This is a genomic window from Actinomycetota bacterium (assembly GCA_014360655.1).
Taxonomy (GTDB): domain Bacteria; phylum Actinomycetota; class Geothermincolia; order Geothermincolales; family RBG-13-55-18; genus JACIXC01.
Genome location: JACIXC010000001.1, coordinates 1 through 230,686, shown reverse-complemented (window position 1 = coordinate 230,686; position 230,686 = coordinate 1). Strand labels below are relative to the sequence as shown.

Below are 230,686 nucleotides of genomic sequence, written 5' to 3'. Positions count from 1 at the left end.
CTTTTACCCCGAGGGGCAGGATAAGAAGTACATGCTTGAATACTACTCGTCCCGTTTCCCGGTGGTGGAGGTGAACAGCACATGGCACGCCCTGCCCTCGCCACGCGCCATACTCTCCATGGCCCGTAGGACTCCCATAGACTTCAGGTTCATCGTTAAGGTTTACCAGGGCCTCACCCATAAATACCGGGACAACCGGGAGGAGTTCGGGCGTTTTCTCGAGGTGATCCGCCCCCTGGAGGATCACGGGAAGCTCGCCTGCCTGCTGGCCCAGTTCCCTTGGGGTTTTAAGAACACGCCCGCCAACCGCGACTACCTGCGCCTCTTCCGGGAGCTCCTGCCCTCTCGGGACCTGGTGGTGGAGTTCCGCAACGAGGGGTGGATAACGGAGGAGACCGTGGAGCTGCTGCGCGACCTGCGCATGGGCTTCTGCTGCGTGGACGAGCCCCGCCTCAGGGGGCTGGTGAAACCGCACGTCATCCTCACCTCTCACATCGGGTACGTGCGCTTTCATGGCAGAAATTACCAGGCATGGTGGGACCGCAACCGCCAGTCCTGGGAGCGCTACGACTACCTCTACAGCGAGGACGAGCTGCGGGAATGGGTGCCCGGCCTGCTGGCCCTGGACGGCGGGGCGGAAAGGACCTACGCCATCTTCAACAACCATTACCGGGGCAAGGCCCCCCGCAACGCCGTCATGCTCGCCTCCCTGCTCCCCCCCGAGAGGGTGGTCCCCCTGCGGGTGGAGGAGAAGGAGATGCGGCTCTGGGAGTAGCGGGAGGGGGAGCAGAAACCCGCGGATGGTACCCTGCCGGGTGCCCGGGGTCGTCTTCCCGCGGGCCCCTCAGGGCGCCATGTCCGTACCCAGGTCGTCGCGGAGCTTGTCGAGTATCTTGCGCAGCAGGCGCGATACGTGCATCTGGGAGATGTTCAACTCCCTGGCGATCTCCATCTGGGTAAGGCCGCGGAAGAAACGCATGTAAATGACCTTCTGCTCGCGGTCCGAGAGGCGGGTGAGAAGCTTGGCCAGCGCGTCGCGGTCCTCCGCCAGCGAGAAGTCGTTGTCCTCCCCCCCCAGGTAGTCAAGAAGGCAGAAGCCGCGGTCATCGCCTTCGTTCAGGTAGATGCTGTCCAGGCTGAGATAGTTGGCGGCGTAAGAGCTCTCCAGTATCTCAACCACCTCCTCCAGGCTCACATCGAGGTGCTCGGCCACCTCCTGCAGGGTGGGAGAGCGGTGCAGTTCCTGGGTGAGCTGGTCGATGGCCTGGTTGAGCTCGAGGTCGCGCATCTGCAGGCGGCGGGGGATGCGGATCGCCCAGCCCTTGTCGCGGAAGTAGCGCTTGAGCTCGCCCACGATGGTGGGGGTGGCATAGGTGCTGAACTCCACGCCGCGGTCCAGGTCGTAGCGGTCGATGGCCTTGATGAGACCCACGAAGCCCACCTGGAGAAGGTCCTCGAGGGGTTCCCCGCGGTTGGCGAATTTCCTGGCCAGGTACTCCACCAGGTGGATGTTGAGGGAGATGAGTTCGTCCCGGACCCTTGGATCCCCGGTCTCTCTCAGGAGCTTGAAAAGCTCCCGGATCCTCTCCCTTCGCTCTTGCCGTCGCTCTTCTTCCCTCACGGAACGACTCCTCATGGAAGGATGCGCCTCGGTGAAGCCTTCCTAGCCGGGTAATTTCTTCCGCAGGGAAATGCGGCAGGCAGCCTCCTCCCTCTGCAGGTCCACCTGGTCGACGACGGATTCCATGATCATGCGGCTGAACGACTCGGGTATAGCGGAACGCGTTTCGCCGTTCGCGGCCAGCTCCGATTTAAGGACGATTTCAAGGTACTCCTTCCCGGGATCTATTTCAACTTCCAGCGAGGATTCGCGGGGGGCATGGGCGATGGCGTAGTTGCTCGCCTCGTCCACCGCGAGGCGCAGGTCCTCGAGCCGGGAGAGGTCGAAGCGCATGCGGCTGGCGATGAGGTATACGGTCAGGCGGATGAGCTGCCGCGAAAAGGGTTCGGCGGGAAGGCGCAGGCGGACGACCTCGCCGTTCCTTTCCATCTTCCTCACCTCCCTGTGTTCCGCGTTCCGTTCAGTGCTCTACGGTCCGGCCCCGTGCCCCGCGACCCCTTCCGAGGGCCACTCCTTGTTGCGGCCTCGTGTATGCCGGGCTCCACGGTCCCGACCCGTGTCCGGGGCGCCGCCTGGTTTCCGCCGCGCGCCCGTGTGCGCCTGCCGTGACCTCCCTGTCTTTCCTCCACGGGCCCGTTCGCGCCTGCCGTGACCTCACGGGCTTTCCGCCGCGGGCCCGTGTGCGCCTGCCGTGACCTCACGGGCTTTCCTCCACGGGCCCGTTCGCGCCTGCCGTGACCTCACGGGCTTTCCGCCGCCAGGCCGCGGCCGTTCCCGGGCCACGCTATAGTTTTTCCCAACCGGGGGCGTCTCAAACTTGATAAGCCGGCGGCGTTTCGTGTTAAATGTTAGGTGAGCGAGGCGGAAGAGGATACCTCGGGAAAGGAGTAAGATTGAAGGAAACGGGGGATATCTTTTTTCGCACGAAGGTCAGGGAGGTAGCGGGAATACCGGTCATCGAGCTGGAAGGCGAGGTGGACCTCTCCACTTCGCCCGCGTTCAAGGAAGAGGTATACAAGGTCATAGAGTCGGGCAAGCGCGACGTGGTCATCGACCTGGACGGCCTGGATTTCATGGATTCCACCGGCCTGGGAGTGCTGGTGGCGGTGCTCAAGAAGACAAGCGTGGAGGGAGGCAGCGTGCGCCTGGTGTGCAGCAAGCGCAGCATCCTCAAGGTCTTCAGCATCACCGGCCTGGACAAAGTCTTCGCCATTTACGATAATCTGCAGCGGTGCCTGGACGGTTGAGCCGGGTGCCGCGGGCGTCGCGGGTCGCCCTGAACGCGGGGACGGCCGGGAAAAACTGTGACCCACGGAATGTAGGCGGTGGAAACGAAGCGACAGGCAGGCCCATGCATGATGCAGGCCGGGATCCGCGTCGGGATTTAGGTGTCCGGCGCGCTTGCAGAAATTAGCAGTAGATAGATTGCGGAAGACGCGCAGTAGATATAAAGATAGCTATATACTATATAGGGAGCAAGGGAATTCGAGATGTGGCGGGGGAGTACCCGAGTGGCCAAAGGGGACGGACTGTAAATCCGTTGGCGCAGCCTTCGATGGTTCGAATCCATCCTCCCCCACCAGGAACAAAAGAGCAGGCCGGAGAGTGTTCTCTCCGGCCTGAAACATATTTTGTACAAATATATCTCTGATATCTCTGTGTCCACGCTTGTCGACTGCCTGGATTCACTGCGGTGCTACGATCATGTTTTCTTGGATGAAGTTATTTCTGGGATGAGGTCATCGATGCATGAAGCAAGCAAGAGGTTCTAAGGGTAAAGGCTGATTGATCAGTCTTGATTAATGCCTTTGATCAAATCCTCTAGCAATGGCTTGGTTCCTGGCAGATTCACCATAACGATCCTCCATATTATGGAGAGGTCGATGTCGAAATACTCGTGGTAGATGATATTCCTGAGGCCGGTCCCTCATGTACAAGCTACCTCTCTCATTATCTTTTCCTTGAATTGCGGCCTCAGCGCCTTTTCGCCCCAAGACATCCTCAAGATATTTAAGAATGTCCACGAACTCCCAGCCTTCAGGTTCACCAAACTCGACGAGGATATCTATGTCGCCAAGTTCTCCTTCCCCCCTTACGTAGGAGCCGAAGACACTTATTTCCTTAACCTTGAACCTCTCGGCAAGAATCTCCTTCTGGCTGGAAAGAATTGCCTTTACCTCTTCCAAGTCCATCGCCGGCCCTCCTTCTACCTCGTAACCTATCCAGATCATAAATCGTTTAGGAGACGGGATTCGTCGCGGATGCCAGGACAAGGCAACCGTTTCGGTCAATAAATGGTCGATACGGCTGAGCGCAACCGGGCGGGGTTAAGAGGGTGTGGGTCTTGACCGGGGTCATTAAGGATGACGCCCCGCGAATTATACACTTGAACCGATTGGAGATTCGGATATAATATTAAAAATCTCGCCAGGAGAGCGAGGCCCGCAGGGGACACAGGACGGGACGCAAGGCGCAACAGCTAGCCGGGTCTCTTGTACGTAGGAGATCAACGCATGCTGGAAATAAGGTTTCACGGAAGGGGCGGTCAGGGAGCGGTCACCTCGGCCGAGCTGCTCGCCGTGGCGGCCATAAACAAGGGCATGTACGCCCAGGCCTTCCCGAGCTTCGGGCCCGAGCGCAGGGGCGCCCCGGTGGTGGCTTTCTGCAGGTTGGACGACAAGAGGATCCTCGCCCGCGCCAAGGTGTACGAGCCGGACGTGGTGGTCATCCTCGACTCGGGGCTCCTGACCCTGATCGACCCCGTGGAAGGGCTGAAGCCGGACGGCATACTCATCATCAACACCAAGAAGTCCTACGAAGAGATAATGAATGAGTGCCGTTTCTCCTGCCGGGTCGGCACCGTCAACGCCGACCAGATAGCGCGGGAAGAGCTGGGGCGGGTGATCGTGAACACCACCATGCTGGGTGCGGTCATGAGGGCGACCGGCCTGCTGGAGGTCGAGGATATGCGAGGGCCCATGCTGGAGCGCTTCGGGCCCAAGCTGGGAGAGAAGAACATGAAGGCCCTGGAAAGAGCCTATAACGAGCTGGTGTTAAAGGAGTAAGCGGACGTGGCCAGACCTATGGAAGAGATCAGGTGGCAGGACCTGGAAATAGGGGCGGCGGTCAGCGAGCCCGGGTGCTCCAGGGAATACAAGACTGGGAGCTGGCGCTCGCTCCGGCCGGTGGTCGACAAGGAGCAGTGCATCCGCTGCGGCGTGTGCTGGCTGTACTGCCCCGACGCGGCCATCGACAGGTCCGAGGAAGGGCATTTCGAGGCCGACCTGGAGTACTGCAAGGGGTGCGGCATCTGCGCCAGGGAATGCCCCGTAGGCTGCATCACCATGGTGATCGAGGAAGGATGACATGGCCAAGGAGCGCAGGGGAATAGAGGTGTCGCTGGCCATAGCGGAGGCGGTGGCGCAGGCGGACTGCGACGTCGTGGCCGCCTACCCCATCACGCCGCAGACCCATATCGTGGAGCACCTCTCCGAGCTGGTGGCCGACGGTCACCTGGACGCCGAATTCGTGCCGGTGGAGAGCGAGCACTCGGCCATGAGCGTGTGCTGCGGCGCCGCCGCCGTGGGCGCCCGCACCTTCACCTCCACCGCCTCGCAGGGGCTGGCCCTGATGGCGGAGATATTCTTCATCGCCTCGGCCATGCGCTTCCCCGTGGTCATGGCCCTGGCCAACCGTTCCCTCTCCGCGCCGCTGTCCATCTGGAACGACCACGCCGACACCATGATGGTGCGCGACGGCGGCTGGATACACATTTTCGTGGAGAACGGTCAGGAGGCCTACGACCACGTGTTCTGGGCCTTCCGCGTGGCAGAGGACCCCGCGGTGCGCCTGCCCGTGGCCATAAACATCGACGGCTTCATCATGACCCACATGATCGAGCCCGTCGACTTCGAGGACGACGAGCTGATCAAGCGTTACATCCCCGAGTTCAAGATGGAGAAAGCCCTGCACCCGGACAACCCGGTTTCCATGGGGTGTTTCGGCATGCCCGAGATATACACGGAGACGCAGATGGCCCGCGAGCAGGCCCTGGTAGGTTCCTACGCCACCTGCGTAAAGGCGTGGGAGGAGTGGGCCGAGCTCACCGGGCGGCGGTACCACCCCGTCGAGACCTACAGGGCCGAAGACGCCGAGTACTGCATCGTGACCATGGGTTCCCTCGGCGAGACGGCCATGGCCGCCGTGGACGAGCTGAGGGAGCAGGGGGAGAAGGTCGGGGTGATCAAGATCCGGCTGTGGCGCCCCTTCCCGTTCGACGAGCTCTACAGGGCGGCGGACGGCAAGGAAGCCCTTATCGTGCTGGACCGCGCCATAAGTTTCGGGGGTCCCGGCGGCCCGGTGGCCCTGGAGCTGAGGAGCGCCCTGTGCCGCAGGCCGCAGTCGCCGGCGGTGGTGGACTACGTGGCGGGGCTGGCGAGCAGGGACGTGACCGTGGAGGATTTCAAGGCCATCATCCTGGGGGGGAAGGCCAAGGCAGCCGCGGGAGACACGGCCGGTTTCACGCTCTACGGCGTGCGCGAGTGAGGAGTAAGGCATGGACAAGTTCTCGGTCTATTCGGCGAGGCTGGTAGAAAAGGGCGAGTTCTTCGCCCAAGGCCACCGCGCCTGCCAGGGCTGCGCCGAGGCGCTGGCCGTCCGCCTGGTCATGAAGGCCCTGGGGCGCAACACCATCGTGGCCATGGCCACGGGCTGCATGGAGATCGTCTCCTCGCCGCTGCCCACCACGGCCTGGGAGGTGCCCTGGATCCACGTGGCCTTCGAGAACGCCTCGGCCGTGATCACCGGCTGCGAGTCGGGCATGAAGGCCATGATGCGCAAGGGGAAGCTGCCTCCCAAGAAGATAAACTTCGTGGCCATGGGCGGAGACGGCGCCACCGCCGATATCGGCATGGGCCAGCTCTCCGGAGCCCTGGAGAGGGGGCACGACTTCATCTACGTGTGCTACGACAACGAGGCCTACATGAACACGGGCATCCAGCGCTCCAGCGCCACTCCCTGGGGCGCCAGCACCACCACCAGCCCGGCCGGCAAGCTGTCCAAGGGACAGCGTACCCAGAAGAAGGACTTGCCCAAGATCGCCATCGCCCACAACATCCCCTACGTGGCCACGGCCTGCCCCAGCTTTCCCTTCGACCTCATGGAGAAGGTGAAGAAGGCCGCCGCCATCGAGGGCCCGGCATACCTGCATATCCTTTCTGTGTGCCCCACGGGGTGGCGCATCCCCTCGGAGGAGGCCATCAGGTACGGGCGCCTGGCCGTGAACTCATGCGTGTTCCCGCTCTACGAATGCGAGTACGGGAGATACCGCCTCACCTACAGGCCGGACCCCATCCTGCCCGTGCGGGAATACATCGAGGGGCAGGGCCGCTTCCGGCACCTGACTCCCGAGGACATCGAGGCCATCCAGGAACGCACCACGGCGGAGTACGAGAAGCTGGTGAGACTCAGCGAAGAGGGTTGATCGTATGACGGACATGACTCAGGACACGACCCAGGATATGGCCCAGGACGTAGCCCGGTTCGACCGCATCATAGACCGTTACGAGAAAACGGAGGAATCGCTCCTGGCCATCCTGCAGGATTTCCAGCGCGAGTTCCAGTACGTCCCCGAGGAGGGCATACGCCGCCTGAGCGAGGTCATGGGGGTGCCCGAGAGCAAGCTCTACGCCATGGGCACCTTCTACAAGGCCCTTTCGCTCACCCCGCGCGGCAGGCACACCATCAAGGTCTGCACGGGGACGGCCTGCCATCTCAAGGGCGCGCCCCAGATCCTGGAAGCGCTGGAGCGGGAGCTGAAGGTGAAGCGCAACGGCACCACGGAGGACGGGGAGTTCACGCTGGAATGCGTCAACTGCGTGGGGGCCTGCGCCATGGCGCCGGTGACCCTGGTGGACGAGGTGTACCACGGGCAGACCCGCCCCTCCAAGATCATGGATATCGTGAAGAAACAGGTCGGGGGCTAGGGATATGGGAGCCATCAACTCCATAGAACGACTGGAGGCATACCGCCGGGAGCTCGCGGCGGCGGCCAAGCCCGACCTGCCCACGGTGTTGGTGTGCTTCGGCACCGGCTGCCAGGCCAACGGCTCCAGGCTGGTGGCGGAGGCCTTCATGGACGTCATAAAGGAGCAGGGGCTCCAGGTGGACGTGAACATCGGCATCAAGACCACGGGCTGCCACGGCTACTGCGAGAACGGGCCGCTGGTGGCGCTCAGGCCCCAGGATATCCTCTACCTCAAGGTGAAACCGGAGGACGTTCCGGAGATAGTGGAGGAATCCATCAAGGGCAGCCGCGTCGTGGAGCGGCTGGTCTACCGGGACAAGGTCACCGACGAGGTCGTCCCGCGCTACAGCGAGATCCCCTTCTACAAGCACCAGCACCGCATCGCGCTCAGGCACATCGGCACCATCGACCCGACCGATATCGACGACTACATCCTGGCGGGCGGCTATGCCGGGCTGGCCAAGGCGCTGGGGATGAAGCCCGACGACATCATCTCCGAGGTGGAACGCTCGGGCCTGCGCGGGCGCGGCGGCGCCGGCTTCCCCGCCGGGACCAAGTGGCGCTCCTGCGCGGCGGTGGAGAGCGACGTCCGCTACGTGCTTTGCAACGGCGACGAGGGCGACCCGGGCGCCTTCATGGACCGCTCCATCATGGAGGGCGACCCGCACGCGGTCATCGAGGGCATGATCATCGGGGCCTTCGCCGTGGGCTCGCGCCAGGGCTACATCTACGTGCGCGACGAGTACCCCTTGGCGGTGCGGAACCTCACCGCCGCCATCGAGGCGGCGCGCGAGAAGGGCCTGCTGGGCGAGAACATCCTGGGCAGCGGCTTTTCTTTCGACATCAAGATCAGCCGCGGCGGCGGCGCATTCGTGTGCGGCGAATCCTCGGCCCTCATGCGCTCGGTGGCGGGCGAGGTGGGCGAGCCGCGCGCCAAGTACATCCGCTCGGTGGAGAGGGGCCTCTACGACAAGCCCACAGTCCTCAACAACGTCGAGACCTGGGCCAACGTGCCGGAGATCATCCTCAAGGGCGCGGAATGGTACGCGAGCATGGGCACGGAGGGCTCCAAGGGCACCAAGGTCTTCTCCCTGGTGGGAAAGGTCAACAACACCGGCCTGGTGGAGGTGCCCATGGGCGTCACCATACGCGAGCTGGTGGAGAACATCGGCGGAGGCGTCCGGGGGGGCAAGAGGTTCAAGGCGGTGCAGACAGGCGGCCCCTCCGGCGGCTGCATCCCCGAACGCCTGGCGGACCTGCCCATCGATTTCGACAGCCTCACCGAGGCCGGCTCCATGATGGGGTCAGGCGGCATCATCGTCATGGACGAGGACACCTGCATGGTGGACGTGGCCAAGTACTTCACCGGGTTCCTGGTGGAGGAGTCCTGCGGGAAGTGCACCCCCTGCCGGGACGGCCTGCCGCGCATCCTCGACCTGCTCACCGACATCACCGAGGGCCGCGGCAGGGAGGAGCACCTGGCCATGCTGGAAGAGCTGTGCGACCTGCTGACCTGGGGAGCGCTGTGCGGCCTAGGGACCTCGGCCGCCAACCCGGTGCTCTCCACCATCAAGTACTTCCGCGACGAATACGAGGCGCACATCAAAGACAGGAAGTGCCCGGCCGGGGTGTGCAAGGCGCTCATCACCTATTCCATAGACCCGGAGGCCTGCACCGGGTGCCGCCTCTGCGCCAAGAACTGCCCGCAGGGATGCATCACGGGCAAGCGCAAGGAGCCCCACGTGATCGACACGTCCAAGTGCATAAAGTGCGGCGTCTGCAAGGACGTCTGCACCTTCGACGCGGTGAGGATCTCGTAACATGAAAGATAGGGAAAAGATGGAAAGGGTAAGCGTCGTCATCGACGGGAGGACCTTCGAGGCCGTGAAGGACCAGTGCGTGCTGGAAGTGGCCCGCGAGAACGGCATCTACATCCCCTCCCTGTGCTACAACAGCGAGGTGACGACGAGCGGCGGCTCCTGCCGCGTCTGCCTGGTGGAAGCCCACCAGGGCGGCAGGATGAGGCTGGTGACCTCCTGCAACTACCCGGTGCGCAAGGGCCTGGAGGTGAAGACGGACACCCCCCTGGTGCGCAGGATCCGCAGGGGCGTGCTGGAGCTGCTCCTGGCGCGCGTGCCGGATTCCGAGGTGATAAGGGACATGGCAGCCGCCGAGGGTATTACCGAGGTGCGCTTCCGCAAGGACGAGGGCGAGAACAACCGCTACAAGTGCATAGCCTGCGCGTTGTGCACCAACATCTGCGCCGAGGTGGTGGGCGTGCACGCCATAGCCATGACCGAGCGCGGTGCGGACAAGAAGCCCGCCACCCCCTACCACAAGCCGTCGGACGTCTGCATCGGCTGCGGCGCCTGCGCCTACGCCTGCCCCACCGGGGCCATCTCCCTGAAGGAGAAGGACGGCGTGCGCCGCATATGGGGAAAGGATTTCAACATGGTCAGGTGCAGCGTCTGCGGCACCCCGTATATACCAGAGGCCCAGGTGGACTGGATAGTGAGGAAAACGGGCAAGGACAGGTCCTTCTTCGACAAGTGCCCCGATCACCGCTAAGGGGGCGGCGCCTCGCAATCCCCGGACACAGGGGCCAGGCAGCGGGGTTTCAGGACTCGCTTTGTGCCCGGGGATAAGAACTGGATTCACCCATCGATTTTGGGAATGTATAGAACGCACAATCATGCCTCCGCCAGCCGATCGTAATAAGGATATTCTCCGATTTTCGTGTAAAATGGAGTGGTAGGTGCAATAGGGAAAGTGTGAACATGGAGGGCGCTATGGCCATCCCGGATTATCAGAGCTTATTTCTGCCGCTGCTGAAGATTGTGGGGAGTGGCAGAGAGATTTCGCTATCCGATGCAGTGGAAAAGCTAGCCGAACAATTTAGGTTAACTGAGGAGGAGAGGAAGACCCTACTACCTAGCGGCAGGCAGCGCCTATTCGACAACAGGGTCGGATGGGCCAGGACCCACCTAAAAAGGATTGCTTGGGCCTCGATACCATTTATATCCAGGCAAAGAGGTGGGAAGGAACGGTAGGGAGCCCCGAGATCCAGAAGTTCATCGGCGCCCTGGAAGGGCGGAAGTCCAAGAAAGGTATCTTCATCACCACCTCGAATTTCTCCGAAGAAGCCAAGAAGTTCGCCTCAAGCGTAAGCAGCAAAGTCGTGCTTATCGATGGCGAAACCCTGGCACAATACATGATCGATTTCAACATAGGCGTGACCCGGGTCGCTACATATGAGATCAAGAAGATGGACGCGGATTATTTCGCCGAAGGTTGATTCGCTGCTTAATGCTTTGACGGCACTCGTCTTCTTTCTGCCCATAGATTCGTCAGCTATGGATTTCCTGCTCATGTACCATTTGTAAACCTGCCAGTGCCCGCAACATATCGGCAGTGCTTGCTATAATGTTTAAAAACACGAGGACTACCAACCAGAAGGTTTTTGGTGGTTCTGCTTTTCCGGCTATGGCTATGAATAGAGGGGTGCGTGCATGAGCATTTTCGACCTGCGCGACGCCGTCATCGACGAATATCACCGCTACATCAGCAGCTTCCTGCTCATCCAGGACGAGCGCATCAGGGATTTCATCTCCGAGGAGCTCATCGAGAAAGGGGCCCTGTGGCCGCCCGCGCTCCTGCAGCTCAACCCCGCCTACAGGAAAGCGGAAACCATAGAGCGGCTTGTGGCGGAGGGGAAGCTCCACCCCGACTGCGCGGACATCTTCCGCGACAGGGGTGACAACTCCATCACCCTCTTCCAGCACCAGCAAGAGGCCATCGAGATGGCTCCCTCCGGAAGGGGATTCGTGGTCACCAGCGGGACCGGGTCCGGCAAGAGCCTCACCTACTTCGTCCCCATCGTGGACGCGGTCCTGAAGGGCGGCCCCGATGCCCACAAGGTCTGGGCCATCATCGTCTACCCCATGAACGCTTTGGTCAACTCCCAATATGTCGCCCTGCAGGAGTGGGCCGACGCCTACAGGGAAAGAACCGGCCGTGAATTCCCCGTCCGCTTCAACAAGTACACCGGCCAGGAGATGGCCACCCGCATGGATATTCAGAAGGACCCCCCGCACATCCTGCTCACCAACTACGTGATGCTGGAGCTGATGATGTTGCGACCAGAGGAGCGCATGTTCGTGGACAGCGCCACCACGGCCATAAAGTTCCTGGTGATAGACGAGCTCCACACCTACCGGGGCCGCCAGGGGGCAGACGTGGCCTACCTCATCCGCCGCCTGAAGGAGAGGAGCAAGAAGCGGGACCTCATCTGCATGGGGACCAGCGCCACCATGATCGCGGGAGGATCCACTTCCCCCGAGGAAAGGCGACAGGCGGTAGCCACTTTCGCGGGCCAGATCTTCGGCTCGACCTTCGGGACCGAACAGGTCATCGAGGAGACCCTGGAGGGCATCACGCTGCGCGAAGGAGAGATAGACCCCCGCGAGCTGCGCGAGGCCGTCGAGGCTCCGCTTCCCCGGACAGCCGAGGAGTTCCTGAAAAACCCCCTGGCTAGATGGATAGAGGACGTTTTCGGCTTGGAGGAGGAAGGGGGAAAGCTACGCCGTAGCGTCCCCATAAGCCTGGATGAGGGAGCTCAGAAGCTCTCCGAACAGACGGGACGGGACACGGAAACCTGCAAGGACGCGCTGAGTCGTGCCTTCCTCACCGGAGCGGCGATGAAGTCCGAGAAGGGCGAACCACTACTATCCTTTAAGCTCCACCAGTTCATCGCCCAGGGTAACCGCGTCTTCGCCTCCCTCGAGCCCCGCTCCGAGCGCTCCTTCGATCTCGAGGGCTACCCCTTCGTCAGCAGGGAGGGGGGCGTCATCCCCCTCTTCCCCTTGAAGTTCTGCCGCCTCTGCGGGGTGGAATACTACGAGGTGCTGCACAATCCCGGGGAAAAGAAATTCAACCCCTTAAGCGACGAGCTAAGCCTGCTGGAGGACGAGGGTTTAGAGGGCAAGGGCTACCTCCTGCTCGCTCCCGAGGACCGCGAGGTTGACTGGGGCCCCGAGAACCTGCCCTCGGAATGGCTCACCGAGAAAGGCAGGGTGAAAAACGCCTATAAGGACTGTGTTCCCTGGCCGGCCTGGGTTTACCCAGACGGCAGTTATTCCGAGAGTCCCGCCGAGGGCGCCGTAAAGGCATGGTTCCAACCCCAGCCCTTCCGCCTCTGCCTCAACTGCGGCGTCTTCTACGGTAAGGAGAGCGAGTTCCGCAAGCTCACCGGGCTCTCCAGCGAGGGCCGCTCTACCGCCACCACTGTGCTCGCCCTCTCCGCCCTGGAGAACGCTCCCCTGGGCGATATAGAGGCTTCCGCCCGCAAGCTCCTCTCCTTTACCGACAACCGCCAGGACGCGAGCCTGCAGGCCGGGCACTTCAACGACTTCGTGCAGGTCTCCCTCCTGCGCGCCGCCATATACGCGGCGGTGGAAAAGGCGGAGGAGCTGCGCTATGACGAGATCGCGCGCAAGGTGGTGGAGAGCCTGGGCCTCGATTTCAAGGATTTCTCCGCCAACAAGGAGCTGCTTCCCGAAAGCCCCCTCGGCGTGGAGGTGCTGAGGGCCTTCACCGACCTCATCGAGTACCGCATCTATGAGGATCTGCGCCGCGGCTGGCGGGTGGTCCAGCCCAACCTGGAGCAGTGTGGGCTGCTCGCCGTGGACTACCTCGGACTGGCCGAGCTCTGTGCGGACGAGGAGGCCTGGCGTGAGCTCAAGCCCTTCGCCGACGCCTCCCCCGAAAAAAGGCTGGATGTGCTCAAGGCCTTCCTCGATCAGTTCCGCCGCCAGCTCGCCATCCACGCGTCCTGCCTGCAGGAGACCAACCAGGCACTTCTGAAAAAGCGCGTAGCGGAGCGCGTCGATGCACGCTGGGGCTTCGAGGAGCAGGAGAGGCTGCGCCCGGCCTCCCGCTTCCTCCTCCCCGGCCAGGAGAACAAGCTGAAAAACAGCTTCAGCCTGTCCGAACGCAGCCTCCTGCACCGCTACCTCAAGCGCGTGCTGCCCTCCTTCGAGGCGGAATACGCGGAGAACATGGAAAAGCTGGTGGATATCCTCTGCGCCCGTGGCCTGCTGCGGCGCGATTCCGAAAAGGGCGTTTCCTTCGTGCAGCTGGAGTCGGCGGCCCTGGTGTGGAAGAAGGGGGACGGCACGCCGGTCAGCGAGCCCATCTACCAGAGGCGCTCCGAGGACCCCATCTACCTGAGGGCCGAGAAGGAGGCCAACCGGTACTTCAGGGAGTTCTACATGCGCTCCTCGGCGCTCCTGCGCGAGGCGGAGGGGCGCGAGCACACCGCCCAGATCGACTACGAGCGCCGCGAGGAAAGAGAAAGGCGCTTCCGTGACGGCGAGCTCAAGTGCCTCTTCTGCTCTCCCACCATGGAGCTGGGCATAGACATCGCCGACCTGCAGCTGGTGCACATGCGCAACGTCCCGCCCACCCCTGCCAATTACGCGCAGCGCAGCGGCCGCGCCGGCCGCAAGGGAGACCCAGCCCTGGTGCTCGTCTATTGCCTCGCGGGCAGCGGGCATGACCAGTATTTCTTCCGCCACCGGCGGGAGATGGTCTCCGGCGCCGTACAGCCACCGCGCATCGACCTCACCAGCGAGGAGCTGGCGACCGCGCACCTGCACTCCGTCTGGCTGGCCAAGACCGGTCTCTCGCTGGGAAAGCCCTCGACCGACGGCTCGCCCCTGAGGTCCATCGCCAACATTCTCGACCTGCGCCAGGAGGGCTATCCGCTCAACGAGGACGTGAGGAACAAGATCGAGCTGTCGGACAAGGACTTCAGGGAATGCGTGGAGGAGGCAAGACGCATACTGGACTCCTGCGCGCCGGATATCGAAAAGGCCGCCTGGTATTCAGAGGAATGGATCGAGAGGACGTTGCGGCGAGCTCCCGAGGAGTTCGACGCCGCCTTCAACCGTTTCCGGGAGCTCTACCAGGCCGCGGACAGGCAGTACGTCGAGGCGAGCGAGTTGCTGCGCTTCCGCAGCGGCAGCAGGGATGATGTGGCCAGGGCCGAGAGAAGCCGCACCGAGGCGGAGCGCCAGATCTCTCTCCTCCGCAACGAGACCGCTTCCTTCCAGGAATCGGACTTCTACCCCTATCGCTACCTTGCCAGCGAGGGTTTCCTCCCCGGATACAACTTCCCGCGTCTGCCCCTGAGCGCCTTCCTGCCCCGGCAAAAGAAGGGCGATTATGTTAACAGGCCGCGCTTCCTGGCCATCTCGGAGTTCGCCCCCGAGAACCTCATCTACCATGAGGGGGCGAAATACCAGGTGTGCGGGCTCAGGACGGTCTTGAGCGATCTGGACAGGAGGCGCCTCAGGGTCAAGCTGTGCAACGTCTGCGGCTATCTGCACGACGATGAGAGCGTGGAGATATGCCACCACTGCGAGAGCAAGCTCGCGGGCGACGACTACACCTACGCGTCCCTGCTCGAGGCCACCAACGTCTACACGCGGCGGCGCGAGCGTATCACCAGCGAGGAGGAAGAGAGGCGGCGTCTCGGCTACCACATCACCACCCACTTCGCGTTCGCCCCGGTATGGGGGACGAGCGCGGGGCGCATCCCCGCCACCGTGAACGACGCGGGCGGGAACGCCGTCCTCAAGCTCGTCTATGCGCCCTCCGCCACCGTCTACCGCGTCAACCACCGCTGGAGGGCGAGCAAGGAGGACGGCTATCTCTTGGACTTCGATACCGGGGAGTTCGTGCCCCGCAACAGGGAAGGCTCGGAAAGAACCCCCACGGTAAACGTCGACCAGGTACGACTTTTCGTGCGCGACACCATGAACGTCATGCTCCTCTACCCAGGCCGGGAGGAAATGGACTGGCCCGAGGAGGTGCTGGCCACGCTGGAACACGCCTTACGCAGGGGCATCGAGCAGACCTACCAGATAGAGGCTTCGGAGCTCGCCTCCGAGCGCATCGGCAGCGGTGACCACCGCGGCATCCTCTTCTACGAGGCCAGCGAGGGCGGCTACGGCATCCTGCGCCGCCTGGCGGAGGAGAGAGACGCCTTTGCCCGGGTGGCCGCGGGGGCCCTGGCCGTGTGCCACTACCACCCGGAGACCCTGGAGGACCGGAATCCCGATTGCGTGCGCGCCTGCTACGACTGCCTCCTCTCCTACTCCAACCAGCGCGACTACCCCATGCTAAACCGCGCCCTGGTTAGGGATCTGCTGGGGGAGCTGCGGCGCTGCGAGACCCATCCCCTGGTCAAGGGAAGGGACTACGAGACCCATTACCAGTGGCTGCGTGCTCTGACCGACTCCCGCTCCGAGCTGGAGAGGAAGTTCCTCGACCACATCTACAACACGCGGCGTAGACTGCCCGACGACGCCCAGCGCCCCATGGCCGACCACCCGGGCACTATACCCGACTTCTATTATGAGAAATACGTCTGCGTTTATTGTGATGGCTCGGTGCACGACGAGCCCGCACAGAGGGAGAAAGATGAAAGGATACGACGCGAGCTCGAGGACCTCGGCTATCGCGTCATAGCCATCCGCTACGACAGGGACCTGGAGGAGCAGGTCGCCGCATATCCTGACGTATTCGGGGAGGCAAAGACATGAGCAACGGCGCATTCGGCGTAGGCTCCATCGTGCGCTGCCGGGAGCGTGACTGGGTGGTCATGCCCTCCTACCAGGAGGACGTGGTCATGCTGCGCCCCCTGGCGGGAGGGGAGGAAGAGGTCTGCGGCGTGTCCTTGCATCTGGGAAAATATGGCATAGACGTCATCACCTCGGCCGATTTCCCCCTCCCCGAGCCGGAGGAGGCCGGTGACGCCACCTCGGTCGGGCTCCTATTCGACGCAGCCCGCCTCATCCTGCGCGACGGCGCCGGGCCCTTCCGTTCCCTGGGGCGCGTCTCGGTGAGACCGCGCCCCTACCAGTTCGTGCCCATGCTCATGGCCCTGCGCCTGAATCCCGTGCGGTTGCTCATCGCCGACGACGTGGGGGTGGGCAAGACCATCGAGGCGGCAGTCATAGCCCGCGAGTTGCTCGACCGGGGGGAGATAAGGCGCGTCTGCGTGCTCTGCCCGCCCTACCTCTGTGAGCAGTGGCGAAATGAGCTCTCCGAGAAGTTCCACCTCGACGCCGTGGTCATCAACTCGGGCACGGTGAGCTCACTTGAGCGCCGTCTTCCCCCCGGCGACCACAGCATCTTCGGCTACTTCCCCCACACCGTGGTGAGCATCGATTACGCCAAGGGAGAGCGACACCGCCAGAATTTCCTCGCCAACTGTGCCGAGCTGGTCATCGTGGACGAGGCCCACGGGGCCGCGCGCCCCTCGAGCCGCACCGCCGCCCAGCAGCAGCGACACGCGCTCCTGTGCGACCTGGCATCGGACAGGGACCGCCACCTCATCCTCCTCACCGCCACCCCCCACAGCGGGGTGGAGGAGGGCTTCCTCTCCCTGCTGGCCCTGCTCGACGGCGATTTCGAGCGACTCGACCTGCGCAACCTTACCGAAAAGGAGCGCGACCGGCTGGCACGCCATTTCGTGCAACGCCGCCGCGCCGACGTGGTGGACTGGTTGGGGGAGAAAACCCCCTTCCCCGAGCGCGAGGCCTCGGAGGCCCATTATGATCTCTCGCCCACCTACCGCAGGCTCTTCGACGGCGTGTACGAGTTCAGCCGCGAGCTGGTGGCCTCCGGCGAGACCCTCACCGGCTGGAAGAGGCGCATCCGCTACTGGACCGCCCTGGCCCTGCTGCGCTGTGTCATGTCCAGCCCCGCCGCGGCTTCCGCCGCCATCGCCAAGCGACTCAAGGGGTTGGGCGGTGAAGAGGAGAGCGCAATCGACAATGAGGGCGCCATCGACGACGACATCATTCCCTCCATTTACGAAACCGACGAACGGGAACCCACCGACCTCCAGCCTTCCCAGATCATCGAGGAGGGAGCTGAGGAACTCCCCGATGCGGAAGCCAGGAAACTGCGCGCCTTCGCCCGGCAGGCCGAGTCCCTGAAGGGCGATGACGACCGTAAGGCGGAGAAGTGCGCGTCCCTGGTGGAAGGGCTGCTGGAGGAGGGCTTCTCCCCCATCGTCTGGTGCCGCTACATAGCGACCTCGGACTACGTGGCGTCGGAACTCGGGCGCCGCCTCTCCCGCCGCTTCCCCGACCTGCGCGTGGTCTCCGTCACCGGGGCCCTTTCCGACGAGGAGCGCAAGCTCAAGGTGGAAGAACTTGCCAATTACCCCTGCCGGGTCCTCGTGGCCACCGACTGCCTGAGCGAGGGCATCAACCTGCAGGAGCATTTCAATGCCGTCATCCACTACGACCTCCCCTGGAACCCCAACCGCCTGGAGCAGCGGGAGGGGAGGGTGGACCGCTTCGGCCAGACCGCCACCGTGGTCAAGGCCATCCTCCTATACGGCAGGGACAACCCGGTGGACGGGGCGGTGCTTGACGTGCTCCTGCGCAAGGCCCGTAGCATCCACAAGACCCTGGGGATATCAGTGCCCGTGCCGGTGAGCAGCGAGACGGTGATGGAGGCGGTGCTCCAGTCCCTCTTCTTCCGGGGCCGGGACGCCTCCCAGATGCAGCTCTTCGACGCACCCGACGCGCTGGAGATAGGGCGCATCTGGGACCGCGCGGCGGAGCGCGAGAAGGAGAGCCGCACCCGCTTCGCCCAGCGGGCCATCAAGCCGGACGAGGTGGAGCGCGAGCTGGAGGAGACCGACTCCGTCCTGGGCGACCCGGATGCGGTGCGGGACTTCGTGCTCGAGGCCTGCCGGCGCCTGGGCGTGAACTGCAAGCGCAAGAGGGACGGGACCTATGAGCTTGCCTCCCTCGACCTTTTCCCCGCGCCGGTGTGCGAGGCCCTGGCACGGAAGGGTGGGCGCCGCCTCTCCTTCGAGTCCCCCGCCCCCGAGGGCTCCATCTATATCGGACGCAACCATCCTTTCGTGACCGCCCTGGCGCGAGGCCTCCTCGAAGAGGCCCTGGCCGGGAAGGAGGGCTCCATCGCCGCCCGCTGCGGTGCCATGCGCACGAGCCGGGTGGAGAGGCGCACCACCCTTCTCCTGCTGCGCTGCCGCTACACCCTGACCGTCCCCGATGCCCCGGACCTGCTGGCGGAGGAGGTGCTGCCCCTAGCCTTCACCGGAACGCCGCAGGATGGGGTGACCTGGCTATCCCGGGAGGCGGCCCTCGACCTCTTGCGGAACGCCGCGCCCGAGGAGAACATCTCCCCCGAGGAGAGGTCGGAGGCGCTGGAAAGGTCCCTGGCGTGGTACGCGAGCCTCAGGGGCGAGATAAAGGGGATACTCGAGGAGCGGGCCCGCGCCCTGCAGGCCTCCCACAAGCGGGTGCGGCAGGCGGCGCGCGTCGTCCGCCGGGGCGTGGCGGTCACCCGTCACCTCCCCCCCGACCTGCTGGGCTTGCTCGTGCTCCTCCCGGTGCCCAAGGGGGTGAGGCGATGAGCCGTTTTCCCAGCCTGCGGGTGGAGGGAGGGCTCATATCCTTCGACCTCATCGAGCGCCTCGCCGACGGCGAGGCGCCGGGGCAGAAGCCGGCGGACTTCGGCCTTCCCGCCAAGGCTCATTTCCTGGACGCGGTGGCGGACGCCTGGGCCGCCGCCCGCCGCTACTGGGAGGCCTTCCGAGCTCGCCTGGAACAACTGCCGGAAGAGGATCCCGGCACTAGCGTGACAAGAGACGGGTGGGTCATCCCCCTTATGAACCTCCTCGGCTACGAGCTCGCCTACCGTCCCAGGGCACAGGTGGTGGACGGGCTCACCTTCGCCGTTAGCCATGGTGCGGGCCCCGGTGAAGACGCTCCCCCCGTGCACGTGGTGGGGTGGCGTCAGGAGCTGGGCAAGCTCCCGCCTTCCGGCCGCCCCCGCCTCGCCCCCCACGTGCTCCTGCAGGAGTACTTGAACCGCACCGAGCACCTCTGGGGCGTGGTCACCAACGGGCGTATCCTGCGTGTCCTGCGCGACTGCCAGCTCCTCTCCCGCCAGGCCTACGTCGAGTTCGACCTGGAGGCCATGCTCGAGGGGGAAAGGCTTGCCGACTTCGCCCTCTTGTGGCGCCTGGTCCACCGCACCCGGTTCCCCTCGGGCATGGAAGATGCTTCCACCTGCTTTCTGGAGCAATACTACGCCACCAGCGTGGAGCAGGGGGGCAGGGTGCGCGAGCGGTTGCGCGACGGCGTGGAGGCGGCGCTCGCCGCCTTCGGCGACGGCCTGCTCTCCCACACCGACAACCACGGCTTGCGCGAAGGCGTGAAAAGCGGGGAGATAAAGCCGGAGGCCTTCTACAAGGACCTGCTGCGGCTGGTCTACCGCCTGCTCTTCCTCATGGTGGCGGAGGAGAGAGGACTCATCTCGCCTTCTCCCGTCTACCTTGAGCATTACAGCATGGAGCGCCTGCGCCGCCTGGCGGATATACGCTTGCCGGACGAGGACCATAAGGACCTCTGGATATCACTGCAGGCCACCTTCGAGCTCTTCCGCCGCGAGGAGTTGGGGGCGCTTCTCTCTGTCCCGCCGCTCAACGGCGAGCTCTTCACGGCAACCGAGATAGACCGCTGCCACCTCTACAACCGGGACCTCCTCGCCGCCCTGCGCGAGCTCTCCACCTATGCCGAGGACCCCCGTTCCCCGCGCCGGCGTGTGAACTACTCCGCCCTGGACGTGGAGGAGCTGGGGAGCGTCTACGAGAGCCTGCTCGATTACCACCCCGTCTTCGTGGAGCAGGAGGGGAGGCCCGTGTTCCGCCTGGTTTACGGGACGGAGCGCAAGACCACCGGTTCCTACTACACCCCGCCCCAGCTCGTGAACGAGCTCATAAAGAGCGCGCTGGAGCCGGTCCTCGCTGAGCGTCTCGGGAAGGCCAGGGGGAGAGAGCAGAAGGAGCGGGCCATCCTGGGCATCAAGGTATGCGACCCCGCCTGCGGCAGCGGCCACTTCCTGCTGGCCGCCGCCCGCCGCCTGGGCAAGGAGCTCGCCCGCGTGCGCACCGGCGACGACGAGCCCGCCCCTGAGGAAGTGCGTTCCGCCGTGCGCGACGTCATCGGCCACTGCATCTACGGGGTGGATAAGAACCCCCTGGCCGTGGACCTCTGCAAGGTGGCCCTGTGGATAGAGGGCCATGCCGGGGGGAAGCCCCTCACTTTCCTCGACCACCGCATCCGCTGTGGCGATTCCCTGGTGGGAGTGTTCGACCTCAAGGTACTGGAAGAAGGCATACCGGACGATGCATTCAACCCTGTATCTGGAGACGACAAGACCCTCGCAAAATCGATAAAAAAGGACAACAAGGCGGAAAGGACCGAGAGAGCAGGCTGGCTCTCCATGGAGTTCGAGGCCGTGAGCGACTTCCCGGAGCTGTCGGAAGCCTACCGCAGGCTATCGGAGATCCCCGACGACACCCCGGAGCAGGTGAAAAGGAAACAGGAGGCCTACGAGAGGCTACGGGGCGAGGGAGGTCGCTGGTGGCGCGACAACACCGCCTGCCACCTCTGGACGGCCGCCTTCTTCGCGAACTTGAATAAGGATAGCTACCGGGAGAAAGCCGTCCCCACCACGGAAATCCTGCGCACCTATCTCGAGACCGGGAGTGTCGACGGGCGCTACGTAGGACACGCCTGGGAGATGGCGCAACGCTTCCGCTTCTTCCACTGGCCTCTGGAGTTCCCCGATGTCTTCGAGGCGGGCGGTTTCGACGTGGTGCTGTGCAATCCGCCGTGGGAGCGCATTAAACTGCAGGAGCAGGAGTTCTTCGCCACCCGGGATCCAGAGATAGCCGGCGCCCCCAACAAAGCAGCCCGCGGCCGGCTCATCAAGCGGCTTCCCGAAAGCGACCCTGCTCTATGGGGGGAGTACCAGCGAGCCCTTCATTATGCCGAGGCCCAGAGCAAGTTCCTGCGCGGCTCGGGGCGCTTCCCCCTTTCCGCCCGGGGGGACATCAACACCTACTCCGTGTTCTCCGAGCTCTTCAGCGCGTTGATAAGCGCCCACGGCAGGGCGGGCGTGGTGGTGCCCACGGGCATTGTAACGGATGAAATCAATAAACAGCTGTTTATTAATCTGATAGACAAGAAAAGATTGGCTACACTCTTTGATTTTAGAAACCATAAAGGTCTTTTCCCGTCTGTTGCCCCTGATACCAAGTTATGTTTGCTTACCATGGTAGGCGAAAAAGTAGGTCATAGTGGACAAGCTACATTTGCCTTTCTTCTTACTCATACCGAGCAGCTTAAGGACGACAGGTTAGTGTTTGAGCTCTCAGCTGAGGACTTTACCCTGTTGAATCCGAATACCCATATGTGCCCCGTCTTCCGCACCCGACAGGACGCCGAGCTCACCAGGTACATCTATGAGAGGGTGCCGGTGCTGGTGAACGAAGAAACGGGCGAGAATCCTTGGGGTGTGAAGTTCATGACCATGTTCCATATGTCCAACGACTCCCACCTCTTCCGCACCCGCCGCGAGCTCGAGGAAGCTGGCTTAAAGCTATTTGGCAACACATTTAACAGGGATAATGATACTTGGTTGCCGCTCATTGAAGCTAAGATGGTTTGGTTTTATGATCACCGCTTCGGCTCCTATGAGGGGCTCGATATTCGAAAAAAGACATTACCAGGCGTGAGCTGGGCAAAGCACAGTGACCCAGAATATATTACGTATCCTTGGTATTACGTTCCTATCAAGGAAATAGACAGGAGGCTAGGCAACGAAAAAAGGAAGTGGCTAATAGGGTTTAGGAATGTTACGGATTCCATGAATGAAAGAACTGCTATGTTTTGCATTATACCAAGGGCAGGTGTTGGCCACTCAATGCCGCTACTCGAAATTAGTATTGAGCCTATGTGGAAGGCGCTTCTTTTCATTGCAAATGTCTGCTCTATTTCATTTGATTATGTAACTCGGCAAAAGATCGGTGGAATTAACATGACCTACAATCTCATACGTCAATTTCCAGTAATTGGGCCAACACAGAGCATGGACGGAATGGAGAGCAAGGTTGTTTGCAACGGCATAGAGCTCATTTATACATCCTGGGATATTAAGGCATTCGCTGATGATCTTTGGAGAGAAACGGATGAAAAACTTCGCCAGGCCATCAAAGCTCAGTGGGATGAGAACAAGAAAGCAACAGGCGGCCATTCTTGGGATCCTCCTGAGTGGGCCGAGATAGCTGAGGACGGCATCCCCCTCCCGCCCTTCAAGTGGGACGAGGAACGCCGCGCCCACCTCCGCGCCGAGCTCGATGCCATCTATGCCAGGCTCTACGGCCTCAACCGCAAACAGCTCCGATATATCCTCGACCCCGCCGACCTTACTGAAAAGGAGTTGGAAAACATCCTCGACGACTACGAGGAGGTTGATGACCCTCTGGACGAGGAAGCCTACCGCCATCGCTGCGAATCTTCCACCTTCCCCGGCGAAACCTTCCGCGTCCTCAAGGAAAAGGAGATCAAGCAATACGGCCACTACCGCACCCGCCACCTCATCCTAACAGCCTGGGAGAGGTTGTATAGAGAGCAAGACAATTATTAATATATGAGTGGATTTGCGAGGGTTATTACTATGAATGACCTAGTTATTGCTTGCATTGGCACAGTATTGGGGGATTTATGTGACATCTACTATGAGTATGATGTTCCAACAGAGGATCTTCCAGTGATGGGTGACATCAGAGCGATATTCACAGACGACGGCGAATATCGCTTGGAGCATACTGATATAGGAACGGGAGCGAACGTAGAAGCATTACTATTCTACATCTCTCTGCCCTTTACTCTCGTTGGCGGAATTTCCGGGATAGCTTATCTTGCAGAGAAATTTAATGAATTAAAAAAGAGGTGGAAAGAACGAACAGCTGGTACATTATTATTTCCATCCAATGTGGCTTTTACGATGTCCGCTCCCAGTATTTTTACGGAAAACCAACTCGAAAGGATAAGGTTACTGAAGAGCTATGAAATAAAGCTTGGACCTGAATGGGCAAAGCTAGGTAATTGCCCATTCTTGTATTGTTACGTCATTGGTATTGTTACAGAGGAGGATGAAGATGACGAATTCCATATCTTATTGTTGAGGGATGATGGGGAAGTGCTCATTCATCAAGAAACAAATATAAATCTTTTTCTTAAGATGTTTGGCGATGAAAGGGCTCTTCAAAGACTCTTCGAGCAAACAGCAACGTAAGATATGGTGCTAAGTATGGGAAATATGATATGGTGCTGTTCCTTTGATCTTCGGTTCCAATCAGGAGATTCACCAGCGTCGATATCCTTTCGATCACCAGAAAAACGAAGAACCAGCACCTCTTATACCTCCTATACGAGGAAGTGGGGAACCCCCTGGACGAGGAAGCCTACCGCCGCTGCTGCGAGGCCTCTACCTTCCCGGGCGAGACCTTCCGCGTCCTCGAGGAAAAGGAAATCAGGCAACACGGCTTCTACCGCACCCGCCACCCCATCATTCAAGCCTGGCGGGCCTATTTTAAAGATAAGGTGGGTTTCCTGACATGATTGCCAATCAGTCACCCCACACCAATGATGCCAATCACTTTAAGCCGGCTCGAAGAAAACATGAAGAAGATGTGTGTAAGGCAGTAACCAAAGTGCTGGGGTGCATACGAAATAAGGAATACATACTGGAAGGTAGGCCAGACATGATTGAGCGTAATAAAAAAGCCGTTGATTGCATATTCAGATGCGGTAAAGAGCGAATAGCGTTAGAGCATACGATACTTGAGAATTATTCTTGTCAGATCAAAAATGATAAACAGTTTGAGAAGCTTACGTCACCCCTACTGGAGCAGTTGAAACCGGAAATGCCTCCAGGACGCTTTACGATAATATTTCATCCTGATGATATTGAGAAAAAAAGAAAGCCAGAACTTGAACCCTACAGGGAATCCCTTCGTGTGTGGATTATACAAAAAGCGAAGGAATTGAGCGAGGAAAATACCTCAAGGACCCGAGGTGGCACAATATGTGACTATCCCGACAGAATTCCTTTCAAGGTAACGATACGATATAGACCATATGAAATACAAAAAGTACTATTCGCAAGATTTATGCCGGAAAGTATTGATGCAAAGAGTAGAAAAAGGTTGAAAGTTGCATTAGAGGAAAAATGCCCCAAATTAGCATCTGAAAAGGAAAAGGGTGCCATATCTGTTTTAGTTCTCGAAATGAACGACTTTGTACTTGGCGATAGGGACGAAGTTGCCAAAATGCTAGGCAAAGAGGTGTCTCAAACGAAAGCGAATACCACAAAGTATCCTGTTCCTGACTATATATTTCTTGTGGAAACCTTTGATAATGATGAATGGCAAGTATCTCTGTTAATTGAAGACGGTGAACTTGCAGACATAAGAGATCGCTACTTTCTTATTGATCCAACAACTGGCAATATAACAGGGCAGTGGTTCTAAGCCCATATAGTAAAATATGAAATAATATAATCAGCACTTTCGAGGTCAGGTCTCGATAATCGCGCATTATGTACAAGGAGGTGGATGATCTCTGGACTAGGAAGCATACCGCCGCGGCTGCGAGGCCTCCACCTTCCCCGGCGAAACCTTCCGCGTCCTCAAGGAAAAGGAAACCAAGCAATATGGCCACTACCGCACCTGCCACCCCATCCTTAAGGCCTGGGAGGAAATGATTTCAGGGGGCAACCATGAAAAGCCATAGTAAACCCGAGAAGTATTATTTACTAGACTCGAGCATAGTAGTTGCATACTATCTTCCGGAATCATCGCGTAGCAAGAAGGCAGCTGAAAGAGTGAGAGATATAATAGATTATGTGAGAAAAGGGGGAGCTTCTGACTGGATGCTCATTGTCCCTAACATTGTCGTCGCAGAAGTTTTTAATACTTTTTCAAAGTACTGCTACGGTAAATGGAACGAACATGTGAAGAAAAATTTGCCGGGTGGCATGGACCAGAGAAGATATAAAAGAATAAGAAATAAATTCAGAGATCATATACATAATGGCAAGCTGTATCATCAGATAGAATTAAATAGATATCACGTCTTATACGCTGACCTCATATCACCCCTGGACCATTACTATCAGATTTATCGAGGAAGAAGCCGTATCGTACCCTTGCAAACGATGGACGTTCTCATCCTTGCAATGGGCATAGAACTCAGCCATATGCTTGGTCATGAAAGGTTTTGTGTGATTACTGCTGACCATCGTATGAACGACTTATGCAGTTTGTTAAATAACAGAAAGAGAGTTGCCGCCCTAAGGAAGGCCGACTTGGCATCAATAGCAGGTGAGTTGAACCTTGAAATATCATCTGAGCTTTTTCCGAGGGTACTTAACTTGAGCAAAGCGACCCGGGCGGAATTGGTAGAAGAATTTGGAGAGTGGCCTCTAAACATACCGAGACGATCGAGAACAGGTGTTTAGCGGTTATAAGGCATTGCGCCGAGCGGGGTGCACCGAGGAGGTTGATGCAAATGCCGAAAACTGGGAAACGACGTGATCCTGGCCTTTGAGGTCCTGCTCGAGGAGATCGAGGGGACGGTTAACTCGCTGAACAGGATGGGGGCGGAGGCCTTCGAGAAGGGCGATTACGGCCTGGCCAAAGACTTAGTGGACAAGGGTTCACAAATGTCTTCATTCCGGGAAAAGGTGTCGAGCCTCCAGAAGGAGTGGAAACATCTTTTCGGGCCCTCTTCAAAGCCGAAGAGAGTTGTGAAGGAGAGGTTAAAAAGAGGAATGAGAACGCCCGAGGATTTCTTCCGTGAGCCCATCCTTATAGTGCTCCTTGAGTTAGGAGGGTCGGCACCCATGTCCAAGGTATTGGATAGGGTATATAAAAAAGTTAAAACAAGTCTGAACAAGTACGACCTACAGCCCTTGCCGTCCGAACCCCAGAGCAAGCGCTGGCGGAACACGGCCCAGTGGTGCCGCAACACCATGGTGAGGGATGGCTTGCTCCGCTCGGATTCACCACGCGGAACCTGGGAACTCACTGAGGAAGGCGAGAAGCAGGCGATGGCGCTGATGAAGCGAAGATGATAATTACAATAAAGATGATATTTACAATAGGTAAATACGGAGGTTGATACTCGGGAGGCGCACATGGCAGACGTGATCTTCAAAAAGGTCGATTACTCGCTGCGCAAACTCGTGGAGGACATCGAGATAGGCGAGATAGGGTTACCGGATATCCAACGGCCTTTCGTGTGGCCGGCCAGCAAGGTGCGCGACCTCTTCGACTCCATGTACAGAGGTTTCCCTATCGGCTACTTCCTTTTCTGGGAAAACGGTTATAACGGCGAGCACAGAACCATTGGTTTAAACGGCAAACAGAAGGTGCCAAGGCTGCTCATAGTGGACGGCCAACAGAGGCTTACCTCCCTGTATGCGGTGATCAAGGGAGCCAAAGTCATCGGCAAGGACTTTCGGTCCTACGGGCTACGCATCGCCTTTAACCCGCTGGAGGAAAAATTCGAGGTTACCAACCCGGCCATTGAAAAGGATGTAAATTGGATATCCGATATAAGCGAATTATGGAAGCCGACAACCAGCACCTACAGCTTCATCTCCTCCTTTCTCGAAAGAGTGAAAGAGCGCCGTAGCGTGCAAGGGGATGAGGAAGCAATGATCGCCGAACGCATAGGCCGTCTCGAAAAACTGTTGGATTATCCGCTGACCGCCCTGGAGGTCTCGTCCTCGGTCGACGAGGACCAGGTGGCGGAGATTTTCGTCAGGATAAACAGCAAGGGCACCCCCCTGAACCAGGCGGATTTCATCCTGACCCTGATGTCCGTTTTCTGGGACGATGGAAGGGCCGAATTAGAGGAGTTCTGCCGTCTGGCCAAGAAACCCCCGCAGGACAGCCGCCCCACGCCTTTTAACCATTATCTCCGCCCCAACCCGGATCAGCTCCTGCGGGTGAGCGTGGCCCTGGGGTTCAGGCGCGCGCGCCTGGAATACGTCTATTCCCTGCTGCGCGGGAAGGACCTGCAGACCAAGCAGTTTTCGGTCGAACAGCGCGAGAGGCAGTTCGAGCTTCTCCGCAGAGCCCAGGAATATGCGCTTGGCCTTCACAACTGGCATGATTTTTTCAAAGTCATAAGGAGCGCGGGCTATCCCAGCGACAGGATAATATCTTCACAGAACACCCTTCTTTACACCTACGCTCTATGGCTCATCGGGAAGCGTGACTTCAGGGTCGACAACTACGAGCTGCGGAAGTTGATGGCCCGCTGGTTTTTCATGGCCGCGCTCACCGGGCGCTATACCGATTCTCCCGAAGCCCGCATGGAGCAGGACATGGCCATACTCAGGGAGATGAACACGCCGGAAGAGTTCATAGAGGCCTTGAACAGGCAGATAGACGTGGTCTTGACCAATGACTTCTGGGAAGTCACGTTGCCAAACCAGCTGGAGACGGCGGCGGCTCTGAACACGGGACAGTTCGCGTTCTACGCAGCCTTGTGCATTCTAAATGCGAAAGTACTCTATTCGAACATGAAGGTCGAGGAGCTGCTCGACCCCACGGTGATGTCCAGCAAGGCGGCGTTGGAGCGACATCATCTTTTCCCACGAGGATACCTGAAGGCCATTGGGATCGACGACAGAAGGCTGGTCAACCAGGTGGCCAACTTTGACCTCGTTGAGTGGAGCGACAATATTGACATATCGAATAAACCACCGAAGGATTATGTGCAGGTTATGGAAAATCGCTTCCAGCCGGGCGAATTGGCACAGATGTACGAATTGCATGCCCTCCCGGAGAGATGGTACGAGATGGAATACAGGGAGTTTCTGGAGGAGAGAAGGAAGCGCATGGCCCGGGTGATCAGAAAGGGATACATGAGACTGGTGTCGCCCGATGTCAATGATCCTTAGTGGTGATCGGTGAAAGGGGAAAAGGGAGAGGGGGATCGAGGAAAGGGAGAATAAGGGCAGCAAAGGGTACCGCATTCCGTACGGCGGCCGCGTGCGCGCGGGACGGCGGAGCGCGGAGAAGTGGTCTTATCGTTTAAGGAAGGAAAGCGTGCTAGCCGCGGGAGGGAAGTGCGCGGGTTCCGGGAGGGAGGTCCGCGAGTCGCGGGAGGGAAGTGCGCGAGTAAGGAGGGGTGACCGTGGAAAAGAACGTCAAGGGCAAGGTGTTCCTGGTGACGGGCGGCGCGATGGGCATGGGCAAGCTGGTCGCGGAGCGTTTCGCACGCGACGGGGCCAGGGTGGTCATCTGGGACGTGAACGGGGAGGCGCTTGAGAAGACGGAGGCCGAGTTCAAGGGCAAGGGTTACGACGTCACCACCTACCTAGTCGACGTCTCGGACCGCGAGGCGGTATACGCGGCGGCCGAGAAGGTCAAGGCCGAGGTGGGCCCGGTCGACGTGCTCATGAACAACGCCGGCATAGTGAGGGCGGGCCACTTTCTCGACACCGACGACGACGACAACTTCAACACGATCAACGTCAACTTCATGGCCCAGATGTGGACGTGCAAGGCGTTCCTTCCCGACATGGCGGCGCGGAACGACGGCCACGTGGTAGCCCTCGCCTCGGCCGCCGCCATAACCCCGACCCCCGGCGCGTCCGCCTACGCGGCGAGCAAGGCCGCGGTGCGCCACTGGATGGACACCCTCAGGTGGGAGTTCAAGGAAAGGGGGAAAAGCGGCGTCAAGTTCACCACCATCTGTCCCTCCATAGTGGGAACCGGCATGTTCGAAGGCTGCAAGGCACCCGTCTTTTCCCCCATCATGGAGCCCGAGAGGATGGCTGACAAGATCTACCAGGGGTACCTCAAGAACAAGACCACGGTCATGGAGCCGTTCGTGGTCAAGCTCACCCCGCTCATGGCGGCGACCATCCCGGAGCCCGTCCGCTACGTCATGGGGAAGATACTGAGGCTGAACTCGATGTTCGAAACCTGGGTCGGCCACTAGCGCATGCACCGGCGCTCGGCGTCCTCCGCGCCGGCGTTCTCCGTTATCCGGGCGTGCGAGGGAAGATCCGCCCGCCGTGGTCAGGGACGGGCCAAGTCGAAGCGGTCCGCGTTCATCACCTTGTTCCAGGCCGCGATGAAGTCGTGCACGAACTTCTCCCGCGCGTCGTCGCAGGCGTAGACCTCCGCTATGGCCCGGAGCTGGGAGTTGTGGCCGAAGACGAGGTCCACGCGGGTGGCGGTCCAGCGCAGCTCGCCCGTGGAGCGGTCGCGGCCCTCGAAGACGTCCTCGTCCTCCGCGGTGGGCTTCCAGACCGTGCCCATGTCCAGGAGGTTCACGAAGAAGTCGTTGCTGAGCGTCCCGGGGCGGTCGGTGAAGACGCCGTGCCGGGACCGCTTGTAATTGGCGTCAAGGACGCGCATGCCGCCGACGAGCACGGTCATCTCGGGCGCGGTCAGGGTGAGCAGCTGCGCGCGGTCCACCAGCAGCTCCTCCGGCCTCACGGCGTACTTCTTCTTCTGGTAGTTGCGGAACCCGTCCGCGCACGGCTCGAGCACGGCGAAGGAGGCCACGTCGGTCTGCTCCTGGGAGGCGTCGGTGCGCCCCGGCGAGAAGGGGACGGTGACCTCGAAACCGGCGTTTTTCGCGGCCCGCTCTATGGCGGCGCAGCCCCCCAGGACGATGATGTCGGCGAGGGAGACCCTTTTCCCGCCGGCCTGCGATGCGTTGAAGTCCCGCTGGATCCCCTCCAGGGTGCGTAGGACGTTCGCCAGCCGCTCCGGCTCGTTGACCTCCCAGTCCTTCTGCGGCGCGAGGCGGATGCGCGCCCCGTTGGCGCCTCCGCGCTTGTCGGAGCCGCGGAAGGTGGAGGCGGAGGCCCAGGCGGCCCATACCAGGTCCGGGACGGTCAGCCCCGAGGCGAGGATCCTCGCCTTGAGGTCCGCGATTTCGGCCTCGTCGACGAGCTCGTGGTCCACCGCGGGCACCGGGTCCTGCCAGATGAGTTCCTCCTCCGGGACCTCCGGGCCGAGGTAGCGCGAGCGCGGCCCCATGTCGCGGTGGGTGAGCTTGAACCACGCCCTGGCGAAGGCGTCCGCGAACTCCTCCGGGTTTTTATGGTAACGCCGCGCGATGGGCTCGTAGATGGGGTCGTAGCGCAGGGAGAGGTCGGCGGTGGTCATGATGGGCGGGTGCTTCTTCGAGGGGTCGTGCGCGTCCGGCACCATGTCCTCCTCGGCGACGTCCTTGGCCCTCCACTGCCACGCTCCCGCGGGGCTCTTCACCAGCTCCCACTCGTACTTGAAGAGCACGTCGAAGTAGCCCGTGTCCCACCTTGTGGGGTTGGGGGTCCAGGCGCCCTCGATGCCGCTGGTTATGGTGTCCGGACCCTTGCCGCAACCGAAGGTGCTCTTCCACCCCAGGCCCTGCTCCTCGATGGGGGCGGCCTCTGGCTCGGGGCCCACGTGGGAGGCGGGGCCGGCGCCGTGGCACTTGCCGAAGGTGTGCCCGCCGGCGACGAGGGCGACGGTCTCCTCGTCGTTCATGCCCATGCGCGCGAAGGTCTCGCGCACGTCGCGGCCCGAGGCCACCGGGTCGGGTTTTCCGCCCGGCCCCTCCGGGTTCACGTAGATGAGGCCCATCTGCACGGCGGCGAGGGGGTTCTCGAGCTCCTCGCCCTCGCCGTGGCGCTCGTCGCCCAGCCAGGTCTCCTCGCTGCCCCAGTAGATATCCTCCTCCGGCTCCCACACGTCCTCGCGCCCGCCGCCGAAACCGAAGGTCTTGAAGCCCATGGACTCGAGCGCGCAGTTGCCGGCGAGGATCATGAGGTCGGCCCAGGATATCTTCCGCCCGTACTTCTTCTTGATGGGCCAGAGCAGCCGGCGGGCCTTGTCCAGATTGGCGTTGTCCGGCCAGCTGTTGACGGGCGCCAGGCGCTGGTTTCCCGTGCTCGCGCCCCCGCGGCCGTCGCCGATGCGGTAGGTGCCCGCGCTGTGCCAGGCCATGCGGATGAAGAGCCCGCCGTAGTGGCCCCAGTCGGCCGGCCACCAGTCCTGCGAGTCGGTCATCAGCGCGTAGAGGTCCCTCTTCAGGGCATGGAAGTCGAGCTTTGCGAACTCCTCCCGGTAATTGAAATCTTTGCCCATGGGGTTGCTCTTGTCGGAGTGCTGGTGCAGTATCCTTAAGTTCAACTGGTCCGGCCACCAGTCGCGGACGGTCATGCCCCTGCCGCTCGCCTGCGGGTTGCCTCTGCCCGTCACCGGGCACCTGCCTTCTCCGTTCATGGAAAAACCTCCTCGTTCTTCCGTGCCACCCAAAGATGTGGCGGAATGGTTATCGCGCCTCGTGAAGATAGTGCTTCGGAGTCCTTGCCTTATAGATGGTAACGGGATGGCCGACCGCTTTCCGTGATGATTGTCAATTTCCCATGATGATCATCGACAGTAGTATACCCGTGCCCTTGACGTGTAAAACACGGCCGGCGTGATCATCGTTCCGGTGGGTAAATTACCAAATATTACCAGGCATCGATGACGCGTCTCGCCTTGCGCTCCGAGACCCATGTGGGGGCCGCCCGCTGCGGCACCGACCGCAGGCCCTTCACGATCCAGTCGCGGGTCTCCGCCGGGTCGATCACGTCATCGATCTCGAGAATGGAAGCCGTATTGATGGCCTTTCCTGCCTCGTAGACCCCCTCCACGATATGCCGGAACGTCCTCTCCCGCTCCTCCGGGTCCTCTATCGCCGCCAGTTCCCTGCGCAGGGCGAGGCGCACCGCCCCCTCCAGGTTCATGGCCCCGAACTCCCCCGTCGGCCAGGACACCGTGAAGAAGGGGACATGGAAGTGACCGCCGACCACGCTCTGCACGCCCAGCCCGTATCCCTTGCGCAGGACGACCGCGAAGACCGGAACGCGCAAGGAGGCGCCGGTCAAGAAGAGGCGCGAGTAGTGGCGCACCGCTGCGGTCTTCTCCGCTTCGGGACCGATCATGAACCCGGGCGTGTCGCAGAGCGAGACGATAGGGAGGTCGAAGGCGTCGCAGAGCTGCATGAAACGGGCCGCCTTGTCCGCGGCGTCGGAATCGATCGCCCCGCCCAGGTGGTGGGGGTTGTTGGCGAGGAGCCCCACGGGGCGGCCCTCGATGCGCACGAGAGCGGTGATCATCCCTACCCCGAATTCACGGCGCAGCTCGAGCACGGATCCCGTGTCGGCCAGGGTGGCGATGACGGTGCGCACGTCGTAGGCGCGCTTGCGGTTCTCGGGCACCAGGAGGCGCATCTTGCGCTGGTCCTCGCAGGACCAGGATGCGAGCGGGCCCTGGAAATATGAGAGGTATTTCTTGGCCGCGGCTACCGCCTCGGCCTCGTCCTTGACGCGGATATCGACCACCCCGTTGGGGGACTGCACGTCTATGGGCCCGATGTCCTCCGGTGCCCAGGTGCCCAGGCCGCCGCCCTCGATCATGGGCGGTCCCCCCATGCCTATGTTCGCGTTCTCGGTGGCGATGATGACGTCGCTGCAACCCAGAAGGCAGGCGTTTCCCGCGAAGCAGCGGCCCGACACGATGCCCACCCGCGGCACGAGCCCGCTCAGGACCGCGTAGTTGTAGAAACTCGGCGTGTCCAGTGCGGAGACGGTGCGGAAGTCGCTGTCGCCCGCGCGGCCGCCCCCTCCCTCCGCGAAGAGCACGATGGGGAGGCGCCACCGCTTAGCCAGCGCGAGCATGCGGTCGAGCTTGCGGTGGCTCATGATGCCCTGCGAGCCGCCGAACACCGTGTAGTCGTAAGCGAGCACCATGGTGCGTGCCCTCTCCGCGTCGAAGATGCTCCCGTTCACGGTTCCTATGCCGGCGATGAGCCCATCGGCCGGGCTGGCCTTTATCAGTTCCTCCAGGGGCATGCTGCTCCGCCGCCCTGCCAGCACCAGCGCCCCGTACTCGATGAAGCTGCCCGGATCGCAGAGGTCGGCCACGTTCTCGCGGGCCGTGCGCTGACCGCTGGCGCGCCGTTTGGCCACCGCTTCCGGACGGGAGGAGTCGAGCGTTATCTCGTGGCGCGCCTTCACCTCGGCCAGGTCCGCCCGGATGGTGTCGAGGTCGGCGCTTTCCTCTTCCTGCTCGACCTCCCCTCCGACGTCCCCAGGTTCTATGAACGCCACCGCCTGGCCGGAGAGGACGGAATCACCCGGCCCCACGGCGAGCGACCTTACGGTGCCGCCGACATGGGCGCGCACCTCGTGCTCTATCTTCATCGCCTCGAGGTAAAGAAGGACCTGGCCTGAGCGGACATCCTCGCCCGGGACCACGGCGATGCCCGCGACCATTCCGCTGAGGGGAGCCGCCACGGCGACCGTATCGGGCGGCGCTTGAGAGGCGGCCGCGTTACCGGCGCTTGCATCCCCTGCCGTCGGGGCGCTTTCCGCTTTAACCCCTTCCGGTGGGAAGAAGAGCCTGCGGTGAGCTGTCTCCGGCTCCGCCGTGAGGACGGCGAGGTTCTCCTCTATGAAGCCCGTGTGCACGTCGTTGTCCGTTACGGCCGGCATCCTCAGGAGGTTGCAGAGGAACCCGATGTTCGTGTCTATCCCCGCCAGCCGGAACTCGCACAGCGCGCGGTACGCCTTGCACACCACATCGCCGTAGGCGGGCGAGGGTGAGGAGACGATGAGCTTGGCCAGCAGCGAGTCGTAGACCATGTTAGGGCGGTAACCGGTATACCCGCAGGTGTCCACGCGGATGCCCGGTCCCGAGGGAGGCTCGAAGACCGTGAGAACGCCCGTGGAGGGGAGGACTTCCCCGCGCTCGTTCAGGGACTCCATGTTGATGCGCAGCTCCATGGCGTACCCGCGGGGCTCGGGGATGCCGCGCGCGGGCACTCCCAGGTCCCGCAGGGTCGCCCCGCAGGAGAGGGCGAGCTGCATGCGCACGAGGTCCAGGCCGGTCACCGCCTCGGTGACGGTGTGCTCGACCTGCAGGCGGGGGTTCACCTCCATGAAGGCGAAGCGCGGGCCGCCGCCTTTCCTGGAAGCATTTACCAGAAACTCAACGGTGGCCAGGCCCCTGAGGCCGACGGCGCCCGCTATCCTCAGGGCCGCCTCGATGAGCTCCCGGCGCAGCTCAGCGGGCAGGCCGGGGCTTGGCGCTACCTCCACCACCTTCTGGTGGCGCCGCTGCAGGGAGCATTCGCGGTCCCAGAGGTGGGACACGCCGCCCTCGCAGTCGGCCATAACCTGCACCTCGACGTGGCGGGCCGGAGCGAGGAGCTGCTCCACGTAGACGTCTCCCCTGCCGAAAGAGGTGAGCGCCTCCGAGCGGCAGCGTTCGTACTCCCGTTCGATGTCCTCGCAGCGGTGCACCGCCCGCATGCCGCGGCCGCCCCCGCCCGCCACCGCTTTGATCATTATCCCGGCACCCTCCCCGAACTCCCGGAAGAAGGCTTTGACCTCGTCCAGGGTCGCGGCGGCATGGATACCCGGTAGCACGGGGATGCCCAGCTCCGCGGCGAGCGCCAGGGTCCTGGCCTTGTCGCCGCAGAGGTCCAGCGTCTCGGCGTCCGCCCCGACGAAACATAACCCCTCCTCGCCGCAGCGGCGAGCGAAGTCCGCGCTCTCGCTCAGGAAACCGTAGCCGGGATGCAGGGCGTCGCATCCTTCCGTCTTCGCCACCTCTATTATCTGCTCCATGTCAAGATAGGCCTCCCTGCCCCCGTGCAGCGGGACGGCGTGATCCACCTTGCGCGTATGCAGTGATGTCCCATCGTCTCGGGCGTAGATACCGACGCTGGTTATGCCCAGGTCGGCGGCAGCGGCGGCAACGCGTACCGCCACCTCTCCGCGGTTGGCGATCAGAAGCTTCCGGATACGCATGGGCGGTTCGTCCTCCTCGGCCTCGTGAAGACAGAAGACATATCGATGATACGGACATGGGGAGCGAAAACTCAATCCCCAGACCATGCCCGTGACCCGGGAACAAGGCGGGCCCCGGACATCCGGTTCCTGCAGGCACGGAACAAGTCCTGAACCACGTTGCCCTGACCCCCGTGCAGGCCTCCGTGCCCTGACCCCCGTTCCTGCTGGCACAAGACGTGCTCTGCCCCCGTGTCGGTGTGGTAAATTGGTGTGGGTGAATTCTTGGGGAATGATGCATGATGCCCCATTTCACAATGGACGGGAACGGGGATTATGCGAGGAAGGCGAAAGGAGCGTGGCCATGAAAGTGACGGGCTGCAGACTGCTCGCGGAGTGCCTGAAGGAGGCGGGCGTGACCTTCGTGGTGGGAAAGGAGGAGGGCGCCCTCGGTCCCGTGTTCACGGACATGAAGAAGGCCGGGGGCGTCACGGCCATAACGCCCCTGGGAGACATCGCCGGGCCTTTCATGGCCTACGGGTACACGTACTACCGCTATGTCCCGTCCGTGGTCCTGGCATCCACCCCGGCGGAAGCCTCCAACGCGGTGACGGGGCTGGGAACCGCATGGGCGGACAAGGTGCCCCTGGTCATGGTGACGGTGCGCCCCGCGAGGGTCTCCGCCGTGCCCATGCCGGGTTACACGCAGAGGGAGTTCTTCTCCGCCTTCACCAAGTGGGGGGCGACGGTCAACCGCTGGGAGGAGATACCAGCCGTGCTGGGGCAGGCTTTCCGCGAGGCCATGAGGGGATGCCACGGCTCGGTCCACCTGGACATCACCGAGGAGGTCCTAAAGGACGCGCGCGAGCTCTCGAAAACGGACCTGGAAAGCATGGTGAAGGAGGGCCTGGGCTCCCTGGAGGTCCCGGTCATGCAGGGCGACCCGGAGCAGGTGCGCAGGGGGTTGCGCATGCTCGTGGAGGCCGAGAGGCCGCTCATCCTGTCGGGAGGAGGCGTGGTGCACGCCCAGGCCTGGGAGGAGATGGACCGCCTGGTGCGCGCCCTCGAGGTGCCGGCCACCACCTCCGCGGCGGGCGAGGGCACCGTCTTCGCGGACAATCCCTTCTATATAGGGGGCCCCACCTACGTGGGCGGGGAGTCCTTTCACCGCGCCATCAGGCGGGCCGACTGCGTCCTGGTGGTGGGCGCGGCCCTGGGGGGGCTGGAGGGGTTCGGGCAGCCTCCCTTCTGGAACCGCGACATCCGTTTCATACAGGTGGACATCGACCCAGTGAACATCTGCCTGAACATACCCGTCGAGATACCCATACTCGGTGATGCCGGGGCGGTGCTGCGTCAGATGCTCGCCCTGGTGGAGGAGGGCGAGGTGAAGCCGAACCCGGCGCACCGCGCCTGGCTGGAGCACTTGCACGAGGTGAACAGGCGCTGGCGTTCGCGCGTGGAGGGCGAGGCCAACGCCTCCTGGCCCGTCATCCACCAGGGCTACCTGGCGAAGACGGTACGGGAGGAGGCGCCGCCCGACGTCTTCTTCGTGATCGACGGCGGGAACACCACCCTCTGGGCGGGCACCTTCTGCATGGCCCACCGGCCGAAGAGCGCGCTGTTCCCGGCGGGCATGGGAACCCTGGGCTGCGGCATACCGGTGGCCATGGGCATCAAGGCGGCGGACCCGGCGAGGCCGCTGGTGCTCATGCAGGGGGACGGCTCCTTCCTCTACAACGTGCAGGAACTGGAGAACGCGCGGCGCCTGGGGATGGCGTTCGTGGTGGTCGTCTTCAACGACGGCTGCTGGAACATGATCAAGGGCGCCCAGGACCTCTTCTTCGGGGCCCGCCGCACGGGGTCCGAGCTGGGAGACATAGATTACGCCGCCGTGGCGAGAGGGCTGGGATGTTACGGCCGCAGGGTCTCGCGCGCAGGCGAGATCAAGCCCGCCTTCAAGGAAGCCATGGAGGCGGGGATGCCGGCGGTCCTGGACGTGCTGGTGGACCCGGACACCTTCCCCGAGAGCCTTATAAGCTTCGCCCTGGGAGAGTTCGAGGGGGTGCCCATAAACCCCCTGCGCGCCGTCGGCATCCCCAAGATGAAGATCGACCGCCGCCTGCTCAACCGGGCCAAGTACGCGGTGAACATCCTTCTCGACCGGGACCTGAAATAGGGGGTGAAGGCCATGTACATGCTCAACGGAGGAGACCTGGTGGCCAAGACCCTGGCCCAGGAGGGAGTGGAATATCTCATCGGCGTCGTGGGCGGGCAGGTCCTCCCCCTCTTCGACGCGTTGAACCGGGAGCGGGACCTGAGGCTGGTGGTCCCCCGCAACGAGGCGGCGGGCGCCATGATGGCCGACGGCTACGCGCGCGCCTCCGGTAAGCCGGCGGTGGTCATATCCACGGTGGGGGCCGGCGCCATCTACGCGGCGGCGGGCATCGCCGGCGCCTGGGCCGACCACGTGCCCATCTTCTCCATATCCCCGCAGGTCCAGACCTGGAAGATGTACCCGGCACAGGAGTCGCTGCAGGGGTGCTACCAGGCGGAGATGCTGGCGGGGGTGACGCGCTGGCACTGCATAGCCTACAACTGGAAGCGCATACCCCGCCTGGTGCAGAGGGCCCTGCGGGAGGCGCTGTCGGGGGAGAAGGGGCCCGTGCACATGGACGTCCCCGTGGACGTCTTCTACGAGTTCCACCTGGTGACGGAGGGAAAGCTGCGCAAGCTGCTGCCCCCGCCCGGCACCAGCCGCTTCGAGGGAGGCATATTCCCGGGCGAGGAAGACCTGCGCGAGGCCGCGGGCGTCCTGGACGGGGCGGCCAGGCCGCTCATCGTGGCCGGGCTGGGCATACTGCGGGAGGCGGCCTGGAGGGAACTCGCGGAGCTGGCGGAAAGACTTTCCAGCCCGGTGGCGCTGACGCCCGCCGCCCTCTCGGCGGTGTCGGGGGACGACCCCTCTTTCGTTGGCGTGTTGGGGCACCCTGCCCTCTCCGAGCTGGAGAAGGCGCTGGCGCAGGCCGACACGGTGCTCTTTCTCGGCGCCACCCTGGCGGAGCAGGAGGAAGCCCTCGCGGCGGCTCCCCTCTCCCGCGCGCAGGTGGTGCAGACCTCGCCCGAGCCGGAGCTCCTGGGATGTCTCGGCACGCGGGTGTCAGCCGCCCTGGCGGGGGACGCGTCCTCCATCGCGCGCGCCCTTGCGGACAGGACATCGCCCGCTCCCGCGGAGAGGGTAGCTTGGAGCAGGGAGTGCCGCAACGCGTTCTTGCGTAACCTGGATGCGGTGAGGGGAGACGCCAGGGGGAGCGGCTCGGGCGCGGCCATCAGCGCCCTGGGAGAGGCGGCGCAGCCGGGCGACGTGGTGGTCCTGGACGGGCGGGAGTCGGGGTACTGGGGGTCCCTGCTCTGCCCGGCGCTTTCCCACAACACCCGTTTCCAGGCCTGGGGTCTGCGGGGCTTCGGCTACGGGCTTCCCATGGCCATGGGAGTCAAGCTGGCGCGCCCGCGGGAACGGGTGCTGGCCCTATGCGACACGGAGGCGCTGCTCCATCACATGCAGGAGCTGGACACCGCGCGGCGGGAGGACATCAGGGTCACGGTGTGCGTGGTGGGCGAGGGTTACGACTGGCGGGAGGTGGCGGAGGGGTTCGGCCTCTACGGCGCCGAGGCACGCACGCCCGCCGAGTTGATGACGGCACTGGAGGGTGCGGACGCAAGCGGCCGGGCCGCCGTCATCGACCTGACCGGCTTCGAGGCCTGAGGCGCGGGGGGCAAGGCACGGGGCTCGGCCCCGCGTCATGCGGCGCGGATGGTCATGCTGGACCGGGAATCAGGCTGCTCGGAGCTCGGCCTTACGTGATGCCCAGGCGGGGGGTCAAGGCTCGCACGGTGCGTGGCGCTCGGCGGCCCTCCGCAACTCGCTTGCGGGTGACAACGCGTGATGAGGGACATGACCTGGCGGGATACGGGGTATCGAGATCAAAAGAGGGGGATGCGCATGGTTTCCGGTGGCGAGAAGCAGGCGTTCAGATTGCGGCCGCATCATGTCTTCTGCAGCAGGTTTCTTCCCCTGCACCTCCTGGCCCGCGGTGAGGGGTTCGCCCGCGTCGTGGACGAGCTCAAGAAGCTGACCGAGGCGGAAAGCGATGCGGTGATCGTGGTGACGGAGGGGCCGGACCAGGTCTGCCTGTACTGCCCCGAATACAGGAATGAACGTTGCGAGAACCCGGTGGGCGACGAGGAAAAGGTCAGGAGGTGGGATGCGAGGATCCTGGAGGGCCTGGGCGTCCCCTACGGGGAAAGGATGACGGTGGAGGAGGTGATCGCCCTGGTCCGGGAAAAGGCCCCTCTCGACTTCTGCCGGTCCCGTTGCCCGTGGAGGGAGGTCTGCGGGGTATTCGGCGAAGGCCCCCGGCAGTAACAGGCCTCGAACAACAGGCCCTTGCCTGGCGGCGCAGGTCCGTCGCCGTGTCCGGTGCCCTATTCCCCGCATGACCCGCACGGCGGTTCCACGGCGATCCCGCTCGCCGTTTCGCCGTCTTTCCGTCCCCATGCCGTCGGCGACCGTTTCCGGGCACGGGTATCTTCCGCATTCCGCCCAGGCCGTATGGCAACCGATGGCGGCGCTGTCCTCCTCGAAGTCGCGGGGACAGGAGCGGCTCGCCAGCCCGCTTCTCGACGATGCTCCAGGTGTTTTCTTCCCATGATCGACGGGTGGCGCATTTCGCCGCTTGCGCGGCTTCGTTTCCCCGCTCTTCTCACTCCCCGACGGGAACACGTCGCCATGGCGCGGGCTTCCGGTGCTTGCGATTGCCGCGGGAAACACAAGGCTCGCGGATCCTTCATACGGTTCCTTCGCGCAACAGTAGCGTAGCGGCTTGCCGGGCAGTGAGCCCTGGAAGCAGAGCCGGTCATGCCCCCGTATGAGGCTGCGTGCCTGGACGCGGCGGTCAAGGCTCGCTCGGTGCCGGGAAGGTTAGATGCGGTGGCGCGGCGAAAAACGGAATAACCGACGGTCAAGATGGGGAGAATAACAGTGGCTGCGCAACGGCGAAAGCCCGTGCGCCGGCATCGATCGCGAAGGGGATAGATTCTCGAGGAAGGGGGTTGAGAAATGAGGAGATCGAGAGCATTGGTCATCGTGCTCATCCTGGCCTTGCTCTCCACCGTGCTGCTCGTGGGGTGCGGCAAGAAGGCGGAGGAGAAGGCGGCCGAGGAATACGGCCCGATGGAGGTCATACAGCTGGACAGCGGCCGCATACGCGGCACGGTGGGGGGCGATGGGATATCCACCTACCGGGGCGTGCCCTACGCCGCGCCCCCGGTTGGCGAACTGCGCTGGAAGGAGCCCCAGCCGGTGGAGCCCTGGGACGACATAAGGCCCTGCTTGGAGGACGGGCCCGCGTGCACCCAGGTTCCCTGGCCCTACGAGTTCGCCAAGGAGTTCTACAATCTACCGAACCAGAGCGAGGACTGCCTCTACCTCAACGTCTGGACGCCTGCCAAGAGCGCGGACGAGAGGCTCCCCGTCATGGTATGGATCCACGGAGGCGCCTTCGTGCTGGGGGCCGGGTCCCAGACCCTTTACGACGGCCATAACCTGGCCGCAAAGGGCGTGGTGGTGGTGACCATAAACTACCGCCTCGGCCCCCTTGGGTACATGGCCCACCCCCTGCTCTCGCAGGAATCGCCCAACGGGGTGTCGGGCAACTACGGCCTGCTCGACCAGATCGCCGCCCTGAAGTGGGTGCAGAATAACATAGCGGCTTTCGGGGGAGACCCGGGGAACGTCACCATCTTCGGTCAGTCCGCGGGCGGGGAGAGCGTCTGCTACCTCCTCGCCAGCCCCCTGGCGGAGGGGCTCTTCCACCGCGCCATAGTGGAGAGCGGCGGCTTCTTCCCCATGGCCTTCCTCACCACCAAGTGCGGCGACACGCTGCAGGACGCGGAGAAGGCCGGTCAGATGATCTCGGCCGAGCTCGGCTGCGACAAGGCGGGTGACGAGCTGGCGGCGCTGCGGGAGAAGAGCGCCCAGGAGCTCCTGGACGCCTTCCAGAAAGTGGCGGCCAAACTGCCCGGTGCTCTGGACACGGGGCCCATAGCGGACGGTTACGTGCTTCCCGACAAACCCTACAAGATCTTCGCGGAGGGCAAGCAGCACAAGGTACCCCTGCTCATCGGCACCGTGGCCGATGAGGGTTCCATGTTCGTAGGGCAGCAACAGCTGACGCCGGCCCAGTACAACGACATGCTGAAGAGTATCTTCGGTCCCCTTGCCGGGGAGGTCGCAGCCCTTTACCCGGCAAGCGGCGCCAGCGCCACGCCCGCTTACGTCAAGCTCTTCACCGGACTGGGCTTCGCGGGTCCTTCCCGGCACGCCGCTGAGTGCATGGCGCGGGACGGCATGCCCGTCTACGTGTACAAGTTCACCTACGTCTCCACCACCGACCCCACGCGTGCGGCCATGGGGGCTTACCACGGCTCGGAGGTCACCTACGTCTTCGGCAGCTCGCTCTTGAGCCTGGCGGGCGCCGAGGTGCAGGCGCTCTCGAAGTCCATCATGAACTACTGGGCCAGGTTCGCCGCAACGGGAGACCCCAATGGTGGAAGCGAGCCGCCGTGGCCGGCTTTCAAGGCAGGCAATGACGTCTACCAGGAGCTGAACACGACCATCAGCACCCAAGGCGGTTACTACCCGAAGGACTACGCGCTGGTCAAGAAGATAGCCGGGCTGTAGAAGGACCTTGGAAGCCTGGCAAATAATGGGAAATTATCAAGAGGCTGGAGGCGGCGGGTAGAAGCCGCGAGAAACGGGGAAAGACCGGGAGAGAACCGGGGCACGTTTCCGATGCACGGCTCTCGGTCCGGGACGGGGAAAGGGGGATGTGAAGAGATGGCGTGGTTACCCGCAAGGTGGCCGAGTAACGAGGACGCGGCCCCTTCGGGAAGGTGACCGAGGGATGAAGGTATAAGCCCGCAAGCGAAAAAGCCCCCGGCAGGAGCCGGGGGCTCTTCATTGGCGCCAAGAGACAGGAGCATGTCATTTATTCGCCGACTGACCGAAGATCGAAGATGTGACCCCGTTTACTTCACGGTGAATGACGCCTCCGGTGACCAGCCGCAGGCGACCTCCGGCCCCGCAGCGTCGAGCCTGCGCAGCCTGGAGCGCACGGCGTAGCTGCCGCGCGGCAGCGGGTCCAGGGTGACGCGCGTTTCGCTTATCCCCTCGCGGACGGTCCTCCACTCGCCGGCTCCACGCTTTATCTGGACGTCGAACCCGCACCCCGCTGGCGGGGGTTCGGTTCCCAGCTCGATGCTCACCCCTTTCTTCCGGGGAATGGATGAGGGCACCCTCACAGGTATCTCCATTCTCCCTTCGAAGCCCCACACCATGTCCCTGTATGCGAAGGTGCCCGCCCAAGGGACCTTCACCCACCAGGTCTTGGGGTTGTGGGAGCGGAAGCCGCGCACCAGTTGAGAGTCCCACAGCCCCAGGCCGCTCGACTCGGTGACAGAGTGATAGTCGTCTCCCGCGTTGGTCCAGCAGAAGCGGTCTCCCATCTCTCCCCTTGCCACCGCGGGCGTGAAGCTCCCGTCCTCAACGGTGAGCTGGTGGGCGGGAGCGGGGTCCGCGGGAATGACCGGGAGGTCCAGCCACGAAGAACGAGTGCCGCCGGTATGGAGCTTCACCGTCCCGGGATCGGGCGAGAAGGCCTGGTAGGCCGGGACCTTCAGGGTCCACCTGGGCAGGCAGGGCAGCAGCTGCCCCGCGAAGGCCACCTCGCCGGCGCGGTTGTACGGCCCGCAGTGGACTGTCAAGCCGATGCGGTGGCCGGCCTTGAAGAGCATGGCCGTGGGCCAGAGCTCTATGTCCAGCTCCGCCGGGACCCCCGGGGTGAGCCAGTCGTTGTGTGTGAAGAGGTAGAAGGGCTGGTGGGGCTTGGAGCGCTCGGGGTCCAGGGCGCGCAGGCTGGCCCGCAGCCAGCCGCGCGTCACCGGCTCGTCGGGGTTGCCGGCGATGTAGTAGGGGAAGCGCGTTTCGTTCCCCTCCTCGTCGAAGTCGCGCAGCTCCACGGTGAGGTCCACGTCCTTCGTGGAGGAGGACACCCAGATGTGCACGCTCAGGGGACCGGCTACCTGCAGGTCCTGCGCCAGCGGCTCGCTCAGGAAGGTGATGCGGTCGCTGCTGCCCGTTGCATCGCTCTCCCAAGTTGCCTCGGCCGAGCTCTCCTTGCCGGAATCCACGGCGCCCAGCGTCCTGCCCTCCACGTCCAGGTAGTACTTCGTCCACCGCGTCTGCTCGAGCGGCCAGGCGTCGCCGTAGAGGTGGGTGAAGGTATCCGGGCCCGTGCGCAGCTGCACGTCCACCGCCGGCTCGTCCTCCACGCCGTTCTCCACCCCCTTGAGGTAGTGGTCGAAGAAGCGCAGCACGGTGCGGTTGGCCCAGGGCTGGTAGGCCGAGCCCCAGTGGGTCCCCGTGTAGAGGAGGAGTTTCTTCCGCGCGCTGCGCGCCGCCGAGAACGCGTACACGTTGCCCCGCAGGTGCAGGTCGGGGTCGTTGAGGTTCCCCACGGAGAGCATGGGGACGTCGATCTCCGAGAGCGCCTCCAGCACGGTGGGGGTGCTCCCCGGTGGCCGCGAGCGGGCGTGCACGCCGCGCTCCCAGAGGTCGTCCACCAGTGGATGGGCGAAGAACATGCCGAGATAGTTCGTGGCTTTCCAGAAATTGTTAGCGAGCAGTTGCAGCCCCAGCGCGAAGGTGAGCCCGAACATGCAGCGGATGCCGCCGCGGTAGCCGATGTCGCGGTAGGGGTCCGCGAGTCCCTCCCAGGGGACGATGGCCTTGAGGTGGGGGGGACGCAGGGCGCAGACGAAGTACTGCGAGAACGCGTAGTAGGAGATGCCGTAGAGGCCCACGTTGCCGTTGCTCCACGGCTGCTGTGCGGCCCACTCGATGGCGTCGTAGAAGTCCACGTATTCCTGGTAGTCCAGGGCGGAGGTCTGCCCTTGCGAGCCCTTGCCCGATCCCAGCATCCCCCCGTACCCGCGCGTGCTCACCGTGACGAAGGCGTATCCCCTGGGGATCCAGTAGTGCGGGTTGGCCTGCTCGAACTGGAGGTATTTCCATTCCGCGCCGCCCAGGTCGTCGACGCCGGGCATGAGGCCGGGGAAATAGTACATGTTGCGGGGATAGGGCGCCTCGGACATGATCACCGGGAAACGGCCGGGGGCGTCGGGGCGGTAGACGTCGCCCACGAGCTTCACCCCGTCGCGCATGGGTATCTCCACCCTGAGCTCCACCTTCACCTTGTAATCCGGGTTCGGCTGGCTGAGCCCGTAGTCGTAGCGCCCGTCGTCGACGTAGGGCCGGTCCGCCGCCGGGGCCGTGGCGGCGGCGCCGCCAGGTAGGAGCAAGGTCGCCAGCATGAAAAAGACGGTAAGAACGCTCATGGAAAACGAGCGCGCGGCAAAGGCTTTACCGCGACGGTTGCCTGAAACCCTTCCTCGGTAAACTCCCATGGCTCTCATGGCGCAACTCCTTTCAATCCCCCCGTATGCCGGCCGTTCCCCTCGGGCCGCGTGCCCGCTTTCCGTATCACCCCGCAACACGGGATGCATGAGGCGGAGCCCGTCGACAGGAATACCCCCTTCTCCTTTCGAACGCGGTCGCTTCTCGGGGGAAGCAGATCGAGGATGCGAGGGGGTGACCGGCATGGCATATTTTCTCCGGAACGTAGGAGAGAAAGCCGTTCTTAAAACCCCTCGTGCCCATGCTTCCCCTGAAAGCCTGACCGGTGACCTAGAGCATCCGCGTCACGGAAATCGCTGGATTGCTTACTTGGCGTGATTATCGTATTATGATACCGAGTTTTAAAATATAATACGACGCGGCAGGAGTCAAGAGGCGGCGAGGGGACGAAAGGCGGCAGCGGGCCATGGCTGAGAAAGGACCCAACTCCATAGAGAAGGCGCTGGAGATACTGCTGGCCTTCACCCCCTACAACCAGGAGATGGGGACGGGGGAGATCGGCGACAAGCTGGGCCTGCACAAGGCCACGGCATCGCGCATCCTCAACACCCTGGAGCAGAAGGGATTCCTGCAGCGCAACCCGGAGACGAGGAAATTCAGCCTGGGCCCGGCCGCCGCGGACGTGGGACGCGCCTACAGCAACGGGTTGAGCGCCAACCTGGTGCACCTGGCCAAGCCCTACCTCGATGCCCTGCGCAACCGCCTCGGGGAAACCGTGGTGCTCGAGATCCTCACCGGCGCGGGGACGGTGATGGCCTACGTGGCGGAGGGCCCGCAGCGGGTGCGCATCGCGGGGACGGTGGGCGACAGGCTTCCGGTGCACGCGGCGGCGGGCTCCAAGGCCGTGCTGGCCTTCTCCCCGCCGGAGTTGGTGGACAAGTTCCTGGCGGGGGATATGCCTCGGCTCACGCCCAACACCATCACCGACCCCGCGCTCTTCAGAAAGGAGCTGGCGCAGGTCAGGCGCAGGGGTTATGCCCTCGATCGCGAGGAGATAGACGTGGGCATCAACGCCGTGGGCGCCCCAGTCTTCGACCATTGCGGCGAGGCCATCGCGGCCGTGGTGGTCGCCGGACCGGCGCAGCGGATCACGGGGAAGGGCGATTCGCAGGTGGTGGTCCGCGTGAAGAAGACCGCGGAAGAGATCTCGCGCAGGTTGGGACATCGAGGAGGAGGCAAGCGATGAGCAAGGTAAAGCTGTACGACCTCAGCCATCCCTTCGGGCACAACGCCCCTCTATGGCCCTATTTCCCCGACGTGAGGATAGAGCGCTTCCACTACCACGCCAAGTCGGGGGTGCTCTCGCAGCAGATCACCACCTTCATGCACTGCACCACCCACGCGGACTCCCCGGCGCACGTCATAGAGGGGGCCCCCTACACGGACGAGATACCCCTCGACAGTTACTACGGGACCGGGGTGGTGGTGGACATCCCCAAGGGCAAGTGGGAGGTCATCACGCCCGATGACCTGGAGAACGCCAGGCCGCGCATCGAGAAGGGGGACATCGTCATCATCCATTCCGGCTGGCACCATCACTACGGGGATAACCGCCGCTACTTCGCCTACTCGCCCGGACTCTACCGCGAGGCGGGGGAGTGGCTCGTGGAAAAAGGCGTCAAGGCGGTGGGCGTGGACCAGCAGGCCCTGGACCATCCCCTGGCCACCGCCATCGGCCCCCACGGCACCGGCCCGCTCCTCCCCGACGTGTGCGAGGAATACAGGAGGGAGACGGGCCGCGACGTCGTCGAGGACTTTCCGGAATGGGAGCCCTGCCACCGCCTGCTCCTGGGCAACGGCATCATGGGATGGGAGAACGTGGGCGGGGACATCGACGCGGTGCTCGGGAAAAGGGTCACCATCGCGGGATTCCCCATCCGCTGGGAGAAGGGCGACGGCTCCATCGTCAGGCTGGTGGCCATCGTCGAGGAATGACGGCTTGCCACCCGTCACGGGAGGATACGCAAGAAGGAGCGGAGGCATGAAGAAGGTGGAACTCAAGGACGCGCGGCCCTACCAGGCGCCGAAGCATTTCGACATGACCGCCCTCAGGCTGCACGGCAGGGAGGAGACGGGAGCCCGGACCTTCTGGGTGGGTCTCTCCCATTTTCTTCCAGGAGGGGGAGCGGAATTCGACGCCTCGCCGGCCGAGAAGGTCTACTTCGTCCTGGAGGGAGAGGTGACGGTGAGGGGAGAGTCGGGAGAGGAGGTTACCCTCGGCCCCTGGGATTCCCTCTACATCGGGGCGAGCGAGGGCAGGGAGATCGTGAACAGGGGGAAGCGGCCGGCCAGCATGCTGGTGATCATCAACTACACGGATTAAGGCGGCATGACGGGAGAGGGAAGGAATGCTTGACATGAACGCCGGCGAGATGAGGCGGCTCTTCGACCTGTCCGGCAAGGCGGCCATCGTCACCGGGGGCTCCGGGGGCTTGGGAAAGGCGGCAGCGGCGGGGTTGGCGGCCTTCGGGGCCTCCGTGGTCATCACCGCCCGCAGGGTCGATGCCCTGGAGGCGGCGGCGGCGGAGATAGAGGGAGCGGGAGGAAGAGTGCTCCCCGTGAGCTGCGACGTGACGGACGAAGGAAGCGTCCGGGCCATGGTGGAAAGGACGCTGGAGGAACTGGGAAGGGTGGACATCCTCCTGACCGCGGCCGGCATCGCCAGGCGCGCCCCCGCGGAGGAGATGGACATCGCGGACTGGCAACAGGTCATGGACACCAACGTGAAGGGGACTTTCCTGTGCTGCCGGGAGGCGGGACGCGAGATGATCAAGCGGGGGGCGGGAAAGATCATCACCGTGTCCTCGGTGCGGGGACAACTGGGGCACCCCCTGGGCTACGCGGCTTACGGGACCAGCAAGGGGGCCGTGCACCTGCTCACCCGCCAGTTGGCGGTGGAGTGGGCCAGGTACCGCATAAACGTGAACTCCATCGCCCCCTGCATCTTCTGGACGCCCCTCACCGAGCCGGTCCTCTCCGACCCCGAGTCCGCCAGGATATTCCTGGACAGGATCCCCTGGGGCCGGGCGGCGGTGCCGGACGATTTCATCGGGACGGTGGTCTTCCTCGCCTCGGCCGCCTCGGATTTCGTCACCGGGCAGATCCTCTACGTGGACGGAGGAAATATCGCCAGTTGAGGCGCTGACGACATGGGAAGGGGTGATCATGGGCGAAGGCCGCAAAGGGAAGGTCGCGGTCATCGGAGCCGGCCTCATGGGGCACGGCATAGCACAGGCGTTCGCCGCGCATGATTTCCGGGTCTACCTGGCGGACACGGGACATGACCGGCTGGACGAGGCGCTGTCCCGCGTGCGCGGCAACCTGGAGCTTATGGTCAGCGAAGGCGCGTGGAAGGCGGAAGACATCACGCCTCTTCTGGAAAGGATTTCCACCACGATCCACCTGGAGGAAGCGGTGTCCGAAGTGGAGCTGGTGATAGAGGCGATTCCCGAGGAAGCGGACCGGAAGCGGGACCTCTTCCGTGAAGTGGACGCTCTCTGCCCGCCGGATGTGATCCTGGCCACCAACACCTCGGTGATCAGCATAAGCGAGATAGCCCGGGATGCGGCGGAAAGGCAGCGCATCGTGGGGACGCATTTCTGGAACCCGCCCTTCCTGGTACCGCTGGTCGAGGTGATCCCCGGGAACGACTCGGCCCCCTGGGCGGTGGACCGCGCGTGCGAGCTCCTGGTCGCGGCGGGCAAGCGCCCGGTGCGGGTGAAAAAGGACGTGCCCGGCTTCGTGGGCAACCGGCTGCAGCACGCGCTGTGGCGCGAGGCCGTCTCCCTCGTGGAACGCGGCATCGCGGACGCGGAGACGGTGGACGAGGTGGTGAAACTGGGGTTCGGCATGAGGCTCCCCGTGCTCGGCCCCCTGGAGAACGCGGACATGGTGGGCCTGGACCTCACCTTGCAGATTCACGAGTATGTCCTGCGGCATTTGGAGAGTTCGCCGCAACCCTCGCCCCTCCTTAAAGGAAAAGTAGAGCAAGGCGAGCTGGGTTTCTCGAGCGGCAGGGGCTTCCGGTCATGGACACCGCAGCAGATGGAGGAATGCAGGGTTCGCCTGCAGCGTCACCTGTTGGAGTGGTGCGGGGTGAAGGGGGAAGGGCATGGGGACGGTTGACGAGAGAGGACCCGCCCCCGCCGCCACTCCCGCCGGTGAGCCGCGGGGCATTCTGGTGATCGAGAGCGGGGAGGACCTGCACGTGCTGGCGCGCTTCATGCGGGCCATGCTCCTCAACCTCCTCAAGGAGCCGCGCAAGCGCAAGGCCGCCGGGAAGATGGACCTGGCGGTGGCCATGGAGCCCGCCGGCCGCGGGGAATACGCGTTCACCGTGACCTTCAAGGGAGGACGCGTGGTCCTGCAGTGCGGCGTCGCCCCCCGTGCGGACATCACGATCCGCTGCGAGCCGGCGGTGCTCATGAAGCTGGCGCGCGTGCCCGCGGGGCCCGCGGCGCTGAAGTTCCTCTTCACTCCCGAGGGCCGGGACCTCGCGGCCAGGTTCTTGCGCGGCGAGCTGAGGATGAAGGGTGCGGCCAGGCATCCCCTGAAGATGATGAGGTTCGCGGATCTCCTGGCCCCGGCAAGCGGTTGAGGCGCGCTATCCGACAGGGCCTTATGGGGCGGCGTCAGGAAAGGACGGAGATGAATGCCATAGACATCGATCTCGAGAGGTGCGACGGATGCAGGGCTTGCGTGAAGGCCTGCTTCGTGAACGTGCTGCGTTGGGACGAAGCGGGGAAAAAGCCCGTTGTCGCGCACGCGGAGGATTGCGTTCACTGCAACCTGTGCGAGATAAGGTGCCCGCGGGAATGCATCACCGTGACCCCCGACTTCGCGTACATGCGATGGTCGGCCCTGTAGGGGCGGGAGGCGGTGTAAGGCGCCCAGCGCTATTAACCTGTTGGAAGATAATGGAAAGGTAACGGCATGACAGGGCTGGATTCGCTGGGGGAGATCCTATCCGCCGACGTGCTCGTCTGGGGAGGCGGGATAGCGGGTCTCGCGGCCGCCATAACCGTGAAGGAAAAGGCCCCACGCCTCGACGTCCTGGTGGTGGAGAAGGCCACCGCGGGGTGGGCGGGAAAGGCGGACAGGGGCGGCGGGATACTCGCCTTTCTCACCCCCGCCGACAGGCCCGAGGACTTCGTGCGCTTCCACGTGCACCACATCGGCTGTTTCCTCGAGGACCAGGAGCTTCTGGGCGAGTACGCCCGTACCTGCAACGGCGTGCTGGACTGCCTGGATGCCTGGGGGGTAAGGGTGGCCAAGGAGAGGGACGGCAGTTGGAAGTACGTCAAGCTCCCCGGCCTGGACGTCCCCTGGGGGCTGGCCGGCGTGGACCTGGACATGTGCCGGCGCCTGCGGCGGAGGGCCGGGGTGCTGGGGGTCCGTTTCCTGGACAAGGTGACCCTGGTGGATCTCCTCAAGGACGGAGACCGCGTCGCCGGCGCCATGGGGTTCGGCATCGAGGACGGCACCTGCTACCTGGTGCGGGCCGGGGCGACCATCCTGGCCAGCGGCAGCCAGAACTACCGGGTCCTGCCCATGTGGAGCTGCGGTCGCGGGGACGGCATAGCGGCGGCCTACCGCGCGGGGGCGCGCATGAGAAACGCCGAATTCGGCAGCTTCGTGAACATGGTGCACGCGGCGAGCCGCGAGGTCATCTTCGGGGCAGAGGACCACATGTACAACGCCGGGGGGGAGGACGTCTCCGCGAAGTACCGTCCCGGCGTGCACCCGGACATCTGTGCGATGGCCGCCGTCGGCTGGTACAGGGAACACCTGGAAGGGAGGGGGCCGGTGAGGGTCAGGAGCGAGGAGAACCTCCTGCAGATTGGGTCGGAGATACTTTTCGCCACCGACCTGGTATGGGACCGCCCGGCCGCCGTCGCCTTCTGGTCGCGCCTCTGGGAGAAAACGGCTGCCGCCGAGGCCGGGGACATCCCGGGCATGCCCGAGGTGATTCCCGGCTTCGTCGGTGAGCAGTCCCCGGTCGGCGTCGACCACCAGATGGCCACTTCCCTGCCCGGCCTCTTCGCGGTGGGGGACGTCAGTTACAGCGGTTCAGCCTGGACGGGCGCCGTGCCCTCGCCCCCCGGCCGCATCCGCGGCACCGGGCTCATGAACGCGGTGTGGAGCGCCCGCAGGGGAGCCTTGGCCGCCGTGGAATATGCCGCGCAGGCGGGGGAAGCGCCGCGCATAGACGGCGCGCAGGCCGCCGCGCTCAGGAAGGAGATCTTCGCGCCGGCGCGGCGGGATGGCGCGGGGGTCTCGGCCCTCGATCTCGTGCGCGAGGTACAGGGGGCGATGACGCCCGTCAGGTACAGCAACTGGAAGAGCGAGGCCCGCATGTGGGAGGCCCTGGGCATGGTCCTGAAGGTGAAGGACAGGCTGTCCGGGCTGAAGGCCGAAGACCCCCACGACCTGGCCCGCTGCAACGAGGCCAGGAGCATGGCGCTCTGCGCGGAGATGTTCTACCGGGCTTCCCTGGAGAGGAAGGAATCGCGGGGTTGGTTCGTGAGGGAGGATTACCCGGATACCGACAACGTCAACTGGCTGAAGTGGATAATAATCCACGACCGGGAGGGGGAGATGGTCCTCTCCACGGAGGATATCCCCATCGAGAGGTATCCCATCAAGCCGCCATCGAGCCGTGAGGGGCAGGGATGGGAACCGACCCGCGTTCGCGCGCGCTGTTCGCGGGCAAAGAGGGAAGGAACGTAAAGGATATGGTAAATTATGGTATGATTGCCCTGGGGGGTCGACGCGCGTGGTGGGGGAGGCCTGCCCATCGCGTTCTGTGCTGAAGGTAACGGGAAAGAGGCGGACGGTCGCGAGGCGGAGGGCGACGCGCATGATGCATGATGGGTTCTTACATGTGCGCGGCCTTCCCGTCACGGAGAGCGAACGGGGGTGATCCCGCATGTTCGTGCACGAGGTCATAGCGTGGTGCAACGGCCTGATCACCGGCTGGGTGGCCAGGATTTCCAGGGGCGAGACAAAGGACGTGGTCATCGACCACGAGCTCCGCGGCGTCACGCCGGAGATGATCGACCGTTGGTGGCTGCTCATGGGGGATACGGAGACCTACAAGCTCTGGCACCCGCGCGATCACATGGAGGCCAGGATGGAGGTCAGGGAAGAGGGGGGCAGGGCCACCTTCACCCACTGCGTTCTCGAGAAAATAGGGGGCATACCCAGCAGGATGCGCATACGCCTGGAGGACCCGGACGCCGTCTCCATCCCCAGGGAGTACGGGCATGTCGTCACGAGCGCCGTCCTCGATCGCAAGGGAGTCCCCTATGCCTGGGTGCAGCACCAGTACGAGGAGATGGAGGGAGGTACGCGCATGCGCTCCACCTTCCGCATCCCCGCCAGGGCGCCCGGATTTTTCGTGAAGGGGCTCCGCAAGCACAACCGCGAGGAGATGGGCCAGTTCCCCGTGTTCCTGCCCGGGCTCCTGGAAAGGATCGACAGCCAGGCACAGGCAGGTACGGAGAACCCCACGGCATGGTCGGGAAAGGATTGACGTCCCGGGAACGGATGAGCGGAAGGCGGTGAGGCAAGCATGGAACACGGCGACGACAGCCGCGTCTACTGGGCCCTGCTGGCGGCATCCTGCGCCCACGTGGCGGAGGAATACGCCTGGCCTGGCGGATTTCTCGCGGCGGCCAGGGAGATGGCCCCCGGGGTCTTCGGCAACGCCTCGATCACCATCGTGGTGGGAGTCAACGCCTCGATGATACTCGGGTGCCTCTACGGGGCCCTGATGCGCAAGCGGAACCCGACATTCGGTCTCAGCATGGCCAGCATGCTGCTCGTCAACTCCGCTTTCCACGCGGCGGCATCGCTCAGGACGAGGAAATACGTGCCCGGCCTGGTGACCGGCCTCGTCCTCTACGTTCCCCTTTCCCTGCGGGCTTTCTCGGCGTACAGGGCCTCGCCGCGATACAGGAGGTCTTCCGCCTGGCGCGCCGCCGTGCAGGGAGCGGCGCTGCATGCCGTGCCCTTCGTGGCCTTCGCGGCGAGGGGAGCCCTGGCGAGGAAGGCCGGGAATGCCGAGCAGGAGGGTTGCAGATGAGCCTGGGGAGCCTGTTCGTGAGGATGGGGAAGATCTTCCCCGACCCGGTGACCATGGAGGACATCCGGAAGATGGAGCGCAGGCGGCTGGCGGCCGAGGAGGAAAGAAAGCCATATTCCAAATATTTCCACAAGGAACTGGCGGAGATCCCCGCCGACGACTTGGAGAGGGTCAACGCGGGACCGGTGGACCCCTCCAGGGCCACCTCCATCCATGACCGGAACGACCTCATGAGGCCGGGGTACCTCCCGGTGGAGACCGGCTACACCGTCATGCCCGACGGCAGTGGCTTCGCCGCCACGCTTGTGAGGATGCCGGGCGTCACCCCCGAGATGCTCGACTGGTGGTTCAACTGGCACCCGCTGGAAGGCCTGCGTTACGCCCTTTGGTGCCCCGTCGCCCATACCGACATAGGGGTGGATGACCCCGCCCGGCACCTTGACGCCTCGGGGGTGCCGCTCCGGGAGAGGAATCACGGAAGCACCCACTACCCGGTGGAGGGGTTCAACGTGCGCAGCGCGCAGAAGCTCGCCATAACCTTCTTCTCGCCGCGCGATTTCGGGCTGGACATGGACATGTTCGAGGCGTCCGGCATGTCCAGGGCTTACTGCGCCAACGTAACGCTGAGCCTGCTCAAAACCCCCTTCAACGTCTTTTTCCACGCGGTGCGAGAGGTCGAGGGAGGGGTCGAATACCGCAGCCGCTACTGGATCGGTTACACCATGAAGGGAGGCGTCCCGGTGAGGGTGAAGCGGCCCCTCCTCTTCAGGATGGCGGACCTGGCGCGCAACAACTGCCTGCACAGCCTCATAGAGTACAACAACCTGGCCTCCTTCCTGCCGCAGCTTTACGGGGAGATGGGCGGGAGGATCGACCTCCCGCGGTGACGGGGGCGGAAGGGGACGACCCCGGGGCCACGGTTTGCCCCGCGTCCGTGGAGGCAGGATCGGCTCCCTTGAGCGACGGGGGCGACGTTCTTCGCCATGCGGTCGCCCCGACCGGCGGCCGTGTATGAACGCGAGGGCGGCGCGGTCAGCCGCCGTCGGGCACGCGCAGGCCATTCATGAGAAGGTCGGTTATGAAGGAGACGACCCGGGAGACGTCGTGCTTTCCTTCGAAGGACAGGTAGATGGCCAGGAACTCGACCATGCCCATGATGGCACGGGCCAGCAGCTCGGGGTCCACCTCGCGGATGAAGCCGCCCGCGACGGCCGCGCGGATGCCGCGCACGATGGGGTCCGCCAGCTGCTTGTGCAGGGCGATGAACTTGTCCCGGGCCGCGGGCTCCTCCTCGGCCATCATCCCCCGCAGCTGGTTGATGATCCCGGAGAAGTACCCGTAGTTTTCCAGGTAGAAGCGGGCGATCTCCCCGGCACGGCGCGGGATGTCGCCGCCCGTCAGCACCGCCTCCTCCACCGGTTGCACGGCGTTGCGGATGAGCTCGTCGATGACCTCCATGAAGACTTCCCGCTTGTCCCGGTAGTATATATAGAAGGTGCCGGTGGAGATACCTGCCGCCGCGGCGATATCCTGGATCCTGGCGCGCGGGAAACCCCTCTCGAGAAAGACCCTGAAGGCCGCTTCCTTGATCTGCTGCCTGCGCTTTTCTCCCGTGCCCTTTCCCGGCGACGGCTCCTCGCGTGCGGCGTGGCTCCCCGTCACCGTGTCGCGGCCGGCATCCCTCGCCTGCAGGACCTGCTTCAGGTAGGCGAGGGGAAGGCGGGACCCGCCCTTGATCTCGCGGATGGCCCGCAGGCGCTCGAGGTGGGCGGGTCCGTAGTAGGCCATGGTCCTGCCGGTCCTGACGGGTTCGGGCAGCAGGCCCTGGCGGACGTACCGGTGTATGGTGTGGCGGGGAGTGCCCGACAACCTCTCCAGGTCCGCGATCTTCAGCAATCCGGGCTCGACGGTCATGGTTTCCCTCCCGCGCATGACGTTGCTCGCTGAACTATAACACAAAAACTAATAAATCACAAACAATAATAATAGTGAAAGGCGGCGCAGTCGCGCAAGACGCATCAAGTTGCCCGTAGAAGAAAAGGGCACGTGACAACGCTTTTAGCGGATCTTTATTATCCGCCGAGTGAAGATGAACGCCGTTCATGCGACGGCGTGGCCTTTCTTGACAGGGCCGGTCGCCGGCGGTAAGAATAGCGATGTAATGAATGAATCTTCACTCAATATAATGAGTATGTAGAAAGAAGGCGTAAAGACCAGTAGCGAGAAAAGGGGGCAGGGGTGATGGCGGAGCATGGTCTCATGCAGGCGGTGAAGAAAGGGGCTTTGTTCGCGGCGGCAGGCACGGCGGGTTGGGCAACCTACAGCTATCGCAAGATGCATAAGCCCGTCCCCACGGAGGAGGAGGCCAGGGCGTATGCCCGCTCGCTCATGGAGAGGGTGGGCCTGGGCGAACTCTTCGGCACCTGGAGGGAGGAGTGGCTGCAGGCGGGAGAGAGGAAGCTGGCCCTCTACCATTTCGAGAGCAAGCCCGGTGACCCGGTCGTGGTCTTCATTCCCGGAACCAGCGTGTACGCGCTGCTCTACGTGGAGCTGCTCTACAAGTTGAGCCGGGAGGGCTTCAACGTGGTGGGGTTCGACCCGCGGGGTCACGGCATGAGCGAGGGGCTGCGCGGGGTCTATACCCTGGGCGAGCTGGCGGATGACGCGCGCGCGGTGATAGACCATGCCGCCTCCGTCTACGGGGACCGCGTGGCGGTCTCGGGTTCCAGCCAGGGGGGCATGGTGGCCTTCTACTGCGCGGCGGCGGAGCCGCGCCTTAAGGCGGCCGTCTGCCACAACGTGATCGCGCCCGATGAGCCGGACAACGAGCGCATGACGCGCTGGCCGGGTCTCTACGGGCCCCTGCTGAAGTTCTCGCGGCTGCCCTTGGTGCGCGCGATAACCGCTTCCCCCCTGGGACGCTTCATGGTCCCCGTCTCCGCGTACCTGGACCTCGCAGCGGAACCCTGCCGGCTGTACCCGGACCTGAAGGGGTTTTTCAGGGAGGACCCCCTGGCGGTCAACGCCGTCAGCCTCTCGGCGCTGGCTTCCCTCGGCTCCACCCCCCTGGCGGTCAGGGTGGAGGAGATCCGCACCCCCATCATGGTCATCCATTCCGGGCAGGACAACATCTTCCCCGAGGATTACGTGCGGCGGGTGTACGACAGGCTGACCTGCGAGAAGGAGTTCCTCTACCTGCCGGCACGGCCGCACCTGGTGACCATCGATTACGTGGATGAGATCGTCCCCCCCGTGGCGGAGTGGCTGAGGAAGGTCATGGGCTGAAGGGCACTTCATGGGCTGAAGGGCACGGGGGCGCCTTGTCGTAACCGCGGGAAATACGGGAAGGGCGCGGGGAGCCGCGCACGTGGAGAAGGAGGCGGTCATGAGCGTGGCCATGCAGGAACGTGGACCATCGGTGGAGGGCCTTGCGGGCTGGACGGTCGAGGACCTCAAGGCCCTGAAGCAGGAGCGGCTGATGGAGCTCTTCCTCACGCTGCCCTGTCCGACCATGCGGGAGATGGAGGGCGAGTTCAAGGGAGAGCTCCTCGATACCGGCAGGTTCTGGTTCATCAAGAAACCCCTCGCCCACTTCGGCCTCCGCTCATCCCTGAACAAGGGAAAGTGGCTGGGCAAGGGGTTCACGACCGTCGCGGAGAACGAGGGCCACGGTTACAACTCCTATGAACGGTTCGGCAGGGTACACCATGTTTTTCCTATGAAGACCAGGATAGCGGCTTCAGTCTTCGACGGAAAGGACTGCTTCGAGCTCGACTACACGGCCTATCATTCCGGCGCCGGGTTCATAAACATGATCGACGAGGTCCGCAAGGTGAACGACGAACTCTACCTTGGCATAGGTACCTGGGGTTACTTCAAGAGGCAGCGCAGGATCCCCTTCTTCTTCGCCCTCTCGGGACCGAGGGCACCCTATGCCGGTATCGACAGGCCGCACCGGGAGAGGCGCCGCAGGTTCACCAGGTAGGGTAGGCGCGGAGAAGAAGGACGGCGGTCTCCTGCCCCCGGGGTCGCCTCACCGCGTGCTCGAGGAGCCGGACCAGGTCGGGAGTCATATTCCGGGACCCGGCGTCGCCTCACCGCGTACTCGGGGAGCCGACGTCAACGGTTACGGGGACGGACCTTGCATGATCGTTTCCCCGCGTCGAGGGGGAGTCGCACGCGCCACAAGGGCCGCCCGGTCGCGGGGCGCGGCACGGCCCGCGTCCGGGAAGGCCGGGGAAGGCCGGATATGACGGAAGGAGGTCGGCATGACGCTCAAGGACCTGTTCACCACCTTCTGCCTGGTCTCGGGTCAGACGGAAAGGGCCGCGAACCGGCTGGGGGTGAGTTACTTCCTCCCCCAGCTCTTCCGGCTGCGTTATGCCAACATGGGGAAGCTCGATCCCGGCGTCTTCGCGCGGGAACTCGGCGACCTCAAGTCCTTCCGGGAGTCCGCGTGGTGCGGGTACTGGAACGGCATCGCCGCGGGGTACGAGGAAGAGGCGGAAAGGCTCCTGGCCTCGCAGGACGCGGAAGAACACGCAAAGGGGAAGGAAACCCTCGTCAAGGCGATAACCTACTACACGGTGAGCGCCTTTCCGGGCACCACGCCCATGAGGATGGAGGCCTACCACAAGGCCCGCGGGCTCTGCGACCGTCTTGTTCCCCTCCTGGACGACCTCATGCGTCCCGTGACCCTGGAGGCGGCGGGGGAGCGGGTGGCGGGCTACGAGCGCTTTCCCGCGGACGAGGGAAAGTATCCCATGGTAATAATTACCAATGGATTGGAGGGGACGGTGCAGGAGATCTCCCTCCCCCTGCTGGCCTACCGGGACGCGCGCATGGGTGTTTTCCTCATGGAGATGCCGGGGACCTATTCCTACCGGCGCCCCATGTCCCCCGCCTCGCAGGACGTCTACCGCGCGGTCATCGAACATTACGCATCCCATCCCAGGGTGGACGCGTCGCGCATGGCCATGGTGGGGGTGAGCTTCGGCGGCTACTGGTCCGCGCGCATGGCGGCGGCGAGCGAGAGGCTCCGTTGCGCCGTGGCCTGCGGCGCGCCCCTGCACCATGCCTTCGGTCCCGGCAATTCCCTGGGCATACCGGAGATCATCGTCTCCGCGCTCGTGAAGGTCACCGGCGCGAGCGGCATCAGGGACATGGCCGCGCGACTGGAAGAACTTTCCTTTGAGGGAAACGACCTCTACCGGAAGATCGAGATCCCCCTCCTGGTCATCAACGGGGACCGCGACACCCTGCTGGGAACGAAGGATTCCATCGTGCTCGCCGCCAGGGCGCCGCGGGCCTTCCTGAAGCTGTACGAGAACGACGACCACTGCGCCATGGGGCATTACCGGGAATGGCTGGACCTCACCTTCGAGTGGCTGCAGACGTACCTGGGCGCCCAGGCAGCTCCGCGGGCGCCGCATAGCGACCCGGGATGTTCCGGGAACGGGAAGACATGGGGATGAAGGTACACTACATGAACTGCGGGACCATGCACCCCCGCGTGGCCTACTGGCTGGCACCGCACCTCGACCGGGTCCCCTGCCTCTGCCTGCTCGTCGAGGCCGGCGACCGCCTGGTGCTGGTGGATGCCGGCTTCGGTGTCGAGGACATGAGGAACCCGCGAAGGTTGGGCAGGGACAACCTGCTACTCAACCTGCGTCCGGACGAGTCCCAGACGGCCCTGCGCCGCTTGCAGCACATGGGCTTCGATCCCCGGGATGTGAGCGACATCGTCTGTACCCACCTGGACAGGGACCATGCAGGCGGGCTGGCGGATTTTCCCCATGCCCGGGTGCACGTCAGCGCGACGGAGCGCGACGTTGCGCTGCACCCCGTGAGCAGGAGCGAGAGGGAGCGCTACCGCCGCTGCCATTTCGCGCACGGACCTCGCTGGGTGACCTACGAGGCCGCGGCGGGCGGCAGGTGGTTCGGCATGGACGGGGTGGCGGAACTTTCCGGCGTGCCGGGGGGCATCTTGCTGGTCCCCCTGCCGGGGCATACCAGGGGCCACTGCGGCGTGGCGGTGGAGACGGGCGAGGGCTGGCTGCTGCACTGCGGAGACGCTTACTACGTCCAGGAGGAACTGCGGGTCGCGGGACCGGCTCCCGTCGGCATCCGGGGCTTCCGGCTGGTGGCCCACGTCGACCACGCGGCGGCCATGCACCAGGTGAAGAAGCTCAAGGGGCTCTTGGGGGACCACGGCGGTTCCGTGCGGCTCCTCTCCGCGCACGACCAGTTCTCCTACCGGCATATCTTCGGCAGCCCGCTCTGACGGGCGCGCGTCCCCGCGCCCTGGCCCGGCGGGATAAGAAACGAGGCGCGGGGCACGCCGAGGCGTCACTCCGTGCGCCCGGGCGGGATCGCGGGAGGGGGCGCCCGACGTCGCCGTTCGGCCCCGCGCGGTTGCCTTTCCATATCCTTCCACCAGAATCCGGAGTGAGCACGACGGGCACGCCGTGACGCGCCCGGGCGCGTCACGCGCGAGGGGAGAAGCGGAGGTACACCCGGCAGGCAGGGACGCCAAGCCCTTTCGGTGTCCTCCTCGAGGGTTGCGAAGGCAAGGGCAAGGGATTCCTTGACGGTGTGGTGTAAATATGGTACGGATATTTGCCGAATGTTTGCCCGGGGGCGGAAGAAGATGAAACTTATCATAACGGAGAAGAACACGACGGCACGGCGCATCTCCACCATCCTCTCGGATGGCAGGGCGAAGCCGCTTTCCAAGTCACGCAACCCCATCTACGTGTTCCGCTCCAACGGCGACGAGGTGCACTGCCTGGGCCTCAAGGGCCACATCCTCAAGGTGGACTTTCCCACCCGCTACCAGCAATGGCAGGAAGTGGAACCGCGGGAACTCATTCACGCCGACATAGTGAAGGTGCCCACCAACAAGTCCCTCATCAAGACGGTGCAGAGCGAGGCGCGCAAGGCGGACGAGGTGATCATCGCGACCGACTTCGACCGGGAGGGTGAGCTGATAGGGGTCGATGCCATCAACCTCATCCGCGAGGTGCGTCCGGACATCAGGGTGCGCAGGGCGCGCTTCTCCGCCCTCACCCCCCAGGAGATCAAGCGGGTCTTCGCTCAGTTGGAGGAGCCCTATTACAACCTGGCCTCGGCGGGTGAGGCGCGCCAGGACATCGACCTCATCTGGGGGGCGAGCCTCACCCGCTTCATCAGCCTGGCCTCCACGCGGCTTGGAAAGAAGTTCCTTTCCGTGGGAAGGGTGCAGAGCCCCACCCTGGCCCTCATCGTGGACCGCGAGAGGGAGCGCCGGGAATTCGTGCCCGAACCTTTCTGGACCTTGAAGATAGAATGCAGCAAGGACGGGGAGAGCTTCCACGCGTTGCACGCGCGGGAGCGCTTTCCAAGCGAGGAGGAGGCGCTGGAGGCGTACGCGCGGCTGACGGACAGGGCCCTGGTGCAGGAGGTCAAGTCGACGGAGAGGAGTGTGAGGCCTCCCGTGCCCTTCAACACCACCGGGCTGCTCGCCGCCGCCGCCTCCCTGGGCTTCTCGGCCGCCAAGGCCATGAGTATCGCCGAGAACCTCTACATAAACGGTTACATCAGCTACCCGCGCGTGGACAACACCGTCTATCCCCCCTCGCTCGATTTAAGGGGCATTCTGCGCGAGCTGGCCAAGAGCGCGGAGCTGGGGGAGCTGAGCCGGGAGCTGCTGAAGAAGGACAAGCTCTCACCCACCCGGGGAAAGAAGGAATCCACGGACCACCCGCCCGTGCATCCAACCGCCGCGGCCTCCCGCGGCGACCTCACGCAGCAGGAATGGAAGATATATGAGCTGGTGGCGCGGCGCTTCATGGCCACGCTGGCCGGCGAGGCGGTTGTGCTGTCGGTGCGCGCGGACCTCGTCTGCGGAGGGGAGCCCTTCATCGCGCGCGGCACGCGCACGACGGAGGAGGGCTGGTACCGCTACTATCCCTACGGCCGCAAGAAGGAAACCGACCTCCCGCATCTCGCCGCGGGTGAGGAAGTGGAGGTCACGGAAAGGCAGGAGCCCAAGCGCGGCGAAACCCAGCCGCCGCCTCGCTACAGCCAGGGCAAGCTCATCGAGAAGATGGAGGAGCTGGGCCTGGGCACCAAGTCCACGCGGCACGCCATCATCGAAAGCCTTTACGAGCGCGGCTATATCTACGGGGACCCCATCGCTCCCACGGAGACCGGTATAGCGGTGACCGAGGCCCTGCGCAAGTTCGCCGACCACATCTCGTCGCCCGAGATGACGGCGCTCCTGGAGCGCGACATGGACGCCATCGTGGAGGGCAAGGAGACACGCGTGGAGGTGGTGGACAAGTCGCGCGAGATGCTCTCCCGGGTGATGAAGCAGCTCGAGGCGAGCAGGGCGGAGGTGGCGGCGGAGATACGCAACGGCATCAAGGAGGACCGCGTCCTGGGGACCTGCCCGGCCTGCGGGGCCGACCTGAGGGTGGTGCGTGCGAAGAAGAGCAAGAAGAGGTTCGTGGGTTGCAGCGATTATCCCCAGTGCAACGTCACCTATCCCCTGCCGCAGAGCGGCAACGTGGTGCCTACCGGCGAGGTCTGTCCGCAGTGCTCCTCCCCGCGGGTGAAGGTGGTGAACAAGGGTCGCAGACCCTGGGTCCTCTGCCTGGACACTTCCTGCCCCAGCAAGAAGGAGGGGGCTCCTCCCGGGAAGGCGGACGGGGATACGGAGGTGGAGACGGACCCTGCGACCGCCGCGGATGCGGGCACGGAAGCCCCCGTGGGAGAGAGCGCGGAAACGGGCGGCGGGACCTCGGGGGAGATCCCCGGCGGCCCTTCCGGGGAGAGGGGGTAGCCGGGGCGCCGGGTCTGCGGGGTCACGCCGCGCGCGCAAGGCAGGCGGCGCATGCCTTCCCCGCCGTCCGTCCTTTTTAGCGTAAGGAGGGGCCGTGTGCGGCGTGTACAGCTGCGTTCTCCCGCGCGACCGCGCGGAGCGTCCCCTTGACGCCGTGGACGGGTACATCCCCACCACACTTTCTCCCGCGCGACCGCGCGGAGCGTTCCTGTAGCGGTTCCGGGAGTTTGCGCGCTCCCGCCGTATATAGGAAAATAGCTTCGTCGTGCTAGGAGGGGGAGAAAGGAGGCTAAATGCGCAAGGTTACCGTCGTGGGCGCGGGCATGGTGGGATCCACCACGGCCATGCGCGTAGCGGAGCAGGGCCTGGCGGACGTGGCCCTCATCGACATCTACGGCGATCTGGCGCGGGGCAAGGCCCTCGACATAGCGCAGTCCCTGGCCCTCACCACGTCTCCCTCCCGGGTGGAGGGAGGAGACGATTACCGGCTGGCCGAGGGCAGCCGCGTGGCTGTGATCACCGCCGGTTTCCCCAGGCAGCCGGGTATGTCACGCGCCGATCTCACGGAGAAGAACGCGGCCGTGGTGAGGGAGGTGGTGTCCTCCCTGGCCGAGGCCGCGCCCGACTGCGTGCTCATCATGGTGACCAACCCCCTGGACGAGATGTCCTACCTCGCGTGGCGCACTACGGGCTGGGACCGCCACCGCGTCATGGGCATGGCCGGCCTGCTGGACGGCTCGCGCCTGGCCTATTTCGCGGCGCGGGAGCTGGGGCTCCCTCCCGGGCAGGTCCAGCCGACGGTGCTGGGAAGCCACGGCGAGGAGATGCTTCCCCTGCCTCGTTTCACCTCCGCGGCGGGCGTGCCCCTGAGCGAACTCCTGCCTCCCGGCAAGCTGCGGGAGTTGCAGGAGCGGACCCGGGACGGCGGGGCGGAGATCGTCTCCCTCCTCAAGCAGGGAAGCGCCTACCACGCGCCCTCCGCCTGTGCGGCGCGCATGGTACGGGCCGTGCTGGAGGACGAGGGCCTGCAGGTGACGGCCAGCGTGCTCCTGGAAGGCGAGTACGGGCTGCGGGACGTCTTCCTGGGCGTGCCGGTGACGCTGGGGGAAGGGGGATGGAAGAAGGTGGTGGAGCTTCCGCTCGACGGCGGGGAAAGGAAGGAACTGGAAGAATGCGCGCGCCGCATCAAGGCCAGGATGGAGGAGCTCGATGCGCGGCTCGCGGGTTCTTGATGCGGCGGAGCTGAGCGGGGCGGTGGAGGAGCTCGCCGTCCAGGCCAGCCTGGACCTGCCCCCGGACGTGGAGCATGCCCTGCGGGAAGCCGCGGAGAGGGAGAGCTCGGCGCTGGCGCGCTACGCCCTGCGCATGATCGTGGACAACGCCCGCGTGGCGCGCGAGGAGGGACTGCCCATATGCCAGGATACCGGCATGTTCCACCTCTTCGTGGAGCTGGGAGAGGAAACCGCCCTCCCCGCCTCCTTCCAGGAGGCCGTTAACGAGGGCCTGCGCAGGGCGACCGCCCGCGTCCCCCTGCGGTCGTCGCTGGTGGACGACCCCCTCTTCTCGCGCCGCAACCGCGGGGACAACACCCCGGTGGCGGTGCACGTGCACGCGGGGGGGCCCGAGGGTAAAGCGCGCCTCACCCTGCTGGCCAAGGGAGGGGGCAGCGAGAACGCGGGCCGCCTTTTCCTCCTCCTGCCGGGAGAGGGTAAGGACGGGTTGAAGCGGGCGGTGCGCGAGGCGGTGCGCGCCAAGGCCGCCCAGGCATGCCCGCCGGTGGTCGTCGGCGTGGGAGTGGGCGCGGAGGCCGCGGGCGCCCTGGAGCTGGCCCTGCGCGGGCTCCTGCGCCCCGTTGGGGAACGCCACGGACGCGGCGTTCTCGCCGAGATCGAGGAGGAGCTGCTGACGGAGGTGAACGCCACCGGCATCGGCGCGGCGGGACTGGGAGGCGAGGTCACCGCCCTCGATGTGCACCTGGAAGAGGCCCCCACCCACATCGCCTGCCTCCCGGTGGGGGTGGTCATCTGCTGCCACGCCCTGCGCCGCCGCTCCCTTGAGGTATGATGGGAAGATGGAAAGAAAGGCAGACAAGAGATGCGCTGACGAGAGGCTCAAGGGTTTCAGGCGCACAGAGCAGGACCTGCAGATAAGACCCGCCGCTTACCGCGACCTCCTGCGCAACCGTGATTTCCTGCTCCTGTGGACGGGGCAGATGGTCTCCGCCGTGGGGGACTGGATCATCGTCGCCGTGCTCTTCGCCTACGTGGACCAGATCTCGGGCGGTCGCAGCTACGCCATCAGCCTGATGATGCTCTCCAAGTTCCTCCCCGCTATCCTGCTGGGTTTCCTGGCCGGGATCATCATCGACCGCCTGGACCGCAAGAGGACCCTGATGCTCTGCGACATCAGCCGTGCGGCGCTGGTTGTACTGTTGCCCTTCGCCGGGAACCTGCTCCTCATCTGCATACTTGTCTTCGTGATGGAGACCTTCACCATCATCTACGGCCCGGCCAAGGACGCCAGCATCCCAGACCTGGTGGAGAGCGAGCAGCTCACCAACGCCAATTCCCTCAACATGCTCACCCTCTACGCCTCCATGGCCTTCGGGACGGCCATCGCCGGGAGCATCATCGGTTTCATCTCCTGGCTGGGCAGGATCAACCCCGGATTCATGGGAAAGGTCGATCCCAACAAGGCGGCCTTCTTCATCGACTCCCTGACCTTCATCGTCTCCGCCTATCTCATCTATCACATAGGGTTCCGCAAGATCTCCCGCGAGGAACGGGTGAAGATGACCACCTCGCAGGTGAGGCAGGACTTCAGGGAGGGGTTCCGTTACCTCTGGGGACAGCCCCTCACCCGCACCGTGCTCCTGCTCACCCTCACCTGCTTCCTGGGCGGGGGGACCATCTACGTGCTCACCGTGGGCTTCGTGCGCTACGTGCTCGGGGGCAGCGGCTCCGCCTTCATGTACATCCTCACCACCCTCCTCTTCGGCATGATGGGCGGTTCCATCCTGGCGGGAGCCCTGGGGAGCCGCGTGCGCAAGGAGAGGTTGCTCGGGCTGGCCATCACCGGCTTCGGCGTGGGGGTGGTGTCCTTCTCGCTGCTTTCCGTGCGGTGGCTCTCCTTCATCATCGTCTTCGCGGGCGGGACCTGCATGGGCTATGCCATCGTGGGCATGGTCACCCTCCTGCACGAGGTGCTGGAAGAGGAATACCGCGGGCGCGCCTTCGCCACCATACAGGTCATCATGCGCGCCTCCATCTTCGCTTCCATCATGCTGGCGGGCCCGCTCGCCGACCTCATCACGGGGCTGGGGCGCCGTATCGGCCTGAAGCCGCTGAACGTATGGATCGTGCGCATCGGCGGCACCTTCGCCGGGGACATCGACGGCAGGTACGCGGATTTCCGCTATTTCCTCAACGGGCCCCAGGTCATACTCCTGCTGGGAGGCGTGGTGATCCTGGTCGCGGGATTGCAGGGGCACCGTTCCTTCAGGCATTGTTTCGGCTGGAAGCGCATGTCCAACCCCTTTGCGAGGGTTCCCGCATCGCAGCGCGCCGACCGGATCGCAGGTGAGGCACAGGCCGAGGCGGCCGCACCCATGGCGGCGTACGGGAAGGTGGCGCAGGAAGACGGGGGAGGGGGAGGCGACGGAGAAAGAGGCGAAACCTGAGCTTCCGGGCAACGGGGATATGATCCGAAAAGAGGTCCTGCAAGAGGACAAGGGTCGTAAGAGAATAAGGGGACAAGGGGACGAGGAGAATAAGGGTATGGGTTGACAAGGGGACAAGGGAGAAGGTGACGGCAGAGAGGACAAGAAGGTAGATATACTGGAAAGGCTGCGGGAGATGAAGGAGGAGATACGCGTCACCACGCCGCTTGCCCTCGAGCGGCGCGAGGAACTGGCGGCGGGGGACCTGCTGCTCATCACGGGCAGGTTGCTGACCGCGCGTGACCAGGCACACCGCAGGCTGGTGGAGGCACTGGAGAGGGGCGAGGAACTTCCCGTGCGGGTGGAGGGTGAGATCATCTACTACGCGGGTCCCAGCCCGGCGCCCCGCGGAAAGCCCTCGGGTTCCGTGGGGCCCACCACCGCGTCCCGCATGGACCCCTATACGCCCCGGCTGGCTGCCGCGGGTATGGCCGCCTGTATCGGCAAGGGGCCCCGTTCCCGCGAGGTGCGCGAGGCCCTGCGCGGGCACGGCGTCCTCTACCTGGCGGGAGTGGGAGGCGCCGCCGCCCTCCTGGGCTCGCGCGTACGTTCCCTGCGCGTGCTGGCATACGAGGACCTCGGCCCCGAGGCCATATACGAGCTCGAGGTGGAGGATTTCCCGGTGGTGGTCGCCTACGATCTCGCGGGAGGGAACATATTCTCTCACCTGGAGGAGGCCTGAGGGACCGGGGACGGGAGAGGTCAGGAAGGGCAGGAGGGGCAGGAGGGGCAGGAAGGGCAGGAAAGCGCACGGCTAACCGCGCTTCCGGCTGAGGGTCGCTTGCGCCCACGACTTGGGACCACGGGTGATCCCTCATGGGTGTGCAAGGGGTCCGCGTGGCGAACGCGCATCGGATGCGCTCGATAATGAAGCTCGATAATGAATATTATCTGTATATCTGTGGACGCGAGTGAGCATTGGTAATAAACTTTGCGCATGAGAGCGCAAGGGTGCCGCGGACAGGCGATGTATACCGCGGGTTTATGAAAGTGCGAGGGAGGCATCGCGGACGCCCGGATAGCGCATATGTCCCGCAAACGGAAAGCGGCACCGGTAAATTGGAGCGTGCGGGAGAGGAAGGTAAGCGGAGGAGTGAAGGCGGGAGAGGGAAGCACGGACCATGACTGAAGGACTGGGAACTCGTAAGGCGAAGAAGAGAGGGGTTTTCATCACTTTCGAGGGGGTCGAGGGCTCGGGTAAGACGACGCAGATGAACATGCTGCACGCCCATCTCATACGCATGAACGTCGAGGTGGTGGCCACCCACGAGCCGGGAGGGACCAGGCTGGGCGAGGAGATACGGCGCATCCTCCTGGACCCCTCCTTCGGGGAGATGCACCCCCTGGCGGAGACGGTCCTCTACGCCGCGGACCGGGCGCAGCACGTTTACGAGGTCATAAAGCCGGCGCTCGATGCGGGAAAGGTGGTGCTCTGCGACCGCTACATCGATTCCTCGCTGGCCTACCAGGGGGTGGCCCGCCGCGTGGGCATGGAGGGCGTGCAGAACCTCAACGAGTGGGTGACCGACGACCTTTACCCCGACCTGACCTTCCTGCTGGAGATACCCTACCGGGTGGGCCTGAAACGCCTGGAGAAGCGGAAACCCGGGCTCGACCGCATGGAGGCGCAGCCCGAATCCTTCCACGAGCAGGTACAGGAGGCCTACCGCACCCTGGCGAAGTTCTTCCAGCACCGCATAGTGCTTCTCAACGGGGCGGACAAGCCGGAGAGCATCCACCACCGGGTGATGCAGGAGGTAATGAAGCTCCTGGGGTGAGTCCGCGGCGCGAATCCTGCGCATGCTTGCGGCGGGGCAAGGGGATCCGGGACCGTTCCCGCACGCGGGAGCATACCGGCGCGGGCCTCTTTTCACGCGCATGGTCCCGCGCACCCGCGGGAGAAACGTGGAGGACGCTTCTTGGAGGGGATCACCTGTTCCGGATGGGGAGAGATATACGGCCAGGAGAAGGCCGTGTCTCTCCTGCGCGACGGCCTGAGGCGCGGGGACCTGCCGCATGCGCTCCTCTTCACCGGTCCGCGTGGCGTGGGCAAGTTCAGCGCCGCCCTCCTCTTCGCTGCCGCGGTCCTCTGTCCCCGGGGCGAGCCGGACGGTTGCCCATCGTGCCGCAAGGTAGCCGCCGGCGTCCACCCCGACCTCCACGTGCTGGAGCCGGAGGGCCTCTCCGTGAAGGTGGAGCAGGTGAGGGGGCTGGATGCCGAACTGAGCGCTAAGGCGCTGGAATCCTCCTGCAAGGTGGCCATCATCGACGAGGCCGACGCCATGACCCGGGAGGCGGCCAACGCCTTCCTCAAGACCCTCGAGGAACCCGCCCCCGGGACCTATGTCGTGCTGGTGTGCGAGAGCAAGGAGAACCTCCTTCCCACCGTGCTCTCCCGCTGCCGCGAGGTGCGTTTCACTTCCCTGGGGAGGCGGGATCTGGAGCGGTTCCTGGTGGAGCGCGAAGGCCTGCCGGAGGAGGAGGCGCAGGGTATGGCCAGGCGCTCTGGGGGCATTTTCGGCCGTGCCCTTCTGTGGGCGCGCCGGCCCGAGCTTGCAGCGCACTGGAGGCGGGGAGTGGAGCTGGCGGCGTCGCTGCGCCGTCTCTCGCTGCTGGAGGCCCTGGATGCCGTGGAAGACTGCCGCGCAACCTGGCAGAAGATGGAAATAGGAGGAGGGGAGGAGGAGCTGGAGAAGTACCTGCGCGCCCTCGACAGGAAGGCGGGGGAGCAGCTGCGTAAACGCTGGGAAGGGAAGAGAGCCCAGGAAACGAGGAGGGCACGGCGCCGCGCGGCCCACGACCTGCTTGATGGCATGGCCTCGTTCTACAGGGATATAATGCTCTTGAACCTGGTCGAGGAGGAGGGAGAGGAGATCGAGGACACGGCCCTCTTCAACCCCGAGCGGAGAAAGGAGCTGGAGAGAGAGGCCCTGCACGTGGGAGCGGAGAGGGCGAGGATGTGCCTGGAGATACTCCACGAGGCGGGAAAAGCCCTGGAGGCCAACGTGGACGAGAAGCTCCTCCTGCACGGCCTCATCCTGCGGCTGCGGGGGGCGACGTGAGGAGGATACGCAGGATACGCGGAGAAAGGTGAGACGGCGCGGCAGGCGCCGGGAGGAACGAGATGGCAGTGGTGGTAGGTGTAACCTTTAAAAAGGGAGGAAAAGTCCACTTTTACGACCCGGACCGGCTGTCGCTGCGGGTGGGGGACGAAGTCATGGTCCCAACCCCGCGGGGAGCGGAGTTCGGGGTGGTCGCAGTGCCGCCGCGGGAGATCCCCGATCCCGCGACGCCAGACGGCCTGAAGAAGGTCATACGCCGCGCGACGGACCGGGACCGGCAGCAGAAAGAGCGCAACGAGATCCGCAAGGACCGCGCCCTGCGCAAGTGCGAGGAACTCATAGCCAAGCACAAGCTGCCCATGAAGCTGGTGGACATAGATTACGCCTTCGACGGCAGCTCCATCACCTTCTATTTCACCTCAGAGGGAAGGGTGGATTTCCGTGCCCTGGTGCGCGACCTGGCATCGACCCTCAAAACGCGCATAGAATTGCGCCAGATAGGGGTGCGCGACGAGGCCAAGATGGTTGGCGGCCTGGGCCCCTGCGGCCGCACCCTCTGCTGTGCCACTTTCCTCAACCAGTTCCATCCCATCTCCATACGCATGGCCAAGGAACAGCACCTGCCCCTGAACCCGGCGAAGATATCGGGCATATGCGGGCGCCTCATGTGCTGCCTCCATTACGAGCACGAGGCATACCGCCGCTTCCAGCACTGGGTTCCCGGACCGGGCGAGGAGGTGGAGACGGAGCGGGGCAGGGCAAGGGTCATCGCCCTCGATATGCTTCGGGAAACGGTCACCCTGGAGCTGGAGGACGGCGAGAAGCTCACCGTCGCGGCGTCGTATTTCGGGCCTGAGCCGCAGGACATCGAGCCGGAGGCGGAGGAGACCGAGGACGAGATCGTGGAGGAAACGGACGAGGATCTGCCGGACGCTTAGCGCGGCGGAGGCCGCACGAGAGGGCACGGCGGACGAATGCGGGCAGGGCCGACGGTAGAGGAAGCGGGAGGCGAAAAAAGGGGCGCACGCGGCGCCCGCCGCGCTTTCTCATCGACAAGATTTCCCTCCGTATGCTATATATTTGTGTCATGCAGGTTCCGAAGTATCCCCCGCAGCGCAGGAGCGGGGGAGTAGTGGACGACGGGAAGGAAAATTATGGTAGAAATCAGGTTCCACAGCCTGGGAGGGCAGGGAGCGGTAACCCTTGTCAACCTCCTGGCCCAGGCAGGTGACCTGGCCGGCTGGCAGGTGCAGGCCTTCCCCTTCTTCGGTGCCGAGAGAAGGGGAGCTCCGGTGAAGGCCTATGTGCGCATGGACGACAAACCCATAGCCCTGCGCAGCCAGATATACCAACCCAACTACCTGGTGATATTGAGCACCTCGCTGATCGAGGCGGCCGTCACCGAGGGGACCAGGGAAGACACCGTGCTCCTGGTGAACATGCGGGAGGATGAGGCCGAACTGGTGAGGGGCCTTCCCTACGAAGTCTACGCGGTGGACGCTACCTCCATAGCCCTGGACCTGGACATGGTGGTGGAAGGGATGCCGGTCCTGAACATCGTCTTCCTTGGCGCCGTCTCCAACGTGACGGAACTGGTCAGCCTGGAGACGGTGACCGAGGTCATAAGGCAGAACGTGCCGCCCTCACGCCTGGATGCGAGCCTGCAGGCGGCCAGGCTGGGGTTCACTTCCGTTAACCTCGTCAGGAGGGCGAAACCCCATGCCGGAAAGGGTAGGAGCGCGGCTTCCGGGTGAACCGCGCGTGCCTGCGCGGCAAAGGGAAGGCCGGGAGAAGAGGAGGCGGCCGACAGGAAGAAGGGGCACAGGATCGGAAAGGCGGGAAGGGAGGCCCAGGGAGGAACCGCAAGGGAAAGAGACGACACGCAAGGACGACATGCGAGGACGACACGCAAAAAGAAGGCGCGAAGGGTGACGGAAGGGCCCGACACATAATAGAGATGCACGAGAGGTAGGCGCGAGGCAGCGATGCCCAGAAAAAGGAAGAAGACGGGACCGCAGGAGGTGGGTTTTCTCACCACCCTCTCCGTGCCCATGGAGGGGAGCGTGGGCAAGACGGGCACCTGGAGGACCTTCCGCCCCTTGCTGGACGCGGAGAGGTGCAACAAGTGCCTGCTCTGCTGGATATACTGTCCCGAGGCCTGCATCAGCAAGGATATCGTCATCAACTACGACTACTGCAAGGGGTGCGGCATCTGCGCCGAGGAGTGTCCCACCAGGGCCATGACCATGGTGAAGGAGGAGGGATAGAGGAGAAGATGAGGCTGGTCGAGACCGGGAACCACGTAGCCGCCTGGGGCGCCCGCCTGGCGCGGGCGGAGGTGGTGTCCGCGTATCCCATAACCCCGCAGACCCAGGTCATCGAGGAGATCTCCCGTTTCATCGACGAGGGTGAGATGGACTGCTCCTACATCCCGGTGGAGAGCGAGCACAGCGCCATGGCGGCCATGATCGGGGCGGTGGCCATGGGGGTGCGCTCCTTTTCCGCCACCTCTTCCCACGGCCTGGCGTACATGCACGAGCTCCTCCACTGGGCCTCCAACATCCGCCTGCCCATGGTCATGGTCAACGTCAACCGCGCGCTGGGCCCGGGGTGGAACATCTGGTGCGACCACCAGGATTCCCTGGCGGCGCGGGACACGGGTTGGATACAGCTGTACTGCTCCACGCACCAGGAGATCCTGGACACCATCATCCAGGCCTACCGCGTCAGCGAGGACCCGAAGGTCATCCTGCCGGTTATGGTCTGCTACGACGCCTTCATCATGTCCCACACCTACATGCAGGTGGAGATACGGGACCAGGAGGCGGTGGACCGCTTCCTGCCGCCCTTCCGCTCACTGTGGAAGCTGGACCTGGATTACCCCTTCACGCACGGCTCGGTGATCTATCCGGACGACTACGAGGAGGTAAGGTTTTCCATACACCAGGCCATGGAGAACGCGCGCCGCGTGATCGTGGAGGCGGCCGAGGAGTTCCGGGAGGTCGTGGGGGGCTACCACGGCGGGCTGGTGGAGACCTACCGCATGGAGGACGCCGAGTGCGCCCTGGTGGCCATGGGGGCGGTGGCCTCGGAATGCCGGGTTACGGTGGACTTCCTGCGGGAGCGCGGCCACCGCTGCGGGCTGGTGCGCGTGCGCTGCTACCGCCCCTTCCCGGTGGATGAGCTGAGGGGACTTCTCGAGCGGTTGCAGGCGGTGATGGTGGTGGACAGGGGTTTCTCCTTCGGCATGGAGGGCGCCCTCTACTCCGAGGTGAAGGCGGCAGTCTACGGGCACGGCGACCGCCCCGTCTACGACCTGGTGACGGGCCTGGGAGGGCGCGACGTCCCCTACGACGTCATCGCGGAGAACATGGAGGCCGCCCTGCGCGGGGAACTGCCGGCGGAGAGCCGCTGGCCGACGGTGCGCCTCAACGAGCACCACGAGCTGGTCAAGAGAAGCCTGGAAGAGTACTGGAAAAGGGAGGGAGTGCGGTGAGGCTGCGCGACTTTCCGGAGGAGGAGCTCTTCCTGCAGGGCAGCGCGGCCTGCCAGGGTTGCCCGGGGAGCGCCGCCCTGCGGGTGGCCTTCAAGGCACTGGGGAAGAACACCATCCTGGCGGTCATCGCCTCCTGCACCTCGGTGCTGCAGAGCCCCTATCCCGCCTCCGCGCTGGGTCTCCCCACCCTGAACATGGCCTTCGCCACCGGGGGCGCGGTGGCCTCGGGTATGACCGCGGCCGCCGACCGCCTGGTGAAGAATGGCAGGTTCTCCGAGAAGCCCACCATACTGGTGTGGGCTGGCGACGGCGGGACCTACGACATCGGCATACAGGCACTCTCCGGCGCGGCGGAGCGCAACGCGGATTTCATCTACGTGTGCTACAACAACGAGGCCTACTCCAACACGGGGACGCAGCGCAGCGGCGCCACCCCCTACGCGGCGTGGACCACCAACACCACCAGGGGGAAGGGGGAATGGCGCAAGGACGTGGCCCAGATCATGGTGGCCCACGGCATCCCCTACGTGGCCACCGCCTCCCTGGCCTATCCCACGGACATGTTCCGCAAGTTCGCCAAGGCCAGGGAGATCAGGGGGACGCGCTACATCGAGATCCAGGCCCCCTGCCCGCCCGGCTGGAAGTTCCCCTCCAGCCACACCATCAAGGTCGCCCGCCTGGCGGTGCAGACGGGGATGTGGATGCTATACGAGCACGAGGGAGGACGCACCACCTACACGGCGGGCACCCAGCGCATCATACAGGGGCAGGCCAAGCTGGCGCCCGTGGAGGAATACCTGCGGGCGCAGGGGAGGTTCCGCCACCTCTTCGAGCCCGAAAGGGACGAGAAACGCATCGCGGAGATCCAGAACCGCATAGCCAACATCTTCGAGACGCTCCAGTTCACCCACAAGATGAAGGAGCACATCATGGACATCGAGATGGCCCCTCCCCGCTGAGGGACCGTTTCGCACCCCCTCGTCATCTTCTTGAGCGTCTTGGGTCGGAAAAAGAAGACGGGCACGCCCGCGCCCGCCATGATCAGCAGCATCCCGCCGCATATCCTGAGCGCCGCCACATGAACTACCTCGTAATACTGGAGCCGGCGTGCGGACTCGAACCGCAGACCTGCTCATTACGAGTGAGCTGCTCTACCTGCTGAGCTACGCCGGCTTCTCCCAGATTATAATACACGGGCATGCGTTGGGCACCTGCATGCGAAGAAAAAAGGAGGCCGTCTGTGCGGCGCCGGCTGGGACGACACGGCGCCCGCCGGAGACCCATGTGGGGCCCAGGCGCAGCATTTTTCCCGTGACCCGCAACGGGGAATGCGCCGTGCATGTTGACTCGTACGGGCGCTTGCGTCACGTCGGACCCGTCCGTTCCCCGGGACCGCCACCCGGATCACCCCCTCTTTTTATCCGCTCGTCCCCCGCATGGCACCGCTCCCCGGATGAACGGGCTTATTCACCGGATACTTGTTCAATGCCCCGCGAAGGTGAACGACAATGAAGGTGAGAAAGATTTCTGGAGAAGAAATCTCGAAGATTTAAAAGGAGGTAGAAAGATGGGAAAGAGGATGAAGATGCTGGGGATGCTGGGGGCGTTGGCCATGCTCACGCTCCTGCTCGTGGGCGCCCCCGCGCGGGCCGACAACCCGCAGGACGTGGCCGTGTCGGCCAGCGTCGCCGAAGCCCTGCGGCTGACGGTGACGGGGGCACCGGTGGACTTCGGGGGCAGCCTGCTGCCCGACGGCGGCCCCGGCCTCGACGGCGTGTACACCGATTCCATAGGGGCCAGCGTCTCCGCCAACAGGCCGTGGAGGCTCGAGGTAGACAAGGACCGGGACCTCACCAGCGGGTCCGACGTCATCCCCTCGAGCCGCCTGACCTTCACCTCCACCTCGAGCGACGGTAGGGTGACCGCCACCCGCGGGACCGCCACCGAGTTCGGGACGGACGTCATGGTGGCGGAGGGCAACCGCGGCGGCAACATCGGCCTCACGGTGAACTACCGGGTGGACATCGAGTGGGAGGACCCGGTGGGCAACTACACGGCCACGCACACCTACACGGTGGTGGCGCAGTAGCGGACAGCATCCCGCCGGATTTGGCGAAGAAAAGGAGCGGCCCGGATATCTTCCGGGCCCTCCTCGTTCTTTTTATTCTTGCATTATACTCATGCATTACCCCGCACATCGCCCCGCTTCCCGTGACCCTCCTCCCGCGCTGCATGGAATGGGCGCGCGACTCGAGAGGGCTTGCATGCGTGTTTCCCCCTGAGATCGCCGCATTGTCCGCTCTCCCCTCGACGATATACCCGGGTTGCGGGGGAGGAATAAGTCGGATTGCACGCAAAAAGGTTGTATAGGATGGCCGACGGAGAGCCGATTTAGGATAAGGTGTCCTTTGGATATGAAAGGCCCTGGGCGTTGAAAGGCCGGGCGGGTTGGATTGCCGGCAGCCGGGCGAGAGCGGTCCGTGCGAGGATTATGAAGGATGGAAGGTCATATGAAGGATAGAGGGGAGGAAGCGGGATGATGAGAAGGTCCGGCATGACCCTGCTCGTGTTTGCGGCGGTTTTCGCCTTCCTTCTGCTGGGGCCCGCCCCCTCCGCCCGGGCACAGGACTTCGATCTCACCGTCTCGCCCGTCAAGAAGGAACTGACCCTGGCGCCCGGGGAGGGAATTGATTTCACCGTCACCCTCATCAACCACGCGGAGCACGACCAGGAGCTCCTCGTATACGCCATGGACTTCTTCATCAACCCGGACAACAGTTACGATTTCCGTGAACCCGGCTACTATACCTACTCCTGCTCGCATTGGATCACCATCCCGCGCGGACGCTTCACCGTCCCGGCCCGTTCCCAGCACGAGGAGCCCTTCCACCTGCAGGTGCCCGCGGACGCGGAGCCGGGCGGGCATTTCTCGGTGCTGTTCTTCCAGGACGCGACCGAGCCCCCTCCCGGGCAGGGAGTGAAGCCCAGCTACCGCATCGGTTCCCTGATCCTGGTCACCGTGGAGGGAGAGATCGTCCGGGACGCGGAGGTGAAGACCCTCTCCGTGGAGAGCGATCTCTTTTCCCTGTGGGGGCCGCCCGCCGGAGGGGAGGCCGGATGGCCGGCGCGGGATATCCGGTACCACCTGGAGGTGGAGAACACGGGGAACGTGCACCTCACCGTGCAGGCATCCCTGAGTTACCGCGCGAAGTTCGGCTTCGGCTCCGGCACCGTCGACTTGGGGGAGATCACCCTCCTGCCGGGCACGGTGCGCTATTTCGACGGCAGCCTGCCCAGCCCCCCCTTCCTGGGGGTTTACGAGGCGGAGGCGGTGATCAGGTACGGCCCCCAGATGAACGTCTTCGACACCGAGAAGCGTGCAAAGGGCGGCTTCTGGGTGGTCCCGCTGCCCTGGGCGCTGCTGTTCATCCTCCTCGGCGTGGGGGTCTGGTGCCTAGTGCGCCGGCGGCGCCGGCGTAACGAAGCCTGAAGGCGGCTCTCCCGCCACCGATGTCTTTATCCTGGGTCCCCGGGAGTCACGAGGCGCATGTCAACGCGATGGCGTTGCTCCCGTGCCCTACTGCCGGCGACGTTATCGATGGCCGCGATCATTATGCAACGTAATCTTGATGAACCCCCTTTATGTCTGCGGCATCTCATCACGGTCATCACATTCATCAAGCAGCGACATATACATTTAATAATGCGCCTTAATAGCGCGCCGTTGATCGTGAGAACCCCGTTGCCGAGAGGGGGAGAACTCGGCCTCAGCCGTTACATCCGGGTCACAACATCATATTGCCCAAGGCCGTATGCCCGGAGCTCCTGTGCCCGTGCTTCCGGTGGAGAACAGGCGTCGTGAAGGGGAGTGGTGAAGGTCAGCGGGGGAGGATGGTCAGGAGATCCGCCTGGTGGATGGCGATCGCGGAGACATTGCCCCTTACCTGGCCGTCCGCGTCCACCCGCACGCAGGGAGCTATGGAGACCTCGACGGATACCGCACCCGATTCCCGCGCCGCGGCAAGGGGGGCGAAAACGGCGAAAAGAAGAGAAAGGCAAAGAAGTGCTGCAATAAAGCCCGTTACCAGCACCGTTCCCCTAAACGATCCCCTGTTGCGCATCTCCCGCAAACCTCCCCGCCGCCTTTTTCCCTCACTTAGAAAAACGGAAGGGAAAGGGCTTGCAAGCATAGGCAAAAGGTATGATTATCGATTGCCCGGGGTATTATACCTTTCTCCCGTTGCCTTTAAATGTTGTCCTGGGAGTCGCGGGGGTTCCGGTTGGTGTCTTACCTTGCGGGTGAGCGCTCTGCTAAACTTGACCCCGAAGGCCGCGGCAGGGGGCGGTGCCGGTCCCGCAGGTATGGTGAGAGCCCGCGGACGGAGGCATGCGCGGGCTTGTACGGCCGGGCGGGAGGCAGGCCCGATCACCCCGTCATACGAGGGGAGCAAGAGGGGAGGTGGCGGCGTGCGGCCGGTTCTTTTCCATATAGGGTCATATCCCGTGTATTCCTACGGGGTGATGCTCTTCACCGCCTTCCTCGCGGGCGTGCTGGTGGCGGCCCGGGAGTTGCGGAGGCGGGGCCTGGACGGGTCCGTCATGTACACGGTGGGGGCCGTGGCGGCCATCAGCGGTGTCTTCGGCGCCCGCCTCTTCTACGTGCTCGGGCACCTGGACCAGTTCTCGGGGAACTGGGGGGCGGTTTTCGACCTCAACATGCGGGGGCTGGTATTTTACGGAGGGCTGCTGCTCGCCGTGCCCGCCTGCGTGCTGACGGTGCGCCGCCTGGGGGTCTCCACGGGGGCGGTGGCGGACGCGGTGGGCCTCACCCTCCCGCTTTCCCTGGCCATAGCACGCGTCGGTTGCTTCCTCAACGGGTGCTGCGGGGGAAAGCCCTCCGGCCTGCCCTGGGCGGTGACCTTCCCGGGATCGGACACGGCGGTGCATCCCACCCAGCTTTACGAGCTGGTCATGGACCTCGCCGTTTTCTGCTTTCTACTGTGGGCCCGCAGGAGGCTGCGGCGGGGGTGGGACCTCTTCCTGCTTTCCGTGGCCTGCTACGGGGCGGTGCGCTTCGCGGTGGAGTTCTTCCGTTACCACGCCGACGCATCGGCTGGCATCTTTTTCCAGGTAGTGAGCGCGCTGCTCTTCTGCGCGGGCATCTCGGTAGTATTATTCCGAGAGAGAAGGAAGGTCGAGAAGGCGGCGGAATCCAACGGCAAGGGTGAGGGAGGGAACATCTGCGGAGGCTGAGGCGGCGTAACGGCCGGGAGGCTGGCCGAAGGCGGAGCCGGTGCCCGTTTATCTTTACGTATTAAGGGGATATATCCGGTTATCGTGGGGAGAAGCCGGCGCAGGGAGGATGTCCTGACATGAGCGGTGATGAGCGGGAGAAAAACACCGTCTTTCGCGAGGTGCAGCGCTTTCACCAGTGGTGGATATACCTGGTGGTGCTGGCGGTTACGCTCTTCGCCTGGTACGCGCCGCTGCGACAACTGTTCGCAGACAGGCCCCCGGGAGAAAAGGAGGCGCCCGACTGGTTCATGTACCTCGTCTGGCTGCTCATGGGCATGGGGTTCCCCGCCCTCTTCCTCTCCGCCCGCCTGGTGGTGGAGGTGAGGGATGACGGCATCCACTACCGCTATCACCCCTTCCACCTGCGCTTCCACCGCATCGGCGTGGAGGAGATAGAGGAAGCGGAGGCGCGCACCTACCGCCCCGTCCTCGAGTACGGCGGCTGGGGGATAAGGTACGGCCGGAAGGGCAAGGCCTACAACGTGTCCGGTAACCGCGGCGTGCAACTGAGACTGCGTGACGGCAGGAGGGTCCTATTCGGGTCGCAGCGGGCCGAGGAGTTCGCGTCCGCCCTGCAGGAGGTCATGGCCTCGCCCCGGAGGCCGCGGGAAGGCGGGGCTCCGAGCGGTGGCCAGGGGGCGCCAATGCGGTAGGAGGCGGACGATCCTCAGAGGCCGTAGGAGCGGGCGATGATCTCGCGCATGATCTGGTCGGTGCCGCCGCCTATGGGGCCCAGGCGCATGTCGCGGTAGGCCCGCGCCAGGGGATATTCCTCGGTATAGCCGTAACCGCCGTATATCTGCAGGGCCCGGTCCGCAACGCGGCAGGCCATGTCGCAGGTATAGAGCTTGGCCATGGCCACCTCCTTCACCGGTTCCTTGCCCTCCACGTAGAGCTTGAGCACGTGGTAGGTGAAGGCCCTCCCCAGCTCGATCTCGGTGGCCATGTCCGCCAGCATGTGGGATATGGCCTGGAACTTCCCGATGGGCTTGCCGAAGGCGTGCCGCTCCTTGGCATACTGCAGGGAGATGTCGAAGAGTAGCTGGGCCCCGGCCACGGAGCCCAGGGCCATGATGAGCCGCTCCCAGACAAAGTTTGCCATTATCTGGAAGAAACCGCGGTTCTCCTCGCCCAGCAGGGCGTCGGCGGGGACGCGCACGTCGATGAAGGAGAGCTCACCGGTGTCGGAGGCCTTCCACCCCAGCTTCTTGATCTTCTTGGAGGTCTCGAAGCCGGGCGTGCCGCGGTCCACGATGAACTGGGAGATGCCCGCGTAGCCCTTGTCGCGGTCCGTCTTGACCGCCAGCACCACCCAGTCGCAGCGCACCCCGTTGGTGATGAAGGTCTTGGAGCCGTTGATGATCCAGTCCGAGCCGTCGCGCACGGCATAGGTCCTGATGCCCGCCACGTCGGAGCCCGCCTCCGGCTCGGTGATGCCCAGCGCCCCGATGGTTTCGCCCCTGATGCCCGGCACCAGGTATTTCTCCTTCTGCTCCGGGGTGCCGAAGCGGTTGATCTGGGGCATGGCGATGCCGATATGCGCCCCCAGCCCCGCCGCAACTCCCGCGGAGCCGCAGCGGGTGATCTCCTCGTGGAAGACGGCCTCGGCCAGGCGGTCGTCGTCCCCCCCGTATTCCTCGGGGTAGGACATACCCAGGAACCCCAGCTCCCCCATGCGGGTGTAGACCCAGCGCGGGAACTCCTCCGCTTCTTCCCATTCGTCGGCGTGCGGGGCCAGCTCGTTTTCCACGAACTGGCGCAGGCTGTGCCGGAAATCCTCGTGCACCGGTTGAAAGATGTCGTAGCTCATCCTGCCCTCCCGTGTCGGTCAGTGGTCGCGAGCGCCCGCTTAGGCGGCTGCGACGCAAGAAGAGATGTGACGCATGGAGATTATACCATCATGGGTAGCGGTCTTCCCACGCGGGACGGACTTCGCGTCGGCGCCCCGCAGGGGGAGGAAAACGTGCCGCCCGCGTGGAAGGTAAAAGGGGATTGCACTGTTTCCGCGAGTGGCCGGCACGTTGCGCGTGCCGCCGGGGGCGGCGATCGGGCTGAGGCGGTGGGCCGCCGCTTGCCTTGCCGAGGCGTGGGGAGGCTGAGCGGATGGCGTGCGGGAGGCGCGGCGGCTTCCCGAGCCCCGCTGTTTGCAGCGATGGCGCTGCGGCGGTTAGAATAGGGGTACTGCAGGAAGGAGGGGTATGGCTGCACGCGTGCTGGTAGTTGACGACGATCCCATGGTGACCCGGCTCGTGCGTATCAACCTCGAGCTGGAACACTTCGAGGTGGAGGAGGCCTGGGACGGGAAGACGGCCATGAGGATGATGAGGGAGAACCCGCCCGACCTGCTGGTGCTGGACATCATGATGCCCCAGATGGACGGCTGGGAGATCCTGAAGATGATACGCGAGGACGAGCGACTGAAGGAGCTGCCCGTTGTGGTGCTCACCGCCAAGGTGCAGGACGAGGATATCGCCCGGGGATGGAGGATGGGTGCCGACGGTTATATCGTGAAGCCGTTCAACCCCGTGATCCTGGGCGAAGAGCTGCGCAAGGTGCTGGAAGCCGGCCCGGAGGGGCGGCGGGCTCGGCGCGAGGAAGCCATCGATAGGTACAAGGACATCTACATCGAGGACATGCCCTGAGGGTTGAGGACACGCCCCGAGGGCGAGGCCGCGGGCCGCCGCGATCACCTTCACTCACATTTATATCACTTTCCTGTCACCTTCTCTTAACCGCGCTCCTTCGCTTTCTCGCCCGCGAGACCGTGATCATGGATGGGAGAACCGGACGAGGACCGATCTTCTCCGACGCTGCGCAACGCGCGGGGCGTGGTATAAGATGGAAGGGGGCGTGGCACGGTATATACGACCCCGGAAGGCCCGGGAGCGTGTCGCGGGCGGAGCGCGCCGCACCGGTGGGACGAAGGCGGGTGCCGCGGCTGGGATGTGCGGATGTCGGGACCCGTTCGGGCAGCGTGACGGGAGGAGAGGATGGCAAGGATAGTGGTGCTTTCACCCCTGCCCGGGGAGGCGGTGCAGGGGATGTTCTCGGAAGCCGGCGGGCGCGGGGACATCGTGGTCGAGGTCTATGACGGGGACCCGGGTCCGGGCCTGGTGGAGGCGGTAAGGGGGGCGGATGTCATCATAGGGGACTTCACCTTCCGCCTGCCCATCGACGCCGCGGTGGCCGAGGCTGCACGCGGGTGCAGGCTCATACAGCAGCCGAGCATCGGGTATCAGCACATAGACATCGAGGCCACCCGCAGGGTGGGCATACCGGTCGCCAACGTGGGGGCGGCAAACGCCGTGGGGGTGGCGGAGCACGCCATCATGTTCATGCTCTGCCTGCTGAAGAGGGCCCTCTACTTCCACGCCAGGACGGCGCGCGGCGAGTGGGGGCAGTCGGACATCTTCACCCTGGGGATGTACGAGCTGCAAGGAAAGACCCTGGGGATAATAGGTATGGGAAATATTGGCAGAGAAGTGGCGCGGCGCGCGCGTTCCTTCGGGTGCAGCATCCTTTACCACGACACCAGGGCGCTGCCGGCGGAGGAGGAGCGGGAGCTGGGGGTGGAGTACGCGGGACTAGAAGACCTCCTGCGGGCGTCGGACATCGTCACCCTCCATGTGCCCCTCACCGGGGAGACCCACCATCTCATCGACCGGGATAGGCTGGCGTTGATGAAGCCGGGGGCCTACCTTCTCAACCTGGCGCGTGGCGAGGTGGTGGACGAGGAGGCCCTGGCGGAGGCCCTGGACGAGGGGCGGCTGGCGGGAGCCGGCCTCGACGTTTTCGGCGAGGAGCCGGTGAACCCCGCCAACCCGTTGCTGCGGTCGGACAAGGTGATACTCTCACCGCACGTCGCGGGGGGGACCAACGAGAGCCGCGTGCGCATGTTGCAGGTGACCCTGGACAACGTCACGCGGGTTCTTTCCGGAGAGAAGCCGCGTTTCGTGGTCAACGGCGTCACGTGATCGTCGGCGGAAAGGCCGCAAGCGGGACGGTGACTGCCGGTGGGCCGCAGGGAACGCGTTGAGCCCTGACCCCCGCGGCAGGTCGCTTGCCGGGCCGGCGACAAGGGGGACTGGCGGCACCGGGGCAGGCGGCACCGGGGCAGGCGACAGGGACAGGCGGCGGCTGCATCACGCGGGAACTCGCGCGGGAACGAGGGGCATGCGAAAAAGACGGACGGTGAAGGAGGGACGGAGGGTAACATGAACTGCGCGCAGTTAATCATCGAGGGCCTGAAGGCCATGGGGGTGACCCGGGTCTACGGCATCATCGGCACCTCCAACTTCGCTTTCGTCAACGCGCTCTACGACCACCAGGATGAGATAAGGTACATATCCTGCCGGCACGAGCAGGTGGCGGCGAGCATGGCCGACGCGGAGGGGCGCCTCACCGGCATTCCCGGGGTGGCGCTCACCCACTCGGGACCGGGCACCCTCAACGCCCTCATCTCGGTGGGCAGCGCTTACAAGGACTGCAGCCCCATGATCTTGCTCAGCGGCGCGGTGAAGAGGAAGCTCAGGGGCGCGGACGGCATGCTGGAGGCGGACCACACGAGCATCTTCGCTCCCCTGTGCAAGGGGACCTTCCGGCTGGAGGAAGCGGACATGGCAGCATCGGTGCTCGCCAGGGCCTACAACCTGGCCGTCTCCGGGGCGCGCGGGCCGGTGCTCATCGAGGTTCCCGAGGACGTGTGGGAGGAAGAGGTCGCGCTGGATGTTCCCAGGTTCCGCTTCGCAGCGGACTACCGTCCCCCGCTGCACGTTGAGGACGTCTGGAAGGCCCTGGAGATCATCAAGGAAGCCTCCAGGCCCCTGGTACTCGCCGGCGGCGGCGTGGCGTATTCCGGCTCCGCGGACCTCTTGCGGCGCCTGGCGGAGACCATGCGGGTTCCCGTGGCCACCACCGGCAACGGCCGGGGGACCATACCCGAGGACCACGAGCTCTGCCTGGGAAGGGCGGGTTTCGGGGGCGGCAACATCATGGCGGACGCGGCCCTGGGCGAGGCGGACGCGGTCCTGGCGCTGGGGTGCACAATCTCCGACATGACCTCCTACGAGTACACCCTCCCCATCCCCGGCGAGGTGGTCATGGTGAACATAGACATGGAAGCCATGCTCTCCAGCCGCCTGCGTCCCCGGGTGCCCATCGAGGCGGACGTGAGGGACTTCCTCGTCGAGGCCCTGGACGCTCTCAAGGAGTACCGTCCGCCGGAGAGGAGGGAGTGGTGGGAGTTCCTGGCCGGCAAGCGGGAGCAATGGGAGGCCATGGTCCGGGAGGGCAGGACGTCCGGGCGGGAACCCCTCTCCGGGGCACGCGTCATCCACGAGCTCGCGCAGCTCCTGCCGCGGGAGAGGATCGTCACCGTGGGGTCAGGCACGCACCTCCTCTACCCCATGGCCTACCTGCCCTGCCTGGAGCCCCTCACCTACCTCTCGGCCGTCAACTTCGGGGCCATGGGGTTCGGCTTCCCGGCAGCCATGGCCGCCAAGCTGGTGCATCCCGAGCGGGAGGTGGTGGCCATCCTGGGTGACGGGGATTTCATGATGACCCTCCAGGACCTGGAGACCGCCTGCCGGGAGGGCATCAAGGTGCTGGTGCTGGTGATCAACGACCACATGTACCGCGTGCTCAACATCCGGCAGCGGGTGCAGTGCCAGGGCAGGATCATCGGCACCTGCCACGGCAACCCGGATTTCGCCTCCCTTGCCCGCTCCTTCGGCGCGGCGGGCTGGCGCCTGGAGAAGGTCGCCGACATCAAGCCGGTGCTCGCGGAGGCCCTTGCCGTGCAGGGGCCGGCGGTGGTGGACGTGATCATCGACCCCGAGGACCTGCCGCCCTTCAACATGGAGGCCTCCCTGCGCATGAGCCTGGGGTGAGGGGCATGGAAGAATACACCATAGAGGTCTCAACAACCTCCCGTTCCCAGCTGGTGGACATCACCTCCAGGGTGCGGGAGGTGGTGAGGAAGACGGGGATGAAGGACGGGGCGTGCCTCGTCTACGTCCCCCACACCACGGCCGGGGTGACCATAAACGAGGCCGCCGACCCGGCGGTGGCGGCGGACATCCTGGGACACCTGGAGAAGCTGGTGCCGCGCGGCGGAGGCTACCGGCACCGTGAGGGCAATGCCGACGCCCACATCAAGGCGAGCCTCATGGGGTTCTCCGCCGCCGTGCCGGTGGCGGGAGGCGACCTGGAGCTGGGGACCTGGCAGGGAATATTCCTCTGCGAGTTCGACGGTCCGCGGCGCAGGAAGGTGAAAGTGCGGGTGATACGCGATGGATGAGCGAGAGGCGGGAGGACTGGTAACGTTTACCAGTGATTTCGGGACCGCTGAGGAGTGGGTGGGCGTGGTGAAGGGCGTCATCCTCTCCATAAACCCCGGGGCGCGCATCCTGGACATATCCCACGACATCCCCCCCTTCGACATCGGCAAGGGCGCTTTCGTGCTGGCGGCGGCCCTGCCCCACATCCCCGTGGGCGTACACCTCGCCGTGGTGGACCCCGGGGTGGGCACGCGGCGCCTGGCTGTGGCGCTGGCATGCGCGCGGGGCGACTTCCTGGTGGGACCGGACAACGGCCTTCTCATGCCCGCGGCGCAGCGCCTGGGAGGCGTTACCGGGGCATACTTCCTGGAGGACAGCGACTTCTTCCGCCATCCCGTCCACCCCACCTTCCACGCCCGGGACATCTTCGCCCCCGTGGTGGCGCACCTCTCGCTGGGGGTACATCCTTCCGAGATAGGGGTGAGCATGGACGCGGGCGACCTGGTGCCCGCCCCCTGGGACAGGGCAAAGGAAGGCGAGGCCGCCGTCTACGCCACGGTCATCGATATCGACCGCTTCGGTTCCCTGCGCCTAAACGCCTACCCGGAGCAGGTGCGCGCGCTCGGCTGGCGGCTGGGGGACGTGGTGCGGCTGGGTATCGGCGACGAGGAGATCACCGCCTCGCTGGTCTCCACCTTCGGTGACGTGGAGGCGGGCGGGATCCTCCTCTTCGAGGATTCCTCCGGCGTGATGGCGGTGGGGGTCAGCGGGGGGAGCCTGGCCGCGCGCACCGGCTCCCGTCCCGGTGACGCGGTGATCATCTACGGCCCCCACGAGTGACGTCTGCAGAGGGATCACGGGCACAGGGGCCGGGGCTCACTATATGCATGGGTGGGGTGCGTATGGGGAGGCCGGGCCGGGGGCTCGTGCTCGCTTCACGCCGCCCTTTACTTCTTCCGGCCCGGGGCCTCAGGGTAACGGTCTCGCTCGGCGCCGCGCGCCTTTCCCGAAGATCCGAGACCTTGGGTAAGGCGTCCTCGCTGCGACCGACCCTGTAGTTCCCCGGGCTTGGTTGGCGTGTATACATCCTTCTTCCGGCGGCCGGGCCGCCGGGTAACGGCCTCGCTCGCAGGCTCGCTGCGACCGACCCGGTCGTTCCCGGCCTCAGTCGGGTGGAATGCGATATGCGTATTGTAAAATATGCTCCGTACGCGTTTCCTGCCGTGAGAGAAGAGGGGAGGGGAAATGGGCCGGGAGTGCAAGCATCACGAGGAGAACCTGAAGATGTGCAACTGCACGTACGAACCCTGTTCCCGCAAGGGATACTGCTGCGAGTGCCTCCACTACCACCGGCGTAACGGGGAGCTACCCGCCTGCTTCTTCCCGCCGGAGGTGGAGAGGACCTACGACCGCTCCGTGACCAGGTTCCTAAAGGTAAAGGGTGGGTGAGATGGCCGACCCGGCCGACCCCTGGGTTATAGTCTTGCGGATAAGAGCGGGAGGACCTGCGCGAACCGTGAGCGCGGGACGCGAGCGCGGGATCGTGACAACGGGGAAAGATCCGCGAAAAGCGTTGCGGTGCAAAATAGTTGAAACGCCGAAATGAATGGGGATTAAAGGAAGCAAGCGTCGCGCGGAACGGAAGGAGGAAAAGATGGACGAGGTCTTCATAATCAGCGGTTGCCGCACGCCCGTGGGCAGGTTCGGTGGGAGCCTCAGGGACGTCATGCCCGCCGAGCTCGTCTCCATCGTCATCGGCGAGGCCGTCAGGCGCGCCGGGATCGCGCCGGATGCCGTGGACGAGATCATCTTCGGCCAGGTGGCGGACCGCTTCGACGAGCTGTGCATGCCGGTGCGACTGGGGTCCCTCAAGGCCGGCATCCCGTATACCGTCCCCTGCAACATGGTGGGCCGCGCCTGCGGTTCGGGGATGCAGGCGGTGGTGGACGCCACGCGGGCCATAAAGATGGGCGACTCCGGCGTGGTCATCGCCGGCGGCGTGGAGTGCATGAGCTCCATCCCCTACTACAACGACGACCTGCGCTGGGGCAGGCGCATGCGCAACAGCGTGATGAAGGACGGCCTCACGGACATCCTCACCGACCCCTACAACGGGCTGATCATGGGCCTCACAGCGGAGAACGTGGCGGAAAGATACAACGTATCCCGCGAGGACCAGGACGAGTACGCGCTCATGAGCCAGCGACGCGCCGCGGCGGCCATCGCGGAGGGGAAGTTCAGGGAGGAGATCGTTCCCGTGGAGGTGAAGACCCGCAAGGGCACGGCGGTCTTCGACACCGACGAGCATCCCCTGCCCGACACCACCCCGGAGAAGCTGGCCTCCCTCAAGCCGGCCTTCAAGGAAGGGGGGACGGTGACCGCGGGCAACGCCTCGGGAATAAACGACGGCGCCGCCGCCCTGGTGCTCGCTTCCGCGAGCCGGGCGCAGGAACTGGGGCTTCGGCCCATGGCCAGGGTTATCTCCTATTCCTACGTGGGCGTGGATCCCGACATCATGGGCATAGGGCCCGTTTACGCCGTGCCGGAAGCCCTGAAGAAAGCGGGCCTGCAGCTCGCGGACATCGATGTCATCGAGCTCAACGAGGCCTTCGCCGCGCAGGCGGTGGCCTGCATCCGGGAGCTGGGGCTGGACACGGAAAAGACCAACATCTACGGGAGCGGCATCGCCCTGGGCCACCCGGTGGGATGCACGGGGGCACGCATCCTGGTCACCCTCATGACCGCGCTGAAGGACAGGAACGGACGTTACGGCCTGGCCTCCCTCTGCTGCGGCGGCGGCCAGGGCATCGCCATGGTCATCGAGAGGATGTGACGTCGCAGCCTGAGCGGAAGGATGCGGCTCGGGAAAACCGTCTCGGTCGGGAAGGGCCGCCCCGGGGAAGGCTGCACCGGGGAAGCCGGTCCCCGTTTTAGGGAGCGTGCAACCCGGGTGGGCACGATCCAATGGGCACGATCCAACGGAAGGATGCCGTGTCGTGTCGGCGGGCGCTTTCCGGGTGGAAAAGTCGGGAGGCCACCCCGTCATCCTGGCAAAGCACGCTGATCCGGCAAAAGGAAAGGGATGATCTCCCCAACGTTCGATCTGGGCTATACGGTACCTCGTATAAGGTGGGTTGCCTACGCCCGGGGGGGATGATAGTATACTTCCGTTCGCACCTTGAGACAATCGCATAGCTGCCGTTCGGGTCCCTCGGGGCTAAGAGGGAAGCCGGTGAGAATCCGGCACGGTGGCGCCGCTGTGACTGGGGAGCGAGGCCCCGCAAGACCACTGACGAAAGTCGGGAAGGAGGGGCGGAGCGAAGATCCAGGAGTCAGAAGACCTGCCCGGACGGTGCCAGAGAGCTCTCCGCTCCAGGGAGAAACCTGGCGAGCAGGGAACCTGCCCCGCTCTTCCGGTCGGAGAGCGGGGTTTTCGTTTCGCAGAAGACCCGCCGGGGAGGCGGGGAGCGGGGATGCGCGGCGAAGGTCGCACGAGGAAGGAGCACGCCGGAAAGGCGAAGGGAGGATTCCTACATGGCGGGGAGGATGATACTGGTTCTCGGCGGGGCGCGCAGCGGCAAGAGCGGCTTCGCGCAGCGCCTCGCCGCGGAGATGGGCGGCGACGTCTCTTTCCTGGCCACCGCCGAGGCGGGGGACGGGGAGATGGAGGAGCGCATACTCCGCCACCGCAGGGACCGTCCCCGCGACTGGGAGACCCTGGAGCTGGCGGACGGGGTGCGCCTCGAGCCGCGGCCGCGCGAGGGCCGCGTGGTGCTCCTGGACTGCTTCACCGTGTACCTCTCCAACCTCATGGCGGCGCACGGGCTGGACTGGCCGGTGGAGGAGGAGGACGCCATGCCCGGGGAAGAGGTGGAGCGCAGGTCGCGGGAGATTGAGGAGGAAGCCCTCTCCCTGGTGGACGGGCTGCGGGAGGGCGCGCGGGCGCTCATCGTGGTCTCCAACGAGGTGGGCATGGGCGTGGTCCCCCCCTACCGGCTGGGGCGCATCTTCCGTGACACGGCCGGTAGGCTCAACCAGCGCCTGGCGGAGCGGGCGGACGAGGTCTACCTGGTGACGGCGGGCCTGCCGCTGCGGCTGAAATAGGGGCGCCGCAAGGCGGTGGCAGGGATACGGGCGTAGTGACGAAGGAGCGGGGATGGGGGACAGGGTTGGAGGCGTGGAAGGCAGGTGCGGCATCGGGAAACGACAGAGGCGGAAAAGCGAAAGAGCGAGAAAGCGGAAAGGCCGAATAGCGGCAAAGGAATATTCTGGAAATAAGCGGTCAGCGTACCCGTAGGAGGTAGATAATGGGAACCAGCGAGGCCGCCCCGGCCGCGGTGCCGGAGCTAGACCGGGAGGCGATGCGGGAGGCGCGCGAGCGCCAGGATCAGCTCACCAAGCCGCGAGGGTCCCTGGGGGTCCTGGAGGAGATCTCGGTGCGTTTGGCCGGGATCTACGGGGACCCCCGCCCTCTTCCCGGCCGCAAGGCGGTGATCGTCATGGCCGCCGACCACGGGGTCACCGAGGAGGGGGTGAGCCTCTACCCCGCGGAGGTCACCGCGCAGATGGTGCTGAACTTCCTCGCCGGCGGGGCGGCCATCAACGTGCTGGCCCGCCACGCGGGGGCCGAGGTGCGCGTGGTGGACATCGGGGTCAAGGTGCCGGTGCGGGGTGAGGGGCTCATCTCGCGCAAGGTGAGAGCCGGCACCGCCAACATGGCCCGCGGACCGGCCATGACGCGGGAGGAGGCCCTGCAGGCATTGCGGGTGGGCATGGAGGTGGCGCGGGCAGAGATAGAGCAAGGCGCGAGGGTGCTGGCGACTGGAGACATGGGCATCGGCAACACCACCGCCGCGAGCGCGGTAACCGCCTGCCTCTGCGGTCGCGATCCCGCGGAGGTCACCGGCCGCGGCACGGGGATCGACGACGCTGGGCTGGAGCGCAAGGTGGCGGTGGTGCGCATGGCTCTGGAGATCAACCGTCCCGACCCCCGCGACCCCCTGGACGTGCTCCACAAGGTAGGAGGCCTGGAGATCGCAGGCATAGCCGGGGTTATGCTCGCCGCGGCCGCCGACCGCGTCCCCGTGCTGGTGGACGGCTTCATCTCCGGTGCGGGGGCCCTGGTCGCCGCGGGACTGCAGCCCGGGGCGAGGGATTACATGATCGCCTCCCACCTGTCGGTGGAGAGAGGCCATGCGGTGCAGCTGGAGAGGCTGGGCCTGCACCCCGTCATCCGCGCCAACATGAGGCTGGGGGAGGGGACGGGGGCCGCCCTGGCCTTCTTCATCGTGGACGCCGCGATGAGGATACTGGACGAGATGGCCACCTTCGCGGAGGCGGGCGTCTCCGGGCCGGAGTGAGGAGGTTGCGGGGATAAGGGTCCGGACGGGAGGCACGGAAAGGCGTGAAAGGAAGGGACGGAAGCGGCACACCCCGGGTCTCCGGGGCGGGACGGGCTTCCCGCCCGGCGCCGGGCACGGGGAAAAGAAGGAGAGAACAGGCACGGCAGAGCGCTTCATGGTAATTTATGGTAATCAGCGTATTACGACGACCTGCGCGTACGGCGCGCGGAGACGGGGGCGGGACCATGCGGGTCGATAAGGGTGAACCGGGTAACGACCGTGCAGGGAGGATGCGCGCCGCACGGCCGCTGCTTGCCGCCGCGACGGCCCTCCGCTTCCTGACTGCGCTTCCGCTGCCGGGGGCGTCGCACGGAGGCGAGGGGGAACTGGCCGCAGCGGTCGCCTGGTTTCCGCTGGCGGGCGCGGTCCTGGGGGGAGCGCTGGTGGCCACGGATTGGGCCTGCGGGCGCGCCTTTCCCCGCGTGTCCCACTTCCTCTCCGCCGCTCTGGTCCTCGCCGTCTATGCCCTCTTCACGGGCGGGCTGCACCACGACGGTCTCATGGATGCCGCGGACGCCTTCTGGGGACGGAGGTCACGGGAGGAGAGGCTGCGCATCATGAAGGACTCGCGGGTGGGGGCACTGGGGGTGACGGCCCTGGTGCTGGTGCTCCTGGTCGAGCTGGCGGCCCTCTACGCCCTGCCGTCGCGGCTGGACGGCGCGGGCGGGAGGTTCCGCTGGGCGGTCCTGCTCTCCTTCCCGGTGGCGGGGAGATGGGTCATGTCCTACCTCTGCGTGCGTTTCCCCTACGCCAGGGAGGAGGGGACGGGAGCCGCCATGGTGAAGAAGTCACGGGCGGCGCACCTGGCATGGGCCGGCGCGCTGGCCCTGGCGGTTTTGGCCGCCGCCTTCGCCCTGCTGGCAAGGATTCCCATGATGGTACCGGTGATCGCGCTTTTTTCGCTGGCCTTGGCCGAACTCCTGGGGGGTTATTTCCACCGCTCCCTGGGTGGGGTCACCGGGGACGTGATCGGGGCCACGGGCTTCCTCTGCGAGGCCTGCGTGCTCCTGCTCTGCGCCAGTCGCGTCCCCCTGCTGCTAAAGGGAGGGTGATATGCGCCCGGCCAGGCCGCTGAAGATCGCCGCCGCCTACCTGCTGGACGCCCTGTGGGGCGATCCGCGGGGTTATCCGCACCCGGTGCGCGCCATGGGAGCCTGCATCGGTTTTCTTGACCGCGCGATGATACCCGCGGACCGCGCGGGGGAGAGGGCGCGGCGGGCGGGCTGCGCCCTGACGGGCATGGTGGTGGCGGGGTCGTGGCTCTGCGCCCGTGCCCTGCTCTCCCTGCCGGGCGGGACGTGGCTGGAGACCCTCGTGCTCTACACCTGCCTGGCCAGGAAGGATCTGGAAGGAAGCGCCCTGCGCGTGGCGGAGGCGCTGGAGGCGGGGGACCTCCCCCGCGCCCGCCGTCTCCTGGGGGACCTGGTGGGCCGCGACACGGAGGTCCTGGACGGGCATGGCGTCTGCCGGGCGGCGGTGGAGTCGGTGGCGGAGAACTACGTGGACGGCGTGCTTGCGCCCCTCCTCTGGATGGCCCTGGGCGGCGCGCCGGCGGCCACGGCCTTCAAGGCGGCGTCCACCCTGGATTCCATGCTCGGCCACCGCGACGAGAGGCATCTCGTGCCCGGATGGTGCAGCGCGCGCCTGGACGACCTTTTCGTCTTCCCCGCTGCCCGGATGTCCATCCCGCTTGTCTCCGCGGCCGCCTTCCTCTGCGGCCTGGACGGCCGCGAGGCGTGGAGGACGGGATGGAGGTACCGCCTGTGCCACGAGAGCCCGAACAGCGCCCACCCCGAGGCCGCCTTCGCGGGGGCGCTCGGGGTCGGCCTGGGGGGGCGGGACACCTACCGGGGGAAGGTCCGCGTGCTGCCCGAGATAGGGGAGGGGACGCGCGGGCTTACGCCGCGCCACGTGCGGGAGGCGGTGAGGCTGCTCAACGCAGCCTCGCACCTGGGTCTTCTCCTGGCCCTTCTCCTCGCGACGGTTTCGGAACGGGGAGGGAGAGGGTGATGCATCACTGTCGGGGAAAGGAAGAGTACACGCACAGCGCTTTTCCGGGGCAGCGAACGGGGGAGGAAAAGTCACCGCATCGCCACCGGAGGGAGGAGGCGCCTCGCAGGGCGCCATCCCGTGGGCCATCCCGAGACGGGGGACGAGGAGGGAGCGGAAGATGAAATATCCCGCGCACGGGGGGGACCTGCGCTGGGCGGCGGACCGTTACGGCCTGCGCCCCGAGGAATTCCTGGATTTCAGCGCCAACGTGAACCCGCTGGGTACCCCTCGCGGCGCGCTGGAGGCGGCGCGGCGGGCCCTGCGCGGGCTGCCCGCCTACCCCGAGCCGCAGGCGGAGTCTCTCAGGGCGGAGCTCGCGGGCTTCCTGGGGAAGGACCCTTCCCTCCTCACGCTGGGAAACGGCTCCACGGAGCTCATCCACAACCTGGCGCGGGCGCTTGCGCCGCGCCGGGTGCTGGTGGTGGCGCCGGCTTTCACGGAGTACGCGCGGGCGGCGGAGCTGGCGGGGGCGAGGGTGGCGCATCACCTCCTTTCCCCCGCGGACGGTTTCCGTCTGCGCGCGGAGGAGCTGGCGCGCGAGGCGGCGCGGGCGGATGCGGTCTTTTTCTGCAACCCCGCCAGCCCCACGGGCGCCCTTTACCGGAGGGACGAGCTCCTTCCCCTGCTCGAGGCATGCCGACGCATGGGTGTCTTCCTGGCGGTTGACGAGAGCTTCATGGGTTTCTGCGCGCAGGAGGAGGCGGCGGAGTGCAGCCTTCTCGAGATGGCCGGCGGGGAGGGGCTGGCGGTGTTTTCCACCTTCACCAAGCTCTACGCCCTCGCCGGCCTGCGGGGACCGGGATGGCTGGCGGGACCGCGTGGGCTGGTCGCGGGCCTGGAGGAGAGCGGCATCCCCTGGAGGGTGAACGCGGTGGCCGCGGCGGCGGCGCGCGCCTGCCTCGCTGATGCGGGGTACTTGCGCCGCACGCGCGAGGCGGTGCGGAGGTGGAGAGACGAGCTCTCGGTGAAGCTGGAAAAGACCGGTATTTTCCAGGTGTTTCCATCCCATGCCAACTACCTGCTGCTGCGCGCGAGGGCGGGTGCGGCGGCGGCAGGCGAGCTGGTGGAAAGGCTGGGAAGGAGGGGGATACTGGTACGCCCCTGCGGCGATTTCGCGGGACTCGACGGGAGCTTCCTCCGCGTGGCGGTGCGCCGCCCGGGCGATAACCGCAGGTTGCTGGATGCCCTGCGGGAGACGTCCCCCTGACCGTTCGCCCCGGGACAGGCGCGGAAGCGCGGCCTTGCCCCGGAAAGGCCGGCAAAGGCGGGAGCAGGCGGAAAAGGAAGTAAAAAAACGAGGAACGGGGAGACAAAAAGGAAGGAACCAAGGGAAAAGGAGAGAAGGAGGGATAGCACTTGAGACGCAGAAGTGTCGGAACGGGAACGGCGGCCGTCCTGGTCGCCCTGCTGCTGTCCCTGGCCCTGGCGGCCGGGTGCGGCGGAACGGGAGAGAAAGCCGGGGAAGCGCGCCCCACGGTCTTCGTCGACGACCTGGGCCGGGAGGTGGAGATCGCCGCGGTGCCGCAGAGCATCGTCTCCATCGCCCCCTCCTGCACCGAGATCCTCTTCGCCCTGGGGCTGGGGGACAGGGTGGCGGGGGTCACGGAATACTGCGACTACCCCGAGGAGGCCAAGGCGAAGCCCAAGATCGGCACCTTCACCACCCCCAACCTGGAGGCCATCCTGGCGCTCGACCCCGACCTGGTGCTGGCCACCGGGGGGGTGCAGGCGGAGGTGCTGGGGCGCATGGAGGAACTGGGCCTCACCGTGTTCGCCGTCAACCCCGGGACATTCGCGCAGACGGTGGATGACATCCGCCTCATCGGGCAGATAACAGGCGCGAGCGGGGAGGCGGAGCGCATAGCGGAGGACATGGAGCGCCGCGCGGAGGCCGTCGCCGCCCGCGTGCGCGAGAAGGAGGCGGCGGGCGAGAAGCGGCCGCGCGTCTTCTACGAGATATACTATGAGAACAACGTGTGGACGGCGGGGAGGAGCAGCATCATCTCCGACCTCGTGTCCCTGGCGGGCGGCGAGAACCTGGGGGACGTGGAGGACAGCGACTACTACGAGTTCAGCGTGGAGCGGCTCATGGCGGAGAACCCCCAGGTCTACCTGGTGGGAAGCGGCTCCATGTTCGAGCCGGGCGACATCACCAAACGCCCCGGGTGGGACCGCATGGACGCGGTGCGCGAGAAGAGGGTCCACGTCATCGACGAGGACCTCGTCTACCGCACCGGCCCACGGCTCATCGAGGGCCTGGAGGCGATCCACCGCGCCATTTATCCCTGACCTTTCCCGGTGATCGGCGTTATCATGGTTCCGGCGGCGGAGGGCTCCGCCGCCGGACCGCATGGCCGGTGGAGGAAAGGCAGGCCCTCGGCGCGCGCTCGGGAAGGAGGCGATGCTGCGTTGGCGCCATGCGCCGATCTGCGGGCCTCGCGGGAACGGGCGCGGGCGGCAGGGTGGAGAGGGCGCGGGCGGCAGGAACGTGTCGGGTCGCCGGGAAAGCCCTTCAAGGTATGGCGATTTTGGAGTGAACAGGAAAATAATGGAAGGAACCCTCACGGTCTCCCAACGGCTGGCGGCGCTGCAGCGGCGGCGCGCCGCGGTGCTCGTCGCCCTGGGGCTGGTCCTTCTCCTGGTGGTGGTGGTCGCCGTGGCCCTCGGGGCGGTGAGCGTACCCCTGCTCACCACGGCCAGGATCATCCTCAAGCGCCTGCCGCTACTGGGCCGCCTGGTGGGCGTAACCTGGACGCCCACGGAGGAGACCATCATCATCTCCGTGCGCCTACCCCGCGTCGTGCTCGCCCTCCTGGTGGGCATGGGGCTGGCGGTGGCCGGGGCCATCTTCCAGGGGCTCTTCCGTAACCCCATGGCCGACCCGAGCATCATCGGCTCCTCCCAGGGGGCGGCGCTGGGCGCCACCATCGCCTTCTTCTTCGGGATAAAGGCGGGATGGGGAGGGCTGAGCGCCGTACCCCTCTTCGCCTTCGCCGGGTCGCTGGGAGCGGTGATCGTGGTGTACCTCATCGCCCGTTCCGGGGGCAGGGTCTCCATCTCCTCCCTGCTCCTGGTGGGTATCGCGCTCTCCTCCTTCCTGGCCTCCATCGTCTCCCTGCTCATGGTGGTGAGCGAGGACCGCATGCACAACATCTTCTTCTGGCTCATGGGGGGGCTGGGGACAGGCAACTGGGACATGGTCGTCGCCGTCCTGCCCTTCGTGCTGGTGGGGTCGGCTGTGAGCATCCTCTACGGCAAGGACCTCAACCTGTTACTGCTGGGTGAGGAGCGCGCCGCCCAGTTGGGGCTGGAGGTGGAGCGGTTCAAGTGGCTGATGATAGGCGTGGCCTCGCTGGTGGTGGGGGCGGCGGTCTCCGTCTCCGGGATCATCGGCTTCGTGGGACTCATGACCCCGCACATCGTGCGCCTTCTCACCGGGCCCGACCACCGGTACCTGGTGCCCGGGTCCCTCCTGGGGGGAGGGCTGTTCCTGGTGCTCGCGGACACCCTGGCGCGCACGGTCATCGCCCCCAACGAGCTCCCGGTGGGCATCGTGACCGCGTTTTTCGGGGCCCCGTTCTTCATCTACCTGCTCAAGCGGAGGAGGCGCGCGGTCTTATGATGGAATGAAGGAGTTAAGGATGCTGCGCGTGCGCGGGGCGGGGAAAAGACCGCGTGCGCGGGGCGGGGAAAAGGCGTCTCAAGGCGGGAACCATCAGGGGCCGCCCGGCTGAGACGGTGAATGGGGACGAGGCGGGAAAAGGAAGACGTTGGAAGGAGTCGGGAAGAGGATGCATCGCGAAGGTGACGGGAAGAAGCAAGAAGGGGGCCCGGGAGGAGGATCATCCGGCGGGTTTCGCGGGAGACGCTTTGGCCGCCGGAGCGCGGGGACCGCGGAGGGCCGAGCGGGCCTGGCGCGGGCAAGGAGATAGCGAGGAGGTCCTCTTTTGCGCGCATGGAAGACCCTGGAAGCGCGGGAGGTGCACGCCGCCTACGGCGGAGAGGACGTGGTGGACGGCCTCGACCTGACGGTGCGGTCCGGGGATTTCATCGGCATCCTGGGGCCCAACGGCTCGGGGAAGACCAGCTTCCTCAGGGCGCTTTCCCGCGCCCTGCGGCCGAGGGAGGGGATGGTGCTCCTGGGGGGAGAGGACATCTATTCCCTGCCGGCGAAGAGCGTGGCCAGGGACCTGGCCATGGTCCCCCAGGAAGCGAACGTCTCCTTCGCCTTCACCGCCCTGGAGGTGGTGCTCATGGGGCGGAATCCCCACCTGGGGCGCCTGCAGGGCGTCGGGCCCCGCGACCTTGAGGCGGCCAGGCTGGCCATGGAGAGGGCCAACGTCTGGCACCTCGCGGACCGCCCCGTGACCGAGCTCTCGGGAGGGGAACGCCAGCGTGTGGTCATCGCCCAGGCCCTGGCCCAGGAGACCGGCTTGTTGCTCCTGGACGAGCCCACCCAGCACCTGGACATCAACCACCAGCTCTCCCTACTCGCTTTGCTCGCCGCCATGTGCGAGGAGGGCCTGGCCGTGATCATGGTCATGCACGACGTCAACCTGGCCTCGCAGTACTGCCGGGAATTGATCATCCTGCGCCGCGGCAGGGAGTTCGCGCGCGGAACGCCGGCCGAGGTGCTCACCCCCGCCAACCTCAGGGAGGTCTTCGGGGTGGAGGCCATCGTCACCCGGCACGCGGTCACCGAGAAGCCCCACGTCATCTTCCTGCCCGTCTCCGAGGGCGCCCGCTTCACCGGCCCGCGCGTGCACCTGGTCTGCGGGGGTGCGAGCGGCGCCTCCCTCATGCGGGAGCTGCTGGAGGCGGGATGCTACGTCTCCGCCGGGGTCCTCAACCTGGGGGACGGGGACGAGGAGGTGGGGAGGGCCCTGGGCTTGCGCCTGGTCACCGAGGCGCCCTTCTCCCGCATTTCCCAGGAGGCGCATGCGGCGAACCTGGAGGCGATGCGGGAGGCGGACGCGGTGGTGGTCACCGACCTGCACGTGGGGCCCGGCAACCTGGTCAACCTGGAGGCCGCCCTGCAGGCGCTGCTCTGGGGGAAGAAGGTCTTCCTCTACTCCCCCACGCCCATCGCGGAGCGGGACCACACGGGAGGCGCGGCCTCGCGGGCGTACCGGCGCCTGGTGGAGGAAGGCGCTGTGGAGTTGCGGGACAGGGGCGCGCTCGCCGAGGCGCTCATGCGCGTGGAAAGTGACCCCATCGGGGGAGCCGGCGCGGGAAGGGGAGCGAGCGATGGCGAAAAGGACGGCGGGGAAGGGGAATAGCCGGGTGCGACCGTTCGGACGTCGTATGAGCGGAAGCCAGGACGACGAAGGGCGTTTACCCGAAGGGCGTTTTTCGAGGCGGGGAAGCCGGCGGCGCCGCTTTCGCCGCGAAGGATGACGGCAGCTGCCGACGGCGCCGGATAATGGCGGGTAGTACATGGTAAGAGCCGGTAATGGCCAAGGGGAAAGGTTGGACGGGAAACGTCTTGCGGCGCGTTGCCTGATGGTCCAGGGGACCTCCTCCCACGTGGGAAAGAGCGTGCTGGTGGCGGCACTGTGCCGCATCTTCGCCCGGGACGGGTGGCGGGTGGCGCCCTTCAAGTCCCAGAACATGTCCCTCAATTCGTACGTCACGGATGAGGGAGGGGAGATGGGGAGGGCCCAGGTGCTGCAGGCGCAGGCGGCCGGCGTGCGCCCCCATACCGACATGAACCCCCTCCTGCTCAAGCCCGCCTCCGGGGGGCGGGTACAGGTGGTCCTCGAGGGCAGGGCCGTGGGTCACCTCGACGCGATGGCTTACCGTGAGCGGGTGCGGGATCTCCTCCCCCGCGTCCTCGCGGCGCTCGGGAGGCTGCGCGCAACGCATGACATCGTGGTCATGGAGGGGGCGGGCAGCCCGGCCGAGGTGAACCTGAAAGAGGGGGATATCGCCAACATGCACATGGCCAGGGAGGCCGACGCGCCGGTGATACTGGTGGGGGATATCGATCGCGGCGGGGTGTTCGCCTCCCTGGTGGGGACCCTGGAGCTCCTGGAGCCGTGGGAGAGGGAACTGGTGCGCGGGCTGGTGATAAACAAGTTCCGCGGCGAGAGGGAATTCCTGGGAGACGGCCTGCGCTGGCTGGAGGAAAGGACCGGCAAGGCCGTGCTCGGGGTCATACCCTACCTCGAGGACCTCGCCCTCGAAGAGGAGGACTCCGTCGCAGTGGAGGCCGCGCGTCGCCGCGGAGCGGGCCGGGAGGAGGGACCCGGCTGCCTGGATATCGCCGTGCTGAGGTTGCCGTATATTTCTAATACCACGGATTTCCAGCCGCTGGAGGCGGAAACCGGCGTCAGGGTGCGCTACGTGGCGCGCGCTTCCGACCTGGGAGTCCCCGATGCCGTCGTCATCCCGGGCAGCAAGGACACCGCGAGCGACCTCTCCTTCCTCGAGGAGAGCGGCCTGGCCGCGGCGACGGTGCGCCTGGCCTCCTGGAGGGTCCCCGTGGTGGGCATCTGCGGTGGTTACCAGATGCTGGGGAGAAGCATCAGCGATCCCGGTGGAGTGGAAGGAAATGCCGCGCGCAGGGAGGGACTGGGCCTGCTGCCCGTGGATACGGTGATGGCGCGCCGCAAGAGCACGCACCTCGTGAAGGCGGTGGCGAGGAAGGAGGTGCCATGGCTGGGATTGGGCCCCTCGCGGCCGCCGCTTTACGGGTACGAGATCCACATGGGGCGTACACGCGTGGAAGGCGAGGCGCCCCTCCTCATCGTGGAGCGCGGCGGCTCGGCGGCACGGGTGGAGGATGGGGCGGTGCACGGGGAACTCCCGGTTTTCGGCTGCTACCTGCACGGGCTCTTCGAGAACCGCTTCCTGAGAGAGGCCTTCCTCGACTTCCTGCGCGGGAGGAGGGGGATGGAGCCCGTGGGCGTGGGGGAGGACTGGTCGCGGCAGCGGGAAGGACAGCTCGACCTCCTGGCCGACGAGGTGCGCGCGGCGCTGGACGTGGACGGGATCTACTCCATGCTGGGAATGGAAAGGCCCGGCCGTGGCGCGGGGAGGTCGGTGCGGCGGGGCGCCCGCCGGCAGTGAAGTCAGTAGCACGCGGGCGGGGCCGCCCCCGTGGGGGATCTTCCGCGGGCCGCATCCAGGGGGAATCCATGGCGGGGAAGCCCCGCCGGGGAAGCATCCCAGGGGAGGCTCCCACGGGAAAAAGGAGGCGGTTTTGCGTTATCATTGATGGGGAAGGCGGCCTTTCGCGGTCCCGTAAGCGGACTGGCGTAGTGGGGAAAGGGCCGGGCGGGCCGGCGGGAGAAGGGAGCGAGGGTTGACGGCGGGGAGGAGGACGGCCAGGAGCCGGTTGCAGAGGCGCATAGCCCGCAGGCAGGCGGTCTTTCTCGCCACTTCCTGTTTGTGCCTGTTCCTCCTCGTTTTCCTCGTTTTCATGGCCACCTCCCGGAAGGAGGGGGGAGGGGAGACCGTGACCCGGGGACAGGTGGCGCTGCCGCAGGAGCCGGACGGGACCGGGGAGGATACGGCGGCCCCGGGAAGTATCACCCTGGCGCTGGGGGGTGATGTTGCTTTCTGCCTGGGGGTGGAGGACCTCGTGGCGGGAGGGCGGGAAGCCTACCCGTGGGAGGGGATATCGTCACTGCTGCGGGACTACGATTTCACGGTGGTCAACCTGGAAGGGCCGCTGTGCCGCCCGGGACAGGCCAACCCCGACCAGGACGCGAGCTTCATGCGCGGCGATGCCGCCTGCGCGCCCCCCATGGCGGAAGCCGGGGTGGACGCGGTGTGCCTGGCCAACGACCATGTCATGGACTACGGTTCCCCCGGGCTCGAGCAGACCTTGAACATACTGCACGGGGTGGGGGTCTCCTCGGTGGGAGCGGGGCCATCGTTGCAGGCGGCCGAGCAGCCCCTGGTGCTGAAGGGAAAGGACGGCACGCGCCTCGCCCTCCTTGCCTTCTGCGACGTGGCGCCGGCTTCCTACGGCGCGGGTGAATCCACGCCGGGGATAGCCTGCGCGGATCCCGCCCGCGTAAGTGAGGCGGTCGCGAGGGCGGTCGCGGAGAACCCCTACGTCGTGGTCTTCCTCCACTGGGGCGAGGTGGGTTGCGCGGAGGTGAGTCCTCGACAGAGGGAACTGGCGGAGCTGTGCGCGGGAGCGGGCGCCGACCTGGTGGTGGGATGCCACCCCCACCTGGTGCAGGGAGCGGAGATGGTCGAGGGAACCCCCGTCTTCTATTCCCTGGGAAACCTGGTGTTCTCGCCCCGGAGCGAGGAGGGGAAAAGGGGGATACTGCTGGGTTGTCGTTTCTCGGGAGGGGAGCTGGCGGGCGTGGAGATCCAACCCCTGCTGGTCGAGGACGGCAGGCCCCGCCTGCTGCCGCGCGAGGAGGCGGAGGGCTTCCTCGCCGCATTCATGGCGGCCTCTCCCGGGATGCCCCTTCGCGTTGCCGGGCGTGCCGGTTCCGCCGTTCTCATGATGGGGAGCGGGAACTGAGCCGGCCGCGGTAACCGACGGCGGTCGCCTCCCCGTCACCGTTTCGAGAAAACCCCTTCGTGGCGCCGGGTATCGGGCGTGCGGCCCCTGGTACGCGGACTGCGTCGCGTTCTGATGACGTTCTGATGAGGATGATCGGAAGATCACGAACGCATGGTGAGGTAATGGGATAATGGGATAATAATTGTTGACAAGAGAACACCTTGACTGAGCGATAAGGAGACAGTCTACGCAAGGGGGCGTAAGGGGACAGTCCACGTAAGGGGGCGGGCTACATAAATGAACGGAGTACGTGAGGGAACGGAGGGCGGCTCACCGCTGTCGCCGGGGGCCCGCGTCGCGGGACCGGCCTGCGGGGCGCCCCGTTCTTCACGCGAGGCGGTTTGCCCCCGCGGGTTGCCCTGCGGGGCCGGCCGAGCGGAACGGGGGATGGGAGGCGGACCTTGCGCTGGGAGAAAGAGCGTTTCGCCGTCATACACAGGGTGAGCATGACGCTGCGCCGCTGGTCCATGTTGCGGCCAGGCGACCGGGTGGTGGTGGCCGTGTCCGGTGGGGCCGACTCCCTGGTGCTCCTCGACGTGCTGAACGAGCTCGCCCCGCTGGAGGGTGTGACCCTCACCGTTCTGCACGTTGACCACGGCCTGCGCCCGCGGTCCGGTGAGGAGGCCGCTTTCGTGGAGGAGGTGGCCGCGCGTTACCGGCTCCCATTCCACGCGGAGAAGGTGGACGTGCCGGCGCGGGAGAGTGGCATGAGCCCCGAGGAAGCCGCGCGCGAGGCGCGTTACCGCGCCTTCGCAAGGGAGATGGAGCGCACGGGAGCGCAGGGCCTGGCCACCGGCCATACCGCGGACGACCGCGTGGAGACCGTGCTCCTGCGCCTTTTCGCGGGCGCGGGCCCCGGGGGGCTGGGCGGCATACCTCCGCGGCGGGACCGCTATATCCGGCCACTGATCGAGGTCTGGAGGCGGGAGATCGAGGCTTACGTTCCCTTCCTGCCCTTCACGCCGTTGCAGGATCCCACCAACCGCGATCTTGCCGTACCCCGCAACTACGTGAGGCATGTGCTCCTGCCGTTCCTGGAGGAGAGATACCCGGCGGTGAGGCGGGTGCTCCTGCGCGAGGCCGAGGCGCTGCGCGAGGTGGGCGAGCTCCTCGAAGGCCTCGCGGTGGAGGCGGAGGGAGAGCTGCTCGTGGAGAGCAGGCAGGGCGTGGAGGTCGCGCTCGAGCCCCTGCTCTCCCTTCACCCCGCCGTACGGAGACAGGTCCTGGCCCGATTGCTGCGGCGCGCCGGCGTGGAGCCTGATTGCCATATTATGGAAAATATCACGGAGCTTGCGGGGGCGGCCGGCGGCTGCGCCTCCCTTGACGTGGGAGGCGACAAGGTGTTGCGGCGCGAGTACGGACGCCTGGTGCTGGCCGATCGGGAAGTCACGGAGCCGGCGACGGGAGGAACGGCGCCGGGCGAGTTGCTCGTCACGGGCGAGGGGCGTTATCCCTTGCCGGAAGAGGGCGCGGAACTGCACCTTACCGTAAGGCCGCGCAGCGGCCCGCCCCGCCTGCCCGGGAGAGAGGAACGCCTGACCGCAGTCCTGGACGCCGACCTCCTTTCCTTCCCCCTCAAGGTGAGATGCGTGAGGCCGGGGGACCGCTTTCATCCCCTGGGGGCCCCGGGCATGCGCAAGCTGCAGGATTTCCTGGTGGACTGCAAGGTGCCGCGCGGCGCGAGGGGCCGCGTGCGGGTGCTGGAATGCGGACGCGGCATCGCCTGGGTGATCGGCCATCGCATCGACGACCGCTTCAAGGTCACCGGCGACACGCGGCGTCTGGCCGTGATACGCATAGAAGCCGCTTCCAAGTGAGGGGGCCGGGGCGTCGGGGCAGGCATGAAAGCGGGCTGACCCCGCTTCTTGCCGTGGGGATAATTTCATTTCGTGGGGATATAATTCTATGTGGAGGAGACGGCACGGCCGAGAGGTATCCGGAAAGGGGTGCGCGATGATCATCGATTGCCACATGCATTACGACGCCGAGATGTTTCCCGCGGAGAGGATGCTCGCCGCCATGGACAGGCATGGCATCGACAGGACGGCCCTCATCGCTACCATGGTCGAGCCCTTCACCCTGCGCAACAGGGTGAAACGCCTGAGCAACGCGTTCCTCAGGTACAACCTTCTCTATCTGAACCCGCTGGGGCGCTTCATGTACCACGCCTTTCTCATCGACAGCAAGGGGTACTTTCATATCCTCTGGGACAAGTACCGCATCATCGAAAGGCCGGACAACGCCGAGGTGGCCGCGGTGGTTGAGAAATACCCCGACAGGTTCTACGGCTGGGTCTTCGTAAACCCGGCAGCGGACGGGGACCCGGTGCGGGAGATCGAGAGGTGGATGGAGCGGCCGGGGATGGTTGGGGTCAAGGCCCATCCCTTCTGGCACCGCTACGCGGTGGAGAAGCTGGACCCGGTGGCTGAATGGTGCCGCGACAACGGGCGTCCGCTGCTCGTGCACCTAGGTTCGAGAAAGGGCAGCGGCGATTACCGAAGGCTTCCGGAGAGATACCGGGGCGTGAGGATCGTCTATGCCCACGCCGGGATTCCCTATTACAGGGAACTGTGGGCCTATATCAGGGACAGGGAGGGCCTCTTCGTCGACCTTTCCAGCCCGTACCTGGACCGCAACCTCGTGAGGAAGGCGGTGGATTTCCTGGGAGCGGAAAAATGCCTCTACGGCACCGACGGCCCTTACGGCGAGCAGCGCCCGGGCGAGGATTACGATTACGGGTGGATCAAGGGCCGGATAGAATCCCTGCCCCTGTCCGAACGCGAGCGGGAGATGATCTTCCACGCCAACTTCGAGGCCGTCTGCGGGCTGGGATAAAAGGGCCCACGCCTTTATAATCGAAGCATGAAGGCGCTCATCACCCGGGAGGAGATCCATTCCCGGGTAAGGGAGATGGCGGAGCAGATAACCCGCGATTACCGGGACCGCGACCTGGTCATGGTGGGGGTGCTCAAGGGCGCCTTCGTTTTCATGGCCGACCTCACACGCCAGGTCGACCTTCCCCTGGAGGTGGACTTCGTCGCCGTATCGAGCTACGGCAAGGACACCAAGTCCTCCGGGGTGGTGCGCATCGTCAAGGACCTCGACCTGGACATCGGGGGAAGGGATGTCCTCCTGGTGGAGGACATCGTGGATACCGGCCTCACCCTGAGTTACATCGCGGACATGTTGCGGCAGAGAAAGCCCTCCTCGCTCGAGATATGCGCCTTGCTCAACAAGCCGGAGGCGCGTAAGGTGGACCTGGAGGTAAAGTACTGCGGCTTTGACATCCCCATGGTCTTCGTGGTGGGTTACGGCCTGGACCACGCGGAACGTTACCGCCATCTTCCCTTCGTGGGTGTGCTGGAGGAGGCGGGTTCGGAATAGCGGCTGCGGGGCGCCGGGCTCACCTTGCGCGGAAATATGCCGACATTATAGTAAGGGTCGAGGATGCATATCAGGGGGTCCCGTCGGCGGCCGGGATAACATGGGTGGTTAGAGGCGGCGGACGGGGAGAGAAAGCCCTTGGTCGGGGAGGGAAAGCGCGGTGAAAGACGGAGAGGAAAGCGTGGAAGAAAGGAGAGCGGGCGGGAATTGAACCCCGGAAACAAGAAAGTATGGCGCACGGCCATCTTCTACCTGGTCATAGCCTTCGTGATCATCCTGGTGTGGACCAAGTCCCCCAGCATCTTCGGGACCAAGAAGACGCACGACCTGAGCTGGTTCGAGGACAAGCTGGCGGCGGGGGAGATCGCTACCCTGACCATCAAGGACAAGGACCACGTGGTGGTGGGCACCCTGCAGGGAGGCGAGGAGTTCGAGGTCAACTTCCCGGCGGACTACACCAGCGACCTGGTTAACAAGATAAACGATTACCGTGCAAGGGCCACGTCGGGAAGCGCCGAGGAGATGCAGAAGTACGCCTCCTACCGCAACCTCGAGGTAAAGGTGGACAACCAGGGAGGGTTCGATTTCCTGGGTATCGTGCTCAACCTGCTGCCCTTCCTGCTCATCGTGGTGCTCTTCTTCTTCCTCTTCCAGCAGATGCAGGGAGGGGGGAGCAAGGTGATGTCCTTCGGCAAGAGCCGCGCCAAGCTGATGAGCAAGGACCAGCCGCGGGTCACCTTCAAGGACGTGGCCGGGGTGGACGAGGCGGTGGAGGAGCTGCGCGAGATCCGGGACTTCCTGGCCAACCCCGCCAAGTTCCAGGCCCTGGGGGCGAAGATCCCCAAGGGCGTGCTCCTCTACGGGCCGCCCGGGTCGGGGAAGACCCTGCTGGCAAAGGCGGTGGCGGGCGAGGCCGGGGTGCCGTTCTTCTCCATCTCGGGCTCCGATTTCGTGGAGATGTTCGTGGGCGTCGGCGCCTCCCGCGTGCGCGACCTATTCGAGCAGGCCAAGGCCTCCGCCCCCGCCATCGTCTTCGTGGACGAGATCGATGCCGTGGGCAGGCACCGCGGGGCGGGCCTGGGCGGAGGGCACGACGAGCGCGAGCAGACCCTCAACCAGCTCCTGGTGGAGATGGACGGCTTCGACACCAAGACCGGCGTCATCCTCATCGCCGCCACCAACCGGCCCGACATACTGGACCCGGCGCTGCTGCGCCCGGGCAGGTTCGACCGCCAGATCGTGGTGGACCGGCCCGACCTGCAGGGGCGCATCGACATCCTCAAGGTACACACGCGGGACAAGCCCCTGGCGGAAGACGTGGACCTGGAGGTGCTGGCGCGGCGCACGCCCGGCTTCACGGGCGCGGACCTGGCCAACCTGGTCAACGAGGCCGCCCTGCTGGCCGCCCGCCACGGCAAGAAGAAGCTGGACATGGAGGAGATGGAGGAGGCCATCGACCGCGTGGTGGCCGGCCCGGAACGGCGCACCCGCCTCATCAGCGACAAGGAGAAGGAGATCATCGCCTACCACGAGGCCGGGCACGCCCTGGTGGCCCACGAGCTTCCCAACGCCGACCCCGTGCACAAGATATCCATCATCCCGCGCGGCCAGGCGCTCGGTTACACCCTCACCCTGCCCACCGAGGACAAGTACCTGGTGACCAAGTCGGAGCTGGTGGACGAGCTGGCCATGCTGCTGGGCGGGCGCGTGGCGGAGGAGATGGTCTTCGGGGAGCTCACCACCGGCGACCAGAACGACATCGAGAAGGCCACCAAGCTCGCCCGCAAGATGGTGTGCGAGTTCGGCATGAGCGAGAAGCTGGGGCCCCTCACCCTGGGACAGAAGCAGGGCGAGGTGTTCCTGGGAAGGGACCTTGTGACCCACCAGGACTACAGCGACCACGTCGCCTACGAGATCGACCGCGAGGTGAGGCGCCTCGTGGACGAGGCCTACGCGCGCGCCGGGGTCATCTTGAGCGAGAACAGGGCGAAGCTGGACAACATCGCGAGGGCCCTCATCGAGCGCGAGACGCTGGAGAAGGAAGAGCTCGTCGCCCTGCTCGAGGGAAGGGAGCTGGCGCCGCAGGGCGGGGGCGAGGCCGCCGAGGCGGAGGTCCCCTCCACGGTGAAGGACGAGTCCAGGGCCCCCTCCCCCTTCCGGGGAAAGCCCCTCCCGCAGCCGGAGTGACGCGCGCCGCCCCGGCGCCGGGCACGCGCACGGCGTGATGCTCGGCGACCACCCGCTTCCCGCCGGATCACCCGGATATCCTTGCCGCGCACCGCCGCGGGAGCGCATCTTTCCCCGGTCCTTGCCGCGGCCCCTGCCGCGGAGGTTCCCGCGGCACGTTTGCGATATAATAGGCGGGAAAATCCCGAAGGAGGTGGCCGTGGACAGGGAAAAGATAAAGCAGGGCGTGCGCTTGATCCTGGAGGGGATCGGGGAGGACCTGGAACGCGAGGGCTTGCTTGACACCCCGGAGCGCGTGGCCAAGATGTACGAGGAGATCCTCTGCGGCATGGACGTCGATCCCATCAGCGTCATCCAGGCCATGTTCACCGAGGAGCACGAGGAGATGATCGTGGTCAAGGACATCCCGCTCTATTCCATATGCGAGCACCACATGATGCCCTTCCTGGGCAAGGCCCACGTGGCCTACATCCCCGGTCCCGAGGGGCAGATCACCGGCATCAGCAAGCTGGCCAGGGTGGTGGACGTCCTTTCCAAGCGCCTGCAGGTGCAGGAGCGGTTGACCACCACCATCGCGGACACGCTGGTCAAGGCCCTGCGCCCCCGCGGGGTGCTGGTGGTCATCGAGGCGGAGCACCTCTGCATGTCCATGCGGGGGGTCAAGAAGCCCGGGACCCTTACCATCACCTCGGCGGTGAGGGGGACCTTCCACACCAACGCCGCCTCCCGGGCGGAGGCCATGTCCCTCATCCGCCAGAAGAGCTGAGGCGAGACGCGGCCTTTCGCCGTGCGGGGTTTTTCGTGGTAGTGAAGGAGAGGGAGTCCGCGGAGGGGGCAGCGTTCCGCCTGCAGCAGGACGGGATGGCCCGCGGCCTCCGGGTTCTCACCGCGAGGTCGGCGTTGTATGGTAAATCATGGAAGGAAATGATCGCGGCGGCGAGGTGGTGGAGCGAGACATAACCCGCGCCTTTTACGGGCGGGATAAGAACGAGGGGATGAAAACAAACGACCCGGGGTGGTGAAGTGAGATACAATCCGCGCCTGCTCCAGGTGCGCGACATGCGGGAGGCCTTTGCCCGCCTGGACGAGATCGCGCCCAGCGACAGGGGGCGCGCCATCATGGCGCCCAAGCTGGTGCACAGGGTGGTGCGCGTGGACGGTTTGGACGCGCGTGCGGCGAACATCCTCAAGCAGAACATGCTCGCGCTGGGGGGCGAGGTGAGCCTGCCCCGCGATGTTTTCGACTACGGGAATAAGGATGTCCCGGCGCTCATCTCGGGGACCCTCAAGCACTTCCGCCTGCTCGTGGCCAGGCTGAAGGAGCAGCCCTTCGGCCTCAAGGCCCTTGCCGCGGAACTGGAGGAGGTGCTGGGGCTCACCCGGCAGCAGGGCGAGAGGGTGCTGAAACTGGGGGGCAGGGAATACCGCCTGGACGAGAGGACCCTGGTCATGGGCGTGGTCAACGTCACGCCCGATTCCTTTTCCGATGGCGGGAGGTTCTTCGAGCATCGGGCCGCCGTGGAGCACGGGCTGCGCCTGGTGGAGGAGGGGGCGGACATCCTCGACGTGGGAGGCGAGTCCACGCGGCCAGGCTCCGACTTCATATCCCTCGACGAGGAGCTGCGCCGCGTCATGCCGGTGGTGGAGGGATTGGCGGAGCGCGCCGGGGTCCCGGTCTCCATCGACACCACCAAGGCGGAGGTGGCCCGCCGCGCCCTCGATGCCGGCTGCGCCATGGTCAATGACATCAGCGCCATGCGCCTGGATGCGGAGATGCTTCCCCTGGTGGTGGAGAGGAGGGTGCCGTTCTGCCTCATGCACATGCAGGGCTTGCCCAAGGACATGCAGGCACAGCCCCATTACGAGGACGTGGTGGGAGAGATCGCCGCCTTCCTGCGCGAGAGGGCGGAGGCGGCGGTGCAGGCGGGCGCCGATCCCGCCGCCGTCATCGTGGACCCCGGTATAGGCTTCGGCAAGACCCTCCGGCATAACCTGGAGATAGTGAGGAGGCTGCCGGAGCTGAAGTCCCTCGGCTACACGCTGCTGCTCGGCACCTCCCGCAAGTCCTTCATCGGCATGATCCTCGACCTGCCCGTGGAGGAGAGGCTTGAGGGCACGGCGGCCAGCGTCGCCCTGGGGGTGGCGGGAGGCGCGGACATCGTGCGCGTGCACGACGTCAGGGAGATGGTTCGCGTGGTGCGGGTCGCCGACGCCCTTGTGGGCAAGGGGGAGTTACCCGGAAACGATTGACATATGATCAGGACCCGCACGGAAGTCCGGAGACACGTCCCGGGAAGGAGCGAGGGAGGAGCGCAAGTGGGTAGAGCCCAGAAGCTCAAGCAGCAGAGGAAGGAGGAAGAGGCCAGGCGCCGCAAGGAGGAAAAGAAGGAGCTGCTGCGCCGCGTGATGATGATCGTCTTCTTCATCGCGGCCATCGGCATCACCGTGGCCCTGGTGCTGCTGGTGAACCACCTCAAGAAGGAGGAAGCGGGCCCAAAGGTCACCTCCAGGCTGGTGCTGGAGACCAGCAAGGGCGAGATAGTCATAGGCCTTTACGGCAACGAGGCGCCGCTCACCGTGCAGCACGTGAGCGACCTGGCGAGCCGGGGTTTCTACGACGGCCTCCTCTGGTACAGGGTGGAGGACTTCGTGGTGCAGACCGGCAGCCACTACCAGTCCCTCATGGCCGCGTACGGGGAGTCGGAACCGGACCAGGCGGCACTCCAGGAGGCCATGGCGAAGGACCAGGAAGTAACGCCGGTTCAGGACGAGACAGGCCTCTCCAACCTGCGCGGGATGGTAGGTATGTACAAGCCCACGGACCCCCAGACGCAGCAGCCGCAGGCGGATTCCGCCACCACCGACTTCTACATCCTCAAGCAGGACGCGGTGGGCCTGGACGCCTACTTCACCGTCTTCGGCAAGGTCATCAAGGGCATGGAAGTGGTGGACTCCCTGGAGAGCACGGACACCCTGACGGCGGCGAGGATAGAGTGAGCGCGGGACCCAGTGCGGATTCCGCCGCAGGGAGGCGGCCGCGAGGGCGGGCTGCCCGCCGCGCGGGCCGGATGTTATGATGTGGAACGAGGGGAGAGGCATGAAACGCACGGCAAAGGTCGTCGTCAGCGGGCTGCGTGCCTTCGCCTACCATGGCTGCACGCCGCGGGAGCGCGAGCGGGGCCAGGTCTTCCTCGTGGACATCGAGCTGGAATACGACGCCGACGCGGCCGTACGCGAGGACGACCTCTCCCGGGCCGTGGATTACGACGCGCTTGCGGGCGATGTTCACGCCATCGTCACCGGTGACCGTCACGATCTAATCGAGACCCTGGCCGCCAGGATAGGCGAACACATCATGGAAAAAACTTCCGCCATCTCCGCGCTGGTGCGCGTGCGCAAGCCGGAAGCCCCCATGAGATGCGAGGTGGGGGAGGTGGCGGTGGAGATGTCCTTCGGGCGCGATGAGCGGTCCTGAGCGACACCGGGTATACCTGGGATTGGGGAGCAACCTCGGGGACCGCAGGGAGAACCTCCTCGCGGCGCTGAGGCTTCTGCAGGCCAAACCGGGGGTGAGGGTGAGCGAGGTCTCCTCCCTCTACGAGAGCGAGCCCTGGGGTTTCCTGGAACAGCCCCCTTTCCTCAACATGGTGGCCCTGGTCATCACCGAGCGAGACCCCAGGGGTATGCTGGAGGCCTGCCGGGAGGTGGAGGATGCCCTGGGCAGGGTGCGGGACGTGAGGTGGGGCCCGCGGGTTATCGACGTGGACATCCTGCTTTATGATGACCTGGAGTGGGACGAGGAGGACCTGGTGATACCGCATCCGCTCATGCATGAGCGGGACTTCGTTACCGTTCCCCTGGCGGAACTGCGCGGGAGGCAGGGCGGAAACGCCCCCGCGGGCGACGGCGACACGTGTCCGGGAGGAGGAGAGGGCGGGCTCCGATGGTTCGGGAGGTTCGAGGAGGAGGAATGGCATGGCGAAGAGGGCTGACCGGTTCGTGATCATCGGCGGGGGCAGGGTGGGGACCGCGGTCGGCCACCTCCTGCAGCGGCGCGGCGAGGACGTCAGGGCCGTGGCCTGTCGCAGCGAGGAATCCCTGGCGCGGGCCGCCGCTTACCTTCGCGACGTCTCTCTCACCACCGACGTGGTGAAGGCGGCGAAGAAGGGCAACGTCCTCGTCATCACCACCCCCGACGACCTCATCGCCGATACCTGCCTCACCCTGAGCAGCGCCGGCGCGGTGGGTAGGGGGGACCACGTGGTGCACATGAGCGGGGCCCTGGGGCTGGACGTGTTGAGGGCGGCGGAGGAACGGGGCGCGAGCGTGGCCTGCGTACACCCCCTGCAGACCTTCGCGGACGTGCGGGGTGCGGTTAAAAGGATGCCCGGTTCCGTCTTCGCGGTGACGGCGCGCGATGCCGGGACCGTCGCCTGGGCGGAGTCGCTGGTGCGCAGGTTGGGCGGCGAACCGGTTTACCTCGAGGAGAAGGATAAGGTCCTCTACCATATAGGGGCGGTGGTGGCCAGCAACCTGCTGGTGGCCCTCGAGCACGCCGCGGAGCTGGTGTACCAGGAGATCGGCATGGAGGGCGGGCGGGCCCTCAAGGCCCTTCTACCCCTTGTCGAGGGCACCGTGGACAACCTGCGCCGCCTGGGGACGGAAAAAGCGTTGACGGGCCCGGTGGCCCGGGGGGATATAGGCGTGCTGCGAAGGCACCTGGAGTTCATGCAGGGGGAGGGGAGAGAACAGCTCATGCGGGTCTACGTCTCCCTGAGCCGCTACGCCCTCGACCTGGCCGAGGCGGACCTGAGCCGCTCCCGCTGCGAGGAGATCGCCGAGCTCCTGGAGCATTACGCCTGAGGTATGGAAGGATATGGAAAGTCTCGCGAGGCAGGGAGGACGCGGGTGAGGGTGATCGCCTCGCCGCGGGAGATGAGGAACCTGGTGCTGGACCACCGCGCCGGGGGAGAGACGGTGGGCCTCGTGCCCACCATGGGCTTCTTCCACGCCGGCCATCTTTCCCTCATGAAGGCCGCGCGCGCGGAAAACGATCGCGTGGTGGTGAGCCTCTTCGTGAACCCCACGCAATTCGCGCCGGGAGAGGACCTGGAGGATTACCCGCGCGACCTCGCCCGCGACGCGAGGATGGCCGAGGAGGTGGGCGTGGATTATATCTTCCACCCCGGCGTGGAAGATATGTACCCGCAACCCTACCTGTCCTACGTGGAAGTGGAGGGGATCACGGAGGGCTTGTGCGGCGCGTCGCGACCGGGGCATTTCCGCGGCGTGGCCACGGTGGTCGCCAAGCTCTTCCATATCGTCCCCGCCCAGCGCGCCTACTTCGGCCTCAAGGACGCGCAGCAGGTGCGCGTCATCCAGAAGATGGTAGAGGACCTCAACTTCGACATCGACATCGTGGTCTGCCCCACCGTGCGTGAGGAGGACGGGCTGGCCATGAGCTCGCGCAACATCTACCTGGGTGAGGAGGAGCGGAAGGCCGCCACCGCCATCTACCGCTCCCTGCGGCTGGCCGAGGAGATGGCGCGGGAGGGGGAGAGGGACGCCGCCGCCGTGCTGGCCGCCGTGCGAAGGGTGCTGGAGGGGGAGCCCCTGGTGCGGCCGGAATACGTGGAGGCGGTGGACTGGACGGACCTGCGCCCGGTCGCGGAGATGAGAGGCAGGGTGCTCATCGCCGTGGCGGCGCGCGTGGGCAGGGCGCGCCTCATTGACAACGTCCTCCTGGACCTCTCCTGAACGCGGTTAAACCGCGAGACGCGACACGCCGATCCATTGAACGGCGGGGTGGTGGCGCGCCTGAAAAGGAGCGGCGTTTATGTTATATTGAATGCGGAATCGGTGTGCGGGATGCGGAGAGGAGAGGGTTAGGAGAGAGCGCGAGAGGGTCGAGGGATGGCCAGACAGCGCATCATGCTCAAGAGCAAGATCCACAGGGCCACGGTCACGGACGCCGACCTGCACTACGTGGGCAGCATCACCATCGACGAGGAACTCATGCGGGAGGCCGACCTCCTTCCCTACGAGAAGGTGATGGTGGTGGACGTGGACAACGGCAACCGCCTCGAGACCTACGTCATCGGGGGCGTGCCGGGTTCGGGTACCATCACCATGAACGGCGCGGCGGCGCGACTCATCCACAGGGGCGACAAGGTGATCATCTTCTCCTTCAGCATGGTGGACGAGGAGGAGGCCCACCTTTTCCGGCCCCGCATCGTCTACGTCGACGAGCTCAACCGCGTGAGCCACGTCGAGGATCACGTGGCTGCGGACGACATATGCTGAACGCGCGAGTCCGGGGGAACGGGCGGGGGATTATGCCCCCATTTTTTATATACTACACTTTGAAAGCCGTCCGCGACGCCGGCCCCGGGCCGGAAGGATTTACGGATAAAACCCTTCACGGAGGTCTGCATGGAAGATCTTAGCGACATCTCGCGCAGCATAGACGTGCTGCGCAGGGAACGCAATGCGGTCATCCTCGCCCACAACTATCAGCGGCCGGAGGTGCAGGACATCGCCGATTTCGTGGGCGATTCCCTGGGCCTCGCCCGCCAGGCGGCGGCGGTGGATGCGGAGGTCATCGTCTTCTGCGGTGTGCATTTCATGGCCGAGACCTCGGCCATCATAAACCCGGACAAGGTTACCCTGCTGCCCGAGCCCGGGGCGGGTTGTCCCCTGGCGGACACCGTCACGCCGGAGGGGCTGCGCACGTTGAAGAAACTGCATCCCGAGGCGGTGGTGGTGACCTACGTGAACTCCACGGCGGCGGTGAAGGCGGAGAGCGACTACTGCTGCACTTCCGGCAACGCCGTGGAGGTGGTGCGCTCCATCTCCGCCCCGGAGATCATCTTCACCCCCGACCGCAACCTCGCCCTATACGTGCAGAAGGTGACCGGCAGGGAGCTCATCGTCTGGGAAGGCTGCTGCCCCATACATGACGGCATAACGGCGGAGATGGTGGAGGAATTGCGCGAGCGGCATCCCGCGGCCCCGGTCATCGCCCACCCCGAGTGCCGCCCCGAGGTGATCGACCTCGCCGACGTGGTGAGCAGCACCTCGGGGATGTTCCAGGCGGTGGAGCGGCTCGGGGGGGACGAGTTCATCATCCTCACCGAGGCGGGCATGGGGTACCCGCTGCGCAAGAGGTTTCCGGACCGCGCCTTCCATTTCCCCTCGGCGGAACCCCTGTGCCCGGACATGAAGCTCATCACCCTGGAGAAGGTGGAGAGGTCGCTGGCGGAGATGCGGCCGCGGGTGACCGTGCCCGAGGACATAAGGAAGCGGGCGCTTCTGGCGGTGGAGCGCATGCTGAGCCTGGGATAGGGCGGGATTGCGCGGGCCTTACGAGGAGGGTGCAGGGTGTTTCCCCGCTACCTCATAGACTTCGACCTCGACAACCTGCCCGCGGCTTCCTTCGACCTGGTGGTGGTTGGAAGCGGCGTGGCGGGGCTTTCCACGGCCTTGCGGGCAGCCCGCCGTTTGCGCGTGGCCCTGGTGACCAAGACCACCCTCACCGCCACCACCACCAAGTTCGCCCAGGGAGGCATAGCCTCCGCCCTGGGCGCCGATGATTCGCCGGAGCTGCATTTCCGGGACACCATCGAGGCCGGCAAGGGGCTCTGCGAGGAGGAGGCCGTGTGGGCCCTGGTGCGCGAGGGGCCCCGCCGCATCACCGAGCTCATAGAGGAGGTGGGGGCCCATTTCGACACGAGCGACGGTCACCTCGACCTCACCATGGAGGGAGGGCACTCCAGGAGGCGGGTGGCCCATGCGCAGGGGGATGCCACCGGGAGCGAGCTGGAGGCCTGCCTCAACCGCAGGCTTCTCTACAACAAGCGCCTGCAGACCTACGAGGATTTCTTCGCCATAGACGTGGTGACATCGGGAGGGTCCTGCCTGGGCGTCCTGGTCATGGAGAGCGAGACGGGGACCCTGCATTTCCTGCGGGCCTCCTGCGTGGTGCTGGCCACGGGAGGGATGGGGCAGCTCTACGCGGTCACCACCAACCCCGAGATATGCACCGGGGACGGCGTGGCCATGGCCCTGCGCGCGGGCGCGGAGGTGGCAGACGTGGAGTTCCTGCAGTTCCACCCCACGGCCCTGCATATACCGGAGACGCCGCGCTGGCTGATCAGCGAGGCCCTGCGCGGCGAGGGCGCGGTGATCGTGGACCACAGGGGCAGGAGGATCATGGAGGGGGTGCATCCCCTGAAGGACCTGGCGCCCCGCGACGTGGTGGTCAACGAGATGGTGCGGGTCATGAAAGAACTCGACCGCGACCACCTCTTCCTCGACGCCACGCGCATCCCTGCCGATAAGTTGCGCGACCGCTTCCCCTCCATATACCGCCACTGCCTGGAGGCGGGACTGGACATAACCGAGAGGCCCATACCCGTTTCTCCCGCAGCCCATTACATGAGCGGAGGAGTGGTCACCGACCTGTACGGACGCACGCGCGTGAGGGGACTGTACGCCTGCGGCGAGGTGGCATGCACCGGCGTGCACGGCGCGAACCGCCTCGCCTCCAACTCCCTCCTCGAGGGCCTCGTGTTCGGATGGCGCATAATGCAGGACCTGGAGAAGGCCTTGGAGGAAACGCGGGAGCTTCCCGGCGCGGCGGAAACGGTGTCTTTCCGCAGGAGAAGGCGGCACGTGCCCGTGGACATAGTCCTCCTGCGGCGTACCCTCCAGCAGGTCATGCAGGACTGCGTGGGCTTCCGCCGCAGCCGTGAGAGCCTCGAGGAGGCGGAGGATTTCCTGGACAAGAACCGCGAGGTGCTCGGGGTGGAGTACCTTAACCCGCAGGGGTTCGAGCTGCAGAACATGATCATGCTCGCCTCCCTCATGGTGAAGGCGGCGGGCATGCGCGAGGAGAGCCGCGGCTGCCATTTCCGCGTGGATTTCCCCGGCATGGCGGAGTTCTGGAGGCGCCACATCGTTTTCGCCTGGAAGGAACATGGTTTATCCTGGGAGTTGAGGCCGGTGGGGAGCCTGACCGCCTCCGGTTACCGGTGGGAGAAGGATGCCTAGCGTGGAGGCCCGGCATGGACGAGGAATTCAAGCACGCGTGCCTTGATATCGTGCGGCGTGCGCTGGACGAGGACCTGAAGAGCACGGGGGACATAACCACCCGCGCCGTGCTCCCGGAGGGCCGGCGCGCCAAGGGCGTCATCCTACTGCGTGAGGAGGGGGTGGTGGCCGGCCTGCCCCTGGCTTCCATGACCTTCCGCCTGCTCGATCCCAGGGTGAGGTTCCAGTCCCTGGTCAGCGACGGAGAACGCGTGTCGCCGGCCAGCGAGCTGGCGGTGGTGGAGGGAGAAGCATCCACCATCCTCGAGGGGGAGAGGACGGCCCTCAACTTCCTGCAGAGGCTCTCCGGCATCGCCACCCTGACCGCGGCGTTCGTTGCCCTCGCCGCGCCGCACGGTGCGGCTGTGCTGGACACGCGCAAGACCACGCCGGGGCTGCGCGTGCTGGAGAAATACGCCGTGCGTGCCGGCGGGGGGAGGAACCACCGCTTCGGCCTTTACGACGGCGTCATCATCAAGGACAATCACATCGCGGCCGTGGGCGGGGTTGCGGAGGCGGTGCGGCGGGCACGCGAGAACCTGGACGGCGGTATGAGCATAGAGGTGGAGGTGCAAGACCTTGCGGACCTGGAGGACGCCATAAGCTCCGGAGCGGACGTGGTCATGCTGGACAACCTGTCCGTGGAGGAGGTGGAGGAAGCGGTGCGCGCCGCGGCGGGCAGGGTGAAACTGGAGGTTTCGGGGGGCATAAACCTGGAAAACGTGGCCGCTTACGCGGCGACCGGCGTGGATTACATCTCCGTGGGCGCGCTTACGCACAGCGCGCGCGCCCTGGACATCGCCCTGGAGCTGGAGCTGTGACGAGCGGCGACAGGTGAGGACGAGGTACAGGAAGGGAAGGGGGAGGCAGGAAATGCTGCTGGCCATCGACGTGGGCAATACGCAGACGGTCATAGGCGCATACGAGGGAGAGGAACTGGTGGGCCACTGGCGCATCTCCACCGACGCCAACAAGACGGGGGACGAGCTGGCGCTCTATTACCAGGGTTTCCTGGGTCTGAAGGGACTGTCATTCGCCAGCTTCGACGCCGTGATCATCTCCTCGGTGGTTCCCTCCGCCACCACCGCCCTGGAGCACATGACCAGGGAATACTGGGAATTCGAGCCCTTCATCCTGGGACACAACCTGGACGTGGGCATCGAGGTGCTGGTGGAGAACCCCCGCGAGGTGGGTCCGGATCGCCTGGTGAACGCCGTCGCCGCCTTCCGCCGCTACGGGGGGCCGAGCATAGTGGTGGATTTCGGCACCGCCACCACCTTCGACGCCGTCTCGGGCCAGGGGCAGTACCTGGGGGGCGCCATCGCCCCCGGCATAGAGATATCCTCCAAGGCCCTTTTCTCCGCCGCGGCCCGCCTCACCAAGGTGGAGCTGCAGCGCCCCCCCTCCGTCATCGGCAAGAACACCTCGTGGAGCATTCAGTCGGGAATCGTCTTCGGCTTCGCCGGCCAGGTGGACCGCATCGTGGACATGATGAAGGAGGAACTGGGCGGGGAAACCGCGGTCATCGCCACGGGGGGCCTGGCGGAGGTGGTGGTCTCCGAGTGCCGTACGGTGCAACATCACGACCCCCTGCTCACCCTTTACGGGTTGCTCCTCGTCTACCAGCAGGTGGGCCGGTGAGCGGCGGTGTCGCCCGCGCCTCCCGGTGCGGCAGCGGGGCGACCCCTATTTTCCCCGGGGTCACGGCGTCCGGAAGGTGGAAGATCGCTCAGGTGATTACTACCGGGGATTTATTGACACCCCTGTTGCCGGCATATATTATGTTACGGGGTCGAAAAGCGGCCCTTTAAAGTGTTATCATCGCTCGTAAGCTCGGTGAGGATCCGGCGGAAAGAGTACCGGCCAGAGTCGAAGCAAGAGGTCGAAACACCATGGCAGGAGCGAAAGGGAAGATAAAGGAAAGGTTCCGCGGGAAGGGCAGGGAAGGAAAGCACTTATCCGATCAGCTTGAGGAGAAGTTCGTCGGAGCCAAGACCGAGGTCTTCAGCCGTATTTCCGCTAAAGAAGCCGAGATCCGCTCCAAGGTAAACGCCGAAAGAACCAAGGCGGAGCGCCTGCTGGAGGACGCAAAGGGAGAGGCGGCCGCCATCAAGCGCAAGGCCACCCTCGAGGAAATCGGAAAGGACACATACGAGCAAGTGATCGCCGCTGCCCGGAAGGAAGTGGCGGATATCGAAGCATCCACCGCGCGCGAGGTGGATGCCGTGAAGCGGATGGGTGAAGAGCGACTGCAGCAGGCGGTCGATTATATAATAGGCGCGGTCGTCGCTCCGGCTGCCGCACGGAAGTGAGGCCGGGACGTTGATCGCGGGATATACCGGAGGAAACCAGCAAGGGTAAAACCATACCGGGTACGTAACGCGTACCGGCACCGAGAGGACGTGGATAGGGAGAAAGTGCGCGCAGGCGTTTGTAGGTAGAGGGAGAACGAGATGCTTCTTACCATGTCTAAAGTGGAGATCGTGGGGCTCAAGACCCTCTTCTTCCAGGTACTGGAAACCCTGCAGGACCTGGGCGTCCTGCACCTGGAGGATATAACCAAGAAGAAGGGCCCGCGCTACGCCGACCTCATCCCCATGGAGATGGACCCCGCGCTGGAGGAGGAACGCAACCTCCTGCAGAACCTGGCCATGCGCAACAACGCCATCCTCTCCGAGCTGGCGCCGCCGGAGCGGAAGATAACCCGCGCGGAGATAGAGGAAAAATACAGGTCTTTCCAGGGGAAGACCCTGGCGGACATCTCGGGCATGGTGGACGAGGAGGAGAAGGCCACCCGGGAGCTCATCAACTACAAGCACGAGTTGGAGGTGGAGCTATCCCGCCTCTCCAAGTACGAGCCCATCATCAAGAAGGTCTACCCCCTGGCCAGCAAGGTGACCGCCACGGAGAACTACACCTCGGTGGCGCTGCTCATCGAGGAGCGCTACAAGCAGGTCCTGGACTACATCGAGAAGGAGCTGGAGCGCATCACCGGAGGCCAGTGCGAGGTCTTCTCCGCCCGCGTGGACGAGAACACCCACGCCGCCATCCTGGTCTTCCACAGGCGTTTCTCCGAGCAGGTGCACAATTTCCTGGCGTCGGAGAACGTGAACCAGGTGCGCCTCCCCAGCGAGCTGGCCGACAGGCCTTACGACGAGGCCCTCAAGGAGATCGAGACCCGCTACAAGGAGATCCCTCCCAAGCTGGCGAAGGTGAAGGAGGACCTGGAAAAGATCTCCAACGAGTGGTACATAACCCTCGTGGCCCTCAAGGAGTACCTGGCCGACCGCATCGAGTCCCTCAACGCCATCCCGAAGTTCGGGCAGAGCGGCCACGTCTTCGTCATCACCGGGTGGATGCCCTCCGACAGGGTGGAGGAGACACGGCGCATACTGGAGGAGAAATTCGAGGGCAAGGTGGAGCTCACCGAGGAGGTACCCACCCACGAGGAGATGGAAGAGGCGCCCACGGCCATGCGCAACCCTTCCGCCGTAAGGCCCTTCGAGTTCATCTACATGCTCATCAACCCACCCAAGTACGGTTACATAGACCCCACCTTCCTGGTGGCCATCTTCTTCCCCCTCCTCTTCGGCTTCATGCTGGGGGACATGGGATACGCCCTGGTGCTCCTGGGCGTGGTCTTCCTCATGAAGAGATTGCTGAAGAAAAAGGGGTCGCGCAGCCTGTTCTTCCAGCTTTTCACCAACGTGCTCCTCATATGTTCCATATCGTCGTTCGTCTTCGGCCTGCTCTACTTCGAGTTCTTCGGCGACCTTCTCTTCCGTCTCCTGGGCTGGAAGGACGCCGCCGGGCACCTGCAGGTGCAGTGGATATGGGGATACACCTCGAGCGGCAAGCCCTGGGGATGGCCCCTGGAGCGCATCGCGCAGGCCAACCCGGACCTCTTCAAGCTGCTGCTCATCATCGTGGTCCTGATCGGCGTTCTGCACATGGGAGGCGCCCTGCTCATCGGCCTCATCGACGGCATACGCCATCACGATCGCAAGCACGCCCTCGAGAAGCTGGGCTACCTCCTCTTCCTGCTGGGCCTGGTGGTCATCTTCGGGGGCGTGTGGGGGATCAAGAGCGCCAAGTCGGTGATGATGCCCGTGGGGGCGGTGATGGCCGTGGTGGGCATCGGCCTGGCGGGCTACGGGGGTGGATTCGGCGGCGGCCTGGAGGCCGCGCTCACCTTCGGCAACCTCCTCTCCTACGCCCGTCTTTACGGCATCGGCCTGGCCTCGGTCATCCTGGCCGAGGTTTCCAACGAGCTGGGGGCGGAGTTCGGCGGCGGCGCCATGGTCTTCCTCGGGGTGATCGTGGCCGCCCTGCTGCACGTCCTGAACATCGCCCTCGGGGTGCTCAGCCCCTCCATCCAGTCCCTGCGTCTCAACCTGGTTGAGAGCTTTACCAAGTTTTACCATGAGACCGACGTGGTCTACAAGCCCTTCAAACGATCAGGAGGTGAATAGTTTGGAACTAGGACTCATCGCCATCGGGGCAGCTTTGGCCATCGGATTGTCCGCCCTGGCGACCGGCTGGTCTCAGTCCAAGATCGGGGCCGCCATGGCGGGAGCCCTCGCGGAGAAGCCGGAGCTGGCGGGCAACGCCATCATCATGATCGCAATCCCCGAGACCATGGTCGTGCTGGGGTTCGTTATCGGCTTCCTCATCACCGGATTGAAACCCGGCGAGTAGGTCCGGCGGTTGAGCGCCGCCGTTCGATTCTTCATCGGGAAGTGAGGGCATGTCTATAGAGGACATCCTGCAGGCGCTTGACGACGAGTGCCGCGCGGAGTGCCAGGATATCTTCCGGCGCGCCGAGCAGGAGGCCAAGCAGGTGATCGAGAAGGCGCAGGCGGAGGCGGAGGAGATCCGCCGCGCGCGCCTGGCGAAGGTAAGGGCCGAGGCGGAAAGCGAGGCCACGGCCCTGCTCTACTCGGCGCGGTTGAAGTCCAAGAACGAGGTCATCCAGGCCAAGGAGAGGGTGGTGGAGAAGGCCCTCGCGGAGGCGGTGACGCATATGGAAGGCCTGCGCTCCCGGGAGGATTACCGGGAGATACTCGCCGGCCTCATCGAGGAAGGACTCTACCGCGTCAGCGGCAAGGTGGTCCTGCACGTGGACCCCGCCGACGAGAGGCTGGCCGACGAGATCATGAGGGAGAAGGGCCTCGCATACGAGATCCATCCGGATATAAGCACGCTCGGCGGGGCGGTGATCGCCGATGCGGATGAGCGCGTGAGGATCGTCAACACCGTGGAGGAGAGGCTCAATCGCGCCAGGGAGAAGTTGCGCATGCAGGTTTCCGCGATCCTCTTCGGGGAGGAGGTGGGAGCCGCGGCGGGAGGGGGGTAAACCCCCTCTTTCCATCTGGACGGCAAGGCGGAGGATATGGTCCAGGTCCCCCTGAAAGATTACAGCTACGCCAACGCTCGCGTGCGGGCGATGACCTCGCGCCTGCTCGACCGCGGCGTCTTCAAGGAGCTGCTCGCGGCCCCGGATTACAACCGCGCCCTGGGCGTGCTCGAGGACACGGAATACGGCGAGGACATCGAGCAGTTCATGCTGGAGGGCGCGAGGCCCACCATAATCGACCGGGCCTTCAACCGTAACCTTGCCCGCAACTTCGCCAAGATAAAGGATTTCTTCATCGGCAGGCCGCACGAACTGGTCAATGCCCTTCTCTCGCGCTGGGATCCCTATAACCTGAAGACCATCATGCGGGGCATGCGCGCGCTGGTCCCCAAGCAGGAGATCGCCCGCAACCTGGTGCCCATAGGCGCCCTGGACGAGGTGGTGCTGGGGGAGATAATCAACCAGCCGGACCTGCGGGCATCCCTGGACGCCATCATGGTCTTCAGCCGGGAGTGGTGGATACCTTACGGGAGGGCCATAAGCGAGCACCTCACGGAGTACCTGCGCGAACACGACCTCTCCGTCCTCGAGATAGCCCTGGACAAGCTGCATTACCGGGAGATCGCGGGCAAGCTGAGGGGTGGCGACGCCAACACGGCCCTGGTGCGCGAGGTGGCGAGGATGGAGGTGGATTCCATCAACATCGTCAACCTCATCCGCATCTGCGGCCTGGACCTGCAGGCGGCGCGCGCCGAGGATTACTTCATCCCGGGCGGGACGCTGGAGGAAGGCGCCGAGTTCGCGCGCATCATGGCCCTGGGCCAGCCGGAGGCGGTATGCGAGGCCCTGCTGCGCCGCCTTCCCGAATACCGCGCGGCCCTGCAGAAGGCGTGGCGGAACTTCGAGGAGAAGGGCGAGGGGGCCTTCGAGGACGAGCTTGAGGTCCACGTGATAGAGCGCTGCCTCGGCATGTCCAAGGACCCCCTGGGCATAGGGGTGATAATCGATTACATGTGGAGGAAGTACCTGGAGATAACCAACCTGCGCGTGATCATGCGCGGAAAGAGCATAGGCCTCATCGAGTCCCAGATACGCAAAGAGCTGTTGCTGTGGGAGGATGCTTCCTGAAAGACGCGTTGCGGGGTGATGCCGCTTGTACAAAGCCATCGTGATAACCGACCCGGAGACGGCGGACGGCTTCCGCCTCGCCGGCGTGAGCGTGGTCGAGGTGGAGAACGCGGACGAGGCACGGGAGAAGATAAGGAGCCTCCTCGACGACCCGGACGCCGGCATCCTGGCGGTCAACGAGAGCTTTTACAACGCCATCGACGAGAAGACGCAGGAGAAGATAGACAGCATCTACCGGCCCATAGTCATCCCCCTGCCCATCAAGGAATCGGTGGAGATGGCCGGGGAGAGGCGCGCCTACCTGGCCCGCCTCATCCACCGTGCCATCGGCTTCGACATAACCTTGAGGGGGCGCGAGGGCGAGTGATGCCGCGGGCGGTAGGGTGCCTGTCCACTGTTTGCGAGCGTGTGTGAATATAAATATGAGGAAACACATGGAACGGAGATCTGAAGACGGGAGAGTGCGCATATGATCGAGGGAACCATTGTGAAGGTATCCGGCCCCGTGGTCAGCGCCGAGGGTATGGCCGGCGCCAAGATGTACGACATCGCGCGCGTGGGAGAGCTGGGCCTCATCGGTGAGATCGTGCGCCTGGACGGGGAAACGGCCATCGTGCAAGTCTACGAGGACACCTCGGGGCTGCGGGTGGGAGAGCGCGTTCTGTGCACGGAGGAGCCTCTTCTCCTCGAGCTGGGCCCCGGGCTGCTTTCCTCCATCTACGACGGCATCCAGCGGAGGCTGACCGACATCGCCGAACAGTACGGCGATTTCGTGGTGCGCGGGGTCTCCACCGATGCCCTCCCCCGCGACCGGCTCTGGACCTTCCAGCCCGTGGTGGAGGAGGGCGACGAGGTGGTGGAGGGCGATATAGTCGGCGAGGTGCAGGAGACCGCGCACATCGCCCACCGCATCATGGTGCCCCCGGGTGTCTCCGGCAGGGTCGCCCAGGTGAAGGAGGGGGATTTCACCGTGGACGAGGCGGTGGTCATCCTCGAGGACGGCACGGAGATAAAGCTGCACCAGACGTGGCCGGCCCGCGTCGCCCGCCCGGTGAAGAGCAAGGAGAACCCCAACATCCCCTTCATCACCGGGACCCGCATCCTGGATACCTTCTTCCCCATCGCCCAGGGGGGATACAGCATCATCCCCGGGGGGTTCGGCACCGGCAAGACGGTGACGGAGACCACGCTGGCGAAGTGGGCGGATGCGGACATCGTCATCTACATCGGCTGCGGGGAGCGCGGCAACGAGATAACCGAGGTGCTGGCGGAGTTCCCCAGCCTCATCGACCCCAAGACGGGCGTTCCCCTCATGCAGCGCACCATACTGGTGGCCAACACCTCCAACATGCCGGTGGCCGCCCGCGAGGCCTCCATCTACACCGGCATCACCCTGGCGGAGTATTACCGGGACATGGGCTACAACGTCGCCCTCATGGCGGATTCCACCTCCCGCTGGGGAGAGGCGCTGCGCGAGGTGTCGGGCCGCCTGGAGGAGATGCCGGGCGAGGAGGGCTATCCCGCCTACCTGGCCACCAGGTTGGCCGACTTCTACGAGCGCTGCGGGCGCGCCGTCTGCCTGGGGAAGGACGACCGCGTGGGCTCCATCACCGCCATCGGCGCGGTATCGCCGCCCGGCGGCGATTTCTCCGAGCCCATGACCCAGAACTCCCTCCGCATAACCGGCGCTTTCTGGGCCCTGGACACGTCCCTCGCGTACCGGCGCCACTTCCCGGCCATCAGCTGGACGAAGAGTTACACCCTTTACCTGGACCAGATACAGGACTGGTACACCAAGAACGTGGCCGAGGACTGGAGGGCGCTACGGGACAAGGCCATGAGCCTGCTGCAGAAGGAGGTGGAGCTGCAGGAGATCGTGCAACTGGTGGGGCCGGACGCCCTGCCGGACTTCGCCAAGGCCGTGCTGGAGACCACGCGCATGCTGAGGGAGGATTTCCTGCAGCAGTTCGCCTTCTCGGACGTGGACGCCTTCTGCTCCCTGCGCAAGCAGTACCTCATGCTCAAGGTCATCCTCACCTATTACGACTGCCTGGAGGAGGTGCTGGTGCAGGGCGTGCCCCTGCGGCAGGCCACGGAGCACCCCATCAAGAACGAGATAGCGCGCATGAAGGAGATCCCCTCGGAGGAAGCGGAGGAAAAGCTCTCCGAGCTGCTGGAGAGGGTGCAGAGCGAGTTGCGGTCACTGGGGGAATGGTGAGCGTGAACGAAGCCTGACCCCGTACGCGTATGGAGAGAGGAAACGGGAGAAGAAAAATGGCAGATGGAAGGTCTTTCCTGGCGACCACCGAGTACCGCACGGTGGGGGAGGTGGCGGGCCCCCTGCTCTTCGTGAGCAAGGTGAGGGGCGCCGCCTACAACGAGATGGTGGAGATATACGCCGTGGACGGGTCCGTGAAGTACGGGCAGGTGATAGAGCTTTACGGCGAGCTGGCCGTGGTGCAGGTGTTCGGGCCCACCGCGGGGCTGGACGTGGACCGCACCAGGGTGCGCTTCCGCGGCGAGGTGGCCAAGATGCCCTGCTCGGTGAACCTGCTGGGACGCATCCTCAACGGCATGGGCCATCCCATCGACGGGGGACCGGAGGTCTTCCCCGAGGAGGAGAGGGAGGTCACCGGCTCGCCCATCAACCCCTGGAGCAGGGAGGAGCCGCGCGACTTCATCCAGACCGGCATCTCCGCCATCGACGGCCTGAACACCCTGGTGCGCGGCCAGAAGCTGCCCATCTTCTCCGGGGCGGGGCTGCCCGGAAACGAGCTGGCGGCGGCCATCGTGAAGAACGCCAAGATCCTGGGGGGCGAGGAGTTCGCCATCGTCTTCGCCGCCATGGGAATCACCCGCCGCGAGGCCTCCTTCTTCCAGGAGAGTTTCGCCCGCTCCGGGGCGCTGGAACGCGTGGTATTCTTCCTCAACCTGGCGGACGACCCCACGGTGGAGCGACTGCTCACCCCCCGCTGCGCGCTCACGGTGGCGGAATTCCTGGCCTTCGAGCACGACATGCAGGTGCTGGTCATCCTCACAGACATGACCAACTACTGCGAGGCCCTGCGCGAGATATCCACCGCGCGCGAGGAGGTTCCCGGGAGGCGCGGTTACCCGGGGTACATGTACACCGACCTGGCGAGCATCTACGAGCGGGCCGGAAGGATCAAGGGCAAGGCGGGCTCGGTGACCCAGTTGCCGATCCTTTCCATGCCCGACGACGACATAACGCACCCCATCCCGGACCTCACGGGGTACATCACGGAGGGCCAGATCGTGCTCTCCCGCCAGCTGCACCGGCGCGGCATCTTCCCACCCATCGACGTGCTCCCCTGCCTCTCGCGCCTCATGAACCTGGGCATCGGCGAGGGACGGACGCGGGGGGACCACCGCGGCGTGGCGGACCAGCTCTACGCCTACTACGCGGAGGGAGTGGACCTGCGGCGCCTGGTGGCCATCGTGGGGGAGGAGGCCCTGACGGACATGGACCGCATGGCCCTCAAGTTCGCGGACGCCTTCGAGCAGAACTACCTGGACCAGAAGGACGAGAACCGCGAGCTGGAGCAGACCCTGGAGCTGGGCTGGAGGCTGATCAGCATGATGCCCCGGGAGTCCATCAAGCGTATAAAGACGGAATACATAGATAAGTATTATAACCCGGAGGCGGCGAGGGAGTTCGCCGCCGCGGAGAGCTGATCCCGCGCGAGAGCGCGGCGGAGCGGAAAGAGGTGGCTGGTTGGAACAGGTCCACCCCACGCGCAGCGAGTTGCTCAAGCGCAAGGCCAACCGCGCCCTTGCCGAGCAGGGCATGAACCTGCTCAAGCGCAAGCGCGACGCCCTGCTGCAGGAGTTCATGCCCATCATCGACGAAACCATGCGCCTCTCCCTGCGCCTGGAACGGGTCACAGCGGACGCCCAGTACGACCTGGCCATGGCCAAGGCCAAGGAGGGTGGCACCGAGGTGAGGTCGGCCTCCTTCGCCTCCCAGGGCGACGTGCTGGTGGACATCACCGGCACCCATGTCATGGGGGTGCCCATACCCGTCATACGCAAGGGCCAGAGCACCATGCGCAGCAAGCTCAAGCGCGGCTTCGGCATCACCGGGGTGTCCAGCCGGGTGGATTCCGCGGCGGAGAAGTTCGAGGAGATCATCGACGTCATCATCGAGAGCGCCGACATCGAGACCCGCCTGCGACGCCTGGGGGAGGAGCTGCGCAAGACCAACCGCCGCGTGAACGCCCTCGAGAACATCGTCATCCCCGACTTCGACGAGCAGATCAAGTTCATAGAGATGAGCCTGGAGGAGCGCATGCGCGAGGACATCTTCCGGCTCAAGAAGGTGAAGAAGGCGCTGGAGCGCAAGGAGGAAGCCCGCCTGGAGCGCCTGCGATCGTGAGCGCCGTGGTCCCGCATACGATCGCGGATGATCGAGCAACATGGCCGCCCGTGACACGTTTTCCGCCCCATGTAAACCAGGACGCGACACTCGCCCGCCTTGCTCCTGCCCGGTAGTGACGCCAGATCCAGGGATGGTTTCGATGCGGGGATGTTTTCATGGAAGCGGCCGCGCGCTTCGTCTGCGTCTCGGCGCACGCCTCGCGAGCGGCGGGGAGTAAGGGGCCTTTCAGTAATCGACGGTCCAGCGCGGGATGCGGCCTACCCCGGAAGGGTACCTCACCGTCTTTATCCACCCGTACTCGTAAAGCGTCTGCGCGCAGTGCTCGCGTCCGAAGCCGCTGGCCTTCACGCCACCGAAGGGAGCGCCCACGCCACCCCGGAAGTAGTTGTTGACGTAGACCATGCCTGCCTGCAGCCGTTGCGCGATGCGGGCGGCGCGTTCCTGTGAGCCGGTATAAACCGCGGCCACGAGGCCGTATTCGGTGCCGTTGGCGATGGATAGCGCCTCGCCCTCGTCCGCAAACGGGATGACGCAGGTGACCGGGCCGAAGATCTCCTCCCGCGCGATGCGCATGTCCGGGCGTACGCCTGTGAACAGGGTGGGCGGCACGAAGAAGCCGCCCGCAAGGCGCGGGTCCTCGGGGAGCTTTCCCTGCGCCGCCACCACCGCGCCCTCTTCCTTCCCCAGCTCGATGTATGCGAGGACGCGCCGCTGCTGGCGGCGGCTGACGAGGGGGCCGACCTGGGTGGCGGGATCGCTCCCGTCGCCGGTGCGCAGGTTTTCCACGGCCTCCGACAGGCGCCCCACCACCTCGTCATGCACGGTGTCCTGCACCAGGATGCGCGAGGCCGCGGTGCACGCCTCGCCCTTGTTGTAGAAAGCGCCCTCGATGGCGGCGGCGACGGCCGCCTCGATGTCCGCGTCGTCGAAGATGAGCAACGGGTTCTTGCCGCCGAGCTCGAGCATGGCCGGGGTGAGGTTGTCCGCCGCCAGCCTGAGCACGGCGGCGCCCGTTTCGCTGGCACCCGTGAAGGAGAGCTTGCGTACCAGGGGATGGGAGGCAAGGGCCGCGCCCGCAGCCGCGCCCGGGCCCGGCACGACCTGGATGACGTCTTGCGGGAAGACCTCCTCCAGGAGCTCCACGATGCGCAACACGGTCAGGGGCGCCTGGTCGCTCGGCTTCAGCACCACCGTGTTCCCGACGGCCAGCGCCGGTGCCGCCTTGCCGGCCGCGTGAATGGGGGGCCAGTTGAAGGGCAGTATCCCTCCCACCACGCCGTAAGGCTCCAGCCGGGAGGCGCAGTGAACGGGTCCCAGGTCCAGGAACGTGCCGGGGATGTCGCCCGTGAGGCCCGCGAAATACTCGAAGAGGGAGGCGCACATCTCCACGTCGATGAACGCCTGGAACAGCGGCTTGCCGTTTTCCCTGCATTCCAGCTGGGCAAGCTCGGCGCGGTGCTCACCGACGACTCTCGCCGCCTCCATCAGGAGCCTGCCCCGCTCTCGTGCCGGGAGCCATCGCCAGCCTTCTTCCCAGGCGTGGTGGGCCGCCCGCACCGCCGCGTCCACCTCGGCCTCTCCTCCCCCCTGCACCATGGCGATGGGTTCCCCCGTGGCGGGGTTCTCCACCACGAAGCGGTCTTCCTCGCGTGTCGAGGACCACCGCGAGGCGATGACCGGCACGCCGTTTTCCCCTTCCATGATATGGCTCCTTTCCCGCTCCTCTCCTTCCTGGTCGGTCTTCCCCTGGGCGATGGCCGTCTCGGCCGGATGCCCTCTCCCGCCGCCCGGCGAGACCTTCCCGGCTCCCGCCGCTCCCGGCCCCTTCTCGATACTTCACCCGCAACTCCACCCGTATATTATGCCTTTCGCGCGCCGGGTGTTGAGAAACGTGCTCTCCATTTCCGGGCGGCGCCGTCGCTCGCGCGATGCGATCTGCGGGGGCCGGGTGCATGGTATCATGGCGGGTATGGGAGAACACGCGTTCCGTATCGTCGGGGGGAATCCCCTGCGGGGAGAGGTGCGGGTGAGCGGGGCGAAGAACTCCGCCCTCAAGCTCATGGCCGCCAGCCTGCTCACGCCCGAGGAGTGCGTGCTGGAGAACGTTCCCGCCATCACCGACGTGGAGATCATGTGCCAGGTGCTGCGCCACATGGGCGCGGTGGTGGAGCGGGACGGGGAGACGCTGCGCATCCGCGCCGGCGAGCTGTCATCGCGGGAAGCTCCCTACCACCTGGTGCGCCTCATGCGCGCATCCATCGTCGTCCTCGGCCCCCTGGTGGCGCGTTACGGCGAGGCCAGGGTGGCCATCCCCGGCGGCTGCAATATCGGTTCGCGCAAGATCGACATGCACCTCAGGGGACTGGCCGAGATGGGCGCGGAGATAACCACCGAGCACGGTTACGTCATCGCGCGCGCCCCCTCCCTGCGGGGCACGCGCATCGCCCTCGATTTTCCCAGCGTGGGCGCGACGGAGAACCTCATGATGGCGGCGGTGGGGGCGAAGGGCACGACGCTCATAGAGAACGCCGCGCGTGAGCCGGAGATCGTGGACCTCGCCTCCTTTCTCGTCTCCATGGGGGCCGAGATAGAGGGCGCGGGTACCCCGGTCCTGGAGGTAAGGGGAAAGGGCGACCTGCACGGCGCGCGCCATGCCACCATCGGCGATCGCATAGAGGCGGGGACCTTTGCCGTTGCCGCCGCGGTGACGGGAGGGGAGGTGCGCATCCAGGGGGTGGTTCCCGCGCACCTGGGGCTGCCGCTGGAGAAACTGCGCGAGATCGGGGTGGGGATCGAGGAGGAAGAAAACGCCATCAAGATCCGCGGCGGCGGCGAGTACCGGGCGGTGGACGTCGCCACCCTGCCCTTTCCCGGTTTTCCCACGGATATGCAGCCGCAGGTGATGGTCCTGCTGAGCCTGGCGCAGGGCATAGGGGTGGTGACGGAGAACGTCTTCGAGAGCCGCTTCATGTTCGTGGACGAGCTCAACCGCATGGGTTGCGACATCACCATCGAGGGTCATCACGCCATCGTGAGGGGAGGGAGGCGCCTGAGCGGTGCGGAGGTCTGCGCGACCGACCTCCGTGCCGGGGCCGCGCTGGTGCTGGCGGGGCTGGCAGCGGAGGGGGAGACGCGACTGCTGGAAGTACACCACATCGACCGGGGTTACGAGAGGCTGGAGGAAAAGCTGGCGCAACTGGGCGCCGACCTGGTGAGGGTGGAGAACGGCGCCTGAGGCGCTGACAGCTGCAGCAGCGCATCCTGGTAACTATTGCCAACAAACCCTATCGGCATGACCGCGCGCGTTACGGGAAGGGGGGAGAGCGGCGCCTGCGGGGCTGCGCGTTTTTCTCTCGAGGCGATGGCAGGCGGCAGCGGCGGGTCGCGCGGCGGGGGGAAGTCCCGCGGTCGCGGCCGGCCCTGCGGCGAGCCCGGCAGGGGTTCAAGGGAGTCGAGGCAAGATGACGATAATGAGCGGGAAGCGAGCACGGGAGGCGCTGGAAGACGGGGGTGTTGAAGACGGGGGCGCTGCGGGGGGATGTGGCGCACAAAGCAGCCGCATCCGTGTGAGGCGGATATGAACAACCGCCGCGGGGTGATGGAAGCGTAAGCGGCCGCCGCGGGGAGACGGAGGAGAGGAAGGCGGAGGAGAGGAAAGGAGTGCGCGTGGCGGTGGACTTGGCCGGAAAAGCGGTGGACGCGCGGCCTCGTGGGGCGCCGCGGCGCGGGAGGCGAAGGCTCTGCGGGTCACATGGGTGCCTGGCGGCGACGCTGCTGCTCATCCTCTCGGCGCTGTTTATCACGCATGGGCTACCCCCGGCCGTGGGGGCCGGGGGCGGTAACCTCCTCTCGCCCGCCAAGCTCTCCCTGCTGCGCCGGCTGGACGCCGCCCATTACCCGCGGGAGACTTACCGCGCGGGCGAGGTGGTGGTGCTCCTGCGCGGGCGCTCGCTTGCGGGTCTCGCCGGGCTGGTGGAAGAATATTCCATGTGGCTCGAGGACGACATGGCACGGACTTTCGCCGCCTTCGCTGCAGACCCCGTGAAACGGGCGGTAAGCCTGCGCCTGCGCGAGGGCGTGGACGAGCTGGAGGCCTGCCGCGAGCTGCTGTCGTCGGACCTGGTGGAGGCGGCGGAACCCAACATTATTTTTCACGCGGCCGTGACGACCCCCAGCGATCCCCTGTTCTCCCAGCAGTGGAACCTTCACGGGGCCTACGGGGTGCGCGCCGACCAGGCTTGGGACCTGCAGAGGGGCTCCGCCTCCCTCGCCCTCGCGGTCATCGACACCGGCATGGACCACGGCCATGGCGACCTGGCGGGCAGGATAGATCCGTCGCGTCCGGGATGGGACTATTACAACAACGATCCCTATCCCTATGACGACAGCGGACACGGCACGCTGGTCACCGGTATCGCCTGCGCCAACACCAACAACCTCATGGACATCGCCGGCATAGATTGGTACGCGAAGGTGATCCCCCTAAAGGCGCTCAACTCGGCGGGCGCGGGCAACCTGGACGCCGTGGTGAACAGCGTCTATTACGCCGCGAGTTACGATGCCGACGTCATCAACATGAGCCTCACCTCCTCCGCCTACTCCCAGATGCTCGCCGACGCCCTGGAGTTCGCGCATGCCCAGGGCTGCGTGGTGGCCGCCGCGGCGGGCAACGAGGGATCGACGCTGGTCAACTACCCGGCCGGCATGACCTACGTGCTGGGGGTGGGTTCAACGGGTCCGGGAGGCTCCCGCTCCTCCTTCTCCAACCGCAACTCAAGCGTGGACCTGGTGGCCCCGGGCGAGGGCATCTGGGGCCTGAAGCTGGGAGGCGGCAGCGCGCAGGGCAACGGCACCTCCGAGGCCGCCCCCCACGTCTCCGCCGCCGCCCTCCTGGTGCTGTCGGAGTACTCCTCCTACGACCTTTCGCCCGAGGAGGTCTTCCGCCTGCTGCGGGACGGCGCCCGCGACCTGGGGACCCCCGGGTACGATTACGAATACGGCTGGGGATTGCTGGACATCAACGCCTCCCTGCGCGTGCCCCTGGTGCGCGTGACCGCCCCCGCCGATTATTCCTACCCCGCCTCGGGAAAGGTCTCCGCCACCGCCCTTTCGGCGAACGAAAACATCGTGGCCCTGCACCTGGTGGTGGACGGGGACGTGGTCGAATCTCACTACCCTGCGCCATCGGGAAGCGTGAGCCACACCTTCGCCTGGGACCTCTCCGCCCTGGGCGAGGGGACGCATGAGGTGACGGTGCGAGCCGTGACCTCCGGAGGCGCCTACGACGGAGAGCACGCGGTGACCCTCTTCCGCAACCGGACCCAGCCGCAGCCCTCCACCGACTGGTACCTGGCCGAGGGCACCACCGCCTGGGGCTTCGAGGAGTACGTCTGCGTGCAGAACCCCAACCCCGCCCCCGTGACCGCGCAGGTGACCTTCATGAAGCCGGGAGGGGCCACCCAGCATATCGAGGTACTCATGGTGGCCAACTCGCGCCTCACCCTCTACGTCAATTCCCTCGTCCCCGCGAGCGATGTCTCCACCCACATCCATGCCGCCCTCCCCGTCATCGCGGAGCGGGCCATGTACTGGGGAGGCAGGACGGATGGGCATGCCTCCGTGGGCTCTAACCGCAAGAATACCGACTGGTACCTGGCCGAGGGCACCACCGCCTGGGGCTTCGAGGAGTACATCGCGGTGCAGAACCCCAACCCGGAGCCTGCTACCCTCCAGGTCACCTTCATGAAACCGGGGGGCGGCACCACGCCCTTCAGCTTCCCCATCGACGGATACGCCCGCCTCACCATCAAGGTCAATGACCTGGTCCCCGCGAGCGACGTCTCCACCCACATCCATGCCTCCCTCCCCGTCATCGCGGAGCGGGCCATGTACTGGGCTGGCAGGGACGGGGGGCACGGCGCCCTGGGGGTGCTGCAACCCGCGGCCACCTGGTACTTCGCCGAGGGCTCCACCGCCTGGGGCTTCGAAGAATGGATCGTGGTGCAGAACCCCAACCCCGCGACGGCCACGGTGGACATAGACCTGGTGAACGCGAGCGGCACGCGGGCGCGCAGGACGGACGCCGTTCCTCCCTATGCCCGCTACACGCTGAACGTCTCACAGGTGACGCCGCAGAGCGACGTCTCCGCCTTCGTGCGTGCCAGCCTCCCCGTCATCGCGGAGCGGGCCATGTACTGGTCCCGCAACGGGCGCGCGCGCGCCGGCGGCCACTGCAGCACCGGGTCCGTCACCGCCTGCAAGACCTGGTACCTGGCCGAGGGCTCCACCGCCTGGGGTTTCGAGGAGTACGTCCCCCTCGCCAACGTATCCGGGTACATAGCGCACGCGACCCTCACCTTCATGCGGAAGGACGGGAGCACGCGCTCCCAGGCGGTTTCCATAAACGCGGGGGCGCGCTACACGGTCTACGCCAACAGCCTGGATCCCGGACGGGACGCCTCGGTATGGGTGAGCTCCGATCGACCCCTGGTGGTGGAGCGGGCCATGTACTGGTCCGGCAGGGAGGGAGGCACGGACACCGTGGGCGTGCTGCAACCCTGAGCCGGCTTGCGGATATCCCGGGTCGCGTCCCTGTTTCCTGAGGCGTGTTACAGGTTGTGTCAAGGTTGCGTAAGGCCACGTGGCGGAGGGTCCGCGGGGGATGATCTCCCTGGGTGAGGTCGCGGGCAGGGATTCCCGCAGGCATATGCGCGCATAGTCATGTTAACCGTATGTAAACCAGATTCCCAATCCTTCGCGAGTCGCAACGCGTTTTGCGGCAGCCGCCGCGGGCTTGCAATGTTACGCGTATGTTACCATCCTGTGAAAATGGTGCAAAAAAGCGCGACGATGTCTTGCTAAGGCATTGTATAAAATCCTAATTTATATATAGACTGTAGAGCGGTGAACGCACTGGCTGTCGGACCCGTCTCGGATTTACCGGGATTATCTGGTCGGGATAAGAGGAAAGCCGGGGCAGGAAGAAGAAAAATACCGTCGGGGAGAACACCTCATCGAGAGGGGGCACGTCGTCGAAAGGAGCAGGAGCGACCGGGAGACCTTTGGGGGATGGAAGGGCCCTTGCGGCACGGAAACAGGCAGGCGGCAGGCGGCACACTCGGCGGATGAGGGATGTGAGGTTCAGGGACTGTCGGGAGCGGGTCGGGAAAGAGGGATAGACTGAAGCAGGGGAAGCGAGGCGGGGGATGCTGAGGTCTTCAGTCCAGACGGCCATCAACATCATCGTCATCGTCGTGTTGGTAGGGGCGGTGGCGATGGGTGCATACGCCCTCATCCCCTCCCGCAACCCGGCCGGTCCCCTCATCGGGAAGATCCTCTCCGCAAAGAAGAACCTCTCGGGCCTTCTCGCCAACCTGGACCCGGTGGAGCTGGCCGCGGCCCTGCGGGAGAACCCCAACATGATGAGCGACCTCTTCGCCGAGCTGGGCGAGGAGGGGGCGGTCATGATCGCCGAGGCGGTCAATGAGAACCCGCAGTTCCTCTCAGTACTCCTGGGCGAGCTGGAGCCGGCCACCCTCGCGGCGGCGCTCAACGACCCGGATGCCGCCGCCTTCACCACCGCCCTCATGGATCACCTCGACCCCGCGGCCATAGCCGCGGCGGTGAACGAGAACGGGGGCTTCGTCTCCGCCCTCGTGGGGTACCTCGATCCCCAGGTGGTGGCGGGGGCCGTCAACCAGAACGGCGAGTTCCTCACCGCCTCCACCGCGGCCATGGACCCGGCCGTGCTGGCCAAGGCGGTGAACGAGAACGGCGCATTCGTCACCGCCCTCATCGGCCTGCTGGACCCGGCGGTGCTTGCGGCGGCCATGAACGCCAACCCCACCATGGTCTCCAACCTCATGGGATACCTGGACACGGCGGTGGTGGCCCAGGTGGTGAACGCCAACGGGTCCTTCATAACCGGGCTCATGCGGAACCTCGACCCGCAGGTGCTCACGGCGGGCATGAACGCGCATCCCACCTTCCTCTCCCGCCTCATGTCCCACCTCAATCCCGCTACCATCGCCTCGGTGCTCAACGCCAACGCCGATTCCACGGCGGACCTGGTGGCCAGCCTTTCGGACAACCTGCTCATCAACGTGCTGGCCGTGACCGTGCACGACACGGCCTGGATGAACCGGCTCTTGAACAGCCTCAACCCCTCCGTGATCGCGGCCATGGCCAACAACGCCTCCCCCTTCACGGCGGGATTGCTGAAGGCGCTGGACCCCGCCTGGGTGGCGGGGATCGCCAACGCCCACCCCGACTTCGTGTACAAGGTGATGGACGCCATCTCCCCGGAACTGGTGGCCACCATGCTCAACAACGGCAGCCTGCTGGCGCGCGTGCTGCCGCTCGTCGACACCGCGGCCATCGGGGCCGCACTGGGCGAGCACACCGACTTCGTCACGCAGTTGCTGCCCCTCCTGGACCCGGCGCTGGCGGAGATCACCAACAACGCCCTCGAGACCAACCCGGAGCTGGTGAAGGCGGTGCTGGCCAACCTCGACGGGGCCCAGATCGCCTCCGCCCTCTCCCAGGCGCCCTCATTCCTCAGGGCCCTGGTGGAGGGGATAGAGCCGGTCACGGTGCAGGCCATACTCGAAGGCTCCAAGGACAATCCGGACTTCCTGATCAACCTGACCAACGCCCTGGACGCCTCCGCCGTCTCCCTGGCCGTGGACCTCTCGGGGTATTTCATTCCCACCCTGTTGGCCCTGCTGCCCGAAAGCGTCGCGGAGGCGGCGGCCCATGCCCTGAACGACAACCCGGACCTGATCGACACGGTGCTCGCCACGGCGGACCCCCGGGTGCTGGCCGAGGAGATATTGAACAAGGGGGCGGCCGACGCCCTCATCGCGGGGCTCATACCGCTGCTCAGCGAGGGCGTCGCCCAGGCCATCGCGGAGGGGGTCAACACAGACGCGGGGGAGGCGACGGAGGATTCCATGATCAAGTCCCTGCTGAAGTACTCCGACGCCGAGGTGGTGGCGGCGGCCGTCAACCAGAACTCGGGATTCGTGGCCGGGCTCCTGGTGCGCCTTAACGAGACCGCGGCCCAGGCCGTCGCCGAGGGCCTCAACGCCAACCCCGACACCACCCGCGTCGTGGCACGCTACCTGGACGCGGGCACGGGGCGGCGCATCGCCGAAGCCCTGAACCTCAACCCGGAGATCATCAAGCCCCTGCTGGAGAACCTCTCACCCGACGTGGGAAAGGCCATCGCCGAGGGGCTCAACCAGAGCACTGCAAACCTGGACGCCAACCATAACGGGATCTTCGAGGACACGGAGGTCGAGTCCAGCCTGGCCTACCAGCTCATGTCCAACCTCGATCCCGAGGTGGGAGAATATATCGCCCGTGGACTCAACGCGCACGTGGCGGCTAACCCCCACGACAACCTGGTGACCAACCTCCTGCCCAACCTGGACGGCAACGTGGGCAAGGAGGTCGCCGCGGGACTCAACGCCAACGCGGCCAACCCGGACCTCCCCAGGTCCTTCCTGGAGGCCATGCTGGGAGCCACCTCCAAGGAGTTCGCGGGGGTGATCGCAAGCGTCATCAACTCGGCACCGTACAATATGGACAGCTTCCTCTCGCAGCTCATCGCCAACCTGGACAAGGGGGATCCCGGTTTCCACACCGCCGTGGATGTGGCCGAGGGGCTCAACGGCAACCCCGTCTTCGTTGAGTACCTGCTGCGCAACCTGGACGGAGAGGCCATGGCCTTGCAATTGAACCAGAACGAGGCGTGGATTACCGCCCTGGTGGGGGCGCTGGACGGGGGCGCGCTGGCCGGCGCGGTCAACAACGCGCTGGCCACCACCGGAGGGAAGAAATTCATCAACGACCTGCTTGACAACCTGAACGCGGATATCGTGTCCAACGCCCTGAACGCGAATCCCCGCGTCACCGAGGAGTTGCTGGACGCGGCGGCTGCGAACGGCCTGGGTACCACCATCGGGCAGGCTATCGTGGCGGCCGATGCCGGGGGAGCGGGGAAGTTCCTCACGCAGCTTCTCGGGACGCTGGACGCGAATACCATAGCGGCGGCCCTGAACCAGGCGCTGGCCACCCACGACCCCGACATGGTCATACCCGACCACAACATGCTCGAATGCATGTGGTTCGATATCGCGGCCAAGGCTCTTGGCATACTGCCCTTACCGGCATGGATCAATTTCGCCGGTTTCGAGTGGGCACCTTGAGGAGTGTTGACGATGCTTTTGCGCAAGCCGGTGCAGATAGTGGTGAACATCCTGGTCATCATCTTCCTGGTGGGGCTGGTGATCGCGGGGGTGGTCATGCTGCTGCCGGTCAAGGGTCCCATGGGCACCATCCTGGGCAAGATGGGTTCCCAGCGCAAGACCCTCGCCGGGATCGTCTCGGGGCTCGATCCCCACGAGGTGGCCAAGGCTATCAACGAGAACCCGGAGTTCCTGGCCGCCCTTCTCGCGGAGCTGGAAAACCCCGGGAACCTGGAGGCCACCGCCAAGGCGGTAAACGAGCACCCGGAGTTCCTCGTGGCCCTGGTGGGGGAGCTCGACCCCGCGCCTGTTGCGCAGGCGGTGAACCAGCACGGGGACCTCATCTCCGACCTGCTGCCGCTGCTCGACGTCAAGTTGCTGGCGGGGACGGTCAACGCCTCCAGCGACTTCACCGCCGCCCTCCTGCCCGAGCTCGACCCGGCGGTGGTGGCGGGGATCGTAAACGAGAACGGGCCCTTCATCACCGCCCTGCTCTCCTTCCTGGACCCGGTGGTGGTGGCGGCTTCCATGAACGCCAACGTGGACTTCACCGTGCGGCTCCTCGCCAACCTGGACGCGGGCGTGATCGCCTCCGCGGTGAACGCCAACGGGAGCTGGCTCTCCGCCCTGCTCTCCTTCCTGGACCCCGCGCCCACCGCGCAGGCCATCAACGGCAACCCCGCCTTCGTCTCCAACCTCATGCGCAGGTTGAACCCGCGGGTGCTCGCGGGGGCGGTGAACGCCAACGGGGCACTGCTGGCGGGGCTCACCCGATACCTCAACCCCGACGTGGTGGTGCGGGCGGTCAAAGAGAACAAGTCCTTCCTCATCGGGGTGGTCAACCGCATGGACCCGCGCGCCTCGGCCGAGATCGCCTCCGACCAGGTGATCCTCACCCGCCTGCTGGGGCTGCTCAACCCCGCGCCCATCGCGGCGGCCCTCAACGCCAACGCGCGGTTCCTGAAGGCGGTGGTGGGCCAGCTCGACCCGAAAGGGGCGGCCGCCGCCCTCAACGGCACGGGCGACAACGTGGCGGCCATCATAAGCTACCTGCGCGACGACTACATAACCTACCTGGCCAACGACGAGGCCTTCCTCGACCAGGTGATCCCCTTGATAGACGAGTCGGCCCTGGCGGGGGCGCTCAACGTCAACGCCGGCTTCATAAAGTCGCTGGTCGCCGACCTGCCCCCTTCGCTGGGCCGGGCGGCGGCCCTGGGCCTCAACCTCAACCCTGATTTCATCGACCGCATGGTGGGCTCCTCCGACCCCGCCTTCCTGGCCGGGGTGCTGGAGAGCTCCGGGAGTTTTCTCACCTCCCTGCTCGCCAACCTGGATACCGTGGCGGCCCAGGCGGCGGCGCAGGGCATCAACAACAACACGGACCTCATAGACGCCGCGCTGGACAACCTGGACGTGGACTCCTTGCTCTACATCCTGGAACATACCACCGGCTTCAGCGAGGAGCTCTCGGCGCACCTCTCGCCCCTGGCGGGGGCGGGCTTGGCGCTGGGCCTCAGCAACAACATGGATTTCCTCTCCACTCTCATAGGGGAGCTTGACGCCGGCATGCTCGCCGACCTGCTAACCGCGCACCCGGAGACGGCGCGTGAGCTCGCCGCCTATTTCGACACCCACTTTGCGGCCGGGATAGCGGGGGGGTTGAACAACGGTGCCACTTTCCTCACCTGGCTCATCTCCTACCTGGACCCGGCGGTGATCGCCCAGGCCCTGGACGTGAACCCCGGCCTCACCCGGGACCTCATCGCCGCCCTGGACGGGAGCCTGGGGGAGGCGGTGGCGCAGGCCATCAACACGGACCCTACTTTCATCGTGGAACTTCTGGCCAACCTCGGCTACACTACCGGCCAGGCCATGGCCGAGGGGACCAATCTCAACGCGCGGGAGGGCCGTGGATTCCTGGAGAACGTGTTGCGATACCTGGACGCCGACGTGGCGGCCGCCGTGGGTCAGGCCCTGGAATACGCCGACGCGGGTTTCCTTGCGGAGCTGGTGGGCAACCTCAACGCGGACACGGGCACGGTAATGGGCAAGGCCGCGAAAGCCAACCCGGACCTCATGGAGGTGCTCATGGCCAACCTGGCACCGGCCACCGCGGAGGCCCTGGCGGAAGGATTGAACGCCAGCGCGGGAAGCGCCGACCCGTCAAAGAGAGCCTTCCTCACGAACCTCCTCGCCGGCCTGGACTCGGCCACGGGGGCGGCCGTGGGCAGGGGCCTCAACGCCATGGCCGCGGCCGGTGCGGACTCTGCCCTCTATGCCATACTCGACAACACCGAGGAGCACACGGTACGCGCCATAGCCGACGCCCTGGAGATGAACACCGCATTCCTGGACGCGGTGATAAAGAACCTGGACGGCGCGGCCCTGGCCGTGGGATTGAACGCCGGACTGGACCCGGCGGTCTCCGACTTCCTTGTGGACAACCTGGCGGCAACCGACGCCGACATGATGGCGCGCATCATGAACGGCGCGGAAGGGCAGGGGCTGACCAACGAACTGCTGGCGGGGCTGAGCGGCCAGAGGGTGGCCCAGGCCCTGGGAAGCGGCGCGCAGAGCTTCATAGCGGACCTCATCGGTGGCCTGGACGGAAGGCAGACATCGGAGATCATGTCGGGCACTAGTTCGTCGGATCTGGGGCACGGCCTGCAGATGAGCCTGGACCTCATGGCCGTGCCCGGCCTGGACCAGCAGATGGCGAACGCCATCGACAACTGCCTCGCCGGTTATACCAATTCACTCATGAGGCGCCTGGGGATGAAGACGTACATGGTCATCAACTTCCTGGGGATGACCTACGAGTGGTTGTGGACATACGTAACCGACGCAGGAACGGGAAAGATCTACTGACATGCGAGGTTTGAAAGAGGTAGGCGGGAGATGTTCCTCCTGAAGAGACCGGTGCAGCTGGTGGTGAACATAGCCGTGGTGGCCCTGCTGGTGGGCTTCCTCGCGGTGGGGGCGGTCATGGTGCTTCCCTCCCGGAGCCCCCTTGGTCCCCTGCTGGGCAAGGTGGCCTCGGACGTGGATCTCCTCTCCAACATGCTCAAGAACACCGAGCCCAAGGCGGTGGCCGAGGCCCTCAACGAGAACCCGGAGTTCATCTCCCGGCTGCTGGCGGCCATGGTGGAGGAGGGCACGCTGCCCGTCATCGCCCAGGTGATCAACGAGAACCCCGACTTCACCTCGGCGGTCATGCCTTACCTGGACCCGGAGGCGGTGGCCTACGTGGTCAACAACGCCACCGAGCTGGTCACGAGCCTTCTGGCCTCGCTCGACCCAAGGGTGATCGCGCAGGTAGTGAACGACAACGGACCTTTCCTCGCCGAGCTCCTGGGCCACCTGGACGCGGAGAAGATGACCGCGGGGATCAACGCCAACGGCCCCTTCCTCTCCGCCGTCATGTCCTATTTGGACCCGGCGGTGATCGCGGGGGTGATAAACCAGAACGGGCCCTTCCTCACCGCTATGATGGGGCTCCTGGACCCGGCGGGCACCGCGCGGGTGGTGAACGAGAACGGACCCTTCCTCTCGTCGCTGGTGGCCAGACTGGACCCGGTGGTGGTGGCCCGGGTGGTGAACGAGAACGGCAACATGCTCACCGCCTCCCTCGGTTACATCAACCCGGCGGTGATCGCGGGGGTGATAAACCAGAACGGGCCCTTCCTGGCCTCCGTCATGCGCTACCTCAACCCCGCCGTGCTCGCGGGAGCGCTCAACGCCAACGTGGCGACGGCCGTGCGCGTCACCCGCTCCATCTCGCCGGAATACATAGCCGACATACTCAACAGCAGCACCATGCTCACCGCCACCGCTCCCTACATGCAGCCGCTGCCGGTGGCGAAGGCCCTCATGTCCGCGACCGATTTCGTGAACGACCTCATGAACTTCCTGGACCCCGCGGTGGTGGCGGACATCATCAACTCCTCCATAGACCTGGTGAAGAAGAGCACCGATTACGTCGACCCCGGCTTCGTGGCCGACCTCATCTCCAACCAATCCATGCTCTCGCGCATCCTGGGGCTCCTGGACGTGCGCGTGCTGGCCAACGTGGTCAACGCCAACCCGGGCCTGACCGCCGACATCCTCCCCCTGCTCTCCCCGCAGGTGGGGGCGGGGCTGGCGGCGGGCATAGGCGCCAACCCGGCCCTCATCGTGGAGGCGCTGAACGCCCTGGACCCGGCCATCGTGGCCAACGCCCTCAACGCCCACCCGGGCGTGAGCGAGGAGCTCTCGCGACTGCTTCCTCCCTCGCTGGGAAGCCCGGTGGCGTGGGGGCTCAACGATAACCCGGAGTTCATCGGGGCGCTGCTGGCCAACCTCGACCCGGCCCCCATAGCCGCGGCGCTGGGCGATCACGCCGGCTTCGTCTACGACCTCCTCTCGCAGATCTCTCCCCCTGTGGCCGCGGCCATGGTGAGGGGCTCCAACCGCAACCCGGCTTTCCTGGCCTCGGTGATCTCGCACTTGAATCCAGCCACCGTCGCCGGGGCGCTCAACGACAACGCGGATTTCCTGCGGACGCTCCTCGCCGACCTGGGTGGGGACATGGGGACCTACTCCGCCCTGGGCATGACCGACAATTACAACGCCGGGAGGAATTTCCTCCCCGCCCTGGTCGGGGCGCTGGACCCGGCGGTCATCGCCGCGGCGGTGAACGCGAACCGGGATTTCCTGCGGGGATTCCTGGCCAATACCAGCAGCACCACGGCGGAGTACCTGGCTTACGGGATAAACCTCCACGTGGCCACCCATCCCCTGGGGCAGGACATCGTCTCCGTGCTGGTGGCCAACCTCAGCGAGGACACTGCGGCGGCCCTGGCCCAGGGCATCAACGAGAACGTGGCCCCCGACCCGGCGGACAACCTTCTCACCGGGCTTCTGGCCAACACCAGCGGGGACGTGGGAGTCGCCCTGGCGGCCGGCATCAACAACAACATGGACTTCCTCCGCGTGGTCATCGAGAACATCTCACCGGACACCGCCGTGGCCCTGGCCAACGCCGTGAACCTCTCGTGCTACCGGGCGCAGAACGGCACCGCGGAGCACCCGGCGTCTTATTACCAGTTCCTGCGCAACATGCTGGCAAACCTGGGACCGGAGGTGGCCGAGGCGTCGGCCGCGGGCCTGGAGGCCAATCCCGACAGGCAGGGCCTGGTGGCCATGCTCATCAACACCATGAACGCGTCCGTGGTGGCCCCCCTCATCGCCCAGGGGGTCAACGAGAACGCAACCGCGCAGGATATGATACGTTCGGTGATGGCGCAGCTCGACGCGGATACCGCGGCCACCATCGCCCTCGCCCTTAACGCCAACCCCCAGATGACCACGTGGCTGCTGCAGGCCCTGGATCCCGCGGTGGTGGCCGGCCTGCTCAACAGTAACCCGCAGGTGATCTCCGACCTCTTGCCGCACCTGGACGGTAAGGTCATCGCGGACGCCATCAACGCCGAGTACGCACGGCATCCCGGAAACTCCCTCATCGAGAGGATACTGGGCTCGCCGTTCATGAGCGGGGCCAACCTGGCCAATTCCCTGGACGCATACGGTTACAACTTCCTGAGGGACCTCATCGCCAACCTGGACGGCACCGTGATCGCCGGGGCCATCAACGGCAACCCCGGGGCCGTAGATCTCGTGGGGGAACTGGTTGCCTGGATGAACCCCTATTTCGTGAAGGAACTGGTCAACCAGAGCGACATCAACGGCGCATTGAAAAACCTCTGGATCACCATCCAGGGTTACAGGGCGAGCAATATACTGTTGCTCATTCCCACGGTCATACAGTTCCGGAGGGCCGAGATCTACGTTCCACCCAGCAGGCCTATGTCGCCTCCGCCCTGGTGATAACGGGTTGCATGATCCGCTCGCCTTCGGGAACGCAGCGGGAGAAGGTATGGCAAGCCACTGATAAGGGTCCGTCTCCGGACGGAGGCGCCGGATGATATAATCTTCCCATGGGCGGCGATATACCGAGGGCGATAACCACGGCTTCCGGACTGCTCAGCCTGGCCATTGGCCTGTACGTCTTTATCAGGGGTCGACGCCAGGTTGCGAACGCCCTCTTCCTCGTGGTGGCCGTGTGCCTGGCATTATGGGCCGTCGGCGACGCCATGACCGCGACCGCCTCGTCCCTGCAGGGGAAGATATTCTGGACAAGGTTCCAGGGCCTGGGAGAGCTCCCCCTGATCCCCACCTTCCTGGTCCTCGCGCTCTTCTTCCCGCGCACCAGGCGTGTCCTTGCGACCCCGCGGAGGGCGGCAGCGGCCGTCGCGGCGATCTACGCGCCCTTTCTCCTGGGGCTGGTCTTTCTATACGCCACCGACCTGGTCTACACGGCTTACGTCCCCTGGGAAAACCTGCACGGCATGGAGGTGGAGCGCACCCCGTTCTTCTGGTTCCTGACCGCCCTGGGCTTCGCCTATATCGGCCTCTCGTCCTTCCTCTTCGCCCGGGAAGGCATGCGCGGCGATTCCACTCCCGCGCGACGCGGCCTCCTCTTCCTCGCCCTCTCGCCGCTTCCCATGCTCGCGGCCAACCTGGTGCAGAACCTGCGCTGGAGCGGCAGCGTGACCACTCCCCAGGCGAGCATCCTCACCGTCGCCCTTCTCGCCTACGGCATCATGCGCCACGGGCTTTTCCTCGATTCTCGGCTGGCGGCCAAGGGGGCCATGGCCCACGCCGCGGCCCTGGTCTTCAACCTGGCGGCGTGCTGCCTGCTCTACGCGTTTTTCGCCTACGGGCTGCGGCTGCCGCGCGGTTGGACCACCTTTTTCCTCTTCCTCGCCTGTGCGGTGCCGCTGGTCGTGGCCTACCCGGTGGAGGTGGCGTGGCTGCGCGGCCTCGTCTCGCGCTACGTGTACGAGAGCGAGGACAGGGCGGGAAAATGCCTGCAGGACCTGGGCCGCTCCATACGCACGGTCGGCGACCTGGAATTACTTTCCAGGGAAGTCGTGCGCGTGGTGAGGGAGTCCATCGGGCTCACCGTCTGCGCCCTCATGGGCGGCGAAGGGCGCGGGTTCTACCGCGTGCTGGGGCTCTCCTCGCACCCCGGTCACGCTTCCACGCGCTATCATGAGAATGCGCGGGAGGGGATCATGGTATGGGAGTGGAAAGACTCCTTTTTCATGGAGACGCGCAACGGCAACTTTACCAGCTACTGGAAATTGGGCAAGACGGTGATCCGGGGGGGGCTGCCCCTTATCCTACGTCGACTTCGGCGTGCTGCGCGTGCGCGATGGAGACGTGATACGCGAGACGACCTGGAAGAGGAACAGGCACAGGGAGGTCATCTCCGTGCCCCTCGAGGTGGGCGGGGAAAGGGTGGGGATCTTGTGGCTGGGAGGGAAACTCGACCGCACCCCCTTCAGCCTGGAGGAGCTGGACAACGTCGTCGCCCTCAGCGCCCAGGTGTCCGTTTCCCTGCGCAACGCCCAGCTCATGCGGGAGGTTCAGGAGAAGAGCGAGCGCCTGAGACGCCTGGCGCAGGGAGTCTCCACGGCGCAGGAGGAGGAGAGGATACGCGTGTCCAGGGAGTTGCACGACGGGCTTGCTCCCCACTTCCTCGATATCATCTACCGGCTGGACGGGCTGCGGGGGGAGGCGCTCGGGCTGCCGGGGGCGGAAGAATGCGTGGAGGAAATAAGGGAAAAGGCGCGCGAGGGCATGAGGGACCTGCGGCGCATCGTCTCCGACCTGCGCCCTTCTTCGCTCGAAGTCCTGGGGCTGAGCAACTCGCTCTCCTCCTACCTGGAACGCTTCGGGGTCGAAAACGGTGTCCGGACTTCTTTCCATGCCTGGGGAAGCTTCGAAAAACTGGATCCCTATTCGGAAACCACCCTCTTCCGGGTGGCGCAGGAGGCGCTTTCCAACGTGGCACGCCACGCGCATGCCGGGGCGGTGCGGCTGTCCCTGGGAGGGAGCGACGGTCACGTGGAGTTGAGGGTCGAGGATGACGGGGTCGGCTTCCGCTGGGAGGAGATAAGGGAGAGGATGGCCGCCGGGGAGTGCCTGGGGTTGAAGGGGATGATGGAGAGGGCGGAGTTGAGCCAGGGCGTATTCCATGTCGAGACGGCGCCGGGAATGGGGACGCGGCTGGTGTTCGATATGCCGTTGAGGCAAGCGTGAAGGGAGTAGCTTTGGAAGAGGCGATAAGCTTGGCCGTCGTGGACGACCAGGTGATCGTTCGCCTGGGGATCCGCCGTCTCCTGGAGGGGCAGGACGGCATACGGCTGGTCGGGGAGGCGGAATGCGGGGAGGAGGCACTGCGCCTGGCAAGCGACGTGCAGCCTCAGGTGATGCTGGTGGACGTCAAGCTCCCCGACATCAGCGGCGTGGAGGTGGTGCGCAGGCTCAAGAGCGACCACAGGACCTCCCACATCCAGTGCGTCATGCTGACCGTTTACGATGACCTGGAGATAGCGGCCGATGCGCTGCGTGCGGGCGCCATCGGCTACCTCTTGAAGGATTCCGGCAGGGAGCAGGTCCTCGAGGCCGTGACGTCCGCATCCCGGGGCGTACCCCTGGTCTCCAAGGCCATTGCGGGGAAACTGCTTAGCGCCTTCTACCGCAGCGACAGGTTGCCGGGGGAGACGGAAGAGGGCGGGGATGACCGCATGTCGTTGACGGGAAGGGAGTACGAGGTGCTGAGGCTGGTCGCCAAGGGATACAGCAACAAGGCGGTCGCCCGCGAGCTCAACATCAGCCTTAGCACGGTGAAAACCCACCTGCGAAACGTCTTCCGCAAGATGGAGGTGGAGGACCGCGCTCATCTCATCATCAAGGCCATCAAGCAGGGTATCATCTGAAGCACGGAATGGCTTCCGCGCCGTTCGTCCCGCGCGTAGAAGATGCCGCCCCGGGGGTACGCATCTCCATATCGCTGTCCGGGTTCAGGGGTGCCGTGACGTTCCGGCAGGCGCTTCGGGATCGAAAAGGATCGAGAGGCCACCCCATCATCCTGGCAAAGCAAGCCAAACCTGGACGAAGAAAGGGTGATCTCTCAAGCGTTCAACCTGTTTTCTGATGCTCATGTCAGTTGAGAGAGCGGTATACTCCAACGAGGTCGAGGGAAAGTAGCGAAGCCGGCATGCGAGCTGGGGAAATATGATGGACAAGCGCCGCGACTGGTGATATATTTTTCGCCATGGATCTTGTTGTGTAGCGAGGGCGACAAGCGGCGCGACACGACACAGGGGCTTCAAGAGTAACGTCCTGCCGACATGAACGTTGTCTTGCCGGTTTCCCCCGTGGTGCTGATTTCCGAGGGCTTGCTTGGATCACATGGAACATGCGGAGATAGGATGGTGGAGAACCCGTTCTTTGTCACCCTGGTGAAGGAAGAGGTGAGGGATTTCTTTTCCGCCAACCCCTTCCTCTTGGTGAGCGAGAGCAGGCTGGCGGTGCTGCTCTGCCGCCCCACCCACATGGTGCGGCAGGCTGTGAGGGCCCTCGAGGATGAGGGCCTGCTGGAGCGCAGGGACGAGGATACCCTGGTCGGATTGTGGATGGCCGGGGAGAGGTCGTCCCGCTGAGGAAGACCCGTCACGGCGGAAGGAGGGGGCGCTCGCGTTCACCCGACGGATCCGGCCGTGGGCGCGCTTTCCGTGGGGCGTCCTTTCTGTAAGCGCACCATCTGTTTCGATCACCGTCCATGCGCTTAACCACCCTCATTTATTTACCTCGTTTTGCCGCATGCAAGCCCCGGGGCCGCTGTTTCCGGGACATCCTCGTGCAAAGTCGTTGCGACGTGCGTGTCGCGGGATGCAACATTGCGGGCGGCTGGCCCGTCATACCCGCAGGACTCGAAACCGAAAGGGGAAAGAGGGGGGCTTTCGCGCCCCAAGCCCGGTTTTGAGCCCCATGTAAGCGGTGGGGATGACGGACAAGGTGGAGAAAAGGTGATAGGTGGAGAAAACGGACCGGACTCGCTTCTTGCGCCCATTTTCCTGTGTTGCAATTATATTATTGTTGATAGATAATATTATTGTTTTAATATTAAGCGATTGAATAATTCTGATGGAATATTGTGTACCTTATGAGAGTCATGAGAGCATGGGCGTAAAGAGAGTGCGACGCTTTCCGGGTGATGGACTCCGGGAGATGAGATGGGCTCCTGGAGGTGAGATGAGGATGTTTATGAGGTTGAGGACGGGGAGAAGGATCGAGGCGAGTAGGATAGGGGCGCATGCCGCACCGGGAGGGATGCATGTCACCCCGGAAAGGGGGCCGCGTGGCCGGCGCAAGCCCCTTTTCATGCTGGCCTTGACGGTCGCCGTGATCCTCCTCTGCCTGGGACTGCAGCCCTTCCCGGGGGCGCGTACCGCCTCGGCCCGCGGCGGAAGCGTCACCTTCATCGGCCACGGCTACGGGCACGGGGTGGGGTTGTGCATGGCGGGCGTCTATTACCGTGCCCTGCGGGGGGAGGAATACCACCAGATCATCCGCACCTACTACACCGGAATCTCCTTCTCCCGCGACAGCGACGACAGGGTGATCAGGGTACTCTGCCGCGACGGGGTGGTGCGCCAGTACACCATGCGGGAATACCTCTACCGCCTGCAGGAGGAGCCCGACAGCTGGCCGCAGCAGGGCCTGCGCGTGCTCATGGTGGCGGCGAGGACCTACGTCCTCTCCTGTATAGCCCGGGGAAAGCACGCCGGCGACGGTTACGACATCTGCCCCTACGGGAGCTGCTGCCAGGCCTTCAACGAGCAGATAAACCCCGCGACGCGGCCCAACACGGTGGCCGCGGTGAACGCCACCGCGGGAGAGATCATCACCTACAACGGCCAGCCCGTAGTGGCCGCCTACAGCTCCTGCTGCGGGGGGTACACGGCCGGCGTGGACGAGGCCTGGGGCGGGAACCCCGCCTCGTATCCGTACCTGCGGCCCGTCCCCGACGACGCATGCGCGCCCGACCAGAACCATGACTGGAAGGTCACCCTGAGCTGGGCCGAGCTGGAGGCGAGGCTCAACTCCCGCGCCGAGACGGCGGTGGGAGAACTCTACGGCTTCGAGATCCTCTCCCGCTGGACCTCGGGGCGGGTGAAGCAGGTCCGCGTGAACGGGAGCGGGGGAAGCAAGGTGGTCTCGGGCACCCTGTTCGCCTCCGTGGTAGGGCTGAAGACCCATTTCTTCTACGTGGCCTCGCAGAACTTCGACGAGTACATATGCATCCAGAACCCGCGCGAAGAGGACGCGCATTGCGAGATCACCTACATGCTCAAGGGGGGCGGCACGGTGCAGGGTTCCTGCCTGGTGCCTGCGCACAGCCGGCGCACCGTCTTCGTGAACGACGTGGTGCAGAACGAGGAGGTCTCAGTGAGGATCTCCAGCGACAGGGAGGTGGTGGCCGAGCGTGCCATGTACTTCAATTTCCTGGGCAGCGAGCGCAAAGGCGGCCATGCCTGCATGGGGGTGAAGGAGGCAAGCACAAGCTGGTATTTCGCCGAAGGGTATACCTCCGGCGCTTTCGACACCTTCTTCACGGTGCAGAACCCCAACCCCGCAGAGGCGCACCTCACGGCCTCCTTCCTCGGCAGGGAAGGCGAGGTTGACGAGCTCTATTACACCCTGGCCCCCAACTCCCGCATGACCATCTGGATGGACCAGGAGCCGAGCCTGAGCGACGGCGAGTTCACGGCGGAGCTGGTTTGCGACCGGCCGGTGGTGGCGGAGCGGGCCATGTACTTCGGTTACGGTGACAGGGCCGGCGGGTCGGCGGCGGAGGGGGCACCCGAGCCCGCGACAAGGTGGCTTTTCGCGGAGGGATACACGGGAGGACAGTTCGACACCTGGCTGGTGCTCGCCAATCCCGAGCAGGGCGATACGCCGGCGAAGCTGACCTTCATGCTCCCCAGCGGCACCACGCGGGAGCTGAACGTCGTGGTGCCGGCCCGCGGACGCGCCACCGTGCACGTGGACGAGCTCCCGGGCATGGGGAACACGGAGTTCTCCACCCAGGTGGAGAGCGTCCGCCCGGTGATGGCGGAGCGCGCCATGTATTTCTCGTACGGCGGCAGAAAAGGAGGGCACGACGCTATAGGCATACGCGAGTACAGGAAGGACTGGTACTTCGCCGAAGGTTACACCGCCGAAGATTTCGACACCTGGATACCGCTGGTGAACCCCAACGGCTATGCCGTGGAAGCCCGCCTGACCTTCATGCTCCCCGACGGGAGCACGCGGCAGCTGGTGGTGAACATCGAGCCCCGCAGCCGTTTCACCGTCTTCGTGGACTCCCTCCCGGGCATGGCGCAGACCGAGTTCTCCACGCGCGTGGAAGCCTCGGGGCCGCTGGCGGCCGAACGCGTCATGTATTTCCTTTACCGCGGCAGGGACGGCGGCAGCTGCGCCCAGGGGACGGACTCTCCTTCCAGGTCCTGGTACTTCGCCGAGGGTTATACGGGCAGTTGAGCAGGGACGGTGCGCCCCCGTATCGCCGGTGAAAGACCGGCGGGTTATGGGATTGCGGGAAGTTTCGTTTACAATAATCCTGGCGTTCCCGTGAGGCGCAGGGGAGCAAGACTCCCGGGCGGCGTGGTTTTCCCGTGGCGTTGCGGGGTTCACGCGATCCTTGCGGGAAGGCGCTCACTAGGTGGAAAAAGATGGCAGCGCACGGGAGGTGGAGATGTTGAAGATCGCGGGGATGACGGCGCGCGAGGTGCTCGACTCACGGGGCAACCCTACCGTGGAGGCGGAGGTGTTCCTGGAAGGGGGGGCCGTGGGCAGGGCCATCGTGCCCTCGGGCGCTTCCACGGGAGCCTTCGAGGCCCTGGAGCTGCGGGACGGGGACGAGAGGTACGGCGGCAAGGGGGTGCGCAGGGCGGTGGAGAACGTGACGGGAGTGATCGCCCCCCGGCTGCTGGGCATGGACGCCTCGCGGCAGCAGGAGATCGATGGCCTCCTCCTGGAGCTCGACGGCAGCGAGGACAAGTCGCGCCTTGGCGCCAACGCCATCCTATCCGTCTCCCTGGCCGTGGCGAAGGCCGCCGCGGCCGCCTGCGGCCTGCCCCTCTTCCGCTACCTGGGGGGAGCGGCGGCGTGCGTGTTGCCCGTGCCCATGATGAACATCCTCAACGGGGGGGCGCATGCCGACAACAACGTGGACATCCAGGAGTTCATGGTGGTCCCGTGGGGGATGGAGTCCTTCCGGGAGGCGCTGCGCGCCGGCGCGGAAGTCTATCACGCTTTGCGGGGAGTCTTGAAGAAGATGGGCCTCAGGGTGGGCATCGGGGACGAGGGGGGATTCGCCCCCGACCTGGAGAGCAACCGCGCGGCGCTGGAGGCCATAGTGGAGGCCATCCGCGCGGCTGGATACGAGCCGGGGAAGGACGTGGCCCTGGCCGTGGACGTGGCGGCCAGTGAGCTCTTCAGGGACGGCAAGTACGTCTTCGCGGGCGAGGGCAGGGAATTCGCCCCAGGCGAGCTGGTGGATTATTACCGGCAACTCGTGGAAGACTTCCCGGTGGCGCTCATCGAGGACGGCATGTCCGAGGAAGACTGGGAGGGCTGGGCACTGCTCACCACCCGGCTGGGAGCCAGGCTTCCCCTGGTGGGCGACGACGTCTTCGTGACCAACCCCGGGAGGCTGCGGCGTGGCATCGAGGAGGGCGTGGCCAACGCCATCCTCATCAAGCTCAACCAGATCGGCACCCTAAGCGAGACCCTCGAGGTCATGCGGCAGGCGCGGCATGCCGGCTACCTCTGCGTGGTCTCCCACCGCTCCGGGGAGACGGAGGACACCACCATCGCGGACCTGGCGGTGGCCACGAACTGCGGCCTCATCAAGACGGGGGCGCCCGCGAGGACGGACCGCGTGAGCAAGTACAACAGGCTCCTGCGCATAGAGGAGATGCTGGGAGGGGCGGCCCTCTATCCGGGAGCCGCGGCCCTGCGTGGCTGATACGGCGGATCATCCCATGTGATGCCATGTACGGGGGAAAGAGGGGAAGGGACGAGGGCGTTTCGCGGCGCTTTCTTCTCATCATCATCGCCATGACGGCCTCGTGCGCCGTGCTGGTGGGGCTCAGCTATTACATCGCGAGCCTTTTCTCCGGGATGGTCATGATACCGCGAACCAGGGTGGAGGAGGTCGGCGGCGATGGCGAGCTCCTGCTGCCGCTGGAGCGGGAAGTACTTTCCATGCAGGTGTCCGCTGACGGGGGGTTGCTCTCCGTGATCGTCTCCGGAGGCGGGCGGGGCGGCAACCTGCTCGCGGTGTACCGCCTGGGAGAGGGCACGGCGGGGGAACCGTTGTGGCAGCGCGAAGTGAAGGGCTTCAGGGCGCGCTGGGTGGGGCAAGGGAACAGGCTGTCCTTCGAGGACGGGGGGGATATATGGTTGCTCGATCTCTCCGCGCCCGAGCCGGCTGCCCTTAACCTCACCGAGAGCGAAGCCTTCGACGAGGATCCCCTGCCCTCCCCGCACGGTGACTATATCCTGTGGACCGCTTCCCCTCCCGGTACGGTGGAGAAGGAGTTCTGGTGCATGTTGAGCAACGGCAGGGAGAAGGCCTACCTCGCGCCCTGGCAGGAAATGGTAGCCTGGAGCCCGGCGGGCGACCGCGTCATGTCGGTGAGCCGTACCGTTTCCCGGGACGCGCACGACGGGGCGGGCTACCTTTTGCAGGAGGCGAGGGTGGGAGGCACGGGATGGAATTACTACCTGCGCAGCGACGAGGAGGTGCGCTTCCTGTGGTGGTGCCCTGCGGGACTTTTCTTCGTGGCCCCGCGCCGGCTGGAGGAAGAGGGGGTGCGGGCGGTGTGGTTCAAGGTCGAGCCTTCCGGGCGCGTGCTCAGGGAGGCGTCCACGGACGGCCTGGGGGAGGACGCGGCGTCTTACGTGTTCTATCCCGACAGGGAAGGGGAGAGGGTCGCCTATGCGGGCGAGAAGGGCCTGGAGGTGCTGGACCTGGTACGGGAGGCGATTCACCGCTACCCCGCGGTGCAGGCTTCGCCGAAGATAGTAGCCTGGAAGGGAACGGAAAACGCGTTGCTCTACGCGGGAGCGGGGGGCATCTACCGGCTCGCCCTGCGGTGAGGGGAGGTCGCAAGGGGAGGCGGTCGGCGAGGACGCGCTTCCCCGGCGGTGAGGAGGGATCATGGAAACGGGCAAGGCCAAGATAGTCGCCACTCTCGGTCCGGCCTGCAGGGAAGTGGGGACCCTTGAGGCCATGATACGCGGGGGGATGGATGTCGCGCGCATCAACGCTTCGCATGCCGACACGGACATCATCCGGTCCGAGGTGGAGGCGGTACGCGAGGCCGCGCGCCGCGCGGGCAGGGAGGTGGGCATCATCCTGGACCTCATGGGGCCGAAATTGCGGGTGGGGGAGATCGCGGGAGGAGAAGTGTTACTCGCGGAGGGCAGCCTGCTTTCCCTCTGCGGGGAGCCCGTCGCGGGCGACGCCCGGAGGGTGAGCGTCAACCTGCCCGCGTTCCCGACGCTGGTTAGCGTGGGCGATACCTTGCTCCTGGACGACGGGGCCATCGTCCTCGCCGTGGAGGGGGTGCGGGGTTCCGAGGTGGTATGCCGCGTGGTGAGCGGGGGCGTGCTGCGTTCGCGCAAGGGAATCAACCTGCCCGGCAGGCGACTGCCGCTCCCTTCCCTTACGGAGAAGGACCTCTCGGACCTGGAGGCGGGAGTGCGGGCCGGCGTGGACTGGGTGGCGCTCTCCTTCGTGCGCTCGCCGGATGACCTTGAGGCCCTGCGCGGGGTGCTGCGGGAGAACGGCTGGGAACTGCCGCTCATCGCCAAGGTCGAGAAGCGGGAAGCGGTGCAGGAACTGGAGGCGGTGGTGGAAGCGGCCGACGCGGTGATGGTGGCGCGTGGGGACCTCGGGGTGGAGATGCCCCTGGAGGAGATACCCCTCCTGCAGAAGAGGATAATCGCCGCGGCGGCCAGGCGTGGGAAGCCTGCCATCACCGCCACCCAGATGCTGCAGAGCATGATGGAGAGTCCTACACCGACACGCGCGGAGGTCACCGACGTGGCCAACGCGGTGCTGGACGGCAGCGACGCGGTGATGCTCTCGGGGGAGACGGCGGTGGGCGCCTTCCCGGTGGAGGCTGTGGAGACCATGCGGCGCATAGTGCGCACGGCGGAGGGCGCGCTCGATTACGCCGCATGGCTGGAGGAACGCCGCCGCTGGATCGGGAAAGGCGCCGTGGAGGCGGTGTGCATGGCGGCATGCGAGCTCGCGCTCCAGACGGAGGCCAGCGCCATAGTGACCCCCACGGAAACCGGGTTCACCGCGCGGCAGGTGAGCCGTCTGCGGCCGCGCCAGCCCATCCTGGCCCCCACACCCGACCCTGCCGTCGCCAGGCGCCTGAACCTCTACTGGGGCGTGCGTCCCCTCCTGGTGGAGGTGCACGGCGGCGTGGAGGAGACGCTGGACGCTGCGAAGCAAGTGGCGCGCGAGGAGGGGCTCTTCGCGCCCGGGCAGACGCTGGTAATAACCGCCGGGCTGAAGGCGCCGGGCCAGACGGGAATGCCCACCACCAACACCATCCACTGCATAACCGCGTAGGGTTCAGGGCCCGTCTCGTACGTAAGGGTAGGTCGCTTGCGTTCGGGGTGCCTAAGGCGATGCGTGTTTCCGTGTTGACCCCGGGAAAGAGCCACGCGTCCCCTCGGGCATAGAACGATCTCCGGACGACCCCGTGCCCGGCCCCTGTACCCGTTGGGCTTGTAAATTAAAGTTATATTATGATATTAATGATAATAAAAGTGGTGTAATCTCATTATTGGTGAAAATGTGAGGATATGAGCGGGACGGCAAGAGTTGAAGGGGCGAGGGGGTCGTGCTCTGCGACCGTACGGGTCCGCCGAGGAAGGGCGGAGGAGCGCACGCGCGCCGGCATTTCCGATGCCCATGGGATCAGGCGGGAGAGCGGCAGGAAGGAAACGCGCACGGCCGCATCGCAATCCCGGCGGCAGGTCTCGCCGGTGAGGAGAAAAAAGCGTCGTGCGGTGGTGCTCGTCGCTGTTCTCATCGCCCTCGGACTGATCGCCGCGGTGCTCTACCGCCCGGTCACGCGGGTCGTCGAGAGCAGGAGGTCGCTGCTACGGGCGGAGGAAAGGCTGGCCGAGGAGAAGGCGAAGACGCGGGAGCTGGAGGAGAGGCTGGAACGCGACCTCAGCGAGGAATACGTCGAGGGCGAAGCGCGCAGGATGGGTTACGTGAAACCCGGGGAGATACCACTCATCGTCCTGGACGATAAGGATCGCGCTTCGGGGGATGGCAACACGGAGGAAGGGGCGGAAGGGGAGGAAAACGCCGCTTCCGTTGAGGCTTCGCCTTGAGCCGCGGGTGAACCGGGGAAAAAGCACAAGGGGCTCATGGGCCCCGGTTTTTCGCCGCAACGCGCATCCCGGGAACGGACCGCGCCCGCGTCGAGCGCACCCTGCATGGTCATCTCTGGAATATTTTCCCACAGCACCGTCCGCGCGAAGATAGAGGATAGGGGGCCGGATGAAAGTCCGGTTCCCCGGGCCGGGAGGCGACCCGGTCCATCTCCCCCTCCGCGCCGCCCATGTCGGGAAAAAGGGTCGAGGGGCCGTCTCCGCGGGCCGGAAAGGGCTCAATCTTCCCGGTGATTTCCGGAACGGAAGTCGCCGCGCGCTCCCGTGGTCGCCTGCCCGTGCGTACCGCCCCCGCTTGCCTCCCCCTCCGTTGTCACGCCCCCGCGTGAGACCCCACCTTCCCCGGGATACGTTGCGGTGCAGGTCGTAATGGCTTCCTGTTCCTGGCAGGAGAAGGAGGTAGCGTCGCCCGGCGCATCAACGGCAGCTCCGCCGCCCCTTTCGCCCTTGTCCTCACCGTTGCCGGGTAAGCCCGGCTTTCCCTCGTGATCGCAGCCTTCACCGCAGCGCCTGCGCATGCGCGCCCTGCTCCCGTCGCAGATCCTGTAAGCCTCCTCCAGGCAGGACGACATGGCGGGAGTGGTCGCGGGAAAGCGCGGCATGCTCTCGAGCGCGGCCGCCTGCTCCTCCAGCGTTTCCAGCAAGCGGGCGGCCAGCAGGGAAGCCTCCTGTCCGGAAAGGCCGTCAAGCAGGGCTTCGGCGCCCTCCACGTTGCGCCGGTATTCCCGCAGCCAGCGCTCTGCCGCGGGCTCCGAAGCGCCGGCCATCATGTGCGAGAGCTCTCGCATGCGCCGCTCGCTGTACTCCATCTCCAGCTTGGCATCCTCGGCGCGGGAGACGGTGAAGAACACGCGGGTCCTCTCGAAGAAGATCTTGCTCCCGTAGAGCAGGGACCCGGGCGCGGCGTCCATGGATGCGGCGTAGGTGGCCGAGGTTGTGCCCGCGAGGAGAACGACGGCGAGCAGCGTGGCCAGGACGGCACGGTGGGCGGGAAGCGGCCTGCGGTAAACGCGTCTGCCCGTCGCCGCCTGCCGGGCGGAGGCGATGGCGGCGGCGCGCTGCGCACCGTGATGCACCAGCGCGCGCGGCACGCGCGGCTGCGGGATTTCCCGCAGGAAGGCGTCCGCCTTCATCTCCAGCGCCGTTTCACTCCTCTCTCTCCGTCTCATCATCAGTGCCAACCCCTCTTCTCCAGCAATCTGCCCAACTTCCTGAGCGCCCTGTGCTGCAGGGCATTGACGGCTCCCGGGCTGCGGCCCAGGACCGCGCCCACCTCCTCGTTGCTCATCTCGGTGAAATATTTCATCACGATGACCTGCCTCTGCGCCTCGGGAAGCTCCTTCAGCACGCTGTATACAGCGCGCCTCCGCTCCTCTTCCTCCACCGCCTCCGACGGCGGTTCCTGCCCCGACTCCAGCTCTGCGGGGAGCTCCTGCGTCCTTCTCCCGCGCCTCAGGTGATCGACCAGCAGGTTATGGGCGATACGGAAGACCCAGGATTTGAAGGACGCCTTGCGGGCGTCAAAGGCGGCGATATTGGCGAGACACCGCACGAAGGCCTCCTGCGCCAGGTCTTCCGCTTCCTCCGGCGAGGAAAGGCTCCAGTAAAGGTAACGGTAGACCGGCTCAAGCAATCGCTCGTACAGCGCGGCGAACGCCTCCTTATCGCCGCCGGCGGCGCTTTCCGCCAGTTCCTCCAAGGTGCTCAAGCGATATTCCTTTCTGTCCTTATATACGTCCCCCGCGCGAGAAATGAACGCAAGGCCCCCGCGGGCTTTTCCCGGCCCCGCCTTGCTTGGCCGCCTCCACGCGGAGGGGCATCGTGGTCCCATCTCCGCGGAAAGGGGGGAACCGGGCCGCCTCCGCGCTTGCGATATGATTAAACAACATCTCCGCGCCGGCCGGTATGACGAAACGCTTGCGGCGGCCCGCGCCCGCCTTCTTTTCGGACGGGGCGTATATGGGGGGAGGCGCATGCGTATATAGGCTCAGAAACGGAAAAGGAGGTGAGAATATGTCCAGAAGAGCGATCATGATCGCCGTGATCACGGGAGTGGCCGTTCTGCTTGCGGCGGGCCTTGCCGTGGCGGCGGCCGACGGAGTAGGCGGGTCATCCGATGCACCGGGTTGCGGGATGGTGCCGCGGAGCGGGCTGGCGAAAGAGCCGGCAGGCTGTAACCCTGGAGGCGAATGCAGGTCCCGAAGCGAGCATTGCGAGCAGGTGGAGAACGGCGCATGCGCCGGTGATTGTGAACGCCTGCGTGAGCAGTTGCGCGAGAGGGACGGAGAGTGCCCGTGCGACGGTACCGGCGAGCAGTTCCGCAAGGGCAACGGGACTCCCGCGGGGGAAGAAGTGCCCGGAGCCGAGGGAGCCGTGCGGCGGTACGGTAGCGGATACGTTGCCGGGGGAAGCGGCGACGGGGATTGCGCCGGCGACTGCCTGCGCGAACGTGACCGCGCCCGCGATTGCGCGCGCGACGGCTCCGGGGGCGCATGAGCCGTTCCCTCCGGGACCTGACAGGCCTTGCCAACGGTTCTTGCCCGGACCAGGGAGGAGGCGCGAAGTCGCCGCCCGCCGGCTCGGGCAAGCGCCTTTTCTTACGCGCAGGAAGAAGAACATCGCATAACCCGCCGTGACGCATTCCGCACGGCGCTCTTGCAGGGAGCGAGCTTTGCGCCATGCCGCACGTTTCGATAGGTGTTTCCCACGGAGCGGGGCCGCGCGCGGCGGTGTTGTCCGCGCGGCGGGGCCGCTGTTTGAGAAAAGGGGATGTCTTGCGCGCCGTACCATAATGCGAATGCACCGCACACGGTACCAAGAAGCCCCTGCATGGCGCTTCCGACGGAGCGGGGCCGCGCGCGGCATTGTCCGCGCGGCGAGGCGGGTGTTAGAATTTCCTTGCTTCGCGTCGCTCGGCGGAAAGCAAAAAGGAGGGAGGTACATGATAGATCACCGCTGGATAGGCAAGGCCTACGGCCCCATCAAGTACGAGGTGGGCCGGGAGAAGATGCGGGAGTACGCCGCCGCCGCCAAGGACTACCGTCCCATCTTCCACGACGAGGAGTTCGCCGCGGGTACCGCGTACGGCGATATAATCGCCATGCCCAACTTCGCCGCGGTGTACGCGCTGCGGGGGGCGGGAATGCTCCTCCTGGACCAGGAGATCAAGCTGAACCTGGCCATGCTGGTGCACGGCGCGCAGGAGTTCGAGTGGTTCACGGTGGTCAAGCCCAACGATGTCATCACCGAAACGGGCAAGGTGGCGGACATCTACGAAAAAGGCAACCTGGATTTCATCGTCTACGAGGGCGAGGCGCGCAACCAGCGGGGCGAGCTGGTGTGCCGCTCGCGGGCCACCTTCATCATCCGGGGAGGTGGCGCGTGATGGCCGAGCTCTGCGACTTGAGATACGGGGACGTGCAGGTGGGCCAGGAGATCCCCAGTTTTTCCCATACGTTCGACCGCATGGACGCCGTGGTCTACGCCGGGGCCAGCGGGGACTTCAACCCCATCCACACCAACCCTTTCTTCGCAAGGGACGTGGCCATGCTCCCCGACGTCATCGCACACGGGCTCTTCAACATGGCCCTGCTGGGCAAGACGGTCATGGACTGGATCGGCGACCCCGGGTACCTGAAGAAGCTGTCCTGCCAGTTCCGGGGCATGGTCATCCCGGGGGAGACGGTCACCTTCAGGGGCAGGGTGCGCGAGAAACTGGAGGGCAACCTGGTGGTGCTGGACGTCTGGGCGGAGAAGGGGGACGGGAGCGACGTCCTCAAGGGCGGCGAGGCCGTGGTCTACCTTCCCTGAGCCTCAGGCGTAGAGGCCCATGGTGGTGGCGATGATCTCCCGCATGATCTCGTCCGTGCCGCCGCCGATGCGCCCCAGGCGGGCGTCGCGCCAGGCCCTCTGCACCGGGTACTCCATCATGTAACCGTAGCCCCCCATGAACTGCAGGGCCTCGTCGGCCACCTCGCAGGCCACCTGGGCGGCGATGAGCTTGGCCATGGATATCTCCTTCACCGGGTATTCGCCGCGGTCGTATTTCCAGGCGCAGAGATATACCAGCGACTGCGCGGCCTCTATCTTGGTGGCCAGGTCGGCGATGCGGTGGGCGATGGCCTGGTTCTTGCAGATGGGCTTGCCGAACTGCACCCTCTCCTTGGTGTATTCCACCACGCTCTCCAGGGTCAGGCGCGCGCCGCCGATGGCCGCCGCGGCGCCGATGAGCCTTTCCCCCTGCAGCTCCCACATGATGTTGTAGAAACCGCGTCCCTCCTCGCCCAGCAGGGCGTCCTCGGGGATGAACATGTCCTCGAAGAATATCTCCGCCGTGTCCGAAGCGCGCATGCCCACCTTGTCCAGCTTGCGGTTGACGACGAAGCCCGGGGTGTCCGTGTCCACCAGGAAGACGCTCATGCCCTTGTAGCCCTTGCGCTTCTCGGTGCGTGCCAGGAGGGTCATGAAGTGGGCCCGGGCGCCGTTGGTGATGAAGATCTTGTTGCCGTTGACCCTCCAGCCCCCCGGGACCTTCTCGGCGTAGGTCTGTATGCCGGCCACGTCGGAACCGGCGTTGGGCTCGGTGATGCCCAGGCACGCTATCTTCTCGCCCTTGATGGCGGGCACCAGGTATTTCTGTTTCTGCTCCTCCGTGCCGAAGGCCAGGATGGGAGGGGTGGCCATGCCCACCTGCACGGCCACGGCCATGTTGACGCTGCCGCTGCCGCAGCGGCTGAGCTCCTCCGCCAGGACTATGTTGGTGAAGTAATCGCCCCCGCCGCCCCCGTACTCCTCGGGGTAGTGGAGGCCGAGGAAGCCAAGCTCGCCCAGGCGCGTGAAGACCCAGTCGGGGAAACTTCCCTGTTCCTCCCATTCGTCGGCGTGCGGCGCGAGCTCCTTCTCGGTGAACTCGCGGATGCTCTGGCGGAGCATCTCGTGCTCCTCGGTGAAAAAGGGACTGAGGGCCATGCCAGCGCTCCTTTCCACGATGTATTAATCTCCACTTAACATAACCATGCCCTTAAGATAGTCCCCAGGGCGCGGGGGGTCAACCCTTCCGTGGAAGGTGCGCAGATGGGGTATACTCAGGCATGAGGCAAAGCCGGCGAGCGGCGAGGAAGAAGAGGCGAGGAAGGAGTGAAAGCCCATGTTGTACTACCAGGATTTCAAGGTGGGGGAGAAGCTCGTGACCCGCGGACGTACCGTGACCGAGGCGGACATAGTCATGTTCGCGGCCTTCAGCGGCGACTGGTATCCCCTGCACGTGGACCGGGAGTACGCGGCGAGGAGCCCCTTCGGGGAGAGGATAGCCCACGGCATGCTGGTGCTCTCGGTGGCGACGGGGCTCATGCCGCTCACGGAGTGGGCCCTCATCGCTTTCTACGGCATGGATCGCGTGCGCTTCGTGAACCCCACGAAGATAGGAGACACCTTGCACGTGGAGGCGGAGGTGGTCGACAAGCGGGAGAAGGACGAGCGCGGAGGCGTGGTCTCCTTCCTCATGGAGGTGAAGAACCAGAAGGGCGAGAGCATGGCGGTCGCCGACTTCAAGGTGTTCATAGCGTCGCGCCGGTGAACGGGGCCGCGGCGCGTTTCCTCCCGGATGCCCCGTGCGCGGGGCGGGAAGATGGCTGGAGGAGCCGTGCATTGCGAAGAGATGCGGCAGGAGGACCGCTTGCTGGTGGAAAGGCAGCTCGGCCGTCCGTTGCGGGGCGAGGTGGCGGTCGCCTCGCGCTGCCCCCACGGCAGGGTGCAGGTGATCGCCACCTCGCCCCTTCTCGAGGACGGCACGCCCTTCCCCACCCTCTTCTGGCTTACCTGTCCCCTGTTGCAGCGTGCCGTTTCTCGTCTGGAGGGAAGCGGGTTCAGGGAGGAACTGCGTCGCAGGCTGGAGGGCGACGAGGATTTCGCCGCGGCGTTGCGCAGGGCCGAGGAGGGCTACCGCGAGGCGAGGTCGGCCTGGGCGCGGCGGCTGGGAGTCGCGGAGAGGGTGGAGGCGCTCTACGGCGACAGGGAGGGCATCGGGGGGACGGTCGCTGGGGGCTTGAAGTGCCTGCACGCCCACCTTGCCCACTACCTGGCAGGCGGCGCCAACCCGGTGGGAGCCGAGATATGCGCGGAGCTGGGCGACGTGCAGCGCGATGAATGTGGCGGGGAATGCGCTGGCTTCATGGGGAGGAAGCGGTGAAGGCGGCCGCCGTGGATATCGGGACCAACTCGGTGCGCCTGCTCATCGCCGAGGTGGCGGAAGGTGGCGGGGCGCCGACCCTGCGTACCCTGCACCGGCGCATGCGCATAACGCGGTTGGGAGAGGGCGTGGACGAATCGGGGTTGCTGCGGCGGGAAGCCCTGCAGCGCACCGGGCGCGTCCTGGAGGAGTACCGGGAACTGCTGCGCGAGGAGGGAGTCACGGCCCTGCTGGTAGCCGCCACCAGCGCCGTGCGCGACGCGGCGAACGCATCCGCCTTTCAGGCCATGGTGAAGGGGGTCATGGGCGCCGGCGCCCGGGTGCTGACGGGGAGGGAGGAGGCCTTCCTGTCCTATGTCGGCGCCACCTACGACCTGGGCGAGCTCGAGCCGGTCGGCAGGGCGTTGCTGGTGGTGGACATCGGGGGCGGTTCCACCGAGATAATCCTGGGGCGTGGCGGCGAGGTGATAAGGGATTGGAGCCTGGACGTGGGCTGCGTGCGCATGAGCGAGAGGTTCCTCAAGACGGATCCTCCCACCCCGCGGGAGAGGGAGGAGATGGAAGCCTTCCTGCGCGGGCGCATGGCGCCGCTCGCGCGGGAGATCGGGCCGTACGAGCCCTCGCTCGCCGTGGGGCTGGCGGGGACCGTCACCACCCTCTCGGGTTTGAGGCAGGGGCTGAGCGAGTACGACGGCGATGCCATACACCACACCCGCCTGACCCGAGGGGACGTGGAGGAACTCTACGCGACGCTCTCCGCTCTCCCCTGCGCCGCGAGGCGCGACCTCATGCGCCTGGAGCCGGGGCGGGCGGACGTGATAGTTGGCGGTTGCGGCGTGCTGGCGGTGTTCATGCGTGAGCTCGCCCTGGACAGCCTGCTGGTGAGCGAGAAGGACATCCTCGACGGCCTGGCGCTGGAGGCGGCCGGATGCTCGCACGCAGCCCGTGGCGGGAGGGCGCGTCCCGAAGCACCTGGCTCACACGGAACTTGAACGGGAATCGCTTCCATTATACAATGTGCGCAAGCAAAGACGGGAAGCGAGGTTCATCCACGCCGGAGAGAGGGAATATGGGGAAAAGGATTCTTGTGATAGATGACGAGCCGGCAATCCACCGCTTGGTGAAGATCATCCTGGAACAGGAGGGATTCCAGGTGGAGGGCATGGAGGAGAGGGCGGAGGCCCGGCGGTCGGTGAAGCTGGGGAAGCCCGACGTGATCATCCTCGACCTCATGATGCCGGAGGTGGACGGCTTCGAGATACTCAAGATGCTCAAGGAGGACGACGAGACGAGGGAGATCCCCGTCATCATCCTCACCGTGCGCATCCTCAGCGAGGACAGGGAGAAGGCCCTGTCAATGGGCGCCGACCTCTACATGACGAAGCCCTTCGAGCCGTCGCAACTGGTGGAGGCGGTGAGGTCCCTGGCGGGTCCCTCCGCCTGTTAGCGGCCGCCAGTCGCGCCGGGGGCCCGCTCGCCGCGTGCCCTGGGCGCATACCCGGAAACATGAACACGCCAGGTCACGCCTTCATGCCTTCATGGTTTCGTGAGCGCTTCCCGATGATGTCGAGCAGGCGGGGATGACATAACGCGCATGTTGAGCGGGCGGGCGGAAAGGTCGTATCATATTCATGTTATCCGTGTCGCGGTAACGCCGTGATGCATGGAGTGCCGGTGTGGGGAAGCGCAAGGCACTGCGCAGGCATCTCGCATGGCCGCATCCCGAAGGTATCGTCAGGCGCCCGGGTGGTGGAACCGGTAGACACAAGGGACTTAAACTCCCTCGGGTTATCCCGTGCGGGTTCGACTCCCGCCCCGGGCACCACAAGTTCCTGCCGTCGGCACCTCTTTTCGTATGCCCGGTATCATCCCGGCAAGGGAACGCGGCGACTTTTCCCGCGCCACCCCTCACCCTTCCGGTTTTTCCTGTTTCGAGGGACGCCGTCGGCGCCCCGCATTTTACCACCGCGCCCGAGTGGGTATATATTCTGTAGCGGCGAAACGGGGTCTCCGCGTGTCGTTGCGGCACCGCGTTTCGACGGGTAAAGGGTACACAGCCGACGGCAGGGGGAACGAGTGAGGTACAGGCGCTGCCAGGTATGCGGCAGCCCCAGGATTGTCGCCCGACTCAACCGCTGGATGCCCAACGGCACCATCGTGAGCGTGGGAGATCCCCGCATCCGGCAGGTTTTTTTCGAGGCGGACCTTCTTCCGAAGATCAGGCAGCGCATTTCGGAAGGGCTTGGCTTTCCCGTCAACCGCATCTTCTACGAGGCGGAACGCAACTCCGTGCGCGTGGTGGTGGAGGCCCTGCTCGACACGTTCACCAAGCGCCTCACCCTGCGCATCCCCCCTTTCCGGCGCGGCGCCGTGCATTTCTTTCATGACCTCGCGGCGCTCACCGGGACGGCGCATTCGCGCACCGTGAGATACAGGCCGGGCAGGTTCGGGGAGGCGCTGCTGCGCAATCCCTGGGACATCGATCTCATGGCCGCGGTGGTGGTGGGTGCCTTCGAGGCCCTGGAGAGGCGGCCCCTGCGCGCTACATGGAAAGAAATGGAAGATGACTACCTGCTGCGCGTCGAGGTCGTGGAGTCGAAACCGGAACACTCCGCGCGCCTCGAGGTCGATTTCACCCCGGTGAAGGGAGGAGATCACCGCCATCACGTCTGCCCCCGCTGCGGTCTCCCCCTGCCGCTAAGGAACCTGGAGTGGAGGGAAGAGGAAGGGATCATCGTGGAAAGGCGCCGGGGGATACGCATGATCAACTGGGAAGCGCATTCCGTGCGCCTGGTGACCAGGGAGCTGGTGAGGGAGCTGGGGGAGGCCGTGATCCCCATCATCGTGGATGCGGAGAGGGAACACACCCTGCGCATGCTGGAGGACCTGGGGATACGCGGGGTGGCGGAGGAGCGGGGACAGCTGCTGCAGGAGATGCTCTCCATCCTACCTCTCTACGGGTACGGGCTGGCCACCGAGGTGGAGTTCACCTCCGGCGGCATACTGCGGGTATGGATAGACAATCCATACGACGAATACCTCCTGGCGGGAAGGATGGCCGCCTATTACCAGGCCATGGAGGGAAGAAAGGCCAGGGTGGAATGGTCTTTCCAGGGCCCCTCCACCGTTTCCTACCTGCTGTCGCCCGAGGAGGAATAGGGAGGGAGCCGGGCAGCGTCTCGCCGGAGGGAGATGCGCGGTGGGAAGGAAACGCCCTGCGGGGTGCAGGAGAGGGAGCGTACGCCGGAGAAACGCGGCGGTACGGCTCGCGGCACGCGTGCGTAGAAGCTGACCGGCTGAAGGGAGGGAAACATGGATGAGCCCATCTCCATCGAGAGGCGCGAGAACAGGTTCATGCGGGAGCTGGTGGGCCCCGGGGACACGTTCCTCATCGACCTGATAAGGGATTTCATCGACCGGGAGATCATGCCCATCCGCAGGGAGATGGAGGCGAGCACCCGCGGCGATTTCGCCCTGGTGGAGGAGGTGCAGAGGAAGCTGGTCGGCCTGGGCTTCCAGGGCGCCTTCCTCCCCCCGGAGTACGGGGGCTGGAACCTGACCTCCGCCCTCACCTACTGCGTGATCGTGGAGGAGTTCGGGCGCGGGGAGCCGGCCTGCATCGCCGCCCTGGGAGGCGGGGCCTGGGCCTTCCGGCCGGCGGTGATAGCCTGCAACCGCACGTTGCTGGAGGATTTCGCCCCCCGCTTCACGAGCGGGGAACCCTACGTGGCCTGTTTCGCCATGACCGAGCCCTCCGGGGGATGCAACATCGAGAACGTGGACATGCACGGCAGGGGCATCCATACCCGGGCGGTGCTGGACGGGGACGAATGGGTGATCGACGGGGCCAAGGTGTGGCCCACCAACTCCGGCATCGCCGACGTCTACTGCGTGGTGTGCAACACCGATCCCGAGCTGGGGGACGAGGGCATCGCCCTCATCTACGTGCCCGTCCCCACGGAAGGGTTCAGCTTCGGGAGGTTCGAGGACAAGGCGGGATTCCGCGCCAGCCGCGAGGGGGATTTCTACTTCGACGCCGTGCGCGTGCCCCGGGCGTACCGGGCGGCGGGGCCGGGAAAGGACGCCGTGCTCCTGCACGACAACCTCATCTTCGCCCGCCTTTTCAGCGCCTCGTGGGCGGTGGGTATCGCGCAGGGGGCCTTCGACGAGGTCCTGGCCTTCGCCCGCGACCACAAGCTCGCCGGGAGGCCCCTCCGCCAGCACAGCGAGGCGGCCAACCTGCTGGCGGACATGGCCATCGGCATCCAGGTGGGGAGGGACTCCTACGTGAACGCCGCCTACATGTTCGACCATCCCGAGACCTACGGCTCGCGCACCTCGCGGCACATGCTCTCGCGCTCCACGCTGGCCAAGGTCTTCTGCTGCGACATGGCGGTGGAGGTGACCAACAGGGCCATGGAGCTCATGGGCATGTACGGCGCGGAACGCGCCCGCAACGTGGAGAAGTACTGGCGGGACAACAAGATAATCCAGCTCTGGGAGGGCGGCGCCCAGCTGGGACGCATGGACGTCGCCCGGGGCTACTACCCCTACGACCAGTTTTACCCTAACGATCTCTACGAGGCGGCGCAGTCCCGGCGAGGAAAGCGAGGGTAGACATGGAAATATATGGGAAGAATGACATGACGGGCGGCGGCCCGCGGCATCTCGGGGGGTGAGCAGGATGGCCCGGACATCACCGGAAAACGGCGCAGGACGTTTCGTCGCGGATCTCCTGGGGCCAGAGGACCACATGCTCATGGAATCCCTCAGGGAATTCGTCGACCGGGAGGTCATGCCGGTGAGGAGGGAGCTGGACCGGGAGGCGAGGGCGGGATCGCGGTCGCTCCTTAACGGGCTGCTGCGCAAGCTTCAGCCGCTGGGCCTTCCCGGCGGGGTGCTGCCCGAGGAGTACGGGGGCTCGGGCCTGGGGTCGGCCCTCACCCTGGCCCTGGCGGCGGAGGAGGTGAGCCGCGGGGACGCCTCCCTCTTCCAGGTGGTGGCGGGGACGATACTGGCCCTGCGGCCGGCCGTTCTGGCCGGCAACGAAGAGCTTCTGCGCCGCTTCTCCCCGCATTTTGCGCGCAGCGAGGAGATCCGCCAGGGTTGCCTGGCCGTCCACGAAGAGCCCGCCACCGGGGATGTCCTGAACGTCGCGCTGCTGGGATCGAACCTGGAAACGAAGGCGGTTCGGGCCAAGGGGGGCTGGAAGCTGCACGGCGGCAAGGTCTGGTGCCCGAACGCGGGCCAGGCGGGCATCTATTGCGTCACAGCCGGCGAGGACCCCTCCCGCGGGAGGGAAGGCCTGGTCCTGGTCTACTGCGAGGCGACGGACGAGGGTTTCCGTTTCCTGGGCCGCCGGGAGACAGCGGGACTGCTCTCCGCGTCCTTCGGGGACATACGGCTGGAGGGGGTAAGGGTTCCCCTTTCCGATAGGGCGGCTGGGCCGGAAGAGGACGCCGAGATACTCCTGGACAACCTGGCCTTTTCCCGCCTGCTGGGGGCGGCATCGTGCGTGGGCGTGGCCCAGGGTGCCTTCGAGGAGGTGCTGGACTTCACCAGCGAGCGCCTGGCGGCCGGGAAGCCCATCCGCCAGCACAGCGTCTGCGCCTGCATACTGGCGGACATCGCCACCGCCATCCAGACGGGAAGGGATGCCTACGCCTGCGCGGCGCGCGTCTTCGACCAGGCGGAGAAAGGCCTACGCTCCTCTCCCGCGGTGCTCTCCCGCGCCTCCATGGCGAGGCATCATTGCGGCCGTGCGGCGGTGGAGGTCACCAACCGGGCCATGGAGCTCATGGGCTCCTACGGGTACGTGACCGATTACCACGTGGAGAAGTACTGGAGGGACGCGCGCACCCTGCATCTCCTGGACGCCGTGCCCCAGCAGCTGAAGATGGACATCGCGGGCGGTTACTACCGCCTCGACCCCTTCCACCCCAACCCCGTCTACGAGAAGCTTCGTCGCCCGTAGGGAAATGCGTTGGCATTGCCGCGGCGGCCGGGGAGCGGTGGCGGGGGATCTGCGAAAAGCCGCATGGGCCGCGCCCGGCCTTCCCGGTCATGACCGGGATCATGGCGAAGGGCGTGGAACACATGTAGATTAATCGTAGGATTATGAATTGTAAATCCTAATAGGATTTGTTAGAATTATCTAAAGAGCAAGAGGAAGCTTTGAAAGGCGGCTTGTAGTTTGGTCACTCGGGAGCCGCCGGGAGCTAACAGTGAAACCGGCCTCTTCACATAGAGGTCGGTTTCTTGTATGGCGAAAGGAGTGAACAAAATGAACGAGATGTTGAGAAGATCAGCGATTATTCTCTTGGCCTCGGCGCTCCTCTTTTTCCTCGCCTCTCCCTTTATGCCTGTTGCGGCATCGGGTAAGGGCGATATCGTCCAGTCCACCGGAGAGCGCGGCGAGGAATCGGGAATAGGAGAAGAGGCGGAGGACGAGTCTCCGGGGTTGGAGGCAACGTCCGCGGAAACGCCTTACGCGGGGGAAGCCGCGGCGGCGGAAGCGGGGGAAGATGGGGAGGCGGAACAGGCGCCTTCCTCTGATCTCAAGGCCGCTGCCCTCTCCATCGAGAACGGTCCTGACCCCTGGGAGGTCACCAGCCTGGACGTCTGGAAGGACGTGGACCTGGTGGAGGCCGTGGACCCGGAGATAGGACTGGAAAAGACGGCTTCCGAGGACTACCTGGAGATGACCGTGGGCGAGAAGAAGGAGATCACCTTCACCATAGAGGTGACGGCCGGCCTGAGCCCGGATACCTATCACATCACCGGCAACATCTTCGTACAGAACAAGGGCGACTGGCCGGCGGACGTGACCGCCGTCTCGGACACCGTGGAGTACAAGGCCGGAGGTCCGAGCTGGATTGCCGCCCCCTCGAGCATCACCACCACCGTCCCCCTGGGAGACAACGCCATACCTACAGGTGGGCCGCACGTCTATTCCTACGAGGGAACCTTCACCCTGCCGGTGGCGCTCTCCAGCGTCAGCTCCATGAGCAACCTCATCGAGATCACCATCAGCAACAAGCCCGATCCGCCCAAGCCGGGCATGCAGACTTGGACCTTCCACAGCCGGCAGGATTTCGACAAGCCGGCGGCGGGCGGACCGCAGGTGGTTACCCTGGAGGACATCGAGAGCGTGGACCCGCCCACGGGGCTGGGATACGAGATCAAGTCCGTGACCGTCAACGGAGCCCCGGCGGCATCCCTGACCGGGCCCTGGTCGCTTGACCTGGCCACCGCTCCCTACACCCTGCTCATTACCAAGGAACTCACCGCCGAGGCCGCGGGGACCTACACCCTGAACAACAAGGCCAGGATCGGTGAGCTGGAGGACGAGGTGGAGGTGGACATCGAGGTCAAGCAGGAGGAAGTTCTTCCCGCATCCATCGCGGGCACCAAGTGGCTGGATGCCAACGGCAACGGCACGGCGGACGAGGGAGAAAGCGGCTTGGATGAAGTTACCATCCAGCTCCTTGACGCGGACGGCCTGCCGGTCGCCAGCACGAAAAGCGCCGCCGGTGGCGCTTATTCCTTCGGCGGCCTCAAGCCCGGCCGTTACACCGTGCAGGAGATCGTTCCCTTCGGCTACGAGGCCACCGCGCCCACGGCCGTGACCTTCGACCTCCTTCCCGGGCAGAAAAAGAAGGTGGACTTCTTCAACCGGGTGCCGGTGGGAGGAGAGGTGGTGACGCCGCCGGTGGAGCCGCAGGTGCAGGTGGGAGCGGAGCAGACCCTGCCGGCCACCGGCTTCGACGTAGTCTACCTCTTCATCATGATGGGATCGTTGTTCGCGGCGGGAGCCTTGCTTGCTTCCCTCGGGGCGGCGAGGATGATCCGTGCGCGCTAAGAGGTAAGCCGTAATCAGTCTCTGCGATGGAGGAGGGGAAACTCTCCTCCATCGCCTTTCCGGGAAGGAGGGCGCGTAAGGCAAGGCGAGCAAAGAAGGGAGGCGCCTTTCACTCGTTTCCGGCAGCATGATTGGAAAAAGGGGAGGCGCTGCCTTTCTCTCCTTTCCTCTTTTTCAGGCGCAGGATTGGGGCGACCCGTTTCCCCGGTCGCTTGCGCCATTGAAAGGTTGCAGCGGGAGGGAGGGAGAAAGGGGGCTCTCCGACCCGGACGGAGGCAGTGCCCGGGCGGGTTGAGAGGCGTCATGGCTGCCGGGATGGACTGGCGGATAATCTAGGCATATGCATGTCTTGAAGCGTTACGGCTGGGTGGTGATCGCTGCCCTCCTGGTGGGGAGTCTCGCGTGGGCGCTTGCGCGTGGAGACGGGCCCTCGACGGAGATTTTGCTCCCGGACGGGAGCAGGGCCGAGGTGACGCCGGTCGACGAGATGCGGGTGAGGACCGCGGAGCCCGCGCCCTTCATCGACGAAGCGGACTACCGCCTGCGGGTCACCGGCCTGGTGGAAGAGGAGATCACGCTTAGCCTCGCCGAAGTCACGGCCCTGCCCGCCGAGGAGAGGTTGGTCGAACTCCCCTGCGTGGAGGGATGGACGGAGAGGGCCCTGTGGAAGGGGACGAGGCTCATGCCGTTGCTGGAGAGGGCCGGCATCGGGGAGGAGGCCGATAGCGTGGTCTTCTCCTCCCCGGGTGGTTACACGACCTCCCTCACGCTGCAGGACATAAGGGAGAGCGACCCCCTTCTGGCCTACGCCGTCAACGGGGAAACGCTCCCGCGGGAGCAGGGATTCCCCCTGCGGCTGGTGGTCCCGGGAAAGCTGGGCTACAAGTGGATAAAGTGGCTCACCGGCATCGAGGTGACCTCCGGGGAATACCGTGGTTACTGGGAGAGCCGGGGTTATTCCAACGAAGCCGATGCAACCGGGCGTTAACGCGGGGAAGCACGGGCTTTGCCGCTGGTCCTGGACCCTCCCCGGACCTTCCTGGATTGTCCACTGAGGCATGATGAGCGGTATACGCATTGCCACGCGCACCTTCCTGCATGCGCGTCCCTTTTGCGCCAACGGCGATATGGGATTCACACCGCGATGCCATGGGTAAAGCGGCGTTCGTGGTGGTAAGATCAGGCAGGCCAGGCTTCTCCTCTCGCGTAGACGACTTTGCCGCGCGCACGAAGGCCGGTCCTTGGTGGTAAAATCAGGGCAGTTCCCGGCTTCTCCAGGGGATGTCCCTGGGCGGGGCAAGGTCAGGGGAAGGCAGGGGAAAGGGGATCGCGGCATGACGGCAAGGACGGGCAAAGGGGAGAACGAGGCCCCACCGCCGCAGATTGTCCTCGAGGTGGACCCGGACCACTGCGTGGAGACGGCGGCAAGGACGGAATACGACGGCATCATGCGCGCTCTCCTGCGGGAGGGGGGAGACGACGAGGAACTCGGGGAGAGGCTCGAGCTGCTGCGCGAGTTCCTCGTGAGCGCCGATTTTGCGGCGCTGCGCGGCCTCTGCGAGGAGAGGTTCCTGCGCGGGGAGAGGGTGAGGTTCTTCCTGCGCCGCGAGGGAGACGGCCTCTCTTACGGTTTCCTGCCTTGAGCCCGGCCGCGCATGGTTGCCGCCGCCGCGCCCTCTGTCCGCGGGATACGCCCGTCCGCCCGTTGACCCGGCATGGCGGCATTCCGCTATAATGTGCGTGGAAGCCCGCAGATCACCCACGTAAGCAAGGAATCCAACAGACAGGGAGCAAGGCTCTAGCCGCGTCGCTTTTGCGCGCAAGGAACACAGGGGGCAACCCTCGGGCACCGGCGTGTTTGCCGGCGAAGCTTCATGAGAGCGACCGTCAGGGCGCGACGCACGGCAAGGGTCCCCGTACGGCAGGCAGGGGACGAGAGGGCACGGGAAGGAAGGTGGGGCAGATGGAAGAGAACGTTGCCACGGTCGAGAGGCGGGTGCGGACGGAAGGGGAGGGATGCTCGCCCGCGGAGCAACCGCTGCGTGCGGGTTGGATCCCGCGAGACGAGAAAAAGGGCGGGCGAGACGGATCTTCCGGGTGGAAGGAGCTGGCGGGCTCCTTCTTTCGCCTCTACGGAAGGTTTCCCGCTTCCCCGCGGAGCTGCGGGTTGACCCCGGGTCACGCAGTGGGAAACGACGGCGGCGATTACCACGAGGAGGGGTTTGCGCCAGGAGAAGCGCTGCTCACTGTGGGAGACGCCGCGGCACGCAGGAACCTTCTTGTGCCGGGGGTGCCGGGGCGCGACTCGCCGCTCCTGCCGCACTTGCGAGACTGCCTCATGGTCGAGAGGATCAAGAGGGATTACGCGTCCGCGAAGACCCCCTTCATCGTGTTCGACATCGACCGGCTCCTGGACAACTTCCGCCTCCTGAGCGGTTTCCCGGGCCAGGCGGAGATATTCTATCCGGTGAAGTGCAATGACCACCGCGGCATACTCGAGCTCCTGCGCGACTGGGGTTCGGGGTTCGAGGCGGCGTCCTGGGGTGAGGTGAGGAAGCTCCTGGACATCGGGGTGGAGCCGGAGAGGATCATCTTCGGCGCCCCGGTGAAGGTGGAGGAGCATATCGCGCGGGCGTACCGCGAGGGGGTCGACCTTTACGCCTACGATTCGTACGCGGAGATCGCCAAGCTGGCGGCGGCGGCGCCCGGATGCCGGGTCTACCTGCGGCTCGCGGTGCCCGACCGCGGTGCGAGCGTGTTCCCCCTCTCGAAAAAGTTCGGAGCCCCTCCCCGCGAAGCCGTCGCCCTGATGGGCGCGGCGGAGCTGGCCGGTTTGCGGCCCGTGGGGCTTTCCTTTCACGTGGGCTCGCAATGCCTCGAACCCTCCGCGTGGTGGCTCGCCGTGGCCGCCGCGGCATGGGTGTGGAACCGGGCGAAGGCGGCCGGCATATGCCTCCACCTCCTGAACGTGGGGGGAGGCATCCCCATCCGCTATGCCGGTTCGGTCCTCGCCAAGGAGGTCTTTCTCAGCAACCTCAACCTGGCGGTGAGGGGGCACTTTCACCGCAGGCCCAGGCTGATCATCGAGCCGGGCCGCTCACTCGTGGGGGACGCTGCGGTCATGGTGGCGTCGGTGATCGGCAAGGCGCGCCGCGACGGTCAGGAATGGCTCTACCTGGACGCCGGCATCTACCAGGGACTGGTGGAAGCGGTGCAGGAGAGGGAACGTTTCTCATACCTGGTTTACGCGCAGGGCAACGGCCCCCTGCGCAGGTACTGCCTGGGCGGGCCCACCTGCGACGCGGGGGACGTGGTGGCGCGGGACGTCGCCCTTCCCGAGTTGCAGTGCGGCGATCGCGTTTACATCATGAGCACCGGGGCTTACACCAATGTCTGCTCCACAGCCTTCAACGGGTTCGAGCCCCCCGCGGTGTATTTCATGTCAAGCGAGGGATGAAAGGAGCGCACATGAGGGCGACCACAGAGAAGAGGACGGAAGAGCACTCAGTTACCAGGCACGCAGTTACCAGGATTTACCGCGACGACCTCCCGCGCGAGTGGGAGGAGCTCCTCTGGAGGAAGTACGAGGAGAGTTTCGGCGCCCTTGACAGCTACCAGGACCAGATGTGCTACGACCGCGAGAGCTTCCTGGCGGCCCTCCGCGACGCGGACTACCTGAAGTTCGTGGTGGTGGAGGAAGGCCGTCCCAGCGGGCTTGCCCTGGCGGTCAACGACCTGGATAAGGCGGCCGTGGCCTACATCAACGCCGATTTCCTCCGCAGGAGGTATCCGCGCGAGGTGGCGGAGGGCAGGTTCTACTACGTCACCACCATCTTCATCGACCCGCAGTCGCAGGGGATGGGACAGGTGAAGTCGCTGCTGCGCGCCATGCTCTCCTTCATGAAGGAGGGGCGGCGGGTCGCGGGTTTCGATTTCAGCGAGGCCAAGGAATTCCTGGCCGCGGTGATCGAGAACCTGAGCCGCGACGGGGAGGTGGGGATACCCGTTCGCGCGCGCCGCCTGGACGCCCAGGTCTACTACTCCCTGGAGCTCGTGGACGGCTGATCGCGTTCTCTCGCGGGGGCCGCTTCAGCCCCGTGCCTCCGGTTCGGGCAGTTCGCCGCCGTTCGCGGGGAGGCGGAAGGAGAACCTGGTCCCCTCCCCCGGGCGGGTGTCCACCTCGATCTCCGTGTTCAGGAAGTCGGCGATGAGGCGCACGATGTAAAGACCCAGGCCGATACCCGTCTGGTGCTTGTCCACGTCCTCCAGGCGGTCGAAGGGATTGAAGATGTTGCGCACCTCGGAGGCGTCCATGCCCGTCCCGAAGTCGCGCACCGAGATACACACCCGGTCGTCCTCCGCCTCGGCCCTCATTATCACCGGGCTCTCCGGGGGGCTGAAGCGGATGGCGTTCTCCACGATGTTCTTGAGGAGCACCATGAGGTAAGAGCGGTCGGAGGCCACGCGGATATCCCCTCCCGCGATCTCGCTGGCCAGGCGTTTGCTCGCCTCCGGCTCCAGGCCGGAGCGCAGGCTCTCGAAGATCTCGCTCACCGGTATGACCTCCGTGCTCAATGAGGCTTCCTTTCTCTGGAAGCGCGAGATGGTGATGAACTGGTTAAGGAGGGCCGTGAGGCGCTGGCAGGAGTTGGTGATGTGCCGGATGCATTCCTCCCTCTGCTCCTCGCTGAACTCGTGGTAGTGGTCGCGCAGCAATATGGCGTAACCGTTGAGGATGGTGATGGGGGTGCGGAATTCATGGGAGGTCACGTTGATGATGTCCGTTTTGAGGCGGTCCAGCTCCTCCACCTTTTTCTGGAAATCGCGGGCCTCCTCCAGCTGTGCCGCGAGGTAGGTGGAGAGGAGGTAGTTCTCGATGAAGATGCCGAGGCTCTCGCTTAGCCGGCGCAGGAAAGCAAGGTCCGCGGGATCCAGCGAGGCCGGAGCCGTCTTTTTCCCCACCAGCAGCACCCCCACCTCCCCCAGGGTGCCTTTGACGGGTAGACACGCGACCAGCCCCTGGCTCCGCATCTCGTCGCGCAGCTGCCTTTCCCCATCGCCCGCCTGCGTGTCGAAGGCGATGTCATCGAGCACCAGCGGGTGCTGCCGCAGGCGGTGGAGGGGGGAGCCCGAGTAATCCATATCCCGGAAGTCCTCATAGGTTTCTCCCTGCCTGCGCGCGCCCATGATCCAGTCGCCCTTGCCCGAGAAGATCTCCCTCGGTATGACCACGGCGAGTTTCTCGAGATGGAGTTGCCGGCTGACCAGCGCCGCGGCAGCGGCCGTCCCATCCCTGATGTCGGGGTTGCGGGTAAGAACGGTGGAGACCTCGTGCAGCAATGCCACCTCGTCGTACAGGCTCGCGAAGAGAAAGCGGGAGGCGAAGCGGAAGCACAGTTTACGCAGCGCCGGTGCGAAAGCCACTGCAAGGGCCAGGGCGACGAGGAAGAAAACCCGCTCCAGGGCCGGGTCGGGATCCCATATGGAGTTCAGGACGGCATAAGCGAGGATGACGGGGGTCACGAAGAGCGCCAGGCTGAGCAGGTAGGCGAAGGAGCGGCGCATGGCGATGCGCACGTCCAGCAACTGGTAGCGCATGATGGCGTAGGCGGTGAAGGCGGCCGGGATTATCACCGAGAGGAAGGTGTAGTCCGAGGTCACGTCGCGGTTCATCACCCCCGGTATGACGATGGTGAGGAGGAAGGCGAGGACGAAGAAGATGCCGAAACCGATGAGTATGTAGAGCGCCCGCGAGCGGTCGATGCTGTGCGAATGTCGCCATTTCAGGAATATGAAGAAGAAACTCGCGCCGCCCAGCAGCAGGAAGTAGAACGTGAAAAGGGCGTACAACGGACCGTTGGTCACCAGGTAGTAGCCATCCCGGTAGGAGGCTTCCCCGATGACCATGTCCGTGAAGCAGATGAAGGCCAGGAGCGCGGCGGCGGCATAGACGACGCGGGTCAGCCAGGAAGGCGGCCTGGTCCCCCGCAGGAAGGCGAGGCCGAAGAGGAAGAAGGAGGGAACGGCGAGCGACGCCACGGCGTAGGAGGAGCGGTATTGCATGGTGACGAAGAAAGTTGAGGGCCGGGGCACCAGGCGGTCGACGAAACCCGAGAGGAGCCATAGAGAAACCAGGGCCAGGAAAAGGGAAAAATGGCGGTTGAGGCTCGCCCTTCGCTTCGCCGCCAGGACCGCCACGGCCATGCTCATCAGGAGGGCGGCCTCCAGGGCGGTCAGGACGAACTTAAACACGATACCTCACTCTCTTACTCCGTAATGCCACCTGGGTGCGGCATGCGAGGCCGTGCTGACAGGGCATTCTTTCACCCCTTCCCGTTTGGCGTTCCGCCATGCCAAGGAAGCGGATTACTGAAAAACATCGACTTCCCATGCTTACCGGGAGCACATGCCCCCTTGCCTGGTCCTCCCCGCGCAAGCGGCACCCCCCGCCTCCCGTCCTTCGCGGTGTTGTCGGGCCTTCCCGGGCGGCCGCAGCAACTGACACTTACTATTCTATCGGATTTTTCCACCGGCGGTTTAAAGTCACCGTTGACCAAGAGCTACCGTTCGACAGGGTGCGCGGGCATGCATGCGCCCAAGGGAGGCGGCTGTGGGTTTGACTTGCGGGAGTGAACGCGCGCCGAAAGACAACGGCCCGGCGGTGCGGGACAGTGCACCGGCAACTCGCCGGGGAGCGGCCGGCCTCCGGAGCCCCCGACGTCGATGAGATCGCAAGTTCGCTTCAAGCGCTGGGTTCCCGTCCCGTGCGCGAGGCAGGTGGCCTGATGACGGGAGATTCTTTTTACAAGGGGAAGAATCCACCGCCGTCTTTGCAGTGAAAGGATTTATTGTATTATACGTATGTACAGTTGCGTTCCTTTTGTATGCGTGTGGGCGGGGTCGCCGGCTGGCCGGGCCGGCCCACCCCGGGGAACGTGAAGGGCTGCGATTCCGGCGGAAGCGGCGGGGAGTAGGAAAAGCATGGGAACTGCACCGGCCTGACGCGGTGCGAGGAGGTTTTCGCATGCTTTTCGGCGGAGGGGAGAACGGTTCTTGGTGTCTACGGAGAGGGGGGATCATGAGAGGACGCGGAGTGAGCGAAGTGGGAAAGAGGGTGCTGACCGATTTCCCCGTCCTGGCCGCCCTGCGCGAGCATGACCGCAAGGGGATCGACTGGCTGATCGAGCTGGTGGAGAGGGCCGTGGAATATAACCGCGCGGTGGCGGAGCCGAGGGCCCTCGCCCTGGACGAGCGCATGGAGCGCGAGCCGGAGTACTTCGACTGGGAGATGATGCGGGAGGCCTGCAAGTACCGTTTCTTCTCCCTGATCATCCCCGAGGTGGTGGGAGGGCTGGCCAAGGAGTACCTGGTTTCCGGCATGTCCCTGGTGGTGGAGGAGCTGTGCTCCTGCTGCGGGGGTATCGGGCTGGCCATAGGGGCCCACAGCCTGGGGGTCTCCCCGGTGATCGCCTCCGGGGCCCTGGCCCACTGGGACACCGTCCTGCACGAGATAGCGGAGGAGGAGAAGAAGGGCAACCCGGTGGTCATGGCCTATGCCATCACCGAGCCTTCGGCGGGAACCGACGTGGAGGAACCGGAGTTCCTGGAGGTGGCCCGCCTCAGCCTGGAGGCCAGGAGGGTGAAAGGAGGCTACATCCTCAACGGCCGCAAGTGCTTCATATCCGGCGGCAGCGAGGCCAAGTACATAACGGTGTGCGCGGCGATCGACCGCAGCCGGCCCCTTGAAACATGGACCACCTTCCTGGTGGAGAGGGGCATGGAAGGATTTTCCACACCTCGCGTGGAGCTGAAGATGGGACAGCGCGCCTGCCACGCGGCGGAGTTGCTCTTCGAGGACGTTTTCGTCCCCGATTCCCACGTGCTCGGCTATCCCGGCGACGGCATGGCCAACGGCATTCTCATCATCATGGCCTCCTCGCGTGGTCCCGTGGGGGCCATAGCCACGGGCATCGCCCGGGGGGCCTTCGAGCACTTCCGGGCCTGGGCGCTGGAAAGGCGTAACGGCAAACGTCCCGCGGACGAGGACCGCGTGCGCATGACCCTGGCGGACATGCTGGCCATGATCCAGGAGAACCGGGGCCTGTACCTCAACCACGCCCTGCTGGGGGATGCCGTCTTCCGCAGCGCCTTCACCCATCCCGTCTTCCAGGCGGCCTTCAGCATGCCGCGCGCCCTGCGCACCGCGAAGCCCATGGCGGCCTTCTACAACTCCTATTACGGCAAGGGGGTTGTGAACACCCTATTCCGCCATTTCATAGGGGACGAGGAGGTCACGGACCTCCTGGCCAAGGCTTCCCTGGCCAAGTTCCGCTGCGCGGACAACGCCATGGAGATCATCTCGCGGGCGCTGGAGGTCATGGGGCTGGACGATACCCCGCACCGCCGCTGGGTGGAAAAGTCCCTGCGCGACGCGAAGCTGACCCAGATCTACGAGGGGACCAACCAGCTCAACCGCCTGGTGGTCTTCAACACGGAAGTGGAGGGGTCGCTGAAGGTGGAAGTGCCGCGCCCCTTCAAGAAGGGGGTGAGGTGATATGGTGAGGCTTGCCGGCATGGAAGAGAAGCAGGAGTACGGGATCCTGCGCGAGACCGCCGCCTCCTACGCGGCAAAGGAACTGGCACCCCTGGCGGAAGAGGCGGACCTCGAACCCGGCTCCCCGCGGGTGCGCGAGGCCTTTCTCCGCGCCGGGGACCTGGGCCTTTTCGCGGCGCTGCTCCCCGAGGACGCGGGGGGAGGGGGGCTTGACGAGTACGCCTTCTGCGTGGCGCTGGAGGAGATCGCCGTGGAGTGCGCCGGCCTGGCGGCCTCGCTCCTTGCCCATAACGCCGCCCTTTACCCGACGGCGCTGGGCGAGCTGCAGGGGCTCATCACCGGGATCGGCGGCGCATCCTTCCCCGCGTGCCTGGCCTTTCCCGGGGAGGTCTCCATGGCGGGAGACAGGGTGAACGGAAGCGTGCCCTTCGCCCTGAACGCCGCCGCGGAAGGGGCCATAGTCGTTCTGGTGCGGGGGGAGGGCCACGACACGGCCCTCGCCCTGGGCAGGGAGGCGGAAGGCTTGCGGGTGACGCCGGAGGCCTATCCGCTGGGGCTGCGGCCCGCGCGTCCGGGGGCCTTGCGCCTCGAGGGCGTATCCCCGGCCAATGCCGTCACGGGCGCGGGTATGGTGGAAGCCGTGGAGAGGCTGCTCCACGTGGGCCTGGCCTCCATCGGGGTGGGCATCGCGCGCAAGGCGCTGGACAAGGCCCACGCCTATGCCTGCGAGAGGTACCAGGCGGGAAAGACGATCATCCAGCACCAGGGGATACGCCTCCTCCTGGCGGGGATGGTGGCCGTGGTGGAGGAGGGCAGGACGCTGGTGCGTCGCGCCTGCGAGAGCCGGGAGATGATCCCCGCCATGACCGCTTGGCTTCGCGCCACGCAGGGGGCCTTCCAGGCCGCCACCGACGGGGTGCAGGTACACGGGGGTTACGGGTACATGCGCGATTACGGCATGGAGCGCCTGATGCGCGATGCCAAGTACTGCCAGGTGTACCCCCGCACCCCGCAGGAGGTACTGTTGCGCATGCTCGCCCTCTCCGAAGGTTGACGGGAAGGGGAAGGCGCAAATGGCTCGGCGAGAGCGGCGCGTCGCGGGTGAGAAACGGCATGCCGCCGAGGTCCGGGAGGCCCTTGCCCTTGGCCCTTGCCCTTGAGACGCGCGCCCCGTTGCGCTTAACATGATCTTGTCCGCCCCCGATGCCCGGTGCGGTGGTGACGTGGTAAGTGTCGTGGTTTTGCAAGGAGGCAGGGATGGATGAGGTTTACATCATCGGCGTGGGAATGATCCGCTTCGGGAAGTACCCCGAAAAGAGCATCAAGCAGATGACCGCCGAGGTCCTGGAGGCCCTTTTGCGGGATTGTCCGGTGCGCAGGGAGGAGATCGAGGCCGCCTGGTTCTCCAATTCCTTCTGGGGGATCGTGACGGGGCAGCACAGCATCCGGGGACAGGTGGCCCTTACCCCGCTGGGCATCCAGGGGATACCGGTGATGAACGTGGAGAACGCCTGCGCGGGGGCCACCAGCGCCCTGCACGGCGCTTACCTGGGCATAAAGGCCGGCCAGTACGACGTGGCCCTGGCCCTGGGGGTGGAGAAGATGTACAACCCGGAGAACAAGCAGGCCATGTTCGAGATGTTCATGTCCAACGCGGACGTGGAATTCATACGGGCCATCATCGAGGCCTTCCAGGCGGACGAGCGCAGGAAGGCTGAGGAGGCGTCGGCCAAGGGGGAGGCCAAGTCCGGGGGAGGCGGGGGAGGGCGCTCGCCCTTCATGGACATCTACGCCATGGCCGCCCGCATGCATATGGAAAAATATGGCACAACACAACGCCAGCTCGCGGTGATCGCCGCCAAGAACCATTACCATGCCTCGCTGAACCCCCTGGCACAGTACCAGGTGGACATGAGCGTGGAAGAGGTGCTCGCGGACAGGCCGGTGGCCTACCCGCTCACGCGGGCCATGTGCGCTCCCATGGGGGACGGGGCCTCCGCCGCCCTTCTCTGCTCCGGGCGGGCACTGCGTCGTTATCCCGGCGCCCGGCCGGTGAAGATACTGGCCTCCGTGCTCACCTCGGGGACCCTGCCGGAGGGAGGGGAGATGGACCTCATAGGGAAGAGGCTGAGCGCCAAGGCCTACGAGGTGGCCGGGGTAGGCCCCGGGGACGTCGACGTGGCCGAGGTGCACGACGCCACCGCCTTCGGGGAACTGCTGCAGACGGAGGAGCTCGGTTTCTGCGGGGAAGGGGAAGGAGGGCCCTTCGCGGAGTCCGGCGCCACCAGGCTGGGGGGAAAGCTTCCGGTGAACACGAGCGGCGGCCTCGAGTGCAGGGGACACCCCATAGGGGCATCCGGCATCGCCCAGATCCACGAGCTGGTGACCCAGCTGCGCGGCGAGGCGGGAAGGCGCCAGGTGGAGGGCGCTCGCATCGCCCTTTCCGAGAACGGGGGCGGCTTCATCGGCACCGGGGAAGCGGCCATGTGCATCCATATACTGGAAAAGGTCGCGACCTGAGGGGCTGCGGGGGGACCGCTCCCCGGCCCGCGCGCGGGCCGCGTGCTTCCGGCTTGGGCGAGGCGAGGGTCTCTCCGGGCTGGGCTGAGCGAGCACATGGGCACGGGCGGGGGATGCCCCGGGGTGGGCTTGCGGGGCATGGATTGCTTGTTACGGGCCGGATTATCGGGTGCGTGCGCGCATCGCCGATGCGGGCGGTCAAGGATGGGGGTGATGGGATGGACAAGCCGATGCGAGGCGTGTGGGGTTTTCTCAACTGGGCCTCCAGGCCCGTCCTCAAGAGGGTCATCATGAACCGCTGGGGCTACACGGAGGAGGAATTCGCACAGGCGTCGCGGCTGGGGCTGCTGGAGGCGCTGAACGTTGAGGCCATGACCTACTGGCTGGTGGCGGAGCCGGTGTGCTCCAACCACTGCTCGGGATGCCACAACGAGGGGCGGCCGCTCTATTTCAACCCCATGGGCATGCTCATCAGGCACAGGTGCCCGCCCGGCATCTGCATACACGGACTTTCCCAGCTCTCCCCGGTCATCTACGCCTACTACGACTACATGCTGCGGGGGAAGGACCCCAACGGCATGCTCTTCGACCACGTGACCTGCACGGATACCGGCCTGGAGATGGGAGGCCTGGGGAACAACCTCTTCAGGATACGGCGGGAGAAGATGCCCCTGCCGGAGATCCTGTACTTCCTGCTCACCATGGCCCCCTACCTTCTCGTTAGGAACCGCAGGGCGCGGGGGGAGTGCCGGGCGGTGAGGGAGGCGCCGCTTTCCGGGGGACCCGAGCCGGACGCGTTCATGAGGGGATTGCCCCTCGGGGAGGAGGAGCTCGCGGCCTTCCTGGCATCACCGAAGCGCGTGCGGCGCCTGCTTGCCGCGGAAAAGTACAAGGACCGCCGCATCGTGGTCAAGGTGGTCTCCGCGCACGCCTGCCCGGCCGGCCACGGGGAGGGCGACGAATTCCACCTGGATGCCCTGGGAAGGGTCCTAGCGAGCGGCAAGGGGGAGGGCGCCTGCATCATGGCCCTTGCCAAGATCTGGTGGCGGGTGATGCTGGTCCTCGACCGCATGGCCGCCGCGGTCGACGGCGAGGAGGATTTCCGCGGCGCGCTCTTCGACCTTCCCATGAACTGTTACGGCGCGGGCCTTCCCCTGGGGGCATGCGGGGAGATACTGATGACCGTCGAGGTGCGCGGGGAAGGCGACGTGGAGAAAAAGCAAGAGAGGGTCGAAAGCTGAGCGCGGGGTGCGACGGCGAGATGGAAGAAGGAGGTAGGGGTTCTCATGGGAAAATTCAGCAAGACTTACCTGCCGGCCCATCCGGAAGCCTGGTCCAACTCCACCATTGTCGTGGACGAGGAGAGGTGCACGGGATGCGGAAACTGCGTGCAGGCCTGCCCGTGCGCCTGCCTGGAGGTGGTGGGCGGAAAGGCGAGGATGATCGAGGGAGTCGTCTGCATGTCCTGCTCGGCATGCGTGTCCCACTGCGAGAAGGACGCCGTTTCCATGCGCGGCTTCTACAACGTGGAGGAGGGCCTCTTCCGGACTCTGCACCTCCATCCCGACGACGGCTATCCCCGCGTGCCGGAGGTGGAGGGCATCCAGGGGCTGACCCCTGTGGAGGAGGTCATCTACAAGCGCCGCAGCAACCGCATATTCTCCAGCAAACCGGTGCCCGACGAGTTAGTGCGACGCGTTGTGGAGGCGGGGCGCTTCGCGCCCTCCCACGGCAACTGCCAGCCCTGGAGCTTCATCATCGTCAACGACCGCGAGGAGATGGACAGGATCGCGGACATGATGGACCCCTTTTACCGCTTCCTGACCGCCTTCTACTTCGCCGGGAAGCGCAACGTCCTCCTGAGGGGGGCCCTCGCCCTTTCCTCGGCCGTCGTCCCGCCCCTGATGGACCAGAGGGCCATGACGGGGGGGAAGGCCATCCTCAAGCCCCGTGACGTCTTCCTGGGGGCTCCCTGCCTGGTGTATCTGCTGGGGGACAAGCGGGGCATCAACAACATGTACGTCGATATCGGGATCTGCGGCCAGAACATGGTACTGGCCGCGCACTCCCTGGGCCTGGTCACCTGTTACCTAAGCTTCGCGGCCGTGGGAGCCAAGATGCTCCCCTGGGTGAAGCGGTACCTGGGGATAAAGTGGCCCTACGTCCCGGTGACGGCCCTGGTCATGGGCTACCCGCGGGTGAACGCCGACACCATGGTCAAGCGCGAGCTGCCCCGCATCATCTGGCGCAAGGGGGGAAAGACCTGGCAGGAGATGCCCTGACACCACCCGGGACGCGGGGAGTTTCGGAAAGGAGGTAGGTGCGGCATGGATCTGGATAAGATCTTCGATAAGCCGGCCCTGAAAAAGCTGGAGGAAAAAAATCCCAGGCTATACATGGCGCTCAAGTTCCTGGCCCACGTCGACCTGGTCTCCCGCGCCGTGCGCGGGGTGGCGGAAACCAGGCTGCCCCGGCACAGGGGGCTGCTTTCCGGGCTCCTCGCGCAACGCGCCGAGGAGAGCCCCAACCGCACCGGGCTCATCTTCGAGAACGGAGGTCTCTACGAGGACGAGAGGCTGACCTACGCGCAGCTCTACTCCCGGTCCCTGCGTCTGGCGGAGGGGCTGCGGCGCGAGGGGTTCGAGAAGGGGGACAAACTGGCCCTGGTCATGCGCAACCACCCCGAGTTCGTCTACGCGCTGGCCGCCTGCAGCCTGCTGGGCACGGTGCTGGTGCCCATCGACCCCCGCGCCAGGGGAGAGAAGCTCGCCTACCAGCTGGCGGACTCCGACGCCAGGGCCGTGGTCACCACCGCTGACCTCCTGCCGGAGGTGGAGGCGGCGGCGAGGAGCGTCTCGGCCTCGCCGAAGATCTACCTGAACCTGAAGCCGGATGCCGACCCCTCCCTCGCCTCGCGTTACCCCACGCTCAACGAGATGCTGGAGGGGAACCCGCCGCGGGAGCCGGAGGGGGCGGCCGGTGACCCCTCCGCCCCGGTGCAGATCATCTACACCTCCGGGGTGACGGGCAACCCCAAGGGGGTCACACTGGACTCGCGCCGCAACGCCATGTACTGCCTGCTCGGGTACATAGTCTGGGGCTACCGGGAGGACGACATCCCCTACACCGGGCTTTCCCTGGCGCACGGGAACGCCCAGGCGGTCACCCTCTTCCCGTCGCTGGCCATGGGCATCCCGGCGGTGATAGGCCAGCGCTTCACCAAGAGCCGCATATGGGATGTGTGCCGCCGCTACGGATGCACCACCTTCTCCCTCCTGGGGGGCATGATGTCCGGGATCTACAACGAGCCGCCGCGCCCGGACGACGCCGACAACCCGGTACGCATGGTGGTATCGGCGGGAACCCCGCGGGCCATATGGGAGGATTTCGAGCGGCGCTTCGGCGTCCAGATCCTCGAGTGGTACGCGGCCATCGAGGGCGGTTTCGCCTACCGGCCCATCGGCAAGGGCCCAATAGGGTCCTTCGGAAAGCCCCTTCCCGGGCTGGTGGAGATGAAAGTGGTGGACGAGGAGGACAACGAAGTGCCTCCCGGCGTGACCGGCGAGCTCATCTGCCGCATGCTCACGCAGAGCAAGGTGGATTACTACAAGAAACCGGAGGCCTCGGCGGAGAAGATGCGGGGCGGCTGGCTGCGCTCCGGGGACATGGTGCACCGTGACGAGGAGGGGTGGTTCTTCTTCGACTACCGCAAGGGAGGAGCGCTGCGGCGGGCCGGCGACTTCATCAAGCCCGACCTGGTGGAGAAGGTCATCGGGGAACACCCCGACGTCTCAGAGGTGTGCGTCTACGGCATCCCGGCGGCCTCTGGCGCACCGGGCGAGAGTGACCTGGTGGCGGCGGTGGTCCCCTTCGAAGGCCGCAGTATAGACCCGGATTCCGTCTTCAAGGCGGCCCTGGCCGGCCTGGAGCGTAACTCCGTGCCCAGTTACCTGCAGGTTGTGGAAGATATTCCCAAGAGCCCCTCGGAGAAGCACCTGGACCGCCTCCTGCGCGAGGCTTTCCGTCCCGACGCGGAAAACGTCTACCGCCTGGAGGATTACGCCTGAGGGGGAAAGCGCGCCGCACCTCCGGCGAGAGCCTCCCAGCGGGAGGCGGGTTCCCAAGGCGGGAGGCCGGCCCCTGCCACCCCTGGCGGCATGCGCGGGAGACGCGGGAGGAGCTCCTACGGTCACGACCTGTCGAAGGGGAGGAGCACCGGCCCGTCACGCGGGTCGGGAAGGGCGCCGCCCGGGGAGCTTGCCGGAATCGCCGCGCTGGCGCGCGCTTTGCGGGGGCTTCAGGCTGTCGACGAGAAGGTCCATGAGCCTCTCGCAGGTGCCCACGAGATCGAAGGCGCCGTTGCAAAGGCACCAGTGGTAGATCTGCCCGCGGAAACAGTCGATGAGCATCGCCGCCAGTTCCTCGCTCGGCAGGTCGTCGCGGATCTCGCCCCTTTCCTGCCCCTCCCTGATGAGCTCGCCGGTGATGCGGTAGAGAGAGCGGCGGCCGTCGGCGAGGTAGGGTTTCCTCATGTGGGGGGCGATCTGGGAGTGGTAGAGGACCTTCATCAGGGTCACCCCCAGCTCCGCCATGAGGGTGATGGCCGCGCGGTTGAAGGCCCGGAGCTTTTCCACGGTGCCGGGGAGGGAGGAGATCTCCTCGGCCACGCGCGCGTAGTGCTCGTCCATCTGCTTGAACTCCTCCAGGATGATCTGGTCCTTGGAGCGGTAGTGGTGGTAGAAGGCGCCCTTGGTCACCCCCACCTTCTCGCAGATCTCGTCCACGGTGACCTTGTCGTAGCCCTTCCTGGCGAAGAGCGAGATGGCGGCTTCGAAGAGCTCCTTCTTCGTCGCCAAGCCTCTTTCCCTCCGCGAAAGGCGAGCCTTTTCGGGCACGATGCACCTCGTCGGTCACGCTTGCGGCTCCTTCGGCACGGCAGCCGCCTTTGTTCCCTGTGCCGCTCCGGGCTTTCCGGCGCGACCTTGACAATCACATACCATGGTATCATACTCTGGTATGTATCGGCATGTCCGGCAACCGGTTTAGCAGGAGAGGGAAAGGGGTGTGCGCGATGGCTGTCTTCAAGGATACCGCTCACATGTACGAGGTCCTGGGCGAGCTTTTCACCAAGCTGCTCGAGGACGAGACGGTGTCGAGGAAATTCAACGAGGAGAACATCAACGTGCAGTTCGTGATCAACGATCCGGACGGGGAGATCTGGCTGCTGCACGGCGACGAGAAGCCATCCCTCTCCCTGGGGGAGACGGAGGCGGAGCCGGACGTGGTCATGTGGCTTGCCGGAGATGACTGCCACAACTTCTGGCTGCAGAAGCTCAAGCTGCCCGTGGCCTTGGCCAAGCGCAAGGTGAAGGCCAAGGGTCCCATGAGCAAGATCCTCGGCATGCTCCCCTTGCTCAAGCCAGCCTACGAGGCCTATCCCAAGATCTGCGAGGAAAAGGGGCTGCCCACCTGACGGGCGCACGCGGCCGCCGCCGCTCGCGGTCACGGCCGGGCCGCTTTTTTCCGTGACGTGTTTTTCCCGCTCGTATAGGCGCATTCTTGCAAGGGAGGGATGTTCCGTGGAAAGGATAATGAGGGAATACGAGGAAAGGCGGGCGGAAAGCGCCAGGGAAGCCTGCAAGCTCCTCCTCGCTTCCGCCGTCACCTCCCCCCGCGTGGGGGGCATAGACGAGATCTGCGTGGTGGCCCTCGACGACCGGGACGCCATCGAGGACCTGGCGATCGCCGTCGAGCGCATGGCGGCGGACAACCCCCGCTGGGATTTCTTCCGCTCCGATGCCGTCCAGGTGCGCGACTCCGATGTCGTCCTCATCATGGCCGACAGGCGCGCCGGGCACGATCCAATGGATTCCAACTGCAACCTGTGCGGCAACATCCTGTGCGACAACTGGCGGGATGCGGAACGTCTCCCGGATGAGCCCTCGGTGGCCTTTCGCGGGCCCTTCTGCCTGCTGCGCTCCATGAACATGGCCTATGCGCTCAACGGGGCGGTTTCGCTGGCCCGGCAGTTGGGCATCGATCATGCCGTGAAGATGTCGGTGGGGGCGGCCGCGGTGCGCACGGGGCTGGTCCCGCACGGGTGCGGCATCGCCCTGGGCTTCCTCGCCTCGGTGACGGAGAAGAGCCCCTACCGCGACCTGCCGCGCCGCTGGGACGAGTTCAACGACGCGACCCTTTCCAACAGGCTTATCCACCGGCTCTTTCCCACCTTCCGTTCCATCTACTGTTGAGGGGGTGCGTGCCATGGCGGTCAAAAAAGCTGAGGAGCTCTTGGGCGGTGGTCTCGACCGGGCGGTGGAGCTCATGGCGGTTGCGGCTTCCACGGCCCTGAAATTCGGGCATCCCAGGATCAGGATGGCGGCCATAGGACCGGAGGAATTCGAGGACTTGTCGGGATATTGCGAAGGCGTGGCGGAGGTCTCGCCCCTCTTCAACCGGGACGGCAGGAGCTTTCTGGACTTGGCCAAGGAGGATGCCCGTGCGCTGCTGATAGGGGCGAGGAGAAAATCCGTCTACAACTTCGACTGCGGGGCCTGCGGTTTTCGCACCTGCGAGGAGCTGAACAAGGCGGATGAAGTAGAGTCTATCATAAACGGCCCGTGCTGCCACTTCGTTGTCTACGACGTGCACATGGCGGCAAACGCCGCGGCGGCCATGGCCTGGCGCCTGGGGCTGCACTGCCGCGTCTTCCAGACCATAGGCGCCGCCGCGCCCGCCTGCGAGTTCATAGAGGACGTGGACTTCTGCATCGGGGTGGCGGTCAGTTACCAGCCGCGGGACCCCTTCTTCGACCGTCACAAGTACTGGACGGAGGAGGAATGGGCGGAGATATTCGCCAGGGAGTTCCCCTCCTTCACCCGTCGTTTCATGGGTGCGGTTGAGTGAGGGTAAACGGCGTTCGAGACAGGCTGGACATGCCGCCGCGGGCGAGATGCCTGCTGGCGCAGGAGGCAGGGCTTAGAGGAGGGACGCAGCGATGGAGGAGAAAAACCCCGCGCTCATCTTTCACCAGATGGAGATGCGCATGGAGGAGAAGCCCGAGTTCGTGGGGCTGGTCTTCGAGAACGGCGGGCTTTACCGTGACGAGCCCCTGACCTACCGCCAGCTGGTGGCCAACACCTTCAAGGTGGCCAGGGGCCTGCGGGAGAGCGGCATAGGCAAGGGGGATGCCGTGGCCCTGGTCATGCGCAACCACCCTGAGATGGTCTACGCCATGGCGGCCGCCAACCTGCTCGGCTACGTGGCGGTGCCCATAGACCCTCGATCCCGGGGCGAGAAGCTCGCCTACATGCTGGGTGACTGCAGGGCCAGGGCCGTGATCACCACCGCCGACCTGTTGCCGGAGGTGGAGGCGCAGGCGAGAACCCTGCCGGGGATTGAGCGCATCTGGCTCAACCTTAAACCGGATGCCGACCTTTCTTTGGCCACGAAGTATCCCACCGTGAACGAGCTGGTGGACGGCCCGGACATCTACGAGCTTGAAGGCAGGGTGGATGACCCGAACCTCCCCATGGAAATAATCTACACTTCGGGGGTCACCGGCAACCCCAAGGGAGTGGTCATCAAGGCGTCGCGCACGTTGATGTACACCGCCCTCGCCAGGATGGTGTGGGGATACACGGAGGACTCCATCCTCTACACCGGCCTTTCCCTCACCCACGGCAATGCCCAGGCGGTGACCATGATGTCCGCCCTGGCCCTGGGCATCCGGGCGGTGATCAGCCAGCGCTTCACCAAGAGCCGCATCTGGGACATATGCCGGCGCTACGGTTGCACCACCTTTTCCCTCCTGGGGGGCATGATGTCCGGTATCTACAACGAGCCGCCGCGGCCGGACGACGCGGACAACCCCGTGGAGGTGGTCATCTCCGCGGGCACCCCCGTGGCCATCTGGGAGGACTTCGAGAAGCGCTTCAACGTGAAGATACTGGAATGGTACGGGGCGGTGGAGGGAGGCTTCGCCTACAAGCCAATCGACCAGGGCCCCGTAGGCTCCTTCGGCAAGCCCATCGAAGGGCTCATGGAGTACAGGATCGTGGACGAGAACGACAACGAGGTGCCGCCCTTCGTCACCGGTGAGCTGCTCATGCGGGCGGTCACTCAGAAGCCCGAGGTGGAGTACCACGGGAGACCCGAGGACTCTGCGGCGAAGACGCGGGGGGGCTGGCTGCGCACCGGCGACATGGTCCACCGCGACGAGGAAGGCTGGCTCTTCTTCGATTACCGCAAGGAGGGAGGGGGGCTGCGGCGCCAGGGCGAGTTCATCATCCCCTCCTACGTGGAGAAGGTCATCGGGGAGCACCCCGACGTGTCCGAGGTGTGCGTATACGGCATACCGGCCTCCTCCGGGGCTCCCGGGGAGAGCGACCTGGTCGCCGCGGTGGCTCCCTTCGAGGGCCGCTCCATCGATCCCGCTTCCGTGTTCAGGAAGGCCGCCGAGGGCCTGGAGAAGAACGCCGTCCCGAGTTACCTGCAGGTGGTGGAAGAGATTCCCAAGAGCGCCTCGGAGAAGTACCTGGACCGGGTGCTGCGCGAGGAGTTTTCGCCGCAGGCGGAAAACGTCTACCGGGCCGAGGATTACCTGTGAAGAGGCAGGGAAGGGTAAGAGCGCCGTGAAAGGGAGGGGGTAAGCATGCCGTACACCGACCTGAACCTGAACATCACCAAGGTGCAGAAGATGAACCGCGACATGGTGCACACCTTCGCGAGCGAGGTGCTGCGCCCGGCCAGCCTGGAGCTGGACAAGCTGGATCCCGAGGACGTCATCGCCAAGGAATCCGTTTTCTGGGATGTGTTCCGCAAGGGCTACAAGATCGGCCTGCACAAGATACTCATACCCGAGATCTACGGCGGAGGCGGCTTCTCGCCCCTCGAGGTACACATGCTCTTCGAGGAGATATCCTGGGGCTCCATCGACTTCATGATCGCCTTCGGGGTGGCCTGCTTTCCGGCCTTCCTGGCCAGCCTGGTGCCCACGGAGTTCCTCATCGAGAACATCATCGTCCCCTACTGCGAGGACGAGGAGGCCAAGATGATCGGCTGCTGGGCCATCACGGAGCCCGACCACGGCTCGGATACCCTGGCCCCCTTCACGGAGCAGTTCTGCAACCCGGACATCGCCCGCACCGCCTGCCGCGCCGTCCTGGACGGGGACGAGTGGGTGATCAACGGCACCAAGGCCGCATGGGTGTCCTGCGGGACCATCGCCACCCACGCCACCGTTTACCTGACCATCGACCCCGAGATGGGCATGGCCGGGGGAGGAATATGCATCGTCCCCCTCGACCTGCCGGGCGTCTCGCGCGGGAAACCCTGGAACAAGCTGGGACAGCGGGCCCTCAACCAGGGGGAGATATACTTCGACAACGTGAGGGTGCCCAGGGAGTACATGCTCATCGAACAGGACTCCTACGAAGCCATGCTGGATGTCACCCTGTCCACGGCCAACGCCAGCATGGGCGCCTTCTTCACCGGCGTCGCGCGGGCCTGCTACGAGGAAGCGCTCGCCTACTGCAAGCAGAGGGTGCAGGGAGGGAAGAGGCTCATAGAGCACCAGCTGGTCCGCTACAAGCTCTTCCACATGTTCAAGCTGGTGGAGGCGTGCCGCGCCTTCTCGCGCGCGGTCATGGAGTTCAACTTCAACACCAACCCGCCTCTCACCCAGTACTCCATCGCCTCCAAGGTCTTCTGTACCCAGGCGGCCTTCGAGGTGGCCAACGAGGCGGTGCAGCTCATGGGGGGCTTCGGGCTTTCCAAGGAGTCGACCATAGAGAAGCTCTTCCGGGACGCCCGGGCGGGCCTCATCGAGGACGGTTCCAACGACTTCCTGGCACTGGTAGCCGGGGAGGCCATAGTGGGCGAGGAATAGGGCCCGGGAGCCAGGGAGCGGGAACCCGCCGGGCTGACAGCCGGGGACTCGCGGCCTGAGCCCCTCGTGCGGCGGGTGGTTGGTCGAGGCTCACGGGGCTCACAGGAAGCCCCTGCGGGCCATCCACAGCATGAAGCCCCTGCCCCATTTTTGCCCGTTTATCCAGGCCAGCGTGCGGTAGAAGAGCTCCGGGTTGAAGCGCTTCAAGTGCCAGAAGATCTGGCCGGAGAGCTGGGGCACGCAGTAGAGCCGGTTCTTCTCCACCGCCCTCAAGCCGGCCGCGGCCACCCTGTCGGCTCCCATGCGCGCATGCGCGAAGGCGGTGTGGGCCAGGTTGCTCTCGAAATCGTCGGTGTACCTCAGAGACTCCAGGAGGCTGGTGCGCACGAACATGGGGCAGAGGGCGGTGACGCCTATCCCCGAGGGGGCGAGCTCGGTCCTGAGGGTTTCCGAGACTGAGATCACGGCAGCCTTGGTGGAGTTGTAGGGGGCTATCTCCAGAAAGCTTAGGAAGCCGAAGGATGAGGCGACGTTCAGGATATGGCCGAAACCCTGCTTTTTCATCCTGGGGATGAAGAAATGACACCCGTGGATGACCCCCCAGAAGTTAACGTCGTACTGCCAGTGCCAGTCCTCGAGGGGGATGTCACCCACGTAACCCGCGGACACCACGCCGGCGTTGTTGACGAGGAGGTCCACCCCTCCCCAGGCTTCGAAGAAGTGATCGGCCATGGCCTCCACGGCGGATGGGTCGGTGACGTCCACCCGCAGAGCCTCGCCCTTCCCGCCCCTTTCCAACACGAGGCGCAGGGTCTCCTCCGCCCTCGCGAGTTCTATATCCGTTACCCCTATGCTGCAGCCCTTCGCGGCCAGCGCGAGGGCGAACTCCCTTCCCAGGCCGGCCCCCGCGCCGGTGATGACCACCCTTTTCCCATCGAGCTTCATCTTTGAGGCACCCCTTCCTTTCCCCCGCGGATGCCGTTGTGACGGCCGCGGGCAAGAACAGCATTGCGGCAGCCGTATGTAAACGCTGGGTAATCATATCCTCTCGCGTGCTCGCCCGTCAACCGGTCGCTCTGCTCGGTGACCGTGGAGATCGGTGTTTTACCGCTTCCGGGCCACCCCCACGGCGTGCCCCGCCCCTCGTGTGAAGGGCGCGGAACGGGGAATGGCCCTCAACCCGCCTTGGAGGTCTCCTCGCCGGCGCGCGGCGCCGCGAGCTGCGCGTCCGCGGCGGCGCGGCTCGGAGAGCGGTTGAAATCCCGCATGACGAGCAGGAAGGCCCCGCCGCCCACCAGCAGACCGAGATAGAAGTCTATGAAGCGCCAGATGAGGGTGAGCAGCGCGGCGAGGCCCAGGTCGGGCAGAACGCTCTTGTACACGTAGAGGAACCCTATCTCGCCTATCCCGCTCCCGCCGGGGGTGGGCACGAAGGGCATGAGGATGTGCACCACCAGCTGCGCCACCAGCGCCTTCCAGAAATAGGAAGCATAGCCCAGGCCGACCACCGCCGCCGGGACGGCCAGGAATCCCGTCAGCCAGTAAAGCGCCGTCAGGAGCACCACGGCCGACAGCCTTGCTTTTCCCAGGCGGACCAGGCGGCGCAGGGACAGCGTGAAGGACTGGATCTCGCAAGCGAGCCTTTCCAGGAAGCGGCGGTACCGCTCCCGCCTGCGCAGGAACGCGGGCGAGTGCGCGAGGAGCGTCTTGTCCAAGGCGCTCTGTGGCCGCAGCAGGGCCCACAGCACAAGGGCCAGGTAAAGCAGCCCCACGGCCAGGGCCGAGAAGAGTACCCCCTGCACGGACACGGAGAGGGCGATGTGGCTGCGTGCTATCCATATGGCGAAGGGGAAGAAGAGCATGAGCAGCACGGTGGATACGCAGGCGCCGAAGGAGACCACGGCCACCCCCTCCCCTGCCCCCAGCCCGTAGACGTAAAGGAAGAACATCTCCCCCGTTACCCCGCCCGCCCTCCAGGGCGTGATGAGGCCGGTGAAATAGCCCGCGTACACCGTCTTTGCGACGTTCCGTACGGGCACGCTCTTTCCCGCCCAGCTTATGAGCAGGCGCATGCGCAGCACCGCCCACAGCCAGCGCCCGAGGGAGAGGGCGACGGCGAGGAGCAGGAAGCCGGGGGAGAGGTTGGAGAGGGCGCTGAACGTCGCCCTGTCCAGGGTGACCAGGGAGATGACGATGAGGGTGGCGGCGGAGAGGGAGACGGCCATGATAAGGCCCCGCCGCCTCCGAGAGCGGCCGGTGCTTCCGCCCGTGTCGCAGGGTTGTTCCTCGCCCATAAGGGCATTTTACCCGAAGCGCGATGAAATGGGGCCGGGTGCGCGTGATCGCTCCATGACGCCCGTCCTTCTTCCGGCGGCCGGGCCGCCGGGTAACGGTCTCGCTCGCAGGCTCGCTGCGACCGACCCGGTCGTTCCCGGCCTTGGTGGGAGCGTATAAGGAGGCCGGGCCGGGGTTTCGTGCTCGCTCCGCGACGCGCGGCCTCACGATGGTCTCCCCTCTTCATGCAGGGGCTCCATCCATGCAAGGGTTCATCATCTACCTTCCTCGTCCTGAGGCCGCTTGCGATGTCGCTCACCCGACCCCCGGACCCGGCCTGTGTGGGTGGTTCAGTAGAGGCTCGCTGCGACCGACCCGGTCGTTCCCGGCCTTGGTGGGAGCGTATAAGGAGGCCGGGCCGAGGTCTCAGGGTAGCGGTCCCGCCCGGCGTCACATGCCTTTCTACGGGGAGGGACCTTTATGGGATGGCTCATGTACTGAGGAAAACGATGCATTCATAATGGATTAAGAAGGACTTTATGCGTCGAGAGCGCGTTTCACGAGTTGGAAGTCGCGCTTGAAAAGCGGGAGTTGAGCGGAAGAGGGATTCTGAGTCTGCTTCCGGGGGCTCACGGAGGCGTGGCGCGAGCGGGTCTGGAGATGATGGAGATGAAGCGCACAGGGGTCGGGAGCGAGGAGCAAGAAGAGCAAGTCGCCGCGGGCGGGGAGAAGGCAGAGAGCGGGAGCGGTGGTGACGCCTCCCGGTTGGTCATCAGGGTGGGCGGCATGACCTGCGCCTCCTGCACCGCCAGGGTGGAGAAGGCCCTCAGGGACCTGCCGGGGGTGGAGGAGGTGTCCGTGAACCTGGCTTCCGAGAAAGCTACCATATCCTACCAGCCCAACAAGGTGAGCGCGGAAGGGATGGCGAAGGTCATAGAGGAGCTGGGCTACCGGGCAGGGCTGGAGAAGGCGGTCTTCGGCGTGGAGGGCATGACCTGCGCCTCCTGCGTGGCGCGCGTGGAGAAGGCCCTCGGCGGGGTGGAGGGGGTGATGAGCGCGGACGTCAACCTGGCCACGGAGAGGGCTGCCGTCGTCTTCGACCCCGCAATCGCTTCTTACGAGAAGATGGCCCGCACCGTGGAGGCGGCGGGATACAGGCTGCTGCCTCCCGGCGAGGGAGAGGAACCCCTCGACCGCGAGAGGCGGCGCCGCGAGAGGGAGGGCCGCGTGTTGCGGGCGAAGCTCATCTACAGCCTGGCATCGGCCGCGGTGATCATGTTCCTGTCCATGCTCGGCATGCACCTCCCGGGACTGAGGGATATCCCCGAGCGGACCCTCTTCTACCTGCTCTTCGCCCTGGCCACGCCGGTGCAGTTCGGGCCGGGCCTGACCTTCTATCGCGCGGCCTTGCGGGCGGCGCGCCATGGGACCACGGACATGAACACACTCATAGCGGTGGGGACCACCGCCGCCTACGCCTACAGCGTGGTGGCGACCTTCTTCCCCTCTTTCATCAGCGGCACCGGTCTCGAGCTTGCGGTCTACTACGACGCCTCCGCCACCATCATCGCCCTCATCCTGCTGGGGCGCTTCCTGGAGGCAAGGGCGAGGGGGCGCACCTCGGAGGCCATAAGGCGCCTCATGGGCCTGCGTGCCCGCCTCGCGAGGGTGGTCAGGGACGATGGAGAGGTCGAGATCCCGGTGGAGGAGGTAAAGGTGGGGGATGTCGTGGTGGTGCGGCCCGGCGAGAAGATCCCCGTGGACGGTGTGGTCCTGGAAGGCCGCAGCAGCGTTGACGAGTCCATGCTGAGCGGCGAGCCGCTTCCGGTGGAGAAGGGGCCCGGCGACGAGGTCACCGGGGCTACCATCAACGGCACCGGCTCCTTCCGCTTCCGGGCGACGCGGGTGGGAGGGGACACGGTGCTGGCGCAGATCATACGCCTGGTGGAGGAGGCGCAGGGCAGCAAGGCGCCCGTGCAGCGCCTGGCAGACAGGGTGGCCGCCGTCTTCGTCCCCGCGGTCATGGGTATGGCGGCGGTGACCTTCCTGGCCTGGTTGCTGGCGGGACCGGAGCCGTCCTTCAACTTCGCCCTCCTCAACTTCGTGGCCGTACTGGTCATCGCCTGCCCCTGCGCCCTGGGGCTGGCCACTCCTACCGCCATCATGGTGGGCACGGGGAAGGGCGCGGAGATGGGGATTCTCATCAGGGGAGGAGAGGTGCTGGAGAGAGCCGGCAGGCTTGATACCGTGGTCTTCGATAAGACGGGGACCCTAACGCGGGGAAGGCCCGAGGTGAGCGACCTCCTCGCCGCGGAGGGGAGGAGCGAGGAGGAGCTGCTATTCCTGGCGGCCACCGTGGAGCGGGGGAGTGAGCACCCGCTGGCGGAGACCATGGTGCGGGAAGCCGAAGAGAGGGGGATAACCCCGGGAGAGGCATCCGATTTCCAGGCGTTTCCAGGTAAGGGGGTGGCTGCCGCCTGGCGTGGCGCGAGGGCTTTGCTGGGCAACTCCGCCTTCCTGTCCGAAAACGGCGTGGACACGCGCGGTCTCGAGGGAGAGGCGGAGAGGCTGTCGCGTGAGGGCAAGACGGTGGTCTACGTGTCCCTGGACGGAGAACTCTGGGGGCTGGTGGCGGTTACCGATGCGCTCAAGGACACGGCTGTGGAGGCCGTGCGTGCCCTGCGCGCGCTGGGGATCGAGGTGGCCATGCTCAGCGGGGACCGGCTCTCCTCCGCGCAGGCGGTTGCGCGCCGGGCGGGGGTGGAGCGGGTCCTGGCGGAGGTCCTTCCGGGGGAGAAGGCGCGGGAGATAGAGCGACTGCAGGGCGAGGGCAGGGTGGTGGCCATGGTGGGCGACGGCATCAACGACGCTCCCGCCCTGGCACAGGCGGATATCGGCATAGCCGTGGGGAGCGGCACCGACGTGGCCCTGGAGGCCTCGGACATCACCCTTATCTCCGACGACCTGCGCAAGGTAGCCGCCGCCGTGACCCTTTCCCGCGCCACCCTGCGCACCATCAGGCAGAACCTCTTCTGGGCCTTCTTCTACAACGTGGTGGGCATTCCCGTGGCCGCGGGGGTGCTCTATCCCCTGTGGGGGGTTCTGCTCAACCCGGTCTACGCCGCGTTGGCCATGGCCTTCAGCTCCGTCTCGGTGGTGAGCAATTCGTTGCGCCTGCGCCGGTTCCGCGAGGTGGGGAGAATGGGCGCCGTGAAGGCGAGGTCGGAAGCGGGGTAAGATAATACCGTGTGTTGCGTGGAGACCGCCGGTAAAGAGGAGAGGTTGAAGGTGGAGGAGAGGGACGGCGCGACGGAGGCGTCCTGGAGGCGCCTTGCGGGAGGGGACGGGCACGGCAGGCGGGAGGAGGGCACCGTGATAGCCGTGCGGGGGGAGCTGGCCGAGGTGCTCATCCCACGTGGCAGGCAGTGCGAGGGGTGCGGGTCCTGCTGCGTGGTTGCAGGTGAAGGACAAATGCTGGCCGAGGCCCTGAACGAGGCGGGTGCCGGGGTGGGTGACAGGGTAGAGGTGGAACTCCCCTTCAGGACCTCCCTCAAGGCCGCCTATATCCTCTACGGGCTACCACTGGCCGCCTTCCTGGCGGGCCTGGGCGTCGCGGCGCTCGTCTCCGCCGTGCTTTTCGACGGCGCATTCGCCGTGCCGCTTGGACTGTTCTTCGGCTTCGGTTTCCTCGTCCTCTCCTATCTCCTGCTGGCGCGCGTGTACGCCCCCGGCACCAGGGGGGCTTCCTCCTACCGGCCGGTGATCACAAGGGTGTTGCGTTGACCCTCGTGCCCGGAGGTTCCCGCCGTATCCATGCGTTTGCCATGGATTCCCTCGCACGCACCCTGGGAGAGCCGCGCCCACTGCCGCAATTCCCTCCTCGTATCCATGCGTTTGCCGTGGATTCCCTCGCACGCACCCGCCCTGCGTTTCACACCCGGCGGCCACACCCGTGTCGCATCTGCTCGCCTCCCTCCGGGGCGGCCGCCGACCCCGCCGCCCGCGGTCGCTTCCCGTCCCCGAAGAACCAGGCGTCGGGAGGCATGTTCGTGCCGAAGGCGGGAAAGCCGGTGGGGGGCGGGGGTTATACGGCGCACAAGCTTTTGTTATACTGCGGGAAAAGACTGCGTGAGGGGGGTGATGGCGCAGGTGTCCGGCATTACGGCTTTCGCGGGTGAGGGGCTGCCGCCCGCGCGCGGCCCTTATTCGCACGCGGTGGCGTGGAACGGGCTCGTTTTCGTCTCCGGCCTGCTCGCGGTAAAAGAGGAAGGCGGCGAGGTGACGGGGGACGTGCGCGAAGAGGCCATGGTGGTGCTGCGCAACCTGGAGAGGGTTCTTCGGGCTGCGGGAAGCGGCATGGACAAGGTGCTCGCGGTGACCGTCTTCCTCGCGGATATCGGTGAGATCTCGGCCTTCAACGAGGTCTACGAGGAATTCTTCCGGCCCCCCTATCCCGCGCGTTCGGCGGTGGGCGTGGCCCTGCCCGGGAGGTTCCGTGTGGAACTGGCGGCGGTGGCCTGCCGGGAATAGCGGGACCTTCCCGCTCCCCAGCGACCCCCACGCGCGGCGCGTGGGGGGTGACGGTTCCCGGGAAAGGAGGAAAGATGCCCAGGGTGGTTGTCGCTGCCGCGGGGGATGATCTGCGGGAGGGCATGGTCGAGATATTCAGTCACTTCGGAGGCCTCTCGTCGCTCCTGGGCGGCAGGCGCGACGCCTTCATAAAGGTCAACGCCGTAGACTTCAAGCCCTATTGTCACACCGACCCGAGGGCGGTCTCGGCCCTGGTGAGGCTGCTGCTGGAGGCGGGGGCACGCAGGGTGTACGTGATGGACAACTGCACCCAGGGCAACTTCACACGCCTGGTGTTCCGGGTGAGCGGCCTGGCGCGGGCGACCCGGGAGGCGGGCGGCATACCCCTCTACCTGGACGAGGGGAAGCAGGTGGAGGTCACCCTGCCCACACTCGGCTACCGGGTGCGCGTTTCGCGCTGGGTCAGGGAAAGGCTCATGGAGAAAAGGGATGACAATCTATACATCTCCCTTCCCAAGCTCAAGACCCATTCCATGGCCACCGTCACCCTGGGGGTGAAGAACCAGTTCGGCCTGGTCATGCAGGAGGACCGCATCCGCGACCACAACTGGATGCTGCACCGCAAGTTCGCGGACATCTACATGCTGGTGCGGCCCGACTTCACGGTCATCGAGGGCCTGCACGCCCTGAACCACGGCCACTACGCGCCCCAGGGGCTGGCCGGGGAGTGCGTGGAGGAGCTGGGCGTGCTCCTGGGAGGGGACGATACGCTGGCGGTGGATGCCGTGGGGGCAGATCTCCTGGGCATAGATCCCGCCAGGGTGGAGCACCTCCGGCTTTCCGCCGCGGAGGGCCTGGGTTGCATCGACCTTGCGGACATAGAGGTCATAGGCGACCGGGAGCCCTTTTGGCGCCGCTACACCCCGGAGCTGCTCCCCGTCTACCCTCCCGACGTGCGCATCCTCGAGGGGGAGGAGAGGTGCTGCCGCGAGGGTTGTTCCCTGAACACGCGTATGGTACTGCAGATGCTCTACGTCGATTTCAAGGGGAAGGGCGGTTTCACCATATGCATGGGAAAGGGATGGCGCGAGGAGACCCTCGAAGGGATCGAGGGCAGGGTGCTGGTGGTGGGGGACTGCGCGGCCGAGGAGGCCTACCCGGCGTTGCTCCGCAGGCTGGGAAGGAAAGCGCTGCGGGTGGCGTGGGGTTGCAACAACCTCCGGGACGTGCTGGCCTCGCTCACGCCCCTCATGGGGATAAACCCCATCTCCATGGTGCCCCTGCCGCCCTGGGAGTCCGCGCTATTGCTGGCCATGGCGCGCCTGCGGCGCACCACCGCCCGCATCCCCCCGCTGCTTGCCCGCTGACCTCCCCGGTATCCTTTCCGGCCTTTCCGGCCAGGACCCGGCACACCCACCGGCGGCCCTGCGGCGGTTCCGGGGCTCATGTCAACGGGGCCCTCGCGCCGAATATATATATGCGGTGGAAACGTTCGGCGTGAGTGTATGCGGTAGAAGCAGGAGCTGGCCGATGTTGGAGAGAAGTGAGGACGTGCGGGAGAACGGATACGCGACTCCTTCGGGCGCCGAGAGAGACGAGGAGCGAGTGGAGCCCCTGCGGCGGAGGACGGTGACCCGTGGGGAATGCCGGGTGCATTCGGCGGAGGAGTCTCCCGCGCCTCTCGTTGTGGCGAGGAGAAGGGACCCCGTCCTCTACGTTCCGGGGTTCTTCCGCTTCTACATCCTCTCCGCCGCCATCAGGCGCAGGCTGCGCAACCTCGATTTCGAGATCTACACCCTGCGCCTTCCCAATTTCGGCGCCGGTGACATACGCCGGGGGGCGCGCATACTCCTTGACAAGATGGAGGAGCTCCGCATCCTCCTCGGGGCAAAGAAGGTCTCCATCATAGGGCAGGGCGTGGGAGGACTGGTGGCAAGGTTCGCGGTGGAGCGCATGGGCGGGGCGGATCACCTGAAGAAGTTGATCATGCTGGGAACCCCCAACGGCGGGTCGTACACCTTCTACCTCTTCCTTCCGTTCAAGGCCGCGCGGCAGGCCCTTCCGGGCAGCGCCTTCCTCGGGGAGTTGAACGCCCGTGAAGGGGGAGGGCCTCGAGCGGACGACTTGCCGTATGTTTCCATCTGCACGCCCTGGGATCTTGCCGTGGTGCCGTGGACCAATTGCTGCCTGCCGGGAGCGGAAAATCTCCGCCTCGGGTGGCTCTGCACCCACATGGGCATGGTGCGTTCCCGCTCCGTCGTCGGGTTGCTGGTGGGGCTCCTGGGCGAGGAGGAGGGGACGGCCAACGACACCCTGAAGGCTGAGGAGGACCGGGCGCTTCTGCAGGAACTCAACCGCGTCCTCGCGGAGGACCCCGGGGACGATGGCGCCCTGCTGCGGCGCGCCAGGCTGTTCATGGACTGGGGCTATTACCGGGCGGCCATCAAGGACCTCGACCGCCTGGTGAAGGTGCGGCAGGACCTGCCGGAGGCTTACATGCTGCGCGGCAAGGCCTTACGGCGCAAGATACAGTACGACGACAACCCCATCTACAACCGGGCCATACGAGATTTCAACCAGGTGATAAGGATGAACCCGGGGTCGGCCGAGGCCTACTACGAGCGCGGCGTGTGTTATGCGCTGCTCAACGCCTGGGGGGAGGCGGTGGACGACTGGGACCGGGCGCTCATCCTCAACCCGGACTACTATCCCGCCTATCTTTCCCGCGGGCTCGGCAGGAAGAAGAGGGGCAACATCGCGGGAGCTCTGGATGATTTCCGGGAGGTCCTGCGCATAAACCCGGATGAGCCCGACGCCCTGCGCCTCCTTTCCGGCTTGGGCGGTTAGCTGCGGCCGGTGTGCACGTGGTGCTTGCGCGAGCGCTTCTCCGGCGGGCGTCAAGCGTGTGGTGGGGTTGGCATGCGTGGCGCGTTGCTAAAGGTTTACATCACGTGCCGTCGAATAACCCAGTGAGTGAGACCGTGGGGAGGTATTTTGCGTGCACCGTAAAGGAATCCGTCCGCGCGGAGAAGCGGCGTCCCGCGCCATGGCAGCCCCGCTCTGCCTCCTTCTCGCTTCCCTGGCGTTGCTCTCCCCGCTCGCTCTCCGCCTGCCCGCCGGGGAAGAACGCGCCCTCGCCGGCGCCCTGAGCGGCTGGAAATTCTGCGTGGATGCCGGGCACGGCGGGGCGGAGACGGGAGCGGTGGGCCCCACGGGCCTGCAGGAGAAGGAAGTCAACCTCAAGGTGGCCCTAAGGCTGCGTGACCTGCTCCTGGCCAACGGCGCCCAGGTGCTCATGACGCGCGAGAGCGACGTCGCGGTGAGCATCACCCAGCGCTGGCAGATGGCCAACTCCTGGGGGGCCGACCGCTTCATCAGCATCCATCACAACGCCTACCCGGACGACCCGAACGTCAACGGAACCGAGACCCTGGTTTCCACATACGCCAGCCAGGCCTCCCTGGAGCTGGCCAACTCCGTGCAGGCGGAGCTGGTGGGGGAGTTCGGGCTGCCCAACCGCGGCGTGAAAAAGGTGGGCTACTGCGGCGTGCTCAACAACACCAACATGCCGGCCATACTCACCGAGGCCTCCTTTATCTCCAATCCCGCGCAGGAGCGACTGCTGCGCGATGACGCCTACCTGGCGCGGGAGGCCATGGCCATCCTGCGCGGCATACGCATGCCCTCGCGCGTAAGCTTTATCCAGCCGCAGGAGAACCGCATATCGAGCGGTGTCGTCAACGTCTCCCTACAGGTGCTGGGAGCGGAGGCCGTAAGCCGGATGGACCTCTTCCTCGACGGCGGGCTGTTGCGGAGCTTCGGCGGTCCCCCCTTCAGCACCAATGTGGACACCGCGTCGCTGGGGGACGGCACACACCGCCTGCGGGCCGTGGCCTACTACGGCGATGGCGGCACCGCCGCGGTGGAGCGGGACCTCATCGTGGCCTCTGCTGCCAGAAAATGGTATTTCGCGGAGGGGGCCACCTGGGCGGGGATCGAGGAGTGGCTCACCGTGCTCAATCCCAACGGCACGCCCGTGGACTTCAGCGTGCAGTACCTCTTCCAGGACCGGGAGGCGCTCACACGCACCTACCGCGTGGAGGCCGAGGCGCGGCTGAGCATCAACGTTGGGGGACAGGTGGGCGCGGGGCGGGACGTGAGCCTGGTGGTGGATTCCCCGCTCCCCATCGTGGCGGAGCGCCCCATGTATTTCCTCTACCGCAACCGGTTGGCGGGGGGACACGTCTCGGGCGGCAGCAATCAACCCTCCACCACCTGGTACTTCGCCGAGGGGCACACCGGCGACGGTTTCGATGAATGGCTGTGCCTGCTCAACCCGGGGAATACGGAGGCGAAGGCGAGGGTCGAGTACCTCTCACCGGCCGGCCTGCTCCTCTCGGAGGACATGTCCCTGGCGCCCAGGCGGCGCTACAGCGTCTTCGTCAACGGAAAGGTGGGACCGGGAAAGGATGTCTCCCTGCGGGTGACCTCCACGAACGGCGTCCCGCTGGTCGCGGAGCGCCCCATGTATTTCCTCTACCGCAACCAGTGGGCGGGGGGACACGTCTCGGGCGGCAGCAATCAACCCTCCACCACCTGGTACTTCGCCGAGGGATACACGGGAGCCGGCTTCGAGGAGTGGCTGTGCCTGTTCAACCCCGATACGGCGCCCAACCGCGTGCGCATCACGTACCAGACCAGAAACGGGGCCAACATCGCTGACGAGGAGGTCGTGCCCCCTCTCTCCAGGCGCACGGTGAACGTCAACCTGCGCGCGGGGGCTAACCTGGAGGTCTCCGTCAAGATGGAGGGGGAGAGGCCCTTCGTGGCCGAGAGGAGCATCTACCACGATTACGGTAAGTGGTGCAAGGGCGGCGACGTGCTCGTGGGCGTGAAGGCGCCCTCCCGCCACTGGTATTTGGCGGAGGGTTACACCGGGCCCGGCTTCGAGGACTGGCTGTGCCTGCAGAATGCTGGCGCGGTGGAGCTTTCGGCCGAGATCATGCTGCACTTCGAGAGCGGCGAGCTGATGATGGAGAGGGTGCGGCTGCCCGCCTCCTCGCGCACCACCCTCTACCTGAACAGCATGTCGCCCTACCAGGAAGGCATGTCCGTTTCCGTGCACGCCACGGGGGAAATCGTGGTGGAGCGGCCCATCTACTTCCGTTATAACGGCTCCTGGGTGGGGGGACACGTGAATTGCGGATACGCCCCGGGGATGTCGCGCTGAAAGGTGCGCGGCCTTTCCTTCTTCCAGCGGCCAGGCCTCAGGGTAACGGTCTCGCTCGGCGCCGCGTTCCTTTCTCGTAGATCCGAGGCCTTGGGAAAGGCGTCCTCGCTGCGACCGACCCTGTAGTTCCCCGGGCTAGGTGGTTGCGTATATGTACCTTCTTCCGGCCCGGGGCCTCAGGGTAACGGTCTCGCTCGCAGGCTCGCTGCGACCGACCCTGTAGTTCCCCGGGCTTGGTGGTTGCGTATATGTGCTTCTTCCGGAAGCCGGGCCGCCCGCCTTGGTATATGGGGAGGTTGCCGGAGTGAAGACAGTCGGGGAGGAATTCGGGCCGCGCTTTGGGTAAAATAATGCCGTGTCTTTACGGTCTTTTCAAAGCGTCTTTAACGCTACATGAAACGAAACGGCAGGAGCGGCGGAAACGGGAGCGTGAGAGAGGATGGGCAAGCGGAGGAAAGTCCGCTTGCGGCATAGAAAATAGACTAGGAGTAAGAATGGAGTTGCGGAGCGTACCGCCGCCAAGACGTGCGGCGAGGGTTTTCGGTGTTTAAGGAGGTAGTCATGAAAGGGGCGGTAAGCAAGGTCCTGATAGTCCTGGGGATACTGTTCATACTGGCCTCCATACTCTGGTGGGCGATCGCCGTAAACGCCATGGTGAAGTTGCCCAGCGACGTGGACGTGGAGAACCGGTACGAGGGTGAGGTCACCTGGTACGTAGACCCGGTCAGCCGCCAGCCGCTTCCGGAAGGCCAGGAGATAAAGGCGCCCCTCGAGGTGACACAAAAGATCACCACCCTTGCGGAGGAGTTCGACTCCTCCACCGGACTGGTAAAGGAGACCATAACCATCAGCATGGGAGGGATGAAACAACCCGCGGCGGAGTTCGTCTACGCCCTCGACCGCAAGACGTTGGAGAACGTCAAGGATGACCGCGCCTATGCCTGGGATCCGCGCAACACGGTGAATCGCGAGGGCTCGTATTACCCCTTCTTCACCTTCGATACCTCCAAGGACGAGACCTATTCATTCTGGAAGAGCGAGATCGGCGAGGGCCTGGAGGCGGAATACGTGGACGAGCAGGAGAAGGAACACGTAACCGTCTATGACTTCAAGATGTCCTGCGAGGAAAAACCGGTGGTGGACGCGTACATCGAGAGCATGGGTCTTCCCCGTGAAACCACCATCGAGGAGATGAAGGAAACCCTCAAGGCGGCGGGTCTGGACGTGGACGCCTTCGTTTCCCTGGCGATGGGGGTCATGTCCGCCGAGGACCGGCAGGTTCTCGGCGCCGCGCTGCAGGCGAAGATACCCATCACGTATCTCTGGAGCATGGAACAGGAACTTTCCGTCGACCCCAAGACGGGCATACCGGTGGACGTGTACAAGAGCGCGGAGGCCCTCTCCATGAGGGTCGACCTCAGCGGCATGTCCCAATTGCAGGGTGTGCTGGCCAAGTATGCGAGCGATCCCCAGCTGGGGCCGGTCATCGCGCAACTGGCGGGATTGCAGTCGCAGATGGGGAAGGCCAGCAAGGTGTTCTCCTACGACTATGCGTCCATCCAGGACTCCATCGTGGCGAACGCGGAAGACGCTAGGGAGGGCGCGGGAAGGATCAACCTCATCAAAGTGTACATCCCCTGGGCGCTGCTCATCGTCGGGGCCCTGCTGCTCATCGTCGGGTTGCTCGCGGGGGGAGGGCCCGTTCCCGAGCAGGCGGAGGAAGAATAGAAGAACATTAGAGGAAGAACAGGAGGAAGGGTAGGACGGCGCCGTGGCCGCCGTGTAGCGATATGGAGTGATGTGATCAAGTAAAGGAGTAAGGGGCGCGGGGAAGCGGGGCCGCGGAGAGCGTCGCGTGGGGCGGGGGGCGCCGAGCCTCCCGCCCGCGCTTTACGGTGGCGGCAGGGCGGGATGCGTCATGGCATGTCCGCGTGCAAGGGGAGATAATGCACGTGGGCGGTTTTACGGGAGGTAGATTTGCAGGACGGGGAGAGCGGGCGTCGTTGCCCCCTGTGCGACGCCTGGGCGGAGGAGACGGAGGAAGCGGGGTGCTTCGCGTGCACGCGCTGCCGCGCGATGGCGCGCTTCCGCGGCGAGGAGCTGCTGGCCATGCACATCCCCGGTTTTCACCTGCGCCTGGAGGAGCTGAGGCGGCGCAACAACGAACTGATCGCCCTCATCGAGGGAGAAGGCTGCAGGGGGGCCGCCCGCGACATGAGGCACATCCGCTCCCTGCACGAGGAGCGGCAACGGGTCCTATCCGAATACTCGTTCCTCAGCTATTTCGAGCAGTTCGTGGAAAGGTGGTAGCGTGGAACGAAAAAGGGGCCCGGCGCGTCCTAACCCCGGAAGAGCACCGGGTAAGGAGTGATGCCGAAGATGATGGCCCGAAAGATGAGCAACTGGAAGAAGCTGGTATCCTTCCTGAAGCCGCGCAGCGGCGTCGTGCGCTGGCTGCTCATCGTCCTCCTGGCGGTGGTGGCCTTCCTCGCCCTCGCTTCCGCCGTGTCCGTGTACGCCGACTCGCGCCACCGCGGGGAGATGTTCCCCAGGACGGTGGTGCTGGGCGTGGACGTGACGGGAATGACCCGGGATGAAGCGGTGGAGAGCGTGCGGGAGGAGGTCGTGGCCCCCCTCATGTCGCCGCTGACCGTCAGGTACCGGGAACGGGAATGGGTTATCAACCCGGCGGAGATAGGCCTCAACGTGGACGTGGAATCCCTGGTCGACATGGCCTATCGCCAGGGATGGGAGCGGCCCGCGCTCGAGCGCGCCTTCCGCCGCGCCTTCAACCGCCCACTGAGCATCGAAATAGGCCTGGAGTACTCGCTCGACAAGGACCTGCTGGCGAAGAAGCTCAACAACATCGCCGCCGCCATCGACTGCGAGGTGGTGAACGCCTCGCTGAGCTTCGATTTTCAGACCGGGAAGCTGACCTTCCACCCCTCTCGGGACGGGCTGTGGATGGACGTGGAGGCCACGCTCAAGGCGGTGGAGGAGGGGTTGCTCTCACGCAACCGCGTGGTGGAGCCGGTGGTGGTGGTCACGCCACCCTCCCTTTCCAGCGACGACGTGCAGACGGTGCTGGTGGTGGACATCATGGGCAACACCCTCACCTGGTACAACAAGGACACCCCGGTGAAGACCTATTACGTGGCGACGGGAGAGCCCAAGTACCCAACCCCCCTGGGAAAGTATTACATCATCCGCAAGGAGGAGAACCCGGTCTGGATCAACCCCAACGTGGAGTGGTCCAAGGACATGCCGCCGCGCATCGAGCCGGGGCCGAACAACCCCCTGGGAGTGCGTGCCCTGGTCACCAGCGCCGCGGGCGGCACGGTGCTCATCCACGGCACCAGCAACCTCGTCCCGGGCCTCCACTCGCACGGCTGCATAAGGATGGCCAACTGGGCCATCCTCGAGCTCTTCGACCACGTAAAAGTGGGAACCCCCCTCTTCATCTGGACTTCCAAGCCGGTGCCGCCACCTCCGCCCGAGCAGGGACCCCCCGTGGGCCCGCAGGACCCGGGCTTGGGCGGGACGCAGGAGCAGGCGCCGACCACGCAGGAGCCCGCCGCCGGGCGGTAAGGGGCCAGGGAGCATGACGCGAAGTCATCCTGCGCGGCACGGCGCCGCGTGTTTCCGGGAGGCGCTGGGGAAGGGATGAGAAAAACGGCCCGGGAGGAGCAATGAGGATCGCCGTCATCGGAGCGGGAGCCGCGGGCAGCCTCGTGGCCCACCTGCTGCATGCGGGAGGAAGCGAGGTGCACCTCTACGAGAGGAGGGAGGACAGGAGGGAGCAACTGGCGGCGCGGGGCATTCGCCTTCGTGGGGCGCTCGAGGTCGCGGAGGGGCTGCCGGTACACTCGCCCGGGGAGGCGGACGCCCCCTTCGACCTCATCGTCCTTGCGGTCAAGGCGGGAGATTCCGGGGACGCGCTGCGGCCGCTGAGCCCCTTCGTCCACCGCGACACCCTCTACCTCTCCCTGCAGGAAGGTTTCGCGGCGGAGGAGCTCGCCGCCATGGTGGGCGCGGAAAGGGCGGTGGCGGCGGCGCCCTGGTTCTCGGCGGAGGAGGGAGAGGAGGGCGAGGTGTGGGTGGAGGAGGTGCGCTCCCTGATCCTGGGCGGCATGCGGGAGGGCGGCAACGCCTCGCGCCTGGCGGCGCTTTCGGAAACCCTGGGTGGCCCTGGGGTGACGGCGGTCGGATTGCGGGAGGACATACGCCCGGAGCTGTGGCGGAGGGTCCGTGACGCGGCCGGCGTGAGCTGCCTTTGCGGCCTGTGCGGGGAAGCGCCCGAGAGCCTCCGCTCGCGCGAGGAGTGGCGCGAGGAGCTGGCCTTCTATGCGCGCGAGGCGGCGGAGGAGTGCGCGCGGGTGGCCGCGTTGCACGGCGTGGAGCTGCCGGTCGAGGATTCGCCCTGGGAAGCGGCGGTGTGGCGGCGCGTGCGACCGCCCATGCTGCGTGACGTCATGCGTGGGTCCGCCACGGAGGTGGAATGGCTGTGCGGGAGGTTGCTGGAAAGGGCAGGCGAGCATGGCCTGAAGGCACCAGTGACGGGTGCCTTGCTCTCCCTGGTGAGGGAGCTGGAAAGGGGGCAGAGGGAACCGGGCGCGCATAACCTGCGCGAGCTGAGGAGGCGCGTGGAGGAAGAGAGGGGCATGTCGCTCTTGTGAACGGCCGCGGGCCGTGCGGAGGCGGTCAAGCGCTCGCGGACGCCGCCGTGGCTTACCGGTGCAGCAGGCGTTCCCGCAATTCTTTCTTGGAAGCTTTTCCCAGGAAGGTACGCGGCATCTCGTCGAGGAAAGACACGCGGTGCGGGACCTTGTAATAGACGAGGGAATTGCGGGCGAACTCGATGAGCTCCGCCTCCGAAGCCTCAAGGCCTTCCTCCAGGACCACGAAGGCGTGCACCACCTCGCCCCTGATGGGGTCGGGCTCTCCCACCACGGCGACCTCCCGTACCGCGGGATGCCTTTCCAGCACCTGTTCCACCTCGGAGGGGTAGAGGTTGAAACCTCCCGATATGATGAGGTCCTTCTTCCGCTCCACGATGTAGAGGTAGCCGTCCTCGTCGAGATAGCCGATGTCGCCGGTGTGCAGCCATCCCCCGCGCAGCGCCTTCTCCGTTTCCTCCGGGTCCTTGAAGTACCCCTTCATGACGTTCGGGCCGCGCACGCAGATCTCGCCGGGGCTGCCGGCCGGAAGGACGCGCTCGAACTCGTCGCGGATGCTCACCTCCACTCCCTTGATGGGGGGACCTACCGATCCGGGCTTTAACGGGATGTCCGGCCTCTGGCAGGAGACCACCGGTGAAGCCTCCGTAAGCCCGTAACCCTCGTAGATATAGACGCCGAACTTTTCCCGGAAAGCGAGGAGCACCTCCTCCGGAAGGGGAGCGGCTCCGCTCAGCAACCGTTTCCAGCTGCGCACGTTGTACTGGGGGGCGCGCGGGTGGTTGAGGAGCTGGATGTACATGGCCGGCACTCCCGTCATGGTGGTTATGTGGTGGCTTTCGGTGTAGGCGAAGATATCCTCCGCGTCGAACCAGCGCACCAGCACGCAGTAGAGGCCCACGAGCGGCGGCACCAGGGACATGGTAAGCCCGTAGGAATGGGTGAGGGGAAGGGCGGAGAGGGCCACTTCCCCCCGCGTCATGCGGTTGGTCTCGGCTGTCGAGCGCGCGTTGCTTCCGAGGTTGCGGTGGGTCAGCATGACTCCCTTGGGTTTCCCCGTGGTGCCCGAGGTGTAAAGGAGGGCCGCCGTGTCGTCCTCGCCCATCTCGCGGGAGGTTGGTAGCTCCTCCGGCTGGTCCCTGGTGAGGTCCGAGAGGGAGACCAGGCCGCTCTCCTCCCCCTCGCAGAGGATCACCCGGCCCTTTTCCAGCAGTCGGGAGCATGCGGTGCGCACTTTCGGCAGCAGGTTCGGCGTGGTCACCACCCACTTGGCCTCGCAGTGCTCGGCTATCCAGGAAAGCTCCTCGGCGCTGATGAGGAAGAGGGTGGGGCAGAACACGACGCCCGTTTTCGCGCAGGCGCCGAACAAGAATATGAATTCGGGGATGTTCTCGGTGTGGATGAGCAGCACGTCGCCGGCCTGCAGGCCGAGCTCGCGCAGGGCGTTCCCTATGCGGCAGGACTCGCTGTAGATATGGAGGTTGGTGTAATCGCGGCCCTCGAAATGCATGAGTTTGAACTCGGGAAAACCGACCAGGTCCCGGTCCAGGGAATCGGTGAGAAGCGTCATCTCCAGTGCCTTTCCATCCGACGGGCCGTCCTTGACAGCGGCATGAACAGTAGCGACCTCACAACATCTTATCAATACGGAAGATGCTTTTCTATCCGTTGAAAACGAGTCTCTAGCCGCGCAGGAAGGCGACCATCCCGCCGACCTTTACGGCTCCCTCGGGGCACAGCTCGTGGCAGCAGTAGCAGGCTATGCACTTCGCGGCGTCGAAGCGGGGATACCCGTGCAGGGAGATGGCCTGCACCGGGCATCCGCGCACGCAGGAACCGCAGCCGGTGCACCTCTTCCTGTTCACCCCCAGGCGCGGCCGCGAGAGACTGCGGAAGATGAGCTTCTGTACCGCACCGCCGGGATCGAGCCGCGCCATGGTGGAGGGCTTCCTGAAGCGGGGTATGACCGGTAACTCCCCCAACACCTCCACGGCCTCCAGGTCGTCCGGTGCCAGGCCGCGCCTCGTCGCCCAGGCCTGGGTGGGAACGCGCGCGGGATCGATGCCGGCCATGCGGCACATGGCCAGGTCGATCACGCCGCCGCTGCGCGAGGACAGCAGGACGCCGATGTCCCTTAGCTTGCCACCCGAGGGGCCGTTCCCCTCCATGCCCACCACCGCGTCCATGATCACCAGGTCGGGGGGGCGCAGCGCGTAGAGGTCCACCAGCAGCTCGCCGAAGTCCCACGGACGGGGGGCGGCGGCGTGGAGACGGGCTTTTTCCCCTCCCACCAGGAGCCCGTAGCTGTTCTTCACGGCGCCGGTGATGACCGTGGTCATGTGGGTCTTGAACTTGGGGACGGATATCCACAAGTCCGCCTCGAAGACCTCGGAGCACACGGAAACGCGCCTCACGTGGCGCGAATCTATCGCGACCTGCCGCGGGCGCAGGCCGAGGTTGACGAGATCCTCTCCCGCAGCCTCCTCCGCGCCGCTCACGCGGGCCATGCGGCCCACCATGCCGTAGCCGCGTATGCCCGGGTTATCCCCCACCATCACGCGGCAGCCCCTGCGGCGCAGCTCGTCGCGCAGGGAGCGGATTACGCAGGGATGCGTCACCACCCCGGATTGCGGGGTGAAGGGCCCCAGCAGGTTGGGTTTGACCAGGACCGTTTTTCCCCGCCACTCCAGCCCGCTTCTGTCAAGCATATCGGAGACGGCGGGACGGACCTCGTCCTCGCGGTAGGAGGAAACCCTGCTTACAAGAAGATAAGCCAACGTAAGCTCCTTACCTTGAGGGGAAACGAGTCCCCTCGCCCACCTTCACCTTCGGCGCCGGGTGGGGCGCACTGCGGAAAGCCGCGGCGATCCCGGTCCTTACCGTGGAAACCGCGCCGCCATACGCATGAGGATATCACCCCCTCATCGGCAGGAAAAAGACCCTGCCAGCCGTGAACTAACGGAAATGCGCGGCGGCCGGAAGTCATGGCCGCCGGGAGCGGGAGGGCAAGGGCGGGCAAAAATGTAAGTATGTGTGAGCATGGGGGCGCAAGGTAGGTAACCAAATGCCGGCGAAATGATTATAATGGTTAGGAATATCGGCGGGTGGATGGCGGCAAGGCATTTGCCCGCCGCACGGGAACAGGCCAGGAGGAGGATGGAAGGTTGAAGTTCTTCGCCCGCTTGTGCCGCGATCATGCGCTCGCGGTGGTCCTTATCTGCATCGCCCTCACCCTGCCGGTGGCGGCGGGCATGGGCTTCATCGATGTGAAGGCGGGCCAGAAGGACCTCATCCCCAGCAAGTTCGAGACCTCGCGCACCATCGAGGAAGTGGACCGGCTTTTCGGCGGCACCGTCTACGAGATCCCCATGGTGGAGAGCGACCGCCTGCTCACCTACCCCATGATCAAGAAGTTCCTCCTGCTCGAGAAGGAGATGGCAGCGGAGGTGGGGGAGGAATATTACACCTACATGGAGCATTTCCTCACCGGGTTCGCCCTGAACGCCCTGAACGAGGCGCGCAAGACCTACGGGCCTTTGATAAACGACATCGGCGCCATCCTGCGCTTCGCGGAGGGGACCACGGTGCCCGACCCCGACGACCCCGCGAGGAGCATCCCCTTTGAGGAGGCCATCGAGAAGGGGGTCGCGCAGTATTTGGCGAACCCGGTGGCACGCAAGTGGACGGTGGAGAAGGAGGGCTCCGCGCTCCTCTCCGCGGACGGGAAGCACGCCGCCATCTGGGTCAAAGTCAACCCCATGCTGAAGACGGAGGAGATGCGGGAGGCGGCCCGCAGGTTCGAGGATTTCTTCCACGGATACTTCGAGGACGGCGAGATACCTGCAAGGGTAATGATAAGCGGCGACCCTTCCATAGACCGTGACCTGGAGAACTACGTCTTCGAGAGCACCTGGGTACTGGCCCTTATCGCCGTCCTGGTGCTCATGCTCCTGCTTTACATGACCTTCCAGAGGTTCACAGACATCTTCCTTCCCCTCGCGGTGATCGTCATGTCCGCCATGTGGATATACGGGCTCATGGGATGGCTGCACGTTCCCTACACCATGCTCTCCGCCGTCATCGGGCCGCTGGTGCTGGGGATCAGCCTGGGGAACCTCGTCTACATGATGAGCCGCTTTTACGAGGAATTCGGCATGCGCAAGGACCAGAGGGACGCCGCTTACCGCGCGGTGGTGACCGTCGGAGTAGCCGTCTTCCTGGCCTGCATCACCACCTTCTTCGGTTTCGCGAGCTTTCATTTTTCCGACTTCGACGTCATGCGGCAGTTCGGTTACATGGGCGCGGTGGGCATAGGCATCTGTTTCCTGCTCAGCGTGACCTTCCTCCCCGCCCTCATGATCCTGCGCGAGGACCGCAGGTTGCGCCGGGAGGGAAGCCGTGCTCCCCGCGGCGTCGCCATCTTCTCGTCGCGAGGAAGCTCGCGGATCGACCGCGCCATGGGAAGGATCGCGGGCATTTCGCAGGACCGCCCCCGCGCGGTGGTGGCCATCTATGTTCTGGTGGTCTTGGCCTGCGTGTTGGGTTCCCTGCGCCTGACCACCACCCCGGACCTGCGTGCCCTGGCCCCGCAGGACATCCCCTCGCTGCAGGCCCAGTACGAGCAGGAGCGCATCTTCGGGGGACAGCAGGAGGACGTGGTGCTCCTGACCGGAAACGTGCTGGAGCCCCAGGTACTGGCCGCCATGCGCCGCTTCCAGGAGGAACTGGCATCCACGCCCTATTTCACGGAGAACGGGAGCTCGACCCTCGCGGAACTGCTGCAGGATTTCCGCGTGGAGACGGGAAAGGCCGCGCCGGGAGCGGATTACGCCGCCTCCCTGCCGGCCACGGCGAAGGAGGCGGAAGAGGACCTCGCCACCATCAGCGAGCTCTTCGGGTCGCAGGAGGGCAAGCTGATCTCCGCCGATCACCGGGCCGCCCTGATCAGCGTGTTCAGCGAGGGCGCCAGGAGCAACCGGGAGGCCATAGACAAGAACCGCGTCCTCAAGGAGGCGGCCGAGAACTGCTTCGGCTCGCTCGCTATCGGATACAAGGTGGGAGGCATCACCCCCCTCACCTACGATCTGCTGGGGAACCTGGTTCCCACCCAGTTGCGCACGGCGCTCCTCGCTCTGCTGCTCTCCGGGTTGGTGCTCATCCTCATCTTCCGTTCCGTCACCTACGGGCTGGCCACCCTCTCCGTGCTGGTGGCCGGGGTGGCGGTGGAGATGGGGTTCCTGGCGCTCATGGGGTGGGAACTGGACATGATGACCGTGCTGGTGGCATCCATGATCATCGGCATGGGAATCGACTACGGCATCCACGTGACCCACCGATTCCTGGAGGAATACTCCCCGCAAGAGGTTAGCGTGGCGGAGGCCTTGGACATCTCCGTGATGCGCGTGGGAAAACCCCTCCTGGCCAGCGCGGCCTCCACCGCCGGCGCCTTCCTGGTCATCTCCTATTCCAAGATGGCCCCCATCCGCCGTTTCGGGCTCATCACCGCGCTTTCCCTGGCCGTCTCCCTTGCGGCGAGCCTCCTGGTGCTTCCCTCCATCATCACCATCATCGCCCGCAGGAAGCCGCATCCGCGGGAGGAGTGGGAATCCGAAGAGGCCGGCGGACCGGAGCCGGCGGAAATCCACGCTCCCAGCTGAAGCGCTTCCTCACCGCTCCTTGGAATGAACGGGGCAAGCGCCTCGTGTCGTGTGGGTGTGACGCCTTTCGCTTCCTCTCGGGCTACCGTGGCGGGCGTGGACAGACCGGGCACGGGCCGCGCTTGTTCTCGGAAGGGAAGACGGGTTGTGTTGCAGAATGGTGAAAAAGGGTTCCGAGATGCGCGAAAAACAAGTCGGTTTGAGGGAATCTCCGTGAAGAGGCGTAAAGGGCCCCAGGGAGACATGAAGGGTCACGATGGGGTCCGGGGAGGGGAGAAGCCTCTGCGAACCCATGGTAGATCAAACCAAGACGTAAGAGGAAAAGGGGTTTTCCTCGCCGGAACCGGATCGAGAAAGGGCGGGAAGTAAGCCCGCGCATGAGGTAAGATAGAATACGAGCGGCTTTCAGGCTCCGCCGGCGTTGTTGAGGGAGTAAAGGAGAGTGGCGCGAGATGTTGGGCCTGTATTTCGACGGCGAACTGCAGCTCCGCGACGACCTGCCCATGCCGGAACCGGGACCGGGCGAGGCCCTGATCAAGGTCATCGCCGCGGGCATATGCCACACGGACCTGGAGGTGGTCCATGGCTACATGGAGTTCAAGGGCATACTGGGTCACGAGTTCGTGGGGGTGGTGGAGAGCTGCGACAATCCCGAATGGGTCGGGAAAAGGGTGGTGGGGGAGATAAACTGCCCCTGCGGCGTCTGCGCCATGTGCATCGAGGGAAAAGGAAACCACTGCCCGCAGCGCACCACCCTGGGGATAAGCGGCAGGAACGGCACCTTCGCCGAGTACACCGTTCTCCCCGTCTCCAACCTCCACCTGGTCCCTGACACCATGCCCACCTACACCGCCGTTTTCGTGGAGCCACTGGCGGCCTGCTTCCGCATCGCCGAACAGGTGCACCTGAGCCCGCGCTTGCGGGTCGCGGTTCTGGGAGACGGCAAGCTGGGGCTGCTGGCGGCCCAGGTGATGCGGCTCTCGGGTTGTTCCTTGCTTGCCGTGGGGCGCTATCCCCACAAGCTTAAGATCCTCGATCGCCTGGGGGTGAGGACCGCCCTGGAGAGCGATGGGGCAGGGGAAGAACGTTTTGACGTGGTGGTGGAGTGCACGGGAAGGCCGGAGGGCTTCGAGATGGCCCGTGCCCTGGTGAAGCCCGCGGGGACCATCGTGCAGAAGAGCACTTTCGTGGACAACGTCCTGCTGGACGTCTCCAGGCTGGTGGTGGACGAAGTGCAGGTCATCGGCTCGCGCTGCGGGCCTTTCCAGCCCGCCATCCGCGCCCTCATGCGGGGGCTGGTCAACGTGCAGGAGCTCATCGACCGCAGGTTCCCGCTGGAGATGGGGCTGCAGGCATTCGATTACGCCATGAAGGAAGAGGCGCTGAAGGTCATCCTGGAGATGAGGGCCTATCCGGCCGAGGGCCTGCGCAAGCCGGGTGAGCTGCAGGAGGAGCCGGTGATCTGACCGCCTTACCCGCGCGGTCCCGCCGCGCACGGCCCGCGCGGCGCCGCACCGGCAGGTCATTCCCGCACGTAGTGAGAGAAGCGCCGGTCGAGGGCGGCGCCGGCTTCCATGATATGGGATATAAAGAGAAGGGGAAGCCTCGCGGGGAGCGGGGCACGCGCCGGAGAGCGGGAGGAGGCATGGAAAACGATACGTGGCTGGCGGTGGCAAGGGGAGAGGGCGAGGCCGATCTCGTCTTCACCGGGGCGCGCGTGGTGGATGTCTTCAGCGGCAGGGTCAGGGAGGAGGCGGTGGCGGTGCACGGGGGGCGCATCGCCGGTTTCGGGAGCAGGCGCGCGCGAGAGCGCGTCGAGCTTGACGGTGCCTTCCTCTGCCCCGCCTTCATAGACGGCCACGTGCACATCGAGTCCTCCCTGGTCTCCCTTCCGGAATACGCCCGCGCCGTGGTCCCGCACGGCACCGCGGCGGTGGTCACCGATTACCACGAGATAGCCAACGTGATGGGGTTGGAGGGCGTGCGCTACATGATGCGCCTGGCCGAGGGACTCCCCCTGGAGGTCTTCGTCATGCTTCCCTCCTGCGTGCCCGCCACCCCCATGGAAACGGCGGGGGCGGTGCTGGAGGCGGAGGACCTCGCTCCTCTCCTCGCGGAGGAGGCGGTGGTCGGCCTGGGCGAGGTGATGAATTTCCCCGGCGTGATCGCAGGCGACGCTTCGGTCATGGCCAAGATCGCGTTATGCAGGGGCTTGCCCGTTGACGGACACGCGCCCGGCCTGGGGGGCGAGAGGCTCGATGCCTATATCGCGGCGGGGGTGGAGTCGGACCACGAGTGCGTGGAGAGCGGGGAGGCATGGGAAAAACTGGAAAGAGGCATGTACATCTACGTGCGCGAGGGTTCCACCGCCAGGAACCTGCAGGCTCTGCTGCCTCTCGCCCTGGAGTCCTTCTCCCACCGCCTGCTCCTGGTCACCGACGACCGGCAGCCCGACGACCTCATGAGGCAGGGGCACCTTGACCACGTGCTGCGCCGGGCGGTGGGGTTGGGGCTGGACCCCGTGAAGGCGCTGCGCATGGTCACCCTGCATCCCGCGATGCGCTTCCGGCTTCCCCGCAGGGGAGGTATCGCCCCCGGATGGCAGGCGGACCTGGTGGTGCTCGAGGATCTGGAGGACTTCACCGTGAGGGAGGTCTACAAGCGTGGGCGCAGGGTGGCCGCGGGAGGGGAACTCCTGGTGGAGGCGAGCCCGGGTGAGGCCGCCCGTGGGACCATGAACGTGGCCTGGGAAAAAATACCAGGAATTGGCGTCGCCGCGGAGAAGGGGGACATCCTGGTCATCGGGGTCGTCCCGGACCAGATCGTCACGGAGAGGCTGGCGGAGAAGCCCCGCGTGGAGAAGGGCATGGTGGTATCGGACCCGCAACGGGACATCCTGAAGATATGCGTATTCGAGAGGCACCGGGGAACGGGCAACGTGGGGGTGGGCTTTATCCGTGGTTTCGGCCTGCGCGAGGGGGCCATGGCTTCCACCGTGGCCCACGACTCCCACAACCTGGTGGTGCTGGGAGTGGAGGACGGCGATATCCTGGCGGCCGCACGCAGGGTGGTGGAGATGGGAGGAGGCCAGGCGGCGGTCAGGGGAGGGGAGGTCCTCGCGGAGCTCCCCCTGGACGTGGCGGGCCTCATGTCCACCCTGCCACTGGCGAAGGTGGCGGAACGGGTACGGCAGCTGCGGGAGGCGGTGCGGGGACTGGGTTGCGCGTTGAGCGACCCCTTCATGGCCCTCTCCTTCATGGCGCTGCCGGTGATACCCGCCCTGAAGATAACCGACAGGGGGCTGTTCGACGTGGAGTCCTTCCGCCACGTGCCCCTGTTCGTCTCGTAGGGTCCCGGGAAGGCACGGCGGGGCAGAGGCCCGGGAAAGGCACACCCGGCGGGCGGGGAGGGAAGGGCGCCCCGCGGGGTACGCGGCGCGCGGCGCGCGGCGGCCTTTTCCTGCCGGGCTCTGGCCGCGGAAGGCATATCGTGGCGGAGATCATGGCGGAAGGCAGGTCATGGCGGAAGACATCTCGCACCTCACCGACCTCGTAAAATCCGCCCGGGGACAGCTGGGCACCTTTTCCCACGGCAAGGGGGCATACCTCCCTTTCCTATCGCGGGCGGCGGAAAGGGTGGAGGGGGCGCGGGCGTTTCTTTCCCGACCCGCGCGGGCAGCCGCGGTGGCGGCCGCGTTGCTGGCCGCACTGTCCCTTGCCAACTTCCTGCGTGGATGGGGAAAGGCCGTCCGCATGAGGGGCCGCGGTAAACGCGGGAAAGCGCGCGCGGGAAGCTGCTAGAGGGCGCCCGGGGGCGCGAAAGCGATGTGATATACTTTTCTCGCGCTGCTCTTACGCGCCGCAGCGGGGAATGTCGGCACGCACACCCGGCAGGAGGTTCCTTTGCGGCTTGCCGGGAAGGGAGAGTCGGACCACGGGAGGTAGCCATGGAGATCAGGAAAGTCTTCGTTGTTGGATCGGGCCTCATGGGAAGCGGCATCGCGCAGGTCACCGCCTTCGCGGGATACCGGGTGGTGATGCACGACGTGGACGACGAGCGCACCTCCAAGGGCATGGAGGCCATCCGCAGTTCCCTGGGGAAGTTCCTTTCCAAGGAAAAGATCACGCAGGAGCAGCACGACGCCGCCCTGGCCAACATCACCACCACCACCGACCTGAAGGACGCCTCCGACTGCGACCTGGTGGTGGAGGCGGTCTTCGAGAACCTCGAGGTGAAGAGCAAGGTCTTCGGAGAGCTGGACGCCGTCTGCCCTTCCCACGCCGTACTGGCCACCAACACCTCCGCCATCCCCATCTCCTCCATCGCCGCGGCCACCAAGCGGCCGGACAAGGTGGTGGGGATCCATTTCTTCAGCCCGGTGCCCCTCATGAGGCTCTGCGAGATCATCCGGGGGCTTCAGACCTCCGACGAGACCATGGAGACCGCCGAGAAGTGGGCGCAATCGGTGGGCAAGGAGACGGTCCGGGTGCTCAAGGACCACGCCGGTTTCATCGCCAACCGCCTCTATCTTCCCATGGTGATGGAGGCGGCGAGGATGCTGGAGGCGGGCGTGGCCACCCCGGAGGACATCGACAAGGCCATGCGCCTGGGCTACAACCTGCCCATGGGTCCCCTGGAGCTCGCGGACATGACCGGCATCGACGTGCTCACCAACGCTTCCACCGCCATCTACAACGATACCGGCGACCCCAAGTACTATCCCCCGCCGTTGTTAAGGCGGCTGGTGGCCTCTGGGTTGCTGGGACGCAAGACGGCGCGGGGCTTTTACGATTACGGCAGCGGCAAGCAGGAAAGCTACTGGAAGGTCTAGGAAAGCGAACGCGGCAAATACCGGACAAGAACCGGGGCACGGTTTTCCCGCGGGTTATCGCCGGGGGTTGCATGGAAGAGAGGTTCATCGCCTGGGAAGCCAGGGACGGCGCGGGATGGGTGTACTTCTCCCGCCCGGGAAAGCTGAACGCCCTTACGCAGGGAGCCCTGCGCGAGCTCTGGGGCTGCCTCAACGCCCTGGAGACGGACCCCGCGGTGAGGGCCGTGGTCTTCACCGGGCGGGGAACGGCCTTCTGCGCGGGCATGGACATGGCAGGCCTGGAGAAAGCGGCTCCCATGGCCGCGCGCCGCCTCTCGCGCGAACTGCAGGCGGTCACCGGGCGCATCGCCGAGCTCTCCCTCCCCACCATCGCCGCCGTGAACGGCGTGGCCATGGGGGCGGGCCTGGAGATATGCCTCGCCTGCGACCTGGCACTGGCGACCCCCGCGGCGCGCTTCGCCTTCGCGGAGGCCAGGCTGGGCATGCTCCCCTACGGCGGCGGCACCCAGAGGCTGGCGCGGCTGGTGGGCCTGCGGCACGCGAGGGAGATGGTGCTGGCGGGCAGGGTGGTGGACGCGGAGACGGCGGCGGAGTGGGGCCTGGTTAACGAGGTGGTGTCGGAGGAGGGACTCGCGGCCAGGGTGGAGGAGTGGGTGAAGAAGCTCTCCCAGGGCGGAAAGACGGCGCTGTACTTGAGCAAGCGTTGCCTCAACCGCTCCCTGGACCTCGACCTCGAGCGCGGCCTCGAGCTGGAGACGGAATCCTTCGCCACTTGCTTCGGGAGCGGTGAGCCTGTCCGCGGCATCAGGAGGTTCGCGGGAGGGGGAGAGGAGCCGGAGGGACGCGAAGGGCGTGAGGGGGACGAAACGCGTCGGGAGAAGACCCACTCGGAGGGAGGCGTGCTGAGCGGCGGGAAAGCGGCCGAAGCAGAGGGAGCAGAGGAAGCGGAGGAAGCGGAGGAAGACGAGCTTTTCGAGTGACATCATGCCGCAGCCGTGGGCCGTTGGGTGAAGGAGCGTCCTTCGGGGGAGCGGCGCGTTGAGCAGGCGGGATATGATCTCTCTTTCCCGTGGCTACCGTGCAACATCACTCGTCCGCCTTTCTGGGAAACGGCGCCCGGAAGCGCTCGGAAGGAGATTGCCCGGGGCGGGGCGGATCGGAGGTGGTGATATATTCAAAGTTCACAGCAAGGGAGGGCGCTCGCGCGTGCGGTGGCCGCGAGCGGCCGTGACGCCGGTGCGGGCTCAAAGGGAGGGTTTCACGGGTTTGGCGCAGGGAAGCGGATGAGGTAAGAGGAGGTCACGCATGGATTTCGAGCTCTCTCAGGAACAGAAGGCCTTCTTCAGGGAGGTGAAGGAATTCGCGGAGAGGGAGATCGCCCCCTTCACCGAGGAATACGACCGCAGGGGCGAGTTCTTCTGGGATGGATGGAAGAAAATGGGAGAAATGGGCCTGCTCGGCCTGCCCTTCCCGGAGGAGTACGGGGGTTCGGGCGCCGGCGCCCTGGATACCGCCATCGCCATGGACGCCTTCGGGGCGGGCGGCGGTGACGCTGGGGTAGCCCTCTCCTGGGGGGCGCACACCATCATCGGGGCCGTGCCCATATGGGTCATGGGCACCGAGGAGCAGAAGAGGAAGTACCTTCCCGGCATCTGCAGCGGGGAGAAGATAAGCTGCTTCGGGCTAACCGAGCCCGACGCCGGCTCGGACGCCGCCTCCATCAAGACCACTGCCGTGCGCGACGGCGATTTCTACGTCATCAACGGGACCAAGATGTTCATCACCAACGGGCCCATAGCCGACCTGTGCATCGTCATCGCCGTCACCGACAAGGAGAAGGGCGGGGCGGGCATCAGCGCCTTCATAGTCGAGAAGGGCTTCGAGGGCTTCCAGGTGAGCAAGGAGCTGGACAAGATGGGCAACCGCACCTCGCCCACAGCCGAACTGGTCTTCAGCGACTGCCGGGTGCCGGCGGAGAACCTGCTGGGGAACGAGGGCGACGGCTTTTACGGGGTGGGCAAGGCCACCCTGGAGTGGGAAAGGGCCATCATGGTGGCTCCCGCCGTGGGGAGCATGGAGGCGAACATAAACCGCTGCGTAGAGTACGCCAGGGAGAGGAAGCAGTTCGGCAGGCCCATCGGCAAGTTCCAGGCGGTGGCCTTCAAGATCGCGGAGATGAAATGCCTCCTGGACGCGTCGCGCCTGCTGGTCTACCGGGTGGCCTGGATGAAGGACCAGGGCATCCCGGCCATGATGGAGGCCTGCGTGTGCAAGCTCTTCGTCACCGAGTCGGCCTTCAGGGTGGCCAGCGAGGCGGTGCAGATCTTCGGCGGCTACGGGTACATCCGCGAGTACCCCGTGGAGAGGACCCTGCGCGACGCCAAGCTGGGCACCATCGGGGCGGGCACCTCGGAGATCCAGAAGCTGATCATCAGCCGCCTGCTGCTGGGGAAGCTATGATGCCGGGAAAAGATGGCCGTGATTGCGCGGCTGGGCGGGAAAAGGGGGAAAGACATGGCGCTTCCGGAGGAGCTCATCGAGTTCAAGTTGCGCACCAAGATCGTCTACCGCGTGGGGGCCGTTGAGGAGCTCCCCTTCGAGCTGGGAGAGCTGGGCGCCGGGCGGCCAGTCATCTTCACCGACCGGGGCGTCATCGATGCGGGCATCCTGGACTACGTGAAGGGGGTGCTGGAGGGAAGCGACATCGAGATAGCCGGGATCTTCGACGAGGTGCGGCAGGACGCCCTGGTGAGCGTGATCAACCGTGCCGCCCGTTTCGTCAGGGAGACGGGCGGGGACAGCATAATCGCCGTGGGCGGCGGTTCCGTGATGGACACCGCCAAAGGGGCCAACGTGCTGGTCACCGGTGGCGAGGAGGACATCGCGGAGCATATCGGGGCCGAGCTGGTGGGAAGGCCCATGTTGCCCCACGTGGCCATCCCCACCACCTCCGGTACGGGCTGCGAGGTCACCTGGGGCGCCATCATCAAGAACGAGGAGGAGCGGACCAAGACCGGATTCATCGAGTGGTACTGCGCGGCCGACGTGGCCCTGCTGGACCCCAAGGTCACCCTCTCGCTGCCGCCGGAGTTGACCGCCGCCACCGGCGTAGACGCCCTCACCCACGCCATCGAGGCCTACACTTCCCCCTACGCCAACCCCCTGGCGGACGCCATGACCCTGCACGCCGTCCGCCTGGTGAGCCGCTGGCTGCGCCGGGCGGTGGAGAAGGGGGACGACCTCGAGGCGCGCGCCTATATGCAGTTCGCAGCCACCGTCGCCGGGGTGGGTTTCTTCAACACCATGTGCGGCGCGGTCCACGCCTGTGCCCACGCCCTGGGGGGGATGTTCGATATACCCCACGGCATCGCCAATTCCATCATGCTGCCCGTGGTCATGGAGTACAACCGGGACCACGTGGCGGAGAGGTACCGGGACGTGGCCGAGGCCATGGGGGCGGACGTGCGCGGCCTCACCGTGGAGGAGGCAGCGGACGCGGCCATCGCCGAGGTGAGGAAGCTCATCTCCGAGGTGGGCCTGCCCTCGGACCTCAAGGCATACGGCATCGGTGAGGAGGATCTGCCGGAGCTGGCAGAGAAGGCCATGCAGGATATTCAGATGGCCTTCAACCCCCGCCCTCCGGAGGAGGAGGAGATAGCCGAACTCTTCAGGCGGTTGCTCTGATGCGGAATCCCCCGTGGCATCTGGCTTCATGCGACACGGCTGGTTGCGTGGATGGTACCGGGCATCGCAGGGCGAGGCAGGGTGAAGTCGCGGTAGAGGGAACACGGGGCAGAAGCCGGCGGATATAGGCCGGGGTGCGGGGCGGGAGCGTGGCACGGGGGCCGCCACAGGACAAGGAGGTAGCGCATGAGCCAGTACTGGAAGGACGCGGACGAGCTGACCAGGACCTTCAGCGAGCTCTTCCGGCGCATGTTCGCCGATCCCGAGCTCTCCGCAAAGGTCGCGAAGCTTGACCAGATTGTGGTCTTCAGGTATTGCGACCCTGACGTGCAGTTCTGGTTCGACCTGCGCGGCGGGAAGAACGAGTTCGGCACCGGTGAGCCGCCCGGCGAGTTCAAGGTACGCATGACCCTCTCCGCTGATGACGGTCACCGCTCCTGGTCCAACAAGCTCAATCCCGTGATGGCCATCGCGCGCAAGAGGATCAAGGTGGAGGGCAACGCCACCGGGCTGCTCAAACTGCAGCCCCTGCTCAGGAAGGCGGCGGTCTATTACCACGGGGTGCTGGACGACATGGGGCAGCCGGAGAAGAAGTTGTAGAGCCGGAAAAGAAGTTGTAGAAGGGGTTAGGGGAAGCCGTAAGGAGCCCCGGTTCCGTGGCGCGGCGCGGCCACGCGGGATGCTTTCCCCGGACGGGCGAGGACGGAGAGAAATGCGGGTGAAGGTCCGTTTCACCGGGATGATCCGGCATTACGTGGGCACAAAGGAAAAGGACTACGATTTGCCCGAGGGCTCCACCGCGGGCGACCTGCTGCGCCTGCTGGGGCGGGATTACGGTCAGCGCTTGCCCGCGCAGATGTGGGACGGCGAGCGGGAGAGGTTCCACCCCCTCGTGATCGCCATGCGCAAGGGTGAGCCGCTCGCCGGCCAGGACGGCCTGCTGCGCGACGGCGACGAGATCTTCCTCCTCTCCCGCCTGGCGGGGGGGTGAGGGTCAGGCGAAGCTCGCGGAGGCCGCGGCGATCGCGTGCGAACGCATGCATGGATCGGGGTGCTTGGGTTAGAATAGGCGACATGAGCGAAGCGGAACTGAAGACGGCGATCATCTCCGATGCCTGGGGTTTCGGTCTCCTGGAGACCAAGCCCCATCCCCTGTGGATGGCGGAGTACGCGTTCCTCCGCAACAAGGCCCTGCTGGTGCCGGAGTACGGCGCCATGTACATCGCCGCCTTCCTCAAGGGGCAGGGATGGAGATGCGAGGTCCTCAACCTGGTGGTCGACGTCTTCCACGAGGAGCACTGGTTCCGCGAACGCGAGGAGGGGCTTGCGGCGGAGGCCCGTTCCACGGCGCCCGTGGGGGACGAGGAGGCCCTGCGCCTCATGAGGGAAAACCTGGAAAACGCCCTGCGGGACCTCCAGCCCGACGTGGTCCTCTTCCCCATCTCCATCTACTACATAGCGCGGCACGCCCGCGAGATGCTCAAGCGCATCCGGAAGATGCTCCCGGATGCTTTCCTGGTCGCCGGGGGCATCTATGCCACCATGCATCCCGGGGAGATCATGGAGGACGGCGCGGCCGACTGCGTGGTGCGGGGGGAGGGGGAGTGGACGGCCCTGGAGGTCCTCGAGTCCCTGCGGCGTGGCGATAGGGACTTCTCGCGCGTGGACGGGTTGACCTGGCGGGACGCGCATGGAAACATCATCCACAACAGGGAGCGCGGCCTCGAGAGGGACTTGGACCGCTTCCCGCATATCTACACCGTGTCCGAGGAGTTCCGCATAGGAGAGCGCCACCGCCTCCTGAAGTCCCTGAACCTCTTCGATGACTATATCCCGGGCAGCGGCTTCCTCACCTCGCGGGGGTGCCCGGAGCAGTGCACCTTCTGCCTGGACCCCGCGGTGTGGAAGAGGAAGACGCGCTACCACTCCCCGGCTTACGTGCGGGAGGTCCTGGACTACTGCTGGGAGCGTTTCACCGACGGCGAGCGCTCCTTCTACTTCGGCGACGCCACCTTCGCCCTCAACCGCCCGCGCCTGCGCAGGCTGCTGGAGACGGTGCGGGAGGTCCCCTACGCCTACCACATCCAGACCCGCGCCGACTCGCTGACCCCCGAGGTCCTGCAAGGGCTGCGGGAGAGCAATTTCCGCAACGTGGCCCTGGGAGCGGAGTCCTTCGACGACCGCATCCTGCGCGAGGTGGTGAAGAAGCGCACCACCGCCTGGGAGATCATCGCGGCGGCGCGCGCCGCGCGCGAACACGGTCTCAATCCCATCCTCACCTTCATCGCGGGGCTGCCGGGCGAGACCCGGGAGAGCTTGGAGCGCACGGTGGATATCCTCCGCCGGGAAGGGATCCGGGAGGCAACCTTCTTTCCCCTGGTGGTCTTCCGCGGCACCGCCCTCTACGACCTCTTCCTGCGCACCTTCTCCGAGGAGGAGAGGGAGGCACTGCGCCTCAACCCGTGGTCGGAGGAGTTCTGCTTCGCCAGCGAGGAGTTCCCCACCATGCAGGAGCTCATCGACTACACGAGGAAGCTCAACGACGCCATCCGCGCCTGAGGTTGCACGAGCCTCGTCGCCGAAGCGATATAGGAACGACTTGACCCTGCGGCTTCCGCGACGTTTAAATACGCGAGTTTCCCAGGCGACGCCCTTGACCGCTTACCGGATAAAGAGGTGGTCTGGCTTACTTGGACAGGTTTTTCCGGTCCTTAAGCTACATACTGATTATCCTTATCATACTCCTGCTACTTCTTGTTTCCGAGTGAACGTGCCCCAGTAGACCTCGTCGGTTGTATAGTAGCAAAGGTCCTGGTGCCGTCTCATCGGTTGTAGGGCGGGCACCGAGGACTTGGCCCGCGGTGCGGCCTAATAGTAGCAAAGGTCCTGGTGCCGTCTCATCGGTTGTAGGGGAAGGGATAAGCCCTTGGCCTCAAGCCTGTTGGATATCATGCGGCATCTGGATAAGGCAGGTTATGGGCAATGGGGGCTCTTGTTGCACACCCGGGTGTAAAGGGCATCCCCTGGGTGAGTCGGCATCACGGTCTAACCAGCAGCATGGACCCTGCCAAGCGTCACGGTTATCCGGCGGGCAGCTCTTGGTGGCGGAGATTTGCGGGTGATCGCCGCCCGAGATTATCATGGAGATGGTGAGGATAGTGCCATGCCTGGCATGGTTGGCGGATCCCGAAACGTCCGGAGGTGATGATGAACACCAAGGAGATGAGGACCTTCGCGCGGAGCAGGATCCTCCCCAGCATCGAGAAGCGGGCCTCCGGCGGCAAGCTCGACCGCAAGCTATGGAAGAAGCTGGCGGACATGGGCGTTCTGGGGATGGCCATAGACAGGAAATACGGAGGCGAGGGGGCGGGGGTAGTCGAATTCGCCGAGTGCCTGGCACTCCTGGCCGGTGAAAGCCTGGACCTCGGGCTGGCCCTGAGCGTGCTGGACCACGTGATGCTCTGCGCTTACCCCCTGCAGGTGTTCGGCTCCCAGAAGCAGAAGAAGGAATACCTCCCGGGCTTGTGCCGGGGAGAGAGTATAGGCGCGGCGGCCATCTCCGAGCCGGACGCGGGTGCCGACCCCGCGCGTATCCGTACCCTGGCCCTGAAGGAGGGGAATGGATACGTGCTCACGGGGGAGAAAGGTCCGGTGACCAACGCGCCGGCGGCCGACGTCTTCCTGGTCGTCGCGGCCACCGATCCGGCGGCGGGCAAGAACGGCCTTACCGCTTTCGTCGCGGAGAGCAAAGACGGCCTCCTGGTGGAGGAAACGCGCCTGGGATTTCTTGCCACCTCTCCGCACGGCAGGGTGATTTTCGACCGCGTGCGTATCCCCGCCGACCGCATGGTGGGGGAGGAAGGGTGGGGGCATGAGCGCATCTCGCGTTCCCTCTTCCTGTGGGAGAGGGCGGTCGTCATCCCGTCCATCGTGGCTTTCATGGAACGCTGGCACCATCTCTTGATCTCCGCCCTGGACCCGGCCGGGATATCCCCGGATCACAGGGTGATGCTCGCCCAGAGAAAGGTGGAGCTCACCGCCTACAGGATACTTGCGGAGAGACTGCTGGAGCTCACTTTCGGCGACACGGAGGGAGGAAGGGAACGCCTGGAGCTCCTCCTCTTCTTCGGAAAGGCGCTTCCCTCCTGGGTGGATTCCATGCGCGACCTGGTCGAAGAAGCGCGCGTGCCCCTCGACGAAACGGGCGCCAGGATGCTCGCCGACCTCCGGCTCCTGGAGGTGGGGCGGTCCATCCTGGACTGGCAGTTTCAGAAGGTCCTATTCTAAGAGGCTGAAGGGGTCAGGTTATTTCTCGTCTCCCAGGTCCCGAGAGACGCAAGACCGGCGAACTCCGTTGCATGGAAAATGCGGGAATGTCACCCAATGGTATGAGGTTTTCAGGCACGGCTCCTTGCGTGAGCCGGTCGACCTCGCGCACGGCATGACGCGCGGGAAAGATTGCCCCGCGGGCGGATTTAACGGAAGTCAATACGGCGCGAGCCCGATGCATTATCATTGATATGGGATGAGACGTTCGGGGCGTTCGCCCGAGCATCGAGGGAGCCGGGCGGACGGCCACGGCACCGGGAGGTGAGAAGGATGAGGGAAGGCGAGGTAGTCACCCCGGATCTTATCTGGCGACCCTCGGACAACCTTTCCCCTCGGGTGAGGAGGCTGCGGGAGGAATACTATTCCATCGAGGCAAGGCCATATTTCCGCAACGAGGTCATGCCCTTCACCACGGGTACCGCCTGGGACGAGGTCTGGTCGCCGGTGAACTGGGGCATCATCCCGGAATTGGTGCCCTTCATGGGAGCCTTCTCGGAATCGTTGCGGGTGCTGGCGCGCCGTGTCGAGCTGCCGGAGGGCTTCTGGGAGAGGCCTCTTGTGCTGCGACGCGCCCTCTTCTTCCGCGAGGTGTGCCGGCGTTACCTGCCGGTGCATATCCTGGAGGGCGAGCTCATCGTCGGGGGGCAGTTCAACACCGCGCTCTCCAAGTGCCACAACCGCCGGGAGGCCAGGCGCTGGCGGAAGGCGGTGGGCAGGTGGTGGAAGAGGTGCGCGGAGATAAACGAGCTGGGAATCGCCAACGCGGGCGCGGTGCCCGGGCACCTCATCCCCGACTATCCGCGGGTGCTCGCGGAGGGCCTGCGGGGCATCCATGAAGACCTCGCGTCGCGCAGGGAAGAGGCCGACGAGCTTGACTACGCGGATTTCCTGAAAGCCCTCATGGTCTGCTGCGAGGCGGCGCGTGACCTGGCCCTGCGCTACGCCGAGGAGGCGGAGCGGCTGGCGGGCGAGGAGAAGGACGAAGGCAGGGCGGCGGAGCTGCGGGAGATCGCCCGCATCTGCCGCAAGGTGCCCTGGGAGCCGGCGGAGAGTTTCCACGAGGCGGTGCAGTCCCTCTGGTTCACCCACATGCTGGTAATGGCCGCGGAATCCTACCCCGGGGCCGGCCTCTCCCACGGCCGCTTCGACCAGTACATGTACCCCTACTACAGGAAAGACCTGGAAAGCGGCCGTCTCACCCGCGAGCAGGCCAAGGAGATCCTCCACTGCTACTGGGTCAAGCACAACTACGCCTACGATTTCCAGTGCCGCGTGCTCAGCAACCAGGGCATAAACTCCGGCTTCGGGCAGCTCATGACCCTGGGAGGCATCGACGCCGAGGGCAAGGACGCCTCCAACGAGCTCACCTGGCTGCTCCTGGAGGTCATCGAGGAGATGAACATGCTGGAGCCCAAGCCCAACATCCGCCTGCACGCCGGAACGCCGGAACCCCTGCTGCGACGGGTGGCGGAGATGATCTCCCGCGCCCAGGGCTCGCCCTTTCTCATGAACTTCGACGAGAACTCCATGCGCGGACTGGAATGGCAGGGGTTGCCGAAGGAAAGGCTGTGGGACTACGCCCCCGTGGGTTGCCTGGAGAACACCCTGCAGGGGGACGACCGTTCCGGCACCGTGGACGTCAACGTCAACCTGGCCAAGGCGGTGGAGCTGGTCTTCTTCCGGGGGAGGGACGCGGCCACCGGCAAGCGCATCGGGCCGGACACGGGGAAGGTGGAAGGCTTTGCCACCTGGGAGAGGTTCCGGGAGGCTTTCGAGATACAGCTGCGCGCCCTCCTGGACCACGTGCTGGACATCAGCGACGAGGCCGACCGCATCCGCGCGGAGTTCGAGCCCACCCCCTACCTGTCCGCGCTGGTGGGCGGTTGCGCGGAAAAGGGGAAAGACATCACGCAGGGAGGGGCGCGCCACAACTACATCACCGTGGAGGGGGTGGCTTTTGCCACAGCCGCCGACTCGCTCACCGCGGTGAGGAAGCTGGTGTTCGAGGACGGGAAGGTGAGCATGGGCGAGCTGGCGCAGGCCCTGCGGGACAACTTCGAGGGGCACGAGCCCCTGCGCCAGACGCTCTTGAACAAGGCACCGAAATACGGGAACGACGACGATTACGCGGACGAGATGGCCCGCTGGCTCTCGCGCACCTGGACGGAGATGGTCTTCAAGCGCACCTCGCCCGCCACCGGCCGTAGGTACCGGGGCGGTTACCTTTCCTGGAATTACTGGGTATCCTTCGCTCCCTCCACGGCGGCCACCCCGGACGGCAGGAGGCGCGGCACCTATCTCTCCAACGCCATCGGCCCCGTGGACGGGGCCGACCGCAACGGCCCTACGGCGGTCACCCTCTCCGTGGGAAAACTGGGGCTGGAAACCGCTCCCAACGGCGCCTCACACACCATCAGCTTCAGCCCTTCCCTGCTGCGGGATGAGGAGCACGTCGAGAAGCTCATGGCCTTCCTGCGAGCCTACGGGGAGAAGGGGGGCACGGCACTGCAGGTGAACGTCATCGACCCCGATACCCTGCGCGAGGCGCAGCGGCGGCCGGAGGAGTACCGCAACCTGCTGGTGAGGGTCACCGGCTACAACGCCTATTTCGTGGTGCTGGGGAAGGAGATACAGGATGAGATCATCGCCAGGGAATCCCACCGGCTGTGACGGGGGGGCCATCACGGGGGTCGTCTTCAACGTGCAGCGCTATTCCACCGAGGACGGCCCCGGCATACGCACCACCGTGTTCCTCAAGGGGTGCCCCATGCGCTGCCCCTGGTGCCACAACCCGGAGGGGTTGGAGAGGAAACCGCAACTGGTGTGGTACGACGTGCGCTGCATCGGGGCGCGGGACTGCCTGTCGGCCTGCCCCCGCGGAGCGCTCACCCTCACCCCCGAGGGCATGGTCATCGACCGCGAGGCCTGTGACGCCTGCGGCCTCTGCGAGGAGGCCTGCCCGGCCGCCGCCCTGGAGGTGATCGGCAAGGAGAGGACGGTGGGGGAGGTGGCCGCCGAGGCGCTGCGCGACCGCGTCTTCTACCAGAAGTCGGGCGGTGGGGTTACGCTATCCGGGGGAGAGCCCGCCCTGCAGGCGGAGTTTTCCGCCGCCCTCATGGAGGCCCTGCGCGGGGAGGGCGTACACCTCGCCCTGGACACGTGCGGCGGCGTCTCCTGGAAAAAGCTGGAACCTCTGGCGGACCTGGCGGACCTGGTGCTCTACGACCTCAAGGTGATGGACGGGGAAGCCCACCTGAGATACACGGGGATCCCGCTGGAGCTGGTGCTTGACAACGCACGCCTGGTGGCGGAGAAGGGCAAGCCCATGTGGGTGCGCACGCCGGTGATCCCCGGGTATACCGACGACGAGGAGAACATCCGCCGCATCGCCCGCTTCATCCACGAGGAATTGCCCACGGTGGAAAGGTACGACCTCCTGGCCTTCAACAACACCTGCAGCGAGAAGTACCGGCGCCTGGACCTCATCTTCCCCCTGGCTGGGCACGGCCTGATCGACGCGGGGAAGATGGCACGCTTGGCGGGGGTGGCGGGGGAGGAGGGGCTGTCCGTGGCGCGCTGGTCGGGCGCCACGGCGCGGGAGAAGGGGGTGGGATAGATGGAGCTTTCTTCCGAGGCTCGCGAGCTCTTCTCGCAGGAGATGGCGGCCAAGTTCCTGGCAACCGTGGACCCGGAAGGCCGGCCCAACGTGGCCCTGATCGTGACCCTGCAGCCGCCGCCGGACGGGCGTGGGGACCGCCTGATATTCGGGGAGTTCCTCATGTGGAGGAGCAAGGAATACCTGCAGAAGAACCCCAGGGTCGGCATGGCCTGCATCGACACCAAGCTGAGGATGGTCGCCCTCACCGGGGATTTCCGGGGATTCGAGCGCACTGGAGCGTACAAGGAGGCCATGGACGCCTCCCCCCTCATGCGCTACAACGCCTACTCGGGCGTGAGATCCGCGGGGGTGATCGACGTGCGGGAGGTGGGCGAGACGCGCAAGGCCTCCTTCCTTTCAATACCCGTCGACCTGGCGCTCCTCGGGATGCGCGGGAAGGGAGGTCTGCGGGAAGGGGTGGAGATGCCCCGACCGGTGAAGGAAAAGTTCACCAAGCTCACCTCCATCAAGGCCCTGGCGGTTATGGGCGGGGACGGTTATCCCCGGGTGATACCCGTGCTGCCGGTGGCGGAGAAGGGGAAGGGGCTGCTTCTCTTCAGGGCGTCCGCATACAACCGGGAGCTCGCGGAGGTCAGTACGCCCTGCCCCGCGGCCATGGCCCTGGTGACCATGGACGCCAAGTCGTACAAGGTGAAAGGGGAGCTGCAGTCCGCCGGGAGGGGGTTCTTCGCCCTGCGCGTGGATGAGGTATACAACGCCATGCCTCCCCGCGTGGGGGAGCGCATCGTCCCCCCGGAGGAGTAAGTCAACACCCGGGGTCGGGCCTCGAATATTGCGTTTATCTGTCAACATTCTGGGGTCATGCCTTATTTGTCGCTACTTGCTGGCGGCTGCGGACGGGACAAGTATTAATGACATCTCTTCGCAGGCTGCACTGCGACCGATAAGATAGCCCATCCTGCGGGGGTGAGAATAGAAACCCGCAGGTGATACCGCTTGCCAAGCACCCGGTTCTGTGGACGCATGGAGGTTCAGTAGACGCCGAGGCGGGCGAACCCGGGCAGGTTGAAGGGGAAATGGTGGCGGTTGAAGTAGTAAGCCATCATTCTCCTGACCCGCTCGGGGCCTATGAGCCTGATGCTCCACTCCAGCCAGTCGACGTGGGGGCGGATGCGGTACCAGATCCTGTTCTTGAACCGGAGGCCGCTGGAGAAGTTGCGGTTAAAGCGGTTGAACTCCTCGGCCGCCCTGGAGCGGTCGTAGACGGCCATGGCCGCCACCTTGCCGGTGACCAGCGCGCCGAGGATGCCGAACCAAAAGAAGGGATCCATGGAGCCGCTGATGGTCCCGCAGAGGATAAGGCCGCGGTGGAAGAGGCGTGGCCTGCTGGTGGCGGCAAGCGGCACGGCCCCAGAGATATAATGCCAGCCGTGGTTCTCGACGCCCTGGTGCCGGAGCATGAAGTCGCGGTACCTGTGCAGGGTCTCCTCGTCCACGTGCCGCTTGGAGAAGAGGAAATCGAAATAGTAGTCGTTGCAGGAGCTCAGGTAGCCGTATTCGGTGACGGCCTCATCTATCCATATCCAGGAGCGGTTGCTGAACCCGATCTCCCCGCGCGAGGCCCAGCCGTACCAGCGGAGGTAGGGGAGGCCCAGCATCTCGTAGACGCTCGGGGTAAGGCCGCAGGCGATGATGGTGTTTTCCGGAAGTCGCGGCAGGTCCTCCCTCCGGAGGGGTGAGTTGAAGCGGAACCCCACCCCCAGTCTCGCCGCCTCCGCGTAAAGCAGGCTGTCCAGGCTGGTGGGGCGGCTGCCCCTTTCCACGGTGTGCAGGTCCAGGATCTCCAGTGGCGGGTGGAGCACCGTCTCGTGGAAGTAGAAGGGGCAGGAGACGAGGGGATGGAAGACGGGCGAGAGGTCTATTCCTATATATTCGGAGGTGCGCTCCACGTCGATGGAGGTGGTGTGGGTGGAAGGGTTGTACTTGCCGTCGCCGCCGAAACCCTCCTCGCGGTCGTGGACGGTAACCTCGTAGCCGTGACGCGCCAGGTCTATGGCGGCGACGAGCCCGGACATGCCCGCCCCGTAGATCGCCACCTTGTCCTGCCCGGCCATGAGCCGTCTCCCCGTTGGATGTCCTCCTGCCTGTCGTGACGGGAATATCTTACCACCCGGGGCGATGCGCGGGGGTTCCTCGTCCGTGTTGGGCCTCGCCGGCTTGCGGACACCCACGTGTTCCACTGACGGTGCCCGGCAACCCCCATGTTCTATAATCGAGTGCATGGAAGAGGAAAGGTATCGCGTGCCTCCTCCCAGGAGAAGGGATGTGCTTGCCGAGGAGATAGGCAAGTTTTCCCTGTGTTGTGCCCTGGGCGAGCACGAGGAAGCGAAGAGAAAAAGGTTCCGGGGCAGGAAGTTCTCCCGCCTGGACGTAGCCGGCATCAAGGAAGGCATCTTCAGGGGCGACATCCAGGAGGGGGATGAAGTGGAGGGGGAGGGGACGCTCAGCCCCTATGCGGCCGTCTACCAGCCCCGTGCCTATTACCCCGCCTACGTCATGGGGGAAGTGCGCGCCGCCCTGCGGAGGGGACAGCCGCCCCCGCAGACCTCTCCCCATTACCTTCCCGTGAGCCAGCTTCCGCCGCTGCCTGACGGTTGGAGGATACGCTTCCTCTACCCTGCCCGGAAGGAGGCGTTTGACCGTCCTGATTTCCCCGCCCACGTGCGGGACGTGCTCACCAGGGACTACCAGAGAATACCGTTCCTCCTCCCCCCCGGAAGCGAAGAATTGCGAGGCAGGGTGAGGTTCCGCGCCCGCCTCCTGCAGTTGGGCCGGGATGCGATGAGCCGTTACTCGGGGATGGGGGAAAACACATACGATGCATACGCCGCCCGTGGTATCCTGCATTTCCTGGAGCCGCTGGAGCTGGAGGAGGGGGAGAGGGACATCTCCCTGCGCGGGTCACTTTTTGCCGAGGTCTCCTTCGCGGAGGACATCGACCGCGGCGAGATCGGCCGGCGCCTGGAGGAACTGGTGTGCGGGGTGGCGTCCGAGATCTTTCCCGAGTGCCGGCGCGGCGCGCGCGAGGACGGAGGGTGCTACCTGCCCGAGAGCGGGCACCACGTCCTCCGCTTTCGCAGCCGGCTTCTGGCCCTGGTGTACGACCCCGTTATCGCGGTCTACCGCTCGCCGCGCCTGCTGGGGATCTACCTCCCCGGAGAGCTCGGAGACGGTGGGGGGGACCTGCGGCGGCGTTGGGAATCCCTGGCGCACGCGCTCTTGAGCCGCCTGGAAAGGGAATTCACGCCGCACTCTCCCGTCCGCGTGGAGATGTGTCACGATCCCAGGGCCTATTGGGCACGCGAGAGAGGCGTGATGAGCGGCCCGGATTTCCTCGGACTCGAGGAGAAGCGCCCTTTCCTCGCGCATACCCTGCGCTGGTTACGGGGTACCTGACAAGGGAAGTCATTCATGGCGGCCAACCCCCGTTCCCCTCGATGTCCCTTTAACCGTCATGGCGAAAAACCCCTTGGAAACGCCATCGCGAGGAGGCCCCAAAACGCCATCGCGAGGAGGCCCCAAAACGCCATCGCGAGGAGGCCCCAAAAACGCCATCGCGGGGTGCCATCAGAAACGTCATCGCGAGGAGCGGAGCGACGAAGCGATCTCCTCCTGCCGGGAAACGTCATCGCGAGGAGCGGAGCGACGAAGCGATCTCCTCCGGACCTTGCTCCCCCTCCCGGCACCCATACCCTATCCGTATTCCCGGCGAGATTGCTTCGTCGGCGCTGGCGCGCCTCCTCGCAATGACGTTAACCGGGAAACGCCTTGGTGCCTGACCCCACCTGTATAAAACGTCATCGCGAGGAGCGGAGCGACGAAGCGATCTCCTCCTGCCGGGAAACGTCATCGCGAGGAGCGGAGCGACGAAGCGATCTCCTCCGGACCTTGCTCCCCCTCCCGGCACCCATACCCTA

At 65.4% G+C, this 230,686-nt stretch carries 181 protein-coding genes, 3 tRNA genes, 3 pseudogenes and 2 riboswitches (1 of these 189 cut by a window edge); of the genes and pseudogenes, 165 read left to right on the top strand and 22 right to left on the bottom strand.

Annotation, left to right across the window (positions count from 1 at the left end):
* Window positions 1-775 carry the 3' portion of a DUF72 domain-containing protein gene (locus H5T73_00935; GenBank protein MBC7246329.1) on the top strand. Its footprint begins 50 nt before the window's first position, so the window shows 775 of its 825 coding nt (coding positions 51-825); its start codon lies beyond the left edge, outside the window; its stop codon occupies window positions 773-775.
* 69 nt (window positions 776-844) lie between these two features.
* Here H5T73_00935 and H5T73_00930 read toward each other — a convergent pair whose 3' ends face one another.
* Window positions 845-1,636 carry a SigB/SigF/SigG family RNA polymerase sigma factor gene (locus H5T73_00930; protein MBC7246328.1) on the bottom strand — a complete coding sequence of 264 codons (792 nt, stop codon included), beginning with the start codon at window positions 1,634-1,636 and terminating at the stop codon, window positions 845-847.
* A 27-nt stretch (window positions 1,637-1,663) separates the two neighbouring features.
* On the bottom strand, window positions 1,664-2,050 hold the full coding sequence (locus H5T73_00925; protein MBC7246327.1) for a hypothetical protein: 387 nt from the start codon (window positions 2,048-2,050) through the stop codon (window positions 1,664-1,666).
* Between the two features lie 464 nt (window positions 2,051-2,514).
* Between H5T73_00925 and H5T73_00920 the strand changes: the two genes are divergently transcribed.
* Together H5T73_00920 and H5T73_00915 are read left to right on the top strand one after the other, a co-directional pair.
* Window positions 2,515-2,868 (top strand): STAS domain-containing protein, encoded by a 354-nt coding sequence (locus tag H5T73_00920; GenBank protein MBC7246326.1) that lies wholly within the window; start codon window positions 2,515-2,517, stop codon window positions 2,866-2,868.
* 250 nt (window positions 2,869-3,118) lie between these two features.
* Window positions 3,119-3,203: transfer RNA gene (locus H5T73_00915), tRNA-Tyr, on the top strand.
* 207 nt (window positions 3,204-3,410) lie between these two features.
* On the opposite strand, the gene H5T73_00910 is transcribed toward H5T73_00915, so the two are convergent.
* Window positions 3,411-3,530: a hypothetical protein gene (locus H5T73_00910; GenBank protein MBC7246325.1), complete on the bottom strand. Its 120-nt coding sequence runs from the start codon at window positions 3,528-3,530 to the stop codon at window positions 3,411-3,413.
* Between the two features lie 79 nt (window positions 3,531-3,609).
* Window positions 3,610-3,813 (bottom strand): annotated as a pseudogene (locus H5T73_00905) (nucleotidyltransferase domain-containing protein).
* A 321-nt stretch (window positions 3,814-4,134) separates the two neighbouring features.
* Here H5T73_00905 and H5T73_00900 point away from each other — a divergent pair.
* The 18 genes and pseudogenes from H5T73_00900 (at window position 4,135) to H5T73_00815 (ending at window position 29,569) form a co-directional block, all read left to right on the top strand.
* On the top strand, window positions 4,135-4,686 hold the full coding sequence (locus H5T73_00900) for a 2-oxoacid:acceptor oxidoreductase family protein (protein MBC7246324.1): 552 nt from the start codon (window positions 4,135-4,137) through the stop codon (window positions 4,684-4,686).
* Between the two features lie 6 nt (window positions 4,687-4,692).
* Window positions 4,693-4,986 (top strand): 4Fe-4S binding protein, encoded by a 294-nt coding sequence (locus H5T73_00895; protein MBC7246323.1) that lies wholly within the window; start codon window positions 4,693-4,695, stop codon window positions 4,984-4,986.
* Between the two features lies 1 nt (window position 4,987).
* Window positions 4,988-6,166 carry a pyruvate ferredoxin oxidoreductase gene (gene porA / locus H5T73_00890; GenBank protein ID MBC7246322.1) on the top strand — a complete coding sequence of 393 codons (1,179 nt, stop codon included), beginning with the start codon at window positions 4,988-4,990 and terminating at the stop codon, window positions 6,164-6,166.
* Between the two features lie 10 nt (window positions 6,167-6,176).
* Window positions 6,177-7,103, top strand: coding sequence for a pyruvate synthase subunit beta (locus H5T73_00885; protein MBC7246321.1), 927 nt, complete (start codon window positions 6,177-6,179; stop codon window positions 7,101-7,103).
* 37 nt (window positions 7,104-7,140) lie between these two features.
* Window positions 7,141-7,605 (top strand): NAD(P)H-dependent oxidoreductase subunit E, encoded by a 465-nt coding sequence (locus tag H5T73_00880; protein MBC7246320.1) that lies wholly within the window; start codon window positions 7,141-7,143, stop codon window positions 7,603-7,605.
* A gap of 4 nt (window positions 7,606-7,609) precedes the next feature.
* Window positions 7,610-9,466: an NADH-quinone oxidoreductase subunit NuoF gene (locus H5T73_00875; protein ID MBC7246319.1), complete on the top strand. Its 1,857-nt coding sequence runs from the start codon at window positions 7,610-7,612 to the stop codon at window positions 9,464-9,466.
* A 1-nt stretch (window position 9,467) separates the two neighbouring features.
* On the top strand, window positions 9,468-10,214 hold the full coding sequence (locus tag H5T73_00870; protein ID MBC7246318.1) for a (2Fe-2S)-binding protein: 747 nt from the start codon (window positions 9,468-9,470) through the stop codon (window positions 10,212-10,214).
* A 221-nt stretch (window positions 10,215-10,435) separates the two neighbouring features.
* Window positions 10,436-10,941 (top strand): annotated as a pseudogene (locus H5T73_00865) (restriction endonuclease).
* Window positions 10,942-11,155: 214 nt separating this feature from the next.
* Complete coding sequence (locus tag H5T73_00860; protein ID MBC7246317.1) at window positions 11,156-16,252, top strand: DEAD/DEAH box helicase; 5,097 nt, start codon at window positions 11,156-11,158, stop codon at window positions 16,250-16,252.
* The gene (locus H5T73_00855; protein MBC7246316.1) at window positions 16,249-19,110 is read left to right on the top strand and encodes a DEAD/DEAH box helicase; all 2,862 of its coding nucleotides are present in this window, start codon (window positions 16,249-16,251) and stop codon (window positions 19,108-19,110) included. Before H5T73_00860 ends, H5T73_00855 begins: the two co-directional genes overlap by 4 nt.
* Window positions 19,107-23,192, top strand: coding sequence for an N-6 DNA methylase (locus tag H5T73_00850; GenBank protein ID MBC7246315.1), 4,086 nt, complete (start codon window positions 19,107-19,109; stop codon window positions 23,190-23,192). The genes H5T73_00855 and H5T73_00850 overlap by 4 nt, the downstream gene beginning before the upstream one ends.
* A gap of 30 nt (window positions 23,193-23,222) precedes the next feature.
* On the top strand, window positions 23,223-23,843 hold the full coding sequence (locus H5T73_00845; GenBank protein ID MBC7246314.1) for a hypothetical protein: 621 nt from the start codon (window positions 23,223-23,225) through the stop codon (window positions 23,841-23,843).
* A 143-nt stretch (window positions 23,844-23,986) separates the two neighbouring features.
* The gene (locus H5T73_00840) at window positions 23,987-24,169 is read left to right on the top strand and encodes a hypothetical protein (GenBank protein MBC7246313.1); all 183 of its coding nucleotides are present in this window, start codon (window positions 23,987-23,989) and stop codon (window positions 24,167-24,169) included.
* Window positions 24,166-25,080, top strand: coding sequence for a hypothetical protein (locus H5T73_00835; protein ID MBC7246312.1), 915 nt, complete (start codon window positions 24,166-24,168; stop codon window positions 25,078-25,080). The genes H5T73_00840 and H5T73_00835 overlap by 4 nt, the downstream gene beginning before the upstream one ends.
* Before the next feature lie 248 nt (window positions 25,081-25,328).
* On the top strand, window positions 25,329-26,069 hold the full coding sequence (locus tag H5T73_00830) for a hypothetical protein (protein MBC7246311.1): 741 nt from the start codon (window positions 25,329-25,331) through the stop codon (window positions 26,067-26,069).
* 135 nt (window positions 26,070-26,204) lie between these two features.
* Window positions 26,205-26,684, top strand: coding sequence for a winged helix-turn-helix domain-containing protein (locus tag H5T73_00825; GenBank protein ID MBC7246310.1), 480 nt, complete (start codon window positions 26,205-26,207; stop codon window positions 26,682-26,684).
* 63 nt (window positions 26,685-26,747) lie between these two features.
* Entirely contained in the window at window positions 26,748-28,523 is a 1,776-nt protein-coding gene (locus tag H5T73_00820) for a DUF262 domain-containing protein (GenBank protein ID MBC7246309.1), read from the top strand.
* A gap of 236 nt (window positions 28,524-28,759) precedes the next feature.
* Window positions 28,760-29,569, top strand: a complete 810-nt coding sequence (locus H5T73_00815) for an SDR family NAD(P)-dependent oxidoreductase (GenBank protein MBC7246308.1) — start codon at window positions 28,760-28,762, stop codon at window positions 29,567-29,569.
* An 80-nt stretch (window positions 29,570-29,649) separates the two neighbouring features.
* Here the strand turns inward: H5T73_00815 and katG are convergent, their stop codons facing one another.
* Window positions 29,650-31,851: a catalase/peroxidase HPI gene (gene katG, locus H5T73_00810; GenBank protein MBC7246307.1), complete on the bottom strand. Its 2,202-nt coding sequence runs from the start codon at window positions 31,849-31,851 to the stop codon at window positions 29,650-29,652.
* Between the two features lie 233 nt (window positions 31,852-32,084).
* Window positions 32,085-35,429: a carbamoyl-phosphate synthase large subunit gene (locus tag H5T73_00805; protein ID MBC7246306.1), complete on the bottom strand. Its 3,345-nt coding sequence runs from the start codon at window positions 35,427-35,429 to the stop codon at window positions 32,085-32,087.
* Between the two features lie 343 nt (window positions 35,430-35,772).
* On the opposite strand from H5T73_00805, the gene H5T73_00800 reads away from it, so the two are divergent.
* From H5T73_00800 to H5T73_00785, 4 genes are all read left to right on the top strand, one after another.
* A complete protein-coding gene (locus tag H5T73_00800; protein ID MBC7246305.1) occupies window positions 35,773-37,587 on the top strand; it encodes a thiamine pyrophosphate-binding protein in 1,815 nt (604 codons plus the stop codon).
* Between the two features lie 12 nt (window positions 37,588-37,599).
* On the top strand, window positions 37,600-39,174 hold the full coding sequence (locus H5T73_00795) for a thiamine pyrophosphate-binding protein (GenBank protein ID MBC7246304.1): 1,575 nt from the start codon (window positions 37,600-37,602) through the stop codon (window positions 39,172-39,174).
* A gap of 237 nt (window positions 39,175-39,411) precedes the next feature.
* The gene (locus H5T73_00790) at window positions 39,412-39,834 is read left to right on the top strand and encodes a DUF1284 domain-containing protein (protein MBC7246303.1); all 423 of its coding nucleotides are present in this window, start codon (window positions 39,412-39,414) and stop codon (window positions 39,832-39,834) included.
* Window positions 39,835-40,527: 693 nt separating this feature from the next.
* Entirely contained in the window at window positions 40,528-42,150 is a 1,623-nt protein-coding gene (locus H5T73_00785) for a carboxylesterase family protein (protein ID MBC7246302.1), read from the top strand.
* 347 nt (window positions 42,151-42,497) lie between these two features.
* Here H5T73_00785 and H5T73_00780 read toward each other — a convergent pair whose 3' ends face one another.
* Window positions 42,498-44,864 (bottom strand): CocE/NonD family hydrolase, encoded by a 2,367-nt coding sequence (locus H5T73_00780; GenBank protein ID MBC7246301.1) that lies wholly within the window; start codon window positions 44,862-44,864, stop codon window positions 42,498-42,500.
* 485 nt (window positions 44,865-45,349) lie between these two features.
* Here H5T73_00780 and H5T73_00775 point away from each other — a divergent pair, with 485 nt between their 5' ends.
* The 11 genes from H5T73_00775 (at window position 45,350) to H5T73_00725 (ending at window position 53,916) form a co-directional block, all read left to right on the top strand.
* A complete protein-coding gene (locus H5T73_00775; protein ID MBC7246300.1) occupies window positions 45,350-46,129 on the top strand; it encodes an IclR family transcriptional regulator in 780 nt (259 codons plus the stop codon).
* Entirely contained in the window at window positions 46,126-46,878 is a 753-nt protein-coding gene (locus tag H5T73_00770; GenBank protein MBC7246299.1) for a cyclase family protein, read from the top strand. Before H5T73_00775 ends, H5T73_00770 begins: the two co-directional genes overlap by 4 nt.
* A gap of 46 nt (window positions 46,879-46,924) precedes the next feature.
* On the top strand, window positions 46,925-47,266 hold the full coding sequence (locus tag H5T73_00765; protein MBC7246298.1) for a cupin domain-containing protein: 342 nt from the start codon (window positions 46,925-46,927) through the stop codon (window positions 47,264-47,266).
* A 25-nt stretch (window positions 47,267-47,291) separates the two neighbouring features.
* Entirely contained in the window at window positions 47,292-48,080 is a 789-nt protein-coding gene (locus tag H5T73_00760) for a glucose 1-dehydrogenase (protein ID MBC7246297.1), read from the top strand.
* A gap of 28 nt (window positions 48,081-48,108) precedes the next feature.
* Window positions 48,109-49,068, top strand: coding sequence for an NAD(P)-binding domain-containing protein (locus H5T73_00755; GenBank protein ID MBC7246296.1), 960 nt, complete (start codon window positions 48,109-48,111; stop codon window positions 49,066-49,068).
* Entirely contained in the window at window positions 49,055-49,540 is a 486-nt protein-coding gene (locus tag H5T73_00750; GenBank protein MBC7246295.1) for a hypothetical protein, read from the top strand. The genes H5T73_00755 and H5T73_00750 overlap by 14 nt, the downstream gene beginning before the upstream one ends.
* Window positions 49,541-49,590: 50 nt before the next feature.
* Entirely contained in the window at window positions 49,591-49,809 is a 219-nt protein-coding gene (locus H5T73_00745) for a 4Fe-4S binding protein (GenBank protein ID MBC7246294.1), read from the top strand.
* Window positions 49,810-49,875: 66 nt separating this feature from the next.
* Entirely contained in the window at window positions 49,876-51,672 is a 1,797-nt protein-coding gene (locus tag H5T73_00740; GenBank protein MBC7246293.1) for an FAD-binding protein, read from the top strand.
* 199 nt (window positions 51,673-51,871) lie between these two features.
* Entirely contained in the window at window positions 51,872-52,477 is a 606-nt protein-coding gene (locus H5T73_00735; GenBank protein MBC7246292.1) for a phloretin hydrolase, read from the top strand.
* A gap of 39 nt (window positions 52,478-52,516) precedes the next feature.
* The gene (locus H5T73_00730; protein ID MBC7246291.1) at window positions 52,517-53,029 is read left to right on the top strand and encodes an HXXEE domain-containing protein; all 513 of its coding nucleotides are present in this window, start codon (window positions 52,517-52,519) and stop codon (window positions 53,027-53,029) included.
* Window positions 53,026-53,916 carry a hypothetical protein gene (locus H5T73_00725; protein MBC7246290.1) on the top strand — a complete coding sequence of 297 codons (891 nt, stop codon included), beginning with the start codon at window positions 53,026-53,028 and terminating at the stop codon, window positions 53,914-53,916. The genes H5T73_00730 and H5T73_00725 overlap by 4 nt, the downstream gene beginning before the upstream one ends.
* A 145-nt stretch (window positions 53,917-54,061) precedes the next feature.
* On the opposite strand, the gene H5T73_00720 is transcribed toward H5T73_00725, so the two are convergent.
* Window positions 54,062-54,961 carry a MerR family transcriptional regulator gene (locus H5T73_00720; protein MBC7246289.1) on the bottom strand — a complete coding sequence of 300 codons (900 nt, stop codon included), beginning with the start codon at window positions 54,959-54,961 and terminating at the stop codon, window positions 54,062-54,064.
* A gap of 309 nt (window positions 54,962-55,270) precedes the next feature.
* On the opposite strand from H5T73_00720, the gene H5T73_00715 reads away from it, so the two are divergent.
* The 16 genes from H5T73_00715 to H5T73_00640 all read left to right on the top strand — a co-directional run bounded on the left by H5T73_00715 (window position 55,271) and on the right by H5T73_00640 (window position 73,088).
* Window positions 55,271-56,314, top strand: a complete 1,044-nt coding sequence (locus H5T73_00715; protein MBC7246288.1) for an alpha/beta fold hydrolase — start codon at window positions 55,271-55,273, stop codon at window positions 56,312-56,314.
* Between the two features lie 82 nt (window positions 56,315-56,396).
* Entirely contained in the window at window positions 56,397-57,014 is a 618-nt protein-coding gene (locus H5T73_00710) for a hypothetical protein (GenBank protein ID MBC7246287.1), read from the top strand.
* Between the two features lie 283 nt (window positions 57,015-57,297).
* On the top strand, window positions 57,298-58,503 hold the full coding sequence (locus H5T73_00705) for an alpha/beta hydrolase (GenBank protein MBC7246286.1): 1,206 nt from the start codon (window positions 57,298-57,300) through the stop codon (window positions 58,501-58,503).
* A complete protein-coding gene (locus tag H5T73_00700) occupies window positions 58,500-59,312 on the top strand; it encodes an MBL fold metallo-hydrolase (GenBank protein ID MBC7246285.1) in 813 nt (270 codons plus the stop codon). Before H5T73_00705 ends, H5T73_00700 begins: the two co-directional genes overlap by 4 nt.
* Window positions 59,313-59,678: 366 nt before the next feature.
* The gene (locus H5T73_00695) at window positions 59,679-61,853 is read left to right on the top strand and encodes a DNA topoisomerase I (GenBank protein ID MBC7246284.1); all 2,175 of its coding nucleotides are present in this window, start codon (window positions 59,679-59,681) and stop codon (window positions 61,851-61,853) included.
* Between the two features lie 293 nt (window positions 61,854-62,146).
* Window positions 62,147-63,085, top strand: coding sequence for a malate dehydrogenase (locus H5T73_00690; protein ID MBC7246283.1), 939 nt, complete (start codon window positions 62,147-62,149; stop codon window positions 63,083-63,085).
* Window positions 63,063-63,917: a fumarate hydratase gene (locus H5T73_00685; GenBank protein MBC7246282.1), complete on the top strand. Its 855-nt coding sequence runs from the start codon at window positions 63,063-63,065 to the stop codon at window positions 63,915-63,917. The genes H5T73_00690 and H5T73_00685 overlap by 23 nt, the downstream gene beginning before the upstream one ends.
* Window positions 63,918-63,924: 7 nt before the next feature.
* Window positions 63,925-65,532, top strand: a complete 1,608-nt coding sequence (locus tag H5T73_00680) for an MFS transporter (GenBank protein MBC7246281.1) — start codon at window positions 63,925-63,927, stop codon at window positions 65,530-65,532.
* Window positions 65,533-65,707: 175 nt separating this feature from the next.
* A complete protein-coding gene (locus H5T73_00675; GenBank protein ID MBC7246280.1) occupies window positions 65,708-66,253 on the top strand; it encodes a fumarate hydratase C-terminal domain-containing protein in 546 nt (181 codons plus the stop codon).
* 439 nt (window positions 66,254-66,692) lie between these two features.
* Window positions 66,693-67,349 carry a dTMP kinase gene (locus tag H5T73_00670; GenBank protein MBC7246279.1) on the top strand — a complete coding sequence of 219 codons (657 nt, stop codon included), beginning with the start codon at window positions 66,693-66,695 and terminating at the stop codon, window positions 67,347-67,349.
* A 141-nt stretch (window positions 67,350-67,490) separates the two neighbouring features.
* Entirely contained in the window at window positions 67,491-68,633 is a 1,143-nt protein-coding gene (gene holB, locus H5T73_00665) for a DNA polymerase III subunit delta' (protein MBC7246278.1), read from the top strand.
* Window positions 68,634-68,695: 62 nt separating this feature from the next.
* Window positions 68,696-69,571 (top strand): stage 0 sporulation family protein, encoded by an 876-nt coding sequence (locus H5T73_00660; GenBank protein ID MBC7246277.1) that lies wholly within the window; start codon window positions 68,696-68,698, stop codon window positions 69,569-69,571.
* 216 nt (window positions 69,572-69,787) lie between these two features.
* Complete coding sequence (locus tag H5T73_00655; protein ID MBC7246276.1) at window positions 69,788-70,387, top strand: 2-oxoacid:acceptor oxidoreductase family protein; 600 nt, start codon at window positions 69,788-69,790, stop codon at window positions 70,385-70,387.
* Window positions 70,388-70,618: 231 nt separating this feature from the next.
* Window positions 70,619-70,900 carry a 4Fe-4S binding protein gene (locus H5T73_00650; protein MBC7246275.1) on the top strand — a complete coding sequence of 94 codons (282 nt, stop codon included), beginning with the start codon at window positions 70,619-70,621 and terminating at the stop codon, window positions 70,898-70,900.
* Entirely contained in the window at window positions 70,897-72,129 is a 1,233-nt protein-coding gene (porA, locus tag H5T73_00645) for a pyruvate ferredoxin oxidoreductase (protein MBC7246274.1), read from the top strand. The genes H5T73_00650 and porA (H5T73_00645) overlap by 4 nt, the downstream gene beginning before the upstream one ends.
* Window positions 72,126-73,088 carry a pyruvate synthase subunit beta gene (locus H5T73_00640; protein MBC7246273.1) on the top strand — a complete coding sequence of 321 codons (963 nt, stop codon included), beginning with the start codon at window positions 72,126-72,128 and terminating at the stop codon, window positions 73,086-73,088. The genes porA (H5T73_00645) and H5T73_00640 overlap by 4 nt, the downstream gene beginning before the upstream one ends.
* 138 nt (window positions 73,089-73,226) lie before the next feature.
* Here the strand turns inward: H5T73_00640 and H5T73_00635 are convergent.
* Window positions 73,227-73,302: transfer RNA gene (locus H5T73_00635), tRNA-Thr, on the bottom strand.
* Window positions 73,303-73,696: 394 nt separating this feature from the next.
* Between H5T73_00635 and H5T73_00630 the strand changes: the two genes are divergently transcribed.
* A complete protein-coding gene (locus H5T73_00630) occupies window positions 73,697-74,218 on the top strand; it encodes a hypothetical protein (protein ID MBC7246272.1) in 522 nt (173 codons plus the stop codon).
* Between the two features lie 447 nt (window positions 74,219-74,665).
* Window positions 74,666-75,619: a hypothetical protein gene (locus H5T73_00625; GenBank protein MBC7246271.1), complete on the top strand. Its 954-nt coding sequence runs from the start codon at window positions 74,666-74,668 to the stop codon at window positions 75,617-75,619.
* Between the two features lie 388 nt (window positions 75,620-76,007).
* Here H5T73_00625 and H5T73_00620 read toward each other — a convergent pair whose 3' ends face one another.
* Window positions 76,008-76,250, bottom strand: coding sequence for a hypothetical protein (locus H5T73_00620; protein MBC7246270.1), 243 nt, complete (start codon window positions 76,248-76,250; stop codon window positions 76,008-76,010).
* 346 nt (window positions 76,251-76,596) lie between these two features.
* On the opposite strand from H5T73_00620, the gene H5T73_00615 reads away from it, so the two are divergent.
* A complete protein-coding gene (locus H5T73_00615) occupies window positions 76,597-77,382 on the top strand; it encodes a prolipoprotein diacylglyceryl transferase (protein MBC7246269.1) in 786 nt (261 codons plus the stop codon).
* A gap of 119 nt (window positions 77,383-77,501) precedes the next feature.
* Window positions 77,502-78,077 carry a hypothetical protein gene (locus tag H5T73_00610; GenBank protein ID MBC7246268.1) on the top strand — a complete coding sequence of 192 codons (576 nt, stop codon included), beginning with the start codon at window positions 77,502-77,504 and terminating at the stop codon, window positions 78,075-78,077.
* Window positions 78,078-78,091: 14 nt separating this feature from the next.
* On the opposite strand, the gene H5T73_00605 is transcribed toward H5T73_00610, so the two are convergent.
* Window positions 78,092-79,234: an acyl-CoA dehydrogenase family protein gene (locus tag H5T73_00605; GenBank protein ID MBC7246267.1), complete on the bottom strand. Its 1,143-nt coding sequence runs from the start codon at window positions 79,232-79,234 to the stop codon at window positions 78,092-78,094.
* Window positions 79,235-79,622: 388 nt separating this feature from the next.
* Here H5T73_00605 and H5T73_00600 point away from each other — a divergent pair, with 388 nt between their 5' ends.
* From H5T73_00600 to H5T73_00395, 42 genes are all read left to right on the top strand, one after another.
* Window positions 79,623-80,066 (top strand): response regulator, encoded by a 444-nt coding sequence (locus H5T73_00600; GenBank protein MBC7246266.1) that lies wholly within the window; start codon window positions 79,623-79,625, stop codon window positions 80,064-80,066.
* 348 nt (window positions 80,067-80,414) lie between these two features.
* A complete protein-coding gene (locus H5T73_00595) occupies window positions 80,415-81,398 on the top strand; it encodes a hydroxyacid dehydrogenase (protein ID MBC7246265.1) in 984 nt (327 codons plus the stop codon).
* A 240-nt stretch (window positions 81,399-81,638) separates the two neighbouring features.
* Window positions 81,639-83,312 (top strand): thiamine pyrophosphate-binding protein, encoded by a 1,674-nt coding sequence (locus tag H5T73_00590; GenBank protein MBC7246264.1) that lies wholly within the window; start codon window positions 81,639-81,641, stop codon window positions 83,310-83,312.
* Between the two features lie 5 nt (window positions 83,313-83,317).
* The gene (locus tag H5T73_00585; GenBank protein ID MBC7246263.1) at window positions 83,318-83,722 is read left to right on the top strand and encodes a YjbQ family protein; all 405 of its coding nucleotides are present in this window, start codon (window positions 83,318-83,320) and stop codon (window positions 83,720-83,722) included.
* Window positions 83,715-84,542, top strand: a complete 828-nt coding sequence (locus H5T73_00580) for an SAM-dependent chlorinase/fluorinase (protein MBC7246262.1) — start codon at window positions 83,715-83,717, stop codon at window positions 84,540-84,542. Before H5T73_00585 ends, H5T73_00580 begins: the two co-directional genes overlap by 8 nt.
* A gap of 405 nt (window positions 84,543-84,947) precedes the next feature.
* Window positions 84,948-85,151, top strand: coding sequence for a hypothetical protein (locus H5T73_00575; GenBank protein MBC7246261.1), 204 nt, complete (start codon window positions 84,948-84,950; stop codon window positions 85,149-85,151).
* Between the two features lie 205 nt (window positions 85,152-85,356).
* On the top strand, window positions 85,357-86,535 hold the full coding sequence (locus H5T73_00570) for a thiolase family protein (protein MBC7246260.1): 1,179 nt from the start codon (window positions 85,357-85,359) through the stop codon (window positions 86,533-86,535).
* A 354-nt stretch (window positions 86,536-86,889) separates the two neighbouring features.
* Window positions 86,890-87,066: riboswitch (cobalamin riboswitch) on the top strand.
* A gap of 170 nt (window positions 87,067-87,236) precedes the next feature.
* Window positions 87,237-87,806 carry a bifunctional adenosylcobinamide kinase/adenosylcobinamide-phosphate guanylyltransferase gene (cobU, locus tag H5T73_00565; protein ID MBC7246259.1) on the top strand — a complete coding sequence of 190 codons (570 nt, stop codon included), beginning with the start codon at window positions 87,237-87,239 and terminating at the stop codon, window positions 87,804-87,806.
* Between the two features lie 203 nt (window positions 87,807-88,009).
* Window positions 88,010-89,062, top strand: a complete 1,053-nt coding sequence (gene cobT, locus H5T73_00560; GenBank protein MBC7246258.1) for a nicotinate-nucleotide--dimethylbenzimidazole phosphoribosyltransferase — start codon at window positions 88,010-88,012, stop codon at window positions 89,060-89,062.
* Between the two features lie 227 nt (window positions 89,063-89,289).
* On the top strand, window positions 89,290-90,156 hold the full coding sequence (cobS, locus tag H5T73_00555) for an adenosylcobinamide-GDP ribazoletransferase (protein ID MBC7246257.1): 867 nt from the start codon (window positions 89,290-89,292) through the stop codon (window positions 90,154-90,156).
* 1 nt (window position 90,157) lies between these two features.
* The gene (gene cobD, locus H5T73_00550; protein MBC7246256.1) at window positions 90,158-91,114 is read left to right on the top strand and encodes a cobalamin biosynthesis protein CobD; all 957 of its coding nucleotides are present in this window, start codon (window positions 90,158-90,160) and stop codon (window positions 91,112-91,114) included.
* A 160-nt stretch (window positions 91,115-91,274) separates the two neighbouring features.
* Window positions 91,275-92,363, top strand: a complete 1,089-nt coding sequence (locus H5T73_00545) for a threonine-phosphate decarboxylase (protein MBC7246255.1) — start codon at window positions 91,275-91,277, stop codon at window positions 92,361-92,363.
* A gap of 149 nt (window positions 92,364-92,512) precedes the next feature.
* Window positions 92,513-93,445 carry a cobalamin-binding protein gene (locus H5T73_00540; protein MBC7246254.1) on the top strand — a complete coding sequence of 311 codons (933 nt, stop codon included), beginning with the start codon at window positions 92,513-92,515 and terminating at the stop codon, window positions 93,443-93,445.
* A 259-nt stretch (window positions 93,446-93,704) separates the two neighbouring features.
* The gene (locus tag H5T73_00535; GenBank protein MBC7246253.1) at window positions 93,705-94,778 is read left to right on the top strand and encodes an iron ABC transporter permease; all 1,074 of its coding nucleotides are present in this window, start codon (window positions 93,705-93,707) and stop codon (window positions 94,776-94,778) included.
* A 325-nt stretch (window positions 94,779-95,103) separates the two neighbouring features.
* The gene (locus H5T73_00530; protein MBC7246252.1) at window positions 95,104-96,435 is read left to right on the top strand and encodes an ABC transporter ATP-binding protein; all 1,332 of its coding nucleotides are present in this window, start codon (window positions 95,104-95,106) and stop codon (window positions 96,433-96,435) included.
* A gap of 157 nt (window positions 96,436-96,592) precedes the next feature.
* The gene (locus H5T73_00525; protein MBC7246251.1) at window positions 96,593-98,227 is read left to right on the top strand and encodes a cobyric acid synthase; all 1,635 of its coding nucleotides are present in this window, start codon (window positions 96,593-96,595) and stop codon (window positions 98,225-98,227) included.
* Window positions 98,228-98,462: 235 nt separating this feature from the next.
* The gene (locus H5T73_00520; protein MBC7246250.1) at window positions 98,463-99,644 is read left to right on the top strand and encodes a CapA family protein; all 1,182 of its coding nucleotides are present in this window, start codon (window positions 98,463-98,465) and stop codon (window positions 99,642-99,644) included.
* Between the two features lie 443 nt (window positions 99,645-100,087).
* Window positions 100,088-101,503, top strand: a complete 1,416-nt coding sequence (tilS, locus tag H5T73_00515; protein ID MBC7246249.1) for a tRNA lysidine(34) synthetase TilS — start codon at window positions 100,088-100,090, stop codon at window positions 101,501-101,503.
* Between the two features lie 136 nt (window positions 101,504-101,639).
* Window positions 101,640-102,521, top strand: coding sequence for an amidohydrolase (locus H5T73_00510; protein ID MBC7246248.1), 882 nt, complete (start codon window positions 101,640-101,642; stop codon window positions 102,519-102,521).
* A 27-nt stretch (window positions 102,522-102,548) separates the two neighbouring features.
* Window positions 102,549-103,070, top strand: a complete 522-nt coding sequence (gene hpt, locus H5T73_00505; GenBank protein MBC7246247.1) for a hypoxanthine phosphoribosyltransferase — start codon at window positions 102,549-102,551, stop codon at window positions 103,068-103,070.
* A 207-nt stretch (window positions 103,071-103,277) separates the two neighbouring features.
* A complete protein-coding gene (locus H5T73_00500; protein MBC7246246.1) occupies window positions 103,278-105,257 on the top strand; it encodes an ATP-dependent metallopeptidase FtsH/Yme1/Tma family protein in 1,980 nt (659 codons plus the stop codon).
* A 37-nt stretch (window positions 105,258-105,294) separates the two neighbouring features.
* Window positions 105,295-106,023, top strand: coding sequence for a GTP cyclohydrolase I FolE (gene folE, locus H5T73_00495; protein MBC7246245.1), 729 nt, complete (start codon window positions 105,295-105,297; stop codon window positions 106,021-106,023).
* Between the two features lie 257 nt (window positions 106,024-106,280).
* Entirely contained in the window at window positions 106,281-107,507 is a 1,227-nt protein-coding gene (gene folP / locus H5T73_00490) for a dihydropteroate synthase (GenBank protein ID MBC7246244.1), read from the top strand.
* Between the two features lie 66 nt (window positions 107,508-107,573).
* Entirely contained in the window at window positions 107,574-108,254 is a 681-nt protein-coding gene (locus H5T73_00485) for a peptidylprolyl isomerase (GenBank protein MBC7246243.1), read from the top strand.
* Window positions 108,255-108,354: 100 nt separating this feature from the next.
* On the top strand, window positions 108,355-108,732 hold the full coding sequence (gene folB / locus H5T73_00480) for a dihydroneopterin aldolase (protein MBC7246242.1): 378 nt from the start codon (window positions 108,355-108,357) through the stop codon (window positions 108,730-108,732).
* Complete coding sequence (gene folK / locus H5T73_00475) at window positions 108,719-109,249, top strand: 2-amino-4-hydroxy-6-hydroxymethyldihydropteridine diphosphokinase (protein MBC7246241.1); 531 nt, start codon at window positions 108,719-108,721, stop codon at window positions 109,247-109,249. The genes folB and folK overlap by 14 nt, the downstream gene beginning before the upstream one ends.
* A complete protein-coding gene (locus H5T73_00470; protein MBC7246240.1) occupies window positions 109,233-110,120 on the top strand; it encodes a DUF2520 domain-containing protein in 888 nt (295 codons plus the stop codon). Before folK ends, H5T73_00470 begins: the two co-directional genes overlap by 17 nt.
* Window positions 110,121-110,165: 45 nt before the next feature.
* Window positions 110,166-111,014: a pantoate--beta-alanine ligase gene (locus tag H5T73_00465; GenBank protein MBC7246239.1), complete on the top strand. Its 849-nt coding sequence runs from the start codon at window positions 110,166-110,168 to the stop codon at window positions 111,012-111,014.
* A gap of 156 nt (window positions 111,015-111,170) precedes the next feature.
* On the top strand, window positions 111,171-111,560 hold the full coding sequence (locus tag H5T73_00460) for an aspartate 1-decarboxylase (GenBank protein ID MBC7246238.1): 390 nt from the start codon (window positions 111,171-111,173) through the stop codon (window positions 111,558-111,560).
* 129 nt (window positions 111,561-111,689) lie between these two features.
* Entirely contained in the window at window positions 111,690-112,601 is a 912-nt protein-coding gene (gene nadA / locus H5T73_00455; protein ID MBC7246237.1) for a quinolinate synthase NadA, read from the top strand.
* A gap of 36 nt (window positions 112,602-112,637) precedes the next feature.
* Window positions 112,638-114,308: an L-aspartate oxidase gene (nadB, locus tag H5T73_00450; protein MBC7246236.1), complete on the top strand. Its 1,671-nt coding sequence runs from the start codon at window positions 112,638-112,640 to the stop codon at window positions 114,306-114,308.
* A 14-nt stretch (window positions 114,309-114,322) separates the two neighbouring features.
* On the top strand, window positions 114,323-115,168 hold the full coding sequence (nadC, locus tag H5T73_00445) for a carboxylating nicotinate-nucleotide diphosphorylase (GenBank protein MBC7246235.1): 846 nt from the start codon (window positions 114,323-114,325) through the stop codon (window positions 115,166-115,168).
* Between the two features lie 52 nt (window positions 115,169-115,220).
* Window positions 115,221-115,988, top strand: a complete 768-nt coding sequence (locus tag H5T73_00440) for a type III pantothenate kinase (protein ID MBC7246234.1) — start codon at window positions 115,221-115,223, stop codon at window positions 115,986-115,988.
* A 251-nt stretch (window positions 115,989-116,239) separates the two neighbouring features.
* Window positions 116,240-116,659 (top strand): hypothetical protein, encoded by a 420-nt coding sequence (locus tag H5T73_00435; GenBank protein MBC7246233.1) that lies wholly within the window; start codon window positions 116,240-116,242, stop codon window positions 116,657-116,659.
* Window positions 116,660-116,812: 153 nt separating this feature from the next.
* On the top strand, window positions 116,813-118,819 hold the full coding sequence (locus tag H5T73_00430; protein ID MBC7246232.1) for a hypothetical protein: 2,007 nt from the start codon (window positions 116,813-116,815) through the stop codon (window positions 118,817-118,819).
* 1 nt (window position 118,820) lies between these two features.
* Complete coding sequence (locus H5T73_00425; protein MBC7246231.1) at window positions 118,821-119,045, top strand: ATPase; 225 nt, start codon at window positions 118,821-118,823, stop codon at window positions 119,043-119,045.
* Between the two features lie 49 nt (window positions 119,046-119,094).
* Window positions 119,095-119,703 carry a hypothetical protein gene (locus tag H5T73_00420; protein MBC7246230.1) on the top strand — a complete coding sequence of 203 codons (609 nt, stop codon included), beginning with the start codon at window positions 119,095-119,097 and terminating at the stop codon, window positions 119,701-119,703.
* Between the two features lie 36 nt (window positions 119,704-119,739).
* A complete protein-coding gene (locus tag H5T73_00415) occupies window positions 119,740-120,831 on the top strand; it encodes a V-type ATPase subunit (protein ID MBC7246229.1) in 1,092 nt (363 codons plus the stop codon).
* Window positions 120,832-120,856: 25 nt separating this feature from the next.
* Complete coding sequence (locus H5T73_00410; protein MBC7246228.1) at window positions 120,857-121,198, top strand: V-type ATP synthase subunit F; 342 nt, start codon at window positions 120,857-120,859, stop codon at window positions 121,196-121,198.
* Between the two features lie 102 nt (window positions 121,199-121,300).
* Window positions 121,301-123,049: a V-type ATP synthase subunit A gene (locus H5T73_00405; protein MBC7246227.1), complete on the top strand. Its 1,749-nt coding sequence runs from the start codon at window positions 121,301-121,303 to the stop codon at window positions 123,047-123,049.
* A 56-nt stretch (window positions 123,050-123,105) separates the two neighbouring features.
* A complete protein-coding gene (locus tag H5T73_00400) occupies window positions 123,106-124,527 on the top strand; it encodes a V-type ATP synthase subunit B (protein ID MBC7246226.1) in 1,422 nt (473 codons plus the stop codon).
* Between the two features lie 40 nt (window positions 124,528-124,567).
* Entirely contained in the window at window positions 124,568-125,227 is a 660-nt protein-coding gene (locus tag H5T73_00395) for a V-type ATP synthase subunit D (protein ID MBC7246225.1), read from the top strand.
* Window positions 125,228-125,455: 228 nt separating this feature from the next.
* Here H5T73_00395 and H5T73_00390 read toward each other — a convergent pair whose 3' ends face one another.
* A complete protein-coding gene (locus H5T73_00390) occupies window positions 125,456-126,931 on the bottom strand; it encodes an aldehyde dehydrogenase (protein ID MBC7246224.1) in 1,476 nt (491 codons plus the stop codon).
* 268 nt (window positions 126,932-127,199) lie between these two features.
* Between H5T73_00390 and murA the strand changes: the two genes are divergently transcribed.
* The 14 genes and pseudogenes from murA to H5T73_00320 all read left to right on the top strand — a co-directional run bounded on the left by murA (window position 127,200) and on the right by H5T73_00320 (window position 152,808).
* Window positions 127,200-128,465 carry a UDP-N-acetylglucosamine 1-carboxyvinyltransferase gene (gene murA, locus H5T73_00385; protein ID MBC7246223.1) on the top strand — a complete coding sequence of 422 codons (1,266 nt, stop codon included), beginning with the start codon at window positions 127,200-127,202 and terminating at the stop codon, window positions 128,463-128,465.
* A 431-nt stretch (window positions 128,466-128,896) separates the two neighbouring features.
* Entirely contained in the window at window positions 128,897-131,791 is a 2,895-nt protein-coding gene (locus H5T73_00380) for a S8 family serine peptidase (protein MBC7246222.1), read from the top strand.
* 644 nt (window positions 131,792-132,435) lie between these two features.
* A complete protein-coding gene (locus H5T73_00375) occupies window positions 132,436-135,441 on the top strand; it encodes a hypothetical protein (GenBank protein MBC7246221.1) in 3,006 nt (1,001 codons plus the stop codon).
* 6 nt (window positions 135,442-135,447) lie between these two features.
* On the top strand, window positions 135,448-138,351 hold the full coding sequence (locus H5T73_00370) for a hypothetical protein (GenBank protein ID MBC7246220.1): 2,904 nt from the start codon (window positions 135,448-135,450) through the stop codon (window positions 138,349-138,351).
* Between the two features lie 30 nt (window positions 138,352-138,381).
* Window positions 138,382-141,348 carry a hypothetical protein gene (locus tag H5T73_00365; GenBank protein ID MBC7246219.1) on the top strand — a complete coding sequence of 989 codons (2,967 nt, stop codon included), beginning with the start codon at window positions 138,382-138,384 and terminating at the stop codon, window positions 141,346-141,348.
* Between the two features lie 110 nt (window positions 141,349-141,458).
* A pseudogene (locus H5T73_00360) lies at window positions 141,459-142,142 on the top strand (hypothetical protein).
* A 589-nt stretch (window positions 142,143-142,731) separates the two neighbouring features.
* On the top strand, window positions 142,732-143,628 hold the full coding sequence (locus H5T73_00355) for a sensor histidine kinase (GenBank protein ID MBC7246218.1): 897 nt from the start codon (window positions 142,732-142,734) through the stop codon (window positions 143,626-143,628).
* An 11-nt stretch (window positions 143,629-143,639) separates the two neighbouring features.
* Window positions 143,640-144,308, top strand: a complete 669-nt coding sequence (locus H5T73_00350) for a response regulator transcription factor (protein ID MBC7246217.1) — start codon at window positions 143,640-143,642, stop codon at window positions 144,306-144,308.
* A gap of 495 nt (window positions 144,309-144,803) precedes the next feature.
* A complete protein-coding gene (locus H5T73_00345) occupies window positions 144,804-145,034 on the top strand; it encodes a hypothetical protein (GenBank protein MBC7246216.1) in 231 nt (76 codons plus the stop codon).
* Between the two features lie 598 nt (window positions 145,035-145,632).
* Window positions 145,633-147,918 carry a SpoIID/LytB domain-containing protein gene (locus H5T73_00340; protein MBC7246215.1) on the top strand — a complete coding sequence of 762 codons (2,286 nt, stop codon included), beginning with the start codon at window positions 145,633-145,635 and terminating at the stop codon, window positions 147,916-147,918.
* A gap of 214 nt (window positions 147,919-148,132) precedes the next feature.
* Window positions 148,133-149,407 carry a phosphopyruvate hydratase gene (gene eno / locus H5T73_00335; GenBank protein MBC7246214.1) on the top strand — a complete coding sequence of 425 codons (1,275 nt, stop codon included), beginning with the start codon at window positions 148,133-148,135 and terminating at the stop codon, window positions 149,405-149,407.
* 26 nt (window positions 149,408-149,433) lie between these two features.
* Window positions 149,434-150,543: a hypothetical protein gene (locus tag H5T73_00330; protein ID MBC7246213.1), complete on the top strand. Its 1,110-nt coding sequence runs from the start codon at window positions 149,434-149,436 to the stop codon at window positions 150,541-150,543.
* A gap of 61 nt (window positions 150,544-150,604) precedes the next feature.
* A complete protein-coding gene (gene pyk / locus H5T73_00325; GenBank protein MBC7246212.1) occupies window positions 150,605-152,032 on the top strand; it encodes a pyruvate kinase in 1,428 nt (475 codons plus the stop codon).
* 419 nt (window positions 152,033-152,451) lie between these two features.
* Window positions 152,452-152,808: a septum formation initiator family protein gene (locus tag H5T73_00320; GenBank protein ID MBC7246211.1), complete on the top strand. Its 357-nt coding sequence runs from the start codon at window positions 152,452-152,454 to the stop codon at window positions 152,806-152,808.
* Between the two features lie 278 nt (window positions 152,809-153,086).
* On the opposite strand, the gene H5T73_00315 is transcribed toward H5T73_00320, so the two are convergent.
* The gene (locus H5T73_00315; GenBank protein ID MBC7246210.1) at window positions 153,087-154,040 is read right to left on the bottom strand and encodes a hypothetical protein; all 954 of its coding nucleotides are present in this window, start codon (window positions 154,038-154,040) and stop codon (window positions 153,087-153,089) included.
* On the bottom strand, window positions 154,040-154,576 hold the full coding sequence (locus H5T73_00310) for an RNA polymerase sigma factor (protein ID MBC7246209.1): 537 nt from the start codon (window positions 154,574-154,576) through the stop codon (window positions 154,040-154,042). The genes H5T73_00315 and H5T73_00310 overlap by 1 nt, the downstream gene beginning before the upstream one ends.
* 305 nt (window positions 154,577-154,881) lie before the next feature.
* On the opposite strand from H5T73_00310, the gene H5T73_00305 reads away from it, so the two are divergent.
* The 3 genes from H5T73_00305 (at window position 154,882) to H5T73_00295 (ending at window position 156,678) form a co-directional block, all read left to right on the top strand.
* Window positions 154,882-155,364: a hypothetical protein gene (locus tag H5T73_00305; GenBank protein ID MBC7246208.1), complete on the top strand. Its 483-nt coding sequence runs from the start codon at window positions 154,882-154,884 to the stop codon at window positions 155,362-155,364.
* Between the two features lie 445 nt (window positions 155,365-155,809).
* The gene (locus tag H5T73_00300; protein MBC7246207.1) at window positions 155,810-156,253 is read left to right on the top strand and encodes a MaoC family dehydratase N-terminal domain-containing protein; all 444 of its coding nucleotides are present in this window, start codon (window positions 155,810-155,812) and stop codon (window positions 156,251-156,253) included.
* Window positions 156,253-156,678: a dehydratase gene (locus tag H5T73_00295; GenBank protein ID MBC7246206.1), complete on the top strand. Its 426-nt coding sequence runs from the start codon at window positions 156,253-156,255 to the stop codon at window positions 156,676-156,678. The genes H5T73_00300 and H5T73_00295 overlap by 1 nt, the downstream gene beginning before the upstream one ends.
* Window positions 156,679-156,681: 3 nt before the next feature.
* Here H5T73_00295 and H5T73_00290 read toward each other — a convergent pair whose 3' ends face one another.
* Window positions 156,682-157,836 carry an acyl-CoA dehydrogenase family protein gene (locus tag H5T73_00290; protein MBC7246205.1) on the bottom strand — a complete coding sequence of 385 codons (1,155 nt, stop codon included), beginning with the start codon at window positions 157,834-157,836 and terminating at the stop codon, window positions 156,682-156,684.
* A 178-nt stretch (window positions 157,837-158,014) separates the two neighbouring features.
* Between H5T73_00290 and H5T73_00285 the strand changes: the two genes are divergently transcribed.
* The 13 genes from H5T73_00285 to H5T73_00225 all read left to right on the top strand — a co-directional run bounded on the left by H5T73_00285 (window position 158,015) and on the right by H5T73_00225 (window position 170,981).
* Entirely contained in the window at window positions 158,015-158,443 is a 429-nt protein-coding gene (locus H5T73_00285) for a MaoC family dehydratase N-terminal domain-containing protein (GenBank protein MBC7246204.1), read from the top strand.
* 51 nt (window positions 158,444-158,494) lie between these two features.
* Entirely contained in the window at window positions 158,495-159,055 is a 561-nt protein-coding gene (locus H5T73_00280) for a DUF501 domain-containing protein (GenBank protein MBC7246203.1), read from the top strand.
* Window positions 159,025-160,047 carry a Ppx/GppA family phosphatase gene (locus H5T73_00275; GenBank protein MBC7246202.1) on the top strand — a complete coding sequence of 341 codons (1,023 nt, stop codon included), beginning with the start codon at window positions 159,025-159,027 and terminating at the stop codon, window positions 160,045-160,047. Before H5T73_00280 ends, H5T73_00275 begins: the two co-directional genes overlap by 31 nt.
* 95 nt (window positions 160,048-160,142) lie before the next feature.
* Entirely contained in the window at window positions 160,143-160,502 is a 360-nt protein-coding gene (locus H5T73_00270; protein MBC7246201.1) for a response regulator, read from the top strand.
* 293 nt (window positions 160,503-160,795) lie between these two features.
* Window positions 160,796-160,880: transfer RNA gene (locus H5T73_00265), tRNA-Leu, on the top strand.
* Window positions 160,881-161,131: 251 nt separating this feature from the next.
* A complete protein-coding gene (locus H5T73_00260; protein MBC7246200.1) occupies window positions 161,132-162,214 on the top strand; it encodes a hypothetical protein in 1,083 nt (360 codons plus the stop codon).
* Between the two features lie 153 nt (window positions 162,215-162,367).
* Window positions 162,368-163,672: an acyl-CoA dehydrogenase family protein gene (locus H5T73_00255; protein ID MBC7246199.1), complete on the top strand. Its 1,305-nt coding sequence runs from the start codon at window positions 162,368-162,370 to the stop codon at window positions 163,670-163,672.
* Between the two features lie 67 nt (window positions 163,673-163,739).
* Complete coding sequence (locus H5T73_00250) at window positions 163,740-165,029, top strand: acyl-CoA dehydrogenase family protein (protein ID MBC7246198.1); 1,290 nt, start codon at window positions 163,740-163,742, stop codon at window positions 165,027-165,029.
* A 184-nt stretch (window positions 165,030-165,213) separates the two neighbouring features.
* Window positions 165,214-165,300, top strand: a riboswitch (cyclic di-GMP riboswitch).
* A gap of 38 nt (window positions 165,301-165,338) precedes the next feature.
* Entirely contained in the window at window positions 165,339-166,916 is a 1,578-nt protein-coding gene (locus tag H5T73_00245) for a hypothetical protein (protein MBC7246197.1), read from the top strand.
* Between the two features lie 349 nt (window positions 166,917-167,265).
* Window positions 167,266-167,904, top strand: coding sequence for a molybdopterin-dependent oxidoreductase (locus tag H5T73_00240; protein MBC7246196.1), 639 nt, complete (start codon window positions 167,266-167,268; stop codon window positions 167,902-167,904).
* Window positions 167,905-168,250: 346 nt separating this feature from the next.
* Window positions 168,251-168,559: a hypothetical protein gene (locus tag H5T73_00235; protein MBC7246195.1), complete on the top strand. Its 309-nt coding sequence runs from the start codon at window positions 168,251-168,253 to the stop codon at window positions 168,557-168,559.
* Between the two features lie 320 nt (window positions 168,560-168,879).
* Entirely contained in the window at window positions 168,880-170,373 is a 1,494-nt protein-coding gene (locus tag H5T73_00230) for a type III PLP-dependent enzyme (protein ID MBC7246194.1), read from the top strand.
* 11 nt (window positions 170,374-170,384) lie between these two features.
* Entirely contained in the window at window positions 170,385-170,981 is a 597-nt protein-coding gene (locus H5T73_00225) for a GNAT family N-acetyltransferase (GenBank protein MBC7246193.1), read from the top strand.
* A 24-nt stretch (window positions 170,982-171,005) separates the two neighbouring features.
* Here the strand turns inward: H5T73_00225 and H5T73_00220 are convergent, their stop codons facing one another.
* Complete coding sequence (locus tag H5T73_00220; protein ID MBC7246192.1) at window positions 171,006-173,168, bottom strand: hypothetical protein; 2,163 nt, start codon at window positions 173,166-173,168, stop codon at window positions 171,006-171,008.
* A gap of 826 nt (window positions 173,169-173,994) precedes the next feature.
* Between H5T73_00220 and H5T73_00215 the strand changes: the two genes are divergently transcribed.
* The 6 genes from H5T73_00215 to H5T73_00190 all read left to right on the top strand — a co-directional run bounded on the left by H5T73_00215 (window position 173,995) and on the right by H5T73_00190 (window position 182,057).
* On the top strand, window positions 173,995-175,470 hold the full coding sequence (locus H5T73_00215) for an acyl-CoA dehydrogenase family protein (protein MBC7246191.1): 1,476 nt from the start codon (window positions 173,995-173,997) through the stop codon (window positions 175,468-175,470).
* A 1-nt stretch (window position 175,471) separates the two neighbouring features.
* A complete protein-coding gene (locus H5T73_00210) occupies window positions 175,472-176,524 on the top strand; it encodes an acyl-CoA dehydrogenase family protein (protein MBC7246190.1) in 1,053 nt (350 codons plus the stop codon).
* 203 nt (window positions 176,525-176,727) lie between these two features.
* Window positions 176,728-177,990, top strand: a complete 1,263-nt coding sequence (locus tag H5T73_00205) for a thiolase family protein (GenBank protein MBC7246189.1) — start codon at window positions 176,728-176,730, stop codon at window positions 177,988-177,990.
* A 218-nt stretch (window positions 177,991-178,208) separates the two neighbouring features.
* Window positions 178,209-179,231 carry a hypothetical protein gene (locus H5T73_00200; GenBank protein MBC7246188.1) on the top strand — a complete coding sequence of 341 codons (1,023 nt, stop codon included), beginning with the start codon at window positions 178,209-178,211 and terminating at the stop codon, window positions 179,229-179,231.
* A 45-nt stretch (window positions 179,232-179,276) separates the two neighbouring features.
* Window positions 179,277-180,272, top strand: coding sequence for a nitroreductase family protein (locus H5T73_00195; GenBank protein MBC7246187.1), 996 nt, complete (start codon window positions 179,277-179,279; stop codon window positions 180,270-180,272).
* 114 nt (window positions 180,273-180,386) lie between these two features.
* A complete protein-coding gene (locus H5T73_00190; GenBank protein ID MBC7246186.1) occupies window positions 180,387-182,057 on the top strand; it encodes an AMP-binding protein in 1,671 nt (556 codons plus the stop codon).
* 156 nt (window positions 182,058-182,213) lie between these two features.
* On the opposite strand, the gene H5T73_00185 is transcribed toward H5T73_00190, so the two are convergent.
* Window positions 182,214-182,846, bottom strand: a complete 633-nt coding sequence (locus tag H5T73_00185; protein ID MBC7246185.1) for a TetR/AcrR family transcriptional regulator — start codon at window positions 182,844-182,846, stop codon at window positions 182,214-182,216.
* 215 nt (window positions 182,847-183,061) lie between these two features.
* Between H5T73_00185 and H5T73_00180 the strand changes: the two genes are divergently transcribed.
* From H5T73_00180 to H5T73_00160, 5 genes are all read left to right on the top strand, one after another.
* Window positions 183,062-183,463: an SCP2 sterol-binding domain-containing protein gene (locus H5T73_00180; protein MBC7246184.1), complete on the top strand. Its 402-nt coding sequence runs from the start codon at window positions 183,062-183,064 to the stop codon at window positions 183,461-183,463.
* Between the two features lie 106 nt (window positions 183,464-183,569).
* Complete coding sequence (locus H5T73_00175; protein MBC7246183.1) at window positions 183,570-184,241, top strand: hypothetical protein; 672 nt, start codon at window positions 183,570-183,572, stop codon at window positions 184,239-184,241.
* A 13-nt stretch (window positions 184,242-184,254) separates the two neighbouring features.
* Window positions 184,255-184,896 carry a hypothetical protein gene (locus H5T73_00170; protein ID MBC7246182.1) on the top strand — a complete coding sequence of 214 codons (642 nt, stop codon included), beginning with the start codon at window positions 184,255-184,257 and terminating at the stop codon, window positions 184,894-184,896.
* A gap of 91 nt (window positions 184,897-184,987) precedes the next feature.
* On the top strand, window positions 184,988-186,598 hold the full coding sequence (locus H5T73_00165; protein MBC7246181.1) for an AMP-binding protein: 1,611 nt from the start codon (window positions 184,988-184,990) through the stop codon (window positions 186,596-186,598).
* Between the two features lie 45 nt (window positions 186,599-186,643).
* Window positions 186,644-187,879 (top strand): acyl-CoA/acyl-ACP dehydrogenase, encoded by a 1,236-nt coding sequence (locus tag H5T73_00160; GenBank protein ID MBC7246180.1) that lies wholly within the window; start codon window positions 186,644-186,646, stop codon window positions 187,877-187,879.
* Window positions 187,880-187,978: 99 nt separating this feature from the next.
* Here H5T73_00160 and H5T73_00155 read toward each other — a convergent pair whose 3' ends face one another.
* Window positions 187,979-188,824: an SDR family NAD(P)-dependent oxidoreductase gene (locus H5T73_00155; protein ID MBC7246179.1), complete on the bottom strand. Its 846-nt coding sequence runs from the start codon at window positions 188,822-188,824 to the stop codon at window positions 187,979-187,981.
* A 230-nt stretch (window positions 188,825-189,054) separates the two neighbouring features.
* Window positions 189,055-190,104, bottom strand: coding sequence for a flippase-like domain-containing protein (locus tag H5T73_00150; protein ID MBC7246178.1), 1,050 nt, complete (start codon window positions 190,102-190,104; stop codon window positions 189,055-189,057).
* A 709-nt stretch (window positions 190,105-190,813) separates the two neighbouring features.
* On the opposite strand from H5T73_00150, the gene H5T73_00145 reads away from it, so the two are divergent.
* The 10 genes from H5T73_00145 (at window position 190,814) to H5T73_00100 (ending at window position 204,589) form a co-directional block, all read left to right on the top strand.
* On the top strand, window positions 190,814-193,390 hold the full coding sequence (locus H5T73_00145; GenBank protein MBC7246177.1) for a copper-translocating P-type ATPase: 2,577 nt from the start codon (window positions 190,814-190,816) through the stop codon (window positions 193,388-193,390).
* A gap of 9 nt (window positions 193,391-193,399) precedes the next feature.
* Window positions 193,400-193,936 (top strand): SoxR reducing system RseC family protein, encoded by a 537-nt coding sequence (locus H5T73_00140; protein MBC7246176.1) that lies wholly within the window; start codon window positions 193,400-193,402, stop codon window positions 193,934-193,936.
* Window positions 193,937-194,293: 357 nt separating this feature from the next.
* Entirely contained in the window at window positions 194,294-194,683 is a 390-nt protein-coding gene (locus tag H5T73_00135; GenBank protein MBC7246175.1) for a hypothetical protein, read from the top strand.
* Window positions 194,684-194,757: 74 nt separating this feature from the next.
* A complete protein-coding gene (locus H5T73_00130) occupies window positions 194,758-196,050 on the top strand; it encodes a DUF362 domain-containing protein (GenBank protein ID MBC7246174.1) in 1,293 nt (430 codons plus the stop codon).
* A 163-nt stretch (window positions 196,051-196,213) separates the two neighbouring features.
* On the top strand, window positions 196,214-197,530 hold the full coding sequence (locus H5T73_00125; GenBank protein ID MBC7246173.1) for a tetratricopeptide repeat protein: 1,317 nt from the start codon (window positions 196,214-196,216) through the stop codon (window positions 197,528-197,530).
* 199 nt (window positions 197,531-197,729) lie between these two features.
* Window positions 197,730-199,913, top strand: a complete 2,184-nt coding sequence (locus tag H5T73_00120; protein ID MBC7246172.1) for an N-acetylmuramoyl-L-alanine amidase — start codon at window positions 197,730-197,732, stop codon at window positions 199,911-199,913.
* Window positions 199,914-200,474: 561 nt separating this feature from the next.
* The gene (locus H5T73_00115) at window positions 200,475-201,641 is read left to right on the top strand and encodes a DUF3068 domain-containing protein (protein MBC7246171.1); all 1,167 of its coding nucleotides are present in this window, start codon (window positions 200,475-200,477) and stop codon (window positions 201,639-201,641) included.
* A gap of 249 nt (window positions 201,642-201,890) precedes the next feature.
* Window positions 201,891-202,223, top strand: a complete 333-nt coding sequence (locus H5T73_00110) for a hypothetical protein (GenBank protein MBC7246170.1) — start codon at window positions 201,891-201,893, stop codon at window positions 202,221-202,223.
* 84 nt (window positions 202,224-202,307) lie between these two features.
* Complete coding sequence (locus H5T73_00105) at window positions 202,308-203,501, top strand: L,D-transpeptidase/peptidoglycan binding protein (protein MBC7246169.1); 1,194 nt, start codon at window positions 202,308-202,310, stop codon at window positions 203,499-203,501.
* Between the two features lie 101 nt (window positions 203,502-203,602).
* Window positions 203,603-204,589 carry a hypothetical protein gene (locus H5T73_00100; protein ID MBC7246168.1) on the top strand — a complete coding sequence of 329 codons (987 nt, stop codon included), beginning with the start codon at window positions 203,603-203,605 and terminating at the stop codon, window positions 204,587-204,589.
* A 52-nt stretch (window positions 204,590-204,641) separates the two neighbouring features.
* On the opposite strand, the gene H5T73_00095 is transcribed toward H5T73_00100, so the two are convergent.
* Both H5T73_00095 and H5T73_00090 read right to left on the bottom strand, forming a co-directional pair.
* On the bottom strand, window positions 204,642-206,159 hold the full coding sequence (locus tag H5T73_00095; GenBank protein MBC7246167.1) for a long-chain-fatty-acid--CoA ligase: 1,518 nt from the start codon (window positions 206,157-206,159) through the stop codon (window positions 204,642-204,644).
* A gap of 112 nt (window positions 206,160-206,271) precedes the next feature.
* On the bottom strand, window positions 206,272-207,366 hold the full coding sequence (locus H5T73_00090) for a DUF362 domain-containing protein (GenBank protein MBC7246166.1): 1,095 nt from the start codon (window positions 207,364-207,366) through the stop codon (window positions 206,272-206,274).
* Window positions 207,367-207,753: 387 nt separating this feature from the next.
* Between H5T73_00090 and H5T73_00085 the strand changes: the two genes are divergently transcribed.
* The 15 genes from H5T73_00085 (at window position 207,754) to H5T73_00015 (ending at window position 227,513) form a co-directional block, all read left to right on the top strand.
* Window positions 207,754-210,246, top strand: coding sequence for an MMPL family transporter (locus H5T73_00085; GenBank protein MBC7246165.1), 2,493 nt, complete (start codon window positions 207,754-207,756; stop codon window positions 210,244-210,246).
* A 452-nt stretch (window positions 210,247-210,698) separates the two neighbouring features.
* On the top strand, window positions 210,699-211,712 hold the full coding sequence (locus tag H5T73_00080) for an alcohol dehydrogenase catalytic domain-containing protein (GenBank protein MBC7246164.1): 1,014 nt from the start codon (window positions 210,699-210,701) through the stop codon (window positions 211,710-211,712).
* Window positions 211,713-211,891: 179 nt separating this feature from the next.
* Entirely contained in the window at window positions 211,892-213,595 is a 1,704-nt protein-coding gene (gene ade / locus H5T73_00075) for an adenine deaminase (GenBank protein ID MBC7246163.1), read from the top strand.
* Window positions 213,596-213,764: 169 nt separating this feature from the next.
* Window positions 213,765-214,046, top strand: a complete 282-nt coding sequence (locus H5T73_00070) for a hypothetical protein (protein MBC7246162.1) — start codon at window positions 213,765-213,767, stop codon at window positions 214,044-214,046.
* A gap of 146 nt (window positions 214,047-214,192) precedes the next feature.
* Complete coding sequence (locus H5T73_00065; protein MBC7246161.1) at window positions 214,193-215,077, top strand: 3-hydroxyacyl-CoA dehydrogenase family protein; 885 nt, start codon at window positions 214,193-214,195, stop codon at window positions 215,075-215,077.
* Window positions 215,078-215,148: 71 nt separating this feature from the next.
* Complete coding sequence (locus H5T73_00060; protein MBC7246160.1) at window positions 215,149-216,057, top strand: enoyl-CoA hydratase/isomerase family protein; 909 nt, start codon at window positions 215,149-215,151, stop codon at window positions 216,055-216,057.
* A gap of 325 nt (window positions 216,058-216,382) precedes the next feature.
* Complete coding sequence (locus H5T73_00055; protein ID MBC7246159.1) at window positions 216,383-217,537, top strand: acyl-CoA dehydrogenase family protein; 1,155 nt, start codon at window positions 216,383-216,385, stop codon at window positions 217,535-217,537.
* A gap of 54 nt (window positions 217,538-217,591) precedes the next feature.
* Window positions 217,592-218,761, top strand: coding sequence for an iron-containing alcohol dehydrogenase (locus tag H5T73_00050; protein ID MBC7246158.1), 1,170 nt, complete (start codon window positions 217,592-217,594; stop codon window positions 218,759-218,761).
* Window positions 218,762-218,947: 186 nt separating this feature from the next.
* Window positions 218,948-219,361, top strand: a complete 414-nt coding sequence (locus H5T73_00045) for an SCP2 sterol-binding domain-containing protein (protein ID MBC7246157.1) — start codon at window positions 218,948-218,950, stop codon at window positions 219,359-219,361.
* A 112-nt stretch (window positions 219,362-219,473) separates the two neighbouring features.
* Complete coding sequence (locus H5T73_00040) at window positions 219,474-219,752, top strand: MoaD/ThiS family protein (protein MBC7246156.1); 279 nt, start codon at window positions 219,474-219,476, stop codon at window positions 219,750-219,752.
* A gap of 83 nt (window positions 219,753-219,835) precedes the next feature.
* Window positions 219,836-221,320, top strand: coding sequence for a B12-binding domain-containing radical SAM protein (locus H5T73_00035; GenBank protein MBC7246155.1), 1,485 nt, complete (start codon window positions 219,836-219,838; stop codon window positions 221,318-221,320).
* Window positions 221,321-221,965: 645 nt separating this feature from the next.
* Window positions 221,966-223,048, top strand: a complete 1,083-nt coding sequence (locus tag H5T73_00030) for an acyl-CoA dehydrogenase family protein (GenBank protein MBC7246154.1) — start codon at window positions 221,966-221,968, stop codon at window positions 223,046-223,048.
* A gap of 312 nt (window positions 223,049-223,360) precedes the next feature.
* Window positions 223,361-225,760, top strand: coding sequence for a hypothetical protein (locus tag H5T73_00025; protein MBC7246153.1), 2,400 nt, complete (start codon window positions 223,361-223,363; stop codon window positions 225,758-225,760).
* Window positions 225,726-226,706: a glycyl-radical enzyme activating protein gene (locus H5T73_00020; GenBank protein ID MBC7246152.1), complete on the top strand. Its 981-nt coding sequence runs from the start codon at window positions 225,726-225,728 to the stop codon at window positions 226,704-226,706. The genes H5T73_00025 and H5T73_00020 overlap by 35 nt, the downstream gene beginning before the upstream one ends.
* On the top strand, window positions 226,707-227,513 hold the full coding sequence (locus H5T73_00015) for a pyridoxamine 5'-phosphate oxidase family protein (GenBank protein MBC7246151.1): 807 nt from the start codon (window positions 226,707-226,709) through the stop codon (window positions 227,511-227,513).
* Window positions 227,514-227,740: 227 nt separating this feature from the next.
* Here H5T73_00015 and H5T73_00010 read toward each other — a convergent pair whose 3' ends face one another.
* On the bottom strand, window positions 227,741-228,823 hold the full coding sequence (locus H5T73_00010) for an NAD(P)-binding protein (protein MBC7246150.1): 1,083 nt from the start codon (window positions 228,821-228,823) through the stop codon (window positions 227,741-227,743).
* A 166-nt stretch (window positions 228,824-228,989) separates the two neighbouring features.
* Between H5T73_00010 and H5T73_00005 the strand changes: the two genes are divergently transcribed.
* Window positions 228,990-230,165 (top strand): hypothetical protein, encoded by a 1,176-nt coding sequence (locus tag H5T73_00005; protein ID MBC7246149.1) that lies wholly within the window; start codon window positions 228,990-228,992, stop codon window positions 230,163-230,165.
* Window positions 230,166-230,686: the final 521 nt, after the last annotated feature.

What these genes read in the sequence shown, in the direction of transcription:
- H5T73_00930 (MBC7246328.1), bottom strand. Translation starts at nt 1,636, where the DNA reads ATGAGGAGTCGTTCCGTGAGGGAAGAAGAGCGACGGCAAGAGCGAAGG.
- H5T73_00925 (MBC7246327.1), bottom strand. Translation starts at nt 2,050, where the DNA reads ATGGAAAGGAACGGCGAGGTCGTCCGCCTGCGCCTTCCCGCCGAACCC.
- H5T73_00900 (MBC7246324.1), top strand. Translation starts at nt 4,135, where the DNA reads ATGCTGGAAATAAGGTTTCACGGAAGGGGCGGTCAGGGAGCGGTCACC.
- porA (MBC7246322.1), top strand. Translation starts at nt 4,988, where the DNA reads ATGGCCAAGGAGCGCAGGGGAATAGAGGTGTCGCTGGCCATAGCGGAG.
- H5T73_00885 (MBC7246321.1), top strand. Translation starts at nt 6,177, where the DNA reads ATGGACAAGTTCTCGGTCTATTCGGCGAGGCTGGTAGAAAAGGGCGAG.
- H5T73_00880 (MBC7246320.1), top strand. Translation starts at nt 7,141, where the DNA reads ATGGCCCAGGACGTAGCCCGGTTCGACCGCATCATAGACCGTTACGAG.
- H5T73_00875 (MBC7246319.1), top strand. Translation starts at nt 7,610, where the DNA reads ATGGGAGCCATCAACTCCATAGAACGACTGGAGGCATACCGCCGGGAG.
- H5T73_00870 (MBC7246318.1), top strand. Translation starts at nt 9,468, where the DNA reads ATGAAAGATAGGGAAAAGATGGAAAGGGTAAGCGTCGTCATCGACGGG.
- H5T73_00860 (MBC7246317.1), top strand. Translation starts at nt 11,156, where the DNA reads ATGAGCATTTTCGACCTGCGCGACGCCGTCATCGACGAATATCACCGC.
- H5T73_00855 (MBC7246316.1), top strand. Translation starts at nt 16,249, where the DNA reads ATGAGCAACGGCGCATTCGGCGTAGGCTCCATCGTGCGCTGCCGGGAG.
- H5T73_00850 (MBC7246315.1), top strand. Translation starts at nt 19,107, where the DNA reads ATGAGCCGTTTTCCCAGCCTGCGGGTGGAGGGAGGGCTCATATCCTTC.
- H5T73_00845 (MBC7246314.1), top strand. Translation starts at nt 23,223, where the DNA reads ATGAATGACCTAGTTATTGCTTGCATTGGCACAGTATTGGGGGATTTA.
- H5T73_00835 (MBC7246312.1), top strand. Translation starts at nt 24,166, where the DNA reads ATGATTGCCAATCAGTCACCCCACACCAATGATGCCAATCACTTTAAG.
- H5T73_00830 (MBC7246311.1), top strand. Translation starts at nt 25,329, where the DNA reads ATGAAAAGCCATAGTAAACCCGAGAAGTATTATTTACTAGACTCGAGC.
- H5T73_00825 (MBC7246310.1), top strand. Translation starts at nt 26,205, where the DNA reads ATGGGGGCGGAGGCCTTCGAGAAGGGCGATTACGGCCTGGCCAAAGAC.
- H5T73_00820 (MBC7246309.1), top strand. Translation starts at nt 26,748, where the DNA reads ATGGCAGACGTGATCTTCAAAAAGGTCGATTACTCGCTGCGCAAACTC.
- katG (MBC7246307.1), bottom strand. Translation starts at nt 31,851, where the DNA reads ATGAACGGAGAAGGCAGGTGCCCGGTGACGGGCAGAGGCAACCCGCAG.
- H5T73_00805 (MBC7246306.1), bottom strand. Translation starts at nt 35,429, where the DNA reads ATGCGTATCCGGAAGCTTCTGATCGCCAACCGCGGAGAGGTGGCGGTA.
- H5T73_00800 (MBC7246305.1), top strand. Translation starts at nt 35,773, where the DNA reads ATGAAAGTGACGGGCTGCAGACTGCTCGCGGAGTGCCTGAAGGAGGCG.
- H5T73_00795 (MBC7246304.1), top strand. Translation starts at nt 37,600, where the DNA reads ATGTACATGCTCAACGGAGGAGACCTGGTGGCCAAGACCCTGGCCCAG.
- H5T73_00790 (MBC7246303.1), top strand. Translation starts at nt 39,412, where the DNA reads ATGGTTTCCGGTGGCGAGAAGCAGGCGTTCAGATTGCGGCCGCATCAT.
- H5T73_00785 (MBC7246302.1), top strand. Translation starts at nt 40,528, where the DNA reads ATGAGGAGATCGAGAGCATTGGTCATCGTGCTCATCCTGGCCTTGCTC.
- H5T73_00780 (MBC7246301.1), bottom strand. Translation starts at nt 44,864, where the DNA reads ATGAGCGTTCTTACCGTCTTTTTCATGCTGGCGACCTTGCTCCTACCT.
- H5T73_00775 (MBC7246300.1), top strand. Translation starts at nt 45,350, where the DNA reads ATGGCTGAGAAAGGACCCAACTCCATAGAGAAGGCGCTGGAGATACTG.
- H5T73_00770 (MBC7246299.1), top strand. Translation starts at nt 46,126, where the DNA reads ATGAGCAAGGTAAAGCTGTACGACCTCAGCCATCCCTTCGGGCACAAC.
- H5T73_00765 (MBC7246298.1), top strand. Translation starts at nt 46,925, where the DNA reads ATGAAGAAGGTGGAACTCAAGGACGCGCGGCCCTACCAGGCGCCGAAG.
- H5T73_00760 (MBC7246297.1), top strand. Translation starts at nt 47,292, where the DNA reads ATGCTTGACATGAACGCCGGCGAGATGAGGCGGCTCTTCGACCTGTCC.
- H5T73_00755 (MBC7246296.1), top strand. Translation starts at nt 48,109, where the DNA reads ATGGGCGAAGGCCGCAAAGGGAAGGTCGCGGTCATCGGAGCCGGCCTC.
- H5T73_00750 (MBC7246295.1), top strand. Translation starts at nt 49,055, where the DNA reads ATGGGGACGGTTGACGAGAGAGGACCCGCCCCCGCCGCCACTCCCGCC.
- H5T73_00745 (MBC7246294.1), top strand. Translation starts at nt 49,591, where the DNA reads ATGAATGCCATAGACATCGATCTCGAGAGGTGCGACGGATGCAGGGCT.
- H5T73_00740 (MBC7246293.1), top strand. Translation starts at nt 49,876, where the DNA reads ATGACAGGGCTGGATTCGCTGGGGGAGATCCTATCCGCCGACGTGCTC.
- H5T73_00735 (MBC7246292.1), top strand. Translation starts at nt 51,872, where the DNA reads ATGTTCGTGCACGAGGTCATAGCGTGGTGCAACGGCCTGATCACCGGC.
- H5T73_00730 (MBC7246291.1), top strand. Translation starts at nt 52,517, where the DNA reads ATGGAACACGGCGACGACAGCCGCGTCTACTGGGCCCTGCTGGCGGCA.
- H5T73_00725 (MBC7246290.1), top strand. Translation starts at nt 53,026, where the DNA reads ATGAGCCTGGGGAGCCTGTTCGTGAGGATGGGGAAGATCTTCCCCGAC.
- H5T73_00720 (MBC7246289.1), bottom strand. Translation starts at nt 54,961, where the DNA reads ATGCGCGGGAGGGAAACCATGACCGTCGAGCCCGGATTGCTGAAGATC.
- H5T73_00715 (MBC7246288.1), top strand. Translation starts at nt 55,271, where the DNA reads ATGGCGGAGCATGGTCTCATGCAGGCGGTGAAGAAAGGGGCTTTGTTC.
- H5T73_00705 (MBC7246286.1), top strand. Translation starts at nt 57,298, where the DNA reads ATGACGCTCAAGGACCTGTTCACCACCTTCTGCCTGGTCTCGGGTCAG.
- H5T73_00700 (MBC7246285.1), top strand. Translation starts at nt 58,500, where the DNA reads ATGAAGGTACACTACATGAACTGCGGGACCATGCACCCCCGCGTGGCC.
- H5T73_00695 (MBC7246284.1), top strand. Translation starts at nt 59,679, where the DNA reads ATGAAACTTATCATAACGGAGAAGAACACGACGGCACGGCGCATCTCC.
- H5T73_00690 (MBC7246283.1), top strand. Translation starts at nt 62,147, where the DNA reads ATGCGCAAGGTTACCGTCGTGGGCGCGGGCATGGTGGGATCCACCACG.
- H5T73_00685 (MBC7246282.1), top strand. Translation starts at nt 63,063, where the DNA reads ATGCGCGGCTCGCGGGTTCTTGATGCGGCGGAGCTGAGCGGGGCGGTG.
- H5T73_00680 (MBC7246281.1), top strand. Translation starts at nt 63,925, where the DNA reads ATGGAAAGAAAGGCAGACAAGAGATGCGCTGACGAGAGGCTCAAGGGT.
- H5T73_00675 (MBC7246280.1), top strand. Translation starts at nt 65,708, where the DNA reads ATGAAGGAGGAGATACGCGTCACCACGCCGCTTGCCCTCGAGCGGCGC.
- H5T73_00670 (MBC7246279.1), top strand. Translation starts at nt 66,693, where the DNA reads ATGACTGAAGGACTGGGAACTCGTAAGGCGAAGAAGAGAGGGGTTTTC.
- H5T73_00660 (MBC7246277.1), top strand. Translation starts at nt 68,696, where the DNA reads ATGGCAGTGGTGGTAGGTGTAACCTTTAAAAAGGGAGGAAAAGTCCAC.
- H5T73_00655 (MBC7246276.1), top strand. Translation starts at nt 69,788, where the DNA reads ATGGTAGAAATCAGGTTCCACAGCCTGGGAGGGCAGGGAGCGGTAACC.
- H5T73_00650 (MBC7246275.1), top strand. Translation starts at nt 70,619, where the DNA reads ATGCCCAGAAAAAGGAAGAAGACGGGACCGCAGGAGGTGGGTTTTCTC.
- H5T73_00630 (MBC7246272.1), top strand. Translation starts at nt 73,697, where the DNA reads ATGGGAAAGAGGATGAAGATGCTGGGGATGCTGGGGGCGTTGGCCATG.
- H5T73_00625 (MBC7246271.1), top strand. Translation starts at nt 74,666, where the DNA reads ATGATGAGAAGGTCCGGCATGACCCTGCTCGTGTTTGCGGCGGTTTTC.
- H5T73_00620 (MBC7246270.1), bottom strand. Translation starts at nt 76,250, where the DNA reads ATGCGCAACAGGGGATCGTTTAGGGGAACGGTGCTGGTAACGGGCTTT.
- H5T73_00610 (MBC7246268.1), top strand. Translation starts at nt 77,502, where the DNA reads ATGAGCGGTGATGAGCGGGAGAAAAACACCGTCTTTCGCGAGGTGCAG.
- H5T73_00605 (MBC7246267.1), bottom strand. Translation starts at nt 79,234, where the DNA reads ATGAGCTACGACATCTTTCAACCGGTGCACGAGGATTTCCGGCACAGC.
- H5T73_00600 (MBC7246266.1), top strand. Translation starts at nt 79,623, where the DNA reads ATGGCTGCACGCGTGCTGGTAGTTGACGACGATCCCATGGTGACCCGG.
- H5T73_00595 (MBC7246265.1), top strand. Translation starts at nt 80,415, where the DNA reads ATGGCAAGGATAGTGGTGCTTTCACCCCTGCCCGGGGAGGCGGTGCAG.
- H5T73_00590 (MBC7246264.1), top strand. Translation starts at nt 81,639, where the DNA reads ATGAACTGCGCGCAGTTAATCATCGAGGGCCTGAAGGCCATGGGGGTG.
- H5T73_00585 (MBC7246263.1), top strand. Translation starts at nt 83,318, where the DNA reads ATGGAAGAATACACCATAGAGGTCTCAACAACCTCCCGTTCCCAGCTG.
- H5T73_00580 (MBC7246262.1), top strand. Translation starts at nt 83,715, where the DNA reads ATGGATGAGCGAGAGGCGGGAGGACTGGTAACGTTTACCAGTGATTTC.
- H5T73_00575 (MBC7246261.1), top strand. Translation starts at nt 84,948, where the DNA reads ATGGGCCGGGAGTGCAAGCATCACGAGGAGAACCTGAAGATGTGCAAC.
- H5T73_00570 (MBC7246260.1), top strand. Translation starts at nt 85,357, where the DNA reads ATGGACGAGGTCTTCATAATCAGCGGTTGCCGCACGCCCGTGGGCAGG.
- cobU (MBC7246259.1), top strand. Translation starts at nt 87,237, where the DNA reads ATGGCGGGGAGGATGATACTGGTTCTCGGCGGGGCGCGCAGCGGCAAG.
- cobT (MBC7246258.1), top strand. Translation starts at nt 88,010, where the DNA reads ATGGGAACCAGCGAGGCCGCCCCGGCCGCGGTGCCGGAGCTAGACCGG.
- cobS (MBC7246257.1), top strand. Translation starts at nt 89,290, where the DNA reads ATGCGGGTCGATAAGGGTGAACCGGGTAACGACCGTGCAGGGAGGATG.
- cobD (MBC7246256.1), top strand. Translation starts at nt 90,158, where the DNA reads ATGCGCCCGGCCAGGCCGCTGAAGATCGCCGCCGCCTACCTGCTGGAC.
- H5T73_00545 (MBC7246255.1), top strand. Translation starts at nt 91,275, where the DNA reads ATGAAATATCCCGCGCACGGGGGGGACCTGCGCTGGGCGGCGGACCGT.
- H5T73_00535 (MBC7246253.1), top strand. Translation starts at nt 93,705, where the DNA reads ATGGAAGGAACCCTCACGGTCTCCCAACGGCTGGCGGCGCTGCAGCGG.
- H5T73_00525 (MBC7246251.1), top strand. Translation starts at nt 96,593, where the DNA reads ATGGTAAGAGCCGGTAATGGCCAAGGGGAAAGGTTGGACGGGAAACGT.
- H5T73_00510 (MBC7246248.1), top strand. Translation starts at nt 101,640, where the DNA reads ATGATCATCGATTGCCACATGCATTACGACGCCGAGATGTTTCCCGCG.
- hpt (MBC7246247.1), top strand. Translation starts at nt 102,549, where the DNA reads ATGAAGGCGCTCATCACCCGGGAGGAGATCCATTCCCGGGTAAGGGAG.
- folE (MBC7246245.1), top strand. Translation starts at nt 105,295, where the DNA reads ATGCTCGGCGACCACCCGCTTCCCGCCGGATCACCCGGATATCCTTGC.
- folB (MBC7246242.1), top strand. Translation starts at nt 108,355, where the DNA reads ATGAAACGCACGGCAAAGGTCGTCGTCAGCGGGCTGCGTGCCTTCGCC.
- folK (MBC7246241.1), top strand. Translation starts at nt 108,719, where the DNA reads ATGAGCGGTCCTGAGCGACACCGGGTATACCTGGGATTGGGGAGCAAC.
- H5T73_00470 (MBC7246240.1), top strand. Translation starts at nt 109,233, where the DNA reads ATGGCGAAGAGGGCTGACCGGTTCGTGATCATCGGCGGGGGCAGGGTG.
- H5T73_00460 (MBC7246238.1), top strand. Translation starts at nt 111,171, where the DNA reads ATGGCCAGACAGCGCATCATGCTCAAGAGCAAGATCCACAGGGCCACG.
- nadA (MBC7246237.1), top strand. Translation starts at nt 111,690, where the DNA reads ATGGAAGATCTTAGCGACATCTCGCGCAGCATAGACGTGCTGCGCAGG.
- nadC (MBC7246235.1), top strand. Translation starts at nt 114,323, where the DNA reads ATGGACGAGGAATTCAAGCACGCGTGCCTTGATATCGTGCGGCGTGCG.
- H5T73_00440 (MBC7246234.1), top strand. Translation starts at nt 115,221, where the DNA reads ATGCTGCTGGCCATCGACGTGGGCAATACGCAGACGGTCATAGGCGCA.
- H5T73_00435 (MBC7246233.1), top strand. Translation starts at nt 116,240, where the DNA reads ATGGCAGGAGCGAAAGGGAAGATAAAGGAAAGGTTCCGCGGGAAGGGC.
- H5T73_00430 (MBC7246232.1), top strand. Translation starts at nt 116,813, where the DNA reads ATGTCTAAAGTGGAGATCGTGGGGCTCAAGACCCTCTTCTTCCAGGTA.
- H5T73_00420 (MBC7246230.1), top strand. Translation starts at nt 119,095, where the DNA reads ATGTCTATAGAGGACATCCTGCAGGCGCTTGACGACGAGTGCCGCGCG.
- H5T73_00415 (MBC7246229.1), top strand. Translation starts at nt 119,740, where the DNA reads ATGGTCCAGGTCCCCCTGAAAGATTACAGCTACGCCAACGCTCGCGTG.
- H5T73_00405 (MBC7246227.1), top strand. Translation starts at nt 121,301, where the DNA reads ATGATCGAGGGAACCATTGTGAAGGTATCCGGCCCCGTGGTCAGCGCC.
- H5T73_00400 (MBC7246226.1), top strand. Translation starts at nt 123,106, where the DNA reads ATGGCAGATGGAAGGTCTTTCCTGGCGACCACCGAGTACCGCACGGTG.
- H5T73_00390 (MBC7246224.1), bottom strand. Translation starts at nt 126,931, where the DNA reads ATGGAAGGGGAAAACGGCGTGCCGGTCATCGCCTCGCGGTGGTCCTCG.
- murA (MBC7246223.1), top strand. Translation starts at nt 127,200, where the DNA reads ATGGGAGAACACGCGTTCCGTATCGTCGGGGGGAATCCCCTGCGGGGA.
- H5T73_00375 (MBC7246221.1), top strand. Translation starts at nt 132,436, where the DNA reads ATGCTGAGGTCTTCAGTCCAGACGGCCATCAACATCATCGTCATCGTC.
- H5T73_00365 (MBC7246219.1), top strand. Translation starts at nt 138,382, where the DNA reads ATGTTCCTCCTGAAGAGACCGGTGCAGCTGGTGGTGAACATAGCCGTG.
- H5T73_00345 (MBC7246216.1), top strand. Translation starts at nt 144,804, where the DNA reads ATGGTGGAGAACCCGTTCTTTGTCACCCTGGTGAAGGAAGAGGTGAGG.
- H5T73_00340 (MBC7246215.1), top strand. Translation starts at nt 145,633, where the DNA reads ATGTTTATGAGGTTGAGGACGGGGAGAAGGATCGAGGCGAGTAGGATA.
- eno (MBC7246214.1), top strand. Translation starts at nt 148,133, where the DNA reads ATGTTGAAGATCGCGGGGATGACGGCGCGCGAGGTGCTCGACTCACGG.
- H5T73_00330 (MBC7246213.1), top strand. Translation starts at nt 149,434, where the DNA reads ATGTACGGGGGAAAGAGGGGAAGGGACGAGGGCGTTTCGCGGCGCTTT.
- pyk (MBC7246212.1), top strand. Translation starts at nt 150,605, where the DNA reads ATGGAAACGGGCAAGGCCAAGATAGTCGCCACTCTCGGTCCGGCCTGC.
- H5T73_00315 (MBC7246210.1), bottom strand. Translation starts at nt 154,040, where the DNA reads ATGATGAGACGGAGAGAGAGGAGTGAAACGGCGCTGGAGATGAAGGCG.
- H5T73_00305 (MBC7246208.1), top strand. Translation starts at nt 154,882, where the DNA reads ATGTCCAGAAGAGCGATCATGATCGCCGTGATCACGGGAGTGGCCGTT.
- H5T73_00300 (MBC7246207.1), top strand. Translation starts at nt 155,810, where the DNA reads ATGATAGATCACCGCTGGATAGGCAAGGCCTACGGCCCCATCAAGTAC.
- H5T73_00295 (MBC7246206.1), top strand. Translation starts at nt 156,253, where the DNA reads ATGGCCGAGCTCTGCGACTTGAGATACGGGGACGTGCAGGTGGGCCAG.
- H5T73_00290 (MBC7246205.1), bottom strand. Translation starts at nt 157,836, where the DNA reads ATGGCCCTCAGTCCCTTTTTCACCGAGGAGCACGAGATGCTCCGCCAG.
- H5T73_00285 (MBC7246204.1), top strand. Translation starts at nt 158,015, where the DNA reads ATGTTGTACTACCAGGATTTCAAGGTGGGGGAGAAGCTCGTGACCCGC.
- H5T73_00280 (MBC7246203.1), top strand. Translation starts at nt 158,495, where the DNA reads ATGGCTGGAGGAGCCGTGCATTGCGAAGAGATGCGGCAGGAGGACCGC.
- H5T73_00275 (MBC7246202.1), top strand. Translation starts at nt 159,025, where the DNA reads ATGCGCTGGCTTCATGGGGAGGAAGCGGTGAAGGCGGCCGCCGTGGAT.
- H5T73_00255 (MBC7246199.1), top strand. Translation starts at nt 162,368, where the DNA reads ATGGATGAGCCCATCTCCATCGAGAGGCGCGAGAACAGGTTCATGCGG.
- H5T73_00250 (MBC7246198.1), top strand. Translation starts at nt 163,740, where the DNA reads ATGGCCCGGACATCACCGGAAAACGGCGCAGGACGTTTCGTCGCGGAT.
- H5T73_00245 (MBC7246197.1), top strand. Translation starts at nt 165,339, where the DNA reads ATGAACGAGATGTTGAGAAGATCAGCGATTATTCTCTTGGCCTCGGCG.
- H5T73_00235 (MBC7246195.1), top strand. Translation starts at nt 168,251, where the DNA reads ATGACGGCAAGGACGGGCAAAGGGGAGAACGAGGCCCCACCGCCGCAG.
- H5T73_00230 (MBC7246194.1), top strand. Translation starts at nt 168,880, where the DNA reads ATGGAAGAGAACGTTGCCACGGTCGAGAGGCGGGTGCGGACGGAAGGG.
- H5T73_00225 (MBC7246193.1), top strand. Translation starts at nt 170,385, where the DNA reads ATGAGGGCGACCACAGAGAAGAGGACGGAAGAGCACTCAGTTACCAGG.
- H5T73_00215 (MBC7246191.1), top strand. Translation starts at nt 173,995, where the DNA reads ATGAGAGGACGCGGAGTGAGCGAAGTGGGAAAGAGGGTGCTGACCGAT.
- H5T73_00210 (MBC7246190.1), top strand. Translation starts at nt 175,472, where the DNA reads ATGGTGAGGCTTGCCGGCATGGAAGAGAAGCAGGAGTACGGGATCCTG.
- H5T73_00205 (MBC7246189.1), top strand. Translation starts at nt 176,728, where the DNA reads ATGGATGAGGTTTACATCATCGGCGTGGGAATGATCCGCTTCGGGAAG.
- H5T73_00200 (MBC7246188.1), top strand. Translation starts at nt 178,209, where the DNA reads ATGGACAAGCCGATGCGAGGCGTGTGGGGTTTTCTCAACTGGGCCTCC.
- H5T73_00195 (MBC7246187.1), top strand. Translation starts at nt 179,277, where the DNA reads ATGGGAAAATTCAGCAAGACTTACCTGCCGGCCCATCCGGAAGCCTGG.
- H5T73_00190 (MBC7246186.1), top strand. Translation starts at nt 180,387, where the DNA reads ATGGCGCTCAAGTTCCTGGCCCACGTCGACCTGGTCTCCCGCGCCGTG.
- H5T73_00180 (MBC7246184.1), top strand. Translation starts at nt 183,062, where the DNA reads ATGGCTGTCTTCAAGGATACCGCTCACATGTACGAGGTCCTGGGCGAG.
- H5T73_00170 (MBC7246182.1), top strand. Translation starts at nt 184,255, where the DNA reads ATGGCGGTCAAAAAAGCTGAGGAGCTCTTGGGCGGTGGTCTCGACCGG.
- H5T73_00165 (MBC7246181.1), top strand. Translation starts at nt 184,988, where the DNA reads ATGGAGGAGAAAAACCCCGCGCTCATCTTTCACCAGATGGAGATGCGC.
- H5T73_00160 (MBC7246180.1), top strand. Translation starts at nt 186,644, where the DNA reads ATGCCGTACACCGACCTGAACCTGAACATCACCAAGGTGCAGAAGATG.
- H5T73_00155 (MBC7246179.1), bottom strand. Translation starts at nt 188,824, where the DNA reads ATGAAGCTCGATGGGAAAAGGGTGGTCATCACCGGCGCGGGGGCCGGC.
- H5T73_00150 (MBC7246178.1), bottom strand. Translation starts at nt 190,104, where the DNA reads ATGGCCGTCTCCCTCTCCGCCGCCACCCTCATCGTCATCTCCCTGGTC.
- H5T73_00145 (MBC7246177.1), top strand. Translation starts at nt 190,814, where the DNA reads ATGATGGAGATGAAGCGCACAGGGGTCGGGAGCGAGGAGCAAGAAGAG.
- H5T73_00135 (MBC7246175.1), top strand. Translation starts at nt 194,294, where the DNA reads ATGGCGCAGGTGTCCGGCATTACGGCTTTCGCGGGTGAGGGGCTGCCG.
- H5T73_00130 (MBC7246174.1), top strand. Translation starts at nt 194,758, where the DNA reads ATGCCCAGGGTGGTTGTCGCTGCCGCGGGGGATGATCTGCGGGAGGGC.
- H5T73_00125 (MBC7246173.1), top strand. Translation starts at nt 196,214, where the DNA reads ATGTTGGAGAGAAGTGAGGACGTGCGGGAGAACGGATACGCGACTCCT.
- H5T73_00120 (MBC7246172.1), top strand. Translation starts at nt 197,730, where the DNA reads ATGGCAGCCCCGCTCTGCCTCCTTCTCGCTTCCCTGGCGTTGCTCTCC.
- H5T73_00115 (MBC7246171.1), top strand. Translation starts at nt 200,475, where the DNA reads ATGAAAGGGGCGGTAAGCAAGGTCCTGATAGTCCTGGGGATACTGTTC.
- H5T73_00105 (MBC7246169.1), top strand. Translation starts at nt 202,308, where the DNA reads ATGAGCAACTGGAAGAAGCTGGTATCCTTCCTGAAGCCGCGCAGCGGC.
- H5T73_00100 (MBC7246168.1), top strand. Translation starts at nt 203,603, where the DNA reads ATGAGGATCGCCGTCATCGGAGCGGGAGCCGCGGGCAGCCTCGTGGCC.
- H5T73_00095 (MBC7246167.1), bottom strand. Translation starts at nt 206,159, where the DNA reads ATGACGCTTCTCACCGATTCCCTGGACCGGGACCTGGTCGGTTTTCCC.
- H5T73_00080 (MBC7246164.1), top strand. Translation starts at nt 210,699, where the DNA reads ATGTTGGGCCTGTATTTCGACGGCGAACTGCAGCTCCGCGACGACCTG.
- ade (MBC7246163.1), top strand. Translation starts at nt 211,892, where the DNA reads ATGGAAAACGATACGTGGCTGGCGGTGGCAAGGGGAGAGGGCGAGGCC.
- H5T73_00070 (MBC7246162.1), top strand. Translation starts at nt 213,765, where the DNA reads ATGGCGGAAGACATCTCGCACCTCACCGACCTCGTAAAATCCGCCCGG.
- H5T73_00065 (MBC7246161.1), top strand. Translation starts at nt 214,193, where the DNA reads ATGGAGATCAGGAAAGTCTTCGTTGTTGGATCGGGCCTCATGGGAAGC.
- H5T73_00060 (MBC7246160.1), top strand. Translation starts at nt 215,149, where the DNA reads ATGGAAGAGAGGTTCATCGCCTGGGAAGCCAGGGACGGCGCGGGATGG.
- H5T73_00055 (MBC7246159.1), top strand. Translation starts at nt 216,383, where the DNA reads ATGGATTTCGAGCTCTCTCAGGAACAGAAGGCCTTCTTCAGGGAGGTG.
- H5T73_00050 (MBC7246158.1), top strand. Translation starts at nt 217,592, where the DNA reads ATGGCGCTTCCGGAGGAGCTCATCGAGTTCAAGTTGCGCACCAAGATC.
- H5T73_00045 (MBC7246157.1), top strand. Translation starts at nt 218,948, where the DNA reads ATGAGCCAGTACTGGAAGGACGCGGACGAGCTGACCAGGACCTTCAGC.
- H5T73_00040 (MBC7246156.1), top strand. Translation starts at nt 219,474, where the DNA reads ATGCGGGTGAAGGTCCGTTTCACCGGGATGATCCGGCATTACGTGGGC.
- H5T73_00035 (MBC7246155.1), top strand. Translation starts at nt 219,836, where the DNA reads ATGAGCGAAGCGGAACTGAAGACGGCGATCATCTCCGATGCCTGGGGT.
- H5T73_00030 (MBC7246154.1), top strand. Translation starts at nt 221,966, where the DNA reads ATGATGAACACCAAGGAGATGAGGACCTTCGCGCGGAGCAGGATCCTC.
- H5T73_00025 (MBC7246153.1), top strand. Translation starts at nt 223,361, where the DNA reads ATGAGGGAAGGCGAGGTAGTCACCCCGGATCTTATCTGGCGACCCTCG.
- H5T73_00020 (MBC7246152.1), top strand. Translation starts at nt 225,726, where the DNA reads ATGAGATCATCGCCAGGGAATCCCACCGGCTGTGACGGGGGGGCCATC.
- H5T73_00015 (MBC7246151.1), top strand. Translation starts at nt 226,707, where the DNA reads ATGGAGCTTTCTTCCGAGGCTCGCGAGCTCTTCTCGCAGGAGATGGCG.
- H5T73_00010 (MBC7246150.1), bottom strand. Translation starts at nt 228,823, where the DNA reads ATGGCCGGGCAGGACAAGGTGGCGATCTACGGGGCGGGCATGTCCGGG.
- H5T73_00005 (MBC7246149.1), top strand. Translation starts at nt 228,990, where the DNA reads ATGGAAGAGGAAAGGTATCGCGTGCCTCCTCCCAGGAGAAGGGATGTG.